The organism is Methylobacterium sp. JK268 (genome assembly GCF_054052225.1).
In genome coordinates this window covers 1-204876 of record NZ_JBSVZN010000015.1, presented here as the reverse complement: position 1 = coordinate 204876, position 204876 = coordinate 1, and the positions used below count along the sequence as shown (strand labels likewise).

The 204876-nt window shown below is 71.9% G+C and carries 185 protein-coding genes and 1 pseudogene; 96 read left to right on the top strand and 90 right to left on the bottom strand.

The features are described from left to right. Positions 1-552: 552 nt before the first annotated feature. Positions 553-942, bottom strand: a complete 390-nt coding sequence (locus ACW9J6_RS18440; protein ID WP_457117954.1) for a DUF3775 domain-containing protein — start codon at positions 940-942, stop codon at positions 553-555. 103 nt (positions 943-1045) lie between these two features. Here ACW9J6_RS18440 and ACW9J6_RS18435 point away from each other — a divergent pair, with 103 nt between their 5' ends. Beyond that, positions 1046-1762 carry a sulfate transporter family protein gene (locus tag ACW9J6_RS18435; RefSeq protein ID WP_457117953.1) on the top strand — a complete coding sequence of 239 codons (717 nt, stop codon included), beginning with the start codon at positions 1046-1048 and terminating at the stop codon, positions 1760-1762. 4 nt (positions 1763-1766) lie between these two features. Here the strand turns inward: ACW9J6_RS18435 and ACW9J6_RS18430 are convergent, their stop codons facing one another. Continuing rightward, on the bottom strand, positions 1767-2918 hold the full coding sequence (locus tag ACW9J6_RS18430; protein ID WP_457117952.1) for a complex I NDUFA9 subunit family protein: 1152 nt from the start codon (positions 2916-2918) through the stop codon (positions 1767-1769). A 234-nt stretch (positions 2919-3152) separates the two neighbouring features. Here ACW9J6_RS18430 and ACW9J6_RS18425 point away from each other — a divergent pair, with 234 nt between their 5' ends. The 3 genes from ACW9J6_RS18425 to ACW9J6_RS18415 all read left to right on the top strand — a co-directional run bounded on the left by ACW9J6_RS18425 (position 3153) and on the right by ACW9J6_RS18415 (position 4540). Continuing rightward, positions 3153-3800 carry a YitT family protein gene (locus ACW9J6_RS18425; RefSeq protein WP_457117951.1) on the top strand — a complete coding sequence of 216 codons (648 nt, stop codon included), beginning with the start codon at positions 3153-3155 and terminating at the stop codon, positions 3798-3800. 105 nt (positions 3801-3905) lie between these two features. After that, on the top strand, positions 3906-4397 hold the full coding sequence (locus ACW9J6_RS18420) for a DUF2243 domain-containing protein (RefSeq protein WP_457117950.1): 492 nt from the start codon (positions 3906-3908) through the stop codon (positions 4395-4397). Then, on the top strand, positions 4394-4540 hold the full coding sequence (locus tag ACW9J6_RS18415; RefSeq protein ID WP_457117949.1) for a hypothetical protein: 147 nt from the start codon (positions 4394-4396) through the stop codon (positions 4538-4540). Before ACW9J6_RS18420 ends, ACW9J6_RS18415 begins: the two co-directional genes overlap by 4 nt. A 9-nt stretch (positions 4541-4549) precedes the next feature. Here the strand turns inward: ACW9J6_RS18415 and ACW9J6_RS18410 are convergent, their stop codons facing one another. Beyond that, positions 4550-6052 (bottom strand): NAD(P)/FAD-dependent oxidoreductase, encoded by a 1503-nt coding sequence (locus ACW9J6_RS18410; protein WP_457117948.1) that lies wholly within the window; start codon positions 6050-6052, stop codon positions 4550-4552. A gap of 160 nt (positions 6053-6212) precedes the next feature. On the opposite strand from ACW9J6_RS18410, the gene ACW9J6_RS18405 reads away from it, so the two are divergent. Continuing rightward, positions 6213-8048 (top strand): hypothetical protein, encoded by a 1836-nt coding sequence (locus ACW9J6_RS18405; protein WP_457117947.1) that lies wholly within the window; start codon positions 6213-6215, stop codon positions 8046-8048. Positions 8049-8070: 22 nt separating this feature from the next. Then, entirely contained in the window at positions 8071-9384 is a 1314-nt protein-coding gene (locus ACW9J6_RS18400; protein ID WP_457117946.1) for a flavin monoamine oxidase family protein, read from the top strand. Positions 9385-9503: 119 nt separating this feature from the next. Here ACW9J6_RS18400 and ACW9J6_RS18395 read toward each other — a convergent pair whose 3' ends face one another. Next, positions 9504-10508, bottom strand: a complete 1005-nt coding sequence (locus tag ACW9J6_RS18395) for a 2-hydroxyacid dehydrogenase (RefSeq protein ID WP_457117945.1) — start codon at positions 10506-10508, stop codon at positions 9504-9506. Positions 10509-10787: 279 nt separating this feature from the next. Between ACW9J6_RS18395 and ACW9J6_RS18390 the strand changes: the two genes are divergently transcribed. After that, positions 10788-11360 carry an SH3 domain-containing protein gene (locus ACW9J6_RS18390; protein ID WP_457117944.1) on the top strand — a complete coding sequence of 191 codons (573 nt, stop codon included), beginning with the start codon at positions 10788-10790 and terminating at the stop codon, positions 11358-11360. Positions 11361-11386: 26 nt separating this feature from the next. Then, complete coding sequence (locus ACW9J6_RS18385; protein ID WP_457117943.1) at positions 11387-11812, top strand: DUF2267 domain-containing protein; 426 nt, start codon at positions 11387-11389, stop codon at positions 11810-11812. A 96-nt stretch (positions 11813-11908) separates the two neighbouring features. On the opposite strand, the gene irrA is transcribed toward ACW9J6_RS18385, so the two are convergent. Next, a complete protein-coding gene (gene irrA, locus ACW9J6_RS18380; RefSeq protein ID WP_457117942.1) occupies positions 11909-12403 on the bottom strand; it encodes an iron response transcriptional regulator IrrA in 495 nt (164 codons plus the stop codon). Positions 12404-12643: 240 nt separating this feature from the next. Between irrA and fabA the strand changes: the two genes are divergently transcribed. From fabA to fabI, 3 genes are all read left to right on the top strand, one after another. Beyond that, a complete protein-coding gene (gene fabA, locus ACW9J6_RS18375; RefSeq protein WP_457117941.1) occupies positions 12644-13195 on the top strand; it encodes a 3-hydroxyacyl-[acyl-carrier-protein] dehydratase FabA in 552 nt (183 codons plus the stop codon). A 96-nt stretch (positions 13196-13291) separates the two neighbouring features. Continuing rightward, on the top strand, positions 13292-14518 hold the full coding sequence (gene fabB / locus ACW9J6_RS18370) for a beta-ketoacyl-ACP synthase I (protein WP_457117940.1): 1227 nt from the start codon (positions 13292-13294) through the stop codon (positions 14516-14518). Positions 14519-14555: 37 nt separating this feature from the next. Beyond that, the gene (gene fabI / locus ACW9J6_RS18365) at positions 14556-15371 is read left to right on the top strand and encodes an enoyl-ACP reductase FabI (protein WP_457117939.1); all 816 of its coding nucleotides are present in this window, start codon (positions 14556-14558) and stop codon (positions 15369-15371) included. Positions 15372-16026: 655 nt separating this feature from the next. Here fabI and ACW9J6_RS18360 read toward each other — a convergent pair. Continuing rightward, complete coding sequence (locus ACW9J6_RS18360; protein ID WP_457117938.1) at positions 16027-16476, bottom strand: hypothetical protein; 450 nt, start codon at positions 16474-16476, stop codon at positions 16027-16029. 129 nt (positions 16477-16605) lie between these two features. Here ACW9J6_RS18360 and ade point away from each other — a divergent pair, with 129 nt between their 5' ends. Together ade and ACW9J6_RS18350 are read left to right on the top strand one after the other, a co-directional pair. Continuing rightward, positions 16606-18300 carry an adenine deaminase gene (gene ade / locus ACW9J6_RS18355; RefSeq protein WP_457117937.1) on the top strand — a complete coding sequence of 565 codons (1695 nt, stop codon included), beginning with the start codon at positions 16606-16608 and terminating at the stop codon, positions 18298-18300. Positions 18301-18386: 86 nt separating this feature from the next. Then, positions 18387-19292, top strand: a complete 906-nt coding sequence (locus tag ACW9J6_RS18350; RefSeq protein WP_457117936.1) for a TIGR01459 family HAD-type hydrolase — start codon at positions 18387-18389, stop codon at positions 19290-19292. Here ACW9J6_RS18350 and ACW9J6_RS18345 read toward each other — a convergent pair whose 3' ends face one another. Both ACW9J6_RS18345 and ACW9J6_RS18340 read right to left on the bottom strand, forming a co-directional pair. Then, entirely contained in the window at positions 19293-19877 is a 585-nt protein-coding gene (locus tag ACW9J6_RS18345) for a protein phosphatase CheZ (protein WP_457117935.1), read from the bottom strand. 184 nt (positions 19878-20061) lie between these two features. After that, entirely contained in the window at positions 20062-20445 is a 384-nt protein-coding gene (locus ACW9J6_RS18340) for a response regulator (protein ID WP_457117934.1), read from the bottom strand. A 453-nt stretch (positions 20446-20898) separates the two neighbouring features. Between ACW9J6_RS18340 and ACW9J6_RS18335 the strand changes: the two genes are divergently transcribed. Next, complete coding sequence (locus ACW9J6_RS18335; protein WP_457117933.1) at positions 20899-21915, top strand: bifunctional riboflavin kinase/FAD synthetase; 1017 nt, start codon at positions 20899-20901, stop codon at positions 21913-21915. A 19-nt stretch (positions 21916-21934) separates the two neighbouring features. Here the strand turns inward: ACW9J6_RS18335 and ACW9J6_RS18330 are convergent, their stop codons facing one another. Continuing rightward, positions 21935-22210 carry a hypothetical protein gene (locus ACW9J6_RS18330; protein WP_457117932.1) on the bottom strand — a complete coding sequence of 92 codons (276 nt, stop codon included), beginning with the start codon at positions 22208-22210 and terminating at the stop codon, positions 21935-21937. A 283-nt stretch (positions 22211-22493) separates the two neighbouring features. Here ACW9J6_RS18330 and ileS point away from each other — a divergent pair, with 283 nt between their 5' ends. The 5 genes from ileS to ACW9J6_RS18305 all read left to right on the top strand — a co-directional run bounded on the left by ileS (position 22494) and on the right by ACW9J6_RS18305 (position 29774). After that, the gene (gene ileS, locus ACW9J6_RS18325) at positions 22494-25463 is read left to right on the top strand and encodes an isoleucine--tRNA ligase (protein WP_457117931.1); all 2970 of its coding nucleotides are present in this window, start codon (positions 22494-22496) and stop codon (positions 25461-25463) included. Positions 25464-25506: 43 nt separating this feature from the next. Continuing rightward, a complete protein-coding gene (lspA, locus tag ACW9J6_RS18320) occupies positions 25507-26004 on the top strand; it encodes a signal peptidase II (RefSeq protein WP_457117930.1) in 498 nt (165 codons plus the stop codon). Between the two features lie 141 nt (positions 26005-26145). Next, positions 26146-26811, top strand: coding sequence for a hypothetical protein (locus ACW9J6_RS18315; protein WP_457117929.1), 666 nt, complete (start codon positions 26146-26148; stop codon positions 26809-26811). Between the two features lie 246 nt (positions 26812-27057). Further along, a complete protein-coding gene (locus ACW9J6_RS18310; protein WP_457117928.1) occupies positions 27058-28422 on the top strand; it encodes a M16 family metallopeptidase in 1365 nt (454 codons plus the stop codon). Between the two features lie 50 nt (positions 28423-28472). Continuing rightward, positions 28473-29774, top strand: a complete 1302-nt coding sequence (locus tag ACW9J6_RS18305; RefSeq protein WP_457117927.1) for a M16 family metallopeptidase — start codon at positions 28473-28475, stop codon at positions 29772-29774. A gap of 52 nt (positions 29775-29826) precedes the next feature. Here ACW9J6_RS18305 and ACW9J6_RS18300 read toward each other — a convergent pair whose 3' ends face one another. After that, positions 29827-30264 carry a cupin domain-containing protein gene (locus ACW9J6_RS18300; protein ID WP_457117926.1) on the bottom strand — a complete coding sequence of 146 codons (438 nt, stop codon included), beginning with the start codon at positions 30262-30264 and terminating at the stop codon, positions 29827-29829. A gap of 94 nt (positions 30265-30358) precedes the next feature. On the opposite strand from ACW9J6_RS18300, the gene ACW9J6_RS18295 reads away from it, so the two are divergent. The 4 genes from ACW9J6_RS18295 to ureC all read left to right on the top strand — a co-directional run bounded on the left by ACW9J6_RS18295 (position 30359) and on the right by ureC (position 34032). Then, on the top strand, positions 30359-31204 hold the full coding sequence (locus ACW9J6_RS18295; protein WP_457117925.1) for an urease accessory protein UreD: 846 nt from the start codon (positions 30359-30361) through the stop codon (positions 31202-31204). 73 nt (positions 31205-31277) lie between these two features. Beyond that, the gene (locus tag ACW9J6_RS18290; protein WP_457117924.1) at positions 31278-31898 is read left to right on the top strand and encodes an urease subunit gamma; all 621 of its coding nucleotides are present in this window, start codon (positions 31278-31280) and stop codon (positions 31896-31898) included. Then, a complete protein-coding gene (locus ACW9J6_RS18285) occupies positions 31895-32305 on the top strand; it encodes a phosphohydrolase (RefSeq protein ID WP_457117923.1) in 411 nt (136 codons plus the stop codon). The genes ACW9J6_RS18290 and ACW9J6_RS18285 overlap by 4 nt, the downstream gene beginning before the upstream one ends. Continuing rightward, positions 32305-34032 carry an urease subunit alpha gene (gene ureC, locus ACW9J6_RS18280; RefSeq protein WP_457117922.1) on the top strand — a complete coding sequence of 576 codons (1728 nt, stop codon included), beginning with the start codon at positions 32305-32307 and terminating at the stop codon, positions 34030-34032. Before ACW9J6_RS18285 ends, ureC begins: the two co-directional genes overlap by 1 nt. A gap of 133 nt (positions 34033-34165) precedes the next feature. On the opposite strand, the gene ACW9J6_RS18275 is transcribed toward ureC, so the two are convergent. Beyond that, entirely contained in the window at positions 34166-34519 is a 354-nt protein-coding gene (locus ACW9J6_RS18275; protein WP_457117921.1) for a hypothetical protein, read from the bottom strand. A 299-nt stretch (positions 34520-34818) separates the two neighbouring features. Between ACW9J6_RS18275 and ACW9J6_RS18270 the strand changes: the two genes are divergently transcribed. The 6 genes from ACW9J6_RS18270 (at position 34819) to ACW9J6_RS18245 (ending at position 43627) form a co-directional block, all read left to right on the top strand. Continuing rightward, positions 34819-35349 (top strand): hypothetical protein, encoded by a 531-nt coding sequence (locus tag ACW9J6_RS18270; RefSeq protein ID WP_457117920.1) that lies wholly within the window; start codon positions 34819-34821, stop codon positions 35347-35349. A 52-nt stretch (positions 35350-35401) separates the two neighbouring features. Next, positions 35402-37396: an AAA family ATPase gene (locus tag ACW9J6_RS18265; protein WP_457117919.1), complete on the top strand. Its 1995-nt coding sequence runs from the start codon at positions 35402-35404 to the stop codon at positions 37394-37396. Between the two features lie 7 nt (positions 37397-37403). Further along, entirely contained in the window at positions 37404-38921 is a 1518-nt protein-coding gene (locus ACW9J6_RS18260) for a tetratricopeptide repeat protein (protein WP_457117918.1), read from the top strand. 197 nt (positions 38922-39118) lie between these two features. After that, on the top strand, positions 39119-41446 hold the full coding sequence (locus ACW9J6_RS18255; RefSeq protein ID WP_457117917.1) for an ATP-binding protein: 2328 nt from the start codon (positions 39119-39121) through the stop codon (positions 41444-41446). After that, positions 41439-41900, top strand: a complete 462-nt coding sequence (locus ACW9J6_RS18250; protein WP_457117916.1) for a response regulator — start codon at positions 41439-41441, stop codon at positions 41898-41900. The genes ACW9J6_RS18255 and ACW9J6_RS18250 overlap by 8 nt, the downstream gene beginning before the upstream one ends. Next, positions 41882-43627 (top strand): response regulator, encoded by a 1746-nt coding sequence (locus ACW9J6_RS18245; protein ID WP_457117958.1) that lies wholly within the window; start codon positions 41882-41884, stop codon positions 43625-43627. The genes ACW9J6_RS18250 and ACW9J6_RS18245 overlap by 19 nt, the downstream gene beginning before the upstream one ends. 65 nt (positions 43628-43692) lie before the next feature. Here ACW9J6_RS18245 and ACW9J6_RS18240 read toward each other — a convergent pair whose 3' ends face one another. The 3 genes from ACW9J6_RS18240 to putA all read right to left on the bottom strand — a co-directional run bounded on the left by ACW9J6_RS18240 (position 43693) and on the right by putA (position 49840). Beyond that, positions 43693-44193: a DinB family protein gene (locus ACW9J6_RS18240; RefSeq protein WP_457117915.1), complete on the bottom strand. Its 501-nt coding sequence runs from the start codon at positions 44191-44193 to the stop codon at positions 43693-43695. Positions 44194-44297: 104 nt separating this feature from the next. Beyond that, positions 44298-46370 carry a diguanylate cyclase domain-containing protein gene (locus ACW9J6_RS18235; RefSeq protein ID WP_457117914.1) on the bottom strand — a complete coding sequence of 691 codons (2073 nt, stop codon included), beginning with the start codon at positions 46368-46370 and terminating at the stop codon, positions 44298-44300. A gap of 380 nt (positions 46371-46750) precedes the next feature. Then, positions 46751-49840: a bifunctional proline dehydrogenase/L-glutamate gamma-semialdehyde dehydrogenase PutA gene (putA, locus tag ACW9J6_RS18230; protein WP_457117913.1), complete on the bottom strand. Its 3090-nt coding sequence runs from the start codon at positions 49838-49840 to the stop codon at positions 46751-46753. A gap of 108 nt (positions 49841-49948) precedes the next feature. On the opposite strand from putA, the gene ACW9J6_RS18225 reads away from it, so the two are divergent. The 4 genes from ACW9J6_RS18225 to ACW9J6_RS18210 all read left to right on the top strand — a co-directional run bounded on the left by ACW9J6_RS18225 (position 49949) and on the right by ACW9J6_RS18210 (position 54277). Continuing rightward, positions 49949-50419 carry an Lrp/AsnC ligand binding domain-containing protein gene (locus tag ACW9J6_RS18225; RefSeq protein ID WP_457117912.1) on the top strand — a complete coding sequence of 157 codons (471 nt, stop codon included), beginning with the start codon at positions 49949-49951 and terminating at the stop codon, positions 50417-50419. A 71-nt stretch (positions 50420-50490) separates the two neighbouring features. Then, positions 50491-51090: a nitroreductase family protein gene (locus ACW9J6_RS18220; protein ID WP_457117911.1), complete on the top strand. Its 600-nt coding sequence runs from the start codon at positions 50491-50493 to the stop codon at positions 51088-51090. Next, a complete protein-coding gene (locus tag ACW9J6_RS18215; protein ID WP_457117910.1) occupies positions 51087-52703 on the top strand; it encodes an AMP-binding protein in 1617 nt (538 codons plus the stop codon). The genes ACW9J6_RS18220 and ACW9J6_RS18215 overlap by 4 nt, the downstream gene beginning before the upstream one ends. Positions 52704-53053: 350 nt before the next feature. After that, positions 53054-54277 carry a Hint domain-containing protein gene (locus tag ACW9J6_RS18210; RefSeq protein WP_457117909.1) on the top strand — a complete coding sequence of 408 codons (1224 nt, stop codon included), beginning with the start codon at positions 53054-53056 and terminating at the stop codon, positions 54275-54277. 19 nt (positions 54278-54296) lie between these two features. Here ACW9J6_RS18210 and ACW9J6_RS18205 read toward each other — a convergent pair whose 3' ends face one another. The 3 genes from ACW9J6_RS18205 to ACW9J6_RS18195 all read right to left on the bottom strand — a co-directional run bounded on the left by ACW9J6_RS18205 (position 54297) and on the right by ACW9J6_RS18195 (position 56055). Next, the gene (locus tag ACW9J6_RS18205; RefSeq protein WP_457117908.1) at positions 54297-54680 is read right to left on the bottom strand and encodes a response regulator; all 384 of its coding nucleotides are present in this window, start codon (positions 54678-54680) and stop codon (positions 54297-54299) included. Between the two features lie 79 nt (positions 54681-54759). Then, positions 54760-55341, bottom strand: a complete 582-nt coding sequence (hpt, locus tag ACW9J6_RS18200; RefSeq protein WP_457117907.1) for a hypoxanthine phosphoribosyltransferase — start codon at positions 55339-55341, stop codon at positions 54760-54762. A gap of 6 nt (positions 55342-55347) precedes the next feature. Further along, on the bottom strand, positions 55348-56055 hold the full coding sequence (locus ACW9J6_RS18195; RefSeq protein WP_457117906.1) for a DUF3426 domain-containing protein: 708 nt from the start codon (positions 56053-56055) through the stop codon (positions 55348-55350). Between the two features lie 140 nt (positions 56056-56195). On the opposite strand from ACW9J6_RS18195, the gene ftsE reads away from it, so the two are divergent. From ftsE to ACW9J6_RS18170, 5 genes are all read left to right on the top strand, one after another. Beyond that, positions 56196-56915, top strand: coding sequence for a cell division ATP-binding protein FtsE (gene ftsE, locus ACW9J6_RS18190; protein ID WP_457117905.1), 720 nt, complete (start codon positions 56196-56198; stop codon positions 56913-56915). A gap of 7 nt (positions 56916-56922) precedes the next feature. Further along, the gene (locus ACW9J6_RS18185; protein ID WP_457117904.1) at positions 56923-57885 is read left to right on the top strand and encodes a cell division protein FtsX; all 963 of its coding nucleotides are present in this window, start codon (positions 56923-56925) and stop codon (positions 57883-57885) included. 110 nt (positions 57886-57995) lie between these two features. After that, positions 57996-58724, top strand: a complete 729-nt coding sequence (locus tag ACW9J6_RS18180; protein ID WP_457117903.1) for a YdcF family protein — start codon at positions 57996-57998, stop codon at positions 58722-58724. A 455-nt stretch (positions 58725-59179) separates the two neighbouring features. Continuing rightward, entirely contained in the window at positions 59180-59764 is a 585-nt protein-coding gene (locus ACW9J6_RS18175; protein ID WP_457117902.1) for a hypothetical protein, read from the top strand. A gap of 11 nt (positions 59765-59775) precedes the next feature. Beyond that, positions 59776-60081 carry a transcriptional regulator gene (locus ACW9J6_RS18170; RefSeq protein WP_457117901.1) on the top strand — a complete coding sequence of 102 codons (306 nt, stop codon included), beginning with the start codon at positions 59776-59778 and terminating at the stop codon, positions 60079-60081. A gap of 442 nt (positions 60082-60523) precedes the next feature. On the opposite strand, the gene ACW9J6_RS18165 is transcribed toward ACW9J6_RS18170, so the two are convergent. The 7 genes from ACW9J6_RS18165 to ACW9J6_RS18135 all read right to left on the bottom strand — a co-directional run bounded on the left by ACW9J6_RS18165 (position 60524) and on the right by ACW9J6_RS18135 (position 65698). After that, the gene (locus ACW9J6_RS18165) at positions 60524-60844 is read right to left on the bottom strand and encodes a hypothetical protein (protein ID WP_457117900.1); all 321 of its coding nucleotides are present in this window, start codon (positions 60842-60844) and stop codon (positions 60524-60526) included. Between the two features lie 4 nt (positions 60845-60848). Then, positions 60849-61316 carry a PTS IIA-like nitrogen regulatory protein PtsN gene (ptsN, locus tag ACW9J6_RS18160; RefSeq protein WP_457117899.1) on the bottom strand — a complete coding sequence of 156 codons (468 nt, stop codon included), beginning with the start codon at positions 61314-61316 and terminating at the stop codon, positions 60849-60851. An 83-nt stretch (positions 61317-61399) separates the two neighbouring features. Beyond that, positions 61400-61981, bottom strand: coding sequence for a ribosome hibernation-promoting factor, HPF/YfiA family (gene hpf / locus ACW9J6_RS18155; protein WP_457117898.1), 582 nt, complete (start codon positions 61979-61981; stop codon positions 61400-61402). A gap of 147 nt (positions 61982-62128) precedes the next feature. Beyond that, positions 62129-62638 (bottom strand): OsmC family protein, encoded by a 510-nt coding sequence (locus ACW9J6_RS18150; protein WP_457117897.1) that lies wholly within the window; start codon positions 62636-62638, stop codon positions 62129-62131. Positions 62639-62712: 74 nt separating this feature from the next. Beyond that, positions 62713-63495, bottom strand: a complete 783-nt coding sequence (locus tag ACW9J6_RS18145; RefSeq protein WP_457117896.1) for an ABC transporter ATP-binding protein — start codon at positions 63493-63495, stop codon at positions 62713-62715. Then, entirely contained in the window at positions 63495-64307 is an 813-nt protein-coding gene (locus ACW9J6_RS18140; RefSeq protein ID WP_457117895.1) for an ABC transporter permease, read from the bottom strand. Before ACW9J6_RS18140 ends, ACW9J6_RS18145 begins: the two co-directional genes overlap by 1 nt. 416 nt (positions 64308-64723) lie before the next feature. Beyond that, positions 64724-65698 (bottom strand): aliphatic sulfonate ABC transporter substrate-binding protein, encoded by a 975-nt coding sequence (locus tag ACW9J6_RS18135; protein WP_457117894.1) that lies wholly within the window; start codon positions 65696-65698, stop codon positions 64724-64726. 213 nt (positions 65699-65911) lie between these two features. On the opposite strand from ACW9J6_RS18135, the gene ACW9J6_RS18130 reads away from it, so the two are divergent. The 5 genes from ACW9J6_RS18130 (at position 65912) to ACW9J6_RS18110 (ending at position 74523) form a co-directional block, all read left to right on the top strand. After that, the gene (locus ACW9J6_RS18130; protein ID WP_457117893.1) at positions 65912-68707 is read left to right on the top strand and encodes a [protein-PII] uridylyltransferase; all 2796 of its coding nucleotides are present in this window, start codon (positions 65912-65914) and stop codon (positions 68705-68707) included. Positions 68708-68764: 57 nt separating this feature from the next. Further along, the gene (grpE, locus tag ACW9J6_RS18125; protein WP_457117892.1) at positions 68765-69382 is read left to right on the top strand and encodes a nucleotide exchange factor GrpE; all 618 of its coding nucleotides are present in this window, start codon (positions 68765-68767) and stop codon (positions 69380-69382) included. 139 nt (positions 69383-69521) lie between these two features. Further along, on the top strand, positions 69522-70370 hold the full coding sequence (lptB, locus tag ACW9J6_RS18120) for an LPS export ABC transporter ATP-binding protein (RefSeq protein ID WP_457117891.1): 849 nt from the start codon (positions 69522-69524) through the stop codon (positions 70368-70370). Between the two features lie 365 nt (positions 70371-70735). After that, positions 70736-72280: an RNA polymerase factor sigma-54 gene (rpoN, locus tag ACW9J6_RS18115; RefSeq protein ID WP_457117890.1), complete on the top strand. Its 1545-nt coding sequence runs from the start codon at positions 70736-70738 to the stop codon at positions 72278-72280. 104 nt (positions 72281-72384) lie between these two features. Next, the gene (locus ACW9J6_RS18110; RefSeq protein WP_457117889.1) at positions 72385-74523 is read left to right on the top strand and encodes an ATP-binding protein; all 2139 of its coding nucleotides are present in this window, start codon (positions 72385-72387) and stop codon (positions 74521-74523) included. A 162-nt stretch (positions 74524-74685) separates the two neighbouring features. Here the strand turns inward: ACW9J6_RS18110 and msuE are convergent, their stop codons facing one another. Then, complete coding sequence (gene msuE / locus ACW9J6_RS18105; RefSeq protein WP_457117888.1) at positions 74686-75267, bottom strand: FMN reductase; 582 nt, start codon at positions 75265-75267, stop codon at positions 74686-74688. A gap of 282 nt (positions 75268-75549) precedes the next feature. Then, positions 75550-76221, bottom strand: coding sequence for an HAD family hydrolase (locus tag ACW9J6_RS18100; protein WP_457117887.1), 672 nt, complete (start codon positions 76219-76221; stop codon positions 75550-75552). A 258-nt stretch (positions 76222-76479) separates the two neighbouring features. On the opposite strand from ACW9J6_RS18100, the gene ACW9J6_RS18095 reads away from it, so the two are divergent. The 3 genes and pseudogenes from ACW9J6_RS18095 to ACW9J6_RS18085 form a co-directional block, all read left to right on the top strand. Further along, positions 76480-76800 (top strand): PetM family of cytochrome b6f complex subunit 7, encoded by a 321-nt coding sequence (locus ACW9J6_RS18095; RefSeq protein ID WP_457117886.1) that lies wholly within the window; start codon positions 76480-76482, stop codon positions 76798-76800. A gap of 95 nt (positions 76801-76895) precedes the next feature. Next, a complete protein-coding gene (gene msrA / locus ACW9J6_RS18090; RefSeq protein WP_457117885.1) occupies positions 76896-77561 on the top strand; it encodes a peptide-methionine (S)-S-oxide reductase MsrA in 666 nt (221 codons plus the stop codon). 101 nt (positions 77562-77662) lie between these two features. Beyond that, positions 77663-78426: pseudogene (locus tag ACW9J6_RS18085) on the top strand (class I SAM-dependent methyltransferase); the annotation flags it as partial. Positions 78427-78492: 66 nt separating this feature from the next. Here the strand turns inward: ACW9J6_RS18085 and mepA are convergent. After that, positions 78493-79428 carry a penicillin-insensitive murein endopeptidase gene (mepA, locus tag ACW9J6_RS18080; RefSeq protein WP_457117884.1) on the bottom strand — a complete coding sequence of 312 codons (936 nt, stop codon included), beginning with the start codon at positions 79426-79428 and terminating at the stop codon, positions 78493-78495. A 157-nt stretch (positions 79429-79585) separates the two neighbouring features. Here mepA and ACW9J6_RS18075 point away from each other — a divergent pair, with 157 nt between their 5' ends. Continuing rightward, a complete protein-coding gene (locus tag ACW9J6_RS18075; RefSeq protein ID WP_457117957.1) occupies positions 79586-79960 on the top strand; it encodes a PRC-barrel domain-containing protein in 375 nt (124 codons plus the stop codon). A 199-nt stretch (positions 79961-80159) separates the two neighbouring features. Here the strand turns inward: ACW9J6_RS18075 and ACW9J6_RS18070 are convergent, their stop codons facing one another. From ACW9J6_RS18070 to ACW9J6_RS18045, 6 genes are all read right to left on the bottom strand, one after another. After that, on the bottom strand, positions 80160-80411 hold the full coding sequence (locus tag ACW9J6_RS18070; protein ID WP_457117883.1) for a hypothetical protein: 252 nt from the start codon (positions 80409-80411) through the stop codon (positions 80160-80162). 332 nt (positions 80412-80743) lie between these two features. Then, complete coding sequence (locus ACW9J6_RS18065; protein ID WP_457117882.1) at positions 80744-81103, bottom strand: hypothetical protein; 360 nt, start codon at positions 81101-81103, stop codon at positions 80744-80746. Next, complete coding sequence (locus tag ACW9J6_RS18060) at positions 81100-81513, bottom strand: EVE domain-containing protein (protein WP_457117881.1); 414 nt, start codon at positions 81511-81513, stop codon at positions 81100-81102. The genes ACW9J6_RS18065 and ACW9J6_RS18060 overlap by 4 nt, the downstream gene beginning before the upstream one ends. A gap of 41 nt (positions 81514-81554) precedes the next feature. Continuing rightward, positions 81555-82016 (bottom strand): opioid growth factor receptor-related protein, encoded by a 462-nt coding sequence (locus ACW9J6_RS18055; protein WP_457117880.1) that lies wholly within the window; start codon positions 82014-82016, stop codon positions 81555-81557. After that, on the bottom strand, positions 82013-82954 hold the full coding sequence (locus ACW9J6_RS18050; protein ID WP_457117879.1) for a site-specific tyrosine recombinase XerD: 942 nt from the start codon (positions 82952-82954) through the stop codon (positions 82013-82015). Before ACW9J6_RS18050 ends, ACW9J6_RS18055 begins: the two co-directional genes overlap by 4 nt. 4 nt (positions 82955-82958) lie before the next feature. Next, on the bottom strand, positions 82959-83111 hold the full coding sequence (locus ACW9J6_RS18045) for a histidine kinase (protein ID WP_457117878.1): 153 nt from the start codon (positions 83109-83111) through the stop codon (positions 82959-82961). Positions 83112-83331: 220 nt separating this feature from the next. On the opposite strand from ACW9J6_RS18045, the gene ACW9J6_RS18040 reads away from it, so the two are divergent. The 3 genes from ACW9J6_RS18040 (at position 83332) to ACW9J6_RS18030 (ending at position 86221) form a co-directional block, all read left to right on the top strand. Continuing rightward, positions 83332-83937, top strand: coding sequence for a shikimate kinase (locus ACW9J6_RS18040; protein ID WP_457117877.1), 606 nt, complete (start codon positions 83332-83334; stop codon positions 83935-83937). Next, the gene (gene aroB / locus ACW9J6_RS18035) at positions 83934-85046 is read left to right on the top strand and encodes a 3-dehydroquinate synthase (protein ID WP_457117876.1); all 1113 of its coding nucleotides are present in this window, start codon (positions 83934-83936) and stop codon (positions 85044-85046) included. The genes ACW9J6_RS18040 and aroB overlap by 4 nt, the downstream gene beginning before the upstream one ends. 221 nt (positions 85047-85267) lie before the next feature. Beyond that, a complete protein-coding gene (locus tag ACW9J6_RS18030) occupies positions 85268-86221 on the top strand; it encodes a hypothetical protein (protein ID WP_457117875.1) in 954 nt (317 codons plus the stop codon). A 127-nt stretch (positions 86222-86348) separates the two neighbouring features. Here ACW9J6_RS18030 and lpdA read toward each other — a convergent pair whose 3' ends face one another. From lpdA to ACW9J6_RS17975, 11 genes are all read right to left on the bottom strand, one after another. Next, a complete protein-coding gene (lpdA, locus tag ACW9J6_RS18025; protein WP_457117874.1) occupies positions 86349-87749 on the bottom strand; it encodes a dihydrolipoyl dehydrogenase in 1401 nt (466 codons plus the stop codon). A gap of 72 nt (positions 87750-87821) precedes the next feature. Beyond that, positions 87822-88565 carry an SDR family oxidoreductase gene (locus tag ACW9J6_RS18020; RefSeq protein WP_457117873.1) on the bottom strand — a complete coding sequence of 248 codons (744 nt, stop codon included), beginning with the start codon at positions 88563-88565 and terminating at the stop codon, positions 87822-87824. A gap of 225 nt (positions 88566-88790) precedes the next feature. Continuing rightward, the gene (gene odhB / locus ACW9J6_RS18015) at positions 88791-90056 is read right to left on the bottom strand and encodes a 2-oxoglutarate dehydrogenase complex dihydrolipoyllysine-residue succinyltransferase (protein ID WP_457117872.1); all 1266 of its coding nucleotides are present in this window, start codon (positions 90054-90056) and stop codon (positions 88791-88793) included. A gap of 31 nt (positions 90057-90087) precedes the next feature. After that, positions 90088-90318, bottom strand: a complete 231-nt coding sequence (locus ACW9J6_RS18010) for a hypothetical protein (RefSeq protein ID WP_457117871.1) — start codon at positions 90316-90318, stop codon at positions 90088-90090. 13 nt (positions 90319-90331) lie between these two features. Further along, positions 90332-93292 (bottom strand): 2-oxoglutarate dehydrogenase E1 component, encoded by a 2961-nt coding sequence (locus tag ACW9J6_RS18005; RefSeq protein ID WP_457117870.1) that lies wholly within the window; start codon positions 93290-93292, stop codon positions 90332-90334. Between the two features lie 158 nt (positions 93293-93450). Beyond that, positions 93451-94335, bottom strand: a complete 885-nt coding sequence (sucD, locus tag ACW9J6_RS18000; protein WP_457117869.1) for a succinate--CoA ligase subunit alpha — start codon at positions 94333-94335, stop codon at positions 93451-93453. A 34-nt stretch (positions 94336-94369) separates the two neighbouring features. Then, positions 94370-95566: an ADP-forming succinate--CoA ligase subunit beta gene (gene sucC / locus ACW9J6_RS17995; protein ID WP_457117868.1), complete on the bottom strand. Its 1197-nt coding sequence runs from the start codon at positions 95564-95566 to the stop codon at positions 94370-94372. Between the two features lie 119 nt (positions 95567-95685). Further along, entirely contained in the window at positions 95686-96648 is a 963-nt protein-coding gene (gene mdh / locus ACW9J6_RS17990; protein ID WP_457117867.1) for a malate dehydrogenase, read from the bottom strand. A 250-nt stretch (positions 96649-96898) separates the two neighbouring features. Further along, positions 96899-97621: a TetR family transcriptional regulator gene (locus tag ACW9J6_RS17985; protein WP_457117866.1), complete on the bottom strand. Its 723-nt coding sequence runs from the start codon at positions 97619-97621 to the stop codon at positions 96899-96901. 805 nt (positions 97622-98426) lie between these two features. Next, complete coding sequence (locus ACW9J6_RS17980) at positions 98427-99371, bottom strand: DnaJ C-terminal domain-containing protein (protein WP_457117865.1); 945 nt, start codon at positions 99369-99371, stop codon at positions 98427-98429. Positions 99372-99487: 116 nt separating this feature from the next. Next, positions 99488-99991, bottom strand: coding sequence for an RT0821/Lpp0805 family surface protein (locus ACW9J6_RS17975; RefSeq protein WP_457117864.1), 504 nt, complete (start codon positions 99989-99991; stop codon positions 99488-99490). Between the two features lie 111 nt (positions 99992-100102). Between ACW9J6_RS17975 and pdxH the strand changes: the two genes are divergently transcribed. The 5 genes from pdxH (at position 100103) to ACW9J6_RS17950 (ending at position 103469) form a co-directional block, all read left to right on the top strand. Continuing rightward, positions 100103-100699 (top strand): pyridoxamine 5'-phosphate oxidase, encoded by a 597-nt coding sequence (gene pdxH, locus ACW9J6_RS17970; RefSeq protein WP_457117863.1) that lies wholly within the window; start codon positions 100103-100105, stop codon positions 100697-100699. 140 nt (positions 100700-100839) lie between these two features. Further along, positions 100840-101562 (top strand): SDR family NAD(P)-dependent oxidoreductase, encoded by a 723-nt coding sequence (locus ACW9J6_RS17965; RefSeq protein WP_457117956.1) that lies wholly within the window; start codon positions 100840-100842, stop codon positions 101560-101562. Continuing rightward, positions 101555-102574 (top strand): hypothetical protein, encoded by a 1020-nt coding sequence (locus ACW9J6_RS17960; RefSeq protein WP_457117862.1) that lies wholly within the window; start codon positions 101555-101557, stop codon positions 102572-102574. The genes ACW9J6_RS17965 and ACW9J6_RS17960 overlap by 8 nt, the downstream gene beginning before the upstream one ends. Then, the gene (locus ACW9J6_RS17955) at positions 102571-103026 is read left to right on the top strand and encodes an NUDIX hydrolase (RefSeq protein WP_457117861.1); all 456 of its coding nucleotides are present in this window, start codon (positions 102571-102573) and stop codon (positions 103024-103026) included. Before ACW9J6_RS17960 ends, ACW9J6_RS17955 begins: the two co-directional genes overlap by 4 nt. Then, on the top strand, positions 103023-103469 hold the full coding sequence (locus tag ACW9J6_RS17950; protein ID WP_457117860.1) for a TIGR02301 family protein: 447 nt from the start codon (positions 103023-103025) through the stop codon (positions 103467-103469). Before ACW9J6_RS17955 ends, ACW9J6_RS17950 begins: the two co-directional genes overlap by 4 nt. Before the next feature lie 620 nt (positions 103470-104089). Here the strand turns inward: ACW9J6_RS17950 and ACW9J6_RS17945 are convergent. Both ACW9J6_RS17945 and ACW9J6_RS17940 read right to left on the bottom strand, forming a co-directional pair. Next, positions 104090-107251 (bottom strand): multidrug efflux RND transporter permease subunit, encoded by a 3162-nt coding sequence (locus ACW9J6_RS17945; RefSeq protein ID WP_457117859.1) that lies wholly within the window; start codon positions 107249-107251, stop codon positions 104090-104092. A 3-nt stretch (positions 107252-107254) separates the two neighbouring features. Then, positions 107255-108442, bottom strand: coding sequence for an efflux RND transporter periplasmic adaptor subunit (locus tag ACW9J6_RS17940; RefSeq protein ID WP_457117858.1), 1188 nt, complete (start codon positions 108440-108442; stop codon positions 107255-107257). A 298-nt stretch (positions 108443-108740) separates the two neighbouring features. Between ACW9J6_RS17940 and ACW9J6_RS17935 the strand changes: the two genes are divergently transcribed. Further along, the gene (locus ACW9J6_RS17935) at positions 108741-109763 is read left to right on the top strand and encodes a P1 family peptidase (protein WP_457117857.1); all 1023 of its coding nucleotides are present in this window, start codon (positions 108741-108743) and stop codon (positions 109761-109763) included. On the opposite strand, the gene ACW9J6_RS17930 is transcribed toward ACW9J6_RS17935, so the two are convergent. After that, positions 109735-109866, bottom strand: a complete 132-nt coding sequence (locus ACW9J6_RS17930; protein WP_457117856.1) for a hypothetical protein — start codon at positions 109864-109866, stop codon at positions 109735-109737. The two genes, ACW9J6_RS17935 and ACW9J6_RS17930, sit on opposite strands and share 29 nt — an antisense overlap. Continuing rightward, the gene (locus tag ACW9J6_RS17925) at positions 109863-110120 is read right to left on the bottom strand and encodes a hypothetical protein (protein WP_457117855.1); all 258 of its coding nucleotides are present in this window, start codon (positions 110118-110120) and stop codon (positions 109863-109865) included. The genes ACW9J6_RS17930 and ACW9J6_RS17925 overlap by 4 nt, the downstream gene beginning before the upstream one ends. Before the next feature lie 898 nt (positions 110121-111018). Between ACW9J6_RS17925 and ACW9J6_RS17920 the strand changes: the two genes are divergently transcribed. Then, on the top strand, positions 111019-111726 hold the full coding sequence (locus ACW9J6_RS17920; RefSeq protein WP_457117854.1) for a DUF2270 domain-containing protein: 708 nt from the start codon (positions 111019-111021) through the stop codon (positions 111724-111726). Positions 111727-112064: 338 nt separating this feature from the next. Continuing rightward, the gene (locus ACW9J6_RS17915; protein WP_457117853.1) at positions 112065-112898 is read left to right on the top strand and encodes an SGNH/GDSL hydrolase family protein; all 834 of its coding nucleotides are present in this window, start codon (positions 112065-112067) and stop codon (positions 112896-112898) included. A gap of 373 nt (positions 112899-113271) precedes the next feature. On the opposite strand, the gene ACW9J6_RS17910 is transcribed toward ACW9J6_RS17915, so the two are convergent. The 3 genes from ACW9J6_RS17910 to ACW9J6_RS17900 all read right to left on the bottom strand — a co-directional run bounded on the left by ACW9J6_RS17910 (position 113272) and on the right by ACW9J6_RS17900 (position 116961). Then, the gene (locus ACW9J6_RS17910; protein ID WP_457117852.1) at positions 113272-113988 is read right to left on the bottom strand and encodes a ribonuclease activity regulator RraA; all 717 of its coding nucleotides are present in this window, start codon (positions 113986-113988) and stop codon (positions 113272-113274) included. Between the two features lie 15 nt (positions 113989-114003). Then, the gene (araD, locus tag ACW9J6_RS17905) at positions 114004-115734 is read right to left on the bottom strand and encodes an L-arabinonate dehydratase (protein WP_457117851.1); all 1731 of its coding nucleotides are present in this window, start codon (positions 115732-115734) and stop codon (positions 114004-114006) included. A gap of 216 nt (positions 115735-115950) precedes the next feature. Beyond that, a complete protein-coding gene (locus ACW9J6_RS17900; RefSeq protein WP_457117850.1) occupies positions 115951-116961 on the bottom strand; it encodes an ABC transporter substrate-binding protein in 1011 nt (336 codons plus the stop codon). A 120-nt stretch (positions 116962-117081) separates the two neighbouring features. Between ACW9J6_RS17900 and ACW9J6_RS17895 the strand changes: the two genes are divergently transcribed. Continuing rightward, positions 117082-117741 carry a GntR family transcriptional regulator gene (locus ACW9J6_RS17895; protein WP_457117849.1) on the top strand — a complete coding sequence of 220 codons (660 nt, stop codon included), beginning with the start codon at positions 117082-117084 and terminating at the stop codon, positions 117739-117741. Here ACW9J6_RS17895 and ACW9J6_RS17890 read toward each other — a convergent pair. Then, positions 117723-118463 carry a Crp/Fnr family transcriptional regulator gene (locus ACW9J6_RS17890; protein WP_457117848.1) on the bottom strand — a complete coding sequence of 247 codons (741 nt, stop codon included), beginning with the start codon at positions 118461-118463 and terminating at the stop codon, positions 117723-117725. The genes ACW9J6_RS17895 and ACW9J6_RS17890 overlap by 19 nt on opposite strands. Before the next feature lie 271 nt (positions 118464-118734). Between ACW9J6_RS17890 and ACW9J6_RS17885 the strand changes: the two genes are divergently transcribed. The 3 genes from ACW9J6_RS17885 (at position 118735) to ACW9J6_RS17875 (ending at position 122546) form a co-directional block, all read left to right on the top strand. Beyond that, positions 118735-120528: a thiamine pyrophosphate-requiring protein gene (locus ACW9J6_RS17885; protein WP_457117847.1), complete on the top strand. Its 1794-nt coding sequence runs from the start codon at positions 118735-118737 to the stop codon at positions 120526-120528. Positions 120529-120651: 123 nt separating this feature from the next. Next, positions 120652-121539 carry an SMP-30/gluconolactonase/LRE family protein gene (locus ACW9J6_RS17880; RefSeq protein WP_457117846.1) on the top strand — a complete coding sequence of 296 codons (888 nt, stop codon included), beginning with the start codon at positions 120652-120654 and terminating at the stop codon, positions 121537-121539. Continuing rightward, positions 121536-122546, top strand: coding sequence for an SDR family oxidoreductase (locus ACW9J6_RS17875; protein WP_457117845.1), 1011 nt, complete (start codon positions 121536-121538; stop codon positions 122544-122546). The genes ACW9J6_RS17880 and ACW9J6_RS17875 overlap by 4 nt, the downstream gene beginning before the upstream one ends. On the opposite strand, the gene ACW9J6_RS17870 is transcribed toward ACW9J6_RS17875, so the two are convergent. Together ACW9J6_RS17870 and ACW9J6_RS17865 are read right to left on the bottom strand one after the other, a co-directional pair. Further along, the gene (locus ACW9J6_RS17870; protein WP_457117844.1) at positions 122521-124299 is read right to left on the bottom strand and encodes a PQQ-dependent dehydrogenase, methanol/ethanol family; all 1779 of its coding nucleotides are present in this window, start codon (positions 124297-124299) and stop codon (positions 122521-122523) included. The genes ACW9J6_RS17875 and ACW9J6_RS17870 overlap by 26 nt on opposite strands. A 94-nt stretch (positions 124300-124393) precedes the next feature. Then, positions 124394-127297: a PAS domain-containing protein gene (locus ACW9J6_RS17865; RefSeq protein WP_457117843.1), complete on the bottom strand. Its 2904-nt coding sequence runs from the start codon at positions 127295-127297 to the stop codon at positions 124394-124396. Positions 127298-127524: 227 nt separating this feature from the next. On the opposite strand from ACW9J6_RS17865, the gene ACW9J6_RS17860 reads away from it, so the two are divergent. The 3 genes from ACW9J6_RS17860 (at position 127525) to ACW9J6_RS17850 (ending at position 130576) form a co-directional block, all read left to right on the top strand. Continuing rightward, complete coding sequence (locus ACW9J6_RS17860; RefSeq protein WP_457117842.1) at positions 127525-128685, top strand: PAS domain-containing protein; 1161 nt, start codon at positions 127525-127527, stop codon at positions 128683-128685. Further along, complete coding sequence (locus tag ACW9J6_RS17855; RefSeq protein ID WP_457117841.1) at positions 128672-129178, top strand: response regulator; 507 nt, start codon at positions 128672-128674, stop codon at positions 129176-129178. The genes ACW9J6_RS17860 and ACW9J6_RS17855 overlap by 14 nt, the downstream gene beginning before the upstream one ends. Positions 129179-129433: 255 nt before the next feature. After that, positions 129434-130576 (top strand): tlde1 domain-containing protein, encoded by a 1143-nt coding sequence (locus ACW9J6_RS17850; RefSeq protein ID WP_457117840.1) that lies wholly within the window; start codon positions 129434-129436, stop codon positions 130574-130576. A 16-nt stretch (positions 130577-130592) separates the two neighbouring features. Here ACW9J6_RS17850 and ACW9J6_RS17845 read toward each other — a convergent pair whose 3' ends face one another. Then, positions 130593-131393: a lytic murein transglycosylase gene (locus tag ACW9J6_RS17845; protein ID WP_457117839.1), complete on the bottom strand. Its 801-nt coding sequence runs from the start codon at positions 131391-131393 to the stop codon at positions 130593-130595. Between the two features lie 318 nt (positions 131394-131711). Here ACW9J6_RS17845 and ACW9J6_RS17840 point away from each other — a divergent pair, with 318 nt between their 5' ends. The 7 genes from ACW9J6_RS17840 to ACW9J6_RS17810 all read left to right on the top strand — a co-directional run bounded on the left by ACW9J6_RS17840 (position 131712) and on the right by ACW9J6_RS17810 (position 139992). Beyond that, entirely contained in the window at positions 131712-132830 is a 1119-nt protein-coding gene (locus ACW9J6_RS17840) for an NAD-dependent epimerase/dehydratase family protein (RefSeq protein ID WP_457117838.1), read from the top strand. Continuing rightward, positions 132827-133921, top strand: a complete 1095-nt coding sequence (locus ACW9J6_RS17835) for an NAD-dependent epimerase/dehydratase family protein (RefSeq protein ID WP_457117837.1) — start codon at positions 132827-132829, stop codon at positions 133919-133921. Before ACW9J6_RS17840 ends, ACW9J6_RS17835 begins: the two co-directional genes overlap by 4 nt. Before the next feature lie 88 nt (positions 133922-134009). Further along, positions 134010-135308, top strand: a complete 1299-nt coding sequence (locus tag ACW9J6_RS17830) for a TIGR04295 family B12-binding domain-containing radical SAM protein (protein ID WP_457117836.1) — start codon at positions 134010-134012, stop codon at positions 135306-135308. Further along, positions 135293-136453 carry a glycosyltransferase family 4 protein gene (locus ACW9J6_RS17825; protein WP_457117835.1) on the top strand — a complete coding sequence of 387 codons (1161 nt, stop codon included), beginning with the start codon at positions 135293-135295 and terminating at the stop codon, positions 136451-136453. The genes ACW9J6_RS17830 and ACW9J6_RS17825 overlap by 16 nt, the downstream gene beginning before the upstream one ends. After that, positions 136450-137544, top strand: coding sequence for a CgeB family protein (locus ACW9J6_RS17820; RefSeq protein ID WP_457117834.1), 1095 nt, complete (start codon positions 136450-136452; stop codon positions 137542-137544). Before ACW9J6_RS17825 ends, ACW9J6_RS17820 begins: the two co-directional genes overlap by 4 nt. Positions 137545-137815: 271 nt before the next feature. Then, positions 137816-138913, top strand: coding sequence for a CgeB family protein (locus ACW9J6_RS17815; protein WP_457117833.1), 1098 nt, complete (start codon positions 137816-137818; stop codon positions 138911-138913). Then, positions 138910-139992: a CgeB family protein gene (locus ACW9J6_RS17810; RefSeq protein ID WP_457117832.1), complete on the top strand. Its 1083-nt coding sequence runs from the start codon at positions 138910-138912 to the stop codon at positions 139990-139992. Before ACW9J6_RS17815 ends, ACW9J6_RS17810 begins: the two co-directional genes overlap by 4 nt. A gap of 143 nt (positions 139993-140135) precedes the next feature. Here the strand turns inward: ACW9J6_RS17810 and ACW9J6_RS17805 are convergent, their stop codons facing one another. The 6 genes from ACW9J6_RS17805 to ACW9J6_RS17780 form a co-directional block, all read right to left on the bottom strand. Beyond that, positions 140136-140555 carry a nuclear transport factor 2 family protein gene (locus tag ACW9J6_RS17805; protein ID WP_457117831.1) on the bottom strand — a complete coding sequence of 140 codons (420 nt, stop codon included), beginning with the start codon at positions 140553-140555 and terminating at the stop codon, positions 140136-140138. A gap of 107 nt (positions 140556-140662) precedes the next feature. Further along, positions 140663-140839: a metallothionein gene (locus tag ACW9J6_RS17800; protein ID WP_457117830.1), complete on the bottom strand. Its 177-nt coding sequence runs from the start codon at positions 140837-140839 to the stop codon at positions 140663-140665. A 61-nt stretch (positions 140840-140900) separates the two neighbouring features. Next, a complete protein-coding gene (locus ACW9J6_RS17795; RefSeq protein WP_457117829.1) occupies positions 140901-141761 on the bottom strand; it encodes a PIG-L deacetylase family protein in 861 nt (286 codons plus the stop codon). Continuing rightward, positions 141758-142693: a glycosyl hydrolase gene (locus ACW9J6_RS17790; RefSeq protein ID WP_457117828.1), complete on the bottom strand. Its 936-nt coding sequence runs from the start codon at positions 142691-142693 to the stop codon at positions 141758-141760. The genes ACW9J6_RS17795 and ACW9J6_RS17790 overlap by 4 nt, the downstream gene beginning before the upstream one ends. A 175-nt stretch (positions 142694-142868) precedes the next feature. Further along, complete coding sequence (locus tag ACW9J6_RS17785) at positions 142869-144686, bottom strand: sensor histidine kinase (protein ID WP_457117955.1); 1818 nt, start codon at positions 144684-144686, stop codon at positions 142869-142871. 123 nt (positions 144687-144809) lie between these two features. Continuing rightward, the gene (locus tag ACW9J6_RS17780) at positions 144810-145052 is read right to left on the bottom strand and encodes a heavy-metal-associated domain-containing protein (RefSeq protein WP_457117827.1); all 243 of its coding nucleotides are present in this window, start codon (positions 145050-145052) and stop codon (positions 144810-144812) included. A 206-nt stretch (positions 145053-145258) separates the two neighbouring features. On the opposite strand from ACW9J6_RS17780, the gene ACW9J6_RS17775 reads away from it, so the two are divergent. Then, the gene (locus ACW9J6_RS17775) at positions 145259-146728 is read left to right on the top strand and encodes an EAL domain-containing protein (protein WP_457117826.1); all 1470 of its coding nucleotides are present in this window, start codon (positions 145259-145261) and stop codon (positions 146726-146728) included. A gap of 307 nt (positions 146729-147035) precedes the next feature. Here ACW9J6_RS17775 and ACW9J6_RS17770 read toward each other — a convergent pair whose 3' ends face one another. The 5 genes from ACW9J6_RS17770 to tauA all read right to left on the bottom strand — a co-directional run bounded on the left by ACW9J6_RS17770 (position 147036) and on the right by tauA (position 152513). Then, positions 147036-148670, bottom strand: a complete 1635-nt coding sequence (locus ACW9J6_RS17770; RefSeq protein WP_457117825.1) for an inorganic phosphate transporter — start codon at positions 148668-148670, stop codon at positions 147036-147038. Between the two features lie 103 nt (positions 148671-148773). Next, positions 148774-149748, bottom strand: coding sequence for a hypothetical protein (locus ACW9J6_RS17765; protein ID WP_457117824.1), 975 nt, complete (start codon positions 149746-149748; stop codon positions 148774-148776). Between the two features lie 77 nt (positions 149749-149825). Continuing rightward, positions 149826-150608: an ABC transporter permease subunit gene (locus ACW9J6_RS17760; protein WP_457117823.1), complete on the bottom strand. Its 783-nt coding sequence runs from the start codon at positions 150606-150608 to the stop codon at positions 149826-149828. Position 150609: 1 nt separating this feature from the next. Beyond that, entirely contained in the window at positions 150610-151398 is a 789-nt protein-coding gene (gene tauB, locus ACW9J6_RS17755) for a taurine ABC transporter ATP-binding subunit (protein WP_457117822.1), read from the bottom strand. Positions 151399-151481: 83 nt separating this feature from the next. Beyond that, on the bottom strand, positions 151482-152513 hold the full coding sequence (tauA, locus tag ACW9J6_RS17750) for a taurine ABC transporter substrate-binding protein (protein ID WP_457117821.1): 1032 nt from the start codon (positions 152511-152513) through the stop codon (positions 151482-151484). Positions 152514-153116: 603 nt separating this feature from the next. Between tauA and katG the strand changes: the two genes are divergently transcribed. Both katG and ACW9J6_RS17740 read left to right on the top strand, forming a co-directional pair. Further along, entirely contained in the window at positions 153117-155417 is a 2301-nt protein-coding gene (katG, locus tag ACW9J6_RS17745; RefSeq protein WP_457117820.1) for a catalase/peroxidase HPI, read from the top strand. Between the two features lie 337 nt (positions 155418-155754). Further along, positions 155755-156963 (top strand): ATP-grasp domain-containing protein, encoded by a 1209-nt coding sequence (locus tag ACW9J6_RS17740; protein WP_457117819.1) that lies wholly within the window; start codon positions 155755-155757, stop codon positions 156961-156963. Between the two features lie 90 nt (positions 156964-157053). On the opposite strand, the gene ACW9J6_RS17735 is transcribed toward ACW9J6_RS17740, so the two are convergent. The 9 genes from ACW9J6_RS17735 to ACW9J6_RS17695 form a co-directional block, all read right to left on the bottom strand. Next, positions 157054-157377: a hypothetical protein gene (locus tag ACW9J6_RS17735; protein ID WP_457117818.1), complete on the bottom strand. Its 324-nt coding sequence runs from the start codon at positions 157375-157377 to the stop codon at positions 157054-157056. Between the two features lie 196 nt (positions 157378-157573). Then, on the bottom strand, positions 157574-158581 hold the full coding sequence (locus ACW9J6_RS17730; protein ID WP_457117817.1) for an NAD(P)H-quinone oxidoreductase: 1008 nt from the start codon (positions 158579-158581) through the stop codon (positions 157574-157576). A gap of 144 nt (positions 158582-158725) precedes the next feature. Continuing rightward, a complete protein-coding gene (gene upp, locus ACW9J6_RS17725; RefSeq protein WP_457117816.1) occupies positions 158726-159388 on the bottom strand; it encodes a uracil phosphoribosyltransferase in 663 nt (220 codons plus the stop codon). A gap of 53 nt (positions 159389-159441) precedes the next feature. Continuing rightward, complete coding sequence (locus ACW9J6_RS17720) at positions 159442-160686, bottom strand: URC4/urg3 family protein (protein WP_457117815.1); 1245 nt, start codon at positions 160684-160686, stop codon at positions 159442-159444. Positions 160687-160935: 249 nt separating this feature from the next. Continuing rightward, positions 160936-162192 carry a GTP cyclohydrolase II gene (locus tag ACW9J6_RS17715; RefSeq protein WP_457117814.1) on the bottom strand — a complete coding sequence of 419 codons (1257 nt, stop codon included), beginning with the start codon at positions 162190-162192 and terminating at the stop codon, positions 160936-160938. 130 nt (positions 162193-162322) lie between these two features. Beyond that, a complete protein-coding gene (locus ACW9J6_RS17710) occupies positions 162323-162751 on the bottom strand; it encodes a DUF2852 domain-containing protein (RefSeq protein ID WP_457117813.1) in 429 nt (142 codons plus the stop codon). A gap of 197 nt (positions 162752-162948) precedes the next feature. Next, on the bottom strand, positions 162949-164271 hold the full coding sequence (locus tag ACW9J6_RS17705; protein WP_457117812.1) for an MFS transporter: 1323 nt from the start codon (positions 164269-164271) through the stop codon (positions 162949-162951). Positions 164272-164470: 199 nt separating this feature from the next. Beyond that, on the bottom strand, positions 164471-165412 hold the full coding sequence (locus ACW9J6_RS17700) for a LysR family transcriptional regulator (protein WP_457117811.1): 942 nt from the start codon (positions 165410-165412) through the stop codon (positions 164471-164473). An 83-nt stretch (positions 165413-165495) separates the two neighbouring features. Next, positions 165496-166446 (bottom strand): acetamidase/formamidase family protein, encoded by a 951-nt coding sequence (locus ACW9J6_RS17695; protein WP_457117810.1) that lies wholly within the window; start codon positions 166444-166446, stop codon positions 165496-165498. A 446-nt stretch (positions 166447-166892) separates the two neighbouring features. Between ACW9J6_RS17695 and ACW9J6_RS17690 the strand changes: the two genes are divergently transcribed. Both ACW9J6_RS17690 and ACW9J6_RS17685 read left to right on the top strand, forming a co-directional pair. Further along, a complete protein-coding gene (locus tag ACW9J6_RS17690) occupies positions 166893-168329 on the top strand; it encodes a C2 family cysteine protease (protein ID WP_457117809.1) in 1437 nt (478 codons plus the stop codon). A gap of 82 nt (positions 168330-168411) precedes the next feature. Then, positions 168412-169137: a CBS domain-containing protein gene (locus ACW9J6_RS17685; protein ID WP_457117808.1), complete on the top strand. Its 726-nt coding sequence runs from the start codon at positions 168412-168414 to the stop codon at positions 169135-169137. A 46-nt stretch (positions 169138-169183) separates the two neighbouring features. On the opposite strand, the gene ACW9J6_RS17680 is transcribed toward ACW9J6_RS17685, so the two are convergent. Beyond that, positions 169184-169837, bottom strand: coding sequence for a TetR/AcrR family transcriptional regulator (locus ACW9J6_RS17680; RefSeq protein ID WP_457117807.1), 654 nt, complete (start codon positions 169835-169837; stop codon positions 169184-169186). Positions 169838-170095: 258 nt separating this feature from the next. On the opposite strand from ACW9J6_RS17680, the gene ACW9J6_RS17675 reads away from it, so the two are divergent. From ACW9J6_RS17675 to bfr, 4 genes are all read left to right on the top strand, one after another. Then, positions 170096-171172 (top strand): efflux RND transporter periplasmic adaptor subunit, encoded by a 1077-nt coding sequence (locus ACW9J6_RS17675; RefSeq protein ID WP_457117806.1) that lies wholly within the window; start codon positions 170096-170098, stop codon positions 171170-171172. After that, positions 171169-172242: an efflux RND transporter periplasmic adaptor subunit gene (locus ACW9J6_RS17670; RefSeq protein WP_457117805.1), complete on the top strand. Its 1074-nt coding sequence runs from the start codon at positions 171169-171171 to the stop codon at positions 172240-172242. The genes ACW9J6_RS17675 and ACW9J6_RS17670 overlap by 4 nt, the downstream gene beginning before the upstream one ends. 82 nt (positions 172243-172324) lie before the next feature. After that, positions 172325-175414: an efflux RND transporter permease subunit gene (locus tag ACW9J6_RS17665; RefSeq protein WP_457117804.1), complete on the top strand. Its 3090-nt coding sequence runs from the start codon at positions 172325-172327 to the stop codon at positions 175412-175414. A 146-nt stretch (positions 175415-175560) separates the two neighbouring features. Beyond that, the gene (gene bfr / locus ACW9J6_RS17660) at positions 175561-176058 is read left to right on the top strand and encodes a bacterioferritin (protein WP_457117803.1); all 498 of its coding nucleotides are present in this window, start codon (positions 175561-175563) and stop codon (positions 176056-176058) included. A 70-nt stretch (positions 176059-176128) separates the two neighbouring features. On the opposite strand, the gene ACW9J6_RS17655 is transcribed toward bfr, so the two are convergent. Continuing rightward, positions 176129-177511: a peroxidase family protein gene (locus ACW9J6_RS17655; RefSeq protein ID WP_457117802.1), complete on the bottom strand. Its 1383-nt coding sequence runs from the start codon at positions 177509-177511 to the stop codon at positions 176129-176131. 504 nt (positions 177512-178015) lie between these two features. Between ACW9J6_RS17655 and ACW9J6_RS17650 the strand changes: the two genes are divergently transcribed. From ACW9J6_RS17650 to ybgC, 3 genes are all read left to right on the top strand, one after another. Beyond that, complete coding sequence (locus tag ACW9J6_RS17650) at positions 178016-178474, top strand: hypothetical protein (protein ID WP_457117801.1); 459 nt, start codon at positions 178016-178018, stop codon at positions 178472-178474. A gap of 103 nt (positions 178475-178577) precedes the next feature. Continuing rightward, positions 178578-179621, top strand: a complete 1044-nt coding sequence (gene ruvB, locus ACW9J6_RS17645) for a Holliday junction branch migration DNA helicase RuvB (RefSeq protein ID WP_457117800.1) — start codon at positions 178578-178580, stop codon at positions 179619-179621. A 75-nt stretch (positions 179622-179696) separates the two neighbouring features. Further along, entirely contained in the window at positions 179697-180116 is a 420-nt protein-coding gene (gene ybgC, locus ACW9J6_RS17640) for a tol-pal system-associated acyl-CoA thioesterase (protein WP_457117799.1), read from the top strand. Here the strand turns inward: ybgC and ACW9J6_RS17635 are convergent, their stop codons facing one another. After that, positions 180117-180968 (bottom strand): chorismate mutase, encoded by an 852-nt coding sequence (locus ACW9J6_RS17635; RefSeq protein ID WP_457117798.1) that lies wholly within the window; start codon positions 180966-180968, stop codon positions 180117-180119. It lies immediately after the preceding gene. Positions 180969-181149: 181 nt separating this feature from the next. Here ACW9J6_RS17635 and metX point away from each other — a divergent pair, with 181 nt between their 5' ends. Beyond that, complete coding sequence (gene metX, locus ACW9J6_RS17630; protein ID WP_457117797.1) at positions 181150-182322, top strand: homoserine O-acetyltransferase MetX; 1173 nt, start codon at positions 181150-181152, stop codon at positions 182320-182322. Next, positions 182319-182981 carry a methionine biosynthesis protein MetW gene (gene metW / locus ACW9J6_RS17625; RefSeq protein ID WP_457117796.1) on the top strand — a complete coding sequence of 221 codons (663 nt, stop codon included), beginning with the start codon at positions 182319-182321 and terminating at the stop codon, positions 182979-182981. Before metX ends, metW begins: the two co-directional genes overlap by 4 nt. Positions 182982-182988: 7 nt before the next feature. Here the strand turns inward: metW and ACW9J6_RS17620 are convergent, their stop codons facing one another. After that, the gene (locus ACW9J6_RS17620; RefSeq protein WP_457117795.1) at positions 182989-183579 is read right to left on the bottom strand and encodes a DUF2239 family protein; all 591 of its coding nucleotides are present in this window, start codon (positions 183577-183579) and stop codon (positions 182989-182991) included. A gap of 84 nt (positions 183580-183663) precedes the next feature. Between ACW9J6_RS17620 and ACW9J6_RS17615 the strand changes: the two genes are divergently transcribed. Both ACW9J6_RS17615 and ACW9J6_RS17610 read left to right on the top strand, forming a co-directional pair. Beyond that, positions 183664-185079, top strand: coding sequence for a DHA2 family efflux MFS transporter permease subunit (locus tag ACW9J6_RS17615; protein WP_457117794.1), 1416 nt, complete (start codon positions 183664-183666; stop codon positions 185077-185079). 162 nt (positions 185080-185241) lie between these two features. Then, on the top strand, positions 185242-185565 hold the full coding sequence (locus ACW9J6_RS17610; protein ID WP_457117793.1) for a hypothetical protein: 324 nt from the start codon (positions 185242-185244) through the stop codon (positions 185563-185565). A gap of 715 nt (positions 185566-186280) precedes the next feature. On the opposite strand, the gene gshB is transcribed toward ACW9J6_RS17610, so the two are convergent. Together gshB and ACW9J6_RS17600 are read right to left on the bottom strand one after the other, a co-directional pair. Beyond that, on the bottom strand, positions 186281-187243 hold the full coding sequence (gene gshB / locus ACW9J6_RS17605; protein WP_457117792.1) for a glutathione synthase: 963 nt from the start codon (positions 187241-187243) through the stop codon (positions 186281-186283). A gap of 156 nt (positions 187244-187399) precedes the next feature. Further along, on the bottom strand, positions 187400-187885 hold the full coding sequence (locus ACW9J6_RS17600; RefSeq protein WP_457117791.1) for a YcgN family cysteine cluster protein: 486 nt from the start codon (positions 187883-187885) through the stop codon (positions 187400-187402). A 340-nt stretch (positions 187886-188225) separates the two neighbouring features. Here ACW9J6_RS17600 and ACW9J6_RS17595 point away from each other — a divergent pair, with 340 nt between their 5' ends. From ACW9J6_RS17595 to ACW9J6_RS17585, 3 genes are read left to right on the top strand one after another with little or no spacing between them, the layout of a single operon-like run. After that, a complete protein-coding gene (locus tag ACW9J6_RS17595) occupies positions 188226-190457 on the top strand; it encodes a transglycosylase domain-containing protein (RefSeq protein ID WP_457117790.1) in 2232 nt (743 codons plus the stop codon). A gap of 43 nt (positions 190458-190500) precedes the next feature. Then, the gene (locus tag ACW9J6_RS17590; RefSeq protein ID WP_457117789.1) at positions 190501-191214 is read left to right on the top strand and encodes a DUF1214 domain-containing protein; all 714 of its coding nucleotides are present in this window, start codon (positions 190501-190503) and stop codon (positions 191212-191214) included. Next, a complete protein-coding gene (locus ACW9J6_RS17585) occupies positions 191211-191795 on the top strand; it encodes a DUF1254 domain-containing protein (protein WP_457117788.1) in 585 nt (194 codons plus the stop codon). Before ACW9J6_RS17590 ends, ACW9J6_RS17585 begins: the two co-directional genes overlap by 4 nt. A gap of 26 nt (positions 191796-191821) precedes the next feature. On the opposite strand, the gene ACW9J6_RS17580 is transcribed toward ACW9J6_RS17585, so the two are convergent. Next, a complete protein-coding gene (locus ACW9J6_RS17580) occupies positions 191822-193234 on the bottom strand; it encodes a TadE/TadG family type IV pilus assembly protein (RefSeq protein ID WP_457117787.1) in 1413 nt (470 codons plus the stop codon). Between ACW9J6_RS17580 and ACW9J6_RS17575 the strand changes: the two genes are divergently transcribed. Beyond that, entirely contained in the window at positions 193215-193493 is a 279-nt protein-coding gene (locus tag ACW9J6_RS17575; RefSeq protein WP_457117786.1) for a hypothetical protein, read from the top strand. The two genes, ACW9J6_RS17580 and ACW9J6_RS17575, sit on opposite strands and share 20 nt — an antisense overlap. A gap of 891 nt (positions 193494-194384) precedes the next feature. On the opposite strand, the gene ACW9J6_RS17570 is transcribed toward ACW9J6_RS17575, so the two are convergent. Together ACW9J6_RS17570 and ACW9J6_RS17565 are read right to left on the bottom strand one after the other, a co-directional pair. Further along, entirely contained in the window at positions 194385-195173 is a 789-nt protein-coding gene (locus tag ACW9J6_RS17570) for a hypothetical protein (protein ID WP_457117785.1), read from the bottom strand. Between the two features lie 7 nt (positions 195174-195180). Continuing rightward, positions 195181-195549, bottom strand: a complete 369-nt coding sequence (locus ACW9J6_RS17565; RefSeq protein ID WP_457117784.1) for a hypothetical protein — start codon at positions 195547-195549, stop codon at positions 195181-195183. 107 nt (positions 195550-195656) lie between these two features. Between ACW9J6_RS17565 and ACW9J6_RS17560 the strand changes: the two genes are divergently transcribed. Both ACW9J6_RS17560 and ACW9J6_RS17555 read left to right on the top strand, forming a co-directional pair. Beyond that, a complete protein-coding gene (locus tag ACW9J6_RS17560) occupies positions 195657-196766 on the top strand; it encodes a DUF2336 domain-containing protein (protein ID WP_457117783.1) in 1110 nt (369 codons plus the stop codon). Positions 196767-196995: 229 nt separating this feature from the next. Further along, positions 196996-197517: an N-acetyltransferase family protein gene (locus ACW9J6_RS17555; protein WP_457117782.1), complete on the top strand. Its 522-nt coding sequence runs from the start codon at positions 196996-196998 to the stop codon at positions 197515-197517. A 140-nt stretch (positions 197518-197657) separates the two neighbouring features. Here ACW9J6_RS17555 and ACW9J6_RS17550 read toward each other — a convergent pair whose 3' ends face one another. The 3 genes from ACW9J6_RS17550 to ACW9J6_RS17540 all read right to left on the bottom strand — a co-directional run bounded on the left by ACW9J6_RS17550 (position 197658) and on the right by ACW9J6_RS17540 (position 199822). Beyond that, on the bottom strand, positions 197658-198002 hold the full coding sequence (locus ACW9J6_RS17550) for a DUF1491 family protein (RefSeq protein ID WP_457117781.1): 345 nt from the start codon (positions 198000-198002) through the stop codon (positions 197658-197660). A 70-nt stretch (positions 198003-198072) separates the two neighbouring features. Continuing rightward, positions 198073-198825, bottom strand: coding sequence for a peptidoglycan-binding domain-containing protein (locus ACW9J6_RS17545; protein WP_457117780.1), 753 nt, complete (start codon positions 198823-198825; stop codon positions 198073-198075). Between the two features lie 79 nt (positions 198826-198904). Next, on the bottom strand, positions 198905-199822 hold the full coding sequence (locus ACW9J6_RS17540; RefSeq protein WP_457117779.1) for a TauD/TfdA dioxygenase family protein: 918 nt from the start codon (positions 199820-199822) through the stop codon (positions 198905-198907). Between the two features lie 301 nt (positions 199823-200123). Between ACW9J6_RS17540 and ACW9J6_RS17535 the strand changes: the two genes are divergently transcribed. Then, a complete protein-coding gene (locus ACW9J6_RS17535; RefSeq protein ID WP_457117778.1) occupies positions 200124-200309 on the top strand; it encodes a hypothetical protein in 186 nt (61 codons plus the stop codon). Positions 200310-200419: 110 nt separating this feature from the next. Here ACW9J6_RS17535 and ACW9J6_RS17530 read toward each other — a convergent pair whose 3' ends face one another. Next, entirely contained in the window at positions 200420-201109 is a 690-nt protein-coding gene (locus ACW9J6_RS17530) for an alpha/beta fold hydrolase (protein WP_457117777.1), read from the bottom strand. Between the two features lie 10 nt (positions 201110-201119). After that, positions 201120-202283 carry an acyl-CoA dehydrogenase family protein gene (locus tag ACW9J6_RS17525; RefSeq protein WP_457117776.1) on the bottom strand — a complete coding sequence of 388 codons (1164 nt, stop codon included), beginning with the start codon at positions 202281-202283 and terminating at the stop codon, positions 201120-201122. Positions 202284-202490: 207 nt separating this feature from the next. Between ACW9J6_RS17525 and ACW9J6_RS17520 the strand changes: the two genes are divergently transcribed. Continuing rightward, positions 202491-203363 (top strand): 3-keto-5-aminohexanoate cleavage protein, encoded by an 873-nt coding sequence (locus tag ACW9J6_RS17520; RefSeq protein ID WP_457117775.1) that lies wholly within the window; start codon positions 202491-202493, stop codon positions 203361-203363. A gap of 333 nt (positions 203364-203696) precedes the next feature. Here the strand turns inward: ACW9J6_RS17520 and ACW9J6_RS17515 are convergent. Beyond that, the coding region (locus ACW9J6_RS17515) for an autotransporter outer membrane beta-barrel domain-containing protein (RefSeq protein ID WP_457117774.1) at positions 203697-204876 on the bottom strand (1180 nt) is incomplete at its 5' end.

Genomic DNA, 204876 nt, shown 5'->3' with positions numbered 1-204876 from the left:
CCACCCGGAACGATGCGGACGTCGAGGGTCTTTGCGGCGACGTCCACTCCACAGATGATCTGGGTCACGGTAACCTGCCTTGTGCGTGCGATGGGCGATCAGGCGACTGTCCGGTCGTGCGTGACAGTGGCGACGGTCCCAAAGCTCACCAGCGGTTGCAGCCAGAGGGGGCGCGGGAGCCGTCCGCCACGCGCGGGGACCGGCGGCCGCCGGTCCCCGCGCAGCCCTCATCACATCATCCAAAAGGGCCGGCTTCCAGATACAAGGGGGCGGCGCAGGATGAGGCTCTTCCGGAACCGCCCCCTCACCCTCGCCCTGCGGGGCTCGCTGCGGACCCGACAAGGGGTCCGCAGCCCTCTCCCCGCACGCGGGGAGATGAGAAACCCGCGCTTCATCCGGCGACGTGTGACTGTTTGAGCCCGCACGGGAGAGGGGGTTCCCCGCGCCGCGCTCACCCCGTCGGGCGCTTGAACAAGCGATTGTTGCGTAACGGTTTTTCGATGGCTGTGTGCACGCGTTGGCCCGCCAAGGGGTCAGGACTCGGGCGCGCCCTCACTCGTCGCAGCGCAGCCCCATCCCCTCCAGCCCCTCGGCGAGCAGGTCGCCGAGATTCGGGATGCCGAGCAGGTAGTTCGCCGGGTCCGTGCCGGCCGCCTCGCGCTCGCGGGCGAGGCGAACCGCGTCGGGAAACTCCTCGGGCTCCATGTCGCCCCGCCCGACATAGAGCAGGGCCACCAGCTCCGCCCGCTCGTCGTCGTTCAGGCCAGCGATCACCTCGCGCAATTCCTCCTCGGTGGAATCGTCCGGATCCTCCATCAGGACATCGCGGGCGCCGTCGTCGATCGGGTTCGAGCCCGAATCCACGTCGGTCGGCCCTTCCTTCACGTCGAGGGCCCTCACCCGAAGGATCAATTCGCAGACCTTCTCGACGGCGATGTCCATGCGTATCTCCTGCCTCGCAGCGCCGCTGTCGCGGCTGCCCCATCAACCCGCGAGGCGCGGACCGGGTCCCCGGGTCGCGGCTCTCCCCGGCCACGAGGTCCCGATGCTGTTCTCCGCCGCCGCCGCGGCCCTGCGGCAGGTGCTCTCGCCGCCCCTGCGGCGCATCCTGTGGAAGTCCCTCGGGCTGACCGTCGGGCTCCTGCTGCTCACGTGGTTCGCCCTGACGCGGCTGATCGACACCGTCCTGATCGGCCACCCGATCTCGGCCCAGTACCCGATCGTCAACTCGTTCGCCTACTTCCTCGCCGGGGCGGGGCTGTTCGTGGCCCTGGCCTACATCCTGCCGGCGGTCTCGATCCTGGTGGCCGGCTACTTCGTGGACGACGCCGCCGACGTGGTCGAGCGCACGGATTTCCCCGACGAGGTGCCGGGCCGCGCCATGGCGCTTGGTCAGGCGCTCCTCTACGCGTTGCGCTTCGCCGGGCTGGCGCTCCTCGTGAACCTCGTGGCGCTCGCCCTGTTCTTCGTGCCGGGCGTGAACCTGATCGCCTTCTTCGGCGCCAACACCTACCTGCTCGGGCGCGAGTATTTCGAGCTGGCAGCGGCCCGGTTCCGACCGCTCTCCGAGGCCAAGGCCATGCGGCGCCACCATTCCGCGACGGTGCTGGCGGCGGGCGCGCTGCTCGCCGGCCTGATGGTGGTGCCGGTGCTGAACCTGCTCACGCCGCTCTTCGGCATCGCCCTCATGGTCCACGTCCACAAGGGCCTCAGCCGGGAGCGGTTGCTCGTGGCGCCGGACGCGCGGCGGCCGATCCGCTGACGGCTCAGTGGGGCGGCATGCCCGGGGCTTGGCCGGCGCCCGCCGCCTTCTGGCCGATCGCGGGTCCGCCCGCCAGTTCGGGATGATGGGCCGAATGCTCGCCCATCGGCTGCGGCGCGAGAAGGTCCGGCACCGCCGCCATGCCGGGCGTGCCCCGGCCGCGGGCGAACTGGCCCGCCTTGCGGAACCGCCAGAGATAGCCCGGGACCACCGCCTCGATCGCGGTCGGCACGATGCCGAAAGCCTCGAAGGTGCGTCCCTCGGCCTTCGCGGCCTCCGACACCACGTTGTCGCGCTGCAGCAGGATCACCTGATCGCGGGTGAGCTTGAGGCTGTCGGGCAGCAGTCCGAGGGTGAGGGCGTCGGCGATCTCCAGCGCCCGCGCCTGCAGGCGGGCCACCGGGGCCGGGATCGGCAGAATGAGACGGCGGCGCATCGTGACCTCGAGCGTGTACTCGACGAGCTGCCGCAGCGTCAGGATCTCGGGGCCGCCGAGTTCGTAGATCGTGCCGGGCTTCGCCGCACCGTCCACGGCGCGCGCGATCACCTCGGCCACGTCGCCGACGAAGACCGGCTGCATCCGCGTCTCGGCGCCCGCGAGCGGCAGGACCGGGAGGAAACGGGCGAGCTCGGCAAAGCGGTTGAAGAAGGTGTCGCCCTGCCCGAAGACGACGGAGGGCCGCACGATCACGGCGTCCGGCCGGGCGGCCAGGACCTTGGCCTCGCCCTCCGCCTTGGTGCGGGCATAGGCGGAGGGCGATCCGGCATCGGCCCCGATGGCCGAGACCTGCACCATCCGGGCGCCGATCGCCGCCGCCGCGCGGGCGACCGCGCCCGCCCCCTCGGACTGGAGACGCTGGAAGCCCTGGTTCCCGCTCTCCTGCAGGATGCCCACGAGGTTGACCACCACGTCCGCATGCTCGACCGCGCGGGTGATCGAGGCGGCATCGCGCAGATTCGCCTGGACGGCCACGATCTGGCCGACGCGGCCCAGGGGCTGCAGGAACTGCGCGAGGTCGGGCCGGCGCACCGCGACGCGGATGCGGTAGCCGCGCTTGGCGAGGGCGCGCACCACGTGGCGTCCCAGGAAGCCCGAGCCGCCGAACACGGTCACGAGCTGCGAGGCGGGCTGGGTCGGGCCGACGGGGTCGGGCATGGCGGTGATCCTGTGCGGGACGCGTGGGCGCTCCTTAGTCAAATGAGAAGACGCTGTGAAGCTCCGGCGGGCGTAGGTGCGGGACCGGCCGAGCCGCCGGTGCGACAGCGGAAGCCCGGCCGACGGCACCGCCTGCCCCGGGGGTTCTCACCGAAGGGCCCCTGGCCGCTCGGCACGGCTTGTGCTGCGGTGCAGCGAAACCTATCGTCGGGGCAGAACGAGGAGCGTTGCCTGATGTCAGACGCATCGGCTCACGGGCTTGCGCAGGTTCGGGACGCCGGCGCGGAGCCGCTGCGGCACGGCGCCTGGGACGATCTCTTCGCCGGCATCACTGGCACGGCGCTGGTGGCGCTCGGATTCCACTTCCTGCAACGCGGCGGGCTCGCCACGGGTGGGACCGCCGGATTGTCGCTCCTGATCCACTACGCGACCGGCCAGCCGCTCGGCATCGTCTTCTTCCTCGTCAACGTGCCGTTCTACGTCTTCGCCTATCTGGCGGTCGGCCCTGCCTTCGCGGTGCGCACCTTCGTGGCGGTCGTGGCGCTGGCCAGCGAGGCGATGCTGCTGCCGAAGCTGATGGCGCTCGGCATGCTCGATCCGGTCTTCGCGGCGGGGATGGGCGGCCTGCTCGTCGGGGTCGGCCTGCTGGTGCTGGTGCGCCACCGGTCGAGTCTCGGGGGGTTCGGAATCCTCGCGATCTATCTCCAGGCCAGCCGCGGCTGGAGCGCCGGCAAGGTGCAGATGGCGCTCGACTGCGCGGTGGTCGCGCTCGCCTTCGCGGTGCTCGATCCGCGGATTGTGGCGCTCTCGGTGTTCGGGGCGGTCGTCCTCAACCTCGTCCTGGCGCTGAACCACAGGCCGGGGCGCTACGCGGGGTTCTGAGGCCCGCGTGGGCGCGTCCGGCCCCCCTGACGGGGCCATGATCGGTGCCGGAACGCTTGTCCCGATGCGGGGGTTCACCCAGGACCACGCGCCCCGGAGGGCCTCATGCCGGACACGCTCCCGGAGCCGCCCTTCCCGGTCGCCGCCGGCCTTCTGTTCGGCCTCGGGCTCGGTGGCTTCTTCGACGGGATCGTGCTGCATCAGGTGCTGCAATGGCACCACATGCTCAGCAGCTGGTATCCGATCACCTCGCTCGCCAACCTCGAGCGCAACACCCTCTGGGACGGGCTCTTCCACAGCACGACCTACGTCTTCGTCGTGCTCGGGCTGTTCCTGCTCTGGCGGCGGGCGCATCGCGACCGCCTGCTCTGGTCGGGGTCCCGGATGGTCGGGGCCCTGCTGGCCGGCTGGGGCCTGTTCAACCTCGTGGAGGGCGTGATCGACCACCAGATCCTGGGCGTGCACCACGTCAACGAGACGGTGGACCGGGCGTTCTGGCCGGCCTGGGATGTCGGCTTCCTGGCCTGGGGCGGCGCGATGCTGGCAGCGGGTGCGCTGCTCCTGCGCCGGCCGCCCGCCGCGGAGGCGGCGCGATGAGGCCGCACCGGCTCCGGCCCGCCCTGCCCTGGCTCGTCCTGGCGGCCGGGCTCGTGGCCGCGACCGCGCCGGCCTGGCGCCTGCTCCTGCCGGGCGGCCCGCCCGACCTCGACGCGCTGCTTCAGATCCGGTGCGGGCCGTGAGCCTCCCGCTCAGGCCACCTTCCGCGGCACCAGCCGCTCGCTCTGCAGCGCCTCGCGGGCGCCGGAGATCCCGGCCTCCGCGTATTCCGCGTCCTCGTTCACGCTCCAGACGTCGTAGAGCCGCTGGCCCGCCAGGATGTTCCGCACCGTGAGCATGGCGGTCATCATGGCGTGGTCCTGGTTGTTGTACTTGTGCATCCCGTTGCGGCCGACGAGGTGGAGGCTCGGGTAGCTCGTCTCCAGGTCGCGGCGGACCGCCGCCACGTTGTCGCGATAGGCCTCGTCGTAGACCGGATAGGCCTTGGGCTGGCGCACCACGCAGGCATCCACCACGTCCTCGGCCCGGATCAGGCCGATCTGCGCGATCTCGCGCGTGGCGAGCGCCACCAGGTCCTCGTCCGGCGCCGTCCACAGCCCGTCGCCCTCGAAGCAGAAGTATTCGAGGCCGAGGCAGGTATAGGCCGGGTCCGGCACCATCTCGGGCGACCAGGAGCGGAAGTTCTGCACCCGTCCGACCTTCACGCTCGGGTCGTGGATGTAGATCCAATTGTCCGGGAAGTCCTCGGCGCCGCGGGCGATCAGCGCCACCGTGATGAAGTCGCGGTAGCCGAGCGCGCGGGCGTGGAAGGTGCTGATCGGCGTCGGCCGGAGGGCGCGGACGAGATCCTGGATCGCCGCCGAGGAGACGAGGTTGCGCGCCGTGTAGGTCTCGCGGCTGCCGTCCTGGCGGCGGGCGCCGACCGTCCACAGACCGGTGCCCTGGTCGAAGGACAGGCTCTCGACGCCCCGGTCGAGGAGCACCCGCCCGCCCCGCTCGCGCACGGAGGCCGCCGCCGCGTCCCACATCATGCCGGGGCCGCGGCGCGGGTAGCGGAAGGATTCGATCAGGGTCTTGATCACCGGCTCGCCGGCCTTCGGCTTGCCGCGCAGGCCGAGCGAGCGCACCAGCGCGTCGCGGATCGCCGAGCCGAGGTCGAGCCCCTTGATGCGCTGGGCGGCCCAATCGGCTGAGATCGCGTCGCAGGACAGGCCCCACACCTTCTCGGTGTAGGTCTTGAAGAAGATCGAGAACAGGCGCTCGCCGAACTGGTTGCGCACCCAGTCGTGGAAGCTCTTCGGGTCCTCGACCGGCCGCGCGCGGGCGTACAGGTAGGAGGCGACGCAGGCCGCGCTCTGCCACAGGCCGAGATTGCGCAGGGCCTCGAACGCCTTAAGCGGATAGGCGTAGTAGCGGCCCTTGTAGTAGATGCGCGACAGGCGCGGCCGCTCGATGAAATCGTCCGGCAGGATCTCGTCCCAGAGATCGACGACCTCCTTCGACTTCGAGAAGAAGCGGTGGCCGCCGATGTCGAACAGGTAGCCCTTGTAGTCGACGGTGCGGCTGATGCCGCCGACGCGCTCCGGGTCGCGCTCCAGCACGGTGACGTCCCGGCCCGCCTTCGCCAGCAGGTAGGCGGCGGTCAGACCCGCCGGCCCGGCGCCGATGACCAGCGTCTCCGTGTGCAGACTCATCGGGGGCGGCTCCGGTGGCGCCCGCAGGGTGCGGTGGGGGGCAGGCGCGTCGGCCGGACATTAACGATGGAAGGGTAAACAGATCTCTCACCGCGCCCCCCGTAACCGGGGGGTAAGGGCTCGCGTGCGATCCCGACGGGCAGCCGCTCCGGATCCGCCGATGTCCCGCACCGCCCTCCTCTCCGCTCCGGCCGGCACCGGGCGCCCCTCGCTCCTCGCGAGCCGACCGGTGCTGTGGGGCTTGGTGGCGGTCGGGATCGCCGGCGCCTTCGGCCTGCGGACCGTGCTGCCGGTCGTGCAGGAGCTTCGCCTCCCGGACACGGACGACGCGATGCGGCTCGTCGAGGTGAGGGATTTCCTCGCCGGCCAGTCCTGGTTCGACGTCTCCCAGCACCGCCTGCTGCCGCCCGGCGGCGCGTCGATGCACTGGTCGCGGCTGGTGGACCTGCCGATCGCCGGCCTGATCCTGGCCCTGCGCGGCCTCGTCGGGCCCGAGCACGCCGAGGCCCTCGCCGTCGCCGCCTGGCCGCCCCTGCTGTTCGGCCTCTACGCGCTCCTGCTGCTGCGCGGGGCACGGTCCCTGTTCGGCGAGCGCGCCGCCCTCCTCGCCCTGTTCGTCGCCACCCAGACCGCCCTCGTCACCGAACTCTTCGCCCCGGGCCGCATCGATCATCACGGCGTGCAGATCTGCGCGATCCTCGGTCTCGCCCTGCGGCTGATGCGGCCGCGTCCCGACGCCCGCGACGGCGCCGTCGCGGGCGCGCTCGCGGCGTTCTCGCTGGCGGTCGGGCTCGAGACGCTGCCCTTCATCGCCGGGGCGGGCCTCGCCCTGGTGGGGCGGTGGATCCTCGCGGGCGAGGCGGCGCTCGGGCCCTTCCTCGGTTTCGCCGGAGCGCTGGCGCTCGCGGGCGCCGGCCTGTTCGGCCTCCAGACGGCACCCGCGCTCTGGCTGGTGCCGGCCTGCGACGCGCTCTCGCCGCCCTGGCTGTGGTGCGCCGCCGGCGCGGCCGCGACCGCCGCCGCGGCCCGCGCGGCGAGCAACTTCCTCCCGGGCCGGGCCGGGCGGCTCGCGCTCGCGGCCCTGGGCGGCATCCTCATCGCGGGCGGCTTCGCGCTCATCGCTCCCGCCTGCCTGCAGGGTCCCTTCGCGGGGATGCCGGAGGCCGTGCGGCGCGCTTGGCTCGACGAGGTCAGCGAGATGCTGCCGCTCTGGCGCAGCCTGCCCAAGGCGCCCGGGCCCGTTCTGTCCGCCTTCATGCCGGAACTGCTCGGGGCGATCGCCGCGGCCCTCCTGGCCCGGCGCGCGCCCGCCGGGCTGCGTCCCGCCTTCGGCGTCCTCGCCGGGAGCCTGGGAATCGGCGCGGCGATCGGAGCCGTGCAGTTCCGCGGCCTCTACGTCGCCTCCGGCTTCGTGCCGCTGGTCGCCGGCCTCCTCCTCGACCGCGCCCTCGCTGCCCTGAACGACCCGGCCGAGAGGCCGGCGGCGCGGTTCGCCGTCCTGGCGGCGGGGCTCGGCCTGATCGGGAAGGTTTGGGTCCTGGCCGGGGCGCTGCCCGGCCTGCTGATGCCGCCCGCGCCCGCGTTGGCCGACCGGGCGGCGGACGCCGCGGGCGCGCCGCGGTGGCCGACCTGCACGACCCGCGCGGCCGCGGCCGCCCTCGCCGCCGAGCCGCCCGGGACGATCCTGGCGCCGGTCGATCTCGGACCGTACCTGCTCCTCCACACCGCGCACGGGGTGGTCGCGGCGCCCTATCACCGGGATCCCGCGGGGATCGCGGCGGCGCTCGACGCGTTCGGCGGCGAGGCGGCCTTGCGTCGCGTCGCGCGCGCGCAGCGCGCCGCCTACATCGCCGTCTGCGCGACGGCCGACGGGGAAGACACGCCCTCCCCGTTCATCCCGGATCTCGCGCGCGGCCGGATCGCCCCGTCCTGGCTGGAGCCGATCCCGGCGGCGGGCTCCGCGTTGGTGGCGTGGCGGGTCCGTCCGCTTCCGTAACGGGACCGTCGAGGAGGTGTGAATGCTGGTCCACGGCGCGCCCGACCACGCGCGGTTCCGCCCGCACGGCGTCCCGCCGCTCGCCCCGCTGCCGCACGATCCCGACGTAGTCGTGGTCGGGGCCGGGGCGGCCGGCATTGCGGCGGCGCGCGCCCTGCGGGCGCGGGGCCTGTCCGTCGCCGTGCTGGAGGCGCGCGACCGTGTCGGCGGGCGCACCTTCACGACGGCTTTGCGCGGTCACCCGGTCGATCTCGGCGCCCACTGGCTGCATGCCGGGCCGATCAACCCGCTCGTGACGCTGGGCCGGGCGCGGGGCGAACCCCTGCGCCGCGCCGCGCAGGAGAGCCACCTGCGGGTCGGCCGGCGGCCGGGCCGCCCGGCGGAGGAGGCCGCCTACGGACGCGCCTTCGCGGTGGCCGACCGGGCGATGACGGTCGGGGCCGCCCTCGGCGGGCCGGACAGGCCGGCGGCCACCGCCCTGCCGCCCGGGCTCGGCCCCTGGGGCCGACGGGTGGCCCTCGTGCACGGCCTCGTCTCGGGCCGGCCCCTCGACGAGGTCAGCCTGCACGATTTCCCGAGCATGGAGTACGGCGACAACGTCTTCATCGCGGGCGGCTACGGCGCCTACCTCGCCCGCCTCGCGCGCGGCCTGCCGATCGCGCTCGGCGCGGCGGTGCGGGGGATCGACTGGTCGGGACCCGGGGTCGCCGTCGATGCCGGGGCGCTCGGCCGCCTTCGGGCGCGCGCCTGCCTCGTCACCGCCCCGGTGATGGTGCTGCGGGACCAGGACGCCCTGCGCTTCACCCCGGCCCTGCCGGAGGCGACGCGGCACGCGATCGACGGCTTCCTGACGGGCATCTACGAGCACGTGGTGCTGCACTGGCCCTCGGCGCCGTTCCGCGGCCGCGACCGGCTCGCCGGCCTCACGGGCGTCCGACGGGAGCCGCCGGGCCTTCTCACCCGGGTCGACGGCACGGCCTTCCACTATTTCGAGCTCGACCGGCCCCTCGCGGACGCGCTCGACGCCGCCCGCCTCGGCCCGGACGGCGCGCGCCGCCTCGTCCGCGCGGTGCTCGCGGACTCCGTCGGGTCGCGGGGCCTGCGCGACCTCGCCGTCCCGGCCGTCAGCGAGTGGCGCCACGATCCCTGGTCGCGGGGCTCCTGGGCGGTGGTGCCGCCGGGCCATGCCGGCGCCCGCGAGACCCTCAAGGCCCCGGTGGGCGAGCGGATCTGGTTTGCCGGCGAAGCCCTCTCGCGCCTGCAATGGGGCACGGCGGGCGGCGCCTACGAGGAGGGCGAGCGCGCCGCCGCAGGGATCGCGGCGGCGCTCGCCTGACGGGACTTCCGGTCATACCAAATCCGCTTGATTCCTTCGGAATGGCGGATTTGGGCTTCGCTCAGGCGCCGCGCGGGCTTGGTGATACGCCCTCCGCTTTGATCAAAGCGGAGGGCGTATCAGAGCATGCTCGGCAGGACGCGGTCCGGCGGGCGGTGCCCGTCGAGGAAGGTCTTGATGTTGATGATGACCTTCTCGCCCATGTCGACGCGGCTCTCCTGCGTCGCCGAGCCCATGTGCGGCAGCAGCACGACCTTGCCGGACTTCGCGAGTTTGACGAGGCGCGGGCTCACCGCCGGCTCCTGCTCGAACACGTCGAGGCCCGCCCCGGCGATGTCCCCGACCTCGATCAGCCGGGCGAGCGCGGTCTCGTCGATGATCTCGCCGCGGGCGGTGTTCACCACCACGGCCTCGGGCTTGAGGAGCTTCAGGCGCCGGGCCGAGAGCAGGTGGTAGGTGGCGGGCGTGTGCGGGCAGTTCACCGACACGATGTCGACCCGCGCCAGCATCTGGTCGAGGGATTCCCAGTACGTCGCCTCCAGCTCCGCCTCGGTGCGCGCGGCGACCCGGCGGCGGTTGTGGTAGTGGATCGACAGCCCGAAGGCCTTGGCCCGGCGCGCCAGGGCCTGGCCGATCCGTCCCATGCCGACGATGCCGAGCCGCTTGCCGGTGATGCGCCGGCCGAGCATCCAGGTCGGGGACCAGCCGGTGGTCCAGGCATCCTCCGGGATGATGCGGGCGCCCTCGGTGACCCGGCGGGCGACCGCCAGGATCAGGGCCATCGTCATGTCGGCGGTGTCCTCGGTCAGCACGCCCGGCGTGTTGGTGACCGTGATGCCGCGCTGGAGCGCCGTGTCGACGTCGATGTGGTCGACGCCGTTGCCGAAATTGGCGATCAGCCGGAGGTTCGGCCCGGCCTGGGCCAGGACCGAGGAATCGATCTCGTCCGTCACGGTCGGGACGAGGACGTCCGCGTCCCGGGCCGCCTGGGCGAGGGCCTCCGACGACAGGGGCTTGTCGTCGTGATTGAGCCGGGTGTCGAAGAGTTCGCGCATGCGCGTCTCCACCACGTCCGGCAGGCGCCGGGTCACGACCACGAGCGGCTTGCGCTTCAACGACGACACGGAACCCTCCCCTGCCCGGCCCGGACCTGCGGGCCAGCGGCCCTTGTGCGGGCCTGATCGCGCGTCACGATAGGCGATGGCGCCGCCCCCCGGGAAGCCCTACCGCAGGCGAAGAACCGGGAGACGGGACGTCTGGCCGCAGCGCTACGCTCTCTTAACCGTCTTTCGGCCACACCTGGGGATGACAAACCCGGGCTCTCGACGCGTCGCCCGCGGCCCTGGCCGCCGCCCCGCGCAACCCGGGATGCCGTCCGAAACCGACGACCGAGGCGAGACCCGATGCCCTTTCCGCGCGCCGGTGCCTTCCTGATCGCGTCCCTCGCCGCGGGGCTGTGCCTCGCCGCCGAGCCGGCCCCGGCGGCGCCGGCCCCTGACAAGGGGCCGGAGGCGACGCTCGGCAAGAGCAGCAACCTTCCGGTGCCGCGCTACGTGAGCCTGAAGACCGACCGGGTGAACCTGCGCGAGGGGCCGTCCAAGGACCACCGCACCCTGTGGGTGTTCCAGCGGGCGGGGCTCCCGGTGGAGATCGTCGCGGAGTTCGAGAACTGGCGGCGGATCCGGGATTCGGAGGGGACCGAGGGCTGGGTGCTGCACTCGCTGCTGTCGGGCCGGCGCACCGCCGTGGTGCTAGCTCCCAAGGACAAGGCCGAGACGGTGCCCCTCTACGCCGAGCGGGAGGGCGGGGGCGGGATCGTGGCCCAGCTTCAGCCCGGCGTCATCGGCAGCATCAAGTCCTGCGGCGGAACGTGGTGCCGCCTGATCGTCGCGCTGCCCCAGAAGCGCGGGGACGTCGACGGCTACATGCGCCAGGACCGCCTCTGGGGCGTCTACCCGAACGAGAAGGTGGAGTAGCGGACGGGCATGGACAGGAACCGCCCATGACCGTTCCTCGCGAGTACCTGGACGCCTCACGCGATTTCGAGCGCTTCCTGATCGCCGCGCGCGACGCGCTCGGTTGCGGCACCACGCACCGATCCTACGCGATCGTCAGAGCCGTTCTCCTGGTCTTCCGCAGCCACCTCGCCCTGCGCGACGCGCTGCTCTTTGCCGCCGTGCTCCCGCCGGTGCTGCGGGCGATCTTCGTCTCAGACTGGGACCCGGACGCGGCCGTCCCGCCTTTCGGGGATCGCAAGAGTCTCGCACGGGAGGTGGGGGACGTCCGCACCGATCACAACGTCGCGCCGGACGACGCCATCGCGACTGTTGGCAAGCTGCTCGCGGACCATGTCGGCCGCGACGGGCTCGACCGCGTTCTGGCGGCGCTCCCACCTCCTGCTCGGGCCTACTGGGCGGTCGAGGGGTGATGGGACGGTCCATCCCGCGCCGACCGGGCGCTCCGACCCCCAATGAAAAAGCCGCCCCCCCGCGAGAGCGGCTCCTCCAGCGACCCGACCGGGTCGTCAGCCTCGGCGGCGCAGACGCACGATCACCTCGACGCCCGCGATTTCCATGCCCTCGGGAGGCTGGGGCAGCGAGTCGACGGTGATGCCGCAATCGGGCATGTCGAGCACCTGGCCCTCCTCCTCCAGGAAGAAGTGGTGGTGCTCGCTCGGGTTGGTGTCGAAATAGGCCTTCGACCCGTCGAGGGCGAGCTGGCGCAGCAGGCCGGCCTCGGTGAACTGGTGGAGCGTGTTGTAGACCGTGGCCAGCGACACCGGGACCTTCGCCCGCATCGCCTCGTCGTAGAGCATCTCGGCGGTCAGGTGCCGGTCGCCCTTGCCGAACAGCAGCCAGCCGAGGGACAGGCGCTGACGCGTCGGACGCAGGCCCGCGCGGCGCAGCCGGTCGCGCAGCTCCGAGAGCGGGCAACCGCGCCGCTGGGCCGCCGCGGCATCGGCCGAGAGGGCCGGGGCGCGGGCGGACAACACGGCGTGCAGGGGCGACAGGTCGTTCATCGGCCAGACAATCAGCGTTTCGTGCGAGCGATCGTTGCCCCCCGGTTATAGGGACTGGGCGTCGCAGCCGCAACCCGAACCGGGCGGCGGGGGCCTAGATCAGAAATGTTATAGTTCACGCGGCCGTATGCCCGAAAAGGGGCGGCTTTGATGGCAGGACTGCCCTATGCTACAGGGCGCGCCTTCCGGACGGGCCCGTGCCCGCCCCCCGCCACCCGACGCCAGGATCGCCCCGCCTCCATGTCCGCCGAACCGCACGCCACCGACGCCCCGAACCGGCCCTCGCAGTTCTCCTACGAGGATCTGCTCGCCTGCGGCCGCGGTGAGATGTTCGGCGCCGGCAATGCGCAGCTCCCGCTGCCGCCGATGCTGATGTTCGACCGGATCACCTCGATCGGACGGGAGGGCGGCGCCCACGGCAAGGGTCACGTCAGGGCCGAGCTCGACGTGCGCCCGGACCTCTGGTTCTTCCCCTGCCACTTCCAGGGCGACCCGGTGATGCCGGGCTGCCTCGGCCTCGACGCCCTGTGGCAGATGGTCGGTTTCTACCTCGGCTGGCTCGGCTCGGCCGGCCGCGGCCGGGCGCTCGGGGTCGGCGAGGTCAAGCTCGCCGGACAGGTGCTGCCGAGCGTCAAGAAGGTGGTCTACGGCGTCGACCTGAAGCGGGTGCGCCAGGGCCGGCTCGTCCTCGGCATCGCCGACGGCTGGCTGGAGGCCGATGGCGAGCGCGTCTACGACGCGCAGGACCTGCGGGTCGGGCTGTTCCAGGCGGCGACGCCCGTGGGCGGCTGAGGCGCCGAGCCCGAGAAGAGTTGAGATCGGGCCGGCACGGTCCTACGTGACAGCGAGACGGCGCTTCCCACGCCGCGCAGGAGGACAGCGATCGTCATGAGGCGCGTCGCGATCACCGGGATGGGCATCGTCTCGTCCATCGGCAATTCCACCCAGGAGGTGCTGGCCTCGCTGCGCGAGGCGCGCTCGGGCATCTCCCGCGCCGAGCCCTTCGCGGCGCACGGCTTCCGCTGCCAGGTGCAGGGCGCCCCCACCCTCGACGCCGAGAGCGTGGTCGACCGCCGCGCCATGCGCTTCCACGGCGGCGGCACCGCCTGGAACCACGTGGCGATGGAACAGGCGATCCGCGACGCCGGCCTGGAGGAGCGGGAGATCTCGCACGACCGCACCGGCATCATCATGGGTTCGGGCGGTCCCTCCACCCACGCCATCGTGGAGGCGGCGGACGTCGCCCGCGCCAAGGGACCGAAGCGCGTCGGGCCCTTCGCGGTGCCCAAGGCCATGTCCTCGACCGCCTCGGCCACGCTCGCGACGTGGTTCAAGATCAAGGGCGTGAACTACTCGATCTCGTCCGCCTGCGCGACCTCCAACCACTGCATCGGCAACGCCGCCGAGATCATCCAGGCCGGGCGCCAGGACATCATCTTCGCGGGCGGTTGCGAGGAACTGGACTGGACGCTGTCCGTCCTGTTCGACGCGATGGGCGCGATGTCGGCGAAGTACAACGAGACGCCGGCCCGGGCCTCCCGCGCCTACGATGCGGGCCGCGACGGCTTCGTGATCGCCGGGGGCGCGGGCGTCCTCGTGCTGGAGGAGCTGGAGCACGCCCGCGCCCGCGGCGCGCGCATCTACGGCGAGATCGCCGGCTACGGCGCCACCTCCGACGGGCACGACATGGTGGCCCCCTCGGGCGAGGGCGCGGTGCGCTGCATGCGCCAGGCCCTCGCGGACCTGAAGGGCGTCAAGATCGACTACATCAACCCGCACGCCACCTCGACGCCGGTCGGCGACGAGAAGGAGATCGAGGCGATCCGCGAGGTGTTCGGCACTGGCGAATCCTGCCCGCCGATCGCCGCGACCAAGTCCCTCACCGGCCACTCGCTCGGCGCCACCGGCGTGCAGGAGGCGATCTACTCGCTCCTGATGATGAACAACGGCTTCATCTGCGAGAGCGCCCATATCGACGAGATCGATCCGGCCTTCGCGGACATGCCGATCCTGCGCCGTCGCGTGGACGACGCGAAGCTCGGCTACGTGCTGTCGAACTCCTTCGGCTTCGGCGGCACCAACGCGACGCTCGTCCTCAAGCACGCCGACGCCTGACGGGACGATCCTTAATCCACCAACCGGGAGTGCGGGTGTGACGGGTTTGATGGCAGGCAAGCGCGGCCTCGTGCTGGGGGTCGCGAACGACCATTCCATCGCCTGGGGCATCGCCAAGGCTCTCGCGGGACAGGGCGCGGATCTCGCCTTCACCTACCAGGGCGAGGCGCTGGGGCGCCGGGTGACGCCGCTGGCGCAGTCCCTGGGCTCGGGGCTCGTGCTCCCCTGCGACGTGGAGGATCTCGCCAGCGTCGACGCAGTCTTCGCGTCGCTCGCGGATCACTGGCCCGAGGGCTTCGACTTCCTGGTCCACGCCATCGGCTACTCGGACAAGAACCAGCTCAAGGGCCGCTACGTCGACGCCACCACCCGGGAGAACTTCTCCCGCACGATGGTGATCTCCTGCTTCTCCTTCACCGAGCTGGCACAGCGCGCGGCGCGCCAGATGCGGCCGGGCGGCGCGCTCCTCACCCTCACCTTCGGCGGCGCGACCCGCGTGATGCCGAACTACAACGTCATGGGCCTCGCCAAGGCCGCCCTCGAAGCCTCGGTGCGCTACCTCGCGGCCGATCTCGGCGCGGACGGGATCCGGGTCAACGCGATCTCGGCGGGGCCGGTGCGTACGCTCGCGGGCGCGGGCATCGCGGATGCCCGCCTGATGTACAACCACCAGCGCGCCCACGCGCCCCTGCGCCGCAACGCCACGATCGAGGAGATCGGCGGGGCCGCCCTCTACCTCCTGTCGGACCTGTCGAGCGGGGTGACGGGGGAGATCCACTTCGTGGATTCCGGCTTCAACATCATCGCGATGCCGCGCCCGACGGTGCTCATGGCGCAGGACGACGCGGGGTGATGGGGGATTAGGGGAGGGCTGGGGATCCGCGCCGCCCGGCCCCCCCAGCCACCGCGGCACGGCTGTACAGGGAGAATGAGGCGCTTCTCCCGTCTCCCGAATGGGAGAGGGGCCGGGGGTGAGGGACGGACGCTTCAGCAAGAACTCTGAACCATGCCGCTGGCAGCTCAACGGTTCAGTCTTCCTGCTGAAGCCGAGCCACCCTGCGCGATCTTCGATCGCCCCTACCCCTCCCCCACTCGGGCTAACGTGTTCACACTTCGCCTATTGGCATGAAAAAGCCTTTCTTCCGCAGTCACTTGAACGGAACCGAGGAGACCCGCGGGATCCCCTCTCCCGTGCGGGAGAGGGGTAGGGGTGAGGGTCCCGGACCGTGCCGTCATCAAGCGAAGACGGTCGTGCTGGCAGCGGGACACTTCAGAATACTTGCGGAACCACCTGGACCCTCACCCCTGCCCCTCTCCCGCACGGGAGAGGGGTTCCCCGCGCCCCACCCGGGAACCGTCGTGCGTCGACGCAAGTATCTGCCGTGTTTGCATTTTTCGCATTATGTGAATCCGCAAGCCCGCTCGGGAGAGGGGATCCTGCGTCATGGTCGGATGCCGATCCTCTCACCGGCAGAGGGGGGACGGAACCGCCCCGGGCAGATCCGGGCTCAGCGTCCGGCACCCGGATCGTAAAGGTACTCCGCGCAGGCGGCGCCAAAGTCGAGGGGCTCCGCGTCGCCGGTGAACACCGCGAGGCGCCGCCGCGCGCCATCTTGCACGACCGGCTTCGAGACAGCCAGGAAAGTCACGGGCGGTCCGGACCCGCAGAGCCGGTTGCCGCCGAGCAGTTCCGGATCCTCAGGCTCGACGACCCGGTAGACGAAGACGGCCTGTTTCCAGCCGGCGATCCTGACGTCCATCACGAGGAACTGCGGGACGGGGGCCAGGGCCTTCCCGTTCTGGAAGGTGATCCGCTCGTCCGAGAACTCGATATCGCCGGTGATGCTCATCGCCGTCCGGCTCGTCGCCTCCCAGCGCTCGGAGGCCGCCCATGCGGGCAACGCCGTCATCGCAGCGGCCGCGAGCGCGGCGAACGGTCCGGCGGATCGACCCGGCATCGTCGGCAAACTCCTGCCCCCGCGGCAGCAAAGCTGCGAGCGGACCCGGCCCGCTGTCAATCGCGCCCTCCGCCTCTGGCGCGATTTCTGCCACGATGGCCTGCAGCATCACCCGCCGAGGAGCCGCCCATGCCCGACGAGATCGCCCGCCGGATCGCCCAAGGGGCCGGACGCGCGCCGGCCGACCTCGTGATCCGCGGCGCGCGGCTCCTCGACCTCGTCACCGGCGACCTCGCGGAGACCGACATCGCGGTCTGCGGCGACACGATCGTCGGCACCTACGGCACCTACCAGGGTGCGCGGGTGATCGAGGCCGAGGGCCGGATCGCGGTGCCGGGCTTCATCGACACGCATCTGCACATCGAATCCTCCCTGATCACGCCCCACGAATTCGACCGCTGCGTCCTGCCCCACGGCGTCACCACGGCGGTCTGGGACCCGCACGAACTCGCCAACGTGCTCGGCACGGCCGCCTTCGACTACGCGCTCGCCGCCGCGGGCGAGACGGTGATGGACATCCGCGTCCAGCTCTCCTCCTGCGTGCCGGCGACGGACCTCGAGAGCGCCGGCGCCCGGATCGCGGCGGCGGACCTCCTCCCCTACCGCGACCACCCCCGCTCGATCGGGCTCGCCGAGTTCATGAATTTCCCGGGCGTGGTCCAGGCCGATCCCGCCTGCCTCGCCAAGCTCGCCCTCTATGCCGGCCGGCACGTCGACGGCCACGCGCCGCTCCTCGCGGGATCGGACCTCAACGCCTACCTGGCCGCGGGCATCCGCACGGACCACGAGGCGACCTCGGCCGCGGAGGCGCTGGAGAAGATCCGCAAGGGCATGACGGTCCTGATCCGCGAGGGCTCCGTCTCGAAGGACCTGGCCGCGCTCGCGCCGCTCCTCACCGTCGCGACGGCGCCCTTCCTCGCCTTCTGCACCGACGACCGCAATCCCCTCGACATCGCCGAGGAAGGGCATCTCGACCACATCATCCGCACGGCGATCGCCCTCGGCGCGCCGCCGCTCGCCGCCTACCGGGCGGCCTCGCTCAGCGCCGCCGCGGCCTTCGGCCTCACCGACCGCGGCATGATCGCCCCGGGCCGCCGGGCCGACATCGTGCTCCTCGACGACCTCGAATCCTGCGCGGTCGCACGGGTGATCGCGGGCGGCCGTCCCGCCGAGGAGGCGCTCGCGGCCGCGGGCGCGCGCACGCCGCCCCCGGGCTACGGGAGCGTCAAGGCGGCGCCGGTCGCGGCGGAGGCCTTCCGGGTGCCGGCCGCTCCCGGCGAGACCCCGGTGATCGGCGTTGTGCCGGGCCGCATCATCACCGAGCACCGGCGCCTCACGCTCCCGACCCGCGGCGCAGAGGCGGCCTGCGACCTGTCGCAGGACGTGGTGAAGGTCGCGGTGATCGCTCGCCACGGCAGCCCCGGCATGGCCTGCGGCTTCGTGCAGGGCTTCGGGCTGCGGCGCGGCGCCATCGCCTCCTCGGTGGGGCATGACAGCCACAACCTCTGCGTCGTCGGCGCCAACGAGGCCGACATGGCGGAGGCGATCGACCGGCTGATCGCGATCCAGGGCGGCTTCGTGGTGGTCGAGGGCGGAGTCGTGCGGGCGGAACTCGCCCTGCCCATCGCCGGGCTGATGAGCGACCTGCCGTTCGAGGCCGTGCGGGCGGCGCTCCACCCCCTGCGCGAGGCCGCCCGGGCGCTGGGCTGCACCCTGCCGGAGCCCTTCCTGCAGGTCGCTTTCCTGCCGCTCCCGGTGATCCCGCACCTCAAGATCACGGATCGCGGCCTCGTGGACGTCGACCGGATGGAGATCATCGGATGAACGCCGCGCGGGCGGTTGTCATCCGGGCGGGCGCCGCCTAACTCGGGCCTGCCCGCGTCGCTGCGGCGCAGCAGAGAGGATCCCGGATGGCGTCACCCCTATCCAAGCCCGCTCCGCGCGACATCCCGGTGATCGCGGGCATCGCGGACCTGGCGCCGCGCTTCGACGTGATTCTCTGCGACGTCTGGGGCGTGCTGCACGACGGCGCGCGCGCCCATCCCGGCGCCCACGAGGCGCTGGCGCGCTTCCGCGCCCTGCCCGGCGAGCGTCCGCGGCGGGTGGTCCTGGTGTCGAACGCGCCGCGGCCCGGCGAATCCGTGCGCGCGCAGCTCGACGGATTCGGCATCCCCCGCGACGCCTACGACGCGATCGTCACCTCGGGCGACCTGACCCGCGCGCTGATCGCGGCCCGGGCGGAGGCGCCGCTCTACCATCTCGGCCCGGAGCGCGACCTGCCGATCTTCGAGGATCTGGGCGTGCGCCTCGCCGCCCCCGAGGCGGCCGAGCGCGTGGTCTGCACCGGCCTGTTCGACGACGAGGTCGAGACGCCCGAGGATTACCGCCCGGTCCTCGCGCCGCTCCGCGCGCGGGGGCTGCCGATGATCTGCGCCAATCCCGACCTCGTGGTGGAGCGCGGCGCGCGGCTCATCCCCTGCGCGGGGGCGCTCGCGAGCCTCTACGAGGCGATGGGCGGGGAGGTGATCTACGCGGGCAAGCCGCATCGGCCGGTCTACGAGGCCGCGCTCGCCACGGCGGCGTCCGTCGACGGCGCGGCGCCGGCCGCGCCGGACCGCGTGCTCGCGGTCGGCGACGCGATCCGCACCGACATCGCCGGGGCGAGCGGATTCGGCATCGCCTCCCTGCTGGTGGCGCGCGGGATCCACGCGGAGGAACTGGGCTGCCACGCCGGCGCGCCGCTCGGCGAGGTCGCCGACTGGCTGGAGCGCCAGCCGGTGCACCCGGACGCGGTGATCGACCTGCTGCGCTGGTGATCAGGAGAACAGGGCGTCGATCGCGTCCTGGGGCGTCTCCGGCCCCTTGAGCTGCGGCCCGTTCAGCAGCAGCGCCTCCCGCCGGGCCTGCCTGCGCGCCTCGTCCTGCTCCACCTCGCCGTCGCCGACCTTCACCACGGTGGCGAAGTGGGACAGGCGCTTCTCGACCTGCCCGAGGGCGTCGACGACCTTGGCGATCCGCTGCCCGGTAATGTCCTGGAAGGTGCAGGCCTCGAAGATCTGGAAGACCTCCGCCTCGACCTTGGCGCGGTAGCCGTCCAGCGTGTCATCCTCGATGGCCAGGATGCCTTCCGCGATCTCCATGATCCGGTTCGTGGCGCTCGCCGTGGCGGTGACGACGCTGCCGAGTTCGTCGTGCGCCATCGGCAGGCGGTCCCGCCGGAGCTCGTTCGCGCGCAGGTGCGCGATCGCCTTCTTCAGGCGCTTGATGTACTCCGCGATCTCGACGAGATCCTGCACGATCGCACCGGGATCGACATTCGCGGCCCCGGCGGGCGGAGCGGCCTGATTTTTCTTCTGTCTCGTCAGCATCATGATCAGGCGAGCCGCTGTGTCGGTGATCAAGGGACCGCTCCTCGACTCACCGTCGCCGCTCCGCAATGGAGCGCGACGGATCCCGCGGCCGTTCCCGGCCACCTCGTCGATTCGGCGCGGCTGGCATCCTCCAGGCGCGGTTTTCGCCGCGCACCGCGGCTCCCGCCGCGCGGCGCGGCCTGTGCCGCCCGGGACGGCGCGCGCCGCAGGGCCGTCAGGCCCCGCAGACCGCCTCGATCTTCGTCTTCAGCGTCTGCGCGTTGAAGGGCTTCACGATGTAGTTGTTCACGCCGGCCTTCTTGGCGGCGATGACGTTCTCGGTCTTCGACTCGGCCGTCACCATGATGAACGGCGTGGTGCGCAGGCCGTCATCCGCCCGGACGTGGCGCAGCAGCTCGTAGCCCGTCATCGGCTCCATGTTCCAGTCGGAGATCACGAGGCCGTACTTCTTCTGCTTGAGCTTGGCCAGAGCGCCGGTGCCGTCGGACGCATCGTCCACGTCCTCGAAGCCGAGCTGCTTGAGAAGGTTGCGAATGATGCGGACCATCGTCTGGTAGTCGTCGACGACGAGGATCGGCATGCTGAGGTCGAGGGCCATCAGTCCGGCTCCGTTGGCGGGCGGGGCGCTTTCGGCATGCGTGCCGGCCCGCAGCGATGATGAGGGGAAGCACCGGGCGGCGCTTCTGATCAAACGTGTAGTCCCGGGGCCTTGCGAAGCGGTTAATCGGGTGAGGCGGCAATCCACCGGCCCCGGGCCGCCGGGGATCATCCCCGGAATCACCACGGAATCACGGGCTTGGCGCCCGATTGGCCTTTCGACTTAGGCACGCCCGCAAGGCTGACGCTGCGACGGCGGCGCGGGGCCGCGCCCGCCCCAACGGCACGCCCGGGGATTGGGTAGCGGTCCCGGGCCCGGGACCGCGCGGCGGGACGCGCTTGACCCCCGGGGCGGATTTCGACAGGGTCGCGCCGCCCCGGCCCGGAGCCTCTCCCGCGAGGCTCGCGGCGGCGGGCTTGGCCGCAACCGCCGCGCTGACACGATCGGAGCCTCATGCCGTCGAGCGACGAGACCGCCGCGCCGGGCGCCGCGGACGCCGCCCCGCCTCGTCCCGCCCTGATCGTCAACCGCGACGGCGAACCGGTCCCCCCGGTCCTGCGCGGCGCGGTCGCGGCGATCGGCAATTTCGACGGGCTCCACAGGGGACATCGCGTGTTGGTCGAGGAGGTCCGGGCGCTCGCCGCCGCGACGGGTCGGCCGAGCGCGGTCCTCACCTTCGAGCCCCACCCGCGGGACTTCTTCGCCCCCGAGCGGCCGATGTTCCGCCTCACCGGCGAGGCGGAGAAGCTCGCGATCCTGGCCCGGCTCGGCCTCGACGGCGTCTTCCTGCGCCGCTTCGACGGGCGCCTCGCCGGGACTGGGGCCGCCGCCTTCGTGGGGGACCTGCTCCGGGGCGAACTCGGCTTGTCGGGCGTGGTGATCGGCCACGACTTCCATTTCGGCCGCGGCCGCGAGGGCACGCCCGTCGTCCTGCAGGCGCTCTGCGCCGAGCACGGGCTCGCCTGCCGGGTGATCGCTCCCGTGGCGGCGGGGAGCGGCGAGGCGCCGGTCTCGTCGAGCGCGATCCGGGCGGCGCTGGCGGAGGGCGACATCGCCCGCGCCAACCACCTGCTCGGCTTCCGCTGGTTCGTGACCGGCGAGGTGCGCCACGGCGACAAGCGCGGACGGGTCCTCGGCTTTCCGACCGCCAACATGGCGCTGCCCGCCTGCGGCCTCGCCCACGGGATCTACGCCGTGCGGGTGCGCCTGCCCGACGGGAGCCTGCGCGAGGGCGTGGCGAGCTACGGACGGCGGCCGACCTTCGACAACGGCGCGCCCCTGCTCGAAACCACCCTGTTCGACTTCGCGGGCGACCTCTACGGGCGGGAGATCGCGGTCGAGTTCGTCGCCTTCCTGCGCGGCGAGGCCCGGTTCGACAGCGCCGAGGCGCTGGTGGCGCAGATGCACGAGGACGCCGCGCAGGCCCGCGCGCGGCTCGCCCGCGACGCGGTGCCGTCGGTCCTGGCCTGAGCCGGGACCGAGCCGGCGATCATTCCGGCGCGAATTCGCGCAGGTGCGGGTCGCTCCGGTCGAGGCGCGGCGCGTCGACATCGATCTCCGGTCCGCCGTAATCCGGCGTCATCACCGGGGCGGGCGGCGCGAGGGTGCCGGTGGCGTCGACGTCGTCGTAGGGAGTGCCGACCGCGAAGGGCATGCCGTTGCGCTGCGCCGCGGAGGGCGGCGCGACCGGCCCGCGGACCTCCGCGGCGAGGACCGGGCCGCCGAAGGCGGCGGCGAGCACGAGGGCGGCGAGGAGCGGACGCATCACGGCCTCCTGTCGGGACGGCGTTCCCACCGTCAAGTCTCGCGGTCGCGGGACGTTCCCGCCAGTCCGGCGGCTTCCCCCGCGACCCTACGCCTGCTATGAGCCCCGGATGTCCGAATCGCAACACCGGCCGAGCCCCGCGCGGCGAATTACGAGCCCGGCTTCCGCCTGAGGGCCGCGACGGCGGCCCTGCGGGGGCCGGGATCCCGTTGCCCGAGCGATTGCACGACGAGGGTCCCGGCCTCACTCCGCCGCGGTGCCCGCCTCTCCCGAGTCTCCGACCATGACCGAGCCCCTGCCCGCCTCCGGGCGCGACTATTCCGAGACGCTGTTCCTGCCCCGCACGGATTTCCCGATGCGCGCTGGCCTCCCTGAGCGCGAGCCGGAGATCCTGAAGCGCTGGCAGGCGATCGACCTCTACGGCGGCATCCGCGCCGCTGCCGCCGGGCGCCCGAAATTCGTCCTCCACGACGGGCCGCCCTACGCCAACGGGCACATCCACATCGGCACGGCGCTCAACAAGATCCTGAAGGACGTGGTGGTGCGTGCCGCCGGCGTGCTCGGCCGCGACGCCAACTACGTGCCGGGCTGGGACTGCCACGGCCTGCCGATCGAGTGGAAGATCGAGGAGCAGTACCGCGCGAAGGGCCTCAACAAGGACGAGGTGCCGGTCGTCGAGTTCCGCCGCGAGTGCCGCGCCTTCGCGGAGCACTGGCTCTCGGTGCAGCGCGAGGAGTTCAAGCGCCTCGGCGTGACCGGCGACTGGGACCATCCCTACGCCACCATGGCGTACGAGGCCGAGGCGCAGATCGCCCGCGAGCTGATGGCCTTCGCGATGACCGGCCAGCTCTATCGCGGCTCGAAGCCGGTGATGTGGTCGGTCGTCGAGAAGACCGCCCTCGCCGAGGCCGAGGTCGAGTACGAGGACCACGTCAGCGACACGATCTGGGCCGCGTTCCCGGTCGTCACCACCGGCGATCCGGCGCTCGAGGGCGCCCATGTCGTCATCTGGACCACCACCCCCTGGACCATCCCGGCCAACCGGGCCGTGGCCTACTCAAGAAAAGTAAAATACGGACTGTATCGTGTCACTGCCGCACCTGAAGAGAACTGGGTTCAACCTGATTTTCGTTGCATTGTTGCTGACGAACTCGCGAGCGACGTCTTCAAGGCCGCTCGGGTCGATGCTTATGAGCGCGTGGCCGACGTTGCTCCCGAGGTTCTGGCGGGGCTGACCCTGGCCCACCCGCTCGCCCGCTGGAACGCCGGCTACGGCTTCCCGGTGCCGATGCTGGAGGGCGAGCACGTGACCGACGAGGCCGGCACCGGCTTCGTCCACACGGCGCCGAGCCACGGCCGCGAGGATTTCGAGGTCTGGATGGCGAACGGCCGGGCCCTGCGCGAGCGGGGCCTCGACGTGGCGATCCCCTACACGGTCGACGCGGACGGCGTTCTCACCGAGGAGGCCCACGGCCTGACCGGCCGCCGGGTGCTCACGGAGAAGGGCGAGAAGGGCGACGCCAACAAGGCGGTGATCGCGGCGCTGACCGCGGCCGGGACGCTGGTGGCCCGCGGCACCCTCAAGCACAGCTACCCGCATTCCTGGCGCTCGAAGAAGCCCGTCATCTTCCGCAACACGCCGCAATGGTTCATCGCCATGGACGCGCCGGTCCCGGCCCTCGGCGGCGAGACCCTGCGCGGGGTGGCGCTCCGCGAGATCGCCGCCACCGCCTGGGTGCCGCCGCAGGGCCAGAACCGCATCACCGGCATGATCGCCAACCGCCCCGACTGGGTGGTGTCGCGCCAGCGCGCCTGGGGCGTGCCGATCACGGTCTTCGTGCGCAGGGGCACGAGCGAGATCCTGCGCGACGAGCGGGTCAACGCCCGCATCGCCGCGGCCTTCGCGGCCGAGGGCGCCGATGCGTGGTTCGCGGATGCGGACGGCGCCCGCTTCCTCGCGCCCGACCACGACCCGGCGGATTACGAGAAGGTGACGGACGTCCTCGACGTCTGGTTCGATTCCGGCTCGACCCACGCCTTCACGCTGGAGGATCCGGTGGCCTTCCCGGGCCTTGCCGGAATCCGGCGCCGGCGCGACGGGGGCCAGGACACGGTGATGTACCTGGAGGGGTCCGACCAGCATCGCGGCTGGTTCCACTCCTCGCTGCTCGAATCCTGCGGCACCCGCGGCCGCGCCCCCTACGACGTGGTGCTCACCCACGGCTTCGTCCTCGACCCCAAGGGCGAGAAGATGTCGAAGTCGCGCGGCAACGTGGTGGCGCCCCAGGACGTGATCGCGGCCTCGGGCGCCGACATCCTGCGGCTCTGGGTGGCGGCCTCCGACTACACGGACGACCTCCGCATCGGCCCGCCGATCATCAAGACCTTCTCGGAGACCTACCGGAAGCTGCGCAACTCCCTGCGCTGGATGCTGGGCACGCTGGCCCATCACCGGCCGGAGGACCGCGTCCCGGAGGCCGAGATGCCGGAGTTGGAGCGCTTCATCCTGCATCGCCTCGCCGAGCTCGACGGCGAGATCCGCGAGGCCTACGCGGCCTACGACTTCAAGCGGGTGGTGGCGCTCCTCAACGGCTTCATGACCGGCGACCTCTCGTCCTTCTACTTCGACGTGCGCAAGGACGCGCTCTACTGCGACCCGCTGTCGAGCACGGTGCGCAAGGCCGCCCTCACCGTCGTCGACGAGACCTTCCGGCGGGTCATCGTGTGGCTCGCGCCGGTCCTGGCCTTCACGGCCGAGGAGGCGTGGCTGTCGCGCCACCCCTCCGCGGACGGCTCGGTGCATCTCCAGACCCTGCCGGAGACCCCGGCGGGCTGGCGCGACGAGGCGCTCGCCGCCCGCTGGGCGAAGATCCGGCGGGTGCGGCGGGTCGTGACCGGGGCGCTGGAGATCGAGCGGGCGGGAAAGCGCATCGGCGCGAGCCTGGAGGCGGCCCCGGTCGTCCACGTGGCCGATCCGGAGCTGCGCGCGGCCCTCGACGGGATCGATTTCGCGGAGGTCTGCATCACCTCGGCGATCCGGATCGAGGCCGGCGAGGGTCCGGCGGAGGCCTTCCGCCTGGAGGACGTGCGCGGCGTCGCGGTCGAGCCCGCCCTGGCCGAGGGCCGCAAATGCGCCCGGTCCTGGAAGGTGCTGCCGAGCGTCGGCAGCGACCCGGACTACCCCGACGTGACGCCCCGCGACGCGCAGGCCCTGCGCGAGTGGGACGCGCACCGCGCCGAGGCGACGGCATGAGCGGGCGGGCGCCGGCGCCCCTCTCCCGCGGAGCCCTCCCCCGATGCGCCCCCTGACCCTCGGCCTCGCGGTCGCGGCCGCGACGCTGGTCCTCGACCAGGCGACGAAGCTCGGCCTCCTGTTCGGGACCGACCTGCCCCTGACCCAGCCGATCGTCCTCGCGCCCTTCGCGCAGCTGGTGGTGGTCTGGAATCACGGTGTCTCCTACGGGCTGCTGCAGCAGCACACGGAGCTCGGGCGCTGGCTCCTCGTCGCGGTGTCGGTCCTCGCCGCCGCCGCGCTGACCGCCTGGATGGCGCGCACGCGCACCCGGCTGCTCGCCGCCTCGCTCGGGCTCATCGTCGGGGGCGCGATCGGCAACGCCATCGACCGGGTCGCCTACGGGGCGGTGTTCGACTTCGTCCACCTGCACGCGGGGATCTGGTCCTGGTACGTGTTCAACGTGGCCGATGCGGGCATCGTGGCGGGCGTGGGCGGCCTCCTCTACGACGCGATCTGGATCGAGCGGCGCGACCCGCCCGAGCTCCGCTCCGACGCCTGACCGCCGCCCGGCGAAGCCTGTGTGCTTCCTCCACCACAGGAGCGGCGCGCGTTGCGGCGCACCGGGGCCGCGTCATACCTTCGCCCGAAACCGCGCCCACGCGGAGCCCACCGTCGAGCCGGCGGGCATCGGGGAGACAGCATGAGACACCAGCGCACGATCCTCGCCCTCGCGGCGGTCCTTCTCGCCGGCGCCGCGCCGGGCGCACGGGCGGAGGACGGCGTGTTCATGAAGAAGGCGCTGTCCTCGATCGGCCTGATCGAGCCCGAGCGCCCGGCGATCACCTATCGCGAGCGGGCGCCCCTGGTGCTGCCGCCGAAGATGGACAAGGCCGCCCTGCCCCCGCCGGTCGCCCGCGGCGCGGTGCGCGAGGAGGCCCCGCAATGGCCGTCCGATCCCGAATCGGTGGCGCGCGCCCGCCGCGCGGCGGACGAGTCCAAGCCCCGCGGCATGCGCGGCGAGCAGGGCCGGATGAGCGACAACAACACGACGCTGTCGATCCAGGAGATGCGGGCCGGGCGGCGCGAGGGCGCGGGCGTGACCCGGGAGCCGACCTACAAGCCGGGCGACAACGTCCGCGAGGCGACCTGGATGAATCCCCTGGAGCTGTTCAAGGGCAAGAAGGACGAGGAGGCCACGCCCTCCGCCGTCGAGCCGAGCCGCGACATCCTCACCGATCCCCCCACCGGTTACCGTGCGGCACCGAACGGCAGGCTGGTCCGCTCGGACAGCGAGCCCAAGGGCATGCCGATCAGCGACCGCGGCGAGGCCGACCCGCTCGCCTATCTGCGCTCACAGCGCCAGTGACGGCCAAGGCAACGCCAAGCTTCTCAACCTCGCGGCACGGCGTTGAACCTTCGCGGTCGACCTAAACGCTTGACTATTCCTAGGCGGAGGCGACCCCTCCGCCTTAAAATGTTCTAGAAGGCGTGGTGAATCGCCATACATCCGAAGCGCACGGCGCGCGGCGAATGGCGCCCAAGGGGTTTCGTTCACACACGCGGTTCACCATCATCTGGGGCGGTTGCGGCAGCCCTCGCAAGGGACATCAGGATGCACTCACGGACGCGCCCCCTTCTTCGCCCCACGGGCCGCCCAGGCCCGATCCTGCGCCTGGATGCGGGCGCGTCCGGGCGGGCCGAGGCGGGCGGGCCGGAGGTCGCCTCCTTCGTGCTGGACAACGGGCTCGACGTGGTGGTCATCCCCGACCACCGGGCCCCCGTCATCACCCACATGATCTGGTACCGCAACGGCTCGGCGGATGATCCGCGCGGCCAGTCCGGCATCGCCCACTTCCTCGAGCACCTGATGTTCAAGGGCACCGAGAAGCACCCGGTGGGCGCCTTCTCGAAGGCGGTGTCGAACCTGGGCGGCCAGGAGAACGCCTTCACGTCCTTCGACTACACCGCGTATTTCCAGCGCGTCGCCCGCGACAACCTGCGGACCATGATGGAGTTCGAGGCCGACCGGATGACCGGCCTCGTCCTCGACGACGCCGTGGTGGCGCCGGAGCGCGACGTGGTGCTGGAGGAGCGCCGCATGCGGGTCGAGACCGACCCGAGCGCGCAGCTCTCCGAGGCCATGGCGGCCTCGCTCTTCGTGCACCACCCCTACGGGGTCCCGATCATCGGCTGGATGCACGAGATCGAGGATCTCAACCGCGAGCACGCGCTCGCCTATTACCGGCGCTTCTACACGCCCGAGAACGCGATCCTGGTGGTGGCCGGCGACGTCACCGGCGACGAGGTGCGGCGCCTCGCCGAGGCGACCTACGGCCAGGTGGCGCCGCGCGGCGCCCGCCCGGTCCGCGAGCGGACCCGCGAGCCCGAGCCCCGGGCGGCGCGGCGCCTCAGCGTCGCCGACCCGAAGGTCGAGCAGCCGACCTTGCAGCGGCTCTACCTCACCCCCTCCTGCATCACCGCCCGCGAGGGCGAGGGCCACGCCCTCGAACTCCTCGCCGAGGTGATGGGCGGGGGGCCGACCTCCTACCTCTACCGCTCCCTGGTGATGGAGCAGGGCGTCGCGGTGAATGCCGGGGCCTGGTACATGGGCTCGGCCATGGACGACACCCGCTTCTCGGTCTACGCGGTGCCGGCCGAGGGCGTGTCCCTGGAAGCGCTGGAGGAGGCGATGGACGCGACGCTGCGGCGGCTGCCGGCCGAGGCGCTCGGGGCCGAGGCGGTGGAGCGCGGCAAGACCCGTCTCGTGGCCGAAACGGTCTACTCCTCGGACAGCCAGTCGTCGCTCGCCCGGATCTACGGCTCGGCGCTGGCCATCGGCGAGAGCATCGACGAGGTGCGGACCTGGCCCGCCGCCATCGAGGCCGTGGAGCCGGCAGGGATCGCCGCGGTGGCCGAGCGCTACCTCGTTCCCGCCCGCTCCGTCACCGGCTACCTGACCAAGGCCCGGGACGCCTGAGGCGCGTCGACCGCCGCCCCTCGCGCTGACCCGACACAGAAGAGGTCCCCATGACCCTGGCCGCCGACGCCCCCTCCCGCTCCGCCACCCTCGGCTCCGCCTCCTCCCCGACCCTGGCCCGGCCCGTCCTCTCCGCGAGCGGCGTCGAGGCCTGGCACGTGGAATCGCCCGTCGTCCCGCTGATCGCGATCGCCTTCACCTTCGAGGGCGGCGCCGCGCAGGACCCGGTCGGCAAGTCGGGCGCGGTGCAGATGCTCTCGCGCCTCCTCGACGAGGGCGCGGGCCCCTACGATTCCGACGCGTTCCAGGAGCGCCTTGCCGCCCGGGCGATCGAGCTGAGCTTCCACGCCGGCCCCGACGCGATCGGCGGCTCGCTGAAGATGCTGGTGAAGCACGCCGACGACGCGGTGGACCTCCTCGCCCTGGCGCTGGCCGAGCCGCGCTTCGACGACGGGGCGGTCGAGCGGGTGCGCGGGCAGATGCTGGCCGGCATCCGCTACCAGCAGAATGATCCCGGCGTGATGGCCTCCCGCCGCTTCTTCGCCGAGGCCTATCCGGACCATCCCTACGGCCGGCCCTCCGGCGGCACCCTGGAGAGCGTGGCGGCTATCACCCGCGACGACCTCGTCGCCCTGCACCGCCGCCTGATCGGCCGCGGCCGCGTCAAGGTCGCGGCGGTGGGGGCGATCGGCGAGGCCGCCCTCCAGCGCGCCCTCGACAAGGCATTCGGCCGCCTGCCCGAGGGCGGGGCGCTCGCCCCGGTGCCCGCGACCCGGATCGCCGGCCTCGGCCAGCGGATCGTGGTCGACCTCGACGTGCCGCAATCGGTGATCCGCTTCGGCACCGACGGTGTGCCGTGGCGCGACCCGGACTTCATCCCGGCCTACGTGCTCAACCACATCCTGGGCGGCGGCGCCTTCACGTCGCGGCTGTTCCAGGAGGTGCGCGAGAAGCGCGGCCTCGCCTACTCGGTGGGCACCTCGCTGGTGAGCCACCGGGCCGCCTCCATGACCTGGGGCTACACCGCGACGAAGAACGAGCGCGTGGCCGAGGCGGTGGCGGTGATCGGCGAGGAGATCGCCCGGCTCACCCGCGAGGGCCCGGGGGACGAGGAGCTGCAGAAGGCCAAGGACTACCTCACGGGGTCCTACGCGCTCGGCTTCGACACCTCGACGAAGATCGCCCACCAGCTGGTGCAGGTGGCGTTCGAGGGACTCGGCATCGACTATATCGGCCGCCGCAACGGCCTGATCGCGGCGGTGACCCAGGACGACATCCGCCGGGCCGCCGCGCGCACGCTGGGCGACGGGCGGCTGCTGGTGGTGGCCGCCGGGCGCCCGACGCAGCTCTGAAGGGCGCGCGCGAAACCTCCCCCCTCTGCGGGGAGGGTTCCACCTCCCCGCCTCACGCCATCGGGTCCTCGCCCGCGGGCCTGACCTCGTCCAGGTCCGGCCGCAGCACCACGCTCTCCTGCTCGTTCGGGTCCGTGCGCGCGATGACGGCCACCACGGTCTCGGTCGGGCTGGCGTTGTAGGGAAGGTGCGGCATCCCGGCCGGGATGTAGACGTAATCACCGGCGCGGTTCCACATGTGGTGCTCCAGGCGCGGGCCGTACCACATGCCCGCGACCCCGCTCAGCACGTGCAGCGCAGTCTCGTGGCCCTCGTGCAGGTGCGCTTTGGCCCGCGCGCCCGGCGGCATGCTCACGGTCTGGAGGTGGATCCCGCGCGATCCGACCGACTCGGCCGAGATGCCGGGCCGGTAGGTCAGGGCCTGCTTGCCCACGAAGGCGTCGCCCGCCGCCACGACGCGGCAGGTGGGTTCGTCGATGACCTCGGACATGCGCTCCTCCGCGATCAGGTCTTGACCGAAGGCTACTCCGATCGCGGCCCGGAGGCGACTTGCGCCGGCGGCCACGGCGACGCTTAAAGGAGCGATGGCCGCCCTCCCCTCCTCCGCCCCGCAGCGGCAGCGCTCCGACGGACGCGTCGCGCTCTCGGCCGGCCGGATGACCGGCGGCGCCACGCGCCTCACCGACCTCGCCGAGAGCGGCCCGCTGCGCCTGCGCCTGCCGCGCGTCGAGGGCGCGGCCCTCGAAGGCGTGTTCCTCAACAGTGCCGGCGGCATCGCCTGCGGCGACCGCTTCGCCGTCGCGGCCGATCTCCACGAGGGCGCGGACCTCGTCCTCACCACCACGGCGGCGGAGAAGATCTACCGCTCCGACGGTCCGGTCACGGAGATCGCCGCCTCCCTGCGCCTCGCGGCGGGCAGCCGCCTCGCCTGGCTGCCGCAGGAGACGATCCTGTACGACGGCGCGCGCCTGCGCCGGCGCCTGACCGCGGAGATCGCCCCGGACGCGACGCTGACCCTGTTCGAGACCCTGGTCTTCGGACGCATCGCCCGAGGGGAGAGCGTGGAGACCGGCCTCCTGGAGGATGCGTGGCGGCTCTCCCGGGGAGGCCGCCTCGCCTACGCGGACACGCTGCGCCTCGACGGCCCGGTCGCCGCGCTCCTCGCCCGCCCGGCGCTCGGCGGCGGGGCGCGGGCACTCGCGACGATGGTCCACCTCGCGCCCGACGCGGAGGCGCGCATCGAGGAGGCGCGGAGCCTGATCGAGGCGGCCGGCTGCGCAGATCTCGGCGTCGAGGCCGGGGCGAGCGCCTGGAACGGCCTCCTCTGCCTGCGCCTGCTGGCGCCCTCGGGCGATCCCCTGCGCCGCGCCGCGACCCGGATCCTCGAAGGCTTCCGCCGCCTGCCGCTGCCGCGCGTCTGGCAGACCTGAGGGCGGCGCGCTTCTTGCCTCACCGCCAAGCCTCGACAAGGATGGATCAGGCCCGAATCGTGAGGACGCGCCCGTGCTGCTGACCCCCCGGGAGAAGGACAAGCTCCTCGTCGCCATGGCGGCGCAGGTGGCGCGCAACCGCCTCGCCCGCGGCGTGAAGCTGAACTTCCCCGAGGCGGTGGCGCTGATCACCGACTTCGTGGTCGAGGGCGCCCGCGACGGGCGCAGCGTCGCCGACCTGATGCAGGCCGGCGCCCAGGTTCTCGACGCCTCCCAGGTGATGGAGGGCGTGCCGGAGATGATCCACGACATCCAGGTCGAGGCGACCTTCCCGGACGGGACCAAGCTCGTGACGGTGCACCACCCGATCCGCGGCGCGCCCTCCGCCGACGTGCCGGGCGCCGTGACCACGCCGCCGGGTGAGATCGTGTTCAACGCGGGCGCGCCGCGCACCGTGATCGAGGTCGCCAATACCGGCGACCGGCCGATCCAGGTCGGCTCGCACTACCATTTCTTCGAGGTGAACCCGGCGCTGCGCTTCGACCGCGACAAGGCCCGCGGCCAGCGCCTCGACATCGCGCCCGGAACGGCGGTGCGCTTCGAGCCGGGCGCCACCCGCGAGGTGACGCTGGTGCCCCTCGGCGGGTCGCGGGCGGTCTACGGCTTCCGCGGCGACGTGATGGGATCGCTGTGAGCCTCGAAGACACGCTCCTGCGCGATGAGATCGCCCTCGTGACCCGGGCGGCCGACTTCGCGGCCCGGCGCCACACGGGTCAGCGCAGGAAGGGCGCCGCGCGCGAGCCGTACGTGAACCACCTCGCGGAAGTCACTGACGACAAATCGCTCCCCAAAGCGGAGCGCAAGCTTCTCCAGGTCGCGCGGGCGCAAAGCGCGTCACCGGGTGCCAGGATCATCAAACTCGCCGACAAGATCAGCAATCTCCGATCCTTGGCGGCCAGCCCACCCGAGGGCTGGGACCGGACGCATGTCCTTGACTACGTCACCTGGGCGGAGCGGGTCGTGGCCGGGTGCCGCGGCACGAGCGCGACCCTCGAATCGATCTTCGATCAAACGGCCATCGCGGTGCGGAGAGCGGTCTGATGTCCAACACGCCCAAGCCCGCGAGCCTCTCCCGCGCCGCCTACGCGGGCATGTTCGGCCCGACCAAGGGCGACCGCATCCGGCTCGCCGACACCTGCCTCGTGATCGAGGTCGAGCACGACCACACCCGCTACGGCGAGGAGGTGAAGTTCGGCGGCGGCAAGGTCATCCGCGACGGGATGGGCCAGGGGCAGGCCAGCAACGCGGCCGGCGCCGTCGACACGGTGATCACCAACGCCGTCGTCCTCGACCATTGGGGCGTGGTGAAGTGCGATGTCGGCCTCAAAGGCGGGCGGATCGCGGCGCTCGGCAAGGCCGGCAACCCGGACATCCAGGACGGGGTCACCATCGTGGTTGGGCCCGGCACCGAGGTGATCGCCGGCGAGGGCAAGATCCTGACCGCCGGCGGCTTCGACAGCCACATCCACTACATCTGCCCGCAGCAGATCGAGGAGGCACTGACCTCGGGCGTCACCACGATGCTCGGCGGCGGCACCGGCCCGGCCCACGGCACTTTCGCGACCACCTGCACGCCGGGCCCCTGGCACATCGCCCGGATGATCGAGGCCGCCGACGCCTTCCCGATGAACCTCGCCTTCGCGGGCAAGGGCAACGCCTCGCGGCCCGAGAGCCTGGAGGAGATGATCCGGGCCGGCGCCTGCGCGCTCAAATTGCACGAGGATTGGGGCACCACGCCCGCCGCGATCGATTGCTGCCTCACGGTCGCGGACGCCCACGACGTGCAGGTCATGATCCACACCGACACCCTCAACGAGTCGGGCTTCGTCGAGGACACGATCGCGGCCTTCAAGGGCCGCACCATCCACGCCTTCCACACCGAGGGCGCGGGCGGCGGGCACGCGCCGGACATCATCAAGGTGGCGGGGCTGCCCAACGTCCTGCCCTCCTCCACCAACCCGACCCGGCCCTACACGAGGAACACCATCGACGAGCACCTCGACATGCTGATGGTCTGCCATCACCTGTCGCCGTCGATCCCCGAGGATCTCGCCTTCGCGGAGAGCCGCATCCGCAAGGAGACGATCGCCGCCGAGGACATCCTGCACGACCTCGGCGCGCTCTCGATCATGTCCTCCGACAGCCAGGCGATGGGCCGGGTCGGCGAGGTGGTGATCCGCACCTGGCAGACCGCCGACAAGATGAAGCGCCAGCGCGGCGCGCTGCCGGGCGAGACCGGCGACAACGACAACCTGCGCGCCCGGCGCTACGTGGCGAAGTACACGATCAACCCCGCCATCGCGCACGGCGTCTCGCGGCACATCGGCTCGGTCGAGCCGGGCAAGCTCGCGGATCTCGTGCTGTGGTCGCCGGCCTTCTTCGGCGTGAAGCCGGACCTCGTGATCAAGGGCGGCACCATCGCGACGGCGCCGATGGGCGATCCCAACGCCTCGATCCCGACCCCGCAGCCGGTGCATTACCGGCCGATGTTCGGCTCCTTCGGCCGCGTGCCGGCCACGACCTCGCTCACCTTCGTGTCGAAGGCGGCCGTGGAGGCGGGCCTGCGCGAGCAGCTGCGCGTGCAGAAGGAGCTGGTCGCGGTGGAGAACGTGCGCGGCGGCATCGGCAAGCGCAGCATGATCCTCAACGACGCCACGCCGGTGATCGAGGTCGATCCCGAGACCTACGACGTGCGGGCGGACGGGCAGCTGCTGGTCTGCGAGCCGGCCGAGGTGCTGCCGATGGCGCAGCGCTACTTCCTGTTCTGAGGCGGACCTCGACCGTCGGGTCCCGCGACCCCGATCGACGGCCGCGCCCTCCACGTCCCGCGGCCCACCCGCACCGCGAGGAGCGCTGCCCCAGAGGCCGGCGGACTCGTCCGTGCGCCGAGGCTCATCCGCGTCACTTCACGACGAAGCCGCGCTTCACGCAGTACATCGCGATCGTCGTGCCGGGCGCGGCGAAGACGGACAGGCCGTCGCCGTCGCGAATCACCACCGGCGCGGTCGACGCCCCGATGTAGAAGGCGTTCAGGACCACCTCGTCCGGCTGGCAGGTGGTGCGGCATCCCGGCGCCGGCCTGCTGCGCTCGCAAGTGTTGGTGAGAGCGCGGATGGCCGGGCCGGCCTCCGCGGCCGGTCCGGGCGGGCCGGCATCGCCCTTGGGCCCCGCCGGTCCCGGTGGCCCGGGCGGGCCTTGCTGCCCCTGGCAGGAGGTCAATCCAAGCAAGAGGATCCCGCAGATGGGGCGTATCATGCTGCATCTCGCGCTTCCGCCCATCTTGGCTGGACGCGACCAACTTCGTCAACCGAGCCATCACCGACACTATGCCTTCGTAAGAGGGCACGGGTTCTTGCGATTCGCCCGGCCGTCGGTCGAGTGACGTGTTGAGAAGCGCGATCTTGGCCAACACGTATCGATCAGCGCCAAAATAGTGCGGCCGAAGCTGCGGCCAAACGGCGACGTGGGTGCGAATTCTCACCGACACTGGAATTCGTTATGCTGATGACAGTCGTCGCGTGCAATCGCCGCACCGAATGCAGGAGGACGCCACGATGATCGCGCAAGCCGCCCGAGGGCCGGACCGCGCCGCGGAGAAGCCCGGCCTTCCCGTGAGACCGGCCGTGGTAGGGGCGGCCGGCGGGCTCGCCACCGGGATCCTCCTGATCGGGTTGTTCGCGAGCGGCGCCGCCCCGGCGGGCTCGTTCGAACTCGGCGGCGTCGCCCCCGCGGAGCTCGCCGCCGCCGCCGGCACGCTGATCCCGGGCCGCGCGCCGCAGCTCGTCCAGGATGCGAGGTCCTGCCGCGCACCTTTGGCCGTGGTGAGCGTGGCGCGGGCGGGACCGTCGCGCGCGCCCATCCGGATCCGCTCCGGCAGCTACGTCTCGCCCGAGATCGTTCCGACGGACGCGGTGCAGCGCGTCGCCCTGCCCTATCCGGCGCCGTATCCGGAGGGGCGCGGCACGCTCACGGTCGAGGGCGATCCCGCGAATCTCGGCGTCTACCTGTCCCCCGGCTGGCGCTTCGACCCGGCGACCGGCACCGCGGCGATCAGCGTGGTCTGGCAGCCGCGCAACCTCTGCTGACCCTTCGCAACCGACCCCGATCCGGACCTCCGACGCGACGAGGGCTTCCCCGATGAAGACGTTCTTCCGCGACCGGCCGATGCTGGGATTCTTCGTGATCTCGGTGGCGGCGGCGGTGCTGAGCGCGTGGCTGATCAATCCCCAGAGCAGCCCGCTCGCGTGGTTCGGCGCGGGGGCCGGCGGGGCCGGCCCGGTCCTGCTCAAGGCCGCGACCGTGCTCGCCATCCTGGCGGCGGGCGCGGCGCTGACCTACGTGGCGGCCCGCCTCGCGCAGAGTCAGGACGTGCTGGTGGCGACCGGCGGCGCCGCCGTCGGCTCGCTGCGGCTGCTGCGCACGGGGCAGAAGGCGCCGGTGCGCCCGACCCAGGACGCGCTCGACGAACTCGACGGGATGATCGGCCTCGCCCCGGTGAAGGAGGAGGTCAACAAGCTGATCTCGCGCCTGCAGGTCGAGCAGAAGCGGCGCGAGCAGGGCCTGCCGGCCTCTCCGATGAGCCTGCACATGGTGTTCACCGGCCCGCCCGGCGTCGGCAAGACCCAGGTCGCCCGCGCGCTCGGCGAGATCTTCCGGGGCCTGGGCGTGCTGCGCAAGGGCCACCTCGTCGAGACCGACCGCTCGGGCCTGGTGGCCGGCTACGTCGGCCAGACCGCCGCCAAGACGCTCGACAAGTGCAAGGAGGCCCTCGACGGCATCCTGTTCATCGACGAGGCCTACGCGCTGGCGGACGGGCAGGAGGGCGGCTCGTTCGGGCGCGAGGCGATCGACACGCTGCTGAAGTTCATGGAGGACCACCGCGACCGCATCATCGTGATCGCGGCGGGCTACCCGAACGAGATGCGCCGGTTCATCGGCACCAACCCGGGACTGGCCAGCCGCTTCACCAAGACCATCGACTTCCCCGCCTACGACCCCGCCGAGATGGGGGCGATCCTGCGCGCCATGGCGGCCAAGCAATCGTTCCAGCTGCCCGAGGACATCGAGGTGCGCCTGTCCCCGTGGCTCGCCGAGAATGCCCGGCGCGAGGATTGGGGCAACGCCCGCGAGATCCGGACCCTGCTGGAGAAGACGCGGGAGGCCCAGGCGATGCGCATCGCCAGCCACCCGGAGGCCGATCTCTTCCGGATCGAGGTCGCGGATTTCCAGAGCGCGCTCGGCTTCGCGCTCCCCGGCCAGAAGCAGGAGGCCACGGCCCCCCTGCCGCTCCTGCGGGTCCCGGAGAGGGCGCAGGCCCAGCGCCCGGCGGAGGCCGCCCTGGCCGAGCTCGACGGGATGATCGGCCTCGCGCCCGTGAAGGAGGAGGTCAACACCCTGATCTCGCGCCTGCAGGTCGAGCAGAAGCGGCGCGAGCAGGGCCTGCCGGTCTCCCCGATGAGCCTGCACATGGTATTCACCGGCCCGCCCGGCGTCGGCAAGACCCAGGTCGCCCGCGCGCTCGGCGAGATCTTCCGGGGCCTGGGCGTGCTGCGCAAGGGCCACCTCGTCGAGACCGACCGCTCGGGCCTGGTGGCCGGCTATGTCGGCCAGACCGCCGCCAAGACGCTCGACAAGTGCAAGGAGGCCCTCGACGGCATCCTGTTCATCGACGAGGCCTACGCGCTGGCGGACGGGCAGGAGGGCGGCTCGTTCGGGCGCGAGGCGATCGACACGCTGCTGAAGTTCATGGAGGACCACCGCGACCGCATCATCGTGATCGCGGCGGGCTACCCGAACGAGATGCGCCGGTTCATCAGCACCAACCCGGGGCTGGCCAGCCGCTTCACCAAGACCATCGACTTCCCCGCCTACGCGGTGGGCGAACTCGAGGCGATCCTGAGGCGCATGGCGGCCCAGCAATCCTTCGTGCTTCCCGATCCCCTCGACGCCCGCCTGACCGGCTGGCTCGCCGAGAACGCCCGGCGCGAGGATTGGGGCAACGCCCGCGAGATCCGCACCATCCTGGAGAAGGCCCGCGAGGCGCAGGCGCGGCGGCTGGCGGCCGACCCCTCCGCGGACCTGACGCGCATCGAGTCGGCGGACCTCGACGCCGCGACGACCGGAAGGGTGTGAGGCCGCCATGGGCACGCAGACGCTCGCTCTCAAGCACGCGCTCCTCTGGAACGGCGATGCCTGGTACCGCGCCGCCTGGGCGGTCTGGCCGCAGGCGCTCGCCCTCCTGGCGGCAGGCTGGCTCGTCGCCGGGGGCGGCTTGCCCTCCTCCGAGTCGGCCGCGCCCTGGGCACAGCCCAAGCCGCCGCTGAGCGGGCAGGAGATCAACGCCCTGCGCGACCGCGCGGCCGGCGACACGGCGGCGCTCGCGCAGCTGCGCGGGGCGGCGGCGGACGGCCAGCGGGACGCGGAGTTCCTCCTCGGAACCCTGTACGATCCGACGATCGCGCTGCGGCGCACGACCGTGATGCCCGACATGCGGGAGGCGCTGACGCATTACCGCGCTGCCGCCGAGCAGGGGCACCTCTACGCGCAGTACAACCTCGGAAACGCGTTCTTCAACGGGCTGGGCGGCATCCCAGCGAACGCTCCGGCCGGGCTGCCCTGGCTGGAGAAGGCGGCCGCGCAGGGCTTCGCGCCGGCCCTGCGGCAGCTCGGCATCGCGGCCCAGCGGGGAATCGGCGGGCCGGTCGACCTGGCCCGGGGCGTCGCGATGTTCCGTCGCGCCGCCGATGGCGGCGACGCCTACGCGCAGGTGGAGGTCGGCTTCGCCTACGAGCGCGGCCTGGGCGGCCTCTCGGCCGACCAGCCGACGGCCGTCGGCTGGTACCAGAAGGCCGCCGCGCAGGGGAGCGCCGCGGGCGAGCGGCTGCTGGGAATCCACCTCTTCGACGGCACCGGCATCGCGGCGAACAAGGCCCAGGCGATGGACCTGCTGACGCGCGCGGCCGGCAAGGGGGATGCCGAGGCGCAGGCCCGCGTCGGTCAGGCCTTCGCGACCGGCGACGGGCGGCCGCTCGACCCGAAGGAGGCCGTCTCGTGGTTCCAGAAGGCCGCCGACCAGGGCCAGGTCTACGCCCAGCGCCGGATGGCAATCGCCTATCGGGACGGCGTCGGCGTCACGGCCGACCGCGGCCTCACCGCGCAGTGGTTCCGCCGCGCCGCCGACAAGGGCGACGGCTTCTCGGAGGCGGAGCTCGGCTGGCTCTACGAGAACGGGAACGGCGTGCCGCGGGATCCCGCGCAGGCCCTGGCCTATTATCGGCGCGCGGCCGATCACGGCGACGCGTTGGGGCAGGTGAAGGCCGGCGAGATCTACCTCAACGGCACCGGCGTGGCGCGGGATCCCGCCGTCGCCCTCGGCTTCTTTCAGCGCGCCGCCCGGCAGAACAACGCGGCCGCGCAGTTCGACCTCGGCATGATGTACGAGCGCGGGGATGGCGTGACGGCCAGCCCGTCCGAGGCGGTCACCTGGTACCAGCAGGCGGCCAAGAACGGGAACGCAGCGGGTCAGAACGCCCTCGGGGTCGCCTATGCGCGTGGCTTCGGGGTTCCGCGAGACGTGGCGCAGGCGCGGTACTGGCTCGGCCTCGCCAAGGCGAACGGCTACGCGGCGGCCGCCCGCAACCTGGACGCCCTACGTTAGCGGATGCGGGCGGTTCGTCACGCCGCTCGTCGAGGATTCGTCAGGGCCGGCGTCGGCGCGCGCGCCTGCCGCGGGCGCCCGACGGGCCGGCCGGACGCGGGTCCGCCGCGCCGCCGTCCGATCGCGAGATCCCACGCACCACCTCGGCCTTTCATCCGGTGCTCGCACCCGGGTCGCCTAGGCCGGACGACATATGTATGGTGACGAAGAAGGAGAGCCACCATGGAGGCGAGAGCTTGAGTTCGGCCGCGCGCCTGCCCGAGAGCGAGGCACTGACCGCCTGCGATCGGGAGCCGATCCACATCCTCGGCACGATCCAGCCCCACGGCTTCCTCCTGGCGGCGCAGGGGCCCGATCTGCGCATCGTGCAGGCGAGCGACAACGTGCCCGACCGGCCCGGCCGGCCGGGCGGCGCGGTGACGGGCCAGCCGCTCCGGACCGCCTTCCCGGAGATCATGGACGCGGTCGCGGCGGGGCTCGCCAACCATCCCGAGCGCGAGGGGGCCCGCTACCTGCGCACCCTCACCCTGGACACGGCGGCCGGGCCGGTCGCGTACGACCTCGCGCTGCACCGCGCGGACGGGCTCACCGTCCTCGAACTGGAGGAATCCGGCGAGGCCGCGGGCACGGATGCCAGCCTCGACGCCCTGCACCCGCGCCTCAACGCCTTCGTGGAGGGGCTGCACGCGGCCGGCTCGGTGCCGGAACTCTGCGCGCTGCTCGCCCGGGACATCCGCCACATCACCGGCTTCGACCGCGCCCTGGTCTACCGGTTCGACCGGGACTGGAACGGCACCGTGGTGGCGGAGGACGGCAACGGCGTGCTGCCCTCCTACCTCGACCTGCGCTTCCCGGCCACCGACATCCCCTCCCAGGCCCGCGACCTCTACCGGCGCAACCGCCTGCGCATCATCCCGGACGCGGCCTACGCGCCGGTGCCGATCCGCCCGGCCCTGACCCCGTCGAGCGGGCGTCCCCTCGATCTCAGCCAGTCGATCCTGCGCTCCGTCTCGCCGGTCCACGTGCAGTACATGCGCAACATGGGCACCATGGCGTCGATGTCGGTGTCGATCCTGGTCGACGGGGCGCTGTGGGGCCTGATCTCCTGCCACAACAAGGCGCCGCGCCGGGTGCCGCTGCAGGCCCGCAACGCCTGCGACTTCCTCACCCGGATCTTCGCGCTCCAGCTTGCCGCCAAGGAGCGCGGCGCCCAGGCCGAGACGCGTCTGCGGCTCGGGAGCCTCGCGGCGCGGCTGCTCGGCTTCATGGCGGAGGAGGACAACTTCCTCGACGGGCTGCTCAACCATCCGGACGAGGTGCTCGCGCTCACGGATGCGGGCGGCGCCGCCATCGTCACCGGCGAGCAGTGCCGGCTGATCGGCGAGACGCCCGGAGAGGCGGCGGTGCGGGACCTCTACGCCTGGCTCGCGACGGAGCACTCGGGCGAGGACCTCGTGGTTACGGACGCGCTCGGCGAGGTGCACCCGTCGGCGGCCGGGATCGTCGCGAGGGCCAGCGGCCTCCTCGCCATCTCGATCTCCAAGAAATACGCGAGCTACGTGCTCTGGTTCAGGCCGGAGGTGGTGCGCACCGTGCGCTGGGGCGGCAACCCCACCAAGCCCGAGACCCGCGACGCACCCGACGGCTCCGTGCGCCTGCACCCGCGCCGCTCCTTCGAGACCTGGAAGGAGACCGTGCAGGGCCGCTCCCTGCCGTGGTCGGAGCCCGAGATCGACGCCGCCAAGGACCTGCGGGCCGCGGTGCTGGGAATCGTGTTGCGCCGGGCCGAGGAACTCGCCGCCATGACGGACGAGCTGAAGCGGTCGAACAAGGAGCTCGAGGCCTTCTCCTACTCGGTGAGCCACGACCTGCGTGCGCCCTTTCGCCACATCGTCGGCTACGCCGAGCTGCTGCGCTCGCGGGAGGGCGACCGTCTCTCCGACAAGGGCCGGCACTACGTCGACACGATCATCGAGGCCGCCTTCTCGGCCGGGACTCTCGTCGACAACCTCCTGACCTTCTCGCAGATGGGGCGCAACGCCCTCAACCGCGTCTCGGCCGATATGAACCTCGTGGTGGAGGAGGTGCGGCGCAAGGTGCTGCGGGACGCCGGTCCCGACCGCGCCATCCGCTGGCAGGTGGGCTCGCTCGGCCGCGTCTACGCCGACCCGATGATGCTGCGACTCGTTCTGGAGAACCTTCTGTCGAACGCCGTCAAGTACACGCGCGGGCGCGAGGAGGCCCTGATCGAGGTCGGCCGCGGGCCGGATGCCGATGGGGAAGCAATTTTCTTTGTGCGCGATAATGGCGTGGGCTTCGATATGGCCTATGTGAATAAGCTGTACGGCGTCTTCCAGCGCCTGCACCGCGTCGAGGAGTTCGAGGGTACGGGGATCGGCCTCGCCAATGTCCGCCGCATCGTCGAGCGGCACGGGGGCCGGACCTGGGCCGAGGGCGCTCTCGGGCGCGGCGCGACATTCCATTTCACCCTGCCGATCCGTGCGGAGACCCGGCACCGTGGCTGACCTGAAGCCGATCCTCCTGGTCGAGGACAACCCGAACGACATCGAGCTGACGCTGGCGGCCCTGGAGAAGAGCCAGCTCGCGAACGACATCGTGATCTGCCGCGACGGTGCCGAGGCCCTCGACTACCTGTACCGGCGCGGGCGCTACGAGGACCGGGACCTGCGCGACCCGGCCGTGGTGCTCCTCGACCTCAAGCTTCCGAAGGTCGACGGGCTGGAGGTGCTCGCCGCCGTGAAGAGCGACGCGAGGATGCGTCTGGTGCCGATCGTGATGCTGACCTCCTCCCGCGAGGAATCGGACCTCGTGCGGTCCTACGAGCTCGGCGTGAACGCCTTCGTGGTGAAGCCCGTCGGGTTCAAGGAATTCTTCGAGGCGATCCAGGATCTCGGCGTGTTTTGGGCGGTGCTCAACGAACCGCCGCCGCGCAAGGGAGGCTGGCCATCGAACGCCTGACGGACGACGGCCTGGCCGAGGGCCCGCCCCTGCGCATCCTCCTGCTGGAGGACAGCGACCTCGACGCCGAACTGCTCGGCGTCGTCCTGGACGATGCCCGCATTCCCTGCCGGATCGAGCGGGTCATGACCCGCGAGGGCTTCGAGGCCGCCGCCGCGCGCGGTGCCAGCGACCTCATCCTGGCCGATTACGTGCTGCCGGCCTTCGACGGGATGAGCGCGCTCGCCATCGCGCGGACGCGCTGCCCGGACGTCCCCTTCGTGTTCGTGTCGGGCACGCTCGGCGAGGACGTGGCCGTGGAGGCGCTGAAGAACGGCGCCACCGACTACGTGACCAAGCAGCGCCTCGACCGCCTGCCGCGCGTGCTGATCCGGGCGCTCGCCGAGGCGCGGGCGAAGGCCGAGCGCCGGGCCGCCGAGCAGGCGTTGCGCGAGCTGAACGAGACCCTGGAGGCGCGGGTCGCGGACCGCACCCGCGAACTCGCCGAGGCCAACCTCGCGCTCCGGGCCGAGATCGCCGAGCGCGAGCGCGCCGAGGAGGCCCTGCGGCAGGCCCAGCGCCTGGAGGCGATCGGCCAGCTCACCAGCGGCGTCGCGCACGACTTCAACAACCTGCTGACGGTGATCGCCGGCAACATCGAGTTCCTCGAGCCCCTGGCCGCGGACGAGCGCACCAAGCGGCGCCTCGCGATGATGCGGGGCGCGGCCGAGCGCGGCGCCCGGCTGACCTCGCAGCTCCTCTCCTTCTCGCGGCGCCAGCGGCTCGAACCGACGCCGGTGCAGCTCAACCAGACGGTCGCGACCATGCGCGACCTGCTGCAGAGCTCGATCGGCGGGGCGGTGCGGATCGAGACGACGCTGCAGGCCGACCTCTGGCCGGCCCTGGTCGACGCGACCCAGATCGAACTCGTCATCCTCAACCTCTGCATCAATGCCCGCGACGCGATGCCGGTGGGGGGCGGACTGACGATCGAGACGGCCAACGTGCGCGTCCTCGACGCGCCGCGCCGGCCGGAGGAGCCGCCGCCGGGCGACTACGTGATGGTGGCGGTCTGCGACACCGGCTCGGGCATCCCGCCGGAGGTGCTCAAGCGGGTCTTCGAGCCGTTCTTCACCACCAAGGAGATGGGCAAGGGCTCGGGCCTCGGCCTCGCCCAGGTCTACGGCTTCGCCAAGCAGTCGGGCGGGGGCGTCCGCATCGACACGCGCCTCGGCGAGGGCACCTCCGTGAAGGTGTACCTGCCGCGGGCGGCGATCGTCGGCATCGTCGGGCACGCCGCGCCCTCCGACCCGGTGGGGCCGGCGCCGGGCCGGCACGGCGGGGCGCCGGTGCTGCTCGTGGTCGACGACGACAGCGCCGTGCGGGAGGTGACCGCGGCCAAGCTCGCGGGGATCGGCTACGAGATCCGCGAGGCCGGCTCGGGCCTCGCGGCCCTCCAGGCGCTGGAGCGCGACGCGCGGGTCGACGGCGTGATCCTCGACTTCGCCATGCCGGGCATGAACGGCGCGGAGGTTGCGGCCGAGATCGCGCAGCGCTGGCCGCACCTCCCGGTGCTGTTCGTCACGGGGTTCGCCGACCTCGATGCACTCAAGGCCGTCGGCATGGCCGGCGAGGAGCGCATCGTGCAGAAACCGTTCCGCGACGGCGAACTGGAGCGCAAGGTGGCGGCGCAGGCGAGCCTGAGGCCGGCCCTGCGGCTCGTCGCGTCGGGCGGCTCGCCGGCCTGACCGGCGGGGCCGGGCCTCAGCCCCGCGGCGCGTCGCGGCGGATCCGTGGTCGGCCCCGCGCCCCGTCAGGCCGCGCGGCGGTCCGGCTCGACGCGATGCAGGTAGCCCGCGAAGACGTCGCGACGCTTCGTCTCCCCGATCGTCGGGAGGAGCCGACCGACCTCACCCCGATGGTAGCCGCCATGGGTGACGACGTGGGCCAGCATCTCCTCCCTCGACATCCGGCCGTGCCCCCCGTCGGAGAAGCGGAAATCGACGGATTCCGAGAGATCCTCGGCGGTCGCGCGCGACAGATACGCGACGTACCAGCGATTGATCTCCGCGACCTCGGCCGCGAGGCGATGCACCGGCGGTGACTCCTCGCTCCAATCCGTGCGGTAGCCGTGATCCCGGCGCTGGAGATTCGCCGCGAAGATGCGGTCGATGATGTGGTTGTGATGCAGGATCCGGAGCGCCGTCGCGACGTCGCGGTCGGCGGCGTCGAGGGTGGAGACGGCCGCGATCAACTCGGCGTCGGCGCTCTCCTTGTAGCGGAACAGGGTGAGCAGCAGGGCTTGGGCGGACATCACGGCCTCCTGGCGTTCGGGATCGGGGCGGGGATCATCCTGCTCTTTGACTGACCGTCGGTCAATAAGCCGTTGCGGCCATGGTGCCGGGATCGCGACAGTCTCTAGCGCGCCGCGGCCCGCCGGAGCGGGCGCGTTCCTTCGGCGGCGTCGGCGAACCGGTAGGTGTTCCGCCCCTCGGCCTTCGCCCGGTAGAGGGCGAGGTCCGCCCGGCGCACGAGGTCGTCCCCGTCCGTTCCGTGATCGGGCGCGAGCGCGATGCCGACGCTCACACCGACGACGACCTCCTCCCCGTGAAGGATCAGGGGCTCCCGCATCGCCCCGATCAGCCGCTCGGCGACGCGGGCGTAGCGCTCGCGCGGCTGCGGGCCGGGGATCAGCACCGCGAACTCGTCGCCGCCGAGCCGCGCCACGAGGTCGTCGCCCCGCAGGGTCGCGCGAATCCGCTCCGCGGCGACCCGCAGGAGCGCGTCGCCGGCCGAATGGCCGAAGCCGTCGTTCACCGCCTTGAAGCCGTCGAGGTCGAGGCAGAACACGGCGAAGGGGGTGCCGACGCGATCCGCCTCGGCGAGGTTCTGGGCGAGGCGCTCCTGGAACAGCAACCGATTGGGCAGCCCGGTCAGGGGGTCGTGGCTCGCCATGTGAACGAAGCGCGCCTCCGCCTCCTTGCGGTGCGTGATGTCGAGTTGGGTGCCGACCATCCGCAGCGGCGCGCCGGTGGCGCCGCGCGCCACGACCTTGCCACGCGCCAGGACCCAGGCGAAGGCGCCGTCCTTGCGCCGCAGGCGCTGCTCGCAGGTGAAGTCCGGCGCCCGCCCATCGAAATGCTCCGCCAGGAGACGCGCGGTCCGGCGCCAATCCTCCGGATGGCAGAGGCGCTCCCAGGTCCGGACGCTGCCGTCGAGCTCGCCCGCGGCGAAGCCGAGCATCGTCAGCCAGCGGTCGGAGTACCAGACCTCGCCGGTGGCGATGTTCCAATCCCAATGCCCATCCGTGCCGCCGTCGAGAGCGAAGGCGAGGCGCTCCTCGCTCGCCTGCAGGGCGGTGGCGCTGGCGCGCAAAGCCGCCTCCGCCCGCGACCGCTCGGTCACGTCCTCGTAGGTCACCACGAAGCCGCCATCCGCCATCGCCCCGCGCGAGATCGCGACGGTGCGCCCCGCGGGCGAGAGGTGCTGGAAGGGGCCGGCCTCCGGGTCGCGGTGGACCGCCGCCAGGGCGGCGCGCTCCGCCGGGGCGGGGCCGATCACGCAGAGAACATGCGCGAGCGGCAGACCGACCGGCGGCGCGTCGCCGGGCAGGCCGTAGATCTCGCGGAACCGGCGATTGGCGACGACGAGCCGCCCTTCGGTGTCGTAGAGGCAGAGCCCCTGCGACATGGCGTTCAGGGCCGCGTCGAACTGCGCCGTCTGCCGGGCCAGATCCTCCCCGCGCCGGGTCAGCGCCGCATTGGCCTGCCGCAGGCGATCGGCCACGAGCCCGAGCGCCGCGAAGCCGAGGATCGCCGCCATCACGCCGGCGACCGCCAGCACCAGGGTGCCGCGGGGAAGGGCGGTCGTCAGGACGACGATCCGCGGATCGTGCCGAAGCGTGATCGCGGTCATGGCGAGCAGATGCAGGAGACCGACGCCCCCGGCCACGAGCGCCGCGGGCAGGAGGACGGCACCGCGCCGCCCGGCCCTCCGGTAGAGGCCGAACCCGGCCGCGATCCCCGTGCTGCCGATCACCACCGCGGCGGTCGCCCGCCCCGGATCCCAGACGATCAGGGTGGGGAACTCGATGCCCACCATGCCGGCGTAGTGCGTGGCCGCCGCGCCGAGGCCGAACAGTCCTCCGCCCGCGACGGCCGCCAGCAGCCGGTCCGAGGCCTCCAGCACCGCGAAGGCCATGAGGCTGCCGCCGATCGCCGCCGCCATTGACGCGAGCATCGGCACCAGCGCGTAGGCGGCGTCGAGGCTCGGATCGTAGCCCAGCAGGGCGATGAAATGCGTGCTCCAGATGCCGGCACCGGCGCAGAACCCCGCCGCGAGCAGCCACGGCAGGTTGCGTCCCGTCCGGGCACGATCCGCGTGGTCGAGCATCCGCAGAGCGATCGCCGCGGAGGTCCAGGCGACGAGGCCCGCGACGAGCAGGATCCATCCCGCGTGCTGCTCGCCCAGGCACATCAAGCTTGCGACCATCGGCTCCGTGTTCCACCCGCGATCTAGGCCGAATGGTAGACGCAGCCGCCTTAACGTTTGATCATTTGTTCAAATGCAATCTAGTCTCTTCCCGGGATATTTTTTGGATACACCTCATTATTTCAAGTACGAACGCGTGAAACCCTCCATTTATATCGATTCAGATCCGAGACTCTCCCGCCATCACGCGCATTCGCTGGGCGAGAAATCACGATTCCACCGTCAGTTCTGGAGGAGCAGCGCCCAAGGGCCGCTCGACGCGGCCGAAGGCTGCGACGGGGCTCTCCCTCGGCTGGGAGCGCCGCGTCGCCGCGTCGCGCCACAACGATCCCGACGGGGCGCCCTCCCGGACGCCGCGCCGCCGCCGGGCGGGATCGCGGTCAGCCCTCGGCCGCCAGCAGGGCCGCGTCGCCCCCCGCGGCGGCCGTGTTGACGGTCACGGTCTGCTCCGTGGCGAAGCGGGCGAGGGCGTGCGGGCCGCCCGCCTTCGGGCCGGTTCCCGAGAGGCCGCTGCCGCCGAAGGGCTGCACGCCCACCACGGCGCCGATCATGTTGCGGTTGACGTAGACGTTGCCGGTGGAAAGGCGGTCCACCACCCGCTCGACGGTCGCGTCGATCCGCGAGTGGATCCCGAGCGTCAGGCCGTAGCCGCTGGCCTCGATCGCGTCGAGCACCCGGTCGAGATCCGCCGCCCGGTAGCGGGCGACGTGCAGGATCGGCCCGAACACCTCCTCGCGCAGGGCCTGCGGGCCGGGGATCTCGTAGATCTGCGGCGCCACGTAGAAGCCGCCGGCCGGCGCCTCGCCCGCGAAGTGGGTCCGCGCCTCCCGCCGCATCGCGGCCCCGTGCGCGTCGAGCCGCGCCTTCGCCTCCGCGTCGATCACCGGCCCGATCTGCACCGCGGGATCGCGCGGATCGCCCAGGCGCAGTTCGCGGGCGGCGCCGGCGATCATGCGGATCATGCGGTCCGCCACGTCGTCCTGCACCAGGAGGAGGCGCAGGGCCGAGCAGCGCTGGCCGGCGGAGCGGAAGGCCGAGGTGACGACGTCGTCGGCGACCTGCTCGGGAAGCGCGGTGGCGTCGACCAGCATGGCGTTGATGCCGCCGGTCTCGGCCACCAGGGGCACGATCGGCCCGTCCTTGGCGGCGAGCGCCCGGTTGATGGCGCGCGCCACCTCGGTCGATCCCGTGAAGGCGACGCCCGCCACCGCCGGATGCGCGACGAGGCGCGCGCCCACCGCGCCGTCGCCCGGGACGAGCTGGAGGGCGCCCGGCGGGATGCCGGCCCCGTGCAGCAGCCGCACGGCCTCGGCGGCGATCAGGGGCGTCTGCTCGGCGGGCTTGGCCACCACGGCGTTGCCGGCCATGAGCGCGGCCGCGACCTGACCGGTGAAGATCGCCAGCGGGAAGTTCCAGGGCGAGATCGCCACCACGACCCCGCGCCCGCGCAGCACGAGGCGGTTGCTCTCGCCGGCGGGGCCCGGCAGCGCCAGGGCCTCGCCGAATTGCCGCCGGCCCTGCGCGGCGTAGTAGCGACAGAAATCGACCGCCTCGCGCAATTCGGCCTGCGCGTCGTCGAGGGTCTTGCCGGCCTCCGCCTGGAGCAGGTGGAGGAGGCGCGCGCGCGCCGCCTCCATGGCGTCGGCGGCCCGGTCGAGGGCGGCGGCGCGCCGGGCGGCCGGCATGCGGTCCCAGGACCGGAACGCCTTCCGCGCCGCCGCCATCGCCCGGTCGGCCGTCTCGGGCGCGGCGTCGACCACCGTGCCGACGGGGGTCGCCCCGTCGATCGGGCTGAGGACGGGCCGGGCGGCGCCCGCCTGCGCGACGCCGTCGATCACGGGCGCCGCCTCGCCCGGGCCGGAGGCGGCGCGGATCTCGGCGAGGAGCCCGTCGAGGGCCGCGCGCTCACCGAACTCGATGCCCGCCGCGTTGACGCGCTCGGGGGCGAAGAGGTCGCGCGGCCGGCGCAGGGTCGCGTGGCGGGCGTTCTCGGGACGCCCGACGCTCTCGGCGGGCCGGCGCAGCAGCGCCTCCACGGGCACCGACGGGTCGGCGGCCTGCGACACGAAGGAGGAATTCGCCCCGTTCTCCAGCAGGCGCCGCACCAGGTAGGCGAGGAGGTCCCGGTGGCCCCCGACCGGAGCGTAGGTGCGGCAGGCCGCCCCCGGCACGGTCGCGAGCAGGCGCTCGTAGAGGGCCTCGCCCATCCCGTGCAGGCGCTGGAACTCGTAGCCGCCCTCCCCCGGCCCCGCCCGCTCGACGATGGCCGCGACGGTGAGCGCGTTGTGGGTGGCGAATTGCGGGAAGAGACGCGGCCGGTGCGCCAGCAGCCGCTCGGCCGCCGCCAGGTAGCTCAGGTCCGTCATGCTCTTGCGGGTGAAGACCGGGAAGTCGGCGAGCCCCCGCTCCTGGGCGCGCTTCACCTCGCTGTCCCAGTAGGCGCCCTTGACGAGGCGGACCATCAGGCGCCGGTCGAGGCGCGCGGCGAGCGCCGCCACGTGGTCGATCACCGGCAGGCAGCGCTTCTGGTAGGCCTGGACGGCGAGCCCGAACCCGTCCCAGCCGGCGAGGGAGGAGTCGGCCAGCACGGCTTCGATCACGTCGAGGGAGAGTTCGAGCCGGTCCGCCTCCTCGGCATCGACCGTGAAGTTGAGGTCGTGGGCGCGGGCGGCCTGCGCCAGGCCCAGGAGCACCGGCACCAGTTCGTCCATCACCCGGGCGCGGCTCATGGCCTCGTAGCGCGGGTGGAGGGCCGAGAGCTTGACCGAGATGCCGGGCCGGTCCGGCAGCGGCCGGTTGCCGGCGGCCTGCCCGATCGCCGCGATCGCCGCCGCGTAGGAGGCCGCGTAGGCGCGGGCATCCTCGGCGGTGCGAGCGCCTTCGCCCAGCATGTCGAAGGAGTAGCGGTAGAGCCGCCCCTGGCCGCTCCCCGCGCGCTTGAGCGCCGCCTGGATCGTCTCCCCGAGGACGAAGTGGTTGCCCATCACCCGCATGGCCTGGCGGGCGGCCTGGCGCACGGCGGGCAGGCCGAGGCGCCGGGCGAGGCCCTGCAGGATGCCCTCCGGGGTCTCGCCGGGCTGGATGATCCGGGCCGAGAGGCCGAGCGCCCAGGACGACGCGTTGACGAGGAGCGCCTCGGACCGGGTGGCGTGCCGGTCGAACCCGCCGAGGCGCAGCTTGTCCTCGATCAGCCGGTCGGCGGTGGCGGCGTCGGGCACGCGCAGCAGCGCCTCCGCCAGGACCATGAGGGCGAGGCCCTCCTTGGTGGAGAGTGAATATTCCCGCAGCAGCGCCTCGACGCCGCCGATCCGTCCGCCCTCCTGCCGGATCGCCCCGACGAGGTCGCGGGCGAGGGCGTCGACGCGGTCCTCCCGCTCGGGCGGCAGTGCGGCGCCGGCGAGGAAGCGGCGGGCGAGCGCCGCGTCGTCGGACGCGTAGGGAGCCGAGAAGGCGGGGAGCGGGACGGACATGGCGGGCCTCGTGCGGGATGGGCGCAAGCTTACGGCCGATGACGCCGCCGTTCGACCGCAATAGAAGGCTCAACTCCGCCGGATCAGCGGCGTGAAGGAGCCTGGGCAGTGAAATCCTCCGACAAGCTCGACCGCATCGACCGGCGCCTCCTCGCGGTCCTGCAGCGCGAGGGACGGATTGCCACGGTGGACCTCGCCGAGCGGGTCGGGCTCTCGCCCACCGCCACCGGCGAACGCCTGCGCCGCCTTCAGAAGGAGGGCGTGATCACCGGCTTCGGGGCGCGGCTCGACCCGCACCGGCTCGGCCTCGGGCTCCTGGTCTTCGTGGAGGTGTCCCTCGACAAGACCACGCCCGACATCTTCGAGCGGTTCGCCGCGGCGGTGCGGCGGGCGCCGGAGGTGCTGGAGTGCCACATGGTGGGCGGGGGCTTCGACTACCTTGTGAAGACGCGCGTCGGGGACATGCCGGCCTATCGGCGCTTCCTCGGCGAGGTGCTGCTCGCCCTGCCGGGCGTCACCGAGACCCGGACCTACGCGGTGATGGAGGAGGTGAAGAGCGACGGGCTGCTCCCGCTGTGACCAGGAGCGGAGCCGGCGTGACAAGGGGCCGCCGGGCTGGCAGGAAGGCGCGTCCGTTTCGGAGACCTGCCGTGACGTCATCCCCTTCCCGCCAAGCCGACCGTCCGATCGATCCCCTGTTCCTGGAGCGCTGGTCGCCGCGCGCCTTCACGGGCGAGGCGGTCCCGGAGGCCGACCTGCTGACCATGATCGAGGCGGCGCGCTGGGCGCCGTCCTCGTACAACTCGCAGCCCTGGCGCTTCGTCTACGCCCTGCGCGACACGCCCCAATGGGGACCGCTCTTCGACCTCCTGGTGCCGTTCAACCAGGGCTGGGTGAAGGATGCGGGCGCGCTGCTCTTCATCGTCTCGAACCAGATGATGAACACCAAGGACGGGTTGAAGCCGTCCTGGAGCGCCTCCTTCGACGCCGGCACCGCCTCGGCGCTGTTCCAGCTCCAGGCCGTCCGGCTGGGCTGGCACGCCCACGGGATGGGCGGCTTCGATCACGGCCGCGCCCCGGAGGTGCTCAAGGTGCCGGAGAACCACCGGGTCGAGGCCGCCTTCGCGGTCGGCCGCAGGGCCGATCCGGCCACCCTGTCGGAGGAGCTGCGCGCCCGCGAGACCCCGAACGGCCGGCACCCGATCGGCGATTTCGCCTTCCCGGGCACCTTCCCGGCGCGTGGGGCGTGAGCGCGCCCGCCACCTACGAGGCGTTCCGCTCCGGGTTCCGCTGGCGGATCCCGGAACGCTACAACATCGCGGTCGACGTCTGCGATCGCTGGGCGCGCGCGGATCCGGGGCGGCCGGCGCTCCTCGAGGTGGCGGCGGAGGGACGCGTCGAGACCTGGAGCTTCGCCGCGCTCCGCGACGCCTCGAACCGCCTCGCCAACGCGCTGCGGGCCCACGGCGTCGCCCGCGGCGACCGCGTCGCGGTGCTGCTGCCCCAATCCGCGCCCGTGGTGATCGCGCATCTGGCGATCTACAAGCTCGGCGCCGTGGCGCTGCCCCTGGCCGTGGTGTTCGGGCCGGACGCGCTCCTCCACCGGCTCGGCGACGCGGGCGCGAAGGCGGTGGTCACCCACGCGGCCGGTCTCGCCAAGCTCGCGCCCCTGCGGGAGGCGCTCCCCGACCTGTCCCTGCTGATCGCCACGGAGGGCGCGGGCGAGGGCGCCCTGGGCCTGCCCGACCTCCTCGCCGCCGGCTCGCCGGATTTCGCCCCCGTCGAGACCGGGCCGGACGATCCGGCGCTGATGATCTACACCTCCGGCACGACCGGGCCGCCCAAGGGCGCCCTGCACGGACACCGGGTGCTGCTCGGCCACCTCCCGGGCTTCGCCATGATGCACGACTTCATGCCGCGCCCCGGCGACCGGATGTGGACGCCCGCCGACTGGGCCTGGGCGGGCGGGCTCCTCAACGCGCTGCTGCCGAGCCTGCATCACGGGATCGCCGTGGTGGCGCGCAAGGCGGAGAAGTTCGAGCCCGAGGAGGCGTTCCGGCTGATGGCGGATCTCGCGGTCGCCAACGCCTTCGTGCCGCCGACCGCCCTGCGGATGCTGCGCACCGTCGCGGATCCCCGCGCGCGGTTCGACCTCTCGCGCCTGCGCACGCTGGCCTCCGCGGGCGAGATGCTGGGCCCCGAGACCTTCGACTGGGCGCGGGGCGCGCTCGGGCTGACGGTGAACGAGGCCTATGGGCAGACCGAGTGCAACCTCGTTCTCGCCTCCTGCGCGGCCCTGGGCCTGGCGCGGGCGGGCTCGACGGGCAAGCCCGTGCCGGGCCACCGCGTGGCGGTGATCCGCCCGGACGGGACGCCGACCGAAGCCGGCGAGATCGGCCAGATCGCGGTGGCGCGGCCCGACCCGGTGATGTTCCTCGGCTACTGGCGCGACCCGGAGGCGACCGGGCGGAAGTTCCTCGGCGACTGGATGACGACCGGAGACCAGGGCCGGGTCGACGGTGACGGATACGTGCACTTCGTCGGGCGCGACGACGACGTCATCACCTCGTCGGGCTACCGGATCGGCCCGGGCGAGATCGAGGATTGCCTGCTGCGCCACCCGGCGGTGGCGCTCGCGGCCGCGGTGGGCAAGCCCGATCCCGTGCGCACCGAGATCGTCAAGGCCGTCGTGGTGCTGCGGCCGGGCCACGCGCCCTCGGACGCGCTGGCGGCCGAGATCCAGGACTTCGTGCGCCAGCGCCTCTCGGCCCACGAATATCCGCGGGAGATCGCGTTCCGGACGAGTCTCCCGCTCACCACCACGGGCAAGATCATCCGGCGGGTGCTGCGCGAGGAGGTGTGAGACGGGCAGCGGGCCCGGGCCCGACGCGCGGCCCTCTCCCACGATCGGCGGCCCCGTCCCGATGATCGCGGCGACGAACCCGCGGCAAATCCGCAACGACGAGCGAAAATCCGTCGAGACAGTTGGATGATCGTCCAACCATCGTCGAGCCTGCGACTTTCCTAAAGTCAGATACTGCGCTAGTCATTGACGATGAATGTCCCGCATACGCATCGCCTCCGTCCAGGCTGGGGATGAAGCGCAGGGCTCAACCTTCCATCACGGTTTGGCGCGACCATTCGTTCTTCGCGGCATTCGAGATCGGCGGGATCTGACCGGATTAAAGCTGCCTGGGAGGCTGAAGCAACACCGTGTCCATCCCTACCAGCAACCCGCGTCTCGTCGTCGAAGGCGACAGCCTCACCGCATCCGGCATCTGGGTGCCGTTCGCGCTGCAGGCGGCGGCCCCACGGAACAGCTTCGATCTGCCGGACGGGTACAACCAGGCCGTCGGCGGCGAGACGGCGACGCAGATGGCGGGCGAGGTCGGATCGGTCAACGCGCTCCATCCGGACGCCGTGGTGCTCCTGGCGGGCACGAACGACATTCCGCAGCGCAAGTCGGCGGCCCAGATCTACGGCACCCTGACGCGCATGTGGAAGAGCTACCTCGACGCGGGGGCGCAATACGTCGTCGCCGTCGACGTGCCGCCCCGCATCGATCCGACCTGGCAGAACAGCACGGCGAACGAGCCGACCCGCGCCGAACTCAACCGCCTGATCAACACGTCCAGCGGCGACCCGAGCCTGGTGGCCTACGGGAGCCGCATCAGGGTCGTCGGCGACGTCGGTCTCGATCCGAGCACCGACACGCTCGATGGGATCCACGAGAACCCGGCGGGCGCCGCCAAGATCGGCGCGGCGATCGGCGGCGTGCTCGGACAGCTTCAGTTCGCCTCGACGGCCCCCGCCCCGCCCGCCGCGACGGTCAATTGCTTCGCGGCCGGCACCCGCCTCCTCACGCCGCAGGGCGCGCGGCGCATCGAGGATCTCGCCCCGGGCGACCTCCTCGTCACCGCGGACGGCGCGGCCCGGCCGGTGACGTGGGTCGGCCGCCGTCGCCTGCGCCTCGGCGCTCATCCGCAGCCCGAGCGCGTCCGCCCCGTGCGGATCCGCGCCGGGGCCGTGGCGCCCGGCATCCCCGAGCGCGACCTCGTCCTCTCACCCGGCCACGGCGTGCGGTTCGCTGACCACCTCGTCCCGGCCGGGGCGCTCGTCGACGGCGAGGCGGTGGCGGTGCTGGACTGGTCGGAGGTGGAGTACCTGCACGTCGAACTCGACCTGCACGACGTGGTGCTCGCCGAGGGTCTGCCCTGCGAGAGCTACCTCGAGGCGGGGCAGCGCGCCGGGTTCGACGGCGAGGACGGGGCGACGATCCTGCATCCGGTGTTCACGCCGCTGACCTACGAGGCCTCCTGCCTGCCCGTGGCGATCGCCGGCCCGGCGGTGGAGGCGGCCAAGGCCCTGATCGCGGCGCGCACCGCTGCTTCGCGCGGGGAGACGGATCCGGCCGGCGCCGCGCGGCGCGTGGCCTAGGACCGGTCCGGCACCCCCGTCACCCCTCGCAGCGCGCCTCCGCGGCGAGCACCCGGCGCACGCTCGCGCGCATGTCGGCGAGGGTGAAGGGCTTCGTCAGCACGTCCGAGACGATCGCGTCGAGGCCGCGGGCGCGCTCGCGCTGGTCGGCGAAGCCGGTCATCAGCATGATCGTCAGGGACGGGTAGTCGCGCTTGGCCGCGAGCGCGAGCGCGATCCCGTCCATCAGCGGCATGCGGATATCCGTGAGCATCAGGTCGAAGGCGCCCGCGGCCTCGGCCAGGCGGTCGAGCCCGTCGCTGCCGTCGATGGCCGTGACGACGCGGTGCCCATCCATCTCCAGGCCCCGCTTCAGGAAGCCCCGGATCGACTCCTCGTCGTCGACAAGCAGGATGGTCGCCATATCCTTCGTCTCTCGGCCGCGCGGGCGAATCATCCAGTGATGGGGCAAATCGCGGGAACCGCCAAGGTTTCCCGCAGGGTCATGCCGTCGCGGCCCGGTCGAACAGATCCGGCTCGCCGTCGCCGTAATCCACCAAGCCCACGAAGGGAAGCTGCCGGAAGGCATGCGCCACGTCCATGCCGTAGCCGACCACGAACACGTCCGGGCAGACGAAGCCCACGTGGTCCGCCTCGATCGTCACCGCGCGCTTGCCCGGCTTCTCGAGCAGGACGGCGGTGAGGACGCGGTGGGCGCCCCGGGCCATCAGCAGGTCCTTGGCGTAGACCAGCGTGCGGCCGGATTCCAGGATGTCGTCGATCAGCAGCACGTCCCGCCCGCGCACCTCGCTCTCGACGTCGCGCAGGATCGCGACCTGACCGGACGAGACCGTGGCGGCCCGGTAGCTCGACAGGTGGATGAACTCCACCTGCGGGCTCAGACCCGCCCGGTGCAGCGCGCGGATCAGGTCGGCGGCGAACATGAAGCTGCCCTTGAGCACCGCCACGACCAGGAGGTCCCGCAGCGGCTCGGCCGCGATCGCCCGCGCCATCTCCTCGTTGCGCTGCGCGATGGCCGCCTCCTCGAACAGGACGCGGACGCGGGGGATGTCGGGAGGACTCATCGGCTCTCATTCGTGGTCGGGCGGGGATGTCCCTACGCTGCCCGTGGATTGCGCCGTGTCAACCGCGGCGAATCGGACCAGGACGCGCCGGCCGCGCGGGGGCGGCGCCTCCAGCTCCGCCCGGAAGCGGGCGGTCTCCTCGGGCTGCAGCCGGCGCCGAGGCGCCTCGGCGGTCCAGCGATAGACCACCTGGTCGGTCTCGTCGCGCAGTTCGAGGGCGAGCGGCGGCACGTCCCGCACCCGGCCCGACGCGCTCACCACGTCGCCCTCCACGACGAGCCGGGCCTCGCCGCGGCCCTCGGCCGGCAGCGCGAAGGCGACCACGTCCCGGAAGGCGAGGCCGCGCAGATTCACCGGCAGCCCGATCGCCGCGTAGAGGCGCGCCGTCTGCGGCAGGGCCCGCACCACGCGTTCCCGGCCGAGGAGCACCCCGGCGATCGCCAGGAGGGCGAGGAGCGTGCAGCCGACCGGGACGAGCGCCGCGGGGAGGCGGCGGCGTCGCGTCGCGGGACGCGTGGCCGGGGGCGGCGCGGGCGGCTCGTCGGCGGTGAACACCGCCGGGCCGGGCGGCGACAATTCGCCCGGCGGCGGTTCGGGCGGCGCCACGTACCAGGGCACCCGGCAGCTGGCGCAGCGCACCGTCCTGCCCTCCGGCCCGATGTGGTCGGGATCGAGCCGGTACTCGGCGGCGCAGGACGGGCAGACGATCAGCATGGCAAGTCACGGCGGCGCCCGGAGGCCCGGACCCTCCCGGTTTTCTCGCCACAGCGTTAAGGCGTGGTAAAGCGGCCGGCCCGGGCAAGCCCCGCGCAAGGTGCGGCAGGCTACGAACGCGGAGCGAGAATGGGGAGCGCATGGCTGCCGGACCATACAGGGTGACGGGCGAGAGCCTGCTGTCCGGGATGGAGGAACCCGTCGTCCGGTTCGAGACCGTGGGCATGCGCTACGGGCTCGGACCCGAGGTGCTGAGCGACATCAGCTTCACGATCGCGCCGCATTCCTTCCAGTTCCTCACCGGCCCTTCGGGCGCCGGCAAGACCACGCTGCTGCGGCTGATCCTGCTCTCGGCCAAGCCCAGCCGCGGATTGGTCTCGGTCTTCGGCGAGGAGGTCAGCGGCATCTCGAGCCGGGCGCTCACCGGGCTGCGGCGGCGCATGGGCGTCGTGTTCCAGGATTTCCGCCTGCTCGACCACCTCACCACCTACGAGAACGTGGCGCTGCCGCTGCGGGTGCAGGGCCGGGCCGAGACGAGCTACCGGGCGGAGGTCGTCGAGCTCCTGCGCTGGGTCGGGCTCGGCGAGCGCATGCACGTGCTCCCGCCGCTGCTCTCGGGCGGCGAGAAGCAGCGCGCCGCGATCGCCCGGGCGCTGATCGCGCGGCCCGAACTCCTGCTCGCGGACGAGCCCACCGGCAACGTCGACCCGCAGCTCGGGCGGCGGCTGCTCCGGCTGTTCATCGAACTCAACCGCCTCGGCACCTCGGTGCTGATCGCGACCCACGACTACGCCCTGATGGATCTGGTCGATGCCCGCCGCCTGATCCTCGGCGACCGCCGCCTGCGGATCGAGGAGTGAGGGCGCCGTGAGCGCAGGTCCATCCGCCGACGCCGTCCCGGCCCCCCGCGCGAAGGCGGAGGAGCTGCCGGCGGCCCTGCGCCGCAACGCGCCCCTGGTCCCCACGGACGGCAGCGCCAGCCGCGCGCTCGCGGCGGTCATCGCCATCCTGACCTTCCTCGCCGCCCTCTGCGCCGGGGCGGCCGAGATCGTGGCGTCGAGCGCCGCGCAGTGGCAGGGCGCGGTGGCGAACGAGGTCACGATCCAGATCCGCCCGGCGCCGGGACGGGACGCGGAGGCGGACGTGGCCAAGGCGGTGGACCTCGCCCGCGCGGCGCCCGGCATCGCCGACACCCGCGCCCTCACCAAGACCGAGTCCGAGCGGCTGCTCGAACCCTGGCTCGGCAGCGGGCTCGACCTCGGCGACCTGCCGGTGCCGCGGCTGATCACGGTGCGGCTCGCCGGCAACCCGCCCGCCGACCTCGCCTCCCTGCGCCAGCGGCTCGTCGAGGCCCTGCCGGGGGTGGCGAGCCTCGACGACCACGCGCTCTGGCTCACCCGCCTCTCCACCATGGCCAACACCTTCGTGGGCGTCGGCGTCGCGGTGGTGGCGCTGGTGCTCCTCGCCACGGGGCTCGCCGTGACCTTCGCGACCCGGGGCGCCATGGCGGGCAACCGCGAGGTGGTGGAGGTGCTGCATTTCGTGGGCGCGGACGACGATTTCATCGCGCGCGAGTTCCAGCGGCGCTTCTTCCGCCTCGGGCTCCGCGGCGGGGCGATCGGCGCCGTGGCCGCGCTGAGCGCGCTGGCGCTCGGCGGCGTGGTCACGCGGGCCTGGCGCGCGAGCCCGGCCGGCGACGAGATCGAGGCGCTGTTCGGCGGCTTCGCGATCGGCTGGCGGGGCTACGCGAGCGTGGTGCTGATCGGGATCATCGCCTCCGTGGTGACCGGCATCGTCTCGCGGGTGACCGTGCGTCGCTTCCTCGACTGAGCCCCCGGCCCGCGCCCCATGAACGAATCCGCCCGCGCCCCGTTGCCTCCGGCCCGCCGCATTCGGCACTATGCTCAATCGCCTGGGATGCCACGCGGATGAAGCGCGCAATGATGACGCGAAGCGCCGATGAGGCCGCGCAGGACCGCGCCGGCCCGGCCCGCCCGCGGGGCTGGCGGCGCCTCGGCCTCGCGCTCCTGGCGCTCGGCGGCCTCGCCGGAATGGCTCTCGGCGCCGGGTTCCTCGCCTTCGTCTCCTGCCTGGCGCGGACCGAGCAGCAGCCCTTCGCCCGCGCCGACGGGATCGTCGCGCTCACGGGCGGCGCGCAGCGCATCGGCGACGCCATCGACCTGCTGGCGGCGGGCTACGGCCGCCGGCTGCTGATCACCGGCGTCAACGAGCGCACCAGCCGCGAGGAGATCGCCCGGCTCAATCCCGGCCAGCAGCACCTGATCGCCTGCTGCGTCGACCTCGACTACCGCGCCCGCAACACGATCGGCAACGCCATCGAGACCCGGCGCTGGATGCGGGAGAACGGGTTCCGCACCATCGCGGTGGTGACGTCGAACTACCACATGCCGCGCACGCTGCTGGAGATCGACCACGCGCTGTCGCTGGGTGACCGGGTGGTGCCGCATCCCGTCGTGCACGAGGGCCTCGATCCCGACGCGTGGTGGCGCAAGCCCGCCTCGGCGCGGCTGCTGGCCTCCGAATACGTGAAGTTCCTGGTCGCTTGGCTGCGCACCCGCTTCGAGACGGACCCGGAGGATTCCCGCGTCGCGGTGCTGATCAGCCGCGGGCGCCCGAGCCGGGTCGTGGCCGAACCGCTGCTGCGGTAGGGGGCGAGAGCGACCGGTTGGGTGGTGTAAGGGCTGCTCCGGGGCGCTCTCACCGTTTGAATATTGCACGCAGTGCTCTGTATGAAGTATCGCTAGGGTCAAAACTCAATCAGCTTGACCGCACGAGGGACCGCTTCCGAACGCAAGCAGACCCTCACAATGCCTGCTCCGGGACAGTTCGGCTTGCCGGTCTGCTATGCCTGGTTCGCTTGAGCAATTTCGTTTTTGATAGTCCCAGTGGGCATCCAAAACAGACCGATGGCTACGGTTCACTTTGGCCATACCTATCGCACACGACGCGGATCGGCGGCAACGGGTGGGACGCGGCTGACGCTTCAGGATGAACTTGCGCCTCATCTCGGCTGCGAATTGATCGGGGGCACTCTCGTGCACTGGATGCTTGAACCGCAGAATGCTCTGTGATACAGAGTTATCTGCTCAGGTAGGATTCAGCCGTGGCAACCCAAACCCCCATCAATCCACGCGATGACGCACGCCTTGCTCTCGCCGCTGCAGAGGATGGCGAACGCCGTCTGACCGACGCTCTCATCTACGGTCGTGTCAGCCCCTACCTCATCCTCTGGGGCCTCGCCTGGATGGCAGGCTTCATCAGCACCTTTCTCCTCCCAGACCGCATCGGGACCATCTGGCCAACCGTCACGGCTCTGGGGTGGGCAGCAACGAGCCTCCTCGTTCTGGTGCAACGTCGGGCCGGCCGTGAGCGGCGCTTCGGGCTGGGGGCCCGCTACGGCCTCTCGGCCGTGCTGATGAGTGCCTATGCCGCGCTCTGGGCGTTCATGCTGCTGTCAGGGCATCCCAATGCCCCGGGCATCTACGCGGGCACCGTCACCGGCTTCGCGTATCTCGTCGCCGGCCTCTGGCGGGGACCTCTCCTCGCGGCACTCGGCGCCGGTGTGACGCTGCTGTTCCTGGCTGGCGTCGTGGTGCCGCCCTCAGAGTTCCCGCTCTATGCCGGACTGCTCGGCGGCGGCGGCCTCATCACGGCGGGCCTGCTCTTGGCGCGGCGTGACCCAACCTGAGGGTGGGGCAGATGTCGGCCGACCTCGATCCGATCATCCATACCCCGGCGCGGCTGCGGATCATGGCTGCACTCGCCGCCGCTCCAGAGGGAGGGTTGCTGGAGTTCAAGCGCCTTCGTGCTCTGCTCGGCCTGACCGATGGGAACCTCGGAGCCCACATCGCCACGCTTGAGGGGGCGGGCTACGTCGCGGTCACCAAGGATTTCGAGGGCAAGCGTCCCCGAACACGGCTTGCTGCGACAACGGCGGGCCGTGCGGCCTATCGGGCGCACGTCGTGGCGTTGCGCGCCATCCTCGACGGATCCGAGGCCGGCTGATCTGGCGAACAGCTCGTGTCGGTTTGTGATGGGTATGCGGATGGAGACCGGCACCGCCGGTTCGCTATGGGTGCACCCAACTCAGACCAACCGCCGCGGGCTTGAATGTCCGGTTTCGGCCTCAGCGGCGGACGCCGCTCACCACCCTTAGCAGCCATTCACACGGCCAAGCTCATTGGGTTTTGAGCCTAGCCATCGTCGGGCCGGCCGTCCGACCACGGGAGGTTCCTCCCCTCGCGGGCGGCGTCCGGGGCTCACATCGAAGGATGACCCCGCTTCTTCGGATCTGAGCCTCTCATGCCGCGAGATCGCAGGGGGCTCTCCATCGCGTCCTGTCTCTGTCGTCAGATGTGGCGGTCCGTGCCACCGGAGGGCTTGCCGCAATCTCGGGATGAGCGCGGAAGGGATGCCGCTGTCTCGCCCGGAACCCGCGACCGGTCTCTCACTTCCCCCGGCAGCGGGTGCGCAGCAGCTCTCCGAACTCGCGCTCCGACCCCTGGACCTGCGCCAGCCGCTCGTTGCGGGGCGCCCCGCTCAGGCAGCGCCCGTAGACGCTCGCGGCGCGGCGCATGGTCTCGACGTGCTGGCGCCAGCCGCGGCAGCGATCCGCGTCGCTGTCGCCCAGGGTCTCCAACCGCTCGATCGCGACGCGCTGCGAGGATTCGGCGACGAGCAGATCGCGCGCGCAGATGCCCTCCGCCACCACCGCGCGGGCCGGCACGAGCAGCAGGACGAGGCCCGTCAAACCGGGACGCAGGCTCATCGCGTCACGCCGCCCGGGGCGCCGGCGCCTGGGTGAGGAGCGCGTAGAGCGCGTCCCCGTCGCGGGCCGCCCGCATCCGGTCGATGATGCCGGGCTCGCGCAGCACGCGCGCCACCCGGGCGAGGGCCTTCAGGTGGTCGGCCCCCGCACCTTCGGGCGCGAGGAGCAGGAAGGCGATGTCCACGGGCTGGCCGTCCAGGGCCTCGAAATCCACCGGCCGCTCCAGCCGCGCCACCAGCCCGAAGAGCTGATCGAGGGCCGGCAGCTTGCCGTGCGGGATCGCCACGCCCTCGCCGATCCCGGTCGAGCCGAGACGCTCGCGCTGCAGCAGGGTCTCGAAGATCTCCCGCTCGTCCAGCCCGGGCAGGTGCTTGCTCGCCTGATGGGCGAGTTCCTGCAGCACCTGCTTCTTGCCGGGCGCACGCAGCGCCGGGAGGACGGCCTCCGGCTTGAGAAATTCCAGCAATGGCATCGAGACCGCTGCCTCATCGACGGGACGAAACGGTCCCGCTCGCTTCCCAGGACCGGAGGCAAGCCGCGGGCCGGTTCATCCGGTCACGGCGTGCCGCGTTCGGGCGGATCGATCCAACCGATCGCGCCGTCGGACCGACGATATACGACGTTGACCCGATTGGTGCCAGCGTGAACGAAAACCAGCACCGGAGCGCCCGTGAGGTCGAGTTCCACCACCGCCTCGCTCACCGAGCGGCGGTGCAGGGCGCGGGTGCTCTCGGCGATCACCGGCGGGTGCTCCCCCGAATCCTCCTCGGGCGCCTCGAAGACCGAGTAGGCGGCCTCCAGCACCGGCTGGGGCGCCTCCGCCCGACGCGATCCGCCATTCGCGTGAGTCTTCAGCCGGTGCTTGTAGCGGCGCAGGCGCTTCTCGATCCGGTCGGCGCTCTGCTCGAAGCTCGCATGCGGATCGTGGGCGCTCCCCGAGGCTTCGAGGGTGATGCCGGAGGTGAGGTGCAGCACGCAGTCGGTGCGGTAGGCCCCCCCGTCCCGGCCGATGGCGACGTGTCCCGAATAGGTGCCGTCGAAGTATTTGGAGAGGGTGGCGGCGATCCGCTCCTCCACCCGCGACCGCAGGGTCTCCCCCAGGTCCATGCCGCGACCCGACACCCGCAAGCCTGCCATCGAATCCTCCGGTCCGCTCGGTTGCCGGCCCTTGGGCGTCACGCCGTGGGCCGATCGTTGAAGAGCTAAGAATCGCCCGGAGCGAAGTCAACGCGCGGCCGCCGCTGCGTCAGGGACCGGGAACCCGCCGCGGCGGTGGTCGTGCGCTCAGGCGCGGTCGAGCGTGACGTCGAGGGCCGGGCGGTGGTTGAGGGTCTGGAACACCACGCAGTAGCGCTCGGTGAGCTTCAGGAGCTGGTCGATCTTCTCCTGGGGGGCGTCGCTGTCGACCGCGAAGGCGAGGCGGATCGCCCGGAAGCCCACCGGGGCCTCCTTGTCGACGCCGAGCGTGCCGCGGAAGTCGAGGTCGCCCTCCGCCGTCACCACGCCCTTGCGCAGGGGGATCTCGAGAGCGGTGGCCACCGCCTTCAGGGTGACGCCCGCGCAGGCGACGAGGGCCTCCAGCAGCATGTCGCCCGAGCAGAGTTCCGCCCCCGAGCCGCCGCTCGCCGGGTGAAGGCCGGCCACGGCGAGCGCCCGGCCGGTCTCGACCTTGCAGGCGATGGCGGTGTCGTCGAGGGAGCCCTGCGCCCGCAGGGTGATGACGGCGGCCTCCGGTTGCGAGCGGTAGCGGTCCTTGATCGGGGCCTGCAGGGCGCGAAGCGCGGTGGCGTCCATGGCGTCTCCTCGGGGTGGCTTCGTTGGAATTTCAGGCGGCCGGCTTAGCACTTGGGACGTGCGGAAGGCCAGCCTCACCACCAGTGGGCGGCGGCCTCGGCGCGTTCGCCCCCCGGTGCGCCGGGTGGGCGCAAGGAGCGGTCGAGGCTCGCCAGGATCGCCCGCACGGCGGCCTCGCTGCCGGGCGCGGTGGGCTGCCGAGGGCGGCTGAGGGGCAGCGGCACCTCGTCGTCGATGCGGCCGGGCTTGGGCCGCAGCACCACGGCACGGTCGGCGAGCGCCACCGCCTCGGCGACGTCGTGCGTGACGAGGAGCACGGTCGGGCGGCTCTCCTCCCACAGCGCCAGGAGGTGGCGGTGCAGGTCGGCCCGGGTGAAGGCGTCCAGCGCCGAGAAGGGCTCGTCGAGGAGGAGCACCTTCGGGGCCGCCACGAAGGCGCGGGCGATCGCCACCCGCTGCTGCTGCCCGCCCGAGAGTTCCCGGGGCCAGCGCCCGGCATGCTCGGCGAGGCCGACCCGGTCGAGGGCGTGGGCGACCCGCGCGCGGCGCTCCGCCCGCGTCAGGGCGGCGAGCCCGAACCCGACATTCTCCGCCGCGGTGAGCCAGGGCAGCAGGCGGGGCTCCTGGAAGACGATGCCGACGCCCGGATGCGGCCCAGCGATCGCCTCGCCGTCGAGGCCGATGCGGCCGGCGCTCGGGACGTCGAGCCCGGCGACGAGGCGAAGCAGCGTGGTCTTGCCGCAGCCCGAGCCGCCGACGAGGGCGACGATCTCGGCGGCGCGCACCGTGAGCGAGATGTCCCGCAGGGCGTTGGTGCCGTCCGCATAGGTCTTGGAGAGGCGATCGAGCACCAGCATCAGAGCGTCTCCCGCGCGGTGTCCTGCCAGCGCACCAGCGGGCCGGTCAGAGCGACCAGGGCTGCGTCGCAGAGCTTGCCGGTCGCCGCGAAGGCGATGATGGCGGCGACGATCTGCTCGGGCTTGCCGAGCTGCTGCCCGTCGAGGAGGAGGTAGCCGAGCCCCTCGGAGGCGCCCAGCAGTTCCGCGGCGGCCACGAACATGAAGCCGAGGCCGAGCCCGGTGCGCAGGGAGATCAGCGTCGCGGGCAGCACCGCCGGGAGCAGGATGCGCCGCGCGAGGTCGAGCCGCGACAGCCGGAAGACGCGGCCGACCTCCACGAGCTTGCGGTCGACGGAGGCGATGGCGCCCGCCACCCCGAGATAGACCGGGAAGAACACCCCGACGGCGATCAGGGTGATCTTCGAGGCCTCGAAGATGCCGAACCACAGGATGAACAGCGGCACCCAGGCGATCGACGGGATGGCGCGCAGGGCCTGGAGGGTCGGATCGAGCAGGCGCCGCAGCAGCGGCAGCGTTCCGGTGAGGGCGCCGATCAGGATGCCGGCGAGCGCTCCGCAGGCGAAGCCCGCCGCGACGCGTTCGAGGCTCGCGGCGACGTGGGTCCAGAGCTCGCCGGTGGCCGCCAGCGCCCAGAGGGTCGCGAGGATGCGGCTCGGCGGCGGCACCAGCCGGCCCTGCGCCAGCCCGGCCCGGACGGCGGCCTCCCAGCCGAGCGCGAGCAGGAGGGGCAGGAGGAGACCGAGCAGGGCCGCACCGCCGCGGGCGGCGGGCTTGGTCCAGGCGGGGGCGGGAGGCGTGGTCGCGTCCATGCGGGGGCTGGCGAAGGGGTGGGGGATCGTGGCCGCGGGGCGGGAGCGCGGTCCCTCCCCCTCTGCGGGCTAAGGTGTGCACACAGCGATCGAAAAACTGTTACAAGACAATCTCTTGTTCAAGCGCATGGCTCCGTGAGCCCGGCGTGGGGAACCCCTCTCCCGTGCGGGAGAGGGGCAGGGGTGAGGGTCCCGGACCCTTCAGAATGAAGCTTCGAGTGTCGTGCTGGCAGCGGGACGGTCCAGAGTGCTTGCTGAACCACCTGGACCCTCACCCCTACCCCTCTCCCGCACGGGAGAGGGGATCCCGCGATCCACCTTAAAATCACCTGTAATCTACTGCGGTAGAAGGCTTTTCTGGTTCCACGCAAGATGTGTGCAGACGGTAGCCCCTGCGGGGGAGGGTCGGCGACGCGCTATCGCTCCGCCGGGCCGAATTGCGGGTCGATCAGCCCGCCGACCGCCGCCTCGACGTCGGTGCCGGCCGGGATCACGCCCGCGTCGAGCAGCGCCCGGCCGGCCGCCAGGATCGCGTCCGCCTGAACCGGCCCGATGCGCGGCTGCGACAGGTCCGTGCGGCCGAGCTGCCGGGCGACGACCGGCTCGGGCAGCTTCGTCGCCGCCACCAGGATGCGCTTGAGTTCGTCGGGCTGCGAGACCGCGATCCGGCGCGCCTCCTCGTAAGCGGCCAGCACCTTGCGGGTGAGGTCGGGATTCGCCTTGGCGAAATCCTCGCGCACGTCGAGCACGCCCCAGGTGTTGGCGGCGGGGTTGCGGTAGAACAGGACGTCCCCGTTCTCGACCTCGGCCGCCGCCATGATCGGGTCGAGCCCGGCCCAGGCGTCGACGTCGCCGCGGTCGAGGGCCGTGCGCCCGTCCGGATGCTGGAGCAGGACCAGCTTCACGTCCCGCTCGGTCAGCCCCGCCTCCCGCAGCGCCCGGATCAGGAAGATGTGCGGGTCGGTGCCGCGGGTGACGGCGACGCGGCGCCCCTTCAGGTCCTTGACCGTCACGACGCCGGTCTGCGGGCGGGTGACGAGAGCGGTCCATTCCGGCCGCGAATAGGCGTAGATCGCCTTGATCGGGTTGCCGTTGATCCGGCCCAGCAGGGCCGCGGCGCCCGCCGTCGAGCCGAAGTCGAGGGAGCCGGCATTCAGGAATTCGAGCGCCTTGTTCGAGCCCAGCGACTGCACCCAGCGCACGCCGACCCCGTCCGCCGCCAGCGCCTTCTCCAGCAGGCCCTTCTCCTTCAGGACCAAGCTCACCGGGTTGTAGGTCGCCCAGTCGAGCCGGATCTCCTTGACCGGCTGGGCGGTCGCCGTGTTCTGTAAAGAGAACAGGCCGGCGAGGCCGAACGCGGCGCCGATCAGCCCGCGGCGATGGATGCGCATGGTCTCTCTCCCTTGGACCGGACGGCGGCTCTCGTCCGCTCGGCGCCTTCGGCCGGAGCCGGAACGCTGTAGGGGAGTGCGTTCTTTATGTCAAACGATCGGTCCGGCAACCCGGATGCGACCGGGGGGGCTGTGGATTGCACGCGCGCCAACGGATAGACAACGCGGTGGTGGGAGCATCCGGGTTTCCCGCCCGCCCTGATCCGGGACCCTATGCCCGACGCCTCCACCGCCCTCTCCCAGCTCCTCGCGAGCATCGACCAGAGCATCAGCGACCCGACGCGGCTGCGCGAGAAGCTGGTCCCCGGCCTCAAGCAGATCATCGAGGAGGGGCGCACGCAGGCCGAGCGCAACCTGATGCGCCACCGGGACGGTCTCGCCTGCGCGCGCGAGATCTGTGGGCTGATGGACGCGGTGGTGCAGGCGATCTACGCGGCGGTGGTCAAGCGGCTCTACCGGGCCGACAACCCGACCGCGGGCGAGCACATCGCCGTCGTGGCGACGGGCGGCTACGGCCGCGGCACCCTGGCGCCGGGCTCGGACATCGACCTCCTGTTCCTGCTCCCCTACAAGCAGACCGCGTGGTGCGAGAGCGTCGTCGAGGCGATGCTCTACGTGCTCTGGGACCTCAAGCTGAAGGTCGGCCACGCCACCCGCTCGGTGGCGGAGTGCCTGCGCGAGGGCCGGGCCGACATGACGATCCGCACCGCGCTCCTGGAGGCGCGGTTCCTGTTCGGCGATCGCGCTCTGTTCGACGAACTGGTCGAGCGCTTCGACAAGGAGGTCGTCCAGGGCACCGCGGCGGAATTCGCCGAGGCGAAGCTCAAGGAGCGCGATACGCGGGTCTCGAAGGGCGGCGCCTCGCGCTACCTCGTCGAGCCCAACGTCAAGGACGGCAAGGGGGGCTTGCGCGACCTCAACACCCTGTTCTGGATCGCCAAATACACCTTCCGGGTGAAGGAGACGGACGAACTCGTCGAGGCCGGCCTGTTCACCGTCGACGAGGTCCGGCTGTTCGACCGCTGCGAGGAATTCCTGTGGCGGGTGCGCTGCCACATGCATTTCGCCACGGGCCGGGCGGAGGAGCGCCTGTCCTTCGGGCTGCAGCCGCGCATCGCCGAGCGGCTCGGCTACAGCCCGCGCGGCGGCCTCACCGCCGTCGAGCGCTTCATGAAGTCCTACTTCCTGATCGCCAAGGATGTGGGCGACCTCACCGCCATCGTCTGCGCCGGAATGGAGGCGCGCCACGCCAAGCGTCCGCCGGCCCTCAACCGCTGGTTCGGGCGCTTCAAGGAGCGCTTCACCGCCCCGGACCTCGACGCCGCCGATTTCCGTGTCGAGAACGGGCGGCTGCAGCTGCGCGACGCCAAGGCCTTCGAGCGCGACCCGGTCAACCTGATCCGCCTGTTCTGGCTCTCGGACCGGCACGACCTGCCGATCCACCCCGACGCGAGCCGGCTCGCCACCCGCTCGCTCTCCCTGATCGGTCCGATGGTCCGCGTCGACAAGGAGGCGAACCGCCTGTTCCTGGACCTGCTGACCTCGCAGAACGCCCCCGAGACGGTGCTGCGGCACATGAACGAGACCGGCGTGCTCGGGCGCTTCGTGCCGGATTTCGGCCGCATCGTCGCGATGATGCAGTTCAACATGTACCACCACTTCACGGTGGACGAGCACCTGATCCGGTCGCTGGGCGTGCTCGCGAAGATCGAGAGCGGCGAGTCCAAGGACGAGCACCCGGTGGCGCACCGGATCGTCAACTCCGTCCAGAACGCCCGCGCCCTCTACGTGGCGACCTTCCTGCACGACATCGCCAAGGGCCGGAAGGAGGACCACTCGATCGCCGGGGCCGCGGTGGCGCGCAAGCTCGGGCCGCGCTTCGGCCTCGAACCGGCCGAGACCGACACCGTCGCCTGGCTGATCGAGCACCACCTGCTGATGTCGATCACCGCCCAGAGCCGCGACCTCTCGGACCCCAAGACCATCGAGACCTTCGCGGGCGTGGTGCAGAGCCTGGAGCGGCTGAAGCTCCTGTTCGTGCTCACCGTGGCGGACATCAAGGCGGTGGGGCCGGGCGTGTGGACCGCCTGGAAGGCGACGCTGCTGCGCACCCTGTTCTACGAGACCGAGGTGGTGCTCTCCGGCGGCCACTCGGAGATCGCCCGCACCGACCGGGTGCGCCTGCTGCAGATGCGCCTGCGCGAGCAGCTCGCCGACTGGAGCGCCGAGGAGTTCGACGCCTACGCGGCGCGTCTCTACGCGCCCTACTGGCTCAAGGTCGACGCCGAGCGCCAGCGCAAGAACGCCCACTTCATCCGGGGGGCGGTCGCGGCCGGCCGCACCGTGGCGACCCACGTGGAGACCGACGCCTCCCGGGGCGTCACGGAACTCACCGTCTACTCGCCCGACCACCCGCGGCTGCTCGCCATCCTGACCGGCGCCTGCGCGGCGGCGGGCGGCAACATCGTCGACGCGCAGATCTTCACCACCGCGGACGGCTTCGTCCTCGACACGATCACCCTGTCGCGGGCCTTCGATCAGGACGAGGACGAGATGCGCCGGGCCGGCCGCATCGCCACCGCCATCGAGCGGGCGCTCAAGGGCGAGATCCGCATCGCCGACCTCGTCGAGGACCGCCACCCCCGCAAGGACCGCTCGCGCACCTTCCAGGTCGCGCCCGACCTGTCGATCGACAACGCGCTGTCGGCCCGCGAGACCGTGCTGGAGATCTCGGGGCTCGACCGGCCGGGCCTGCTCTACGACCTCACCACGGTGCTGAGCCGGCTGAACCTCAACATCACCTCGGCGCACGTGGCGACCTTCGGCGAGCGGGCGGTGGACGTCTTCTACGTCACCGACCTCACCGGCACCAAGATCACCCAGCCCGACCGGCAGGCGACGATCCGCCGGGCGGTGATGGGCGTGTTCGAGGGCGACGCCGCGCCCGGCCGGCGCCCGGCGCCGCGCCCCCGCGGGGCGGGCGCCGCCGAGGTCGCCCGCGAAGCTTGATTTCGCGCCGGACAGACCTGATATCCGCGTCTCCCCGATCCTCGTTGTGGATTGACGATGACGCCGAACGACACGGAGACCGCCGCGCGCCCGCTGCCCGAGGGGGTGTCGGACCCGGCCCAGGATGCGGCCGGCGCGCCCGAGACCCCGTCGCAGGGCTCGCAGGCCGAGGCGCTGGCCGCCCTCGAGGCCGAGAAGCTCGACCTCAAGGACAAGCTCCTGCGCACGCTGGCCGACATGGAGAACCTGCGCCGCCGCACGGAGCGCGAGGTGGCGGATGCCCGCACCTACGCGGTGACGAACTTCGCCCGCGACATGCTCAACGTGGCCGACAACGTCCGCCGCGCCCTCGACAGCGTCCCGGCCGAGGCCCGCGAGACCGCGGAAGGCCCCCTGAAGGCGCTGATCGACGGCATCGAACTCACCGGCCGCGACCTCGCCAAGAGCCTGGAACGGCACGGCGTGCGCCCGGTCGAGCCGCAGGGCCAGCGCTTCGACCCGAACCTGCACCAGGCGATGTTCGAGGTGCCGAACCCCGACGTGGCGAGCGGAACCGTGGTGCAGGTCGTGCAGACCGGCTACGTGATCGGCGACCGCGTGCTGCGGCCGGCGCTGGTGGGCGTCGCCAAGGGCGGCCCGAAGGCCGGCGAGGCGCCCAAGCCCGCCGAGGCGTGAGCCCCGCCGAGGCATGAGCGCGCGGTGTCGGCACAACGCCGCGTTGCCGCCGGGAAGGCCGTCCGATAACAGGCGGTGAACATCGGTGTGGCCGCTCGGGGCGGAGGGGCCGGCACGGTGGAAGCGAGAGAGCGCCCCGTTGACCTCGTCCTCCGTCCTCCCGCTGCGGGCCCAGGCGGTGCCGCTCCTGTCCCGCCTGCCGGGGCTGTTCTCGCGCGGCGCGGCCCCGCGTGCCGTCGAGGACGTCGCCCAACCCTTCGGCGGCCCCGGCATCCTGGCGGTGCAGGACCTGCGCAAGAGCTACGGCGCCCGCACGGTCGTGCACGAGGCCGGCCTCCACGTGCAGACCGGGGAGGCGGTCGGGCTGCTCGGGCCGAACGGCGCCGGCAAGACCACGATCTTCTACATGATCACCGGCCTCGTCAGCGCGGACCGGGGCACCATCACCCTGGACGGGCGCGAGATCACCCGCCTGCCGATGTATCAGCGGGCCCGCCTCGGGATCGGCTACCTGCCGCAGGAGGCCTCGATCTTTCGCGGCCTCAACGTCGAGGACAATATCCGGGCGGTGCTGGAGGTGGTCGAGCCGGACCGCCGGACCCGCGAGCACCGGCTCGATTCGCTGCTCGAGGAGTTCCGCATCACGCGGCTGCGCAAGGCGCCCGCGATCGCGCTCTCGGGCGGCGAGCGGCGGCGGCTCGAGATCGCCCGGGCGCTCGCCTCCTCGCCCTCCTTCGTGCTGCTGGACGAGCCCTTCGCGGGCATCGACCCGATCGCGGTCGGCGACATCCAGGATCTCGTGATGCACCTGAAGGGCCGCGGCATCGGGGTGCTCATCACCGACCACAACGTGCGCGAGACGCTGGGCCTGATCGACCGGGCCTATATCGTGCATTCCGGGCGCATCCTCACCGAGGGCACGCCCGACGAGATCGTCGCCAACGACGATGTCCGGCGGCTGTACCTGGGCGAGGATTTCCGGCTGTAGGAGCGGCGGCCCAACCCTCCGCCCGCTACGGGAGAGGGGAACCCCGTCTCCAGAGAGGTCGCGAGCGGGATGAAGGGCGCCAGACCCAGAACCGTTGGGCCGCCCCTCTCGGTGGGACCGCGTCCCGCTGCGCATGCTCCGCAGGCCACCCTGCCCCGCCGAGGGGGAGGGTTCCTCTGCGCGCGAGACGGCGCGTTTACTCTCGCACTCGTAATTTTCCCGAGCGCCCCCGGTCCTCATCCGTGGATGACGCGGGCCTCGCCTTTGACGGGCGCCGAGCTTCGGTCTACACCTGCATAGACGAATCGAAGCAAAAATCGTGCCGACCCGGGATGAACACCCGGGCGGCGCGCCGGGGCAGGCTGATGGGATTGTTGCAACGGCTTGAGATGCGTCAGGGCCAGGCCCTGGTGATGACGCCGCAGCTCCTGCAGGCGATCAAGCTCCTGCAGCTCTCCCACCTCGACCTCGCCGCCTACGTGGATGCGGAACTGGAGCGCAACCCGCTCCTGGAACGGGCCGAGGCCGAGGAGCCCCGCGCCGAGGGACCCGAGGCGGCGCCGGAGCGCGAGAGCTTCGAGGGCGAGGGCGGCTTCGAGGGCGAGGCGGCCGAGCCCTGGCTCGCCCAGGACATGAACCCCGACCGCGGCGAGATCGAGAGCGATCTCGGCACGCGCCTCGACAACGTCTTCCCGGACGAGGGGCCGGCCGTCCGCGAACAGCCCTCGGGCGATACCCTCTCCCTCACCCCCGCCCCCTGGGGCAATACCGGGGGCAGCTTCGACGGCGAGGCGCCCGACTTCGAGGCCACCCTCACCAGCGAGGCCTCGCTGCGCGACCACCTCGCGGCGCAGCTCGACCTCGCCACCCGCGATCCGGTCGAGCGGCTGATCGGCGGCTTCCTGATCGACGCGGTCGACGAGGCCGGGTACCTGCGCGAGGATCTCGCGGGTGTCGCCGAGCGGCTCGGGGTCGGGCTGCCGGTGGTCGTGCGGGTCCTCGGCCTCGTGCAGAGCTTCGATCCCTCCGGGATCGCCGCCCGCGACTTGGCGGAATGCCTGAGCCTCCAGCTCAAGGAGCGCGACCGCCTCGACCCGGCCATGGAGGCCCTGATCTCGCGCCTCGACCTCGTGGCCAAGCGCGACCTCGCGGCCCTGCGCCGGCTCTGCGGCGTCGACGACGAGGATCTCGCCGAGATGCTGGCGGAGCTGCGCCAGCTCGATCCGAAGCCCGGGCGCGCCTTCGGCGCCGCCCCGGTGGAGGTGCTGGTGCCGGACGTGTTCGTGCGGCCCGCGCCGGACGGATCCTGGCTCGTCGAACTCAACAGCGAAGCGCTGCCGCGCGTCCTCGTGAACCAGAGCTACTACGCCACCGTCTCGCGGGGGGCCAAGACCGACACCGACAAGGCCTTCCTGTCGGACTGCCTGCAGACCGCCAACTGGCTCACCCGCAGCCTGGAGCAGCGCGCCCGCACCATCCTGAAGGTCGCGAGCGAGATCGTGCGCCAGCAGGACGGGTTCTTCCTCAACGGCGTCGCGCATCTGCGCCCCCTCAACCTGAAGACGGTGGCCGACGCCATCGGCATGCACGAATCGACCGTGTCGCGGGTGACCTCGAACAAGTCGATCGGGACGAGCCGCGGCACCTTCGAGATGAAGTACTTCTTCACCGCGGCGATCCCCGGCGCGGCCGGCGCCGCCGCCCATTCCTCGGAGGCGGTGCGCCACCGCATCAAGCAGCTCATCGACGGCGAGGCGGACGACGTGCTGTCGGACGACGCCCTCGTGCAGCGCCTGCGGGGCGAGGGCGTCGACATCGCGCGCCGCACCGTGGCGAAGTACCGGGAATCCCTGCGCATCCCCTCCTCGATCGAGCGCCGCCGCGAGCGCGCCGCCATGCCGGCCCGGTGATTGCGCGGCGAAGTTGTGGAACCAAAGCCAAGTTGCGCGCTTGACGGTGGAGCCCGGGTGCGCCCGGGATCGCCCGTGACCGTCGCGAGCCGCGAAACCACCCCGTGCGTGCCGTCCAGTCGAGCGTCGTCTGGCCCCTCCGCCTGATCGCGGCGCTCAGCCTCGTCGGCCCGGCCCTGGTCTTCGCCTACGCGGCGTGGTCCGAGAGCGCGGCCATCGACGCGCGCACGGACGAGCGCATCGAGCGCGCCCTCGACATCCTCCAGGAACAGGCGCTGAAGGCGCTCCAGACCGTCGAGCGGACGCTGGCGGAGGCGAACGAGGTGCTGCGCGGCCTCGACGACGCCCAGATCCGCGCGGAGGAGGCCCGGCTCTCCGAGCGGCTGGCTGCGAGCCAGCGGGCGCTGCCCCAGATCCAGGCGATCTGGGCCTTCGACGCGGCCGGCCACCCGCTGGTGTCGAGCACCGTGCGGCCCGTGCCCCGCGACCTCGACAACACCGACCGCGACTACTTCCTGGCCCAGCGGCAGGACGGCGCGGCGAGCTTCATCGGTGGGATCCTGCGCGCCAAGGTCGGCGGGATGCGCTTCTTCGTGGTGAGCGCGCGGCGGCCGGACCGGCGCGACGGCGGCTTCGACGGCGTCGTGGCGATCAGCGTTCTGCCGGATCATTTCCGCCAGTTCTACGCCCGCCTCGCCCGCGGCGTGGCGGATTCCTTCGGGCTGATCCGCGCCGACGGCGCCATCCTGGCCCGCCACCCCTCCGCCGAGGCGTGGCCGGACCGCCTCGGCCCCGGCAGCGCCTTCCTGGCCGCGGTGGCCCGCGCCCCGGAGGCCGGCGGCTTCACGACGGTTTCGCAGATCGATCGCGTCGAGCGGCGGATCGGCTACCGGCTGATCCCGGGCTACCCGCTCTACGTGCAGGCCGGGATCGAGACCGCGGCGATCCGCCAGGAGCTGCGCGACTCGCTCCTCGGCCACATGGCGTTCGGATGTCCCGCGACCCTCGCCCTGTTCGCGCTCGCCATCTACGCCCTGCGGCGCACGGAGCGTTTCGAGGCGGAGGTGGCGCGCCGGGAGGTCGCGGAGGCCGCCCTCAAGCAGGCGCAGCGCCTGGAGGCGGTGGGACAGCTCACGGGCGGCGTCGCCCACGACTTCAACAACCTGCTGATGGTGGTGAACGGCAACGTCGAGCGCCTGAAGCGCTACCCCGCCGCCGACGACCGCCAGCGGCGCGCTCTCGACGCCATTGAGGCGGCCGCCAAGCGCGGGGCGAGCCTCACGCGCCAGCTTCTCTCCTTCTCGCGGCGCCAGACCCACGAGCCGGTCCCGGTGGACCTCACCCGCTGCCTGCCGGTCTTCGAGGACATGCTCCGGTCGAGCCTGCGCGGCGACATCGCCGTGGACCTGCGCCTCGCCCCGGCGCTGTGGCCCACCAAAGTCGACCTCAACGAACTCGAACTCGCCGTCCTCAACCTGGCGGTCAATGCCCGCGACGCCATGCCGGAGGGCGGCCGGCTCACGATCGCGGCCCAGAACGTCAGCTTCGCCGACCCGGAGACGATCGGGCTCGCGGGCGAGTTCGTGGCCCTGAGCCTGTCGGATACCGGGAGCGGCATCCCGCCCGACGTGCTCGCCCGTGTGTTCGAGCCCTTCTTCACGACGAAGGAGGTGGGCAAGGGCACCGGCCTCGGGCTGTCCCAGGTCTACGGCTTCGCCCGGCAATCCGGCGGCAGCGCCGCGATCGCCAGCCAGCCGGGGCGGGGCACGACCGTCACCCTCTACCTTCCGCGCACCCGGGAGGTGCCGGCGGAGCCGGAGGCGCCCGCCGCGCCCGCGGCGCCTGCGCCGCAGGACCGGCTGCGCGGGCGCGCCCTGCTGGTCGAGGACAACGGAGAGGTGGCAGAGGTCTCCCGCGCGCATCTGGAGGAACTCGGCTACACGGTGACCCACGCGCGGGACGTGGAGTCGGCCCTCGACCTGCTGCGCGGCACGGACGCCCCCGACCTCGTCTTCTCGGACATCGTGATGCCGGGACCGCGCAACGGCCTCGACCTCGCCCGGATCATCCGGCGGGAGCACGGGCGCCGCGTCGCGGTGCTGCTGGCCACCGGCTACAGCGAGGTGGCGCGGGCCGCCGCCAGCGAGGGTTTCCCGATCCTGCGCAAGCCCTTCGATCTGCCCGCGCTCCGCGAGGCGGTGGGGCGCGCGCGCCAGAAGGCGGGGCTGCGGGTGGTGGCGTGAGCCCGCGATGACTTGACCCTCGCGATGCCTTGGCCTTGCGATGACTTGGCCGCGCGATGATTTGGCCTCGCGACGAGGCGGGCCCGGGAACGGCGCTGCGCGACGGCGATGTCTCCCTCGATCGCGCCTTCGACGGCCCGGTCGGGCAGGTGGGCGGCGGCGCTACAGCACCGCCGCGGCGGGCGGCTGGGCGCGGGCGCGGCGGGCCGCCTCGGCGGCGTCGAGAATGTGGGCCAGTTCGGTCGCGGCGGCCGCGACCCGGGCGGCGACCCGCGGATCGACCACGGCCCCGTCGCGGATCTCGCTCTCGCCCGCGTAGACCGCGGTCGGCGCGACATGCGCCGTGAAGAAGCCGAAGAGCGGCCGGAGCTGGTGTTCGACCATCAGGGCGTGGCGGGGACCGCCGCCCGTCGCGGCGATCACCACCGGCTTGCCGGCCAGCGCCTCGGGGGCCAGGAAGTCGATGACGTGCTTGAAGAGACCCGAATAGGAGCCCTTGTAGACGGGGGAGCCCATGATCAGCCCGTCCGCCCCCTCGATCGCCTCCACGAGGCGCGCGGCGGGGAGCGGCAGGGCGTCGCGGCTCGTCGCGCCGAGGCCCGGCCCGGCATCGACGAGGTCCAAGACCTTCAGGTCGATGCGCCGCTGCCGGGCGAGTTCCGCCGCGATGGCCTCGACCAGCACCCGCGTGCGCGACGGGCGGCCGGTATTGCCGGAGAAGGCGACGATGCGGGGAAGTCTCACGGCGTGGCTCCGTTCGCCGGCGCGACCCGGCCCAGTCAGGACATGCTCGGTCGGGCTCCAGGGTAACCCGGCCCGGCCCGTCGGGTTCGGCGAAGATCCACCCTCGCGCGCCGCCGCGATCCCGCTGCGGCCTCATGCCATCACGGCGGCCGCGCCCGCCGTCAAGCCTCGTTCCGGAGCGTTGGCGAGATGGTGATCGGCCCTGGTTAAGTCAATCGGAACACACAGCCCACCCGTCATCGGCATGGCGAATGCCAGCTTACGGTCCCGCCGAAACTGTCCTCACGCCCCGATCAGCGCGGGCAGGCGGCGGAAATCGTCGAAGACGAGGGCGGCGCCCGCGGCGGAAAGCGCGGCGGCGGCGCGGTCGTGGCGCCAGTGGCCGCCGCCCGCGAAGCCCAGCACCCGCATGCCCGCCGCCCGGGCCGCCGTCACGCCCGGCACGCTGTCCTCGACGACGAGGCAGGCCGTGGGCGCCACCCCCATCCGCTCGGCCGCGTACAGGAACAGGTCGGGGTGCGGCTTGCCCCGCGCCACCATGCTGGCGCTGAAGACGTGGCCCTCGAAGAGCGGGAGCAGGCCGGTCAGGGTGAGCGCGTGGGCGAGGCGCGCGGGATCGCTGCTCGACGCGACGCAGCGCCGGCCGTCCAGGTCCGCCAGCACCTCGGCCACGCCCGCGATCGCCGCGAGGTCCCGCTCGAAGGCGCGCAGCGTGTCGGCCCGGACCTCCTCCACGAAGCCCGCGGGCGCCGTCACCCCGTAATCGGCCTCCACATGGGCCATGATCGAGGTCATGCTGGTGCCGGTGAAGCGGCGGGCCACCGTGTCGAGGTCGATCGGCACGCCGATCCGGTTGAGATTGTCGGTGAGGAGCGCGAGGCTGATCGGCTCGCTGTCGATCAGGACACCGTCGCAATCGAAGATCACCAGGTCCGGCCGCGTCGCGCCCGCCATGCCCGCTCCCGTGGCCCGCATCCCGGGCTGCCCCTCGCACGCGCCTCCGGCGGGATCAAGACCCGCCTCCGGATCCGGATCCGCTGCAACCGAGGCAGCGCCGCCGCCTGCGGGCCGGCCGCCGGACCGAAAGGCAGCATCCGCGGGGCGGCCTTCGTGGCGACGGTGTCGGCGACCCGACGCGGCCCCGCCCGATCCCCCGCTTGCGCACCGCCCGGTGGGATTCTACTGCGGGCGCACGCCAGACGTGAGCCGCGCATGATCCGCTTCCTGGCCCGCGTCGTCGGGCTCCTCCTCCTCGCCGCGGGCTTCGTCGGCTGCGTCTATGACGGGGCGCGCTCGATCGCCAACAACACGCTCCTCGTCACCTCGGTGAGCGACGTGGCCCTCGCCCTGCTGAAGGACCGCGCGGCGAGCCTCCAGGCGGCGGCCGAAGGCAGCCAGCCGGCCCTGTGGAAGATGCTGGGCCTGCCCCTCACCCTGTCGCCCGCCGCCCCCATCGCTCTCGCCCTCGGGCTCGCGCTCCTGTGGCTGGGCCAGCCGGCGCGGGCCCGCATCGGGACGCTGGTGCGACCCTGACGCGCCGGGCGCGCGCCTGGAGGAGCGGCGCGCGCGTCACCATATGGCTCGCGTCGACGAATCCCGCGTTGCGACACCCGAGACGGAGCGAGCCGATGCTGTTCTTCCGCAAGCGCGCCGAGATGCCGGCTCCGGACCAGGTCCTGCCGGGCCGCCCGGCCGCGATCCCGACCGCCGAGCGCCATTTCGTGAACGGCCGCCCGCTGAAGGGCCCCTATCCGGACGGCGTCGAGACGGCGGTGTTCGGGCTCGGCTGCTTCTGGGGCGCGGAGCGGAAGTTCTGGCAACTCGGCGACGGGATCTGGGTGACCGCCGTCGGCTACGCCGCCGGCACGACCCCGAACCCGACCTACGAGGAGGTCTGCAGCGGGCTCACCGGCCACAACGAGGTGGTGCTGGTCGCCTACGACCCGGCGCTGATGCCGTTCGGCGAGCTCCTGAAGACCTTCTGGGAGAGCCACGACCCGACCCAGGGCATGCGCCAGGGCAACGACGTCGGCACGCAGTACCGCTCGGGCCTCTACGTGGCGGATCCGGAGCGGCGCGCCGAGGCCGAGGCCTCCCGCGACGCCTACGCGGCGGCGCTCAGGGCGCAGGGCTACGGCCCGATCACCACGGAAATCCGGGAGCCCGGGCCGTTCTACTTCGCCGAGGCGTACCACCAGCAATACCTCGCCAAGAACCCGGCGGGCTATTGCGGGCTCGGCGGCACCGGCGTGTCCTGCCCGATCGGCACGGGCGTGCGCAGCGCCGCGGAGTAGCCGCCTGCAGCCTTGCCCGGCCGGACCGGAATCGGCATTCCCTTGCGGAAGATCGCGCGCCGCAAGGAGGGACGTCGTGGAGCGGATGAGGTACCTTCTCCTGGGAGGGGAATGCCGCGACATGGGCGCGGCATGTCCGCGACGGCTACGACGTCTACCGGGACGCGCTGAACACGCCGGCTTTCCTGGCGATGCTGCCGCCGATGGTCGGCCTGACCGGGCTCGACATCGGCTGCGGCGAGGGCGGCAACACGCGCGCGGTCGCCCGACTCGGCGCCCGGATGCAGGCGGTGGACATCGCGCCGACCTTCATCCGGCATGCGCGGGAGGCAGAGGCAGCGGAGCCCCTCGGGATCGACTACCAGGCCGCCGACGGGACGGACCTGCCCTTCGGCGACGGCAGCTTCGATTTCGCGACCGCCTTCATGTGCCTGATGGACATGGCGGACCAGGCGCGGGCCTTGCGGAGGCGCAGCGGGTCCTGACGCCGGGCGGCTTCCTCCAGTTCTCGATCCTGCACCCCTGCTTCGTGCCGCCCTACCGGAAGGTGCGGCGCGACCCGACCGGCGAGGCCCGCGTCGTCGAGGTGGCGGGCGACTTCGACCGCATCGACGGACGGATCGACACGTGGACCTTCTCCGCACTCCCGCCGGAGGCACGCGCGACGGTGACGCCGTTCCGGATCCCGCGCTTTCACCGGACCTTGAGCGAGTGGGTCGCGTTGATCGGCGCTGCCGGGCTCGTGATCGAGCGGTTCGTCGAACCCTGCGCGGACCCACGGTCGCTTCGCGGAGTCTTGCGCTGGTTTCCGGGTCGCATTCCGCTGACGCTGCATGCGCCCGGAAAAGAGGCGTGGTTGGTGTGACCCTGCAAGACGTTTGACGGCCCCGCGAGCCGCCTTCCCATCGAGGCGGTCGCCGAGCCGCCGGGCTCACCGCGCCTTCAGCACCGCCCGGCAGGCCTCCGGCAGGGCCGCCATCGTCATCGGGGGCTTCGGCTTGCCCTTGGGACCGGGCTTGGGGTTCAGCACCGCGTCGCTGAACCAGTAATCCAGCTCCGAGCCGCAGCCGTCGCCCGCGGGCGGCGGCTCCTGGTCCTTGCAGGACGCCTCCCCGGACGGGCATTCGAGCCGGATATGGAAGTGGTAGTTGTGCCCGTACATCGGCCGCACCTTGGTGAGCCAGCGCCGGTCTAACCCCGCCTCGCGGCAGAGGGCGAGCTTGATCGCCGGGTTCACGAAGATGCGCGCCACCTCCGGCTGCTCGGACACCATCTTGATCAGCCGCCCGTGCTCGGGGCGCCAGACCGCGGGGTCGATGTCGCGCCTGTCGGCACGCACCACGTTCGTCGCCGACATCTCCTCGCGCTCGGCCCGGCTGAGGGTGTGGTCCGGCATCGGCGTCAGCCAGATGTCGGCGTCGAGGCCGAGCTGGTGGGAGGCGTGGCCGGTGAGCATCGGCCCGCCGCGGGGCTGGGACATGTCGCCGACGAGGAGGCCCGACCAGCCGGCCCGCTGCGGCGCCTTGCTGGCGATCCGCTCCAGGAAGGCGATGAGGACGGGGTTTCCCCAGTTCCGGTTGCGCGAGAGGCGCATCACCTGCCAGGTCGGGCCGTCGATCGGCAGCGCCTCCGCGCCGGCGAGGCAGCCGCGGGCGTAGGAGCCGATGGATTGCGGGGCCATCGCCGCCGGGGTGGTGGCGCGCCCGAACAAGGCCTTGGCGGGCGTCGCCGGATCGTCCGGATGGGCGAGGGGCGGCAGCGGCTTCGGGGTCAGCGTGCCCCGGTCCTGGGCGCGGGCGGGCAACCCGGCCAGGGCGGTGAGGGCGAGGGTGAGGGCGAGGGCGAGGGCGAGCGTGCGAGTCGGCATGGGGGCGAGGCTAAACCGCGCCGCGCGTCAACGGAACAGCGGAGAGCCGCGGCGGCGTTCCAGGAACGGCGCGGGCGGGCGCGGCGTTGCCCGGGCAGCCTGGATGGAGAGGAACCCGATGACCACCGTTGCGCCGACCGTGGGCGATCGCTCGGACATGGGCAGCACGTCCACCAACCAGACCAGCCGCCTGATCGCCAGCGACCGGGTCGAGGGCACGGCCGTGCGCCGGCCGAACGGCGACAGCCTTGGGCGGATCGAGCGGCTGATGATCGAGAAGGCGAGCGGCCGGGTCGCCTACGCGGTGATGAGCTTCGGCGGCTTCCTGGGCATGGGCGAGGGCTACCACACGATCCCGTGGGGCGCCCTGCGCTTCAACCCGGAGCTCGACGCCTACGAGATCGACCTCAGCGAGCAGCAGCTCCGCGAGGCGCCTCAGCGCGGGGCGGAGGGGCAGGACCCGTCCACCGACCGTGTCTGGGAGGAGCACGTCCACCGCTACTACAACGCGCAGCCCTACTGGACGGTGTGACCTGCCAGGCCGCGCGCGGCTGTCCGGGGACCATGCGAGGCACGTCTCCCGAGTGGGAGAGGGGCTGGGGGTGGCTCGGGTGAAGCAAGAAGACGGGACCGTGCCGCTGGAAGCGTGACGGTTCAGGTCGATCCTGAACCCGAGCCACCCTGCGCGATCTTCGATCGCCCCTACCCCTCTCCCGCTCGGGCTAAAACATTCACACTTCGCCGGATGAAGCGCGGGTTTCTCCTCTCCCCGCTTGCGGAGCTGCCGTGCACACACAGCATCGAAAAACGCGTATTTTTTCAATAGGATGATCGATCACATCGATCAGATATCGGGCCGACCCGTCATCGCTCATCCGCACGCGCTGCCCGATCGCCTGCATGGCGTCGGAAGGCTCGCCCGACGCAGAGCTGCCTGATGACAGGCAGATGTCACCCAGCCAGGCGGCGGTGACCCACAGCATCAGACCCGGCCGATGGCAACAAACCCGATTCCTCATGCTGAGGGGTGTTGTGCCTTCCAGATCTGTTCAGCCGATGAGCCGGCTACTGAGATGTGTGCACACGGTAGCCGCGTGCGGGGAGAGGGCATGCGCACGAACCGAAGTGTGAATTCGCAAACCCAATCGGGAGAGGGGATCCCGCGCGAACGAGACTGGGGTAGCTATTTGCCGAACTAGCGTTTTCCGGAGACCAAGACGCATTCCGACGGGCGTTGAATTTTCCCGAACATCGGTGCAGCCCGCATGGCGTCCGTTCGAAGCCGGTCTGCGCGGTGACGAACACGGAAAGCCCCTCAGCGCGCCTCCGCCCAGCGGCAGACGCTGCTGTCCTTGATGCGCAGGCACTGGTAGGGCGTCCCGCCGATCGTGACCCGGTCGGCAACCCCCTCGACGCGGTCGGCGGGCGTCATCGCGCAATTGAGATGGTCGCTCTTGGGATCGGCGAAACGGCCCGCCACGGCGGCCGGGTCGCCGTTGGTCTCGCGCAACAGGATGCGCAGGTTGGCGAGCGACAGGCAGGCGACGACGGGCGGCGCCGGCTTCGGGGCGGGCTTGGCGCGCTCGGCCGCCGCGCCCTGCACGGCGAGCAGCAGAACCCCCGCCGCGAGGAGGCCGGCCCGGCGCGCCCATCCTGCGCGGGAGTGCCCGCTCACAGGCCGCCCAGTTCCCGGATCGTCGCCCATTCCGCCTCCGTCACCGGCTGCACCGACAGGCGGGAATTGTTGACGAGCACCATGTTTTCCAAGCGCGGATCCGCCTTGATCGCGTCGAGGGTGACCGGCCGGGGCAGGGCCGCGACGGCCTTGATGTCGACCATGCCGAACTTCCCGCTCTCGTCCGTGTGATCCGGGTAGTAGGGGCGGATCACCTCGACGATGCCGACCACCGCCTTCCCGTCGTTCGAGTGGTAGAAGAAGCCCTGCTCGCCGACCTGCATCGCCTGCAGGTGCTTCTTGGCGAGGTGGTTGCGCACCCCGTTCCAGAACGTGCCGCCCTCCCCCGCCGCCACCTGCTGGTCCCAGGACCAGGTGGACGGCTCGGACTTGAACAGCCAATGCGCCATCGCGGTGGATCTCCCCTCGTGGATCGTGGTCCCGCGCCAGCCTACCCCAGGGCGCGTTGCCAGAACGCGACGCTCTCGCGGTTCACCGGCCGGCCCGCGCCCTCGTCCCGGGCCAGCACGACGGCGAGGAACGCCGCCGCCTCCTCGCGGCCCAGGAGGTCGCGCAGGGCCGTGACGATCCGGGTGATGCGCAGGTGGTTGTGGTCGCGGGGCACGAGCCAGCCGTCGGTCTCTCCGTAGAAGCGCTGCATCCGGTCGCGCGCCGCCCGCAGGCCCGCGAGGGCCGCCGGATCGGCGCGGATCGCCTCGGCCTCGTCCGGGCCGAGCACGGGCGCGTCCGGCACCGCGCGGCTCGCCTCGCGGAGCGGGAAGCACCATTGGATGAAGTCGTGCACCGCCTCGATGCGCAGATCGTCGAAGGCGAGCACGTCGGAGAGGAGGCGCCCGCGCCCGTCGCGGCCCCGGCCCCGGCCCGAGAGGAAGGTGTGGATCGGTCCGGTCATTCGTCCACCAGGGAATCGGCCGAGGGATCGGCCAAGGGATGGAGGTCGCGCACCATGCTCTTGAGGCGCTCGTCGAGCACGTGGGTGTAGATCTGCGTCGTCGCGATGTCCGCGTGGCCGAGGAGTTCCTGCACGACGCGCAGGTCGGCGCCGTTCTGCAGCAGGTGGCTGGCGAAGGCGTGGCGCAGGACGTGCGGGCTCACCCGGTCGGCCCGGATCCCGGCGGCGCCGGCCACCGCCTTCAGGTCGCGGGCGAAGGCCTGCCGGGTGAGGTGCCCGCTCTCGCTGTCGGCGGGAAACAGCCATGGTCCGGGCACGGTCAGGTGGCGCAGATGCGCCGCCATGGCGTCCCGGGCGATGTCGGTGAGCGGAACCAGCCGCTCGCGGCCGCCCTTGCCGCGCACCATCAGGAAGCGCTCCTTCGTGGTCGCGGCGGTGCGCGGCAGCGAGACCAGTTCGGAGACGCGCAGGCCCGTGGCGTAGAGGAGTTCGAGCAGGCAGAGCATGCGCAGGGCGCGGGCCGCCTCGCCGGGGTGGGGCGCCCGCTCCGCCGCCTCCTTGGCGACGGCGAGCAGCCGGTCGACCTCGGCGACGGAGAGCACCTTCGGGAGCGCCTTGGCGCGCTTCGGGCCGGAAACCGGGGCGGTGGGGTCCGCGGGGGCGTAGCCCTCCGCGTAGAGGAAGCGGTGGAAGCCGCGGATGCACGAGAGGCGCCGCGCCGCCGAGGAGGCCTTGAGGCCGCGATCCGCGAGGTCGGCCATGTAGGCCCGCACGGCCGGCGCCGCCACCGCGACCGGGTCGAGCCCCTCCGCGGCGAGGTGGGCGAGGTAATCGTCGAGGTCCCGCCGGTAGGCGGCCAGGGTGTTCGCCGATGCGCCCCGCTCCGCCGCCAGCATGTCGAGATAGGGCTGCATCAGCCCGGCGCGCGCGCCCGCCATCGGCTCACTTGGTCGGGGGCTGGAGCTTCGAACTCGGGATCGTCACGGTGATCTCCCGGGGGGTCGGCTCGACGAAGGTCGCGAGCGCGAACATCGCCGCGACGACGAGCCCGGCCAGGATCGCCACGATGGCCAGGAAACGGAAGAGGGTCGGCACGTCCGGCGGGCCTCGCTGGTGTCGGAGTTGGAAGGTGGCGTGACGGGTCGTTACGGTTGCAGTGCGGCACGGTTCGACCACGCACCCGGTGCCGTGGCAAGGGAGCGGGCGGGGGCCGTGATGGAAACGCGGGCGCTGTTGCGCGGGTGCCGAGGAGCCGCCTCGGCGACCGTATTCGCACGTGTTTCACGCCGCCGGGAAAACAGGCTAAGAACGCCGCATGATTGAGCCTTCTTCCCCGGACGAGACGATCGAGGCCCGCGTGCGCCGCGGGCTCGGCCAGCGCTCGATCGTCCTGGTGGGCCTGATGGGGGCGGGCAAGAGCACGGTCGGCCGCCGCCTCGCCGGGCGGCTCGGCATGATCTTCATGGACGCCGATCACGAGATCGAGGCCGCGGCCGGGCTGACGATCGCGGACATCTTCGCGATCTACGGCGAGACGAGCTTCCGGGACGGCGAGGAGCGGGTGATCGCCCGCCTGCTGCGCGACGGGCCGATGGTGCTGGCGACGGGCGGCGGCGCCTTCATGCGGCCCGAGACGCGCCGCCGCATCGCGGAATCCGGCGTCTCGGTCTGGCTCAAGGCGGAGCTCGACGTGCTGATGCGCCGGGTGCGCAAGCGGCCGAGCCGCCCCCTCCTGCAGAACGAGGATCCCGAAGGAACGATGCGCCGGCTCATGGACATCCGCCACCCGATCTACGGCAGCGCGGACCTGATGGTGCCCTCCCGCGAGGTCTCCCAGGACCGGGTGGTGCAGGACGTGCTCGAAGCCCTCGACGCCTCCTTCCACGGCGACCCGTCGGCGCGGGGCGTCGCCGCCCAATGAGCGCGCCGCGGACGGTCCACGTGCCCCTCGACGGCGGGCGCGCCTACGACATCCTGGTCGGCCGCGGGCTGCTCGCCGAGGTCGGCGCGCGCTGCGCGCAGCTCGGCGCCAAGGCGGTGGCGGTGGTGAGCGACGCCACCGTGGCGGGCCTCTACGGCGGGGCGGTCATGGACGCCCTGCGGCAGGCAGGCCTGCGCGCCGTCATGATCACGGTGCCGCCGGGCGAGGGCTCGAAGAGCTACGCCTGCCTCACGGAGGTCTGCGACGCGCTCCTCGCCCACCGGGTCGAGCGGCGCGACCTCGTCCTGGCGCTGGGCGGCGGCGTGGTCGGGGATCTGGCGGGCTTCGCGGCGGCCGTGCTGCGGCGGGGCGTGCGCTTCGTCCAGGCGCCGACGAGCCTGCTCGCGCAGGTGGATTCCTCGGTTGGCGGCAAGACCGGCATCAACTCGCCCCACGGCAAGAACCTGATCGGCGCCTTCCACCAGCCGAGCCTGGTCCTCGCCGACACCGCCGCCCTCGACACCCTGTCGCCCCGCGAGATGCGGGCCGGGTACGCCGAGGTCGCGAAGTACGGGCTCATCGACGACCCGGACTTCTTCGGCTGGTGCGAGGCCCATTTCGGCGAGATCTTCTCCGGCGGCCCGGCCCGGGAGGAGGCCGTGGCCGCCTGCTGCCGCGCCAAGGCGGGCGTCGTGGTGCGCGACGAGCGGGAGGACGGAGAGCGGGCGCTCCTGAACCTCGGCCACACCTTCGCGCACGCCCTGGAGCGGCTGACGCGCTACGAGTCCAGCCGGCTCGTCCACGGCGAGGCGGTGGCGATCGGGCTCGCGCTGGCCTTCCGCTTCTCGGCCCGGCTCGGCCTCTGCCCGGGCCAGGATGCGGGGCGGGTGGCGAACCACCTCGCGCTCGCCGGCCTGCCCACGACGCTGGCCCAGGTGCCGGGCGGATGTGGGACGGCGGAGGAGATCCTCGACGCCATGCGCCAGGACAAGAAGGTGCGCGATGGCGCCCTGACCTTCATCCTGGCCCGGGGGATCGGGCGGAGTTTCATCGCGCCGGGGATCGACGCGGAGGCGGTGCGCGGGTTCCTGAACGACGAGCTGGGCTGAGCCTGCGGACGCGACACCGCCCCTCACGCGGGACGGATGGCAGCGTGATCTTCACGATGAGTCCGCACGGTCGTGCGGAACAGCGCCGTCGTCCCTTGCAGGATGAGGGGGCGACGTTTAGGGCCAGTCTCGGTCCTTGCCGACACATCCGTCAGTCTTCCGGGACCTGACCACCCCCAAACGCCGTTGCGTCACGCCGGTCGTCGGCCCAAGGATGTCCCATGCTCCGCTCTCCGGCACGCGCCATCGTCGCGTCCCTTCTCGTTGTTGAAGCCGCGGCCCCTGCCCGCGCCGCCGACACGCCCTTCGAGACCGTCAAGGGCTGGGAGGTCGAGCGAACGGACGGCAAGTACGGTTCTGATACCTGTGTGATGAGCCACGTGTACAAGGACATGGAGGACGGCGGCGCCGCCAACGGCATCGTCTTCACCCTCAGCGGCAGCGACGTGCGTCTCGCGCTCGTCTACGAGAAGTGGGCGTGGGACAAGAAGGAGACGGTGAAGGCGCCGCTCAGCCTCGACAAGAAGGTCTATGCGCCCAAGGCGACCTGGATCGGCGACGGAGCCACCCTGGTCTCGCAGTTTCCCGATGCCATCGTGCCGTTCCTGCTGGCGGCCCGGGAGATCGTCCTGACGTTCGACGACGGCAAGGCCGACTTCAAGATCCCGAACTTCGCCGACGGCTACGAGTCCCTGCGCCGCTGCAACCTCGCCAAACCGACCGCGGCGGCGGCCGTGCCGGCTCCGGCTCCGGCTCCGGCTCCGGCTCCGGCTCCGGCTCCGGCTGGCGGCTACGTCGTGACGACGATCGGCGAGGGCAAGGACTTCGCCGGCTGCATGGCCGTCAACGAGTCCGCCGGGCTCTCCCTGGTGGGCGTCGGCCAGTCCGTCGGGCTGATCGCCCACGCGGCCAAGTTTCCCATCGAGAAGGGATTGGCGGTGAAGGGCCAGTGGAGCGTCGACCAGGGCGCCGCGATCCCGTTCGCCGTCACGGCCGATACGGCGCGGACGGTCAGCCTCGACGTGCCCAGCACCCGCGAGGCCGTGGTCGCACTGACAAGCGGCAAGGCCCTGACCGTCGAGGCCAACGGCATCACCGCCGCGTTCAACCTCGCGGGCATGCACCAAGCCTTCGACCGGCTCGCCACCTGCATGGAGACCAAGAAGGCTCCGTGAGCCGACGGCAGCGTCGGCGGGACCCTCCCCGATCCTGTTCCGCTAGACATCCCTGTCGCGGCCCTGTCCTGGCGGATCGGGGTCGCGATCGGGATGGGCAGGTGCCGGAACGGCGCCTGCCCCCGCCTCACATGTGCAGCGCGCGCTTCTCCACCGCCAGCGCCGCCTCCTTCACCGCCTCGGTAAGGGTCGGGTGCGCGTGGCAGGTGCGGGCGATGTCCTCCGAGGAGGCGCCGAACTCCATCGCCACGGCCACCTCCATGATCAGGTTGCCGGCCTCCGGACCCACGATGTGCACGCCGAGCACCCGGTCGGTCGTGGCATCGGCCAGGACCTTCACGAACCCGTCCGTGGTGTGGTTGACCTTGGCCCGACCGTTCGCCGTGAAGGGGAACTTGCCGGTCTTGTAGGTGATCCCGTCCTTCTTCAGCTCCTCCTCGGACTTGCCGACCGAGGCGACCTCCGGCGTGGTGTAGACCACGTTCGGGATCACGCCGTAATTCACGTGCCCGGCCTTGCCGGCGAGGATCTCCGCCACGGCGACGCCCTCGTCCTCGGCCTTGTGGGCCAGCATCGGCCCGGCGATCACGTCGCCGATGGCGTAGATGCCGGTGACGTTCGTGGCGTAGTGGTTGTCGGTGAGGATCCGGCCCTTGTTGTCGAGCTGGACGCCGACCGTGTCGAGGCCGAGGCCCGCCGTGTAGGGCACGCGCCCGATCGCCACCAGCACCACGTCGGCGTCGAGCGCCTCGCTCTGGCCGCCCGCGGCGGGCTCGACCGTGACCTTGGCGCCCGCGTTGGTCCGCTCGACCCCCGTCACCTTGGAGGAGAGGCGGAACTTGACGCCCTGCTTCTCCAGGATGCGCTGGAACTGCTTGCCGACCTCGCCGTCCATGCCCGGCAGGATGCGGTCGAGATACTCGACCACCGTCACCTCGGCGCCGAGGCGCCGCCACACCGAGCCGAGTTCGAGGCCGATCACGCCCGCGCCGATGATCAGCAGCTTGCCGGGCACCGCCTTGAGGTCGAGGGCGCCGGTCGAGGAGACCACGACCTCCTCGTCGATGGTCACGCCCGGCAGGTTCGCCACGTCGGACCCGGTCGCGATGACGATGTTCTTCGTCTCCAGCAGGTGATTGCCGCCGTCCTCGGCGGTGACCTCGACGCGGCCGGCGCCGGCGAGGCGCCCGACGCCCTGGAAGGTCTCGACGCCGTTCTTCTTGAGCAGGTAGGCGACGCCCTTGGTGTTGCCGTCGACGCCCTCCTGCTTGAAGGCCATCATCTTCGCGAGGTCGAGCTGCGGCTCACCCACCGTGATGCCGAGCGCCGGCAGGTGCTTCGTGGTCTCCTCGAACGCCTCGGAGGCGTGCAGCAGGGCCTTCGAGGGGATGCAGCCGACGTTGAGGCAGGTGCCGCCGTGGGTGGGTCGCTTCTCCACGACGGCGGTCTTCAGGCCGAGCTGCGCGGCCCGCAGGGCGCAGACGTAGCCGCCGGGACCGGTGCCGATGACGACGAGATCGTAGGACATGGTCGTGAACCCGCATGTGGGCCGGCGGCGCCGCGGGCACCGGGCCGGCATCGATGGAAAGGAATGAGAAAATCAGCGGCCGCCCGAGACCGTCACGATGGTGCCGGTCGTGTAGGAGGCCTCGTCCGAGAGGAGCCAGAGGATCGGCGCGGCGATCTCCTCGGCGGTGCCGACGCGCCGCATCGGCACCGAGGGGGCGAGCCGGTGCGCCCGGTCGGGCTGGCCGCCGCTCGCGTGGATCTCGGTGTCGATCAGGCCGGGCGCCAGGGCGTTCACCCGGATGCCCTCCTCGGCGACCTCGATCGCGAGGCCGGTCGTGAAGGTGTCGATGGCGCCCTTCGAGGCCGCGTAGTCCACGTACTGGTTGGGCGCCCCGAGTCGGGCCGCCACCGAGGAGAGGTTGACGATGGCGCCGCCGCTCCCGCCATGCTTCGTCGACATCCGCTTCACCGCTTGGGCCGCGCAGAGGAAGGAGCCGACGATGTTGGTGGTCATCATCCGGGTGAGGCGGGCAGCGTCCATGTCCTCGACGCGGGCCGGGTAGTCGACCACGCCGGCATTGTTGACGAGCCCGCCGAGCGGCCCGAGCGTGTCGGCCGCCTGGAACAGCGCGATCACGTCGGCCTCGACCGCGACGTCGCTGCGCACCGCCAGCGCCGTGCCACCCCCGGCCTCGATCTCGCGCACCACCGCCTCGGCGGCCTCGGCCTTCGCCACGTAGGAGAGGCAGACGCGCCAGCCCCGCCGCGCTGCGAGCAGGCACACCGCCCGCCCGATGCCGCGGCTGCCCCCGGTGACGACCAAGACCTTGTCCATCGTGCGCCGTCCTTCGCTCTCCCACGGCCGTGGTTCGGCCGCGCGGGATCCCCTCTCCCGAACGGGAGAGGGGATGGGGTGAGGGTTCGGATGGTTCAGCAAGAAATGAACCGTGCCGCTCCCGGCACGGCCGTTCAGCCCTGGTGCGGCACGGTCCGGGGCCCTCACCCCTGCCCCTCTCCCGCTCGGGAGTGGGGTTAGCCGCCGCGCCGCCCGAAAACCGTCTCAGAGATCCAGCACGAGCCGCGCCGGGTCCTCCAGGGCCTCCTTGACCCGCACCAGGAAGGTCACGGCCTCCTTCCCGTCCACGATCCGGTGATCGTAGGACAGGGCGAGGTACATCATCGGCCGCGCCTCGATCTTGCCGCCCCGCACCACCGGCCGCTCCTCGATGCGGTGCATGCCGAGGATGCCCGATTGCGGCGCGTTGAGGATCGGCGTCGACATCAGCGAGCCGTAGATGCCGCCATTGGTGATCGTGAAGGTGCCGCCCTGCATCTCATCGATCGACAGCTTGCCGTCGCGCGCCTTGCGGCCGAAATTCGCGATCGTCTTCTCGACGCCGGCGATCGACAAATTGTCGGCGTCGCGCACCACCGGCACGACCAGGCCCTTGTCGGTCCCGACCGCGATGCCGATGTGGTAATAGTTCTTGTAGACGATGTCCTGGCCATCGATCTCGGCGTTCACCGCCGGCACGTCCTTCAGGGCCTGGATCACCGCCTTGGTGAAGAAGCCCATGAAGCCGAGCTTCGTGCCGTGCTTCTTCTCGAACACGTCCTTGTACTGCTGGCGCAGGGCCATGACGGCGCCCATGTCGACGTCGTTGAACGTCGTCAGCATGGCCGCGATGTTCTGCGCGTCCTTGAGGCGCCGGGCGATGGTCTGCCGCAGCTTGGTCATCCGCACGCGCTCCTCGCGCGCGGCATCGTCCGCCGAGGAAGGGGCCCGGGCGACCTGCGGCAGGGGGGCCGGGGCGGGCGCCGCGGCGCCGGAGGCGGCCGCCGCCAGCATGTCGCCCTTGGTCACGCGGCCGTCCTTGCCGCTGCCCTGCAGGCTGCCGGGGTTGACGCCGGTCTCCTGGGCGAGGCGGGCCACGGCCGGGCCGTGGTCCTGAGTCGGGCGGGCACCCGCCGGGGCCGCATCGCCGTGCGTGCCGTAGGAGGCCGAGGAGGTCTGGGCCGGGGCGGCCGCGGGTGCCGGCCCCGCCGGCGCGGCCGCCTTGGGGGCGGGCTCGGCGGCGCCGTTGCCGGCGCCCTCGACGATCGAGCCGAGGAGCGCGCCCGGCTCCACCGTCTCGCCGTCCTTGGCGACGATGTCGCCGAGCTTGCCCGCGGCGGGGGCGTTGACCTCGAGGGTCACCTTGTCGGTCTCGAGTTCCACCAGGGGCTCGTCGGCCTTCACGGTGTCGCCGGGCTTCTTGAACCAGCGGCCGATCGTGGCCTCGTTGACGGATTCGCCCAGGGTCGGGACGCGGATTTCGGTGGCCATGGCATCGCGCCCCGCGGGGGGCGCCTCCTTGTCAGTCGGCGGTGGAAGGGGGGGCCGCAGCGCGCCCGGGGTGGAGCCGCGGCGGCGGATGGATCTCGGTGCCGGACGCCGAGCCCGGCCGGCCCGGGTCGGCGTCCAGGAAGGCTCGCGCCCGCGCCGCCTCGGCGGCCTGCGCCTGCACGGCGCGCGCCTCCGCGGGCGTCAGGCCCCCCGGCACCGAGGCCCGGGGGGCGATCAGCCCGCGGAAGAAGGTCGCCGCCATCGGCCGAACCTCGTCAGACCGCCAGGGCCTCGTTGAGGAAGGCCTGGAGCTGGGCGAGGTGCTTCGACATCAGGCCGGCGGCCGTCGAGGCCGAGGCCGGGCGCCCGATGTAGCGCGGGCGCTTGTTGGAGGCGCCGGCCTGGTTGAGCACCCATTCGAGATAGGGCTCGACGAAGGTCCAGGACCCCATGTTCTTGGGCTCCTCCTGGCACCAGACCACCTCGGCGTTGCGGAACCGCGACACCTCGCCGGCCAGCGACTTCAGCGGGAACGGGTAGAGCTGCTCGACGCGCATCAGGTAGACGTCGTTGACGCCCCGCTTCTCGCGCTCCTCGAACAGGTCGTAGTAGACCTTGCCCGAGCAGAGCACGACGCGGCGGATCTTGTCGTCCTTGACGAGCTTGACGCCGTCCGAGCTCTTCTCGGCATCGTCCCACAGCACCCGGTGGAAGCTCGATCCATCGGTGAAATCGTCGAGGCGCGACACCGCCCGCTTGTGGCGCAGCAGCGACTTCGGGGTCATCAGGACGAGCGGCTTGCGGAAGTCGCGCTTCAGCTGCCGGCGCAGGATGTGGAAGTAGTTCGCCGGAGTCGTGCAGTTGGCGACCTGCATGTTGTCCTCGGCGCAGAGCTGGAGGTAGCGCTCCAGCCGGGCCGAGGAATGCTCCGGCCCCTGGCCCTCGTAGCCGTGGGGCAGCAGCATCACGAGGCCCGACATGCGCAGCCACTTGCGCTCGCCCGAGGAGATGAACTGGTCGATCACCACCTGGGCGCCGTTGGCGAAGTCGCCGAACTGCGCTTCCCAGAGCACCAGCGCGTTCGGCTCGGCCAGGGAGTAGCCGTACTCGAAGCCGAGCACCGCCTCCTCCGAGAGCATCGAGTTGATGACCTCGTAGCGGGCTTGGCCCTCGCGGATGTGGTTGAGGGGCGTGTAGCGCTCCTCGTTCTCCTGGTCGATCAGCACCGAGTGGCGCTGAGAGAAGGTGCCGCGCTCCACGTCCTGGCCCGAGAGCCGGACCCGGTGGTTCTCCAGCAGCAGCGAGCCGAAGGCCAGCGCCTCGGCGGTCGCCCAGTCGATTCCCTCGCCGGTCTCGATCGCCCTGGCGCGGTTGTCGAGGAAGCGCTGGATCGTGCGGTGGACGTGGAAGTTCGCCGGCACGCTGGTGATGCGCCCCGCGATCTCGCGCAGGGTCTCGACCGGCACGCCGGTGCGGCCGCGGCGCGGATCGTCCTCGTCCTCGCGCACCGACTTCAGGCCCGACCAGCGGCCGTCGAGCCAGTCCGCCTTGTTGGCCTTGTAGGCGTTGGCGATCTCGAACTCGCTGTCGAGGGTGGCGCGGAACTCCGCCTTGCGGGCCTCCAGGTCGGTCTCCTTGACGGCCCCGGCCTCGACCAGGCGCTTGGAGTAGATCTCCAGCGTCGAGGGGTGCTTGCGGATGATCTGGTACATCTTCGGCTGCGTGAACGCCGGCTCGTCACCCTCGTTGTGACCGAAGCGGCGGTAGCACAGCATGTCGATCACGACCGGCTTGTGGAACTTCTGCCGGTACTCGGTCGCCACCTTGGCGGCGAAGACCACGGATTCGGGATCGTCGCCGTTGCAGTGGAAGATCGGCGCCTCGACCATCTTCGCCACGTCGGACGGGTAGGGCGAGGAGCGCGAGAAGCGCGGGTCGGTGGTGAAGCCGATCTGGTTGTTGATGATGAAGTGGATCGAGCCGCCGGTGCGGTGGCCCTTCAGGCCCGACAGGCCGAGGCACTCCGCCACCACGCCCTGGCCCGCGAAGGCCGCGTCGCCGTGGATGAGGAGCGGCAGCACCGTGGTGCGCTCGTCGGGGGCGTCGTTGTGCTGGTCCTGCTTGGCGCGGACCTTCCCCAGCACCACCGGGTCGACGATCTCCAGGTGCGACGGGTTGGCGGTCAGCGACAGGTGGACGTCGTTCCCGTCGAAGGTCCGGTCGCTCGACGCACCCAGATGGTACTTGACGTCGCCCGAGCCCTCGACCTCCGCCGGCGAGGCCGAGCCGCCCTTGAACTCGTGGAAGATCGCCCGGAACGGCTTGCCCATCACGGTGGCGAGCACGTTCAGCCGGCCGCGATGGGCCATGCCGATCACGATCTCCTTCACGCCGAGCGCACCGCCGCGCTTGATGATCTGCTCCAGCGCCGGGACCATCGCCTCCGAGCCGTCGAGGCCGAAGCGCTTCGTGCCCGTGTACTTGAGGTCGAGGAACTTCTCGAAGCCCTCGGCCTCGATCAGCTTGTTGAGGATCGCCCGGCGGCCCTGCTCGGTGAAGGAGATCTCCTTGTCCTTGCCCTCGATGCGCTCCTGGATCCAGGCCTTCTCCTCGGGGTCGGAGATGTGCATGAACTCGACGCCGAGCGTCTGGCAGTAGGTGCGCTCCAGGATCGCCACGATCTCGCGGATCGTGGAGAATTCGAGCCCCAGCACGTTGTCGAGGAAGATCGGGCGATCCCAATCGGCTTCCGTGAACCCGTAATGCTGCGGGTGCAGTTCCTCGTGGTCGCCGCGCGGCTGCAGGCCGAGCGGGTCGAGCTTGGCGTGCAGGTGGCCGCGCATGCGGTAGGCGCGGATCAGCATGATCGCGCGCACGGAATCCTTCGTCGCCTGCTGCACGTCGGCGGGCGCCGCCGGGGGGCCCTTGGCCTCGGAGCGGGCCTTGATCTTGTCGCCGACCGCCTTCTCCAGGACCGACCAGTTGCCGTCCAGCGCCGAGACCAGTTCGCCGTTGGCGGCCACCGGCCAGTTCGGCTTCGTCCAGGACGCCCCTTCGGCGTTCTTGACGACGATCGCCTTCTCCTCCTTCAGGCCGGCGAAGAACCGCTGCCACTCCGGATCGACGGAGTTCGGGTCCTTCGTGTAGGCGGCGTAGAGCTCCTCGATGTAGGCGGCGTTCGCCCCGTAGAGGAAGGAGGTCCCGAGAAGGGTTTCGTTCGCGTCCTGGCGTGCCATGGCGTCTGTCTACCCGCGGTTCTGGGCTCGGTCGGGCTCCCGGGGGAGCGGGCGAGCGGCCCGTCCGGGCTGCGTTCGAGGGAATGCAGCCCCGATATGGGATCCGGTTGGCGGCCCCGCGCAGGGCTCAGCCATGCGCGGGACGCATCGATCGGAGGTTAGCCCTTCAGGACCTCGACGAGGGTCTTGCCGAGCCGGGCCGGCGACGGGGAGACGCGGATGCCGGCCTCCTCCATGGCGGCGATCTTGTCCTCGGCGCCGCCCTTGCCGCCCGAGATGATCGCGCCCGCGTGGCCCATGCGGCGGCCCGGAGGCGCCGTGCGGCCGGCGATGAAGCCGACCATCGGCTTCTTGCGCCCGCGCTTGGCCTCGTCGCGGATGAACTGCGCGGCTTCCTCCTCGGCCGAGCCGCCGATCTCGCCGATCATCACGATCGACTCGGTCTTCTCGTCGCGGAGGAACATCTCCAGCATGTCGATGAACTCGGTGCCCTTGACCGGGTCGCCGCCGATGCCGACCGCCGTCGTCTGGCCGAGGCCCTCGTTCGAGGTCTGGAACACCGCCTCGTAGGTCAGCGTGCCGGAGCGCGACACGATGCCGACCGAGCCGGGCTTGAAGATGTTGGCCGGCATGATGCCGATCTTCGACTCGCCCGCCGTGACGATGCCGGGGCAGTTCGGGCCGATGAGCCGCGACTTCGAGCCTTCGAGCGCCCGCTTCACCCGCACCATGTCGAGGACCGGGATGCCCTCGGTGATGCAGACGATGAGTGGGATCTCGGCCTGGATCGCCTCGCAGATCGCGTCGGCGGCGCCCGGCGGCGGCACGTAGACGACCGAGGCGTCGGCGCCGGTGGCCGCGCGGGCCTCCTGCACCGTGTCGAAGACGGGCAGGCCGAGATGGGTCGAGCCGCCCTTCCCGGGCGAGGTGCCGCCGACCATCTTGGTGCCGTAGGCGATCGCCTGCTCGGAATGGAAGGTGCCGTTCTTGCCGGTGAAGCCCTGGCAGATCACCTTGGTGGTCTTGTCGATCAGGATGGACACGGACGTGAGCTCCGGTGCTTAGCGTTTCAGGGCGTCAGCGCTGGCGCACGGCCGCGACGATCTTCTGGGCGGCGTCGTCGAGATCGTCCGCCGGGATGACGTTCAGCCCGGACGAGCGGATGATCTCCTTGCCCTTCTCGACGTTCGTGCCCTCCAGGCGCACCACCAGGGGCACCTGCAGGCCGACCGCCTTCACGGCCGCGATCACGCCGTTGGCGATCACGTCGCACTTCATGATCCCGCCGAAGATGTTGACGAGGATCCCTTTCACGTTCGGGTCGGCGGTGATGATCTTGAAGGCCGCCGTCACCTTCTCCTCGGAGGCGCCGCCGCCGACATCGAGGAAGTTCGCCGGCTCCTCGCCGTAGAGCTTGATGATGTCGAGCGTCGCCATGGCGAGGCCGGCGCCGTTGACCATGCAGCCGATGGTGCCGTCGAGCGCGATGTAGGCGAGGTCGTACTTCGAGGCCTCGATCTCCTTCTCGTCCTCCTCGGTGGTGTCGCGCAGCTGCACGATCTCCGGGCGGCGGTAGAGAGCGTTCGAGTCGAAGGAGATCTTGGCGTCCAGGCACTTCAGATGCCCGTCCGTGGTCACGATCAGCGGGTTGATCTCCAGCATGCTCATGTCCTTGGCGGTGAACGCCTGGTAGAGCTTAGCGGTGAGATCCTCCGCCTCCTTGGCGAGCGGGCCGGTGAGGCCCAGCGCCTTGGCCACCGCGCGGCCGTGGTGGGGCATCACGCCAGTGGCCGGATCGACCGAGAAGGTGACGATCTTCTCAGGGCTGTCGTGGGCGACCTGCTCGATGTCCATGCCGCCCTCGGTGGAGACCACGAACGCGACCCGGCCGGTGGCGCGGTCGACCAGCATCGAGAGGTAGAACTCGGTCTCGATGTCCGAGCCGTCCTCGACGTAGAGGCGGTTGACCTGCTTGCCGGCCTCGCCGGTCTGCACGGTCACGAGGGTGCGCCCGAGCATCTGCTCGGCGAAGGTCTTCACCTCCTCGACCGACTTGGCGAGGCGCACGCCGCCCTTCTCGCCGGCCTCGGCCTCCTTGAACTTGCCCTTGCCGCGCCCGCCGGCGTGGATCTGGGACTTCACCACCCAGAGCGGCCCGCCGAGCTCCTTGGCGGCGGCCTCGGCCTCGCTCGCCTTGAAGATGGCCTTGCCGTTCGACACGGGCAGGCCGAACTCCTTCAGCACCGCCTTGGCTTGGTATTCGTGGATGTTCATGGATGCTTCCCGATAGGCGAATGGCGAATGGCGAGTGGCGAATGGCAGTCGGCGCGGAACGGGGACGCCGCGGGCGCCCCCATTCGCTATTCGCCATTCCCCATTCGCCCCCTGGCCTCTCAGGCCAGGGCGGAGTTGATGCCCTTGCAGGCCTCGACCAGGCCCTTCACCGAGGCGACGGACTTGTCGAACATCGCCTTCTCCTCCGGGGAGAATGCGACCTCGACCACGCGCTCGACGCCGTTCTCGCCGATCACGATCGGCACGCCGATGAACAGGCCGTCGATGCCGTACTGGCCCGACAGGTGGGCGGCGCAGGGCAGGACGCGCTTCTTGTCCTTCAGGTAGCTCTCCGCCATGGCGATGGCCGAGGCCGCCGGGGCGTAGAAGGCCGAGCCGGTCTTGAGCAGGTTGACGATCTCGCCGCCGCCCTTGCGGGTCCGCTCGACCATGGCGTCGAGCTTCTCCTGGGTGGTCCAGCCCATCTTCACGAGGTCGGGCAGGGGCACGCCGGCCACCGTCGAGTAGCGCACCAGCGGCACCATGTCGTCGCCGTGGCCGCCGAGCACGAAGGCGGTGACGTCCTCGACCGAGACCCCGAACTCCTCGGCCAGGAAGTGGCGGAAGCGGGCGGAATCGAGCACGCCGGCCATGCCGACGATCTTGTTCGGGGCGAGGCCCGAGAACTTCTGCAGCGCCCAGACCATCGCGTCGAGCGGGTTGGTGATGCAGATCACGAAGGCGTTCGGGGCATGCGTCTTGATGCCGGTGCCGACCTGCTCCATCACCTTCAGGTTGATGCCGATCAGGTCGTCGCGGCTCATGCCGGGCTTGCGCGGCACGCCCGCGGTGACGATCACCACGTCGGCCCCCGCGATGGCGGCGTAGTCGCTGGCGCCCGCGTACTTCGCGTCGAAGCCGTCGACCGGGGCGGATTCCGCGATGTCGAGGCCCTTCCCCTGCGGGACGCCGTCGGCGATGTCGAACAGGACGACGTCGCCGAGTTCCTTGAGGCCGACGAGGTGCGCGAGGGTTCCGCCGATCTGCCCGGCGCCGATCAGCGCGATCTTCTTGCGTGCCATATGAGAACCGATCCTTCGCGGCTTTGGGTGGAACCGTCTGGGGCCGGGGTCCGCCTCGCGAGGTGCCCCGCGCCGGCGCGGCTTGTTTGGCCGAAAAGCCAATGGCGGACAACCCGAAGCCGCTCCCGGACGCAGGGTTCGGGCCGCCCCGACCCTCTCCCGGATCCTCATGCGGATCCGATTTCTTCTCTAGCTCAACATCTTAGCAGAACACACAGGGATTGTTACATCATGCCCCGAATGTCATTCGTCAGAGCGTCCCGGTGCGCAGCACCCGCAGGATCGCCCGGATGACGGCGCCGAGCCGCGCCTCGATCAGGTCCCGCGGCACCTCCGCGTCGAGCTGGATCGAGGCCGGATGAAGGAAGCGGTGGCTGGCGTCGAACACGAAGGCGAGCGCCCGCTCCCGGTCGCGGAGCTGGAAGGCCCCCCCGTTCAGCCCCTCGTCGACGACGCGCTCCACGAGGGTGCGCAGGCGGCCGCGGTGGCGCCGGGCGATCGGGCGGGACTCCACCGTCGCGTCGAGATGGACGGCGAAGAGGTGCGGGTCCTGGGCGAGCACCTCCCGCTGCAGGGCCGCGAGAGCGGTGAGCAGGCGCTCCAGCTTGTCGTCGGCCGGGTCGGGGGCGTCCGCGATGGCGGCGAGTTCCGTCTCGACCTCCCGCTGCCAGCGCCCGGCCACCGCGTCGACGAGCGCGGTCTTCGACGGGAAGTAGCGGTAGACGTTGGCGTGCGTCATGCCCGCCTCGGCCGCGACGGCGACCACCGTGACCTGCCGGTGCCCGACGCGGCGCAGGTGCTCGGCCGCGATGGCGAGGAGGCGCGCATCGGCCGAGGGCGGAGCCGCCCGGGCGCGGGCGGCCGGGGCCACGACGAGTTGCCCGTCGGGCGACAGCCGCACGGCGCCGGCCCGGGCGCGCCGGGGCGGATCGGCCTCATCGTGGGGACTGGCACCGGGACGGGTGCGAGGCATGCGGGCGCTGTCGACTTCCAGGCGGAGGGAGTGCGGGGCGGCCCGCTTCTTGACGCGCGAGGTTAGCCGGGTGCGAAGGGAGCGGAAAGCCCTTGCGATCGGAGGGGCGGGCACCGGGGGATGAACCCCTCCCCCCTCCGCGGACAGGGCTGTTCGGGGAAAATCAGAGGCACTTCTCCCCTCTCCCGAGTGGGCTAGCGTGTTCACACTTCTCCTATCGGAATGAAAAAGCGCTTCTTTCGCAGTCGCTTGAACGGAACCGAGGAGACCCGCGGGATCCCCTCCCCCGTGCGGGAGAGGGGTAGGGGTGAGGGTCCCGGACCGTGCCGCAAGCATCCGCAATGGTCGGTGCTGGTAGCGGGACGGTTCAGTTTTCTTGCTGAACCACCTGGACCCTCACCCCTGCCCCTCTCCCGCACGGGAGAGGGGTTCCCCGCGCCCCACCCGAGAACCGTCGTGTGTCGATGTAAACATCTGCCCTGTTTGTATTTTTGGCGTTCTGTGAATCCGCAAGCCCGAGTGGGAGAGGGGCCGGGGGATCGGAGATCCTGCGTGAGGGTGGCTCGGCTTCAGCAAAATGTCAGAACCGTCGCGCTGCCAGCGGCGCGGTCCCGCCTTCTTGCTGAAGCGTCCGTCCCTCACCCCTACCCCTCTCCCACTCGGGAGAGGGGATCCCGCGCGAGCTGGACACGCGGAGTTTGTTGTCTGAACGGCGTTGTCCGGAAACCAAGGCGCAGTCCAGGGGCCTTGGATTGTCCCCGGACAGCCGCGCCACGGAGCCGGGTCCACCCCGCCCGCCCGCTCCTCACCCGGTGGTGGCGCGAGCGCTGCGCCGCTTGCGGGCGTAATCCAGGAGCGCCTCGTCGGCGGTCTCGGGGAGCACGACGGCCACGTTCGCCAGGAGATCGCCCCGCGTGCCGTCCTTGCGCGGCAGGCCCTTGCCGCGCAACCGGAAGGTGCGGCCGGAACTCGTCATCGGCGGGATCTTCATCTCGACCGCGCCGGTGAGGGTCTGGATCCGCACCGGGCCGCCCAGCACCGCGTCCTCGAGGGGCACCTCGACGCTGGTGCGCAGGTCCGCCCCCTCGATCTGGAAGCGCGGATCGGCGGCGATGCGGATGGTGAGGAGCGCGTCGCCCGCGTCGCCGCCGCCCCGGCCGGGATGGCCGAGGCCGCGCAGGCGGATGACCTGCCCGTCCGTCACGCCCTTGGGCACCACGACGTCCACCTCGCGGCCCGACGGGAGGGCGAGCCGCAGCTTGGCCTCGCTCGCCACCTGGTCGAGGGAGACGGTGAGTTCCGCCGCGACGTCGTCGCCCTTCTGCGCCGTGGTGCGCGCGCCGCCGGCCGCGCCGGCGCTGCGGAAGGCCTCGCCGAAGAGGTGGGAGAAGATGTCCTCGCCGAAGCCCGCGCCGCCCCCGGGCGCCGCGCCGCCACGCGCGCGGGCCATCGACTCGAAGTCGAAGCCCGAGAAGCCGCCGCGCGGGCCGCCGCCGCCGCCGAAGCCCTCGAAGCCCTGGAAGCGCGGCTTGCCCTCGGCATCGATGGCGCCGCGGTCGAACTCGGCCCGCTTCTTGGCGTCACCCAGGATCTCGTAGGCCTGGTTGACCTCCGCGAAGCGGTCCTGGGCCTTCGCGTCGTTCTTGTTGCGGTCGGGGTGATGGACCTTCGCCAGCTTGCGGAAGGCCTTCTTGATCTCCGCCTCGTCGGCGGTGCGGCTGACGCCGAGCACGTCGTAGGGGTTGCGCATGGGATCCGAATGCCGTTGCGGAGCCCGAGGGGCGCTCCGTGATGAAGTCCGTCGGCGTCCATGTGGGGGATGTGTTGCCGCATTGCAACGCAGAGCCCCGGACCTCCCGCCGCCCGTCAGGCCGGGACTCGCGTCGCCTTCAGGCTCTTCAGCTCCCAGGCGCCGCCGGACGGGCGGCAGCCGGTGCCGCGCACGAAGCGGCTTCCCGTGGGCGCGATCACCGTCGCCAGGAAGTTGCGGCAGATCTCGTCGCGGGAGACGTAGGGCAGGCCGGTCGGGTTGACCATGCCGCGCATCCGGGACTCGGGATTGTCCCACTTCACCGGCTGCCCGTTCCCCTGCGGGTCGAGCGCCACGGCGAGCGCCGCCTTGGCGCGGCGCCAATCCTCCTCCGAGAGGTCGCCGCCGAAACTCCGCGGCGCGACCGGGCCGATGCTGCCGGTCGTCGGCGGATCCTCCGCGGCCGGCGCGGCCGCCTCGGGCTGCGCCTGGAACACGAGCAGGGGCTGGCTGCACCCGGCCACGCCGAGCAGGCCGCCCGCCGCGACCGAGACGGCGAGCGCCAGGACGCCCGGGCGCCGTGTCGCTGGCCCATTCCCTTTACAGACGTGCCGACGCATTACACCTCTACCGAGCGCGGGACGGGCCCGGGACGCCGACGCGACGCTGCGACGCCGGGCTGCCCCCAGATCCGGTTGTCACATGGGAAGGACGATGCCGTGGCCGCGTTAATGAACGGTGAGTTCACCGAGCGCACCGATCCCCTGGCGCTGTTCCGCGACTGGTTCGCGGAGGCCGAGCGGAGCGAGCCCGAGGATCCGAACGCCATGACGCTCGCCACGGCCGGCCGGGACGGCCTGCCGGACGCGCGCATCGTCCTGCTCAAGGGCTTCGACGCGCGCGGCTTCGTGTTCTACACCAACTCCCGCTCCGCCAAGGGCCTCGAACTCGCCGAGAACCCGCAGGCGGCGCTCCTGTTCCACTGGAAGAGCCTGCGCCGGCAGGTGCGCGCCCGGGGCCCGGTGTCCCGGGTCGAGGAAGCGGAAGCCGACGCCTACTTCGCGAGCCGCCCCCGCGACAGCCGGCTCGGCGCCTGGGCGAGCCAGCAATCGCAGCCGCTGGAGAGCCGCGGCGCCCTGGAGCGGGCGGTGGCGGAGGTCGGAGCGCGCTTCCCCGAGGGCGAGGTGCCGCGCCCGCCCCACTGGACCGGCTTCCGGGTGGCGCCCGTGGCCCTGGAATTCTGGCAGGACGGCGCCTTCCGGCTGCACGACCGGGTGCGGTTCACCAAGGCCGGCGACGGCTGGGAGAAGGCGCGCCTGTTCCCGTGATGCTGCGCTGCGGCACCGCGAGGCTGGATTTCCGCCGGCCCCGGGCTTAGACCTTTCCACGACGCGCGCCGCGCGGCGGCGCGCCGTCACCGGATTCGAGAGCAGCCTTGGCCCAGTCCAGCAACGAACGCCGGCGCGTGATGCTCCTCACCGGCGCGAGCCGCGGCATCGGGCACGCCACCGTCAAGCGCTTCTCGGCCGCGGGCTGGCGCGTCATCACCTGCTCGCGCCACGCCTTCCCGGAAAACTGCCCCTGGGAGATGGGGCCGGAGGACCACCTCCAGGTCGATCTCGCCGATCCGCAGGACACGATCCGCGGCGTCGAGGAGGTGGCGCGGCGGCTGGAGGCCGAGGGCGGCCTGCTCCACGCCCTCGTCAACAACGCCGGCATCTCGCCCAAGGGCGAGGGCGGCGAGCGGCTGGGCGCGATCGCGACCCCGTTCGGCGACTGGCAGCGGGTCTTCCAGGTCAACTTCTTCGCGCCGATCCTGCTGGCGCGGGGCCTGTGCAACGAACTCACCCGGGCGCGCGGCTCGATCGTGAACGTGACGTCGATCGCCGGCTCGCGGGTGCATCCCTTCGCGGGGGCGGCCTACGCCACCTCCAAGGCGGCCCTCGCCGGCCTGACCCGCGAGATGGCGGCGGATTTCGGCCCCCTCGGGGTGCGGGTGAACGCGATCTCGCCCGGCGAGATCGACACCTCGATCCTCTCGCCCGGGACCGAGAAGCTGGTGGCGCAGATCCCGCAGCGGCGCCTCGGCACCCCGGACGAGGTCGCCAAGGCGATCTACTTCCTGTGTACGGAAGCCTCGTCCTACGTGAACGGGGCGGAGCTCCACATCAACGGCGGGCAGCATGTGTGACCGGAGGGGGCTCGCGCTCGCCCTCCTGATCGGCCTCGCCGGCCCGGCGCGGGCCGAGCCCACGGTCACGCTGCTTCCCCTCCCCTTCCGGGTGACGCAGATCCGCGGCCCCGGCAGCGAGCCCGCGCTCGCGGCCGAGACGTCCGGCCTGCTGCCGCGGCGCCCGGGCGGCGTCGCCGTCGCCTGGGGCGAGGCGGGCGGGGCCGTGCTCACCCTCGGCGAGGGCGGTGTCGCCGCGACGCCGATCCCGGCCGAGGCCGCCGAGGGCCTCTCGGCTTCCGAGACGCCGCGGGGCGCCGTGCCCGGATCCCGCCGCGCCCTGTCGGGGCCGGTCTCGGCCTTCCTCAGCCATCCCCGCAGCGGTCCCGACGGGCGCCCGGCCGCCACCTCGGTGACCGTGCGCGAGCGCCAGCCGGTGGCGCCGAGCGCGGACCCGAAGCCGGTGCCGATCGCGACCTCGACCGTGCCCGCCGGGGACGACGCGGTGTTCGGCGGCGAGGCCGTCCAGGCCTTCGACCTCGACGGGCGGGTCCACCTCGTGACCGCCAAGCGCAGCGGCGACCGCGCGAGCCTCGCGGTGATCGCGCGCCAGGGCGAGACCTGGGGCGTCGCCGCGGAGAGCCCCGCCGAGGCCGGCCTCCCAGGGCCGGTGGCGGCCGGGGATTTCGAGGGGTCGGGCCGTGCCAGCCTCGCGTCCGTGCGTGAGGGCGGCGAGGGCCGCCTGCAGCACTGGCGCCTCGGGTCCGGCGGGCTCGCACTCGCGGGCGAGGCGCCGGGCTACGCCGAGGGCGGCGCCCCCGTCGATCTCGACGGAGGCGCCCCGGCGCTGGCGGTCCCGACCCGGGACCGGACGGCCCTCGCCCTGGTGTCGCTGAAGGGCGGCATCCACGAGCGCGCCCGCATCCCCCTGCCGGCCCCGGCGCGGGCCGCGCCGGTGGTGCTCGGGAGCGGACGCTCGCTCCACATCCTGGTCGCCCTCGAGGACGGCCGCGTCGCCGACCTGCGCCCGTGACGGCGACGAACCCGAACGGCCGGCGCTACCCGGCCCGCCCTTTCCTCGCCGCCTCGGTGGCGGTGGTGCGCGGGGGCCGCGTCCTCGTCGCCTCCCGCGGCGGCGCGCCCCTGCACGGGCTCTACTCGCTGCCCGGCGGGCTGGTGGAGCCCGGCGAGCGCCTCGCCGAGACGGCCCTGCGGGAACTGCGCGAGGAGGTCGGCGTCGAGGCGGAGATCGTCGCGTCCCTGTTGCCCACCGAGGTGATCGAGCGCGACGACGACGGCCGCGTTCTGCACCACTTCGTGATCCTGGCCCACGCGGCGCGCTGGCTGCGCCACGAGCCGATGCGGGGGGACGAGGCCCTCGACGTGCTCTGGGTGACGCCCGAGGAGGCGGCGGCGCTGCCGACCACCGCGGGTCTGCTGCCGATTCTCGCGCAGGCGGTCGCGGCCGTGGAGGGCTGCGCGTGAGGCGGGGACTGGCCCTGGCGCTCGCCGCGACGCTCGGGCTCGCCTCCCTCGACGGCGCCCTCGCGCAGAACCGCCCGAAGCCTGCCGCCCCGGCGAAGCCGCCGGAGAAGGAGGCGCCCGCGCCCGCCCCCACGGACGTTCCGGCGCCCTACGACAAGGATCTGCTGCGGCTCTCCGAGATCATCGGGGCGCTGAGTTTCCTGCGCGACCTCTGCGGCCAGCCCGACGCGGCCGAGTGGCCGGCCCGGATGAAGGCGCTGATCGAGGCGGAGGGCACCACGCCGGGCCGCCGCGACCGCATCGCCGGCGCCTACAACCGCGGCTATCGCGGCTACGCGATCAATTACCGGGTCTGCACGCCCGCCGCCCAGGAGGCCGCGACGCGGTTCATCGCGGAGGGCGAGCGGCTGAGCACCGCCCTGGCGGGGCGGTTCGGGGGGTAGCCACCGCGGCGTTCGGAGGAAGGCGCGCGGGTCAACCCTCCCTCCTCTGCGGGCTTACCGTGTGCACACATTTCGATAGCCGGCTCATCGAATGACCGCGCCTGGAGCGCGCGACACTCCTCATGCTGAGGTGCCGCGCAGCGGCCTCGAAGCACCCAGAAGGCTGATCCAAGAGAAAAGCCCCCTTGGAGGAGATGCTGTGGGGTGCTTCGAGGCTCGCTCCGCTCGCACCTCAGCATGAGGAGATGGGTTTATTGCCATTAATGGGATATTATGCTTTGTTTTGCGTTCCTATTGCTGTGTGAAATCTGATACATATCCAGAATGTACGACTGAGAATTTGTCCCGCAATGTCGGTCAGATGGTCAGGGCATCCCCGCGGATCAGCCCCGATGCGCTCGTCGGAGGCCTTGCGACGGCTTCATCTCTCGGACTGACAGAGATGGATTTTTCGGAGTTGTGTGCACACGGCAGCCGATACGGGGGAGTGTGGCGAACGGAGTAAGCGCAGCGGGACGAAGTCGCGCCGAGAGGAGAACCCCGTTTCTGAATGTGGCGCCCGTCGCCACGGTTCCAGTCTATCCGGCACCGGGGCGCCCCTCTCCTGCCCGGCGCCTCCCCTACTCCGCCGCCTGCAATTCCCGGCCCGGTCCGTACTCCTCCGCCTCGCCGTCCTCGCCCCGTCCGTCGTCCGGCTCGTCGGGCTGGCGGCCGGCGAGCCAGTTCGCCAGGCGGTCGAGATACACGTAGATCACCGGCGTCGTGTAGAGCGTCAGCACCTGGCTCACCGCCAGGCCGCCGACCATCGCGTAGCCCAGCGGCTGGCGGATCTCCGAGCCGGTGCCGGTGCCGAACATCAGCGGGATGCCGCCGAGGAGCGCCGCCATCGTGGTCATCAGGATCGGGCGGAAGCGCAGCACCGCCGCCCGCCGGATCGCCTCCTCGGGATGCAGGTGCTCGCTGCGCTCCGCCGCGATGGCGAAGTCGACCATCATGATCCCGTTCTTCTTCACGATGCCGATCAGCAGGATGATGCCGATCAGCCCGATCAGGCTGAAGTCGAAGCCGAAGGTCAGCATCATCGCCAGCGCGCCCACGCCCGCCGAGGGCAGGGTCGAGAGGATCGTCAGCGGGTGGATGTAGCTCTCGTAGAGCACGCCGAGGATCAGGTAGACCACGATCAGCGCCGCCACGATCAGCAGCGGCACGGTGCTGAGCGATTGCTGGAAGGCCTGGGCGGTGCCCTGGAAGCCGCCGACCACCGTCTGCGGGACCTGGATCTCGCGGCTCGCCTGCTCGATCGCCGTCGTGGCCTGGCCCAGCGCCACGTTCGGCGCGAGGTTGAAGCTGATCGTCACCGCCGGGAACTGGCCCTGGTGGCTGATCGAGAGCGGCCGCACCGGGTCCGTGGTCCAGGAGGCGAAGGCCGCGAGCGGCACCTGCCCGCCGGTGGTCGGAGACTTCACGTAGATGTTGCGCAGCGTGTCCGGCGTACCCTGAAGGACCGGCAGGATCTCCAGGACCACGTGGTAGCTGTTGAGCTGCGTGAAGTACTGGGCGATCTGACGCTGGCCGATCGCGTCGTAGAGCGTGTCGTCGATCAGCTGCGGCGTGATGCCGTAGCGAGAAGCGGCGTCGCGGTCGATCTTCAGCGTCAGCGTGGTGCCGCTGGTCTGCTGGTCGGTGGCGACGTCGCGCAGCTCCGGCAGCGTCTTCAGCTTGTCGAGGATCCGCGGCGACCAGGTGTTCAGCTCGTCGAGATCCGGATCCTGGAGCGTGTACTCGAACTGCGTGCGCGACGAGCGCGCGCCGGTGCGCACGTCCTGCGCCGCCTGCAGGAACACCTTCACGCCCATGAGCTTGTCGAGCTTCGGGCGCAGCCGCCCGATGATCTGGAAGGCGTCCGCCTGCCGGTCGTGGCGGGGCTTGAGCGTGATGAACATGCGGCCGGTGTTGAGCGACTGGCCGTTGCCGCCGATCGACATGGCGACGCTGGCCACGTCAGGATCGGCCTGAATCACCTTGCCGACCTCCTCCTGGCGCTTCTGCATGGCCGTAAAGGAGATGTCCTGGCCGGCTTCCGTGATGCCGGTGATCAGGCCCGTGTCCTGCTGTGGGAAGAAGCCCTTCGGAATGATCATGAACAGGTGGACGGTCAGCGCCACCGTGGCGAGGAAGGTGAGCAGCGTGATGAAGCGGTGGCGCAAAGCCACGTCGAGGGTGCGGGAATAGCCGTTCACCATCGCCTCGAAGATCCGCTCGCTGAAGCGGTAGAGGCGGCCGTGATGCTCCTCGCTGTGGGGCTTGAGGAAGCGCGAGGCCATCATCGGCGTCAGCGACAGCGACACGAAGGCCGAAACGCCGATCGCCATCGCCAGCGTGACCGCGAATTCGCGGAAGAGCCGCCCGATGATGCCGCCCATCAGCAGCAGCGGGATCAGCACCGCGACGAGCGAGATCGAGATGGAGACGATGGTGAAGCCGATCTCGCCCGCGCCCTTGAAGGCCGCCTCGCGGGGCTTCATGCCCTCCTCGATGTAGCGGGCGATGTTCTCCAGCACCACGATGGCGTCGTCGACCACGAAGCCGACCGCGATGGTGAGCGCCATCAGCGACAGGTTGTCGAGGGTGTAGCCCGCCATCCACATCAGCGCGCAGGCGCCGAGCAGCGACAGCGGCACCGTGATGCTCGGGATGATCGTCGCCCACAGGCTGCGCAGGAACACGAAGATCACCGCCACCACGAGCCCGATCGTGAGGAGCAGCGTGAACTGCACGTCCTCGACCGAGGCGCGGATGGTCTGGGTGCGGTCGCTCAGGAGGTCGACCTTGATCCCGAGCGGCAGCGAGGCGCGCAGGCGCGGCAGTTCCGCCTTGATGCGATCGACCGTGTCGATCACGTTGGCGCCCGGCTGCTTGAAGATAACCAGGAACACGCCGCGCTTGCCGTCCGCCCAGGCCGCCTGCTTGGCGTCCTCCGGCCCCGCCACGGCGTGGCCGATGTCCTTCACCCGCAGGGGCGCCCCGTTGCGGTAGGCGATGATGACGTTGTCCCAGTCCTTCGCGTCCGTGAGCTGGTCGTTGGCGTAGACCGTGAAGCTGCGCGTCGGCCCGTCGAAATTGCCCTTCGGGTTGTTGACCGTGGTGATCGAGAGCTGCGTGCGCACGTCCTCCAGGGAGAGATCCTTGGCGACGAGCTTGGCCGGATCGACCTGGATGCGCACCGCTGGCTTCTGCTGGCCGCCGATCAGCACCTGCGCGACGCCGGAGATCTGGCTGAGGCGCTGGGCGAGCTGCACGTCGACCGCATCGTCGACGTCGATCAGCGGCATCGTGTCGGAGGTCGCCGACAGGAGAAGGATCGGCGAATCGGCCGGGTTCACCTTGCGGTAGGTCGGCGGGCTCGGCAGGTTCTTGGGCAGCTGCCCGCCCGCCGCGTTGATCGCCGCCTGGACGTCGTTCGCCGCCGCGTCGATGTTGCGGTTGAGGTCGAACTGCACCGAGACCGACGAGATGCCGAGCGAACTCACCGACGTCATCTGGCTGACGCCGGGGATCTGGGCGAACTGGCGCTCCAGGGGCTGGGCCACCGAGGAGGCCATCGTCTCCGGGCTGGCGCCGGGGAGCTGCGCGGTCACCTGGATGGTCGGGAAGTCGACCTGCGGCAGCGGCGCGACGCCGAGGAGCGGATAGGCCACGATCCCGACGAACAGGATCCCCGCCATGATCAGCGAGGTCGCGACCGGGTAGCGGATGAAGTAAGCCGAGATGCCGCCCTTCATCGCTCAGCGCGCTCCGTTCGCGCTGGGCTCGGCCTGCGCCGTGTCGGTGGAGCGGTGCTCCGCCACGAGGCTTCCGTCCTGCACGCGGGACTGACCCTCCGTGATCACCTTCTGGCCGGGCGCGAGCCCCTCGCGGATCATGGTGCGGCCCTCGTTGGAATGGCCGGCCGCGATCGCCTGCACGTGGGCCTTGTTCTCGCCGTCGACCACGAAGGCGTAGAGGCCCTTCGGCCCGCGCTGGACCGCGTCGTCCGGCACCGTCACGGCGTCCTGCACGATGCCGGTGCGCATCCGCGTCGAGACCGAGAGTCCGGGCCAGAGCGCGTGGTTCTGGTTGGGGAAGCTCGCTTTCAGCCGGATCGTTCCCGTCGCCGTGTCGACCTGGTTATTGATCACGCTGAGCGTGCCATCCGAGAACTTGGTCTGGCCGTCGGTGCTCCAGGCCTCGACCGGTACCGGACCGGCCGAGAAGGCCTTGGTGATGCGCGGCAGATCCTCCTCGGGCGCCGTGAACACGACGTAGATCGGCTCGACCTGGGTGATCGTCACGATACCGGTCTGGGTCGAGGAATTGACGATGTTGCCGACATCCACCTGCCGGAAGCCGACCACGCCGTCGATGGGCGCGCGGATCGTCGCGTAGCCGACCTGCGTCGCCGCGTTGTCGATCGCCGCCTGGTCGGCCGCCACCTGGGCGGTGAGCTGGGCCACCTGCGCGCCCTGCGTCTCGGTCTGCTGGCGCGAGGCGTAGTCGCCGAGCTTGGTGTAGCGCTCGAGGTCCGCCTTCGCGTTGCGCAGGTTGGCCTCGTCCTGGGTCTTCTTCGCCTTGGCCTGATCGAGCGTGGCCTGGTACTGGCGCGGATCGACCTGGACCAGCAAGTCGCCCTTGCGGACGGTCTGGCCCTCCTGGAAGGCGACCTTCTGGATCTCGCCGTCGACGCGGGTGCGCACCTGCACGGTGTTGTAGGCCTGGACGGTGCCGAGGCTGCCGAGCACGAGGTTGAAGGGCCCCTGCGAGACGCTCGCCAACACCACCGGCACGGCGGCGGGCGCCCGCGCGGCACGGGCGGGCGGCGCCTCCGTGCGGGAGCGCTGCCATCCGTAATAGCCGCCCCCGCCCAGGAGGAGGAGCACGAGGAGGACCCAGCCCCGACCGGACCGGCGGGCGCGCCCGTTCTTCTCGACAGCCATCGAACGCGAATGCCCCTCCCGCGAAGCCGGCGGATGGTGCCAAGGCCCCTCCGCGCTCCGTCCTATTGAAGCAGATTCCAAGGCGTGCTGCATGCCAGCCTTCTACGCAACGACTGTTTCTGAATGATGCGAGGAGCTATGCATCGTCGTTTAGGCCGCTTTGCGACGCAGCAGCGCGTCGCTGCGCCGCGGGAACGCGGCCGGCCGGTCCGCGTCGCCGCCCGGATCACGGCGAGCCCTGCAACGCGGCCACGGTGACGTAAGGAGATTTCGGCGCGCTGCCGGAGAGGGACGATCTATGCGCAACGCTCTGACGGACATCCCCGGCATCCGCGTCGGTCATGCGCAGGATGCAAGAGTCGCCAGCGGCGTCACCGCCATCCTGTTCGATTCGCCCGTCACGGCGGCAGTGGACGTGCGGGGCGGCGGGCCGGGCACCCGCGAGACCGACCTCCTCGATCCCGAGCGCACGGTTCCGAGAATCGATGCCCTGGTGCTGTCGGGCGGGTCGGCCTTCGGCCTCGACGCGGCCTCGGGCGTGACCGCGTGGCTGGCGCAGGCCGGCCGAGGCTTCCCGATCGGCGCCGCGCGCGTGCCGATCGTCCCGGCGGCGATCCTGTTCGACCTCCTGAACGGCGGCGACAAGGCGTGGGGAGCCGCCCCGCCCTACCGCGACCTCGGGATCGCGGCCGCCGCGGCGGCGCATGACGGCCCGGTGGCGCTCGGGACGGTCGGGGCCGGCTACGGCGCCAAGACGGCCAACCTCAAGGGCGGCCTCGGCTCGGCCTCCGCGGAGGTGGAGGGAACGGGCGCCCGGGTCGCCGCCCTCGTCGCCGTGAACGCTTTCGGGCGGGTGACGGTCGGCGACGGGCCGCATTTCTGGGCCGCCCCCTTCGAGGTCGGCGCGGAGTTCGGCGGCCTCGGCCCGGCGCCGCGGATCCCGCCCGAGGCCTTCGCATGGCCCGCCGGCGCGCTGCCGGGCGCCAACACCACGATCGCCGTGGTGGCGACCGACGCCGCCCTGACGAAGGCGCAGGCCCGCCGCCTCGCCGTGGCCGCCCAGGACGGCCTCGCGCGGGCGATCCTGCCGGTCCACACGCCGCTCGACGGCGACGCGGTCTTCGCGGTGGCGACCGGCGCGGTGCCCCTCGCCGACCCGGTCGGCGGCCTCGCCCGGCTCGGCGACGCCGCCGCCCGCACGCTGGCGCGGGCGGTGGCGATCGGCGTCCATGCCGCCACCGCCCTCCCCTTCCCGGGCGCGCCGCCCTCCTGGGGCGACCGGTTCGGCGCGCTCAGAACTGGTAGCGCAGCCCCGCCGTGACGCCGTGGCCGATGCCCGCCCGCGTCCCCACCGCCGCCTGGTAGTCGAGGCGCCAGCCGAGGCGCTCGGTCAGGTCGCCCTGGAGCCCGAGCCCGACGCTCACGACGTCGCTCGCCGGGAAGGAGACCGGCAGGACCGCGCCGGCGAGGGGATGCTGCCGCGGGTGCTCGCCGAGATCCGCCCGACGCCCTGCAGGCCCTGGTTCACGAAGGTCGCGCCACCGAGATCGACCGAGACCGGCCCGTCGACCGTGGCGAGGTTCGGCACCCGCACCTGAAGGCTCTGGGCCGCGGCCCCGAACCCGCCCGCGAAGAGCCCGCCTGCCGCGAGGGCGAGCCGGACGAATGGGAATGACATGCTGCGCCCCCGTTCCGGCTTTGTGTCCGCTCTGGGGCCGCGCGACGACGCTTCCAGGACGTTAGGTCATGTATGGGGCTGGGGGCTGCGGAATTCCGGCGGGCCGGGCCGCGCCGCCACAGCCCCCGCAGACGCAGAGCTGTCCGGCTCAAGGGCGAAGCGCTTCTCCCCTCTCCCGAGTGGGCTTGCGGATTCACAAAACGCGAAAAATAAAAACAGGGTAGATGCTTACGTCAACACACGAGGGTTCCCGGGTATGGCGTGGGGAACCCCTCTCCCGTGCGGGAGAGGGGCAGGGGTGAGGGTCCAGGTGGTTCAGCAAGTATTCTGAAGCGTCCCGCTGCCAGCACGACCGTCTTCGCTTGATGACGGCACGGTCCGGGACCCTCACCCCTACCCCTCTCCCGCACGGGAGAGGGGATCCCGCGGGTCTCCTCGGTTCCGTCCAAGCGACTGCGAAAGAAGAGCTTTTTCATGTCGATAGGCGAAGTGTGAACAGGCAAGCCCGAGTGGGAGAGGGGCCGGGGGATCAAAGATCCCGCACGGGATCAGAGATCCCGCGTGAGGGTGGCTCGGCTTCAGCAAAATGTCAGAACCGTCGCGCTGCCAGCGGCGCGGTCCCGCCTTCTTGCTGAAGCGTCCGTCCCTCACCCCTACCCCTCTCCCACTCGGGAGAGGGGATCCCGAGCGGGCTGGACTGGCGTCGCTTGGTGTTGAATCAGCGCTTTCCGGAGACCAAGGCGCGTTCTCACGGACGTGATTTCCCGGACAGCCATGCGCGGAGGGGGAAGGGCTCACCCGCCCGGCGCGCGACGCATCACGGATTGCCTCTGCTCTCCCAACCCTCAGGATGGCTCGCCCGAGAGCGACGATCGCCGGCACGGGAGGGAGGAACGCCATGACGGCCGCGCCATTCGAGGGAGTCGAATCCCCGCAAAGCCCCATCATCTCCCTGCCGCGCACCCCTTCCGAGTCGATCACCGTCCTGGCGCATTTCCACAGGGCCGAGATCGCCCGGATGGCCGGCTGGCGCGACCGCATCGACCGCACCACGAACTGGGCCATCACCGTCATCGCCGCGATGCTCTCCGTGTCGCTCTCGACCCCCAGCGCGCATCACGGCGTCCTGCTCTTCGCGATGCTGCTCGTCCTGCTGCTCCTCGGGATCGAGGCCCGGCGCTACCGGTTCTTCGACGTGTTCCGCCACCGCGTTCGGCACCTGGAGCGGCACTACTCCGCGCAGGTCTTCGCTGCCGGGCCGCCCCCGGATTCGGCCTGGACGGGGGTTCTCGCCGAGGACCTGCGCCGGCCCGCCTTCCACATCTCCCAGGCGGAGGCCTTCGCGCGCCGGCTGCGGCGCAATTACGGCTGGATGTTCCTGATCCTGCTCCTCGCCTGGCTCCTCAAGATCACCTCGGCCCGGCTGCAGGAGGCGGGCCGCGGCGAGTTCGGCCACTCCGTCGCGGAGATCCTCGCCAATGCCGGGCTCGGCCCCGTGCCGGGCGCGGTGGTGCTCGCCGCGGTCGCGCTGTTCTACGGCTGGCTCCTCCTCGCGGCCCTGCGCGGGCGGAGCCAGGACGCGGCGGACGGGACCGTCCACGTCTGATGCCGCGGGCCGCCTCGTCGTGAGCTTGACGGGACATCGAAAGGATTGCCTTAGCTTGACAGCCCATCAAGCATCCCGCCCGCGAGAAACTTGTTGCGACACGTAACTACTTCGGATATTGACTTGTGCATCGCAACACGGCGCCTCGACGACGCGGTCGAGAGCCCTGGCCTTCACGGGCCGGCCGGCGAGCGCTGCAAAGCGGCAGCACCTGAACTTCGGGCGACAAGACTGGGTCGGAGCAGCGCGACGAGCGCACCCGTCCCTGCTCCCACTCGCCTCCTTCGGCGACAACGCGGCGCCTCATAAGCCGCAGGGATACAGGGAAACGCCCACAGATGACGCGCGCCGACCTTCGGCTCACGCCCCCTACCGTCATGTCCGCCACCGCGCCCCGCTCCTGGCGGCGCCTCGCCCGCAGCGTCGTCGTCGCCCTCGGTCTCGCGGCGGTCGCGACGGCGGCCGGCGTCGCTCCCCCGGCTCCGGCAGCCGTCGCGGCGGCGGATCCAGCGTCCCTGCCCCATCTCGCCCGCAGGATCGCGGTCGGCGCTCCCATCCGCATCGTCGCCTTCGGCTCGTCCTCGACGGAGGGCGTCGGCGCCTCCAGCCCGGCGGCCGCCTACCCGGCCCGACTCGCGGTGGCGCTCAACCGCGCCCTGCCCGACCGCAGCGGCGAGGTGACGGTGCTCAACCGCGGCATCGGCGGCGAGCACAGCGACGACATGCTCGCCCGCCTCGACCGCGACGTGCTGGCGGCCAAGCCCGACCTCGTGATCTGGCAGACCGGCAGCAACGATCCCCTGCGCGGCGTCAGCCTCGACCATTTCCGCGAGGCGACGCGGACCGGGCTGACGCGGATGCGCGCGGCGGGCATCGACGTCGTGCTGATGGAGCCGCAATGGTGCCCGAAGCTCGACGCGACGCCCGGTGCCGACCGCTTCCGCGACGCGCTGCGGGCGATCGGCGCGGAGCTCGGCATCCCGGTGATCCGCCGCTCCGAGATGATGCGCGACTGGATCGCGGAGGGCCGCGTCACCCGCGAGACCCTGTTCGCGCCGGACGGCCTGCACATGGCCGACCGCGGCTACGACCTCCTGGCGCGGGCCGTCGCCCGCGACCTGCTGCAGCGCGCCCGCCCCGCCCCGGCCCTGGTGGCGCAGGTCGGCCTGTGACGCGACCCGCCGCGGGCGAGGCCCGGCGGCTTGCGGCCAGTGCGGAAACAGCCACATCCCTCATGCTGAGGCGCCGCGGAGCGGCCTCGAAGCACCCCTGAACAGTCCGTCCGAGACCGGTTTCCTTTGGATCAGCGGCCTGGGGTGCTTCGAGGCTCGCGTTGCTCGCACCTCAGCATGAGGAATGTGGTTGATTCCAGCTCTGTTCAGCCGATGAACGTGCCGGAGACCTGCGAGAAGTGCCCCGGCATCCGCACGGTTGGATGCGCCACTAGAGCAGTATCCGATCACGTCGCAATCGGAAACTGCTCTAGGTCTTTAATTTTTACGCATTTTCTGCGACGAACCGGGATCCACTTCGTCGGAAAATGCTCTAGCACCCCGCGGCGCGGCGCCAGACCGCGAACTCCTCCCGGGTCCCGGGATCGGTCGGCGGGTAGAGGCCGAGGATCGAGCGGCCCTCCCGCACCTTCTCCATCACGAAATCCTCGAAGGCCGTCATCTCGACCGCCTCGGCCGCGATCTCGCCCGCCATCGCCGCCGGGATCACCACGACGCCCTCGCGGTCGCCCACCACCACGTCGCCCGGGAAGACCGGAACGTCGCCGCAGCCGATCGGCAAGCCGATGTCGATTGCCTGATGCCGGGTGAGGTTGGTCGGGGCGGACGGACGGGCGTGGTAGGCGGGGATCGCGAGCTCGGCGATCTCGGGACTGTCGCGGAAGCCGCCGTCGGTGACGATGCCGGCGACGCCCCGCGCCATCAGCCGCGTCACCAGGATGGCGCCCGCCGAGGCGGCGCGCGGGTCCTTGCGGCTGTCGATGACCAGCACGGCGCCCGGCGGGCACTCCTCCACGGCCTTGCGCTGCGGGTGCGCCCGGTCCTGGAACACGCTGATCGGATTCAGGTCCTCCCGCGCCGGGATGGTGCGCAGCGTGTAGGCCGGACCGACCATGGTCTCGCCCTTGGGGTCCAGCGGGCGCACGTCCTGGATGAACTGGTTGCGAAGGCCCTTCTTGAACAGGGCGGTGCAGAGGGTGGCGGTGGACACCCCCTTGAGCTTGTCGCGGGTGGCGGGATCGAGATCCATGGCTGGCGGCTCCGGTCAGTAGATGGCGGGCTCGGCGATCGGCGCGCCGAACTGGGTCTCCAGGAAGTCGAAGTCGCAGCCCTCGTGCGCCTGCCGGACGTGGCGCGAGAACACGTAGCCGTAGCCCCGCTCGTAGCGCGGGGGCGGCGGTTCGAGGGCGGCGCGGCGGGCGGCGAGCTCCGCGTCGGGGACCTGCAGCGTCAGGGTGCGGGCCGGGATGTCGAGGGCGATGAGGTCGCCGGTGCGCACCAGCGCCAGCGGCCCGCCGACGTAGCTCTCGGGGGAGACGTGCAGGATGCAGGCGCCGTAAGAGGTGCCGCTCATGCGCGCGTCCGAGATCCGCACCATGTCGCGGACCCCCTGCTTCACGAGCTTCCTGGGGATCGGCAGCATGCCCCATTCCGGCATGCCGGGCCCGCCGAGCGGGCCGGCATTGCGCAGCACCAGCACCGTGTCGGGAGTGACGTCGAGGTCGTCGCGGTCGATATCGGCCTTGAGCGCGGCGTAATCGTCGAAGACCAGGGCCGGGCCGGTGTGGCGCTGGAAGCGCTCGCCGGCTGCCGAGGGCTTGATGACGCAGCCGTCGGGCGCGAGGTTGCCGCGCAGCACCGCGAGCGCCCCCTCCCGGTAGATCGGACGGTCGAGGGGCCGGATCACGTCGTCGTCGTAGACCTCCGCCCCCTCGAGGCTCCGCGCCCAGGTCTCGCCGGAGGCGTTGATCTGGTCGAGGTCGAGATGGGGCTCGAGCCGCGAGAGCAGGCCCAGCAGGCCGCCCGCATAGTAGAAATCCTCCATCAGGTAGGTGCTGCCGGACGGGCGGATGTTGGCGATCACCGGCACGACCCGACTCGCCGCGTCGAAATCGTCCAGCGTGATCGGATGCCCGGCCCGGCGCGCCATGGCGATGACGTGGATGACGGCGTTGGTGGAGCAGCCCATCGCCATGGCGACCACGATGGCGTTCTTGAACGCCGCGTGGGTCATGATGCGGGTCGGCGTCAGGTCCTCCCAGACCATCTCCACCGCGCGCCGGCCGGTGGCGGCGGCCATGCGGACGTGGTTGGCGTCCGGCGCCGGGATCGAGGAGGCGCCGGGCAGCGACATCCCGAGGATGTCGGCGAGGCCGGTCATGGTCGCCGCGGTGCCCATGGTCATGCAGGTGCCGTGGGAGCGGGCGATGCCGGCCTGCATCTCGCTCCACTGTTCGTCGGTGAGCGCGCCGGCGCGGCGCTCGTCCCAGTACTTCCAGGCGTCGGAGCCCGACCCGAGGGTCTTGCCGCGCCAGTTGCCGCGCAGCATCGGCCCTGCCGGCATGAAGATCGCCGGCACGCCCGCGGAGGTCGCGCCCAGGATCAGGCCGGGCGTGGTCTTGTCGCAGCCGCCCATCAGGACCACGCCGTCGACCGGCTGCGAGCGGATCAGCTCCTCGGTCTCCATGGCCAGGAAGTTGCGGTAGAGCATCGTGGTCGGCTTGACCGTGCTCTCCGACAGCGAGATCGCCGGCAGCTCGACCGGGAAGCCCCCGGCCTGGAGGACGCCGCGCTTCACGTCCTCGACGCGGTCCCGGAAATGCGCGTGGCACTGGGCGAAACCCGACCACGTGTTGACGATGCCGATGACCGGTTTACCCCGATACTCGGCGTCCGCGTAGCCCATCTGGTTCATGCGCGAGCGGTGGCCGAACGAGCGCAGGTCGTCGGGCGCGAACCAGCGGGCGGAGCGGAGGTCGTCGGGAGTCTTCGGCATGGGAGTATCACCAGGTCTTGAATGGCTCGCGCCGTCAAACCCTCCCCCCTCTGCGGGGGAGGGTGCCCGGCGGAGCCGGGCGGGATAGGGGAACCACGGTTCAGGATGGAACGGGACCGTTGTGAAGGGCGCCTCATCCTGCACCGTGGCTCCCCTCTCCCGGCCTGCTCCGCAGGCCACCCTCCCCCGCAGAGGGGGGAGGGTTCGCCTGCCCTCTCAACTGCCCGGCAGGTCGTGCGCGACAGGCAAGTAATAATCCTTCCAGGACGCGACCTTGCTCTTCACGCTCCCGATCCGGGCGAGGTGCTGGGCGAAGGCCATCGTCCCCTGCGGCTGGGGCTCCCACGCCATCATGTCGGGCTCGCGCAGCAGGCCGAGCAGCTCGGCCGGGGGCGTCTTGTCGCCGGTGACGGCCCGGTAGATCGCGACGGTCTCGGCCGTTTCCGCCTCGATGAAGGTCTTGGCCTCGGCGACGGCGTTGCGCAGGGCCTGCACGACGACAGGGTTCGCCTCGGCGAAGGCGGTCGTGGTGATGAACTGCCCCTGGCTGAGAGGCGTGCCGATGATCTCCGAGGAGGTCGCCACGAGATGCGCGGACGGCACCTGCTTCAGCTCGTAGCTCTGGTAGGGCGGCGCCGAGAAGTGGCTGCGCACCTCGTGGCCCAGATTTTTCAGGGCGATGAAGGCGTCGGCATGCCCGAGCTGCACCGTGAACGGATCGAGCCTGTTCCAGGCCTTGTTCCCGTAGAGGCGGCTCGCCGCCATCTGCAGCAAGATCGCCTGGGTCGAGCTCCGGATGGTCGGGACGGCGATCCGATCCCCCTCGCGGAAATCCTTGAGCGACGTGATCCGAGGATCCCGCGAGATCAGCTGGATCGGCTGGGACGAGGTCGCCACGATGCCCTTCACGCGGCCGCGGCTCTTGTCCCAGAGCAGCAGCAGGGGACCCGTCCCGGTGTTGATGATGTCGACGTTGCCGGACAGGAGCCCGTCCTGCTGCGCGCCGCCATTGGCGAAGGTCAGCCACCGGGTGGTGACGCCCTTGAGGCCGAGCTTGGCGCAGTGCTTCTCCAGGAGCTGTTGCTTCTCGACGACGTGCGTCGGGATGTAGAGGAGACCGAGTTGCCGGCTGAGCACGATCTCGGTCTTGGCCTGGGCGACGGACGCGCGCGGGAACCCGGCGATCGCCGACGCCGCTCCCAGCAGCGCCAGCCTGCGGCTGATCATGGTCTCCTCCCGCGGTCGCCCGTTCCGCCGAGTGCGGCCGGTCCGGGCGTTGCGCAGACTGAAGCACTAGTGCATTAGCGTGTCAAATGCGGCGCGGGTCCGCCCGCCAGGCCATCGGCGATGAGACAGGGATCGGGCGACCTCTTCGAGATCCTGCGCGAGGAGATCGTCTCGCTGATCCTCTCGCCCGGCACCGTGCTGTCGCGACAGGACCTGCAGGCCCGCTTCGGCCTCTCCTCGACGCCGATCCGCGACGCGCTGCTGCGGCTGCAGACGGAGGGGCTCGTCGACGTCTTCCCCCAGCACGCCACATTGGTCAGCGCGATCGATGTCGACCACGCCCGGCAGGGTCAGTTCCTCCGGCGGGCGGTCGAGATCGAGATCGTGCGCGACCTCGCGCGCCGGCCCGACGCGGACCTGATCGCGCGGCTGCGCGCGTCGATCCGCAAGCAGCACGCCTTCGCGGGGCTGGACGACCACGAGGCCTTCGCGGCGGAGGACAGGGCCTTCCACCGCATGATGTATCAGGCCTGCCATCTCGACGGGATCTGGGCGCTGGTGCGCAGCCGCAGCGGCCACATCGACCGCCTGCGTCGGCTTCACCTGCCGCAGGAGGGCAAGATCCGGGAGATCCTCGGCGCCCACGCGGGGATCGTCGACGCGATCGAGGCGGGCGACGTCGCGGGCGCGCAGGACGCGCTCCGGGAGCACCTGTCACGCTCACTCCTGTTCGTGGACAGCCTCCGAGAGACCCATCCCGACTACTTCGCGCCGCGCTGAGATCCGACGGAAGCCGGGGCCAGCGAGTCGTACCCCAGGACGCGCCGGTACTCCGCGCGGATCAGGGCGTGGCACTCGCAGGCCTCCTGCTCCAGCGCCTCCCGGCACAGGATCGTGATCGCGCCGCGCCGCTGGCGCACGATCCCCGCCTGCTCCAGCTCCCCGATCTGCTCGCTCACACTCGCGCGGCGCACCCCGAGCAGGTTGGCGATGAGCTGATGGCTCACCGCGATCTCGGGCTCGCCGAGCCAGTCCTGGGCGATCAGCAACCAGCGGCGCACCCGCTGCCTCATCGGGTGGCGGGCGTTGCACAGGCTGACCTGCGCGCCCTGCACCATCGCGGCCTGGACGGAGGCGAGGCCGAGCCGCCGCAGGCCGGCGCTGGCCCCGAAGACCACGGCGGCCTCGCCCGCGTCGAGCCGGTAGGCCTCCCCGGCCACCTGGACGCTGACCCGCAGCGGCGCGCGCTGGGTGCCGAGCAGCAGCGGCAGGCCGGTCATGCCGAAGCGCCCGACCAGGCCGACCCCGTGGGTGCCGTCCGCCTGGGTGCGCGCCTGCATGGCCGCGAAGCCGCGCTCGATGAAGTAGACCGAGCGGATCTCCGTCCGGGGCTCCTCCAGGATCTGCCGACGCCGCAGCGGCACCCGCTCCAGGCGGGGTGCCACCGCGGCCCATTCCGCCTCGGTCAGGGATGCGAGCAGCATGTTCCGGGGCGGCAGCACGCGGGAAAACTCGACGGGACGCGACCCGTCTCATGTTGCGCATGGAACAAACCCCGGCAAGGGGATGCCGCCCGCACGGTCCATCGTCCGCTCGCGGACCCTCCGCCGCAACGGGCCCGGGACGGCCCGGTCGGCCGGGACGTCGCGCATCGGACGAGCCGATCGCCTCCCGACCCCGCGATCGCCGTCCGCTCAATTCGCCGGGACCCGCGACCCACGCCGCTCGCGGCGCGTTACCCCGGCTGGGTATTTCGGCGCGGGACGGTGTTCCATGGCTCAGACGGTCGGTGATTTCGTGTGCCGGCGCCTCGCGGAGTGGGGTGTGACGACGATCTTCGGGTATCCGGGCGACGGCATCAACGGCCTGCTCGGCGCCATGCAGCGGTCCGAGCATCCCTTCCAGTTCATTCAGGCCCGGCACGAGGAGATGGCGGCCTTCATGGCCTGCGCCTACGCCAAGTTCACGGGCGAACTCGGCGTCTGCCTCGCCACCTCGGGTCCCGGCGCGACGCACCTGATCACCGGGCTCTACGACGCGCGGCTCGACCACATGCCGGTTCTCGCGATCGCGGGCCAGCAGGCGCGCAACGCGCTTGGCGGCCACTACCAGCAGGAACTCGACCTCACCAGCGCCTTCAAGGACGTGGCCGGCGCCTTCGTGCAGCAGGCGAGCAGCCCCGCGCAGGTGCGCCACCTCGTCGACCGGGCGGTGCGCATCGCCAAGGCGGAGAGGAAGGTCACGGCGATCATCCTGCCGAACGACCTCCAGGACGCCCCCTACGAGGACCCGCCGCGCAAGCACGGCACCCTGCAATCGGGCGTCGGCTACAGCGACCCGCGCGTCCTGCCGCAGGATCCCGACCTCAGGGCCGCCGCCGCCGTACTGAACGCGGGCGAGAAGGTGGCGATCCTGGTCGGCGCGGGGGCGCTCCACGCCACCGACGAGGTCGTCGCGGTGGCCGAGGCGCTCCAGGCCGGGGTCGCCAAGGCGCTGCTCGGCAAGGCGGCGGTGCCCGACGACCTGCCCTTCGTGACCGGCTCGATCGGGCTTCTCGGCACCAAGCCGAGCTGGGACCTGATGACGGAGTGCGACACGCTCCTGATGATCGGCTCGGGCTTTCCCTACGCGGAGTTCCTGCCCAAGCCCGGCCAGGCCCGCGGCGTGCAGATCGACCTCAAGGCCGAGATGCTCTCGCTGCGCTACCCGATGGAGGTGCCCCTCGTCGGCGATTCCGTCGAGACCCTGCGCGCCCTGCTGCCGCTCCTGACGCCGAAGGCGAGGGGCGGCGCGTGGCGCAAGGGCATCGAGGAGAACGTCGCCGCCTGGTGGAAGGACGCGGGCGCCCGCGCCATGGCCAAGGCGAGCCCGGTGAACCCGCAGCGGGTGACCTGGGAGCTCTCGCCGCGGCTGCCGGACCGGGCGATCATCACCTCTGATTCCGGCTCCTGCGCCAACTGGTTCGCCCGCGACATCAGGATCCGGCGCGGCATGATGTGCTCGCTCTCGGGCGGCCTTGCCTCGATGGGGGCGGCCGTGCCCTACGCCATCGCGGCCAAGATCGCCCATCCGGACCGGCCGGTCATCGCGCTCGTCGGCGACGGCGCCATGCAGATGAACAACATGGCCGAGCTGATCACGGTCGCGAAGTACCGGGAGCAATGGCCGAACCAGACCTTCGTCTGCTGCGTGTTCAACAACGAGGACCTGAACCAGGTGACCTGGGAGCAGCGGGTGCAGGAGGGCAACCCGAAATTCGAGACCACCCAGGTGATCCCGAACGTGCCCTACCACCGCTTCGCCGAGCTGATCGGGCTGCGCGGGATCTACGTTGACGATCCCGAGAGGATGGGCGCCGCCTGGGACGAGGCCCTGGCGAGCCCGGTCCCGGTGCTGCTGGAGGTGAAGACCGACCCCGAGGTGCCGCCGCTCCCGCCGCACATCACGCTCGAACAGGCCCAGAAGTTCATGGGGATGCTGTGGAAGGGCGACCCCGAGCAGAGCCACCTCCTCGCCGACACGGCCCGGCAGGTGCTCTCGAGCGTGCTCCCGGGCCGGCGGGACTGAGTGTTCGCCCCGAGCGCGTCCGTCGCGGCCCCGGCGACGTGCCCCTCTCCCCGTCTGCCGGGGAGGGAGTGGCCCATTCGGGCGACGTTGCGGCGGTCGACGCGGGATCAAGGAGGCAGGACCATGCCGTTAGCGGAGATCACGGTCGTGGCAGCGGCGGGGGCGGAGATCGGGGAGGGGCCGGTCTGGTCGGCGGAGGAGCGGGCGGTCTACTGGATCGACGTGACGGCGCCGGCCCTGTTCCGCACCGATCCGGAGACCGGCGCGACCCGGCGCTGGACCATGCCCGCGGAGATCGGCGGCTACGCCCTGCTCCCCGACGGCGTCGGGGCGCTGGTGGGCCTGCGCGCCGGCCTGTTCGTCCTCACCTTCGCGAGCGGCGACCTCGACCGCTTGGCCGCGCCGCCCTTCGACCCGGACACGCACCGCTTCAACGAGGGCGCCTGCGATCCGGCCGGCCGGCTCTGGCTCGGCACCATGTTCGACCCGCGGCCCGGGATCACGGCGGACCCGCGGGAGGACCACCTCTACAGCTACACGGAACGCGACGGGCTGGTGCGCCACGACGAGACCGCGCTGACGGCGAACGGCTTCGCCTGGAGCCCGGACGGCGGCACGCTCTATCTCGCGGACAGCGAGACGGGCCGCATCGACGCCGTCGCGTTCGACGCCGCGGGCGGCCGTCTCGGCGAGAGCCGGCCCTTCGCGCAGATCCCCCCTGGGCTCGGCAGTCCGGATGGCGGCGCGGTCGACGCGGAGGGCTGCTACTGGAGCGCGATCCACGGCGGCGCCTGCCTGCACCGCTACGCGCCGGACGGAAGGCTCGATCACACCCTTCCCCTGCCCGTGCGCTACCCGACCATGATGGCTTTCGGGGGCCGGGACCTGGCGACCCTGTTCGTGACCAGCGCCACCAAGGACGACGACGCGTCCCATGCCGGCGCCCTCCTCGCCCTGCAGCCCGGTCCGCGCGGGCGGCCGCGCCCCCGCTTCGGGGAGGTCCGACCGTGAGCCCCCGCCGCCCGACCGCGATCGTGACCGGCGGCACGGCCGGCGTCGGCCGGGCGGTCGCCGTCGCATTCGCCCGGCGGGGCTACGACGTCGCGGTGCTGGCGCGGGGGCAGCGCGGGCTCGACGCCACCGTCGCGGAGATCCGCCGCCAGGGCGTGCGCGCCCTCGCCTTCCGGGTCGACGTGGCCGCGGCGGAGGCGGTGCAGCGGGCCGCCGACGCGGTCGCGGCCGAATGGGGCGGGATCGACGTCTGGGTCAACAACGCCATGGTGACGGTCTACGCGCCCGTCCGGCAGATGGGCGCGGAGGAGTTCCGGCAGGTCACGGCCGTGACCTATCTGGGGCAGGTGCACGGGACGCTGGCGGCCCTGCGCCACATGCTGCCCGCCGATCACGGCACGATCGTCTGCATCGGCTCGGCGCTCGCCTACCGGTCGATCCCGCTGCAATCCGCCTATTGCGCCGGGAAGGCGGCGGTGCGCGGCTTCCTCGACTCGCTGCGCAGCGAAATCCTGCACGACGGGAGCCGGGTGCGCCTCACCATGGTGCAGTTGCCGGCGGTGAACACGCCGCAATTCGACTGGGCGCGCTCGGTCCTGCCTCGCCGCCTCGAACCGGTGCCGCCGATCTACCAGCCCGAGGCGATCGCCCGCCACGTCCTCCGAGCGGCCGAGGAGGCACCGCGCGAACTCTGGATCGGGCCGCCGGCCTGGAAGGCGATCCTCGCGACGATGGTGGCGCCCGGCCTGATCGACCGCTACCTCGCCGCGCACGGCTATCGGGGCGAGATGACGTCCGAAGCGGCGCAACGCGGCTGCCCCGACAATCTCTTCGGCCCCGTGGACACCGATCCGGGGGCGCATGGCCGCTTCGACGACCGCGCCCGGGACAGCGTGGTGGCGGCCGAGCCGAGCCGGCTCAAGGCCGCGCTGGCCCTCGGACTCGCGGGGCTGGCGGGTGGCGCGTGGCTGGCGAGCCGCCTCACTCCGGCAGCGCGAAGACGGTGAGCATCCCGCCCGCCGCCGTGTACTGCGACAGCGCCGCATAGCCGCCCACCGCGCCCGACCCGTCGGCCGGATCGGTGAGCCCGGCGGCGAGCCCGATCCCGGCCCAGCCGCCGACTCCCGAGAGCACCGCCACGTATTGCCGGCCGCCATACAGGTAGGTGGTGACGTTGCCGACGATCCCCGAGCCCGTCCGGAAGCGGTAGAGGTCGCGGCCTGTCCGGGCGTCGACCGCCTTCAGGTCGCCCTCCAGGGTCCCGTAGAACACCACGCCGCCCGCGGTCGCGAGCGCCCCGGACCAGACCGAGAAGGTCTCGGGCCGCGACCAGACGACCCGCCCCGCGACCGCGTCCCAGGCGATGAAGGCGCCGGTGTCCCGGCCGCCCTCCGGCGGGTGCAGGGTCAGGGTCGCGCCCACATAGGGCTGCCCGGGCGCGTAGGTGACGTGGAAGGGCTCGTCGTCCATGCACATGTGGTTGGTCGGCACGTAGAACAGGCGCGTCTGCGGCGAGTAGGCCGCCGGCGCCTGGTTCTTGGCGCCGAGCGCCCCGGGGCAGATCCCGGTCGTGGTCTCGTCCTCGCCCTTCGTCTCGGGGGCGTAGCGCGGATCGACCTCCGGCCGGCCGTAAAGCGGCGAGGCCCTGTCCATCACGATCCGCTTCGCCCAGTTCACGCTCGGGTCGAACTTCTCCGCCACCAGCAGCTCGCCCGTCTCCCGGTCGAGGGTGTAGCCGAAGCCGTTGCGGTCGAAATGGGTGAGAAGCTTGCGCGGCCGTCCGTCGACGTCCTGGTCGGTGAGGATCGTCTCGTTGACGCCGTCGTAGTCCCACTGGTCGTGGGGCGTCATCTGGTAGACCCAGCGCGCCACGCCGGTGTCGACGTCGCGGGCCACGAGGGCGTTGGTCCAGCGATTGTCCCCGGGGCGCTGCGACGGGTTCCAGGTCGCCGGGTTGCCGGTCCCGTAATAGACGAGGTTCAGCTCCGGATCGAAGGAGAACCAGCCCCAGGCGCAGCCGCCGCCGATCCGCCACTGGTCCCCGTCCCAGCCGGCCAGCGAGGAATCCCGCCCGACCGGCCGGCCGAGTTCCGTGGTCCGCTCGGGATCGACGAGAACCTCGGCGTCCGGTCCCGTGGCGTAGGCGCGCCACAGGCGCCGGCCCGTCGCCTGGTCGTAGGCGGTCACGTGGCAGCGCGCCCCGTACTCGCCGCCCGAGAGGCCGACGATGAGCGTGTCCTTCACGGGCAGCACCGTGGCGGTGTTGGTCTCGCCGCGGGCCGGGTCGCCATTGCGCACCGACCAGAGTTCGCGGCCGGTCTCCAGGTCGAGGGCGATGACCGTCGTGTCCGCGATCTGCAGGAAGAGCTTGCCGTTGGCGTAGGCCGGGCCGCGCCAGACCGTGTCGCAGCACATCACCGGGATCACGTTCGCCTGCTGGCGCGGGGCGTAGCGCCAGGCGATGCGGCCGTCGCGGTCAAGGTCGAGGGCGTAGACCACGTTCGGGAACGGCGTGTGCACGATCATCAGGTGGCCGACGACGAGGGGAGCACCCTCGTGACCGCGCAGCACGCCCGTCGAGAAGGTCCAGGCCGCCCGCAGCCGGGACACGTTCCCGGCATCGATCCGGTCGAGGGGCGCGTAGCGCGTGTTGGCGGGGTCGAGGGTCTGGAGGACCGGCCCGGCCGGGGTCTCTCCGGCGCGGGCGGGGCCGGCCGCGAGGGCGACGAGGAGGAGGCGCAGGAGGAGACGGGTGAGCAAGCGGCGGTCCCAGGCTGGCGGGCGCGCCCCGCGCGGGCGGCGCCGTGTCGGAGCCGCCGGTGGTGACGCGCCCGCGGGGCGAAACCGTGGCGGCTCAGCCCGCCTGCCGGCCATGCCCTGCACGGGCGGTGGCGCGGTCGAGGAGACGGCCGAGATCCTCGCCGGAATAGGGCTTGTGCAGCAGGTCGAAGCCGTGCGCGCCCTCCTGCGCCAGCACGTGGCTGTAGCCGGAGGCCAGCACCACCGGCAGGGCGGGCAGGCGGCGGCGCAATTCGCGGGCGAGCGCGATCCCGCCCATCCCGGGCATGACCACGTCGGAGAAGACCGCGTCGAACCCCGCCCCGTCCCCGCCGAGCCGGTCGAGCGCCTCCTCGGCGTTGCAGGCCCAGGCGGTCTCGAAGCCGAGATCCTGGAGGATCTGGCAGGCGAAGCGGCCGACCTCGACGTTGTCCTCCACCACGAGCACGCGCCGGCCGGCCCCGGAGGGGGCGAGGACGCGCGGGTCCGGGTCCGACCCGAGCGCGCCGCCCGGCACCTCGACCTGCGGCAGGTAGAGGGTGAAGGTGGTGCCCCGGCCCGGCGCGCTCTCGACCGCGATGTCCCCGCCCGACTGCTTGGCGAAGCCGAAGACCTGGCTGAGACCGAGGCCGGTTCCCTTGCCGACATCCTTGGTGGTGAAGAAGGGCTCGAAGATCCGGCCGAGCACGTCGGGCGGGATGCCCGCGCCGGTGTCGCTGAGCGAGACCGCCGCGAAGGGTCCCGGAGCGCCCGCGTGGCCGCGGATCGCCGGGAGCGCGCGGTCGCACTCGATCCGGAGCGTCAGCGTGCCCTCGCCGCCCATCGCGTCGCGGGCGTTCACCGCCATGTTGACCAGCGCCGTCTCGAACTGGCTCTGGTCGGTGCGCACGAAGCAGGGCTGGTCCGGGACCTGCGTGACGACGCGGATCCGCGCGCCCGTGACGGCGTCGAGCATCTCGCCGACGCTGCGCAGCCGCGCCCCGACATCCACCACCTCCAGCTTGAGGGCTTGGCGCCGGGCGAAGGCGAGGAGTTGGCCGGTGAGTTTGGCCGCCCGGTCCACCGTGTCCGAGACCGCGTCGAGGTAGCGACGCCGCCGCTCCTCCGGCAGGTCGGGCCGGCGCAGGAAGTCGACGGAGGAGCGGATGATGGTGAGCAGGTTGTTGAAGTCGTGCGCCACCCCGCCGGTGAGCTGGCCCACCGCCTCCAGCTTCTGCGACTGGCGCAGAGCCTCCTCGGCCCGGCGCTGCTCGGAGACGTCGCGGCCGAAGCCGTAGAGGGTCCCGTCCTCCGGCACCAGGGTCCAGAGGATCCGGCGCGCCTCGCCCTCCCGCGTCAGGAAGGCGATCTCGACGTCGTCGTCCTCCTCGCCGGCGAGGCGGCGGGCGATCGCCCCCGCCATGGCGGCCCGCTCGCCCGCGGCCACGAACGCGACCAGGGGGCGGCCGACGCATTCGGCCTCGGGCCAGCCGAGGATCCGCTCCCAGGACGGATTCACCGAATGGACGATGCCGTCCTCCGTCGCCACGACCTTGAGCACCGGCGACAGGGTCCAGATCCGGTCGCGGTCGCGGGCCTGGGCGGCGATCTGCGCCTCCAGGGATTGCGTGCGCGCCTGCAGCAGCTCCTCGACCCGCTTGCGGTCGGTGACGTCGTGGACGAACACGTAGGCGCCGTCCACGCTGCCGTCGGGCCGCCGCCGCGGCAGGTAACGGATGTCCGCGATGCGCTCGCGCCCGTCCGGCCAGGGCCAGGTGCGCTCGAGCCGCACCTCCTCACCGGCCAGCGCCCGCTCCACGAAGGGACGGCGGACCGCGAATTCGTCGGGCCCGATGATCTCGGACATCGTCCGCCCGACCACGTCGTCGGAGGCGTGGCCGAACCACGTCTCGTAGGCGGCGTTCACGAACTGGTAGGTGAAGCCCGAATCGATCACCGCGATCAGCACCGGCATCGCGTCGGCGACGAGGCGCAATTCCGCCTCGCGGTCGCGCATCGCCCGCTCGTTCTCGCGCCGCGGCGTGATGTCGGTGAACAGGACGGCGACGCGGGCGAGGTCCGGGTGGTCGATCCGATAGGCGCAGACGTCGTACCAGCGCCCGAGGGCCGCCGCGGCGTGCTCGACGCGCACCGGGCGGCCCGTGCGCGCCACCGCCCCGAAGGTCTCGGACCAGTAGGGCTCGTTGTCCGGCACGAGGTCCCGCATGCGCCGGCCGACCGCGTCCGTCAGCCCGGTCTGTCCGGTGAAGGCCGGGTTGACCTCGAGAAAGCGGAAATCCTCCGCCCTCCCCTCAGCGCCGAACAGCACCTCGATCAGGCAGAAGCCGGCATCGATGGAGTTCAGGAGCGAGCGGTAGCGCTCCTCGCTCACCCGCAGGGCCGCCTCCGTGCGCCGCAGGCCGAGCTGCGCCATCACCGTGCGGGCGAGCGCCCGCAGGATGAAGCGCTGCGGCTCGGTCAATTCCCGCGGCTCGCGGTCGAGGACGCAGAGCGTGCCGATGGCGTGGCCCTCAGGCGTGACCAGGGGCACCCCCGCGTAGAAGCGCAGCCGGGGCTCGCGCGCCACCAGCGGATCCTCCGCCCAGGCCGGGTCGCGGTCGAGGTGGTTGAGCTCGACGACGTCGGGCGCCCGCAGCACCTCGGCGCAGAAGCCGATATCGACGGGGAATTCCCGGGTGTCGTGCCCCACCGCGGCCTTCACCCATTGCCGCTCGCCGTCGATGAAGTTGATGTGGGCCATCGGCGTGCCGCAGGCCTTGGCCGCCGTCTCGGCGATGTCGTCGAACTCCGCCTCGCGGGGCGTGTCGAGGATCGCGTAGCTGCGCAGGGCGGCGAGACGGCGGGCGTCCTTCAGCAGGAAGGGCGTTCCTTCGGGCCGTTCCCGCGTCACGTGCGGGGTCTCGGTCGTGGCAGCGGCGTCGGGGATGGAGACCTCCCGGGATTCGATGCGCCTGATGTAGCGCGCCTGGCCGGCGAGCATACCGTCGTCGCACGGCCGGCTCTCGCCACCCAACCCGCGCGCTTGGCAATCGTTCTTTGTAAAATGTTAAAGCTTGGTCAGTCGAGGTCGAATCGACCGTGCCAGCGTGCACAGGCGGCCCCCTACCCTAGCGGATGATCGACGCGGGCCGGCGGAACTTCGCCAATCGGGACTGCTTTCCTTGGCGGACCGGCCGGGCGGCGCCGGCCGTGGAGGATCGACACGGGATGACGGGGGCCGAAACGGATCGGCCGCGCGAGGCGCGGCAGGCGCGCGGCCCCGCCGGTCCGGGCGAGACCGACGAAGCGGCCGCGGCCGCCGCGACGGCCCTGGCGGGTGCCCGCACCGCGATGGTGGTGACGGATGCGCGGGCGCCCGACAACCCGATCGTCTTCGCGAACCGGGCCTTCCTCGACATGACCGGTTACCCGCCCGAGGCGGTGATCGGCCGAAACTGCCGCTTCCTGCAGGGTCCGCAGACCGACCCGGCCGAACTGGCCGTCCTGCGGGAGGGCATCGCCCGGCAGGAGACCACCTACGTCGAGATCCTCAATTACCGGCGCGACGGCCGGCCCTTCTGGAACGGGCTCCTGGTCTCCCCCGTGGAGGGGCCGGACGGGCACCTGCGCTACCATCTCGGCGCCCAGCGCGACGTCAGCGACACCAAGGAGCGGGAGCGGCGCCTGCGCGCGTCCCACGCCGACCTCGTCGAGGCCCGCGCCAGCCTCGAAGGCGAGGTCGCCGCTCGCACACACGACCTCGTGGAGAGCCTCTCCGCCAAGTCCACCCTGGTGACCGAACTCGACCACCGGGTGAAGAACAACCTCCAGCTGATGCTCTCGCTCGTGAGCATCGAGATGCGGCGGCGCGACCACCCGGAGGCGCGGGCCGCCCTCGGGGCGATCCTCGACCGGCTCCAGGCGCTCGGCACCGTCCACCGGGGATTGTTCAACGCCGACGAGGTCGGGCGCTTCGACGCCGCCGTCTTCGCCCGGGACCTCGCCCAGGAGGTGCTGTTCCGCGCCCGCCGGCGCGACCTGCGCCTCGAACTCGATACCGAGCCCGTCCTGATCCCGGCCGGGAAGGCGGCGCCGATCGCGCTGGTGCTCAACGAGCTGATCGCGGGCGCGATCGCGCAGGGCTATCGGGGGCGGCGCGGGCGCCTGCGCATCACGGTCCGGCGGCGCGAGGGGCGCTTCTGCTTCGCGATCACCGACGACGGCTACTCGACGACGGAGGAGGAGACCCTGCACGCCACCGGAGGCCTCCTGGTCCAGGTGCTCGCCCGCCAGCTCGACGCGGCGATCGACTGGTGCCTCGGCGACGCCCACGCCCTCGTCCGGGTCACGTTTCCGCTCGACGGGGAGGGCCGCGATGGGCGCGGCTGATCCGACGCTGCTGATCGTGGAGGACGAGGTGGTGGTGGCGCTCGACGTGGAGGATCTCGCCCAGGAGGCGGGGTTCCGCATCGCCGGGCACGCCCTGCGGGGCGCCGACGCCATCGCCCTGGCGGAGCGCGTGCGGCCGGACGTGGCGCTGGTGGACCTGCAGCTCCTCGACGGTCCCACCGGCCTCGCGGTCGGGCGCCGCCTCGCCGAGGAGCTCGGCACCCTGGTGGTGTTCATGACCGCCAACCGCCAGAACCTGCCGCCCGACCTCTGCGGCGCCTGCGGGGTCATCGCCAAGCCCTACACGCAGAGCGGCCTCCTGCACGCGCTGGCCTTCCTGCACGGCTACGCGATCGGCCGGATCGCCCTCGACACCCTGCCGGCCTGCCTCGAACTCGCCCGGCCGCTGCGGGACCGTCCTGGCGGGGCCTCCCCGGACCCGACCTCCCCGGCGACGGACGGGGCGGCGCCATCGCCCACCGGCCGCCACTGAGTCGGGTGCGGCCGTCCTCCGGCAAGCTTGAGCATAGGCTCACCCCATCCATTTCCGCTTACGGCCAAGCTTAATCCAGCAATCACTCAGCACATGACGACGCCCTCAGCGCGCAATACGCTCAACGGAGGCAAATCCCCGACATCCTACCTCCGATCGACCACAGTCTCGCCCCAGAAAAGCCGAGGCTCGACGGTTCTCTACTGCCACGCAAGGAAGGCGGCGACTGTTCGCAGCGGGCGGGGAGGTGATCCGGTGGGCGGCGTGCAGATGGTTCTCGAAGGCCCGTCCTCTGCCCGCGTGGCGGCGCCGGGCCGCCGCGCCGCGGCCCTGGCGGCCGCGATCGTCGCCGCCGCGAGCCTCGCGGTCCCGGCGACCCGCCCGCACGAGGAAGCGCCGCCTCCGGCCGCGATCGTCGCGGCCGCGCCGGAGGTCCTGGACCCGGCCGGGCCGGACCCGATCGAGCCGGCGCGGACGGCCGACACCGCCCCGCCTTCGACGGAGACGCCGGACCTCCCGCTCCTCGCCGGCGCGCCCCTCCCCGCCTGGCAGACGGCTTTCCTCGACCCGCTGCTGCGGGCGGCGCTCGCCCCGCCCACCGATCCCGACGCCGCCCCGGCCGAGGGCGCCCAGGCGGAGAATGCGCCGCCGGCGGCGGACGCTCCCAGGCTCCCCGAGGCGGTGCCGCTGCCGGTGCCGCGCCCGCCGGACCTGCTGCGGCCCCGCGCACCCCGCCTCGCGGACCGGCCGGGCCGCCGCGCCGCCCGCGTGGCGCAGGCTCCGGCGGCGCCCGCCGAGGACAACCGCAACTTCTTCGAGAAGCTGTTCGGCCTCCCGGCCTCGCCCTCCGCGGGCCCGGGCCTCGCCTACGCGGCCCTGGAGACGACCCCCGCCCCGCCGCCGACCCGGCGCCTGATCGTCCCCATGCCGGGGCCGGACGTTGCCCGGGCGACGGCCGTCTACGACATCAGCGCCCGGACCGTGACGCTGCCGAACGGCGAGCGGCTGGAGGCCCATTCGGGCCTGGGCGACAAGCTGGACGACCCGCGATTCGTCCACGTCCCGATGCGCGGGGCGACGCCGCCCGGCACCTACGACCTCACCGAGCGCGAGACGCTGTTCCACGGCGTGCGGGCGATCCGCCTGACGCCGGTTGGCGGCAACGGAGCCGTCTACGGCCGGGTCGGGCTCCTCGCCCACACCTTCATGCTGGGACCGACGGGCGCGTCGAACGGCTGCGTGTCGTTCCGCAACTACGATCGCTTCCTGCAGGCCTTCCTGCGCGGCGAGGTGCAACGCCTCGTCGTGGTGGCCGGGCGCGGCCAGGACGCCCCGCCGACCAGCGCCGAGCGCCGGATCGGCCTGTCGGACCGGGCCGGGACCGGCGGCGGGGCGTGAGCGGGGCGCTCCGCCCTCACTCGCCCCCGTCGATCCGCTTGCCGATCAGCGCGATCGCCCGCTGGTAGACCGAGGCGGCGTTCCAGCCCTGGATCGCCGCGAAGTTCGGCTCGCCGGGCTGGTAGCCGGCGCCGCGCTGCCAGCCATGGGCGCGCAGGAAGTTCGCGGTGGAGTTCAGGGCGTTGGCGGAATTGTCGAGGCTGCCGCCGGTGCCGTAGTTCAGCACGTTCTTCGGCAGGAACTGCGTGTGCCCGACCTCGCCGTGCGCCGCGCCGCGGGTGCTCGCCGACATCACGCCCCGGTCGATCAGCGTCAGGGCGGCGTAGAGCTGGTCGGTGAAGTAGGCCGAGCGGCGGCAATCATACGCCAGGGTCGCCACCGCCGAGAGCGTGTTGACGTTCCCCCGCACCGCGCCGAAGCCCGTCTCCATGCCCCAAATCGCCAGGAGCGGGCCCGGCGGCACGCCGTAGCGCTGCTCGATCGAGGCGAACAGGGCGGCGTTCTGCGCCTTCATGGCCCGGCCCCGCGACACGATCGCCGGTCCGCCGCGCTTGGCCAGGAACTGGTCGAGCGAGAGGTGGAAGCTGCGCTGGCCGCGATCCGCCGCGATCGTCGCCCCCGAATAGGAGGTGCCCATCAGGGCCTGGAGGCTCGCCGCGCTCGCGCGGCCCCGCGCCTCCTCGGCGAATTCCCGTTTCCAGGCCTCGAACCCGCCCGGACCGTTGCCGCACTGCGCGGCCCGCGCCGCGCCGGCCGTGAAGACGAAGGCCGCGAGACCCGCCGCGACCATGGCTTTTCCGTAACCGGGACCGGTCATCGAAGACTCCCTCTGGCCGGCGGAACCGCCTCCGGCCCGTGTTGACCTCGCTACTTAGCTGTTCTTGCAGTCAAGGCTACGTCCGCAACGATTGCGGAGCGGCCCTGAGGAGCGCCGCACGTCGATCCGCGCGGCTCTGTTGTTCCGCTGCATCGCCGCCGGGCGGTCCGCGGCGCCCGCGGGCCGGGGCCAAGCACCCGGCGGCGGGTGAATTTTTGGGGACAAGGCGCTCTGTCCGCGGCCAGCAAGGAACTTACATACAGGTGGGATGTATGTACCTCGATCCCCTCGCGGGGTCGGCAGCGGAAGGACTCGTGCGTGCCGCAGACCATCCTGATCACCGGCGGTGCCGGGTTCATCGGCCGGGCCGTCGCCCGGGCGCTCGTGGCGCGCGGCGACCGGGTGCGGGTCCTCGACAGCCTGATCGATCAGGTGCATGGCGGGCTCGCGCGGCCCGACGACCTGCCGGAGGAGGTCGATCTGCGGCGCGGCGACGTGCGCGACAAGGCGGCGGTCGCCCAGGTGCTGATCGGGGTCGACAAGGTGATCCACCTCGCGGCCGAGGTCGGCGTCGGCCAGAGCATGTACGCGGTCGACCGCTACGTCTCGGTCAACGACCTCGGGACGGCCGTCCTGTACCAGGCTCTGATCGAGCGGCCGGTGGACCGGGTGGTGGTCGCCTCCTCCATGAGCATCTACGGCGAGGGGCTCTACCGGGACGCGGACGGCACCCTCGTGGAGGACGTGATCCGGATGCCGCGCTCGGGTCCCGACGCGCCCTGGGATCCCCTCGACGCGGCCGGCCGCCCCCTCGTGCCGGTGCCGACCCCGGAATGGAAGCGCCCGGCGCTCGCCTCGGTCTACGCCCTGTCGAAATACGCCCAGGAGCGCCTGACCCTGATGCTGAGCCCCGCCTACGGCATGGAGGGCGTGGCGCTCCGGCTGTGGAACGCCTACGGGCCGGGCCAGGCCCTGTCGAACCCCTACACGGGCGTGCTCGCGATCTTCGCCTCCCGGATCCACAACGGCGCAGCCCCGGTGATCTTCGAGGACGGGCGCCAGCTGCGCGACTTCGTCCACGTGGACGACGTGGCGCAGGCCTTCCTCCTCGCCCTCGACCGGCCCGAGGCGGCGGGGCAGGTCTACAATATCGGCTCGGGGGAGTACCGCTCGGTGAGAGAGGTGGCGGGCTTCCTCGCCCGCGCCATGGGCCGCACCGACCTCGCGCCGGAGATCGCCGGCAAGATGCGGGCGGGCGACATCCGCCACTGCATCCCCGACATCGGCAAGGCGCGGGCGGAACTCGGCTTCGCCCCGCGGCGGGACTTCACGGAGGGGCTGGCGGAGCTCGCCGACTGGGTGGCCGCGCAGGCGGATGCCCGCGACCGCGTCGCAGAGGCCCGCCGCGAACTCGAGCGGCACGGGCTCGTCGCATGAGGGCGGTGACGGGCCAGCGCCCGATCCTGATCACCGGCGGGGCCGGCTTCATCGGCGCCAACCTGGCGGACGCGCTGGCGGCCGAGGGACGGCCGGTGCTGATCTACGACGCGCTGGTGCGGCCCGGCGTCGAGGCCAATCTCGACTGGCTCAAGCGCCGGCACCCGCGGCGGATCTCGGCCGTGGTGGCGGACATGCGCGACGCCGGCGCGCTCTCGGCCGCCGCCGCGGAGGCGGGCGCGGTGTTCCACTTCGCCGCGCAGGTCGCCGTGACCACGAGCCTCGCGGAGCCGGTGACCGACTTCACGGTCAATCTCGGCGGCACACTCACGCTGCTCGAGGCCCTGCGGCGGCGCCCCGACCCGGCCCCGCTGATCTTCGCCTCGACGAACAAGGTCTACGGCGACCTCGGCGACCTCGCCCTGCGCCGCGAGGAGGAGGGCTACCGGCCGACGGACGAGGACCACCGGCGCCACGGCATCGCCGAGGCCCGCCCCCTCGACTTCCACACGCCCTACGGCTGCTCGAAGGGGGGCGCCGAGCAATACGTCCTCGACTACGCCCGCAGCTTCGGCGTGCCGACCTGCGTGATGCGCATGAGCTGCATCTACGGCCCGCGCCAGATGGGCACCGAGGACCAGGGCTGGGTGGCCCACTTCCTGATCCGCGCCCTGGAGGAGCGGCCGATCGCGATCTACGGCGACGGCCACCAGGTGCGGGACATCCTCCACGTGGCGGACGCGGTCGCGGCCTACCGGGCGGCGCTGGCGCGGATCGGCGCGGTCGGCGGGCGGGCCTACAATCTCGGCGGCGGGCCGGCCAACGCCGTCAGCCTGCGGCAGGTACTCGAGGCCATCGAGACGCTCGTGGAGCGCCCCCTCGACCTCACGTTCCATCCCTGGCGGGCCGGCGACCAGCGCTACTACGTCTCGGACACGCGCCGGGTGACGGCGGATCTCGGCCTCGCGCCGCCGATCCCCTGGCGCCAGGGGCTCGCCGACCTCGCGGGATGGCTCGCGCAGGCCCGCGGCCTTGCGCTGCCTGCAGGTCTCTCCCCCCGTCGGGCGCAGGCGGCGGTATCGAGCGCTTAACCAGCATCGGGGCACAAGCCTTGTCGCCGACCGCCGCTCCGCCAGTTCCCTGGTCTCCGTCAACAGCAGGCGTCAGGATCCCGCATCGGTGAGAATCGCCCTCGTCAACCCGACCTGGAGCTTCGCCCAGAGCATCTATTTCGGGTGCCGCGAGCCCCACCTTCCGATCGAACTCGGCGCCTGCAAGGTGCTGGCGGAGGCGGCGGGCCACGAGGTGCTGATGCTCGACGGCGCGCTCGACGGGCTGACCCTCGACGCGCTCGCCGATCAGGTCGCGGCCTTCGGCCCGGCCATGACCGTGGTGACGACCGCGCCGACCTACCTGTTCTGGCGCTGCGCCCAGCCGGAGCTGCGGGTGCCGCGCGCCTTCCTGGACGCGCTGGGGGATCGCGGCGGGCGCACCGTCGCGGTCGGTCCGCACGGCTCGGTCACGCCCGAGACGACGCTCGCCAAGCTCGGCTGCGACATCGTGGTGCGGGGCGAGTGCGAGGAGGTGGTGGCGGCTTTGGCCGCGGGCGGCCTCGCGGAGCCGGCCCGGGTGCCGTCCGTGGCCTATCGCGAGGGCGGCGCGGCCGTGGTGACCGGAGGACCGGCCGCGACGCGCTTCACCGACCTGCCGGCGATCGCCTGGCCCGACGCCTGGATCGCCCGCCACCATCACCACCACCACCGCTTCGACCGCGCCCCCGACGGGCCGGGCGCCGAGGTCGAGGCCTCGCGGGGCTGCCCCTACACCTGCACCTTCTGCGCGAAGCTCGATTTCCGCGACGGCTACCGGCGGCGGGACCTCGGGATCGTCCTCGACGAGGTCGACCGGCTGATCGCGCAGGGCGCGACCTACCTCTACTTCATCGACGAGATCTTCCTGCCCCAGAAGCCGCTCCTTGAGGCCCTCGTCTCCCGGCGCGTGTCCTTCGGCGTGCAGACCCGGATCGACCTGTGGAAGCCCGACATGCTCGACCTCCTCGGGGCGGCGGGCTGCGTCTCGATCGAGGCGGGCGTCGAGAGCCTGACGGAGGAGGGCCGCGCCCTCCTCGACAAGAAGTGCCGCGCCTCGACGGACGACCTCGCCGAGCGGCTGATCCACGCCCGGCGCTCGGTGCCCTTCGTGCAGGCGAACCTGATCAAGGTGGCCGGCGACGATCCCGACCTCGTGGCCGCCTGGCGCGACCGGCTGCGCGCGGCCGGGGTCTGGGCCAACGATCCGGTGCCGCTCTACCCCTACCCCTCCTCGCCCGATTACCGGCGGCTGTTCGGCGCGCCCGATGGGCAGGCCTGGGAGCGGGCCCACGCCCATTATCTCGGGCAGTTCGACCGCTTCAGCGACATCCAGGAGGAGCGGCCGGCGCCCCTGACCGAACTGGAATCCGCATGCTGCCCGGCCTGACCGCCGCGCGCCCGCGCGCTCCGTCCCGCACCCTGTTCATGACCGCGGACGCGGTGGGCGGGGTCTGGCAATACGCCCTCGACCTCTGCCTCGATCTCGACCGCCAGGGCTTCGGCGTCACCCTGGCGGTGCTCGGGCCCGAACCCTCCCTCGACCAGCTCCGCGCCGCCCGCACCATCCGGGGCCTCGACCTGCGGGTCATCGACGTGCCCCTGGATTGGACGGCGCTCACCCGCGGCGAGGTCGAGACCGCCGCCTGGCGCGTCGCCCGCGAGGCCGAGCGGGCGGGGGCCGACCTCGTCCACCTGAACAGCCCGGCGCTCGCCGGCATCGCCCCCTTCCCGGCGCCGATCGTGGCGGTGGCGCATTCCTGCGTGGCCACGTGGTGGGCGGCGAACCGGTCCGGCCCGCTGCCGCCGGACCTCGCGTGGCGGGCGGCGCTGGCGGGGGCGGGCTACCGGCGCGCCGCCGCGGTGCTGGCGCCCACCCGCGCCTTCGCGGCGGCGACCGCCGCCACCTACGCCCTGCCCGCGATGCCCTGGGTGGTGCCGAACGGCCGGCGCAGCCCGGCCGAGAGGGGTCACCGCACGCCCTCCGGCGCCGCCGCCTCGCCCTTCGTGTTCACGGCCGGGCGCCTCTGGGACGAGGGCAAGGGCGCCGCCACCCTCGACCGGGTCGCCGCGCGGCTCGCGCCCCGGCCCTTCCTGGCGGCGGGTCCCCTCGACGGGCCGAACGCCGCCCGCGCCACGCCCCGGCACCTGCGCTGCCTCGGCCGGCTCAGCGATCTCGACGTGGCGCGCTGGCTGTCGGGCGCCCCGATCTACGTCTCGGCGGCCCGCTACGAGCCCTTCGGCCTCGGCGTGCTGGAGGCGGCGGCCGCGGGCTGCGCCCTGGTCCTCTCCGACATCCCGACCTTCCGCGAGCTCTGGGACGAGGCCGCCATCTTCATCGATCCGGAGGACGATGCCGGCTTCGCGGCGGCGATCGAGATGGTGGCGGGGGATCCCGGGATCCGCGCGCGGCTCGGCGCGGAGGCGAAGGCGCGCGCCGACCGCCTCTCGCTGGACGCGATGGGAGCGGGCGTGCGCGCGGCCTACGCGGCCGTGCTCGGCGAGTTGCCCCGGCGCGCCGGAGCGCCCGGGTGAGGATCACGGTCTTCACCCACTCGCTGCGCTCCTGCTGGAATCACGGCAACGCCCATTTTCTGCGCGGCGTGCTGCGCGCGCTGATCGCCCGGGACCACGCGGTCACCGTTCACGAGCCGGAGGGGGCCTGGAGCCTCGCGAACCTGCGGGCCGACCACGGCGAGGCGGGCGTGGAGGCCTCCCTGGCGCCCTATCCGGACCTCACCTCGCGCATCGACCCGCCCGGCTTCGACCCGCAGGAGGCCCTGGACGGGGCGGATCTCGTTCTGGTCCACGAGTGGAACGAGCCCGCCCTGGTGGCGCGCATCGGCGCGCTGCGCAAGGCGGGCGGGCGGTTCACGCTCCTGTTCCACGACACCCATCACCGGGCGGTGAGCGATCCCGCCGCCATGCGGGCCTTCGACCTCTCCGGCTACGACGGGGTGCTGGCCTTCGGAGAGACGCTCGCCGCCGTCTACCGGGATTGGGGCTGGGGCGAGCGCGTCTTCGTCTGGCACGAGGCCGCCGACACGCAGTTGTTCCGCCCACCGGAGGCGGAGACCCTTCGCGAGGGCCTGGTCTGGATCGGCAATTGGGGCGACGGCGAGCGCAGCGCGGAACTGGAGACCTTCCTGTTCCGCCCGGCGCGTGAGGCGGACCTGTCCCTCGACATCTGGGGCGTGCGCTACCCGGAGGAGGCCCGCGCGGCCCTGGCCCGCCACGGCGCCCGCTACCGCGGCTGGCTGCCGAACGCGCGCGCCCCCGAGGTCTTCGCCCAGCACCTCGCCACCGTGCACGTGCCCCGGCGCTTCTACGTCGAGACCCTGCCGGGCATCCCGACGATCCGGGTCTTCGAGGCTCTGGCCTGCGGCATCCCCCTCGTCAGCGCGCCCTGGCGCGACAGCGAGGGCCTGTTCACCCCCGGCCGCGACTTCCTCCTCGCCGAGGACGGCGCCGCGATGACGCGCCACCTGCGGGCGCTGCGGGAGGATCCCGCCTTGCGGGCGGAGCTCGCGGCGCACGGCCTCGCGACGATCCGGGCGCGCCACACCTGCGCCCACAGGGCGGAGGAACTGCTCGCGGTGGTCGCGCGGCTGCGGGGGGCGGGGTGATGGCGGCGACGGATATTCGGGACGGCGCGCGCGGGACCCTCCCCCCTCTGCGGGGGAGGGTGGCCTGCGGAGCAGGCGCAGCGGGACGCAGTCCCGCCGAGAGGGGCCGGCGCGACAATTCTCCAGGGAGCGCCTGTCAGGACGGTTCAGGCTTCTCCGGAGGCGTGGTTCCCCTCTCCCGCCCCACTCCGTGGGGCACCCTCCCCCGCAGAGGGGGGAGGGTTGGGTCCGCCCGCCGCCCCGCCCTTCCCCTCGTCCGCGGGGTTCCCCGATGAGCACCATCGCCTTCTACGGCTCCAGCCTCCTCTCCTCCTACTGGAACGGCGCCGCCACCTACTACCGGGGCCTCATCCGCGACCTCGCGGGGCGGGGCTGGCGCACGACCTTCTACGAGCCCGACGCTTTCGACCGGCAGAGCCACCGGGACATGGACCCGCCGGACTGGTGCGCCGTCACCGTCTACCCAGCGACCGAGGCGGCGGCGCGCGAGGTGATCGCCGAGGCGGCGCGGGCGGACGTGGTGGTGAAGGCCTCCGGCGTCGGCGTGTTCGACGACCTCCTGCTCGAAGGCCTCGTGGCCGCGGCGCGCCCCGACGCGCTGCGCCTGTTCTGGGACGTGGACGCCCCCGCGACCCTCGCGGAGATCGCCGCCGCGCCCGACCATCCGCTGCGGCGGGCGCTGCCTGCCCTCGACCTCGTCCTCACCTACGGGGGCGGTCCTCCGGTGATCGAGGCCTACGAGGGGTTCGGCGCCCGGCGCTGCATCCCGGTCTACAACGCCCTCGATCCGGACACCCACCACCCGGTGCCGCCGGATCCGCGCTTCGCGGCCGACCTCTCCTTCCTGGGGAACCGCCTCCCCGACCGCGAGGCGCGCGTGGAGGAGTTCTTCCTCAAGCCCGCCGCGCGCCTCCCGGACCGCGCCTTCCTGATCGGCGGCAATGGCTGGGACCAGCGCGGGCTGCCCGGCAACGTGCGCCATCTCGGCCACGTCTCCACCCGCGACCACAACGCCTTCAACGTGACCCCGCGCGCGGTGCTCAACATCGCCCGCGACTCGATGGCGGCGACGGGCTGGTCGCCGGCCACCCGCGTGTTCGAGGCGGCGGGCGCGGGCGCCTGCCTGATCACCGATGCCTGGACCGGGCTCGAGATGTTCCTGACGCCGGACGAGGAGGTGCTGGTCGCCCGCGACGGCGCCGACGTGGCGGACCACCTCGCCGCGCTCGATCCCGCTCGCGCCGCCGCGATCGGGGCGGCGGCCCGCCGCCGGATCCTCGCCGAGCACACCTATTCCCGCCGCGGCGCCCAGGTCGACGCCATCCTGCGGGCGGCGCTCGCCGAGAGGCCCGGGGGGCGCCATCCGTGACCCGCCCCCTCGACATCGTGGTCCTGGGCCTCAGCCTGTCCTCCTCCTGGGGCAACGGCCACGCCACGACCTACAGGGCGCTGCTGAAGGCGCTGGCGGCGCGCGGCCACCGCATCTCCTTCCTGGAGCGGGACGTGCCCTGGTACGCGGCCCACCGCGACCTCGCCGACCCCGCCTATTGCGACCTCGTCCTCTATCGCGACCTCGCCGCCCTGCGGGATCTGCGGCCCCTGTTGCTGCGGGCGGACGCGGCGATCGTCGGCTCCTACGTGCCGGAGGGCGTCGCGGTCGGGGAGTGGGCGATCGCGGCCATGCGCGAGGGCGGGGGCGTCGCAGGCTTCTACGACATCGACACGCCCGTGACCCTCGCCAAGCTGGCGCGGGGCGACCACGAGTACCTGACGCCCGATCTCATCGCCGCCTACGACCTCTACCTCTCCTTCACGGGCGGGCCGGTGCTCGCGCGCCTGGAGCGGGACTTCGGCGCGCCGCGCGCCCGCGCGCTGTACTGCTCGGTCGATCCGGCCCTGTACGGGCCGACGGGGGCGGTGCCCGCCTACGACCTCACCTATCTCGGCACCTACAGCCCGGACCGGCAGCCGACCCTGGAGCGGCTGCTCATCGAGCCAGCCCGGCGGGCGCCGCAGCTGCGCTTCATGGTGGCCGGCCCGCAATATCCCGACACCATCGCCTGGCCGGACAACGTGGAGCGCCGCGACCATGTCGGCCCGGCCGACCACGCGGCCTTCTACGGCCTGAGCCGCTGGACCCTCAACGTGACTCGGGCCGACATGCGGGCGGCCGGCCATAGCCCGAGCGTGCGCCTGTTCGAGGCCGCCGCCTGCGGCACGCCGATCATCTCCGACGACTGGCCGGGGCTCGACGCGGTCCTGACGCCGGGCCGCGAGATCGTGGTGGCGGAGGGGCCGGAGGCGGTGCTGCGGGCGCTGACCCAGATGCCCGAGGCGGAGCGCGCGGCGCTCGCCGAGGCCGCCCGCCGCCGCGTGCTCGGCGCCCACACCGCCGCTCACCGCGCGGCAGAGCTGGAGGCGGCCCTGGGCGAGGCGATGGCGGGCTAATACCACCGGTCGTTTTTCATGACCGGTGGTATCCTCTCGCAGCCGCGACGACGCCCTGCGAGAGCACGCCCTTAGGGTCAATACCTGACAGCTTGACCGTGCGAAGGATCGTAGGGGGTGGTTAGCAGACCCCGATGGTGCGCCTACTTCGGCGTGGGCGTCGTCCAGGTAGCTTGAGCAACCGGATCGCTCCACGCCGAACCGATCGGCTGCATGATAACCCAGGTCTCGGCCAGCTTGCCGCCCTCAGTGCGATAGGATTGCAAGCCTGCGCGGCTGCGAACCTCGCCACTGTCCCGATCTGTCCAGCGCATCGTGAAGCGATACCACGCACGATCACCGTCGAAGCTGTGGTCATAGACAACAATCCGGACATCAGGACGCGCCTCGCGCAGCTTGGTGAGTTCGGCCGCATACGCCTCCCGGGTGACTGTCCGGTCACCCATCTCGTCGTGCCGCACATACTCCGGCGCGACGCACAACTCCACGAGATCGAAGGCACCTTCGTGCCACACGCGCTCCCAGCGGTTGAACAGGTCGCGCAAGGCATTTTCGTTCGACATACCCGGCTATCCTCGTGGGATGACAGCTACCTTGAACCAGCCTCGGATGAGATCTGCAGCGGGTCGAAAGCAGCCCCTCGCAAGGTCAAGCTGATCGAGTTTTGGCCCTAGCCATGGCAGCCGCAGCCCGCGTGCCCGCAGCCGGCATGGTCGGGATGGCTCGTAGCGCACGCGTCGCAGCAATAGGCCCGCCCCTCGTGCTGCACGGACGTCGCGAGCGGGACGACGCAGACGCAATTCTCGCAGGCACACTTCACCGCCTCCACGTCGGCAGTCTCGCTCATCGCAAATTTCCGATTCGGCTTGCGAAGTTGGCGATAGCGCGGAACGTTGCGTGACGCTAGGTTAGAATGGGGGCGATTCCGAGATGGCCCGGTCCGCCGCCCGGATCAGGTCGCGGAACTGCTCCGCATCGAGGCCGAGCCGCCACTCCTCGTAGAGGAGACGCCCCCCGTTCGGCAGCGCGTCGAAGCGGTGCTCCGGCGCCTCGCGGAAGCGCTCCAGCGCGATCGGCAACCGGTCGAGCGTCGGCGCCTGGCTGGCATGGGCCGCGAAGAGGTCGGCCTTGAGGGCGCAATCCTCCGGGTCGAGATGCAGCGCGATCGCCCGCCGCGGCGGGTCCGCCGGCAGGAAGGCGCCCGCCTCCATCCCCTCCGGGCCGCGATGGTAATAGGGCATCTCGATCACCGCGAGCGCGCCGCCCAGCAGCCGCTTGGCGCCCTGTACGGCGAGCGCGACGGCGTCGTGGTCGGGATGGCCGCCCTCGTAGGCGTGGGTGAGCACCACCCGGAGGCCGCGCTCCCGAAACAGGTCCGCGAGGCGGCGGGCGAGCGGCGCGATCGCCTCGGCGACGCCCTGGTCCGCGAGGCCGAGGGCGATGCGCCGCTCGGGCGGCACGCCGACGAGGCCGAGCGCCGCGTCGAGCTCCCGCGCCCGCGCGCGGGCATAGGCGGCGGGATCGGGGAAGCCGTGGCGCTCCGCGTCGCGCCCGTCCCGGGGCGCCCCGTCGGTGACGTGGATGACCGTGAGACCGGAGAGCCGCGGCAGCTGCGCGCCGCAGCCCACGCTCTCGTCGTCGGGATGCGCCACCACCAGGGCGACGTGGGCGGCCGCCACCGGACCGCGGGCCGGATGCGCGAGCGCGGCCAGGAAGGCCTCCGCCTCCGGCGAGGGCGGCGCCAGCGGCCCGGTGACCACGCCGCTCATGCGGAGAGCGCCGGCATCACCAGCGTCTCCGGGTTCGGGCGGAGCTGGCCGGCGTAGCGCCGGACCATCGCGGCGCAGAACTCCGCGAATTCCTCCTTCACCTGCGGCGGGCTGGTGTGGTGGGGAGCGATGCCCCGGTGCTCGGGCGTGAAGCAGAAGGTCACCGTCACGTCGAAGTCGCCCAGGGCCTCCATCTGCCGGTCGAACCAGTCGAGGGCGTTCGGCCGGAAGGAATCCGCCCAGGAGAGGCCGGTGCGCAGGTAGCGCACGCCGAGCCGGCGCATCCAGGCGACCGCCTCGTCGAGGCGGTGATCCTCGTAGTGGAACCACTGGCACAGGCCCATCGCCGGGGTGTGGCGGGCGAAATGCTCCAGCGCCGGCTTCGGGGTGCCGTCCTCGCGCAGGAGCCCCATAGCGAAGTGGCGGTAATAGGAGGAGCCTTCCGCCTCCTTGTGGCGGGTGGTGGCGCCCCAGGCCTGCGGCAGGTCGTAGAGGCTGTACCAGTGGATGCGCGGGGTGCGGCCGACCAGGAGCTCGGCCGTCCGGTCGAGCCCGAAGACCTGCACCTCATCGGCCCCGAAGGTCGAGACGCCGACCTCCGTCACCCAGACGGGCTTGGGCGTGACCGCCCGGATCTCGGCGATCTTCTGCGGCCACTCGTTGATCTGCCAGAGGTTCCAGTCGAGGGGGAAGCCGTGCACGGCCACCACGTCGACGTGGTCGAGGGCGCGCTTGGACTCGAGGAACTGCACGAAGGTCGGATCGATCGGAGAGAGGCCGCCCAGCACCGTCGGGAGGGACGGCGCCTCGCGCTTCAGGGCCTGCGCCGCGCAGGCCAATGTCTCGGCGAAGAGGTGCCAGCCCGGATCGACCTCCGGGTCCCAGTGCGACTTGTTGTTGGGCTCGTTCCAGATCATCGCCGCTTCGATCATGCGGTCCCCTTCTCGCGGCGCGTCCCGGCGGCGCGGCGCTTCCTCATGGCCAGGCCCTCATGGCCAGCCCCTCATGGCCGGCCGATCGCGGCTGAGCAAGGCGCCTGTCCCGGAGCGATGTGGCGGGCGGGGGCCGGGCGGCAAGAGCGTCCTGCGGCCGGGCCGCGTCGGGCGGTCAGCCGGCGCGCAGGAGCGGGACCGACGGGTCGGCGAGCGGCGCCGTGCGGATCGGGACCGGGCCGGCGCCGCGGCTCCCGCCGCGGCAATCGAGGGGCAGGCTCACCAGGACGCGGGTACCGCGGGCGACCGAACTCTCCAGCAGCATCTCGCCGCCATGCAGCCCGACGAGGCCGCGCACCACCGAGAGGCCGAGTCCGGTCCCCTCGTGCATGCGCGCATAGGCCGCCGGCTCGCCGGCCTGGAAGAAGGGATCCCCGAGCCGCGGCAGGTCCGCCTCGGCGATGCCGACGCCGGTATCGGTGACGGACATCTCGAGCCGGTCGTAGACCGTCCGCACCGCCACCGTGATGCGCCCGCCCCGCGGCGTGAACTTTACGGCGTTCGACAGGAGGTTGATCAGCATCTGGCGGCAGGCGCGCGGGTCGGCGGTGACCTCCGGGAGATCGGCCGGCACGTCGCGCAGCAGGGCGACCCCGCCCTGGTCGGCGCGCAGCTGCATCAGGTCGCAGCAGCCATTCACCAGGGTGCGCGGATCGAAGGGCTCGGGCGCGAAGTCGAAGCTGCCGCTCTGGATCTTGGTGAGGTCGAGGAGCGCGTTGACCACTTCGAGCAGGTGGCGGCCCGAACCGTGGATGATCGCCGCGTATTCCCGCTGGCGCTCGACCGGCAGGGCGAGGTTGGCCTCCGCCGAGAGCATCTCGGAGAAGCCGATGATGGCGTTGAGCGGCGTGCGCAGCTCGTGGCTGACCACGGCGAGGAAGCGGCTCTTGACCGCGTCGGCGCGCTCGGCCTCGGCGCGGGCGCGCTCCAGCTCCTCCGCGTGGCGGTGATGCTCGGACACGTCGCGGGTCACCGCCACCACGGCGACCGCCTGGGCGGCCCGGGCGCGGGGTCCGGGCGGGACCCGGTGGGCGCGCATCTCCACCCAGATCACCCGGCCCGCCTCGCCGGCGGCGGGGAGGTCCGCGTGCAGGCGGAACTGCACCGTCACCGGGCCGTCGAGGCTGCCCGCGTCGCTGATCGCCTTCAGGAAGGCCGGGCGGTCCGGAACATGGACGCGCGCCAGCAGCCCGCGGCCGAGCAGCGCCTGCGGGGCGGTCCCGGCGAGGCGGATCGCCCCGCGATTGGCCTGCAGCACCGCGCCGGTGCGGTCGTGCCAGGTCACGAGGTCGTCGACGGCGTCGAGGAGGAGCGCGTTGCGCGCCGAGGCCTCCTGCAGCCGGTCGCTCCAGGTCCCCTCCCGGCGGCGGTACTCCAGGGCGAGGGTGAGGACGTGGCAGATCGCCGTGATGGCGAAGACCGGCATCGCCAGCGCGGCCGACCAGCCGAGAAGCGCGTCCGGGGCGGGATCGAGGGCCGCGATGGTGAGGGCACCGAGGGCCGCGATGCCGGCCGCCAAGAGGGCGGCCCGGTGGGTGCCCGCCATCAGCGCCTCGATCGGGATCAGCACCAGCCACATCCCGACCGCCGAGGTCGGCCCGCCGGTGAGGGCGGCGAGGCACACGACGAGCCCCGTATGGGCCGCCGCAGAGAGGGCATGGGCGACGGTCAGGCGCCCGGTGCGGGCGAGGACGATCGCCGCGACGACCGGGAGCAGCAGGCAGGCGGTGATCGCCGCCTCGACGAGCGTGGGCACGCCCCGCCAGAGCAGGTAGGGCGGCAGCAGCGCCATGCTGACCGCGCCCGTGGCGAGGCGCGAGATCAGGAAGCGCTCGTGACGCGCGCGCTCGCCGGATTCCTCCGAGACGGACTCGTGGACCAGCCCCGCGAGGCGGGCGTCGATCAGGGTCGCCAAGGCCTTGTTGATACGCACGCCCGCCACGCCCGCGCCGGTGACTCCGAGGTCTGCTCCCGAGGTCACCCGCGCTCCCCGACTCCGAACGCCACGACCCTGGCAGAGCCGGCTTAAACGATCGTTAGAAGCGCGGGTTCCGTGTCAGCCGGTCATGGCGCGGGCCTCGTAGCCGGCGCGGCCGAGGGCCTGCGCCACGTCGAGCGCCTGGGCGTCGGTGACCACGCTGACCCGGCCCTGATCGAGGTCGACCGCGACCGCGGCCTGCGGGTCCAGGCGCTGGATCGCCCGCGTCACGGCCGCGACGCAGCCCTGGCAGGTCATGCCCTCGACCTGCATCAGCAGTTCCGCGCGGGGCTCTTCGGGCCGCTGTCCCTGATGCGCCATGGCTACCGTCTCCTGGTTCACGGCCCGACCGGGCCGCGGGCGGAATGTCGGGAGCAGGAGCCCGCGGGGCAAGGATCGACCGCGCCGCTCCAAGAAGCCGGGGACCGTGGCACGGCAGCGACTTGCGGGGGCGGCACGCCTCGGCAAGAATTCTCCGTCCGGCGACATGGGGACCGGCCGGTCCAGGTTTGGGGAGAGGGAGTAGCATGGCCCCGACGAGCGGCCGCCGCGCCGAAGGGCCATCCGCGGGACTCGTGTCGCTGTGCCTCGCCTCGCTCCTCGCGGGCGGCCTCTGCCTGACCGTGGCGTTCCTGTCAGCACCGGTGCTCGGCGTGGTCGCGGGCCTGTCCCTGGTCTGGGCGGCCGGCGCCAGCGTGGCCGCCGGCCTGGGCTGGCGGCGGGCCCGGCGCGCGACGGCGCAGGCGGAGAAGCTCTCCGGCGAGGTCGATCTCCTGTCGGTGCGGCTGCTGGCCCTGGAGCAGCGCCAGGGCGGCCGGGCCGCTCCCGATGCGGCGCAGCCCGACCGCGTGACGGAGGGCCTCTCGGAATTGAGCGTGGAGATCGGTCTCCTGGGCGGCATCGTGCGCGAACTCGCGGTCACGGTGGCGGCCCAGGACGGCGAGATCGCGCGGCTGAAGGAGACGCCGCCCGCGCCGGTCGCGCCGCTCTCCCCCTCGCCCGCTCCGCCCCCCGCCCCCTCGGCGCCCCCCGCCGCGCGGCCGGCCCCGCCGGCGGCCGGTCCGGCGATCCTGCCGCGGGGCGCCCCGGCTCCCCGCGCCTTCGTGCCGAGTCCCGCCCCCGCACCGGCCCTGGTGCCCGAGCCGGCCCGGCCGCGTCCGGCCTCGCCCGCCGAGGCGCAGCGCCGCGAGCGGGCGATCCTCGACGCCTTCGCATCGGGCGGGCTCGAAGTGCACCTGCAGCCCATCGTCAGCCTGCCGCAGCGCAAGGTCGGCTTCTACGAGGCGCTGGCGCGGCTCGCCGTCGGGGAGGCGCGCCTCGATCCGGCGGAATTCATGCCGATCCTGGAGCGCCACGGCCGCACCACCGAACTCGACCGGCTGATGCTGGCGCGCGTGACGGCGATCAGCCGGCAGCTCGCCGCCCGCGGCAGCGCCGCCGCCGTGGCCTACGCGCTCTCGCCGAGTTCGCTGTTCGAACCGGGCTTCCTGCGGGCGCTCGGCCGCCTCGTGGAGGCGCATCCCGAACTCGCCGGACGGCTGATCCTCGCCCTGCCCCAGCGCAGCCTGCGCAGCCTCGACGGGGAGCAGAGCGCCGCCCTGGCAGCCCTGCGCGAGCGCATTTTGCTCGCCCTCGACCGGGCGGTGGACCTGCGCTTCGACGGCGCGGCCCTCACCGCCCAGGGCGTCGCCTACGTGAAGGTGCGGGCCGACCTCCTGCTCGCCGCGAACGGGCCGGGCGCCGCTCCGGCGGATCTCGCGGCGCTGCTGGGGCGGTCGGGGATCCGCCTGATCGCGGAGGGCGTCGCCCGCGAGAACGACGTGCCCGACCTCATCGACCTCGACGTGCCGCTGGCGCAGGGGGACGTCTTCGCGCCGCCGCGGATCGTGCGGCCGGAGGTGCTCCAGCCGCCCGACCCGCCGCCCGAGCCCGAACCGCCCTCGGAGGATCCGCCGGTGCGGCGCTCGTTCCGCGACTTCCTGCGCCGCGCGGTGTGAGGGGCCGCCGGCGCTGCCGAGCCCGGCGGGTGAGGCGGAGGCATCCGGATCGTCGCACGCTCCCCTTTTCCGGACGACTGAAGCGTCAGCGGAAGGAGATCCGGAAACCAGATGATGAATCGCCGCGAAGCGGCTCCGCATGCCGGCACCGTTGCAGACAAGCGGTCGCTTCGCGTCTTCTTGCGCGGGTTTCCGGGTCGCATTCCGCTGACGCCGCATGCGCCCGGAAAACGGGGGGACACGGAAGATTGCAGGCGATCGGGTCACCCATCGCCACGCGGGCCGCTTCGTTCCAGCGGCGGCTCCGTCAGAACAGGTGCCGGAAGATCCAGTACAGGCTGCCCGCGAGGGTGATGGCGGCGGGCAGGGTCAGCACCCAGGCGGCCGCGATGTTGCGCACCGTCGCCCATTGCAGCCCGGACCCGTTCGCCACCATGGCGCCGGCGACGCCGCTCGACAGGATGTGCGTGGTCGAGACGGGCAGGCCGTAGAGTTCCGCGAGCCCGATCGTGCCGGCCGCCACCATCTCGGCGGAAGCGCCCTGGGCGTAGGTCAGGTGCTGCTTGCCGATCCGCTCGCCCACCGTCACCACGATGCGCTTCCAACCGACCATCGTGCCGAGGCCGAGCGCGATCGCCACCGAGACCTTGACCCAGGCCGGGATGTAGCGCGTGCCGTCGTCGAGGGCGCCCTCGTAGGCTTTCAGCGTCTTGGTCTCGTCCTCCGAGAAGCGGGCGCCGGCCTTCGGCAGCAGGCGCACCGCGTCGGCGGCGAGGTACATGTCGTTGCGCAGGTTCGGCGTCGCCTCGGCCGGGACCCGCTGGATCGCCCCGTAGTTCTTCACCTGCGTGGCGATGTCGGCGGAGAGGGAGGCGAGCGCCGCGTGAATCTCCGGGCGGTTGAGGTCCTTGGTCTTGAGCGCCTCGCCGACGCCGCGGCGGGCCGCGGCGGGGTCCGGCAGGGCGGCGCCGCCGGCATGCTGCCGGAAGATGCCACCGGCGGTCTCGGAGACCTGCACGAAGCCCGGCGTGGCGGAATCCGACATGGTGCGGTTGAGGGCATAGGCCGTGGGCGCGGCGCCGATCAGGATCAGCATGATCAGCCCCATGCCCTTCTGCCCGTCATTGCCGCCATGGGCGAAGGAGACGCCGGTGCAGGTCAGGATCAGCAGCCCGCGGATCCAGGGCGGCGGCGGGTTCTCGCCGTCGGGCTCCCGGTAGAGCTCCGGGCGCCGCACCAGCAGCCGCATCAGCAGGAACAGGGCCGCCGCGCCCACGAAACCCATCAGCGGCGAGACCAGCAGGGCGCGCAGGACGCCGTAGGCCTGGCCCCAATCGACCCCGGAGGTGGCCCCGTCGCCCGACGCCATCAGCTGGTTGGCGAGGCCGACGCCGATGACCGAGCCGATCAGCGCGTGCGAGGAGGAGTTCGGCAATCCGAAGGCCCAGGTCCCGAGGTTCCAGACGATGGCGGCGATCAGGAGCGCGAAGATCATCGCGTAGCCCGCCGCCGACCCGACCTGCAGGACGAGTTCCACCGGCAGCAGCGTCACCACGCTGTAGGCGACCGCGCCCGAGGAGACGATCACGCCGAGGAAGTTGAACACCCCCGACCAGACCACCGCCACGACGGGCGACAGCGAGTGGGTGTAGATGACCGTGGCGACGGCGTTGGCGGTGTCGTGGAAGCCGTTCACGAACTCGAAGCCGAGCGCGATCAGCAGGGCGAGGCCGAGCAGGACGAAGGCCCCGATGGCGAGCGGCGGCTGCCCGGCCGCGTGCATGTCGCTGACCAGCCCGTAGACGGCGTAGCCGAGGCCGCCGACGAGCAGGAGCAGGAAGGTGGCGATGGCACCCGGATGCAGGCGGTGATCGAGGCTCGGCCCGCGGCGCGGGGCTGAGACCCGGGCCGCGGCCGGGGCGAGGGCAACCGTGTCTGACATGCTGGCCTCGGGGGGCGGGACGTCGGCGGGCGGGTGCGGGGAACCACGGCCGTTCCGGGCCACCCGGCTCCGCTCCCTCAAGATGTCGCCGGGCCGCCCGGTTTCATGAATTTTCGATGACAGCCCCGCCGCGCTCCCGGAAGGCGAACCGGCGCGCGGCGGCGCGCAGCCGCACCGGGAGGTCGTGGCGGAAGATCGCGGCCCGATAGGCTGGATCGGCGACCAGCCGCGCGAGGTTGCCCGAGAGGTTGCGGGCGAAGCCCGTCATGCTGAAATTCTCCTCCCAGAGGGCGCGGCAGCGCCGCGCGCGGGCGGCGACGTCCTCCTCGCGCCAGACCTCCAGGATCCGCCGCGCCAGTTCCCGGCGGCTCCGCGCCGTGACGATCGTGTCCGCGTAGGAGCCCGAGCGGATCTCCGGCAGCAGGCCGCCGGTGTCGAGCATCACGGGGATCCGTCCCCGCGACAGGACCTCGTACATCCGGACCGTCCAATTGCCGATGCCGCGGTCGCAGACGACGAAATCCGACCCCTCGATGTTGGCGGCGAAGTCCGCCGCCGCCTGCTCGACCGGCAGCCCGGCGGCCCAGAACTTGTCCCGGATGATGTAGTTGCAGGTGAAGGCGTCGCTGCGGGCGAAGTGGGCGAGGGTGCGCCGCCGCGTCGCCCGGTTGCGCAGGGTGCCGCAGAACCCGATCACCGGCTTGTCCGCGGGCACCCGCGCGCCGACCGTGTCCGGATGGGTGATCCAGACGTAGGGCAGCGCGAATTCGCGCGGCAGCCGCCAGGCCCGGGTGAGGCCGGTGCGGTAGACGAGGGTGTCCCGGCCCTGCGCCTCGATGAGGACGTCGTAATCGGTCTGCGCGAAGACGACCGCGGGTCGCGGCGGCCCCGCGGCGGGCGGCGGGAGCGGGCAGCGGACGTTCCGGCGCACGTCCCGGATGAGATCGGGATGGAGCACGAGGTCGCTCTCGGCCTCCGAGGCGACGCGCTCCAGGCGGGCATGCGAGAGGAAGATCCGCAGGAACGGGTCGGGCTCGGCCGGAAGGAAGATCCGCGGGACTCTCTCGCCAGCAGGCACGGAAACGGTCCCGACCAATGCGTCCGGATGCTCGTTTAGGCTGTGTCCGCGACCCGCTCAACCCCGTGGCGCCGGGGCTACGCCTTTCCCTTCCAGGGCACCAGGATCCGCTCCAGCCGGCGCATGGCGAGTTCGCACAGGCCGGCCAGGGCGCCGATCACCAGGATGCCCATGATCACCACGTCGGTGCGCAGGAAGTTGGAGGCGGCGAGCACCATCTGGCCGAGCCCCGCATCGGCGGCGACCATCTCGGCGGCGACCAGCGTGGTCCAGCCGACGCCCATCCCGATCCGCAGGCCGACCAGGATGTCGGGCGCGGCCGCCGGCAGCACGACGTGGAGCAGCACCTGCCGCCGGCTCGCGCCGAGGGAGCGGGCGGCGTTGATCTGCTCGGCGGAGGCCGCGAGCACGCCCGCGCGGGTCGCGAGCGCCACCGGCGCGAAGCAAGCCAGCGCGATCAGCCCCACCTTCGAGACCTCGCCGATGCCGAACCAGATCACCATCAGCGGCAGGTAGCTCAGCGGCGGCAGCGGCCGGTAGAACTCCACGAGCGGGTCGAGGGCCGCGCGGGCGCGGTGGCTCATCCCCATGGCGAGCCCGACCGGGATGCCGGCGAGCGCCGCGAGGAGGAAGGCGCCGACCACCCGCCCCAGGCTCGCCGCCACCTGGAGCGTCAGCGGGTTGCCGTCGAAATCACCCCGCCACGCCTGGCCGAAGGCGGCGAGGACCGCGCCCGGGCCGGGCAGGAAGAGCGGCCGCACCAGCCCGGCCGCGGTGACGGCGAGCCACAGCAGCACGAGGCCGAGCACGGTGGCGAGGCTGAGCAGAGGCAGGACGCGGCGCGGCGGTCGGTCCCGCATCTCAGGCCACCTCGGCCGCCAGGGGGCCGCCCTCCAGCACCCGGTCGCGGACGCGCTCGCGCAGGGCGACGAAGGCCGGGTCGGCGCGGATGGCCCGGGCGCTCTCCCCGCCCGCGAAGCGGCGCGAGAAGCCGAGCGGCAGCGTGTCGACGATGCGGCCGGGCCGCGGGCTCATGATCACCAGCGTGGTCGCCAGGAACACCGCCTCCTCGACGTCGTGGGTGATGAACAGGATCGTCTTGCCCGTCCGGTGCCAGATGCGCAGGATCAGCTCCTGCACCTGCCCGCGGGTGAGGCTGTCCAGGGCGCCCAGGGGCTCGTCCATCAGCAGCAGCGTCGGATCGTTGGCGAGCGCCCGGGCGAGGCCGACGCGCTGGCGCATGCCGCCGGAGAGTTCGTGGATCCGCCGCCGGCCCGTCCCGGCGAGGCCGACCGCGTCGAGCATCGTCTCGGCGACCCGCCACCGCTCCGCGCGGCCCACGCCGCGCATCCGCAGGCCGAAGGCCACGTTGTCGCGCACGTCGAGCCAGGGCATCAGGGCGTGCCCCTGGAACACCACGCCGCGCTCCGCGCCCGGTCCGGTCACGGTCGCGCCGTCGAGGCGGATCTCCCCGGTGCTCGGGGCGAGGAAGCCCGCGATGCAGTTGAGGAGCGTGGTCTTGCCGCAGCCCGAGGCGCCGAGCGCCACGACGAACTCGCCCCGGGCCACGGTGAGGTCGAGGCGCGACAGCGCCACCGTGGCGGCCTCGCCGTCGCCGTAACGCAGGCTGAGGTCACGGATCTCCAGCATGGCGTCCGTCGGGTCCGGGGATCGGGAGGGGCGGCGCGCATCCGCCCGGCGAGGGCCGGCTCGTCGCCGGCAAAGCGGCCGATTCAATGGCCTCGGGCGGCCTCCCGCACGTAGGCGTCCGTGACGAAGGCGCCGTAATCGGGGGCCACCGCCTGCACCTTGCCCTGCTCCTTCAGGAACTCCGCCGTGTGCTTGAGGGCCGCCGCCGCCCCGCCGCCGAGCCACACGGGCGAGGCCTGCTCGGCGAGCGTCGGGAAGCGGTAGGCCGCCACCGCCGCCGGCACCTCGGCGGGCGCCATGCCCGTCCACTTGGCCACCGCGCGCACGGGGTCGCTGTCGGCGGTCCACTCGGCCTTGCGGCGGGCGTAATCGGCATCGGCCTCGGCCAGGAGCCGCACCAGGGTCACCACGAAGGGCCGGTTGGCCTCGGCCCAGGCCCGGTCGACCACGAGGCCGTCGAAGGTCGGGCGGCCCGCGGCCGCGATCCGGCCCGCCGAGGTCAGCACCCGGCCATTGGCCTTCACCTTGGTCAGCACCGGGTCCCAGATGAAGGTGGCGTCGATGTCGCCCCGCTCCCAGGCCGCCGCGATCTCGGGCGGGCGCATGTTGAGGACCTTGACCTCCTGGCCCGAGAGGCCGGCCTGCTGCAGGGCGTAGAGGAGCTGGTAATGCGCGGTCGAGACGAAGGGCGTCGCGACCCGCTTGCCCTTCAGGCCCGCGACGTTGCTCGCGCCGCTGCCGTCCCGGGCCACCAGCTGCTCGGCATCCGCGATGTCGTCGAGGATCCAGAACAGCGTGATCGGCAGGCCCTGCGAGGCCGCCGCGGCGATCGGGCTCGACCCGGCCTCGCCGATCTGGACCTGGCCGGACGCCATGGCGCGGATGACGTCGCCGCCGCCCCCGAACTTGCGCCAGGTGATCTTATAGCCGGTCGCCTTCTCGATCGCGCCCGTTTCCATCACCACCCGGAAGGGCACCACCATGTCCTGGTAGGCGAAGGTCACCTCCTTGTCGCCGGCCGCGGCGGGGGGGCTGGCCGCGAGGGCGGACAGGGCCGCGGCCCCGAACACGGCGGCGAGGCGGGCGAGGCCGCGAAGTCGAGGATGGATGCGCACGGGCAGGGTCTCCCTCGGGTCGCCCGGGTTGGGCGGCCTCCGCTGTGGAACGGTCCGGCTTCGGCCGGGCGGCCGGCGCGCCCGACCGGTCCTGCCGGCCGGATGGGCGAAGCGGCCGCGCCGGTGCATGCCCTACGGGTCGAAGCGCGGCCCTGGAATGGCCAAAACGCCGCTGCGGTTCAAGTCGCATTCGCGCTCGGCTTCGGATCTGGCGACGATTTGGGATCATCGTCTCCGGCCGGAGGGTTTACTGCGGTTTTTCTTCTCCCCGGTGAGCCGCCCGGGGGGAGACCGGGTGGCACCGTGGCCGGCTCCGCAAGCGTTCCCGAGACCCCGTGACGCAGCGAAGACGAATGGAGTGGCCGCGGTCGTCGTGACGCCTATCTGACGTGGCGCTCCGTATGGCCGGTTCGGAGGCGGGTTGGGGTTTCGTATCCCAGTGCCGGCGTCACCAATGCATCCGATCGTCACCCCGGCTCCCGACCCAATACTCTCCACCAGTACATAACGCCATACGGGATCATCACGCGACCTCCGAGCGGTGAGGCGCACGGTCACGACCGCGCGCTCGCCCCGCGCGATCGCCACAGAAGGATCGACGGCGTGGAAACCTATACTGACGTCCTGTCCGGCAAGTGCCCCTTCGGCGGCGACCGCGTCGGCGGCGCCTTCGCGACGCCGCCCACCCTGGAAGAGTGGTATCCCGACCGCCTGCGCGTCGAGACGCTGCACCAGAACGGGCCGCAGGCGAACCCGCTCGGCGCCGCCTTCGATTACCGGGCCGCCTTCGCGGCGCTCGATCACGAAGCGCTCAAGGCCGACATCAAGCGGTTCCTGACCACCTCCGTGGCGTGGTGGCCGTCGGATTACGGCAATTACGGCCCGCAGATGATCCGCATGGCCTGGCACTCCGCCGGGACCTACCGCATCGCGGACGGGCGCGGCGGCGCCGGCCAGGGCCTCCAGCGCTTCGCGCCGATCAGCAGCTGGTGGGACAACGGCAACACCGACAAGTCGCGCCGCCTGCTGTGGCCGATCAAGCAGAAATACGGCAGCGCCCTGTCCTGGGCCGACCTGATGGTGCTGACCGGGACCTGCGCCCTCGAGATCATGAACTTCCCGACCTACGGCTTCGCCGGCGGCCGCGAGGACGCCTGGGAGGCCGACAACGCGACCTACTGGGGTCCCGAGCTGTGGGATCCGACCGCGGTCACGTCGTTCGACGCGATGGTCAACCGCGACAAGCGCTGGCGGGGCCGGAATGGCGAGGCCGATTACGACCTGGAGAACCCGCTCGCCGCGTCGCACCAGGCGCTGATCTACGTCAATCCCGAGGGTCCCTACGCCAACGGCGACCCGATGGGCTCGGCCCACGACATCCGCGTCACCTTCACCCGCATGGCGATGAACGACGAGGAGACCGTCGCGCTGATCGCGGGCGGCCACGCCTTCGGCAAGAGCCACGGCATGGTCAAGGCCGGCGAGATCGGGCCGCCGCCGGAGATCGCCCCGATCGAGGCGATGGGCCTCGGCTGGCACAACCCGAAGGGCACGGGCGCCGGTGCGGACACCATGACGAACGGCATCGAGGGCTCGTGGACGCCCGATCCGACGACCTGGGACAACAGCTACCTCGAGAACCTGTTCAAGTACGAGTGGAAGCAGACGCGCAGCCCCGCCGGCGCCCTGCAATGGGAGCCGACCGACCCGGACGCTCCGCGCACGCCCGACGCCCACATCCCGGGCCTCACCCACCCGCTGATGATGATGACGAGCGACATCGCGCTCAAGACCGACCCGGTTTATCGGGCGATCTGCGAGAGGTTCCTGTCGGACTTCGACGACTTCACGCTGCAATTCTCCAAGGCGTGGTACAAGCTCACCCACCGCGACATGGGCCCGAAGGAGCGCTACGTCGGGCCGGAAGCCCGGATCGAGGACGACCTGCTGTGGCAGGACCCGATCCCGGCGCTCGACCACGCGCTGGTCGACGAGGCCGACATCGCCGCCCTGAAGGCCGAGATCCTGGGCAGCGGCCTGTCGGTCTCCGACCTCGCCTTCACGGCCTTCTCGTCGGTGGCGACCTACCGCAACAGCGACAAGCGCGGGGGCGCCAACGGGGCGCGCCTCGCCCTCGCGCCGCAATCGGGCTGGACCGTCAACCGGCGCACCGTCCCGGTGATCGACAGGCTGCGCACGATCATGGCGGGCTTCAACGGCCGGGCTTCGGGGGGCAAGAAGGTCTCGCTCGCCGACCTCATCGTGCTCGGCGGCTGCGCCGCGGTCGAGGCGGCGGCGAAGGCGGCCGGCGCCGCGACCTCCGTGCCCTTCGTCCCGGGCCGGATGGACACGACCGACGCGCTCACCGATGCGGAGAGCTTCGAGTGGCTGAAGCCCCTGGTCGACGGGTTCCGCAACTACGTCGATCCGGCCTTCGCCGAGATCACGGGGGGCCGCGTCGCCCCCGAGGAGGCCTTCCTCGACAAGGCCAACCTGCTGGCGCTCACCGCTCCCGAATGGGTGGTGCTGACCGGGGGCGTGCGCGCGCTCAACCTCAACCACGACGGCGCGCGGCACGGGATCTTCACCGAGCGGGTCGGCGTGCTGACCAACGACTTCTTCACCGTGCTCACCAGCATGGACTACGTGTGGACGAAGGCGGACCAGGGCGGCATGACCTTCACCCTGGACGACCGGCGAAGCGGCGAGACCAAGTTCACGGCGACGCGCTGCGACCTCGTCTTCGGGTCGAACCAACAGCTCCGGGCCGTGGTCGAGATCTACGCCGGCAGCGACGGCCAGGCTCGGTTCGTGCGCGACTTCGTCCAGGTGTGGCACAAGCTGATGATGCTGGACCGCTACGACGTGAAGCGTACGCAGGCCGGCATGACGACGGCCGCGTGACGCCATCGCGGCGGCACCGTCGATCGTCGATGATCGAGGACCAGACCGCGCGGCGCCCATGCGGCGCCGCGCTTCCGCAAGGTTCGGATACGAAGCCGTTACCATTCTCCAGGATGCCGCGCGTGACGATCAATCGGTCATTAACCACGCGCACCTAGGGTTCTGCCTCCGACGATGGTCCCGGGGGCGAAACCTTGAACGGTTCGCAGCGCGGCACAGGGTTCTCCCGGGACGACCAAGCGGCGGTGCGGACGCGTCCGACCGAGATCCGGCGCCGACACGCTCCGGCCGGAGCGTCGCGGCGCCCCCTCCCCTTCCCGCGACACGGAGCGCAGACATGCGAGCCACCCCGGCCGTCGAGCCGAATCCCGTCCCGATCATCGGGCAGTCCCGGCTCATCCGGGCCGCCTTCGCCGGCCGGGATCCGAAGTCGCTCGCGGCGCTCCGGCCGCAGGCTCCCGACGGCCGGGCGGATCGCGCCGGACTGCTCCTCGACCTGTCGACGGCCCATTTCCTGCGCCGCGAGACGCAGGCGGCGCTTGGCTGCCTCTCCGAGGCCCTGAGCGTCCACCGCCACTTCACGGTCGCGGGCGAGCGGGGGGCGACGCGCCTGCGCGTCCTCGCCATCGTCACGGCGGGCGACCTGATGGCGAACACGCCGCTGGAGTTCCTGCTCGACGACGACGCCTTCAGCCTCGACTACCTCTACGTCCTTCCGGGTGAGGCGCTTCCGGAGCACCTGCCCGATCACGACGTGGCGATCCTGTGCGTCGGCTACGCCCGGGAGAACGAGGGCCTGCTGCACGCGCTCGGCGCGGCCGTCGCGGGCTGGCGGACGCCCCTCCTCAATCGTCCGGAGGCCGTGCTCAGGACCTCGCGGCACGGCCTCGCGGCCGCGCTCGCGACCGCCGAGAGCGTGCTGGTGCCGCGCCTGGCGCGCGTCGCGCGCGAGGCGCTGGCGGCCTGGGCCGCGGGAGGCGGCGCGGCGCCGGAGGGACAGTCCTACCCGGTGCTGGTCCGGCCCGTCGATTCCCATGCCGGGAACGACCTGTGCAAGGTCGACGCGCCCCGCGACATCACCGCCTATCTCGATGCCGTTGCGGAGACTGAGTTCTACGTCACGGAATATCACGACTATAGCGGTGCGGACGGCATGTTCCGCAAGTATCGGATCGCGCTCGTCGACGGCCGGCCGTTCCTGTGCCACATGGCGTCGCGGGATCACTGGATGATCCACTACCTCAACGCCGACATGCACGCGCGCCCGGAACGGCGCGCGGCCGAGGCGGCGGCCATGGCGAGTTTCGAAGCGGATTTCGCGCGGCGCCACGCCGGGGCCTTCGCGGAGATCCACCGGCTCGTCGGGCTGGATTACCTGGTGATCGACTGCGCGGAGGCGCGGGACGGTCGGCTGCTCGTGTTCGAGGCCGACACCGCAATGATCGTCCACGACATGGACGACCCGGCCGTCTATCCGTACAAGGCCGCGCCGATGCGCAAGGTGTTCGACGCCTTCCAGGCCGCGCTGCGGGCGCGGCTCAGCTGAGCGCCGCGCCCTTGACCGAGAGCCGGATCATCGAGGCGGCGGCATCGCCGCGGAAGGAGCCGGCGCGGCGCCGACCCCTCCCCGTCCGGTTCAGCGCGGGTTGGTCGAGCCCGTGGTGGTCGGCTGCGCGGGGGCCGGATAGGCCGGGTTGCCGGCCGGGACGCCGGCACTGTTCGCCGAGGGGTTGCTCGCATTGCCGCTGCCGTTCGGCGAGCCGGTGATCTGGGTCCGCGAGGCGTCCTGGCTCTGGCTGGCGTAGTCCTTCGGGGAATTGGCGCCGTTCCAGGTGAGCAGCGCCACCGCGGCGATCGCCAACAGCGCGAGGCTGCCGAGGAGCACGTAGAGGACCGGCTTGCCCCGGGCGCCCTGGCGGGCTTCGGTGGGCGTCTCGATGGGGCGTTGGTCAAGGGCCATGCGATCTCTCCGAGGCTGCGGCGCGCCGCGCGGGGGCGGCGTTCTGCCCGGGCAACGGGTCCCGGGCAGCCACGGTTCCGCGGAGAGGGTGCGGCCGAGAGCAGAGCGCGATCGCGTTGCGGTCGGGCGCCGCGCTCGGTGTGTGTTCGTGCCTCCCTGTCTGCGCCGAACCGGCATCCCGTTCAGCGGACCATGCTCAGAGGCCGGTCGTCAGCATGATCTTGCCGAGATGCGCGCTCGATTCCATCAGCGCGTGGGCCTCGCGGGCCTGTTCGAGCGGGAAGGTCGCGTGGATCACCGGCCGGAACCCGCCGTCGTCGAGCCAGGGCCAGACCTCCCGGCGCAGCCCCTCCGCGATGGCGGCCTTCTGAGCGGTGGTGCGCGGCCGCAGGGTCGAGCCCGTGACGGTGAGCCGCCGCACCATGATCGGCGTCAGGTTCAGATCCTCGACCTTGAAACCCTGCATGAAGGCGATGATGACGAGGCGGCCCTCCAGGGCCAGGGACTTCAGGTTGCGCTCGAAATAGGGCGCCCCGACCATGTCGAGCACCAGGTCGACGCCCTTCCCGTCGGTGAGGCGCTTCACCTCCTCGGCGAAATCCGCGTCCTTGTAGTTGATGGCCGCGTCCGCCCCCATCGACTCGCAGAAGGCGCATTTGTCCGCCGAGCCCGCCGTCGCGTAGACGGTGGCACCGCGCTGCTTGGCGAGCTGGATCGCCGTGTAGCCGATGCCGCTCGACCCGCCGTGGACGAGGAAGCGCTCGCCGCTGCTGAGCCGGCCGCGCTCCACGACGTTGGTGTAGACCGTGTACATGTTCTCCGGGAGGCTCGCGGCCTCCAGCAGCGAGAACGGCTTCGGCCGGGGCAGACAGAGTGCGGCCGCGGCGACGCAGTACTCGGCGTAGCCGCCGCTGATCACCAGCGCGCAGACCTCGTCGCCCTCCTTCAAGGTCGTCACGTCCTCGCCGAGGGCGACGACGCGGCCGGCGACCTCCAGGCCCGGGACCTCGGTGGCGCCGGGCGGCGGCGGGTACTTGCCGGCGCGCTGCTGGCAGTCGGGCCGGTTCACGCCCGCGGCCGCCACTGCGATCAGCACCTCGCCCGGGCCGGGCCTCGGGACCGGCGCGGTCTCGAGGCCGATCACCTCGGGCCCGCCGGCCCCGTTGAAGCGAACCTGGCGCATCGTCTCCGGGATGGCGGGCATGGGGCGTCTCCTTGCGGGTCGTCGACCCGTCTACCTGACAGGTCGGCCGCGCTTGGCAAGGTCCGCTTGGCAAGGTCGGCTTGGCCAGGTCCCTCCGCAAGCCCAGGGACGATCGACGGCCACCGGCCAGCCGGGGGAGCCGCCTCAGCGCGTGCCGTACATGCGGTCGCCCGCGTCGCCGAGCCCCGGGAGGATGTAGCCGTGCTCGTTGAGGTGGCTGTCGATCGCGGCGGTCCAGACCGGCACGTCGGGATGCGCGCCCTGGAACTTGGCGATCCCCTCCGGCGCGGCGAGGAGGCAGACGAAGCGCAGGTCGCGGGCGCCGCGCTCCTTGAGCCGGTCCACCGCCGCGATGGCGGAGTTGGCCGTGGCTAGCATCGGATCGAGGACGAGCACGGTGCGGTCCGCGAGGTCGGACGGCGCCTTGAAGTAGTACTCGACGGCTTCGAGGGATTCCGGGTCGCGGTAGAGGCCCACATGGGCGACGCGGGCCGAGGGCAGCAGCGACAGCATCCCGTCGAGGAAGCCGATGCCGGCGCGCAGGATCGGCGCCAGGACGAGCTTCTTGCCGGCGATCTGTGACCCCTGCATCGTGGTCAGCGGCGTCTCGATCTCGACGGGCTCCAGCGGCAGGTCGCGGGTGACCTCGTAGGCCAGCAGCGTGCCGATCTCGTTCAGCAGCTGGCGGAAGCCCTTGGTGGAGCGCGCCTTGTCCCGCATCAGCGTCAGCTTGTGCTGCACCAGCGGATGGGTGACGACGGTCACCGGGGCTGTGCCCGTCGCCTCCCGCGTGCTCGCAACCTGCATGCGTCCCGTCCTCCTCGAGCGTGGCCTTGATGAGTGTAGTCCGGTGCGGCGGCTCAGAACACCGTGCCGTCGCTGTCGATGGAGAGCGGCGGCGTCCCGTCCGGACGCAGGGTCCGGGCCAGGCGCCGGCCCGTCGCCCAGGTTCCGCCCTCCAGCACCTTGGCGAGCGGAAGCGACGCCGGATCGGCGATGCCGAGCCGTTCGCGCACGAGGGGCGCCAGCCGGTCAAGGAGCGCCACGGTGAGCGCCCGCCACTCGACCACCAGCGCCGACCCGACCGGATGCGCCCGCGCCGCCTCCTCGGGGTGCCGCAGGCTGAGCACGCCGGTGTCGAGGAACAGGCCGCCGTTGCGGTATTCCGGCAGGCCCGTGAGGGCGTCGAGGCCGGTGACGGCGATGCCCGCCTCCTCCAGCGGCTCCAGGAGCGAGTAGGCGAGCCACTGCGACAGCTTGTGGAAGGGCACGAGCCCAGCCGTGTCGCCCTCGCCTCCCGCCTTCGGGTGGCGCCACGTGTCGCCGAGGTCGATCCCGTCGAGCACGATGCGGCCCGGCCAGATCGGTCCGAGATGGGAGAGGAGCGCCGCGAGAACCGCGGTCGCCGGGAGGGCGCCGTCGACGGCCTGCGCGGCGAGACGGTCGTAGAGGCCGCCGGGGCGCGCCTCCGGGCCGAACCCGTCCGGATCCGCCGCGACCACCTGCCCGAGCCGGTTCAGCAGCGCGACGCGGCCGTCGAGCCCGACCAGCGGGTTGGTCGGCGTGACCTGGAAACCTTGCGCGAGATCGGCGGCGGTGAGGCTCGCGAGCGCCCTGGCGTCGACCCGGAACGGGTCCTCGGGCGCCTCGGAGAACAGCCCGGAGATGAAGAGGTCGAAGCTCGCGACCGCGAGGCCCTCCGAGCGGGCGAAGGTCTCGCCGGTGCGGCCCTCCTCGTAGCGCCAGGTCGGGCCGGCGCCGGCATCGAGGAGCACACTGACGATGACGAGGTCGAAGGCGGCGCGGGCGCGCGCGGCGGCGTCCTCCCAGGGCGCGGCCTCCGCGAGGCTGCCCCAGCGGTCGAACCCCCCGGCCGCGAAGTGCCGCCAGCGGGCGTGGTACGGGATGACGAGGTCCGGGTAGGCCGCCCGGATCGTCTCCACGACGGCATCCGCGCAAGGTCCGAGCTTCTCGGGATGGACGGCGAAATGGTCGAGGGCGCCGTCGAGGCCGAGCGCCAGCAGGCCCTCGGCGCGGGCGCGCACGGCCGCCGGAGTGAGGAGCCAGCGCGCGTCCTGCGGTGGGATGGGGGGCTGTTGGCTCACGATACTCTCCTTGGAACCGATGCGCCGCGTAACTGAACCGTCCCCCCCCCTCTGCGGGCGAGGGTGCCCGGCGGGGCCGGGCGGGAGAGGGGAACCACGCTTCCGGATCAGGCTGAACCGTGGTGCAGGGAGCCCCCTGGAAGAGCGTCGCGCCGCCCCCTCTCGGCGGGACTTCGTCCCGCTGCGCTCACTCCGTTCGCCACCCTCCCCCGCAGAGGGGGGAGGGTTCACGCGCGCGGCGCGCCCGGCTCAAAACCGGTCGAGGTCCCGCCCCTTCACGGCATCGAGCGCGGCGGCGTCCGGCGTCTCGTCCGGCGTGTAGTAGCCCGCCGCCTTCTTGGCCTCGATCTCCACCGAGGCGTCGGGCGGGATCAGCTCCGGCGGGATCGGCACCCGCTCGCCGACCTCGATCCCCGAGCCCACGATGGCGTCGTACTTCATGTTCGACATCGACATCAGCCGGTCGATGCGGCGGATGCCGAGCCAGTGCAGCACGTCGGGCATCAGCTGCTGGAAGCGGGCATCCTGCACGCCGGCCACGCATTCCGTGCGCTCGAAGTAGGTGGCGGCGGAATCGCCGCCCTCCTGGCGCTTGCGGGCGTTGTAGACGAGGAACTTCGTCACCTCGCCGAGCGCCCGCCCCTCCTTGCGGTTGTAGACGACGACGCCGACACCGCCGCTCTGCGCCTCCCGCACGCATTCCTCGATGCCGTGAGTCAGGTAGGGCCGGCAGGTGCAGATGTCCGAGCCGAACACGTCCGAGCCGTTGCACTCGTCGTGCACCCGGCAGGCGATGCGGGTGCCGGGCGCGGCGATGCGGCCCGCCTCGCCCATGATGTAGACCGTGCAGCCGCCGATCGGCGGCAGGAAGACCTGCAGGTCGGGCCGGGTGACCAGTTCGGGGAACATGCCGCCGGTCTGCTCGAACAGGGTGCGGCGCAGGGCCGTCTCGGTGGTGCCGAACCGCGCCGCGATGCCGGGCAGGTACCAGACCGGGTCGACGGCGATCTTGACGACCGAGATGTCGCCGCCCGGATGCAGGATGCTGCCGTCGGGCGCGAGACGGTGGGCGGCGATCGCCGCCAGGATCTCCGGCAGGGAGAGCCGCGCCTTCGTCACCGCGATGGTCGGGCGGATGTCGGCGCCGGTCGCGATCTCGCGGGCGAAGACCTCGCCCGGCAGGTGGCCCCAGGGATCGAGGGAGACGATCCGCTCCGGCTCCGCCCATTGCGGATGCGGGCCGATCGGCACGACCGGGTGGGTGTTGGTGAGGTCGGGCCGCGCCAGCGGGTTCATGGCCCGCCCGGCGATGGCGAGCGCCCGGTAGAGCGAGTAGGCGCCGCCATTGGCCCCGATCACGTTGCGGTCCGCCGGGTTGGTGACCGTGCCGATGACCGGGCCGCGCTCGCGCGGATCGGCGGCGCCCCAGCGGATCGGCCAGCGGGCCGCACCCGGCTCCGGATGGGAGGTGAGCCGGATATGCGTCGAGCGGTTTGACGTGGTCATGCGGTCCCGCCTCATCCTGAACGGCGAAGGCTCCCCGCGCTGTCCGCGCGAGGAGCCCCGTTGGCTTGACCTTGATGACGATGGCCCAACCGGACCGGAGCGTCAAGGTTCGGGCGAAGCCCTTGCCCGATCAGTAGTTCGAGCCGGCCCGGCGCTTGGCCATGAAGGCGTCGAACTGCTCGCGGTCGCGGGCGCGCTTGAGTTCCTCGACGAAGTCGGTGAAGGCGCGGCTCTCCTCTTCGAGGCGGCGGCGCTCCTCTTCGAGCCGGTCGAGTTCCCGCTTGCGGTACTCCTCGAAGGCCCAGTTGCCGGTGCCCTGCCGGAAGGCCGCGCCGCGGCCGAAGCCGCCGAGGCCGCCGCGGAGGTTCCGCTCGGCGAAGGATTTCAGTTCGTCGAAGGCCGGATATCCCATCATCTTCCACACCAGGTAGGCGGCCGCGAGCGGCCAGACATAGATGAAACCAAGGACGATCGCGCCGATCTCCAGGGAGCGGCGGGGGAACGGACCCGCGCCTCGGCAGGTGCGGCCGTTCGACCAGGGGGCGGAGGAAAAGGTCACGTCGTGTCTCCCAAGGAGATGTGAATGTGAACGACATTTACATGCGGGGGCGCCGACGGGGTTTCAAGGGTGGGTGGGACGGGAATCGTGGTGGGAGGTGTCGCGCCTGCTGGGGCTCGGGAGAGCGCAGGCCACCCTCCCCCCACAGAGAGGAGAGAGTGCGCGTCGCGCCTGACCGAACCCTCGGCGCCGCGGCCTCACCCGACCCGGTCGTTCCGGTGCAGCTGCGCGGGCAGGCCGAACCGGGCGAGGAGCGCGCAAAGGACGCACAATCCCCCGATCACGAACAGGGCGGGCGTGGTCGAGCCGGTCCAGTCCTTGACGTAACCGACCATCACCGGGCTCACGATGCCGCCGAGCTGGCCCAGCGTGTTGATGAGCGCGATGCCGCCCGCCGCGCCGACGCCGGTGACGAGCTTCGGCGGCAGGGTCCAGAAGGTCGGGACCGCCGCGACGATGCCGGCCCCGAGCCCGCAGAGGGCGACCATGAGCGGCAGGATCCGGGCGTCGAACAGGCCGGCCGCCACGAAGCAGAGCCCGGCCGTGAGCGCGAGGGCCGAGACGAATTTCGGCCGCTCGCCGGAAGCGTCCGAGATCCGTCCGATCACCACCATGCTGATCGCGCCGCAAACATAGGGCAGCGCGGCGAGAAGCCCCACCGTCGCCGCCCCGGCGCCGCTCGCCGTGCGGATGAGGTCCGGTCCCCAGAAGTTGAGGCCGTAGGAGCCGACCTGGATCAGGAAGTAGATCAGCGCGATCTTGAGGAAGCCGGGCGTGCGGATCGCGCCGAGGAGCGAGTGGTCGCCGATGCCCCGGTTGGCCTCGGCGATCTGCGAGCCGACCAGCGCCTTCTCCTCAGGCGAGAGCCAGCGGGCATCCTGCAGCCGGTCGTCGAAGCGCCCGAGCACCAGTGCCCCGAGGGCGAGGCAGGGCAGGCCGCCGGCCAGGAACAGCCACTGCCAGCCGGCGAGGCCCGCCACCCCGTTCATCTGGCCGAGGATCAGCCCGGAGACGGGCGCGCCGACGATGCCCGAGAAGGCCGAGGCCACGAAGAGCATCGAGGTGATGCGCCCGCGATAGGAGGCCGGGAACCACAGCGTCAGGTAGTACAGGATGCCGGGCGCGAAGCCCGCCTCCATGGCGCCGATCACGAAGCGCAGGCCGTAGAACTGCCACTCGTGCCGGATGAACACCATCGCGGCGGTGGCGAGCCCCCAGGAGATCATGATCCGGGCGATCCAGCGCCGCGCGCCGACCCGGTACAGGATCAGGTTCGAGGGCACCTCGAAGATCACGTAGCCGATCACGAACAGGCTGGCGCCGAGCCCGTAGGCCGTGTTGCTGAAGCCGAGGTCGCTCTGGAGCTGGAACTTGGCGAAGCTGATGTTGATGCGGTCGAAGAACGCGAACAGGTAGCAGACCATGATCAGCGGCATCAGCCGCCAGGCGATCTTGCGGATGGTCGCGGCCTCGGCGACCTCCTGCGTCGCGCCAAAGGTGGCCGGAATCGCGGCGGGCATGGGCGTCTCCCTGGTGACCTGGACCGGCCGCTGGAGCGCGGCTCTCGGTCGAAACGGTTCGGCGGGCGGGGAGAGGCCGGACGGGCGCGGGCCGCGCGCGGCCGCTGGCGGGCGGCCCCGTCGAGAGCGTCTCCTCGCGTGACGATGTTTGACCAGGTCTATACTTGATGAGCCGCGGCCGGCTCCAAACGTATTTCGATCACGACCGTTCTCCGACAGAGAACGGAGCCTCCCGGACCTCCTGCCGCGCCAAGTGCGCGACGAGGAGGCCGGCCGCCGGCGTGAGCGGCGCGTCGCGGATGACGATCCGCAGGTCCCGGTGCGCCCAGGGATCCGAGAGCGGCACAGCCACCAGGTCGAGGGAGGCGCCGAAGAGCGCGAAGACACCCTCCGGGACCACCCCGAGGCCCATCTCGGCCTGCACCATCCGGCAGACCGCGTCGAAGCCCGGCACGTGGACCCGCAGGCGCAGGGGCCGCCCGGCGCTCCGGGCCTCGTCCCGCACGGTCGCGTAGATCGAGCTCTCGGCGTGCAACCCGACGAAGTCGTGGTCGAGCGTGTCGCGGAAGGCGAGGCCGCGCTGCCCGGCGAGGGGATGATCGGTCCGCATCGCCACGACGAGGCGGTCGCGCCGGTAGAGGAGGCTGCGCAGGCCGCCGGTCGGCGTCGTGCCCGCGCAGATCCCGAGATCGGCCAGCCCCTCCGCGACGCCCTTCACGACGCCGCCGCTCGGGCGCTCCTCCAGGTCGACCCGGATCGCGTCCTGCCGGGACAGGAAGGCGCGCAGGTCCTCGGGCAGGAACTGGACGATGGCCGTTAGGTTCGCGAGCATCCGCACGATGCCGCGCACCCCCTTGGCGTGCTCGGCGAGTTCGAGGGCGATCTGCTCGGCGTCGCGCAGCATGCGGCGGGCGTGGTGCAGCAGCGTCTCGCCGGCCGGCGTCGCCGTCATGCCGCGGGCCTGGCGCACCAGCAGCGCGACGCCGAGGCTCTGCTCCAGTTCCACGAGGCGCTTGCTCACCGCCGAGGGCGCGATGCCGGCGGTGCGGGCCGCCTTGGTGAGGGTGCCGTCCTCGCAGATGGTCACGAAGAGCCGCAGCGTGGTCAGGTCGAGCCGGCGCAGCATGGTGGTCGAGAGCATCGGCCCTCCCGGGAGCCGCGCAGGCGCGGATCCGCCACGGTACGACCGGGCCCGCGCCGGTGTCCACGCCGACCGGGCGGGCGTCAGCCGGCGCGCGGCAGGGCGCTCTTGGGCATCAGCATGTGCACGCCCTTGTTGCCGTCCACCGTCTGGGTGATGCGCAGGTTCCCGGCGAGAGAGCAGAGCATGTAGGCTTGGTTGCGCGTGAGCGGGGTGCGGGCGCACAGGTGCCGCACCATCTCGCGCACGGCCTGCCGCATCGCCTCGTCGAGGCTCTCGTGCAGGCCGATCGCCATCAGGTCGGTGGGCGTCTCGGCGAAGGGCCACCGGTAGCCCAGATCCTTGCGCAGGGTGAGCCGGACGGTGCCGCTGAGCCCCGTCTCCAGGGCGGTGATGCAGACCTCCCCGTCGCCCTGCACCCCGTGCCCGTCGCCCGCGTAGAAGCCCGCCCCCTCCTCGAAGACCGGCAGGTAGAGGGTGGTGCCGGCCCTCAGCTCCTTGTTGTCCATGTTGCCCCCGAAGGCCCGCGGCACCGGCGAGCCGACCCGTCCCCAGGCCCGCGGCGGCGTGGTGGCGAGGATGCCGAAGAAGGGGTCGAGCGGCAGTTCCGTCCCCCAGGGCAGGATGCAGACGCCCCGCGCGGCGTCGATGTCCGGATGGATGGTCTCGTAGTCGGTGAATTCGTCCGGCAGAGTGCCGAGCAGCGGCACGATGGACACGAAGCCCCAGTCCTGGCGGAACCTCAGGTCGAGGATGTCGACCTGGAGCACGTCGCCCGGCAGGGCGCCGCGCACGTGCACCGGACCGGTCACGAAGTGCGGCCCGAAGCCCGGCTCGTGCGCGGCGAGGGCCGCGAGGTAGTCGGCGGGGTTGCGGGCCGGGTCGGGATGCAGGGCCTTGCGGCCGCCGGCCGGGAAGGAATGCAGCGTGACGGTGTCGCCCGACTCGACGGTGAGCACGGGCGGCCGCGCGGCATCGAAGTAGCCCAGCACCATCGTGTCGGGAGTGGCCGGGATCTCGTGGTGGGTCGGCATCGGGTCCTCCTCCTTCGACGCGGTCGCGACGGACCTTAGCGCCGCCCGGGCCGAGCCGTCGCGATCCCGCGTGGCTCCCGTGCAAGATGGACGCCGCGTCGCATCGGACCGGGCGCGCTCCTCCCGGTCGAAGCGATCGGGCGCTCGCGACGATGAAGCGATGCGAGACAGCGATGACGATCCATGCCGCTCGACCGTGAGGCCGCGGGCGGGCGGCACCGGCGCGGCGTGCGACGCCCGGTTCACGCGGGCCTCGGCGCCGCACCCGATCCCTTGCGCGGTCTTTGAGAACCGCGATCAAAATCATACAACCGCTTAAGACCCGATTATCCCTATGATCACTTCACCAAGAAGAGTGTATCACCAGGTTCTCCCGTGCGTTGCGAGCGCACATACTTCGTGCGACAGCAAAGTGACGCTGTGCTCATCGAGTTCGAGACCTCACGATGCCGAATCACAACCCCGTGGTGACCGCGAAGGACGCGAACCTGCAATCCGGCCAGTCGATCACGGCGGCGAGCCTGATCGGCGCGGTCACGGACCAGGACGGCGACCGGATCGCGCAGTACCGCTTCTACGATCCCGGCACGGATGGCGGCCATTTCATCCTCAACGGGGTGGTGCAGCCCGCCGGAACCTGGATCACCGTCACGGCGGCCCAGCTCTCGGCCCTGTCCTACGTGGGCGGGTCGGCCGCGGGTTCGAAGAGCCTCCAGGTCGCGGCCTCTGACGGCAAGGGCTGGTCGACGACGGCCGTCGCGAAGGTCACGATCGCCGGGCCCCTCGACAAGCTCCAGGACGCGGGCATCCGCGCCGACGTCGCCGGGCTCATGCGGAACAACAGCCTCGATCACGCCTCGCTCCTGCACATCCTGCAGGACGTTGCGGTCGGCGGCGTCACCGCGAGCGAGTTCAGCACGCTCAAGACCCTCGATTCTCTGCTCAACGCCGCGGGCGGCATCACCACGTCGAAGGCCGACGCCTACCTGGCGGACGCGCTGATCAACGGCAACGCCGCCAACGCGCACTGGACGGGCGGGAACGCGGCCTCCGTGGCCCTCGGCAACCTGAAGGCCGGCACCTCGCAGACGCAGATGAGCGAGCTGATCGGCAAGTGGTTCCTCGGCACCGACCACCCGAGCACCGCCGGGCTCGGCTACGCCTCCACCTACCGGACCGACACGGATCCGCTGTTCGGCGCGGGCGGCGCGGTGAGCAACCTCGACGTGAACCAGGGCGCGGTCGGGGATTGCTACCTGATGTCGTCCCTCGCCGAGATCGCCCTGCACGATCCGGCCTCGATCCGGTCGATGTTCACCGACAACGGCGACGGCACCTACGCGGTCCGGTTCTTCGACAGCCACGCCAAGGCCGTCTACGTGACCGTCGATAGCCAGCTCCCGACCTTCACCGGATCGATCGCTTGGGCGAACGGCTCGAAGCTCGAATTCGCCAACGGTCCGCGGAAATGGGCGGCGCTGGCCGAGAAGGCCTACGTGGAACTCAACGAGGAGGGCATCCTGCCCCACCAGGCCGGCGACGCCTACGCGCTGATCGCCGGAGGCTGGGGCGACCCGATCACCGCCATCACCGGGAAGGCCGTCTCCTCCTACGCGCCGGGCGCGCAGTCGGTCGTGAACGCCTGCAAGGCCGGCCAGGAGGTCATGGTCGCCACCGGCTCGCGCACCTCCGGCAATTTCGTCTCGAACCACATGTTCGAGGTCACCGCCTACAACGCCGCCAACAACAGCTTCGAACTGCACAATCCCTGGGGTTCGGCGGTCGGGAACGGCGGGCAGGCCATGACGTTCTGGGCCTCGGTCGCGGATCTCACCGCGAACGGCTGCACGATGCTGGCAGCCTCCGGGACCGCGATCGCCTGATCGCGCCCGGGCTTGCGCGAGATCAAGGCTCGGGCGGCGGCGGAGAGACAGGATCGGGCATGGCGCGAACCCGGAGGAAGCCATGCTCGCCCGCGACATCATGCACCGCGACGTCCTCACCGTGCGGCCCGAGACGCCGCTCGTGGAGGTCGCCCGGCTCTTCATCGAGAAACGGATCAGTGCGGCTCCCGTCCTCGACGAGGCGGGGGGCCTCGTGGGGATGGTCAGCGAGGGCGACCTCCTCCATCGCGCCGAACTCGACACCGAGCGCCGCCGCGGCCGCTGGCTGGAGTTCTTCTCCACCATCGAGACCCTGGCCACGGAGTACCGGGCGGCGCACGGACGCACGGTCGCGGACGTGATGGCGGGTCCGGTCGTCACGGCCACACCCGACACGCCGCTCTCCGAGATCGTCGAGATCCTGGAGCGCAAGCGCATCCGGCGGGTGCCGATCGTCGAGGCCGCGCCCGGCCAGCCCGAGCGGCTGGTCGGCATCGTCACCCGCGGCGACCTCGTGCGCGCCCTCGCGACCGTGCTGCCCGCCGCGCCCGCGCCGGCGTCGGGCCGCGACCTCACCGACCAGCGCATCCGCGACATGCTCCTCGCCGAACTCGCGCGCCAGCCCTGGACCGAGAAGGGGGAGGGCAACGTCACGGTCCTCGACGGGGTCGTGCACCTCTGGGGCATGGTCACGAACGAGGCCGAGTCGCAGGCGCTCGTCGCGGCGGCCGAGGCGATCCCGGGCGTCGCGGCGGTTCACGACCACACCTTCGTCGGCTACGCGAGCGCCGAGCCGTTCATGCTGTGACGGCGGCGCGCCCGCGGGCGGCTCCGGCGCGGCGCGGCTCCCGACCTCACGCCCCGGAGGCCCCCGCTCCGGGGGACGCTGCGCAGAGGGCGCGCTCCAGCATGTCGAGATGCGCCGCGTAGTAGGCGTCGAAGTCGAGGGGGCGGGTGTCCCCGAACAGGGTCGTCCAGGTCGCGGCCATCATCACCGGCGAGAACAGGAGGTGCGGGTAGGCCGCCTCCAGGCCGGGCCGGAACTCGCCCCTGTCGACCCCGTAGCGGATCACCGCCCGCATCCGGTCCATCGCCGGGCCGATCACCTCGTCGTGCCAGCGCGCCGCGAGGGCCGGGAAGCGCCCGCCCTCTCCCATCAGCAGGCGCATCAGCTCGCGCCCGCGCCGGTCGGCCACCATGTGCTCGTACACGAAGCGGAAATGGGTCCGCAGGATCCCCATCGCCGTGCCCTGCGGGGATTCCGTGAGGGCCGCGATGTTCTCCATCGTCGGACGCACCATCTCCTTGAAGGTCGCGACGAAGAGGTCCTCCTTGCTCGGGAAGTAGACGTAGATCGTCCCCTTGGTGATGCCCGCCCGGGCCGCCACGTCGTCGAGGCGCGTGGCGGCGAAGCCGTTCTGGGCAAATTCCTCGAAGGCGGCCTCGAGGATCTCGCCCGGACGCTCCTCCTTCCGCCGCTGCCGCGTCCCGCGCCTGCCGGTGTCCATCCGTCCCCCTATTGACTAACCAGTCAGTTATTTGTACCAGAGTGCCGCGGACGGCAAGCCGTTGGCGCGCGGGGCGCCGCGCACCGAAGGGCCCGCCGCAGCACCCCATCGCCCCCTGCCCGACGGGGCATCGTCACAGGTCGGTCGGTGCCGCGAGGTTCCGAGTGACCTGGAAGGAGCGGCCGCATCCGCCCCCTCGCGGCCGCTCCTTCACCCGATCGCGCGACCCGTCCGCCGCCGCCGGAGCCACCGAACGCCATGCCTCCCCGCTCGATCCTGCTCGCGGTCGTCCTCGCGGCCGGGCCGGCCGCCGCCGCGGACACCACCGCGCCGCCACCCGCGCTTCCCGCCGTCAAGACGGTCACGGTCGCCCGGAGCGAGGTGGCGGACGAGGTCGTGCTGACCGGCGACATCCAGGCCAAGTTCCTGAGCAACATCGCGTTCCGCGTGACCGGGAAGATCGCCGAGCGCCTCGCGGAAGTCGGCGACCCCGTGGGCGCCGACCAGGTGCTGGCGCGGCTGGAGCCGCAGGAGCAGCAGGTGAACGTCGACACGGCCGCGGCGGCGCTCACCTCCGCCGAGGCGCTGCTGACGCAGGCCCGGGTGGCGTTCGAGCGCCAGCAGGCGCTGATGCGCAGCGGCTTCACCACGCGGACGACCTACGATCAGGCCGAGCAGCAGCTGCGCACCACGCAGGCACAGGTCGACTCTGCGCGGGCCGCCCTCGGCTCGGCGCGGGAGCAGTTCACCTACACGGAGTTGAAGCCGGGCGTCGCCGGCATCCTGACGGCCCGCAGCGCCGAGGCCGGTCAGGTCGTCTCCGCGGGCCAGACCGTGTTCACGCTGGCACAGGACGGCCCGCGCGACGCGGTCTTCGTCGTGCCCGAGATGCTGCTGACCGCGCCGCCCACCGGCGGCCGGATCGAGGTCAGCCTCCAGTCCGACCCGCGGATCCGCACCACCGGCACGGTCCGGGAGATCTCGCCCAGCATCGATCCGGGATCCGGGGGCGTGCGGGTGAAGATCGGGCTCGACGCGGTGCCGCCCGAGATGACCCTCGGCGCCGTGGTGCTCGGGCGCGGACGGTTCCGGCCGCAGGAGGCGGTCACCCTGCCCTGGAGCGCGCTGTTCCGCTGGAAGGACGCACCCGCCGTGTGGGTGCTCGACCCCAAGACCCGCACCGTGACGCCGAAGACCGTCGAGATCGCGCGCTACGCCGGCGCGGCGATCGTGCTCGCGGGCGGGGTGGACGCGGGCGAGCAGGTGGTCACGGCCGGGATCCAGCTGCTGCGCCCTGGCCAGAGCGTCGCCGTCGTCGGGGAGGGCGCACCGTGATCCCGCGGATCCTGCTCGCGGCGCTCCTCGTCCCCCTCGCCGCCTGCCACGAGACGGCCGAGGCGCCGCCCCCGCCCATCCGCCCGGTGCTCACCGTGACGGCCGAGCGGCGGGAGACCGAGACCTTCGGCCCCTTCGCCGGCACCGTCGAGGCGCGCTACCAGACCCAGATGGGCTTCCGCATCGGCGGCCGCATCGTCGCCCGCGACGTCTACGTGGGCGACCTCGTCGCCAAGGGGGCGCGGCTCGCGGCCCTCGACCCGACCGTGCAGCGCTTCGCCCTGCTGCGGGCACGGGCCGACGTGGCGGATGCCCAGGCGCAGGTCGAGAACACGACGGCGGCGGAGGCCCGGCAGCGCACCCTGTTCGACAGCAGCAGCGCGGTGACGCAGGCCCAGCTCGACGCGGCCGTCGCCAACCGCGACACCGCCCAGGCGAAGCTCGCCCAGGCCAAGGCGGCCCTGCAGAAGGCCGAGGACGAACTCGGCTATGCCACGCTGACGGCGGATTTCGACGGGGTCGTCACGGCCTGGAGCGCCGAGGTCGGCCAGGTGGTCCCGTCCGGCCAGTCGGTCGTCACCCTGGCCCGTCCCGACATCCGCGAGGCGGTGGTGGACATCCCGGACGACCTGATCGGCGAGATGCCGCGGGACGCGTCCTTCACGGTGACCCTGCTCGCCGCGCCCGGCGTCACCGCCCGCGGCCGCGTGCGCGAGATCGGGCCCCTCGCCGAGGCCGCGACCCGGACCCGGCGGGTGCGCCTGACCCTGACCGATCCGTCGCCCGTCTTCCGCCTCGGCACCACCGTGACGGTGGCGCTGGAGCGCCGGATCGCGCCGCGCATCCCGCTGCCCGCCGCCGCCCTCGTCGAGGGCGACGGCGCGCCCGCGGTCTGGGTCGTGGCGCCGGACGGCCGCTCGGTGAGCCGCCGGACGGTCACGCTGACCGGCCGCGACCCGGACCGCGTCCTCGTCGGCGACGGGATCCGGTCCGGGGAGCGCGTGGTCATCGCGGGCGTCCACAGCCTCGCGGAGGGGCAGGCGGTGCGCCTGCCCGAGACCGGACCGTGACGCGGACCGGCCGCACGGCTTCCCTCCCACCGCACGGCGCCGGCACCCCGGCCGCCCCGATCTGCCGCGCGAGGACGCGCCGATGACATCCTTCAACCTCTCGGAATGGGCGCTCGCGCACCGCTCCTTCGTCTGGTTCCTGATGGCGATCGCGATCGTCGCCGGGGCGCTGTCCTACAAGAAGCTCGGCCGCGAGGAGGACCCCGCCTTCGCGATCAAGACCATGATCGTCCAGGCGCGCTGGCCCGGCGCCACCATTGGCGACACGCTCCAGCAGGTGACCGAGCGGATCGAGAAGGAGGTCCAGCAGATCAACGCGGTGGACTTCACCCGCAGCTACACGACCCCGGGCCAGGCCACGGTGTTCGTGCAGCTGCGCGAGACGACGCCCCCCAAGACCATCCCGTGGCTGTTCTACCAGGTCCGCAAGCGGATCGGCGACATCCAGGGCACCTTCCCGCAGGGCGTCCAAGGCCCGTTCTTCAACGACGAGTTCGGCGACGTGTTCGGCAACGTCTACGCCTTCACGGCCGACGGACTGTCGATGCGCCAGCTGCGCGACTACGTCGAGACCGTCCGCACCGGCGTGCTGAAGGTCCGGAACATCGGCAAGACCCAGATCCTGGGGGCGCAGGACGAGGTGATCTACCTCGACTTCTCGACCCGCAAGCTCGCCGGGCTCGGACTCGACATGCAGAGCGTGATCAACACGCTGCAGGGCCAGAATACCGTGGCGCCGTCCGGGGTGATCCAGGCCGATCCCGAGCGAGTCTCGGTGCGGGTGGGCGGCCAGTTCGCGGACGAGAGCAGCCTCAAGGCGATCAACCTGCGGGTGAACGACCGCTTCTTCCGCCTCTCCGACGTCGCCGAGATCCACCGCGGCTACACCGACCCGCCCGAGAGCCTGTTCCGCTACAACGGTCAGCCGGCGATCGGCCTCGCCATCGCCATGCAGCCCAGCGGCAACATCCTGGATTTCGGCGAGTCCCTGAAGGCGCAGATGCGCAAGATCGAGGGGCAGCTGCCGGTCGGGGTGGGCGTCCACCTCGTCTCGGACCAGCCCAGGATCGTCGAGCAGGCCGTGGGTGGCTTCACCGAGGCGCTCGTCGAGGCGGTGGTGATCGTGCTCGTGGTCTCGTTCCTGAGCCTCGGGCTGCGGGCGGGGCTGGTGGTCTCGTTCTCGATCCCGATCGTCCTCGCCATCGTGTTCGTGATCATGGAGGCCCTCGGGGTGACGCTGCAGCGCATCTCGCTCGGCGCCTTGATCATCGCGCTCGGGCTCCTCGTCGACGACGCCATGATCACGGTCGAGATGATGGTGGCCCGGCTCGAAGCCGGCGACAGCCTGCACAAGGCGGCGACCTTCGCCTACACCTCGACCGCCTTCCCGATGCTCACCGGCACCCTGGTGACGGTGGCGGGCTTCCTGCCGATCGGCTTCAACGGGTCGTCGGCGGGCGAGTACACCTACTCGCTCTTCGTGGTGCTCGCGGCCTCGCTCCTCGTCTCCTGGGTGGTGGCGGTGCTGTTCGCGCCGCTGATCGGCGTGAAGCTCCTTCCCAAGACGATGAAGGGGCACCACGAGCGGCCGGGCCGGCTCACGGCCCTGTTCCGGACGCTCTTGATCGGGGCGATGCGCCTGCGCTGGCTCACGGTGGCGGCGACGGTCGGGCTGCTCGTCCTGTCCTTCGTCGGCCTGGGCCACGTGCAGCAGCAGTTCTTCCCCTCCTCCGACCGCACCGAGGTGCTGGTCGACATGACCCTGCCGCAGAACGCCAGCATCGGCGAGACCAAGGCGCAGATGGACCGGTTCGAGGCCGCCCTGAAGGGCGATGCCGCGATCCGGCACTGGAGTTCCTACGTCGGGCAGGGGGCGATCCGCTTCTACCTCCCCCTCGACCAGCAGCTCGGCAACGCCTTCTTCGGGCAGATCGTGATCGAGACCACCTCGGTCGAGGCCCGCGACCGCACCATCGCCCGGCTCCGCGACCTCGCGCGGCGCGACTTCGTCGGCACGGACGTGTTCGTCCATACCCTCGATCTCGGACCTCCGGTCGGGCGGCCGGTGCAGTACCGGCTGAGCGGGCCCGACGTCCAGGTCGTGCGCCAGCAGGCCCTGGCGCTCGCCTCCATCGTCGGCGCCCACCCGAGCGTCGACGTCCCGACCTTCGACTGGAACGAGCCCGGCAAGGTGCTGAAGGTCGAGATCCTGCAGGACAAGGCCCGCCAGCTCGGGGTGACCTCGAAGGACATCGCCGGCATCCTCAACGGGGTCGTGGGCGGCAGCACGGTCACGCAGATCCGCGATTCGATCTACCTCGTGAACGTGGCGGTGCGCTCGCTCGCCACCGAGCGGCGCTCGGTGGACACCCTTCAGGGCCTGCAGGTGCCCCTGGCGAACGGGTCGACCGTCCCGCTCCTCGCCTTCGCGCGGATCGATTACGACCTGGAGCAGCCGATCGTGTGGCGCCGGGACCGGCTTCCCACCATCACGGTGCGGGCCTCGATCCGCGACGCGACCCAGCCGGCCACGGTCGTCCAGGCGCTCAAGGACCGGATCGACCGGTTCCGGGCCGCGCTTCCGGACGGCTACGACCTCGCCACCGGCGGCGCCGTCGAGGAGAGCGCCAAGGGCCAAGGGCCGATCGCCGCGGTGGTGCCGCTGATGCTGCTCGCCATGGCCTTCCTGCTCATGGTGCAACTCCAGAGCGTGCAGAAGATGCTGCTCGTGGCGAGCGTGGCCCCGCTTGGCCTGATCGGCGTGGTGGCGGCCCTGCTGCCCTCCGGCGCGCCGCTCGGCTTCGTGGCAATCCTCGGCGTGCTCGCGCTCATCGGCATCATCATCCGCAACTCGGTGATCCTGGTGACCCAGATCGACGAGTACGAGGATCACGGCATGGCGCCCTGGGACGCCGTCGTGGAGGCGACCTGCCACCGCATGCGGCCCATCCTGCTCACCGCCGCCGCGGCGAGCCTCGGCATGATCCCGATTGCCCGGGAGGTGTTCTGGGGGCCGATGGCCTACGCGATGATCGGCGGCATCGTGGCGGCGACCTTCCTCACCCTGTTCTTCCTCCCCGCCCTCTATGTCGGCTGGTACCGGATCAAGGCGCCGCCGCGCGGCCGCGATCGGACAGGCGCGGCGCCGCTCGGCCAACCTGCCCATGGGTAATTCCGGTCGGTCGGCACCGTCGTTTAGAATTATTCAAAGAAAGGATCTTGGCTGCGGGCCCGCGCCGTGTCATGTGGGGGTCCGCCGCGCACCGGCCCGGCCCGCTGCCGCAGAGGCCGTGACAGCCAGATCAGAGGAATCATGAGATGAAGGGCGATCCCAAGATCATCGAGTACCTGAACCGCGGCCTGCGCAGCGAGCTCACCGCCGTGAGCCAGTACTGGCTGCACTTTCGCATGCTGAACGACTGGGGCTACATCGACCTCGCCAAATTCTGGCGGAAGGAGTCGATCGAGGAGATGAACCACGCCGACCGGTTCATCGACCGCATCCTGTTCCTCGACGGTTTCCCGAACCTGCAGGAACTGGACCCGCTGAAGATCGGCCAGAACGTCCAGGAAATCATCGAGAGCGACCTTGCGGCCGAGAACGAGGCCCGGGCGCTCTACCTCGAAGCGGCGAAGTACGCCGAGTCCATCAACGACCGGGTCTCCCGGATCCTGTTCGAGGACCTCGCTTCGGACGAGGAGGGCCACATCGACTTCCTGGAGACGCAGCTCGAACTGATCAAGCAGATCGGCCTGCCGCTCTACGCCCAGAAGCACATCGGCGGCCTGGAGAAGATCGAGCCCGAGGTCGAGTAGGCCTCTCCCGGCGAACCGGCCTCCGGTTGGTCTCAGGTCGCGCGGCGGCGGCGTCGGCCGCCGTCGCCGGTCACGGCACCGGGCGGCCGGGGGCCGACATCCCGATCCCGGCATCGTCCCGCCCGGTGTTGCGCCGCACCAGCTCGCGCAGGGAGACGGGCTCCCGCAGGAGATCGAGCCCCCAGGGCGTGAAGGTCTCGGCGGTGCCGGCCGATTCGGCCACGAGCGGGTTCGCGCGGCTCTGCGAGCGGATCTCCGCGACGATCATCCGCCGCGCGAGGGCCGGGAGCGGCGCCCCCTCATCGAGCGGTTCGGCGACCAGACCCGGGTAGAGTTCCACCCGATCGGCATCGCCGTAGAGGTCGGCGAGCAGGCCGGCCACCGCCGGGTCGGGATTGATCTCCGCGATGCTGCGCGCCGGGGCGAGGCCGTAAGCCACCCGGTAGCGGTTGTAGGGCGCGAGGCGGGCGGCGCGGCCGAGCGCCAGGAGGCGGTCGTCCTCCGCCTGGAGCGCCGGGGCGGTGTTGAGGGGACCGGGCTCCGCGGCGGGCTCGGCCGAGGCCGCCGCGAGGGCGGCGTGCAGCCCGACATCGAGCAGCGGCGCATTGTCGAGACCGAGCGCGCCGACCGGGATCCGGCCGCGCCCCCGCCAGCCGATGCTCTCGGGGAGCAGCCCGTGCCAGCGACAGGCGAGGCCGAGCACCACCGCCGTCGCGCCGACCGGGCCCGGGACCCGGTCGGGCGGCAGGTCCGCCACCGGGCCGGCCGCCGGCGGCGCGAGGTGGCCCAGGAACTCCCCGGCCGCCAGCCTCGCGAAGGACGCGACCAGGATCCTGCGCGCGGTCTGGAAGACGCGCTCGTCGTCGAAGTCCGGGTTGCGCCGCTCCACCTCCCCGGCGACGCGGTTGTGCTCGCGCATCAGCAGGGTGTTGATCATGGCCGTCAGGGGCGTGGCGTTCGCCCAGCGTCCCCCGAAGGCGAACAGCGTCTCCATCTGGTCGTCGAGCGGCGGGGCCGCGCCCGGCGGCCACCGCGCGGGCCGATCGAGCGCCGCGAAGGCCGGATCCCGGAGCCGCCCGGCCCCGTCGTACAGGAAGGGGGCGTATTCCTCGCCGTTGAAGACCTGGCTGCGCAGTCGCCCGCGCCAGCCCCGCGCACCGTCCGACAGGCGCAGGGACGCGGTCTGCGCGGGCGTGCGACCGTAGAGGGCCCGGAGGTCGAGCCCGGGGGCCTGCGGGCCGGGGCGGCGCAGGCAATCCGTCAGGTACTGCCCGAAGGCCGGGACCAGGCAGGTCGAGGTCCGCGAGCGGCGCGGCGCCTCGTCGGGCGGCGAGAACAGGCGCCGCACCCGCGCGACCTCCGGCAGGACGATTCCGCTCGCGGACGCCGCGACCTTTGCCTCGATCCCGGCCGCGATCCTGGCCGCGACCTCCTCCGGCAGCCCGCCCGCCATCGGGGCTCTCCTTCCGGCGCCGCAGCGGCGCCTCCTGGAGCGAAGTCTGCACGGCCACAGGACTGTCACAGCCCCAAGGGCATGCCCCTCGCCTTGACCAAAATAACAAATTTCCCAGAGAATTATTCCTGATTTGACCTTATACCGATCTCAGCCGTAAGTCCATACGGCACCGGATTCCCTTCGCGTGGCGCCGTCCGTGCGATCGCCCGCACCGCATCGCGCCTCACTCCGGATGACAACGTCAATTCCCATCCACCTGACGCGCCCGCTTATGTGATAAGAGAGACCAGAGATATTAGCTGTCAGGCCACAATTTTGGATTTTTTCATGGGTAATATATCCCATTAATATCGTGATTACGTTGATCTTAGAATGATATTTTAGTTTTCAGCTCGATCAAATTTGCTTAAATCTCACCGCTTAGCATTGGGGTCTTGGGTAGGGCGGCGTGGTAAGGCTCTTGGCGCTGAGGTTCACTCCCATGACGAGGCGGACGCGGTGATGGCGAACCTGGTGACCGAGCAGACGTTACGCCCGAGCAGCGAACCGGTTCGCCGCCGCTTCGCGTGGCTGGCCCGGCGGGAGTTCTGGAGCGTCCTCGCGCTGATCGGCGGGACCATCGCGGTCGCCGATCTCGGCCCGCGGGTCTGGATGGTGGCGGCGCGCACCGTCGGGGTCCCCTACTGCCTGAAGTACTCGGACGTCTACCTCTACCAGGGCGGGGCCTTCCAGCGCCGCGGCGACGACTGGCTCGATTCCCCCGTCTACAGCAACCTGCACGTCTCGCGCTACGAGGAGATCGGACGGAATTCCGAGTTCATCTACCTGCAGAACGCCGCCTCGCGCAGCAACAGCAAGGTCAACCAGATCGTGATCCGCCTACCGGTCTGCGGCGGCATCGCGCAGGTCACGATCTCGGATTCGCCGAGCTGGATCGACGCGCAGCCGGTCTGGCACTGAGCGCGTGGCGCGATCGGTCGCGTTGTGCCGGTCGCCGGGATGATTACATCCGGGAGATGATGCGCCCGACCTGCGGCGCGGCGCCGCCCCGTCCGAGCCCCCCTTGAACCAGCCCAGACCTCTCCTGACCCCCGAGCGCCGCGCGGACGACATCGACGCCTCGATCCGCCCCCTCAGCCTCGCCGACTTCACCGGCCAGCGGGCGGCCCGCGCCAATCTTCAGGTCTTCATCGAATCGGCCCGCCGCACCGGCCAGGCCCTCGACCACGTGCTCTTCGTCGGCCCGCCCGGCCTCGGCAAGACCACGCTCGCGCAGATCGTCGCCCGCGAGCTCGGCGTGAATTTCCGCTCCACGTCGGGGCCCGTGATCGCCAAGGCCGGCGACCTCGCGGCGCAGCTCACCAACCTGGAGGAGCGCGACGTCCTCTTCATCGACGAGATCCACCGCCTCAACCCCGCCGTGGAGGAGATCCTCTACCCGGCGATGGAGGATTTCCAGCTCGACCTGATCATCGGCGAGGGACCGGCCGCCCGCTCCGTCAAGATCGAGCTCGCGAAGTTCACGCTGGTGGCCGCCACCACCCGGGCGGGGCTGCTCACCACGCCGCTGCGCGACCGGTTCGGGATCCCGATCCGGCTCGAATTCTACGAGATCGACGAACTGGAGGCGATCGTCACCCGGGGCGCCCGCGTGCTGGGCATCGGCATGTCGCCCGACGGCGCCAACGAGATCGCCAAGCGCGCCCGCGGCACGCCGCGCATCGCCGGGCGGCTGCTGCGGCGGGTGCGCGACTTCGCGATCGTCGAGGAGGCGCCGACCGTGACGCGCGCCATCGCCGACCGGGCGCTGCGCCTCCTCGACGTCGATCCGGCCGGGCTCGACACCATGGACCGCAAGTACCTCGGCGTGATCGCGCATTCCTTCGGCGGCGGTCCGGTCGGGGTGGAAACGATCGCCGCCGCGCTCTCGGAGCCGCGGGACGCGATCGAGGAGATCATCGAGCCCTTCCTGATCCAGAAGGGCTTCGTGCAGCGCACGCCGCGGGGGCGGGTGCTGACGCCCCACGCCTTCCGGCATCTCGGCCTGCCCGAGCCCTCCCGCGATCCGGGCGTCCAGTTCGGCCTGTTCGGCGCCGAGGATGAGTGAGCCTCTGCGCGGGCACCCCGGCCCGACCCGCCGGGTGCCGCCCGGGATCGTCGACCGCGAACCGGCGGAGGCCGCGTGACCCCGCACCGCCTGACGATCCGCGTCTACTACGAGGACACGGACTTCTCCGGCCTCGTCTACCACGCGAGCTACCTGCGCTTCCTGGAGCGCGGGCGGACCGAGCTGCTGCGGGCGGCCGGCATCGACCAGTCGGTGCTGCATGAGGGCGGGGACGGGCTGTTCTTCGCGGTGCGCCGGATGCTGATCGACTGGCTGATCCCGGCCCGGATGGACGACATCCTCACGGTCGAGACCCGCACCGCGCAGGTGCGTGGCGCCTCGATCCTGGTGGCCCAGCGCATCCTGCGGGGCGAGACGGTGCTGATGACCGCGGAGGTGCGCGTCGCCGCCCTGATCGGCGGCCGGCCGGCGCGGCTGCCGGACGGGCTGCGGGCAATCCTGGAAGGATCGCCGGAGATCCCGCCGGGGGCGTGATCAGGCCCGCGTTCCCCCCACCCGGAACCGCGCCGCGTGGCTGCCGACCTCGTCGAGCCGCGCGGGCGGGGCACCCGCCTCCGCCAGCGCGGCCCGCAGGGTCTCGGGCGCGACCGCGCCGGGCAGCGCGAGGAGCTGGCTGAGCCCCCCGCGCAAACCCGCGCTCGCCACGACCTCGGCGCCGAGTTCCGCCAGGATTCCCTCCGCGGCCTCCCGCCAGCGCTCGAACCGGGCCGCGTAGAGCACCCAGTCGCGCTGGGCCGCGCTCGGATCGTCGAGGGGGCGGGCGATCACGAAGACCGGCGTGCCGGCCGGGTGGGAGGGCCGCTCGATGAAGGGCAGCCGCGCGATCACCTTCGGGCGCCCCTCCCCGGCCAGTCCCTCCCACCACGCGCCCGCGGTGACGCCCTGGTCGAGGCGGAAGATGCCGAGGTCGCCGCGGGACTCCGCCACCGCGGCGATCACCGCCTTGGCGCTCGGATGCGGCCGGTAGGGCACCGTGAAGCCGAAGTGGAACCGGGCGGAATCGCGCATCGGCGCGTCGCCCCCCGACACGTCCGCGTGGACCGCGAAGGGAGCCTGGACATAGGTGAAGGTCGCGATGATCACCCGCCAGATCCCCTCCACCGTGTCGAGGGGCAGGAGGCCGCCGTGGCGCTCGGCGATGGTCCGCATCATCGAGGCCTCCCGGCCCGGTCGGAAGGCCGAGCCCGAGGCGCCCGTCCGCTTCACCGCGATCAGCCGGTCGATGATGCGCCCGCGCTCCATCAGGAGGTCGTGCATGGCCGCGTCGATGCGGTCGATCTCGGCGCGCAGGGCCGCGAGGTCGGCGGTCGGGACAGGCTGAGTCATGGGGATATCGGGGAGCGGGAGAAACGGTTTCCCTCTTACGACCGCCCCGCCCCCACCGTCACCCTCGATTGACGGCCGGGCGGGAAGGTCCTAACTCCTGGCGTCCGGTGAAACGAATTTTCCGGCCGCTTTACCGTCCGCGGCCGGACGCTCCGGACAGCCCAGGAAGGCCCCGCGCGACATGGCCACTCCCGCCCTGAGACCCGGACCGGAGACGCCCTCCCAGGCGCTCGACCCGACGAGCCCCGTCGCCCTGTTCGGCCCGGACGAGCCGCTGGCGATGGATGCCGGGACGGCGCTGGCCCCCTGGCAGATCGCCTACCAGACCGTGGGCCATCTCAACGCGGCGCGCAGCAACGCGGTGCTGGTCTGCCACGCGCTGACGGGCGACCAGCACGTGGCGAGCCGCCATCCGGTCACCGGTAAGCCCGGCTGGTGGGAGACCATGGTGGGGCCGGGCAAGCCGGTCGACACCGACCGCTACTTCGTGATCTGCGCCAACGTGGTCGGCTCCTGCATGGGCACCACCGGGCCGGCCTCGCTCAACCCGGCGAACGGCCATCCCTACGGGCTCGACTTCCCGCTCGTCACCATCCGGGACATGGTGCGGGGCCAGGCCATGCTCCTCGACCGGCTCGGCATCCCCGACCTCTTCCTGTGCATCGGCGGCTCGATGGGCGGCATGCAGGTGCTGCAATGGGCGGCGAGCTACCCCGAGCGGGTCTTCGCCGCGATGCCGATCGCCACCGGCGCTCGCCACTCGGCGCAGAACATCGCCTTCCACGAGGTCGGCCGCCAGGCCGTGATGGCGGATCCCGCCTGGCACGCGGGGCGCTACCTCGACGTAGGCACGCGCCCCTCCAAGGGGCTCGCGGTGGCCCGCATGGGCGCGCACATCACCTACCTGTCGGAGCCGGCCCTGCACCGCAAGTTCGGCCGCCGCTTCCAGGACCGGGACGCGCCGACCTTCTCGTTCGACGCCGACTTCCAGATCGAGAGCTACCTGCGCCACCAGGGCATCAGCTTCGTCGAGCGCTTCGACGCCAACGCCTACCTCTACCTCACCCGGGCGATGGACTATTTCGACCTCGCGGCCGACCACGGCGGCGTGCTGGCGAACGCCTTCCGAGAGACGCCGACGCGGTTCTGCGTGATGTCCTTCACCTCCGACTGGCTGTTTCCCTCCTCCGACTCGCGGGCGATCGTGCACGCGCTCAACGCGGCGGCGGCCCGGGTCGCCTTCGTGGAGGTGGAGAGCGACAAGGGCCACGACGCCTTCCTGCTCGACGAGCCGGCGATGTTCTCGGCCGCCCGCGGTTTCATCGCGGCCGCCGCCCGGGAGCGCGGCCTGTGAGCGCGACCGCCGCTCCCCTCGCCCCGGCGGGCCTGCCGGAGGAGCCCGGCCTCGCCGCGGCGCGGGCCGACCACCGGGTGGTGCTCGGCCTCGTCGAGGCGGGGGCGCGCGTCCTCGACGTCGGCTGCGGCGACGGCTCGCTGCTCGCGCTGCTGCGCGACCGCCGCGGGATCGACGGGCGCGGGATCGAATTGTCGCGCGAGGGCGTGAACGCCTGCCTCGCCCGGGGGCTGCCCGTCATCCAGGGGGACGCCGACACCGACCTCGCCGACTACCCGGACGACGCCTTCGACTACGTCATCCTCTCGCAGACCATCCAGGCGACCCGCCAGCCGAAGGTCGTGCTGGAGCACCTGCTGCGCATCGGCCGGCGGGCGATCGTGTCCTTCCCGAATTTCGGGCATTGGCGCATCCGCACCGAGCTCCTGGTGCGCGGGCGCATGCCGGTGACCGAGTACCTGCCCGACAGCTGGTACGAGACCCCGAACATCCACCACTGCACCATCCGCGACTTCGTCGGCCTGTGCCACCTCGTGGGGGCCCGGATCGAGCGCGCCTCGGCCCTCGACGCGTCCGGCGAGCCGATGCGCTTCGCCCTGCCGTGGTGGATCTGGAACCTCGTCGGCGCGCAGGGGGTGTTCCTGCTGCGCCGGGGGTGAGGCGGGTTCAGCCCGGAACCGCCTGGTCCGGGACCGCGTCCGCCCGGAACGCGGGCGCGGCGAGCGCCCGGGCGTGGTCGCGCAGGGCCTCCGGCCAGGGCTCGGACAGGGCCCGGAAGCGCGCGCCGTCGCCCGCGTAGAGCGCGCGGGCCGCCTCCTCGTAGCCCGGCGCGTCGCCGAGCATCGCCCCCATGAAGCGGTCGGCCGCCTCCTGGGCGCGGCGCGTCGCGGCGCGGTCGCCCCCGACGGCCCGGGCGGCGTCCACCAGCCGGCGCAGCGTCACCGAGGCGCCGCCCGGCTGAGCCGCGAGCCACTCCCAGTGCCGCGGCAGCAGCGTGACCTCCCGCGCCACCACCCCGAGCTTCGGACGGCCCGCCGCGCGCGGCGCCTCCGCGGGCCGCAGGCGGGCCGCGATCTCGGCGTCGCTACCGCGCAGGTCGAAATCGACCGCCCGTCCGGTCTCGTCCTCGAAGACGTGAACCGGAACACCCCCTTCCTCGGCGAGCGCGGCCTTGACGGCGAGGGCCACCTCCCAAGCTGCTCCCGCAGCCAGCCGGCGCTCCCCCCGGAACGCCGTGCAGGTCCCGTGCTTCTCCATCGCGACAACTCCCTTCGCGCGGTGTATTACCCGGGCGATATTCCTCCGTCAATATCACCCGGATAAAAAGGAGTCCCGAACCCGATGCGCCCCGCCCGGATCGTTCCGCTGGTCGTCGCGACGGCCCTGTTCATGGAGAACACCGACGCGACCGTGATCGCCACCTCCCTGCCGGCGATCGCGGCCGACCTGCACGAGGATCCGATCGCCCTGAAGCTCGCGCTCACCGCCTACCTCGTGAGCCTCGCGATCTTCATCCCGGTGAGCGGGTGGATGGCGGACCGGTTCGGGGCGCGCTCGGTGTTCCGCTGGGCGCTGGCGGTGTTCATGGCCGGGTCGCTCGCCTGCGCGGCGTCCGATTCGCTCGCGTGGTTCGTGGCCGCGCGCTTCCTGCAGGGAATGGGCGGGGCCATGATGGTACCGGTCGGGCGGCTGGTGCTGCTGCGCAGCGTGCCGAAGGCGGAACTCGTCCAGGCGCTCGCGACGCTCACCATCCCGGCCCTGGTCGGCCCGGTGATCGGACCGCCGCTCGGCGGCCTCATCACCACGACCCTGCACTGGCGCTGGATCTTCTTCATCAACCTGCCGATCGGGTTCGCCGGCATCCTGCTCGCCACCCGCTTCTTCGCGGACCTGCGCGAGGCCGAGCGGCCGCCCCTCGACGGCCTGGGCTTCGTGCTGTCGGGGGCCGGGCTCGCGAGCCTGATGCTCGGCCTCGCCTCGGGCGGGCGCCACCTGCTGCCGCCGGCCGTGTCCTGGGGCTGCATCGGGGCCGGGATCGTGCTGCTCGCGCTCTATCACCGGCATTCCCGCCGGGTTGCACATCCGCTGATCCGCCTCGACCTCCTGCGCTACCCGACGTTTCGGGCAGCGGTCACCGGCGGGAGCCTGTTCCGGATCGGCACGGGGGCGATCCCTTTCCTGCTGCCCCTGATGCTGCAGCTCGGCTTCGGCCTCGATCCGCTGCATTCGGGCCTGCTCACCTTCGCGGCGGCGGCCGGCGCGCTGTTCATGAAGACGCTCGCGGCGCGGATCCTGCGGGCGCTGGGCTTCCGCACGGTGCTCACGGTCAACGCCCTGGTCGCCGCCGCCCTGCTCGCGGCCATCGGCCTGTTCTCGGCCACGACCCCGCACGCGGTCATCATCGCGGTGCTCCTCGTCGGCGGCTGCTTCCGGTCGCTGCAATTCACCGCCGTGAACGCCATCGCGTACGCGGACGTGGACCCGCGCGACATGAGCGCGGCGACGAGCCTCGCCAGCGTCGCCCAGCAGCTCTCGCTGAGCGTCGGGGTCGCCTTCGGGGCCTTCGCGCTGGAGAGCGCCGCGGCGTGGCACGGCCGCAGCGCCGTCCGGGCGGAGGATTTCTGGCCGGCCTTCCTGGCGGTGGCTCTGCTGTCGGGCCTCTCGACCCTCTCCTTCGCGCGCCTGTCCCCGTCCGCGGGCGCCGAGGTGTCGGGCCACCGCCGGATCGAGGCGCGCCCGACCGCCGATGCGACCTGATCGGACCGGTCGCGCCCTGGTGATCGGTGCGCCGGCGCCTTCAGGCTCCGTTCAGTCGCCGCCTTGTAGAGAATGAGCATGACGCTGGGGATCCGCCGACGTCGTCGCGGGTTTCCTCAGGGGAATCCTGTTCGTCTTCGCTCACACACGAGGGGATCTGCCATGAAGCGCATCGCTTCCGCCTGTGTGGCCGCCGTGACCCTGGCGGCCGTGACCTCCGCGAGCGTCTCGCCGGCCGAGGCGCGCTGGCGGGCCGGACCGGCCATCGCGCTCGGCGCGATCGGCGGGCTCGCCCTCGGCAGCGCCATCGCGGCGGGCTCGCGGCCCTACTACGCGGCCCCGGCCTACGGCTACACGCCCGTCTACGGCGGCTACGGGTACGGCTACGCCCCGGCCTACGAGGCGTCGGACTGCTACACCGTGCGCCGCCGGGTCGTGGACGAGTTCGGCGACGTCTACATCCGCCGCGTGCGCGTCTGCGACTGAGGACGGCCGGACCCTCCCCCCTCTGCGGCACGGCTGTCCGGGGACAATCGGATGCACCTCTCCCCTCTCCCGAGTGGGAGAGCGGCCGGGGGATCGAAGATCCCGCGAGAGGGTGGCTTGGGTTCAGCAAGTGATCTGAACCGTCAAGCTGCCAGCGGTAGAGTTGTGTCTTCTTGCTGAAACGTCCGGCCCTCACCCCTACCCCTCTCCCACTCGGGCTAGCGTGTTCACACTTCGCCTATCGGCATGAAAAAGCTCTTCTTTCGCAGTCGCTTGAACGGAACTGAGGAGACCCGCGGGATCCCCTCTCCCGTGCGGGAGAGGGGTAGGGGTGAGGGTCCCGGACTGTGCCGTCATCAAGCGAAGACGGTCGTGCTGGCAGCGGGACACTTCAGAATACTTGCTGAACCACCTGGACCCTCACCCCTGCCCCTCTCCCGCACGGGAGAGGGGTTCCCCGCGCCACACCCGGGAACCGTCGTGTGTCAGCGTAAGTATCCGCCATGTCTGTATTTTTACGTTCTGTGAATCCGCAAGCCCACTCGGGAGAGGGGATCCCGCGCGTCATGGACTGGTGTGGTTTGTTGTTGAATTCGCACATTCCGGAGATCAGGGCGCGTTCTGAACGGCCTTATCTTTCCCGGACACCGTGGTGCATCCGCGGGGGAGGATTGAACCACCTCACCCGCGATGACGCTACAGCGACCGATCGCCCCTAAGGCACCGAAGCCGCCCGGTTCGCCACCTTCGCCTCGATCGCGTCCCAGACCGCCACCGCGAGATCGGGGCCGCCCAGGCGCTTGATCGCCCGGATCCCGGTCGGCGAGGTGACGTTGATCTCGGTCAGGTGGCCGTCAATCACGTCGATCCCGACCAGGATCAGCCCGCGCCGCCGCAGCTCCGGACCGATCGCCGCGCATATCTCGCGCTCGCGGTCCGTCAGCGCGGTCGCCCCGCCGGTCCCGCCCCGCACCATGTTCGAGCGGATGTCGTTCTGGGCCGGAACCCGGTTCACGGCGCCGAGCGGTTCGCCGTCCACCAGGATGATGCGCTTGTCGCCCTCCGAGATCTTCGGCAGGAAGCGCTGGATCACCCAGGGCTCCCGGAAGGTTTGCGCGAACAGGTCGAAGATCGAGCCGAAATTCGGATCGTCCGGCGTGACCCGCAGCACCGCGGCGCCGCCATGGCCGTGGAGCGGCTTCATCACCACGGTGCCGTGCTCGGCCCGGAACGCCTCGATCTCCAGCCGGTCGCGGGAGATCAGCGTCGGCGGCATCAGCTCCGGGAAATGCGTGACGAACAGCTTCTCGGGAGCGTTGCGCACCTCGGCGGGATCGTTGACCACCAGCGTCGCCGGGTGGATCCGCTCCAGCAGGTGCGTCGCCGTGATGTAGCCCATGTCGAAGGGCGGGTCCTGGCGCATCAGCACCACGTCCACGCCCGCGAGGTCGACCCGCTCCGGCGGGCCGAGGTCCGCATGCGCGCCCTCGACGTCCTGTACCCGCAGCGCCTCGACCCGGGCCGTGACGCGTCCGTCGCGCATCGAGAGCCGGTCGGGCGTGGTGTGCAGCAGGCGGTGCCCGCGGGCCTGCGCTTCGAGGAGCAGCGCGAAGGTGGTGTCGCCCGCGATGCGGATGCTCTGGATCGGGTCCATCTGGACCGCGACGGTCAAGGCCATGGAAAGGCGCCTCCGATCGGCCGCGTTATCGGGCGTGCCCGCCCTCCTGGCAACGGCCAACGAAAAAACGCCCCGCTCCGGGGAGCGGGGCGCAAGACAAGGGAGGAAACGTCATGGTGACGCGGCCATCGATGCAAGCCGCGCGCCAGATTGCCCTCACCGCCCCGGATCCTCGGCGGGCCAGGTCACGATCCGGTCGAGCAACTCGTCGGTCTCGAACTCCTCCTCGGTGCCGCTGACCTTGCCGCGCACCGAGATGCCGGCCTCGTGCACCGTCGCGCGGCTGCCGGAGACGAGCGGGTGCCACCAGGGCAGGTCGCCGCCCTCCTTGACGATCCGATAGGCGCAGGTGGGCGGCAGCCAGGGCAGGCCGCGCACCGCCTCGGGCGTCAGGCGCACGCAATCGGGCACGCGCTGCTGGCGCCGGGCGTAGTCGCGGCAGCGGCAGGCCCCCATGTCGAGGAGCGTGCAGGCGACGTCCGTGTGGTGGATCTCGCCCGTATCCTCGTCCTCGAGCTTGAGGAGGCAGCAGCGCCCGCAGCCGTCGCAGAGGCTCTCCCATTCCTGCGGGGTCATGGCCTCCAGGCTCTTCTCGCGCCAGAACGGCGAGGCGGGCCGGGCGACCTTCGTGCGGGCGGCCAAGGCGGAATCCTTCGTGAGCGCGCAACTTGGATGCGCGCGGGTGGGATGGACACGGGAGAGGTCTTCCCTGTGCCGCAGGCCGACGGCGCGCACAAGGGCGCCGGACGCGACACCGGCCCTGCGCCCGGCGCGCGGCGGATCCCGCCTGCGCAGTCCTGCGACCTCGCGTCCCGGGCTGCCGGGCGCCATATCGGGCAGAACGGATCCGCGGGACCGCGGCGGCGTTGCCGTTCCGAGCGAGCGGAGCCGTTCGCCGCAACCCGGCCTCGCGGACCGCGCCGAGATCCGATACACCAGACCGCCCGGTCCTGGCCGGCCGGCTTGCCCAAGGATGTGACGCGTGCCGCTGAACAGGCTTTCCTCGCTCTGGACGCGCCTCAACCGCGCCGCCTTGAGCTTCGACGCCTGGGTGAATGCGGGCCTCTACGAGGGCGGCACCGGCCTCGGCGAGAGCTACACCCGCTTCTCCGAGGCGATGCGGCGGCGCTTCGCGGTGCGGGGCGTCAAGCGCGTGCTCCTCGACCTGTCGAGCGAGGCGGTGACGCTCTCCCTGGGCGGCGCTCTCGTGATGGTGACGCTCGCCCAGCCCGCCTTCAACCAGACGAGCGAGAACTGGCTCAAGGCGCAGGACCTCGCCGTGACCTTCCTCGACCGCTACGGGACCGAGGTCGGACGGCGCGGCATCAAGCACGACGATTCCCTGCGCCTCGACGAGTTCCCGGACACGCTGATCAAGGCCCTGATCTCCACCGAGGACCGGCGCTTCTACGACCATCTCGGCATCGACCCGATCGGGACGCTGCGCGCCGTGACGGTGAACGCCCGCGGCGGCGGCCACGTCCAGGGCGGCTCCTCCCTCACGCAGCAGCTCGCCAAGAACCTGTTCCTGACCAACGAGCGCACCCTCCAGCGCAAGATCAACGAGGCCTTCCTGGCCCTCTGGCTGGAATGGCACCTGACGAAGAACGAGATCCTCAAGCTCTACCTCGACCGCGCCTATATGGGCGGCGGCACCTTCGGCGCCGCGGCCGCCGCCGACTATTATTTCGGCAAGAATCTCAAGGACATCTCGCTGGCCGAATCGGCCATGCTGGCCGGCCTGTTCAAGGCGCCGACCAAGTACGCCCCGCACGTGAACCTGCCGGCGGCCCGGGCGCGGGCCGCGGACGTGCTGCACAACATGGTGGAGGCCGGCTACCTGACGGAGGGCCAGATCCAGTCGGCCCTGCGCAACCCGGCGACGCCGGTGACGCGCTCGCGCGACGTCAGCGCCGACTACTACCTCGACTGGGCCTTCGGCGAGGTGAAGCGGCTCGCCGACGAGGGCAAGCTCGGACGCGAGCGGGTGCTCGTCGTCAAGACGCCCCTCGACCTGTCGATCCAGCGGCGGGCCGACCAGGCGGTGGAGAACACCCTGCGGCAGTTCGGCGACGCCTTCGACGTCGACCAGGCCGCCCTCGTGACCATGGACCCGGACGGGGGCGTGCGCGCCATGGTCGGGGGCTCCGATTACGGGCAGAGCCAGTTCAACCGCGCCACCGACGCCCTGCGCCAGCCGGGCTCCTCGTTCAAGCCCTACGTCTACGCCACCGCCCTCTCGACCGGCCTGTGGCGGCCGGAGACCAAGGTGGTGGATTCGCCCGTCTGCATCGGCAATTGGTGCCCGGCGAATTACGGCCGCTCCTTCGCCGGCACGGTGCCGCTGTGGATCGCCGTCGCCAAGTCGATCAACACCATCCCGGTCAAGCTGTCGATCGCCATGGGCAAGGCCATGGGCGAGACGCACGAAGCCCGCGCGGCCAAGCTTGGCCGGGCGAAGATCATCGACACCGCCCACCGCATGGGCATCACCTCGAACCTCGTGGATTCCGTCTCCCTGCCGATCGGATCGGCGGAGGTCACCGTGCTCGACCAGGCCGCCGGCTACGCGGTCTTCGCCAATGGCGGCCGGCGCGCCAAGCCCTACGCGGCGATCGAGATCCGCGCCTCCTCGGGCGAGGTTGTCTACCGCCACGACACCAGCGAGCCGGCTCCCGAGCAGGTGCTCTCGACCCGCGTCGTCGCGGACATGAACTTCATGCTCAACAAGGTCGTTGAGGAGGGCACCGGCCGCAAGGCGCAGGTCGAGGGCGTGAAGACCGCCGGCAAGTCCGGCACCACGAACGCCTATCGCGACGCGTGGTTCTGCGGCTTCACCGGCAACCTCGTGACCGCGGTCTGGTACGGGAACGACGACCACACCTCGACCAAGAACATGACCGGCGGCTCCCTGCCCGCCATGACCTTCCACGAGGTGATGGCGCCGGCCCACCAGGGCATCGAGCTGAAGCCGCTGCCGGGCTTCGAGGGCGACAAGCCCGGGGCGGTCGCGGCCAACAAGGCGCCCGCCCCGACCGCGCCGCCGCCCGGGGCGCCGCCCGGCGCGCTCTCGCGGCGCTCCTTCGAGGTGCTGGGCGGCATCGGCGGCCTGTTCCGGACCGTCGAGCCCGGCCGCTCCGCGCTGCGCGAGGTGCGCACCACCGGCAGCTTCGCGCAGGGCGAGGCCCCGCGGGGCCGGATCGCGACCCCGTGACGCGCGCCCCCCGCGGCGCGGATCCGCGCTAGAGACAGCCCCAATGCTCACGGAGAGACTGGCCCGAGCGCCGGCGGAGGCGACCGCCCGCACCGCCGCCCTCCGCCCGGCCCTGCGCCGGGCGGGCGCGGCCCTGCGGCGCTCGCCCCTCAACCCGGGCCGGGCCAGCGCGGTCGGGCTCGTCGCCTACGCGCTGGCGCTCGGCGCCGGCCTCGGGCTTGCCAGCGCCAACTGGGCGACGCGGGGCCCGCCGCCCTTCGGCGGCGTCGCCCTGAACGCCTGGACCGCCTGGCCGCGCCTCGGCTCGCAGGAGGCGGACCCCTACGCGCGGGCGATCCTCGCCCGGACCGGCGAGATCCCGATCGCGCTCGGCGAGGGATTGCTGCTCACCGCCCTGCGGGACGACCAGGGCCAGCGCCTGCTGCCGGCCTGCACCTATCGGATCGCCGGGGCGACGCCCCCGGCCCGGGCCTGGACCCTCACGGCGGAGCGCCGCCGCCCGGCCCCCGATCCGGCGACGGACGGCCCGCCGCCCCGCCGCGGCTTCACCGCCACCGAGTTGCTCCGGGACGCCTCCGGGCGCTTCGCCATCACGCTCAGCCCCGCCGTCCAGCCCGGCAACTGGCTGCCGGTGCCCCCGGGCGAGGGGGCGCTCCGCCTCGTCCTGCGGCTCTACGACACGCCCGTCGCCGCGAGCACGGGCGTGCTGGAGCGCGAGGGCGTCCCCTCGATCACGCGCGTCGGGTGCGACGGATGACTTCCCTCGGCCGTTTCCTCATCGCGACCCTGTGCGGCCTCGTGCTCGCCGGCATCGTCCATGTCGCGGTGGTGATGGCGATCCCCTACCTGTCGGGGCGGGACGCGGTCTCCCGCACGCGGGCGACGCTCAGCAACGACACCTCGGTGCTGATCCACGCCGCCGCCATGGGCGGGCCGCCCGCACCCGCGGAGGGCGACTGGCTGCCGCCGCAGGATCCGGCCGTGGCGGTGGGCGTCTGCGCCTACGACCTCGACGACGGTCCGGTGCGGATCTCGACCGAGACCGGGCCGCTCTTCGAGTCCCTCGCCCTGCACGGGCGCCGGGGCGCCTATTACGCCATCACCGACCAAGCGGCCGTGAAGGGCAACATCGAACTCGTCATCATGACCCGCCGTCAGTTCGACGAGGCGCTGGCGGAGGAGGACGAGGACGACCGCAACCGCGACGTGCGCATCGTGGCGCCGAGCCGCGAGGGCTTCGTGGTGGTGCGGGCGCTCGCGGCCCTGCCGAGCCAGCAGGCGCTCGCGGACGCACTGGCGAAGTCGGTCTCCTGCACCATCGACGCGCCGGACGAGTAGGCGGAGTCCCAGGCCCGCCATCGCGGTCAGTGCGTGAGCGTCGGGATGGCGCTGTTGGGTCCGATGCCGCGGGGCACCGGGACCGTGGTGGCGCCGTAATCGGCGTTGATCACGAGGCGCGGCGCGGAGGACAGGTCGAGCCGGTTCGCCACGATCGCCGTGTACTCGGACAGGTCGGCCACCACCTGGTTCGTCTTTACCATGAAGGTAGAGGACGGCAGGTAGATCGTCCCGACGAGCCGGCGCGCATCGTCGCTCAGGACGAGGAACTTCCGATCCCCCGGCAGGTCGCGGTCCTCGGCGAACAGCAGGCCCGCCATGGGTCCTGTGCGCGGCGCGTAGAGCGACACCGACGAGTGCGGCATCAGCTGGGCCGGATAAATTCCGCCATCCTCCTCCTTGTCGATCGATCCTGTGAAATAGAACGAGACATCCGTTCCGGTGAGAGACCCCGGAGAAATGTATTTATCCCTCAGAATATTGCAGATATTTTTCATATAATCAGACAGAAGTGTCGGAGATAAGTAGCACACGCACGCAATTCTCTGTTTAAGATTATCGCTCTTGATCTCTTCGGAGCCGACGATCAGCGGGCCGTCCTTGATAATATAAGTGCCGGGAGCGAGCGTCACCTCGGAGCCGGCCGCGATGATCAGCCCGCCGCAATAGGTGCCCGGCTGGAGCATCTTCTTCGTCTCTCTGATCACTGTCGGGCGGTCATTGCTGTTGCAGGGTCCTACCGCCGGCCGCGCGCGCTCCGCGAGTGGGTCCTTGATCGGCGGGCAGCCCGTGACGGGAGTTGGGCGGTAGTTCCAGCTCGACCCCGCGTAGCCGCCGACCACGCAGGTCTTCAGCGCGCTGATCTGCGCGTTGCCGTCCGCGCGGAGGGCTGACCCGCTGTTCGACAGGCCGTAGATCGAGCAGCCATCCGCGTCGATCCGGGCGCGGTCGGTCATCCGGAGGGTGCTGCTGCCCGACGGGTCGAGGGCGAGGACGCAGATCTTGATCGTTCCGACCGTCTCGGCCGTCGCCTCGACGCCGATGTGGCCGCTGCCCGCCCCGAAGATCCCGCTCAACAGGGAGCGCTTCTCCTGGCTGATGGCGACCCGCACGGCGGTCGGGGCGGCGTTGTCCCCGCTCCAGGCCGGCACGAGGGCATCGCCGCCTTTCGGCCGATAGAGGGGCTGGATGGTGAGCCAGGCCGTGTCGCCGACGGTCCGGTCGCGCATCTCCGGCGGGACCAGGGCGCGCGCCTGTCCGAGCGCCACCGCCAGCATGCGATCGTAGGTCGGGGTGGAGACCTGCATGTCGGAGACGACCGCCAGGGCCGCGCCGTCGACCGCCTGCTGCAGGGTCCCCGCCTGCATCCGCCACGACGCGTAATTGACCGCGAGGCCGATGCCGGAGCACAGCATCGTGATGACGAAGGCGAAGGTCACGGCCACGTTCGCCCTGGCGTCCGAGATCCAGCGTTGCCTGGCGCCCCCTAACGACGTCCTCATTCCTCGATGCACTCGCGCATCCCTCTCGCTGCCCGTGCCTGCCTCACGTTGCGAAAGGCAACTTCCCATAGGGCATTTAATCCGGCCTGAATTTGACAAAGGAACGAAGCAGGTCAATTCGGCGCTGAAATCATTTCAAAAACTTGGGTTAAAAATCGTCAAATATGCAAAAAACGGCAGATTATATTTTTACTGACGTGTATACAGTTTTTATACGCGCTTCATACGGGTCACTCACCGTGCATCGTCGAGTCGCCAGGGCACCACAACATGCACTTCCATGGCTGCAGATAAACATGAATTGTCATTTATAAGCGTGAGATCGGAACAGGATGGCGTCGCGTTCCGTAGTTGTGTGCAGACTGATACTCGCGCGCCCGTTCGTTGGAGATGTCGGGCAGTGCGACGCAGCCATTCGAAACGTGCAAATGTCCGAGGTGTTGTAAAGATCTAGCATTTTATGTTACGTCATTCCAGGACGAATACCACAGCTGAACACTCCGTCTCGCACGGATGTGCCGATCGGCGCAGCCGTCACAGGCTCACGACGAGCTGTCGATCCTGGTGAGCGGGCGGCGTGACGGTCGGGCGGGAGCCCGACGATCCCGTCTTACACCGACGGTCCGGGATGTTGACGCGGCGGGCCATTGGTATCAGTTCGTCACCGCCCCCTCGTCCCTTGCGGACGCCCGCGGGTCCTGTTCTGTGGCAAAGACATTCCACCGCTCCCGATGGGACATCAGGATTGGGGCGGGATCCCCTGTTCCGAGTGGGAGAAGGATAGGCGTAAGGGACGGACGCTTCAGCAAGAAGACGCAACCGTGCCGCTGCCAGCTCGACCTTCGGAGTTCAATTCTGAAGCCGAGCCAACCTACGCGATCTTCGATCGACCCTGCTCCTCTCCCACTGGGGAGAGGGTTTCCCCGCGCCATCATCTCCGAAGCGGAGCGCTTCACATCTCACAGCAACGACAATGCCTTGCGAGCGCGTTCGAGGTCGACGTGCGCCGAGAAGCGCGGGGCGAAGCGCAGATCCGCCGCGGGGGCGTTTGCTGGTCCGCCCTCCGGTTTGATCGGAGAAAGGCCGATCAGCCCTTCGCGACGATGGCATCGCGTGGCGGCTCGCCCGCGGCCGGCGCGAGGCCGCAGCGGGCCTCCGCGTCGACCGGGAGCAGCGGATCGAGGAGCCTGCGGCGCGCATTCAGGAAGGCGAGGCTGCGCTCGGCCCCGACCGCCTCCTCGCCCGGCACCGTGAGCAGGAGATGCTCCAGGGCGAAGCGGTAGCCCGCCTCGCGCAGACGGGCCTCGCGCCGCACCCATGCGACGAGGCAGCGGTTCTCGGCGACGCGCAGGGCGGCGCTGCGCACGTCCTCGTCGTCGAGGGTGCGGATGAAGGGCAAGCCGCGCAGGCGCGTGAGGTCGGCCCGCATCACCCGCGCGGCATCCTCCGCGAAGGCCGGGATCAGGCGGCCGTCCGCCACCGCGTCGTCGGAGAGGCGGCGGTAGCGCGAGACCGGCGAGCGGGCCTCCCCGACCGCCAGCGCCTCGAAATAGGCGGCGGGCTCGGCGGACGGCCCGTCCGGCGGGACCAGCCGCGAGCGGGCGAGGTTGGCGAGCAGGGTGTCGAGATCGGCCCGCTCCCGCGCCGGCATCAAGTAGCGCCACGCGCGGTCGCGCAGCGACCGCTCGTCGTCCGTGTAGGGGAAGGGCGAGATGGGCTCGTCACGTCCCCGCGCCGCCAGAGCGCCGGCGGCATCGACGAGGCTGTTCCACGCGGTGGGCGCCGGGCGGCCGAGATCGCCCTGCTGCACGCAGGAGGCGACGAGCGGCAGCGCCGCGAGCAGGAAGGGCCGACGCAGCAGGCCGGGCATCCGCATCCGGGACTCAGCCGCGCTTGCGGAGGTCGCCCCTGGGCGGCGTGCGGCCGGGCGGCGGAGATTCCAGCGGAGCCGGATCGGGCAGGCGTTCATAGCGCACCCCGGTGAAAAGAAGGACGGTGCCGCGGCGTGGGTCGGCGGAATCCGGCCGATCCACGGGCCGGGCGTGAGCCCTGAACGGGACGATCGTCGCCGTGACGCGTTGCTCCGAACCGCTCATCTCCCCCTCCGGATCGAGGACCCTCCGAGATCCGCCGTGCGGGACGGCGGCGCGCTGACCGGTGATCAGAGACCACGGCGTGGTTAACGGATCGTTGCCGGCGAGCGGCCCGCCGGGCCCGGCCGTAAACCGTCGGTGACCGTGGCCGGCGCGCATCCCCGCTTTCCCCAGGACCCGCCCTCCGCCCTCGCGACAGGCTTAAGCGTCGCTTTACAGGGTCGCTCGTAGTCTCCGGATCTTCGTTCTGCGTAACCGAACCGCCGATGTCACGCCCCGCCGTCGACGCCCTGCCGGACCTCTCCGGCCTCCTCGAACTGGCGCAGCACCGCCGGCTCGACATGAAGCCCGTGCTGCTCCGGGTCCAATCCGACCTGTTCCGCACGGCGCCCGCGCGCGATCCGGGCACCATCCGGGCCTTCGAGGCGCTCGCCTGCGGGCTGATCCCGGGGGTGGACGCGGCGACGGCCGCGCTGGTGGCCCAGAAGCTGGCGCCGCTGCCCGACACGCCCGAGAGCGTGCTGCAGCTCCTCGCCGCGCACGGGGGCGAGGCCCGCGACGCGGTCCTGCGGCTCAGCCCCGTCCTGTCCGCCGCCCTGCTCGACGCCGCCGGCAACGGTCCGGCCCTCGACGCGGTCATCGCGGGCCGCGGCGACCTCAGCCGGGCGGTGATCGACGACCTCACCCTGAGGGACGATCCCGCGGTGGATCTCGCGCTGGCCGGCAACCCGGCCGCGCGGCTCGATGGCCCGGCACTTGAGCGCCTCGTCGGGCGCGCCCGCGGGCGGCCCGACCTCGCCGCGCGGCTCGTCGCCCGGGACGACCTCCCGCCGGCCGATCTCGCCCCCCTCTATCTCGCCGCGGAGCCTCCGCGCCGGCGCGCGATCCGTGAATCGGTGGCCTCCCGGGCCGCCCTGCGGCCGCTCTCCCGGCCGGCCCCGCGGGGCCTGGGCGAGGCCCTCAAGACCCTCGCATTGCGCGGCGAGCGCGGCCGCGCCGAGGCCGAGATCGCCGACGCCCTCGGGTTCGGACCGACGGCCTGGAATTTCGCCGCGCCCGGCCGCCACGATCTCCTGGCCCTGGCCCTGCGGGCGGCCGGGCTCGGCGAGGAGGAGGCGGTGTTCCTGTTCCTGCGGCTCGACCCCGTCCTCGGCCGCTCGGTCGAGGCGGTCTTCGCGCTGACGGAGGTGTTCCGGACGACGCTCCCGGCCACCGCCCGCGACCTGCTCGCCGCGATCCTCGGCACGGAGCCGGCCGAGCGCGTCGCCGGGCCCGAGCAGCACCGGCCCCATCACGGCCCGTCCTCGCCGATACTGCGCCCCGCCGCGCCGGCTCTGCGCCCGGTGCTGCCAGAGCGGACGCGGCGGACGCAGTGAGACCGTCTCCGGACGTGCCGTCCCGACATCGTCTCACCAGCCCGCACGGCCCCCGAGCGAAGCCGGCTTCCGCCTTGCGAGGCAACTGACCGGACATCGCATCAGGCCGCCGAGGCGCGGCGGTTAAGCACCGGGCCAGTCCACGCTGCCATCCCTCGGCCGCAAGTCCCGCCTCGGCGCGGGGGGGTGCCCGCGTTAAGCTCGGCACGAACTGAGCTCGGAGGCCGAGATGCTGCCCTTGATCCGCGAGGCCGAGGCCAAGGACGAGGCCGCCCTGCGGCGCCTGGCCTGGCTCCTCTGGGACCACCACCACGCGGCATGCCCGGAGCGCTTCCGCACCGCCGACGAGATCACGGGCGCGACCGAGCCGCCGCCCCCACCTTTCCAGGTGGCCGAGCGCGTCCAGGTGGCGGACGTCTCGGGAGAGGTTGCGGGCTATGCCCGGGCTGTCCTGCGCGAGGCGCCCCAGAGCCTCGCCTACCGGTCGCAACGCGTGGTGATCCTCACGGAAATTGCCGTCCTGCCGGGGTGCCGCGGACGGGGCCTCGGGCGCGCGCTGGTGAGTGCGGTCAAGGACTGGGCGTGTTCGTCCCGTGCCACGGCGATCGAGGTGCCGGTCTTCGGCTTCAACCGGCCCGCCCTCGCGCTCTACGAGGCGCTGGGCTTCGCGCCCTGGCTGCTTCAGCTCCGGTGCCCGTTGACGGCGGACGATCGAACGCCGCCACCCGCGGTCGGAACGCCGAGCGCGTGAACGCGACGACCGACGTCGGGGGCGACCGCGACGCTTCGGCGGATACCCATCGGCGTCCGGCCGGCGGTCCTGGCGGCAGAGGCCCTGCTCCCTGTCTCTGCTGACGGTGGGCCGCACCTGGCTGAGTGCCGTAACATCCTCTAGCTCTCCACGAGGTCGAGGAAATGCCGCCCCTGAGGGTCGTCGATCTCGACGATCCACAAGTCCGGGTCGAAGCGCATCTCCTTGACGAGGCGGGTCTCGACGTCGGGCGGCAGCGCCTCGCGCAGGAGCGGCTCGAAGCGGCGCACGCCGTCATCCTCCGCCTCGAACAGGGCCTGGGGCGCGGGGCCGTAGAGGTCGGCGCGGCCGTCGAGGCGGTCGACCTTCACGAAGATCGCCCCGGCCTCCGGCGCGCCGCGCCGCCGCTGGACGGCGCTCACGCCCTCCACCCCGCAGCGGCGCAGATGGGCGGCGACCCAGAAATCGGAGCGAAGGCGTGCCATCGACGGGCCTCCCGGGAGGAAGCCCCTGCTACAATGCGGCTGCGGCCGTGCACAGCCCCGCGGCTGCGCCTCACTCCGGCTTCAGGCCCGAGCGGCTCGCGAGTTCCTTGAGGGTGCGGGAGGCGACGTCCGGCGTGCCGGGCAGGCGGCGCTCGCGCTCGAACCGGGCGATTGCGGCGCGGGTGGCGGGGCCGGCGTAGCCGTCCACGGCGAGGGGACCGTAGCCGAGTTTGACCAGCGCCTTCTGGGCGAAGGCGATCTGCGGGTCCGGCTTGGGGCCGCCCGCGGCCGGCGCGGCCTCCGCCTTCTTCACCGAGGGGCGCGGCGCCTCCGGGGCCGGCATGGCGGCCTCCGGCTTCGGGCGCGGCGGCGGCAGGGAGGCGAGGGTCTTCTGGCTGGGCGAGGGAGGCCGCGCCGCGCCCTCGCGGGGTCCGACCGAGGCGGTGGCCTGCATGTCTCCCTTCAGGATCTCGCCGATGGCGTCGCGGGGCGGCTCGGCGGGCTTCGCAACCTTGGCCGGGCGGGGCTCGGGGGCGGCCTTGGCGAAGAGCGGGGCGGGATGGCGCCCGGTCTGCAGGCTCAGGGCGTTGACCGCGACGGCGACGCTGGCGGCGAGGGCGAGCATCGCGCCCGCCAGGCGGGCCGGGTGGCGCAGCAGCGCGTCGACCCGCAGGCGCGGGAGCCGCGCGGAGAAGGACGGCGGCGGCGGCGCCACGACCGGGCGCCGCACCCGCGGGGCGGCGGCGCGCGGGCGCGGCGCCGGCCGGGTCTCGGGCGTGATCGTCAGGTCGGGGTCGCGGGGCCGGGCGGGCGCCTCGGACATCGGGTCTCCTGCGCTTGCGGGGGCCTCCGCGAGCCTAGCCCCTCGCCCGTCTCGAAACTCCTAACCGCCCGCCCGGGCGTCAGGCCGCCCGGCGGGAAATCTCCCGGGCGCGGCTGCGGGTCCCGTCGACGCTCACCGGCGGGACGCCGCGGAGCGTCACCCGGCGCACCACGCGGGGCTCGTCGCCGTAATCGTCCACGGCCCGGTGCACCGTCGCCCGGTTGTCCCAGATCGCCACGTCGCCCTCCCGCCAGGACCAGCGCACCGTGTTCTCGGGCCGCGTCGCGTGATCGTGGAAGATCGCCAGGAGGTGCTGCGAATCCGAGGTCGTCAGGCCGAGGAGGCGCTGGATGAAGTGCCCGACGATCAGCGAGCGCTCGCCGGTCTCCGGGTGGACGTGCACCAGGGGATGCTCGGTCTCGTAGACGGTCCGCGTGAAGACCTCGTCGTACCGGCGCCGTCCCTCCTCGGATACGCTCACCCGCCCGCCGACATAGTCGTAGAGGTTCGTGTGCAGCGCCCAGAGCCGGTCGGCGAGGGCGCGCAGGGGCTCCGGCAGTTCCGCGTAGGCGGCCGCCGTGTTGGCCCAGAGCGTGTCGCCGCCGAAGGCCGGCAGGGTCACGGCGCGCAGGATCGAGATGGCCGGGTAGTCCGGCACGAAGGTCACGTCCGTGTGCCAGGAACTCGCCCGCTCGCCCCGGCTGCCGTCGATGTCGAGGATGCCCGCGGTGCCGGCGAGCGAGGGCACGGTCGGGTGGGGCACGAGGTCGCCGAGCAACCGCCCGAACGCCTCCTGGCCGGCCTCGTCGAGGCTCTGGTCGCGGAAGAACACCACCTTGTGGGCCAGCAGCGCCTGCCGGATCGCCGCGAGCGTCTCGGCCTCCAGGTCGCCCGAGAGCGCCACACCGCGGATCTCCGCGCCGATGCGGCCGGCGACGCGGCGGATGTCGAGGCCAGAGGCCGACGAGGACTGCAAGGTATGGAGCACGGCGCTCATGATGGGATTCTCCCGAGATCGACACACGCGCGATGACGACCTCCGCCGTGCATCGCGAAATGAGGAAAGACTGATGATCGACTGCGCATCAGAGCATGACGCTGCGGGATCAACGTGACATGCACCGTCACGTCTGTCGATGGATCGCGATTTCATATTTCGACGACTTTCGGGAAGGGCGTTCTCGCGCGCCGCGGCCGGCCGCGACGGGATCGTTCGCGGCGGGACGGGCTTCGCGCCGCGGCGCGGGCGAGGCATGATGCGCTCTCCTGCTCGCGGATCCTGATCGAGGTTCTTGGGAATGGCCGATGCCGAGGTGAAGACGCTGGTCCGCGTGCTGGCGGCCGAGATCGGCTCCGGCTACCGGCTGGTCATCGAGACCGACGACGGGACGGTGCTGAAGGTCCGCGCCACCCGCGACCAGGTGGAGGGCCTCGCCCGGCAGCTGACGCGGCTCACCGAGGATGAGGAACCGGCGGGCGGCTAGAGCAGTGTCCGGTCACGCTGCACTCGGACACTGCTCTAGGTTTCTGATGTTTCACGCATTTTCTGCGACGGACCGGTATCCACTGCGTCGGACAATGCGCGCAGGGCCGCTCAGGCGAGGAGCCAGTCACGCAGGGCCCGCGACACCGCCTCGGGCTGCTCGATCGGCGTCATGTGGCCGCTCTCGGGCACCACGACCAGGCGCGATCCCGGCACCAGGGCGGCCATCTCCCGGTGCTCGGCGGGCGGCGTCACCGCGTCGCTCTCGCCGCACAGGACGAGGAGCGGGCAGGCGAGCGCCCGCAGCACGTCGCGGCCGTCCTTCCGTGCGATCCCGTTCTGCCGCAGGAAGACCGCGGGACCGAGGCGCTCGGTCATGGCGCGGATGCGCCCGGCGATGGCCGGATCCCCGCGATGCGCCGGAGCGACGTAGGTCGCGAGCAGGCGGTCGCCGAAGCCGTGGAAGCGGCCGGGCGCCCGCGCCGCCCGCCCCAGGGCCTCCCGGCTCGCCGCCCGGTCGGGCGCGTCCGGCCGGATCGAGGTGTCGAGGAGCGCGAGCCGCGTGACGCGGTCGGGCGCCCGGCGGAGGATCTCCTGCGCCACGTAGCCGCCGAGCGAGAAGCCGGCCAGCGCGAAGGCGGGGGGCGCCGCCGCGAGGACGTCCTCGGCCAGCGCCTCGATCGTCTCGCCCCGCGTGATGTCGCCGACGACAGGCGCGGCCACGTCGCCGAGGGCCTCGACCTGGTCGCGGAACAGGTCCGCGTCGTTGAGGAGGCCCGGCAGGAGGACGAGCGGCGTCACGCCGGGACCGTCAGAACGACCGCGGCAGGCCGAGAACGTGCTCGGCCACGTAGGACAGGATCAGGTTCGTGGAGATCGGCGCCACCTGGTAGAGCCGCGTCTCGCGGAACTTGCGCTCGACGTCGTACTCGCAGGCGAAGCCGAAGCCGCCGTGGAACTGGATGCAGGCGTTGGCCGCCTCCCAGGACGCCTTGGCGGCGAGGTACTTGGCCATGTTCGCCTGCGCCCCGCAGGGCTGGCCCTCGTCGTAGAGCCGGCAGGCCTCGTAGCGCATCAGGTTCGCCGCCTCGACCTCGATGAAGCTCTCGGCGATCGGGAACTGCACGCCCTGGTTCTGGCCGATCGGCCGCCCGAACACCACACGCTCCTTCGTGTAGGCCGTCACCTTGTCGACGAACCAGTAGCCGTCCCCGATGCATTCCGCGGCGATCAGCACCCGCTCGGCGTTGAGCCCGGTGAGGATGTACTTGAAGCCCTGCCCCTCCTCGCCGATCAGGTTCTCGGCCGGGATCTCCAGGTCGTCGAAGAACAGCTCGTTGGTCTCGTGGTTGACCATGTTGAGGATGGGCCGGATGCTCATGCCCTTGCGCTGCGCCTCGTGCAGGTCGACGAGGAAGATCGAGAGCCCCTCGGACTTCTTGCGAACCTGGTCGAGCGGGGTGGTGCGGGCGAGCAGGATCATCAGGTCGGAGTGCTGGATGCGCGAGATCCACACTTTCTGGCCGTTGATGACGTAGCGGTCGCCCTTGCGGATCGCCGTCGTCTTGATGCGGGTGGTGTCGGTGCCGGTGGTGGGCTCGGTCACGCCCATCGATTGCAGGCGCAGCTCGCCGGCGGCGATCCGCGGCAGGTAGCGCCGCCGCTGCTCCTCGGAGCCGTGCCGCACCAGCGTGTTCATGTTGTACATCTGGCCGTGGCAGGCGCCGGAATTGCCGCCCTGGCGGTTGATCTCCTCCATGATCACCGAGGCTTCCGCGAGCCCGAGGCCGGAGCCGCCGTATTCCTCGGGAATCAGCGCCGCCATCCAGCCGGCCCGTGTCAGGGCGTCGACGAACGCCTCCGGGTAGCCGCGGGCCTCGTCGACCCGGCGGTGGTACTCGGGCGGGAACTCGGCGCAGAGGGCGCGCACCGCGTCGCGGATCTCCGGGTAGCGGTCCTGTCCGATCGTCTGCATGCCCGTCCTCCCTGGAGCCTGTCCCGCTGAATTGGTTCCCGGTTCAGCCCAGGAAATGCGGCAAATTCAAAGACCGAGAGCGGGCTTCATGGTCCATCGGACAGACGCCCGCGCCCGTGTCTCAGCAGCGCGGTGTCCACGCCCGCCGCTTCTCCCGTAGAATGGGGCGGCGCGCGGAACAATCCGCGTCGCGGGAGGGAGAACGCCATGCCGGTCTGGATCGAGGCGGCCCTGAACGGGCCCTGGACGCGGGCGCGCCAGCCCGGAATGCCCCTCACCGTCGCGGAGGTGGTCCGGGAGGGGGTCGCCTGCGCGCGGGCCGGGGCGGCGATCATCCACGTCCACGCCTACGATCCGGCGACCGGCCGCCAGAACGACGACCCCGACACCTACGCGGCGATCATCGAGGGGATCCGGGCGCAGGAGGACGTGATCGTCTATCCGACGCTGCCCTTCGTGCAGTCGGCGGAGGCCTTCCGGCCGGGCGCGCTGGAGGCGCGCTACGCGGCGGTGGAGGCGCTGGGCGCGCGCGGGCTCCTCGAATGGGGCGTGGTGGATCCCGGCTCGACCCACCTGGAGACCCGCGAGGAGGCGGCCCGCGCCGAGCCCGGCTCGGTCTACCTCAACCCGGGCGACCACATCCTGCGCGGCCTCGCCCTGGCGGCGCAGTTCCGCGCCGTCCCGAGCTACGCGATCTACGAGCCGGGCTTCCTGCGACTCGGCGCCGCCCTGGCGCGGGCGGTGCCGGGCTGCCCGCCGCCCGTCTACCGCTTCATGTTCTCGGAGCAGTTCACCTTCGGCTTCCCGCCGGCGGCCTACGCCCTCGACGCCTACCTGCGGCTCCTCGACGCGACGGCGCCGGGCAGCCCCTGGATGGTGGCCGGGCTCGGCGTGGACATCCTCCCCCTCCTCCCGGCGGCGGTGGCGCGGGGCGGCCACGTCCGGGTCGGGCTGGAGGACGCGCCGCTGGGCACCGACGCCACCAACCTCGGACTGGTGGAGGCGGCCGTCGAGGGGGTGGCCCGGGCCGGCGGGCGGCCCGCCACCGCCGCGGAGATCCGGCAGGTGCTGCGGGTCTGAGTGCGGCTCCGAGGGACAGCCCGCGCGTCGGGCGGTCAGCTGGCTCGCGACGTCATATCAACCGCCTTCCCCCTTTTCCGGGCGCATGCAGCGTCAGCGGAATGCGACCCGGAAACCAGCGCAAGACTCCGCGAAGCGGCTGCTTTCATCAACGGTTCGGGAAGCCCGGAGCCGCTTCGCGGCAGATTCTCGTGCTGGTTTCCGGATCTCCTTCCGCTGACGCTACAGTCGTCCGGAAAAGGGGAGTCTGTCATCAAGCGGAGGCGCGACCACAAAAAGAGAACCGCACGCGCCCGGGCGGGCGCGTGCGGCTTGATGTGAGACGATCGGGTCTCAGAAGCGGTAGGTGAAGCTGCCCTTGACCGCGTGGTCCTCGGCCCGCGACCCGACCTGGCCCGTATAGGCGATCCCCAGCGTCGCCCGCGCCGAGATCTGCAGGTCCAGACCCGCCTCCGCCACCAGAGCGTCCCGCGAGATCGGGATCCCCGCCGTGATGAAGCTCGGGCCCGTCGAGAAGGCCAGCAGCGCCGTCGGCACCACGTCCCCGAACGCCCGCCGGTAGCCCAGCAGCCCGTGCAGCGCCACCGGAGCGCCCAGGCCCAGGTCGAAGCTGGTCTGCGCCCGCACGCCCGCCGTCAGCGTCGGGATCTCCGACGTCCGCGACGCGCCCCGCAGCGCCGCGAGCCCACCCGTCTCCGCGAACCGGTCCCGGTCGATGCCCACATAGGCCCCGCCCACGAAGGGCTCGATGTAGGACAGGGCCGCCGGCGCCGGCGCGACCGGGTCCTTGCTCACCAGCGCCGGGGCGCCGCCGAACACGAACTTGTAGCCGATCTCGCCGAAGCCCTGGATCGTCGAACCGCCGTAGCGGGCGGTCTCGGTCTCGGCCACGCCCGGGAAGATCACCGCGCGGCGCGTGCGCAGGCTGTCGCCCGCGTAGACCGCGCCCAGCCGCAGCGCGAAGGGACCCGCCTCGTAGCCGCCGTAGACGCCGCCGTAGCCGCTCTCGATCGTGCCCGACTGCACCCGGCCGGGCGTGTCGAGGTTGGTCGACGCGTAGCCGCCGGCCACGCCGATCTTGATGCCGTTCTCCAGCCGCACGTCCGCGCCGAGCACGAAGCCCGCCGTGTCGCGATTGATGCTGACCGCGTTGCCGTCGGTGCGGGCGTCACCGAAGGCGCCGAAGCCCTGGCCCCAGAGCGCGAAGACCTGCGGGTCGAGCACCCGCACCGGCACCGGCGCCACCGGCGCCGCGCGGCCGGGCAGGTCGGCCGTGTAGGTGGCCGGCAGGCTGCCGTAGTCGCGCAGGCCCGAGCCGCCCCAGCGCAGGCGGTCGAGGATCGCCTCGCGCACGAAGAAGGCGGTCTCGTAGGCGCTCGACACCGAGCTGGCGTGGACGTCGCCGGTGGTGGCCTGGAAGGCGGTGATGGCCTCGGGCGTGGTCAGCCCGACCGTGCGGTCGAAGATCGCCGTGCCGGCGCCGCTGGCCTGGATGGCGGTGGCGACGGCGGCC

Coding starts and splice junctions, on each gene's coding strand:
- ACW9J6_RS18440 (WP_457117954.1), bottom strand. CDS start 942: ATGGACATCGCCGTCGAGAAGGTCTGCGAATTGATCCTTCGGGTGAGG.
- ACW9J6_RS18435 (WP_457117953.1), top strand. CDS start 1,046: ATGCTGTTCTCCGCCGCCGCCGCGGCCCTGCGGCAGGTGCTCTCGCCG.
- ACW9J6_RS18430 (WP_457117952.1), bottom strand. CDS start 2,918: ATGCCCGACCCCGTCGGCCCGACCCAGCCCGCCTCGCAGCTCGTGACC.
- ACW9J6_RS18425 (WP_457117951.1), top strand. CDS start 3,153: ATGTCAGACGCATCGGCTCACGGGCTTGCGCAGGTTCGGGACGCCGGC.
- ACW9J6_RS18420 (WP_457117950.1), top strand. CDS start 3,906: ATGCCGGACACGCTCCCGGAGCCGCCCTTCCCGGTCGCCGCCGGCCTT.
- ACW9J6_RS18415 (WP_457117949.1), top strand. CDS start 4,394: ATGAGGCCGCACCGGCTCCGGCCCGCCCTGCCCTGGCTCGTCCTGGCG.
- ACW9J6_RS18410 (WP_457117948.1), bottom strand. CDS start 6,052: ATGAGTCTGCACACGGAGACGCTGGTCATCGGCGCCGGGCCGGCGGGT.
- ACW9J6_RS18405 (WP_457117947.1), top strand. CDS start 6,213: ATGTCCCGCACCGCCCTCCTCTCCGCTCCGGCCGGCACCGGGCGCCCC.
- ACW9J6_RS18400 (WP_457117946.1), top strand. CDS start 8,071: ATGCTGGTCCACGGCGCGCCCGACCACGCGCGGTTCCGCCCGCACGGC.
- ACW9J6_RS18390 (WP_457117944.1), top strand. CDS start 10,788: ATGCCCTTTCCGCGCGCCGGTGCCTTCCTGATCGCGTCCCTCGCCGCG.
- ACW9J6_RS18385 (WP_457117943.1), top strand. CDS start 11,387: ATGACCGTTCCTCGCGAGTACCTGGACGCCTCACGCGATTTCGAGCGC.
- irrA (WP_457117942.1), bottom strand. CDS start 12,403: ATGAACGACCTGTCGCCCCTGCACGCCGTGTTGTCCGCCCGCGCCCCG.
- fabA (WP_457117941.1), top strand. CDS start 12,644: ATGTCCGCCGAACCGCACGCCACCGACGCCCCGAACCGGCCCTCGCAG.
- fabB (WP_457117940.1), top strand. CDS start 13,292: ATGAGGCGCGTCGCGATCACCGGGATGGGCATCGTCTCGTCCATCGGC.
- ACW9J6_RS18360 (WP_457117938.1), bottom strand. CDS start 16,476: ATGCCGGGTCGATCCGCCGGACCGTTCGCCGCGCTCGCGGCCGCTGCG.
- ade (WP_457117937.1), top strand. CDS start 16,606: ATGCCCGACGAGATCGCCCGCCGGATCGCCCAAGGGGCCGGACGCGCG.
- ACW9J6_RS18350 (WP_457117936.1), top strand. CDS start 18,387: ATGGCGTCACCCCTATCCAAGCCCGCTCCGCGCGACATCCCGGTGATC.
- ACW9J6_RS18340 (WP_457117934.1), bottom strand. CDS start 20,445: ATGGCCCTCGACCTCAGCATGCCGATCCTCGTCGTCGACGACTACCAG.
- ACW9J6_RS18335 (WP_457117933.1), top strand. CDS start 20,899: ATGCCGTCGAGCGACGAGACCGCCGCGCCGGGCGCCGCGGACGCCGCC.
- ACW9J6_RS18330 (WP_457117932.1), bottom strand. CDS start 22,210: ATGCGTCCGCTCCTCGCCGCCCTCGTGCTCGCCGCCGCCTTCGGCGGC.
- ileS (WP_457117931.1), top strand. CDS start 22,494: ATGACCGAGCCCCTGCCCGCCTCCGGGCGCGACTATTCCGAGACGCTG.
- lspA (WP_457117930.1), top strand. CDS start 25,507: ATGCGCCCCCTGACCCTCGGCCTCGCGGTCGCGGCCGCGACGCTGGTC.
- ACW9J6_RS18315 (WP_457117929.1), top strand. CDS start 26,146: ATGAGACACCAGCGCACGATCCTCGCCCTCGCGGCGGTCCTTCTCGCC.
- ACW9J6_RS18310 (WP_457117928.1), top strand. CDS start 27,058: ATGCACTCACGGACGCGCCCCCTTCTTCGCCCCACGGGCCGCCCAGGC.
- ACW9J6_RS18305 (WP_457117927.1), top strand. CDS start 28,473: ATGACCCTGGCCGCCGACGCCCCCTCCCGCTCCGCCACCCTCGGCTCC.
- ACW9J6_RS18300 (WP_457117926.1), bottom strand. CDS start 30,264: ATGTCCGAGGTCATCGACGAACCCACCTGCCGCGTCGTGGCGGCGGGC.
- ACW9J6_RS18295 (WP_457117925.1), top strand. CDS start 30,359: ATGGCCGCCCTCCCCTCCTCCGCCCCGCAGCGGCAGCGCTCCGACGGA.
- ureC (WP_457117922.1), top strand. CDS start 32,305: ATGTCCAACACGCCCAAGCCCGCGAGCCTCTCCCGCGCCGCCTACGCG.
- ACW9J6_RS18275 (WP_457117921.1), bottom strand. CDS start 34,519: ATGATACGCCCCATCTGCGGGATCCTCTTGCTTGGATTGACCTCCTGC.
- ACW9J6_RS18270 (WP_457117920.1), top strand. CDS start 34,819: ATGATCGCGCAAGCCGCCCGAGGGCCGGACCGCGCCGCGGAGAAGCCC.
- ACW9J6_RS18265 (WP_457117919.1), top strand. CDS start 35,402: ATGAAGACGTTCTTCCGCGACCGGCCGATGCTGGGATTCTTCGTGATC.
- ACW9J6_RS18260 (WP_457117918.1), top strand. CDS start 37,404: ATGGGCACGCAGACGCTCGCTCTCAAGCACGCGCTCCTCTGGAACGGC.
- ACW9J6_RS18255 (WP_457117917.1), top strand. CDS start 39,119: ATGGTGACGAAGAAGGAGAGCCACCATGGAGGCGAGAGCTTGAGTTCG.
- ACW9J6_RS18240 (WP_457117915.1), bottom strand. CDS start 44,193: ATGTCCGCCCAAGCCCTGCTGCTCACCCTGTTCCGCTACAAGGAGAGC.
- ACW9J6_RS18235 (WP_457117914.1), bottom strand. CDS start 46,370: ATGGTCGCAAGCTTGATGTGCCTGGGCGAGCAGCACGCGGGATGGATC.
- putA (WP_457117913.1), bottom strand. CDS start 49,840: ATGTCCGTCCCGCTCCCCGCCTTCTCGGCTCCCTACGCGTCCGACGAC.
- ACW9J6_RS18205 (WP_457117908.1), bottom strand. CDS start 54,680: ATGGCGACCATCCTGCTTGTCGACGACGAGGAGTCGATCCGGGGCTTC.
- hpt (WP_457117907.1), bottom strand. CDS start 55,341: ATGAGTCCTCCCGACATCCCCCGCGTCCGCGTCCTGTTCGAGGAGGCG.
- ACW9J6_RS18195 (WP_457117906.1), bottom strand. CDS start 56,055: ATGCTGATCGTCTGCCCGTCCTGCGCCGCCGAGTACCGGCTCGATCCC.
- ftsE (WP_457117905.1), top strand. CDS start 56,196: ATGGCTGCCGGACCATACAGGGTGACGGGCGAGAGCCTGCTGTCCGGG.
- ACW9J6_RS18180 (WP_457117903.1), top strand. CDS start 57,996: ATGATGACGCGAAGCGCCGATGAGGCCGCGCAGGACCGCGCCGGCCCG.
- ACW9J6_RS18170 (WP_457117901.1), top strand. CDS start 59,776: ATGTCGGCCGACCTCGATCCGATCATCCATACCCCGGCGCGGCTGCGG.
- ACW9J6_RS18165 (WP_457117900.1), bottom strand. CDS start 60,844: ATGAGCCTGCGTCCCGGTTTGACGGGCCTCGTCCTGCTGCTCGTGCCG.
- ptsN (WP_457117899.1), bottom strand. CDS start 61,316: ATGCCATTGCTGGAATTTCTCAAGCCGGAGGCCGTCCTCCCGGCGCTG.
- hpf (WP_457117898.1), bottom strand. CDS start 61,981: ATGGCAGGCTTGCGGGTGTCGGGTCGCGGCATGGACCTGGGGGAGACC.
- ACW9J6_RS18150 (WP_457117897.1), bottom strand. CDS start 62,638: ATGGACGCCACCGCGCTTCGCGCCCTGCAGGCCCCGATCAAGGACCGC.
- ACW9J6_RS18145 (WP_457117896.1), bottom strand. CDS start 63,495: ATGCTGGTGCTCGATCGCCTCTCCAAGACCTATGCGGACGGCACCAAC.
- ACW9J6_RS18140 (WP_457117895.1), bottom strand. CDS start 64,307: ATGGACGCGACCACGCCTCCCGCCCCCGCCTGGACCAAGCCCGCCGCC.
- ACW9J6_RS18135 (WP_457117894.1), bottom strand. CDS start 65,698: ATGCGCATCCATCGCCGCGGGCTGATCGGCGCCGCGTTCGGCCTCGCC.
- ACW9J6_RS18130 (WP_457117893.1), top strand. CDS start 65,912: ATGCCCGACGCCTCCACCGCCCTCTCCCAGCTCCTCGCGAGCATCGAC.
- grpE (WP_457117892.1), top strand. CDS start 68,765: ATGACGCCGAACGACACGGAGACCGCCGCGCGCCCGCTGCCCGAGGGG.
- rpoN (WP_457117890.1), top strand. CDS start 70,736: ATGGGATTGTTGCAACGGCTTGAGATGCGTCAGGGCCAGGCCCTGGTG.
- ACW9J6_RS18100 (WP_457117887.1), bottom strand. CDS start 76,221: ATGGCGGGCGCGACGCGGCCGGACCTGGTGATCTTCGATTGCGACGGT.
- ACW9J6_RS18095 (WP_457117886.1), top strand. CDS start 76,480: ATGATCCGCTTCCTGGCCCGCGTCGTCGGGCTCCTCCTCCTCGCCGCG.
- msrA (WP_457117885.1), top strand. CDS start 76,896: ATGCTGTTCTTCCGCAAGCGCGCCGAGATGCCGGCTCCGGACCAGGTC.
- mepA (WP_457117884.1), bottom strand. CDS start 79,428: ATGCCGACTCGCACGCTCGCCCTCGCCCTCGCCCTCACCCTCGCCCTC.
- ACW9J6_RS18075 (WP_457117957.1), top strand. CDS start 79,586: ATGGGCAGCACGTCCACCAACCAGACCAGCCGCCTGATCGCCAGCGAC.
- ACW9J6_RS18070 (WP_457117883.1), bottom strand. CDS start 80,411: ATGCTGTGGGTCACCGCCGCCTGGCTGGGTGACATCTGCCTGTCATCA.
- ACW9J6_RS18060 (WP_457117881.1), bottom strand. CDS start 81,513: ATGGCGCATTGGCTGTTCAAGTCCGAGCCGTCCACCTGGTCCTGGGAC.
- ACW9J6_RS18055 (WP_457117880.1), bottom strand. CDS start 82,016: ATGACCGGACCGATCCACACCTTCCTCTCGGGCCGGGGCCGGGGCCGC.
- ACW9J6_RS18050 (WP_457117879.1), bottom strand. CDS start 82,954: ATGGCGGGCGCGCGCGCCGGGCTGATGCAGCCCTATCTCGACATGCTG.
- ACW9J6_RS18040 (WP_457117877.1), top strand. CDS start 83,332: ATGATTGAGCCTTCTTCCCCGGACGAGACGATCGAGGCCCGCGTGCGC.
- aroB (WP_457117876.1), top strand. CDS start 83,934: ATGAGCGCGCCGCGGACGGTCCACGTGCCCCTCGACGGCGGGCGCGCC.
- ACW9J6_RS18030 (WP_457117875.1), top strand. CDS start 85,268: ATGCTCCGCTCTCCGGCACGCGCCATCGTCGCGTCCCTTCTCGTTGTT.
- lpdA (WP_457117874.1), bottom strand. CDS start 87,749: ATGTCCTACGATCTCGTCGTCATCGGCACCGGTCCCGGCGGCTACGTC.
- ACW9J6_RS18020 (WP_457117873.1), bottom strand. CDS start 88,565: ATGGACAAGGTCTTGGTCGTCACCGGGGGCAGCCGCGGCATCGGGCGG.
- odhB (WP_457117872.1), bottom strand. CDS start 90,056: ATGGCCACCGAAATCCGCGTCCCGACCCTGGGCGAATCCGTCAACGAG.
- ACW9J6_RS18010 (WP_457117871.1), bottom strand. CDS start 90,318: ATGGCGGCGACCTTCTTCCGCGGGCTGATCGCCCCCCGGGCCTCGGTG.
- ACW9J6_RS18005 (WP_457117870.1), bottom strand. CDS start 93,292: ATGGCACGCCAGGACGCGAACGAAACCCTTCTCGGGACCTCCTTCCTC.
- sucC (WP_457117868.1), bottom strand. CDS start 95,566: ATGAACATCCACGAATACCAAGCCAAGGCGGTGCTGAAGGAGTTCGGC.
- mdh (WP_457117867.1), bottom strand. CDS start 96,648: ATGGCACGCAAGAAGATCGCGCTGATCGGCGCCGGGCAGATCGGCGGA.
- ACW9J6_RS17985 (WP_457117866.1), bottom strand. CDS start 97,621: ATGCCTCGCACCCGTCCCGGTGCCAGTCCCCACGATGAGGCCGATCCG.
- ACW9J6_RS17980 (WP_457117865.1), bottom strand. CDS start 99,371: ATGCGCAACCCCTACGACGTGCTCGGCGTCAGCCGCACCGCCGACGAG.
- ACW9J6_RS17975 (WP_457117864.1), bottom strand. CDS start 99,991: ATGCGTCGGCACGTCTGTAAAGGGAATGGGCCAGCGACACGGCGCCCG.
- pdxH (WP_457117863.1), top strand. CDS start 100,103: ATGAACGGTGAGTTCACCGAGCGCACCGATCCCCTGGCGCTGTTCCGC.
- ACW9J6_RS17965 (WP_457117956.1), top strand. CDS start 100,840: ATGCTCCTCACCGGCGCGAGCCGCGGCATCGGGCACGCCACCGTCAAG.
- ACW9J6_RS17960 (WP_457117862.1), top strand. CDS start 101,555: ATGTGTGACCGGAGGGGGCTCGCGCTCGCCCTCCTGATCGGCCTCGCC.
- ACW9J6_RS17945 (WP_457117859.1), bottom strand. CDS start 107,251: ATGAAGGGCGGCATCTCGGCTTACTTCATCCGCTACCCGGTCGCGACC.
- ACW9J6_RS17940 (WP_457117858.1), bottom strand. CDS start 108,442: ATGGCTGTCGAGAAGAACGGGCGCGCCCGCCGGTCCGGTCGGGGCTGG.
- ACW9J6_RS17935 (WP_457117857.1), top strand. CDS start 108,741: ATGCGCAACGCTCTGACGGACATCCCCGGCATCCGCGTCGGTCATGCG.
- ACW9J6_RS17925 (WP_457117855.1), bottom strand. CDS start 110,120: ATGTCATTCCCATTCGTCCGGCTCGCCCTCGCGGCAGGCGGGCTCTTC.
- ACW9J6_RS17920 (WP_457117854.1), top strand. CDS start 111,019: ATGACGGCCGCGCCATTCGAGGGAGTCGAATCCCCGCAAAGCCCCATC.
- ACW9J6_RS17915 (WP_457117853.1), top strand. CDS start 112,065: ATGACGCGCGCCGACCTTCGGCTCACGCCCCCTACCGTCATGTCCGCC.
- ACW9J6_RS17910 (WP_457117852.1), bottom strand. CDS start 113,988: ATGGATCTCGATCCCGCCACCCGCGACAAGCTCAAGGGGGTGTCCACC.
- araD (WP_457117851.1), bottom strand. CDS start 115,734: ATGCCGAAGACTCCCGACGACCTCCGCTCCGCCCGCTGGTTCGCGCCC.
- ACW9J6_RS17900 (WP_457117850.1), bottom strand. CDS start 116,961: ATGATCAGCCGCAGGCTGGCGCTGCTGGGAGCGGCGTCGGCGATCGCC.
- ACW9J6_RS17895 (WP_457117849.1), top strand. CDS start 117,082: ATGAGACAGGGATCGGGCGACCTCTTCGAGATCCTGCGCGAGGAGATC.
- ACW9J6_RS17885 (WP_457117847.1), top strand. CDS start 118,735: ATGGCTCAGACGGTCGGTGATTTCGTGTGCCGGCGCCTCGCGGAGTGG.
- ACW9J6_RS17880 (WP_457117846.1), top strand. CDS start 120,652: ATGCCGTTAGCGGAGATCACGGTCGTGGCAGCGGCGGGGGCGGAGATC.
- ACW9J6_RS17865 (WP_457117843.1), bottom strand. CDS start 127,297: ATGCTCGCCGGCCAGGCGCGCTACATCAGGCGCATCGAATCCCGGGAG.
- ACW9J6_RS17860 (WP_457117842.1), top strand. CDS start 127,525: ATGACGGGGGCCGAAACGGATCGGCCGCGCGAGGCGCGGCAGGCGCGC.
- ACW9J6_RS17855 (WP_457117841.1), top strand. CDS start 128,672: ATGGGCGCGGCTGATCCGACGCTGCTGATCGTGGAGGACGAGGTGGTG.
- ACW9J6_RS17845 (WP_457117839.1), bottom strand. CDS start 131,393: ATGACCGGTCCCGGTTACGGAAAAGCCATGGTCGCGGCGGGTCTCGCG.
- ACW9J6_RS17835 (WP_457117837.1), top strand. CDS start 132,827: ATGAGGGCGGTGACGGGCCAGCGCCCGATCCTGATCACCGGCGGGGCC.
- ACW9J6_RS17825 (WP_457117835.1), top strand. CDS start 135,293: ATGCTGCCCGGCCTGACCGCCGCGCGCCCGCGCGCTCCGTCCCGCACC.
- ACW9J6_RS17815 (WP_457117833.1), top strand. CDS start 137,816: ATGAGCACCATCGCCTTCTACGGCTCCAGCCTCCTCTCCTCCTACTGG.
- ACW9J6_RS17805 (WP_457117831.1), bottom strand. CDS start 140,555: ATGTCGAACGAAAATGCCTTGCGCGACCTGTTCAACCGCTGGGAGCGC.
- ACW9J6_RS17800 (WP_457117830.1), bottom strand. CDS start 140,839: ATGAGCGAGACTGCCGACGTGGAGGCGGTGAAGTGTGCCTGCGAGAAT.
- ACW9J6_RS17795 (WP_457117829.1), bottom strand. CDS start 141,761: ATGAGCGGCGTGGTCACCGGGCCGCTGGCGCCGCCCTCGCCGGAGGCG.
- ACW9J6_RS17790 (WP_457117828.1), bottom strand. CDS start 142,693: ATGATCGAAGCGGCGATGATCTGGAACGAGCCCAACAACAAGTCGCAC.
- ACW9J6_RS17780 (WP_457117827.1), bottom strand. CDS start 145,052: ATGGCGCATCAGGGACAGCGGCCCGAAGAGCCCCGCGCGGAACTGCTG.
- ACW9J6_RS17775 (WP_457117826.1), top strand. CDS start 145,259: ATGGCCCCGACGAGCGGCCGCCGCGCCGAAGGGCCATCCGCGGGACTC.
- ACW9J6_RS17770 (WP_457117825.1), bottom strand. CDS start 148,670: ATGTCAGACACGGTTGCCCTCGCCCCGGCCGCGGCCCGGGTCTCAGCC.
- ACW9J6_RS17760 (WP_457117823.1), bottom strand. CDS start 150,608: ATGCGGGACCGACCGCCGCGCCGCGTCCTGCCTCTGCTCAGCCTCGCC.
- tauB (WP_457117822.1), bottom strand. CDS start 151,398: ATGCTGGAGATCCGTGACCTCAGCCTGCGTTACGGCGACGGCGAGGCC.
- ACW9J6_RS17740 (WP_457117819.1), top strand. CDS start 155,755: ATGCGAGCCACCCCGGCCGTCGAGCCGAATCCCGTCCCGATCATCGGG.
- ACW9J6_RS17735 (WP_457117818.1), bottom strand. CDS start 157,377: ATGGCCCTTGACCAACGCCCCATCGAGACGCCCACCGAAGCCCGCCAG.
- ACW9J6_RS17730 (WP_457117817.1), bottom strand. CDS start 158,581: ATGCCCGCCATCCCGGAGACGATGCGCCAGGTTCGCTTCAACGGGGCC.
- upp (WP_457117816.1), bottom strand. CDS start 159,388: ATGCAGGTTGCGAGCACGCGGGAGGCGACGGGCACAGCCCCGGTGACC.
- ACW9J6_RS17715 (WP_457117814.1), bottom strand. CDS start 162,192: ATGACCACGTCAAACCGCTCGACGCATATCCGGCTCACCTCCCATCCG.
- ACW9J6_RS17705 (WP_457117812.1), bottom strand. CDS start 164,271: ATGCCCGCCGCGATTCCGGCCACCTTTGGCGCGACGCAGGAGGTCGCC.
- ACW9J6_RS17700 (WP_457117811.1), bottom strand. CDS start 165,412: ATGCTCTCGACCACCATGCTGCGCCGGCTCGACCTGACCACGCTGCGG.
- ACW9J6_RS17695 (WP_457117810.1), bottom strand. CDS start 166,446: ATGCCGACCCACCACGAGATCCCGGCCACTCCCGACACGATGGTGCTG.
- ACW9J6_RS17690 (WP_457117809.1), top strand. CDS start 166,893: ATGCCGAATCACAACCCCGTGGTGACCGCGAAGGACGCGAACCTGCAA.
- ACW9J6_RS17685 (WP_457117808.1), top strand. CDS start 168,412: ATGCTCGCCCGCGACATCATGCACCGCGACGTCCTCACCGTGCGGCCC.
- ACW9J6_RS17680 (WP_457117807.1), bottom strand. CDS start 169,837: ATGGACACCGGCAGGCGCGGGACGCGGCAGCGGCGGAAGGAGGAGCGT.
- ACW9J6_RS17675 (WP_457117806.1), top strand. CDS start 170,096: ATGCCTCCCCGCTCGATCCTGCTCGCGGTCGTCCTCGCGGCCGGGCCG.
- ACW9J6_RS17665 (WP_457117804.1), top strand. CDS start 172,325: ATGACATCCTTCAACCTCTCGGAATGGGCGCTCGCGCACCGCTCCTTC.
- bfr (WP_457117803.1), top strand. CDS start 175,561: ATGAAGGGCGATCCCAAGATCATCGAGTACCTGAACCGCGGCCTGCGC.
- ACW9J6_RS17655 (WP_457117802.1), bottom strand. CDS start 177,511: ATGGCGGGCGGGCTGCCGGAGGAGGTCGCGGCCAGGATCGCGGCCGGG.
- ACW9J6_RS17650 (WP_457117801.1), top strand. CDS start 178,016: ATGGCGAACCTGGTGACCGAGCAGACGTTACGCCCGAGCAGCGAACCG.
- ACW9J6_RS17635 (WP_457117798.1), bottom strand. CDS start 180,968: ATGACTCAGCCTGTCCCGACCGCCGACCTCGCGGCCCTGCGCGCCGAG.
- metX (WP_457117797.1), top strand. CDS start 181,150: ATGGCCACTCCCGCCCTGAGACCCGGACCGGAGACGCCCTCCCAGGCG.
- ACW9J6_RS17620 (WP_457117795.1), bottom strand. CDS start 183,579: ATGGAGAAGCACGGGACCTGCACGGCGTTCCGGGGGGAGCGCCGGCTG.
- ACW9J6_RS17615 (WP_457117794.1), top strand. CDS start 183,664: ATGCGCCCCGCCCGGATCGTTCCGCTGGTCGTCGCGACGGCCCTGTTC.
- ACW9J6_RS17610 (WP_457117793.1), top strand. CDS start 185,242: ATGAAGCGCATCGCTTCCGCCTGTGTGGCCGCCGTGACCCTGGCGGCC.
- gshB (WP_457117792.1), bottom strand. CDS start 187,243: ATGGCCTTGACCGTCGCGGTCCAGATGGACCCGATCCAGAGCATCCGC.
- ACW9J6_RS17590 (WP_457117789.1), top strand. CDS start 190,501: ATGCTCACGGAGAGACTGGCCCGAGCGCCGGCGGAGGCGACCGCCCGC.
- ACW9J6_RS17585 (WP_457117788.1), top strand. CDS start 191,211: ATGACTTCCCTCGGCCGTTTCCTCATCGCGACCCTGTGCGGCCTCGTG.
- ACW9J6_RS17575 (WP_457117786.1), top strand. CDS start 193,215: ATGACGAAGGCGAAGGTCACGGCCACGTTCGCCCTGGCGTCCGAGATC.
- ACW9J6_RS17570 (WP_457117785.1), bottom strand. CDS start 195,173: ATGCGGATGCCCGGCCTGCTGCGTCGGCCCTTCCTGCTCGCGGCGCTG.
- ACW9J6_RS17565 (WP_457117784.1), bottom strand. CDS start 195,549: ATGCGCGCCGGCCACGGTCACCGACGGTTTACGGCCGGGCCCGGCGGG.
- ACW9J6_RS17560 (WP_457117783.1), top strand. CDS start 195,657: ATGTCACGCCCCGCCGTCGACGCCCTGCCGGACCTCTCCGGCCTCCTC.
- ACW9J6_RS17555 (WP_457117782.1), top strand. CDS start 196,996: ATGCTGCCCTTGATCCGCGAGGCCGAGGCCAAGGACGAGGCCGCCCTG.
- ACW9J6_RS17550 (WP_457117781.1), bottom strand. CDS start 198,002: ATGGCACGCCTTCGCTCCGATTTCTGGGTCGCCGCCCATCTGCGCCGC.
- ACW9J6_RS17545 (WP_457117780.1), bottom strand. CDS start 198,825: ATGTCCGAGGCGCCCGCCCGGCCCCGCGACCCCGACCTGACGATCACG.
- ACW9J6_RS17540 (WP_457117779.1), bottom strand. CDS start 199,822: ATGAGCGCCGTGCTCCATACCTTGCAGTCCTCGTCGGCCTCTGGCCTC.
- ACW9J6_RS17535 (WP_457117778.1), top strand. CDS start 200,124: ATGGCCGATGCCGAGGTGAAGACGCTGGTCCGCGTGCTGGCGGCCGAG.
- ACW9J6_RS17525 (WP_457117776.1), bottom strand. CDS start 202,283: ATGCAGACGATCGGACAGGACCGCTACCCGGAGATCCGCGACGCGGTG.
- ACW9J6_RS17520 (WP_457117775.1), top strand. CDS start 202,491: ATGCCGGTCTGGATCGAGGCGGCCCTGAACGGGCCCTGGACGCGGGCG.